Below are 230,686 nucleotides of genomic sequence, written 5' to 3' on the forward strand. Positions count from 1 at the left end.
GTTCAAGTCCCGCTCCGAGTACAAAGACCCTCTTTATCTTATTGATTTAGAGGGTTTTTTGTTTTGGGGATCTTTGTTTATTTACGAGAATGGGTAGAATTTTTACTTTTAATCTTCATTTGCATAATTCATTTCGATAAAAATTTCCTTCGGAGTATCTTTATTAAATTGCTTTCGTGATAATTAAATGACTGGTTTTCTTGTAAGACTATTTTACAAAAAAAAGCAGCTCCATCTAGAAGCTGCTTTTCGATATTTTAGAACGATTTTTTATTTTAAATCAAAGCGATCTAAGTTCATTACTTTGGTCCAGGCTTTAGCAAAATCTTTTAGAAATTTCTCCTGGCTATCAGAACAGGCGTAAACTTCGGCTTGTGCGCGTAGTTCAGAGTTTGAACCAAAAATTAAGTCGGCACGGCTGGCTGTCCATTTAGTGTCTCCTGTTTTTCGATCTTTACCAACAAACTCTGTTTGTGCATCGTTTGTAGAACTCCACGTTGTGCTCATATCCAATAGGTTCATAAAATAATCGTTACTTAAAACCCCCGGCTTTTCAGTAAAAACTCCTTTTTTAGAACCATCGTAGTTAATGTCTAAAACTTTAAGTCCGCCAAAAAGTACGGTAAGTTCTGGTACATTAAGCGTTAGTAATTGCGCTCTGTCGATTAGCATGGTTTCAGCAGAAGTACTTACATCTTCGCTTCCTCTAATATAATTTCTAAAACCATCAGATTCTGGTTCTAAAGCATTAAAGGCATCAGCATCGGTTTGTTCTTCAGTAGCATCGGTACGTCCCGGAGTAAATTCAAGTTTTATATCACTTCCTGCGTCTTCAGCAGCTTTCTCGATTGCGGCATTCCCGGCAAGAACGATAAGATCTGCTAAAGAGATTTTCCTTTCCGAAGAATTATTAAAATCGGCCTGAATTTCTTCTAATTTTGATATAATCTTTTGAAGTTGTGCCGGGTTGTTAACTTCCCAGTTACGTTGTGGCTCTAAACGAATTCTTGCACCATTGGCACCACCACGTTTATCTGAACCTCTAAAAGTTGAAGCTGAAGCCCATGCTGTAGAAACAAGCTCTGAAATCGACAATCCTGAATTTAAAATAGTATCCTTTAAACCTGCAATATCATCATTATTCACCAATTCGTGATCTACCGCTGGTACAGGATCCTGCCAAATCAATTCTTCGTTAGGAACTTCTGGACCTAAATATCTTGAAAGTGGCCCCATATCACGATGCGTAAGTTTAAACCATGCTCTTGCAAAAGCATCGGCAAATTCATCTGGATTTTCGTAGAAATGTCTCGAGATTTTCTCATAATCTGGATCCATTTTAAGTGCAAGATCTGTAGTAAGCATAAAAGGAGCATGCTTTTTATTAGGATCGTGAGCATCTGGAACAGTACCTGCGCCGGCATTATCTTTGGGTTTCCATTGGTGTGCACCTGCGGGGCTTTTAGTAAGCTCCCATTCAAAACCAAATAGATTTTCGAAGAAATTATTGCTCCATTTTGTAGGAGTAGTGGTCCATGCACCTTCTAGTCCGCTTGTGATGGTGTCGCCAGCATTTCCTGTCCCAAAGCTATTTTTCCATCCCAAATTCATTTCTTCAATAGTTGCTCCGGCAGGTTCAGCATCAACATATTTTTCAGGATCGGCAGCACCGTGCGTTTTTCCGAAGCTATGTCCGCCAGCAATTAATGCTACGGTTTCATAATCGTTCATCGCCATACGGCCAAAGGTTTCTCTAATATCTTTAGCAGCGCCCAGTGGATCTGGATTTCCGTTAGGTCCTTCAGGATTTACATAAATTAATCCCATATGCGAAGCACCAAGTGGATTTTCTAGGGTATTACCTTTTTCGTAGCGTTCTTTATTTCCAAGCCATTCACCTTCAGATCCCCAATAAATATCTTCTTCGGGTTCCCAGATATCTTCACGACCACCGGCAAAACCAAAAGTTTCAAACCCCATCGATTCTAAAGCGCAATTTCCGGCAAGGATCATCAAATCTGCCCAGCTAATTTTCTTCCCGTATTTCTGTTTAACAGGCCATAAAAGTAGTCTTGCTTTATCCAAATTCGCGTTATCTGGCCAGCTATTTAAAGGTGCAAAACGTTGTGATCCCGAGCTTGCGCCACCACGACCATCGGCAATACGATACGTCCCAGCGCTATGCCATGCCATTCTGATAAAAAATGGACCGTAATGTCCAAAATCGGCTGGCCACCAATCCTGCGAATCGGTCATTAATTCAAATAGATCTTGTTTTACTGCTTTTAGGTCTAGTTTTTTAAACTCATCAGCATAATTAAAATCCTCGTCCATAGGATTAGTTTTGGAGGAATGCTGACTCAATATTTTTAGATTTAGCTGATTAGGCCACCAATCTTTATTTGTTGTTCCCGTTCCTGCTGTGAAGCTTTTTGCTCCGCCTAGAAAAGGACATTTGCTAGAATCATTTACTTCCCAAACCTTATTGTTATCTGGATTGCCTTGATGATTGTTGTTTGCCATGACTTAAGTTTTTAATTAATACTTGGTTAAAAATAGATAACGAAATGTTATGTTCTTGGGATTTGTAATAGTAAAAAGCTATCGCTTTAATTGCGGAATTTATTGCTTTTTATAAATTATGTATTAATTGGTTAAAAAATACTCTTTAAAATTAACGAATTATAAATTCTAATAAAAGTATTTTTCAGTTTAAGCAGTGGTTATAAAGTTTTCTTTTCTGAAATGATCTGGTAATTTAAAAATCTAGCTACGCTGAAAATATAACTTCAGAATAAATGATGTCGATATTATACATTTTCAAAGATGTTTTTATTCTGAAGGATTTAGCTGAACAGACTAAAGTTTAACCAATGTTTGGGGGCTAGTGTTTTTTCGGCATAAATTGAAGTTTGCTTATCTTGTGGAAAAATTCAAACCTTCATGATAAAAAAAGTACTAGCGATTGGAGTACTTGCAGCCTTAAGTTTTGGCTGTAAAACTTCTAAACCTGTCGCCGAAGCTCCTAAAACCGAAAAGAAAGGAGATTTTAAACCTTATAATAAGGTAATTACGGCCAGTGCCGTTTCAGACAAAGGTTTATTTATTACTCACAGGGTAGATGATAAACTGTATTTCGAAATCCCAGATTCCCTTTTTAATAAAGATATGCTTTGGGTTAGTAGAATTGCTAAAGTGCCATCTGGTTACGGTGGTGGATATGTAAATGCCGGCTCTAAAGTTAACGAGCAGGTAGTGCGTTGGAATAAACGTGGAAAAAATGTAGATATTAAGGTGATGAGCTTTGAGAACCAGAGCGACGAAGAATCACCAATCTATAAATCTGTACAGGCGAATAATTTTGAGCCAATTATGTACAGCGCAAAAATCGAAACCATAAAAGCAGATAGTAGTGCTTATGTAGTTGATGTTACCAGTTTGTTTGAAGACGAAGTTGCCGCAATTAACGGTATGGATGCTTCTTCCAGAAAAAGGTATAAAGTGAGACGTCTTGATAAAAGCAGGTCTTATATAGATGAAGTTCATTCTTTTCCGCAGAATGTAGAAGTAAGGCATGTGATGACTTACGAAGCTGAGGAGCCGCCAGAGAGAGGACAGGCCAGTACCATTTCTATGTTAATGAACCAATCTATGGTTTTGCTTCCTGAAGATAAAATGATGCCTAGAATTGCAGATTATCGTGTAGGATGGTTTACCGTAGGAAAATACGATTATGATTCAGACGCATTAAAATCTGACGATTACCAGATTATTAGAAAATGGAGGTTAATTCCTAAAGATATTGAAGCCTATAAAAAAGGAGAACTGGTAGAACCGGTAAAACCAATTGTATATTATCTGGATCCTGCAACACCAGAACGTTGGAGACCATATTTTAAACAGGGAATTGAAGATTGGAACAAAGCTTTTGAAAAAGCTGGATTTAAAAATGCGATTATCGCTAAAGATCCGCCTTCTAAAGAAGAAGATCCAGATTTTAGTCCAGAAGATGTACGATATTCTGTAGTACGTTATGTGGCCAGTACCACAAGAAATGCGGTAGGACCATCTGTAGTAGACCCAAGAACCGGTGAAATTATAGAAAGTGATATTATCTGGTATCATAATCACCTGCGTTCGTATAGAAATAGATTTATGATCGAGGCTGGTGCGCAAAACCCTAATGCCAGAACACTAGATACTCCTGAAGAGGAAATAGGAGAAATGATGCGTATGGTAATCGCTCATGAGGTTGGGCATGCCTTGGGTTTGCCGCATAATATGAAAGCCAGCGCCGCTTACCCAACAGATTCTTTACGTTCAGCCGAGTTTACTCAAAAATACGGGCTTACACCATCGATTATGGATTATGCTCGTGTAAACTATGTAGCACAGCCAGAAGATAAAGGAGTGCGATATATTAGAATGATGGGGCCTTACGATCTTTATGCGATTAACTGGGGATATCGTTATTTGCCAGATGCAAATACGCCAGATGATGAAAAAGATAGCCTTGATAAATGGATTCTTGAAAAAGCAGGAGATCCTATGTACGAATTTGGTGGAGGTTATGGTGGTTTCGATCCGCAATCTCAAAGAGAGAGTTTAGGTAAAGACCAGGTAAAAGCCAGCGAGTATGGTTTGGCTAATATGAAAAAAGTTGTGCCTAACTTAATCGAATGGACTACAAAAGATGGCTATGGTTATGATGAGTTAGATGAAGTATATGGTGAACTTATTGGTCTTTGGAGAGGTTATCTATATCATGTAGTAACTAATGTAGGAGGAGTTTATGAAACTCGTAAAACTTCAGATCAGGAAGGTGCTGTTTATACTCCGGTTCCAGACGATATTCAGGAAGCTGCAGTTAAATTCTTAAATGATAATGCATTTACAACCCCAGATTGGTTATTAAACAAAGATATTTTAGATCGTATCGAATCTAGCGGGGCAATAGAGCGAGTACAAAGCTTACAATCCAGAGTTTTAAATTACTTACTTAGTGAAGACCGTTTATTGCGAATGATTGAAAACGAGCAGCTTCATGATAGTGAGTATGCAGTGATAGAACTTTTGGAAGATCTACGAAAAGGTATTTTTTCTGAATTATATAGTGGGAAGAAAGTAGATGCTTACCGAAGAAATTTACAACGATCTTATGTAGATATTGCTATTTCTTATATTCAAAAAATTGAAGAAGGAGACGATGTTTCTGGTACAGATATTATTGCTTTAATGAGAGGAGAATTAGAAACACTTCAATCTCAGTTAAACCGTATGCAATATTCTACTTCAGATCGCTTAAGTAGATATCATTATAAAGATTTGATTGCAAGAATAGAAAAAGCATTTTCAGATAAGTAAGAATTGAAAATCACCTTTTATCGATAAAAAGCATCCCTAGTGGATGCTTTTTTGTGTCTTTAATCCATCTAAAAGTTCGTTTATGGTGTGTTTTGGCGATAATACACGTTTTAGCAAGTGTTTTTAAGAAGGTAAATTCTTACTTTATGTATCGATAAAAGACATTTAATTGTTTATTTTGTAATACCTTACTTACAAAATACTGTTAAAATAGACTTTTTTGCAGGTTAAAGTGTTTTTTATCGATTATTAATGTTTTTTGAATGTTCTTTTTTCCTAATTTTATCCCATCGAAATAATTGAAAATCAAATCTTATAGAATCGTATGAAAACAAAATTACTTTTAGGAATCGTTGGAGCTTTTTTAGCAATTGGATGTAGTCAGGAAAGACCAGGTGCAGATACTTTTAACTTAGATGTAGCATTTGAAATTACCGTACAAAATGAAAAAGGAGAAAATCTTTTAGATCCTAAGACCGAGGGTGCTATCAATCCAGAAGACATTAAGTTGTATTATGTTGAAGGTGGTAAAGCCGAGGAAGTATATAATGAAACAAGCGATTTGCCAAAAAGCTTTATGGTTTTTCAAACAGGAGGAACTTACAGAATGAGAATCCTTCAAAATCATGTGGATACTGAAGATCGTCCACTTACATTAATCCAATGGAACGAAACAGATGTTGATACTATCCAAAGTGAATATTTAAAAGGTGATAGATATATCATTCAGGATAAAATCTATTACAATGGTGAATTAAGCTGGTCTACAGGAGACAGTTTTGAGCCATATTTCGAGGTAGTAAAAAACTAAATACTTCATTATTTCTTTAAGATTGAAATATAGAAAAGCGCCTTTTAAGGCGCTTTTTTTATGTCTTAATTTTTAAATTTCGTTGTAAATAAGATCTCAGATTAATATAGACTTTTAAAACTTGTCTTTATTTTTTGATAGTTTTCGTTTAATCCCTGTATTTCTTCGTCAATTTCTTCTGAAACAATTTTTATATATTTAATAATTTCCCGGTTGTTTAAAACATCTTTTTCATCTGAAACTTCCAGCAAGTGAATAAGGCCTAACATATTTGCTATTGGTCTTCGCATTATATGAGAAATATCAAAAATAATTTTCTCTAATAATTCCAAGTAATTTTTCTTATCGGTTATATCTCTAAAACTACCATACCAAACTATTTTTTCTCCAGATGATCTGTCGGGAAAAGCTCTGGATTGATGCCATGCCACACTCTTATCCGGTTTAACCACTCTGTAAGTAATATCCCAGTCTTTTTTGTGCTTTACAGCATCAGCAAAAGTGTTTTTAACCATAAGACGGTCCTCGCTATAGATAAAGTCTAAAGCTTTAAAAGGGGTGTTCTTAAAATCTTCGATGGCAAGCGGCGGAAGCAAATCTTTGATGGTCTCATTAATATAGGTGAACTGAATTTTTTCATCCTCATTAAGCTCTAATTGAAATAAAGCATCCAATGAATGATTGCTGAGTTTGTTGAATTTTGAGATACTTTTTTTAAGCAGGTCATTTTGATTTAAATGCTCTCTTTTATGCTCTAGGTAATCGATAGTTTGATTGGCTAAAATCTGAAGTGCTTTAATTTGAATTTCACTTAAGTTTCGTTGCTTTTTATCGATAACGCATAAAGTGCCTAAAGTAATGCCATTGGAAGTGGTTAATGGAGCACCGGCATAAAATCTTATTTTAGGATCCCCAAGAACAAGCGGATTATTTTTAAACCGAATATCCTCCAATGGATTTTCTACAATAAAGATTTCTTCTGGTTTTTCTATGGCATGTTTACAAAAGGAATCTTCAATTGGTGTTTCTTCAACATCAAGACCAATTTTAGATTTAAACCATTGTTTTTCTTTGCTTACCAGGCTAATAATTGATATTGGGGTGTCGCAAATAGCGGCTGCCATTTGCGTTAATTCGTCCAGAATTTTTTCGGAGGTTTTATCTTTAAATATAAAACCGCTTAATAACTCCTTTCTCAGGATATCTTCTTCCATCTAGCTAAAAATCTTTAACTGCTGAAAAGTAGAAAAAAATATAATTGTAAAAAAGTTAAAAAATTGAGTGTAATTATTTGTTTTACGTAAAATAAGTGATTTTAATTACTTATTTATTAAACTGCTTTGTTTAAATGTGTAGTTTTTTCAGGAAATTGGAATAACTCTTCCTCTTCGGCTTCTTCAGCTTTTATCAAAACAAATTCAGTAGGAGAAGATGCAGTTCGTTTATAAACGATTTTGATTTTGTAATTAAGTGTACGTTCTTCAGTATAAAAAGTTCCGGTTTTTTTATCAAAACCACCTTCAGTAGTACAACAAATACTCTTAATTTGATATTGCTGTACTTTTTCCAGGATCTCTAGATCCAAATCACTTAATTCGTAGCTGTTTTTTAGTTGTTGTAGTCGATTTTGTAGTCTAAGGGATTTGACTTTTTCCATATTTTGATTGATTTTTCACAAAATTAATCGATCATAATTTTAAATTATTATAATCATTTTTAAATATAAGGTTAAAAATCAATAATTTATGTCTTAATTTTGTTAAAGCTTATTTAATAGTGAAATCAAAATAGGTCTCTGGATAAGGTTCTTGTCTTAAAGTGTAATGCCACCACTCTTCACTATAGGCTCTAAATCCATATTTACTCATTATATTTTTTAAGTACTCGCGATTGGCTTTTTGAGTTGCAGTGATTTCTTTGAAATTGTGGTGTGATCGCTCCCCAAAATAATCGTAAGTGCCACCCATATCGATCTCTTTTAGTGTTTTTGCGTCTATAATTGTGAGATCTACGGTGCTTCCCCGGGAGTGGCCAGATTTTGTGGCGATATACCCTAAATTAAAAAGATTGCTTTTTTTCTTTTCAGGATAAAACTGTGCTTTTGTAAGTGTATCCTCTGGTTTACGAGCCCATTCGATAAAACTATTAACCGCTCTTTGTGGGCGGTAGGCATCAAAAATTTTTAGGCAGTAGCCATCATTTTCTAATTCGCGCTGTACTTTTTGTAAAGCGATAGCGGCTTCTTTACTCAAAATAATTTTCTCGGCTTCATAACCGGGAACAGGTTTGCCTGTAAAATTATTGTCTCCAAGATAACGAAGTTCAATTTTTAGATCTGGAATAAGGTCTGATACATAAACAAAACCTTCGGGTAGTTGTGAATAACTCAATTGAATAAAAAATAAGGTAAAAACAAGCGTTATTTTCTTCAGCATAAAAATGTTTTAATAATTGGAATTAATCCAATTTATTTGCATATTGCATAGGAATTATTCCTAATAAAATATTATGGCAGCATCTTCAATCGAAATTAAGCATTTTAAAGAAGTAAGGGAAGAAAATAATTTTACACAGGCTGAATTTGCCGAAATTTTGGGGATTAAAAACTCAACTGCAGATATAGAGCGTGGTAGAACAAAACTCTCTGGAAAGGTTGTGGCTGAGTTATTAAGACAATTTGGAATTAATCCTTTGTGGTTGTTTGGCGATAGTGGGCAAAAATATCTGAAGATTTCTAAAGGAGATGTAAGTCCAAAAGTCGTTACCGTAGATAGAAACAGTGATAACGAAAATATCGTAATGGTAAATCAAAAAGCTGCTGCGGGTTATCCTCATAACGTTCAGGATGTAGAGTGGTATACTCAATTACCTGCTTTTGAAATTCCGTTGCCAGAATTTAGAAATGCCAGTTATCGTGGTTTTCAGGTTGAAGGAGATAGTATGCTGCCAAATTATCGTCCGGGTGAATGGGTGATGGCTAAAGGAGTTGGGAGTATGGACGAGGTAAATAATAATCGTGTGTACGTGGTTGTGATGTACGACTCGGTTTTGATCAAGAAAATTCAGAAATTACCAGATCCTTCAAAATTGTTACTAATCTCTATAAACGAAGAGTATTTGCCGATCGAAGTAAAACTTGGGGACGTTCAGGAACTATGGCAGGTAAATAGTAAGCTTACTTTTAATATCGATAATCCTTCAGAAAACGGACTTTTTCAGCAATTACAACAATCTATGGAAGAATTGAAAAGAGAGCTGCAACAATTTAAAAACAATAATTCTCCAAAGGTTTCTTAGCAGATCATCATCTTTTTATTGTAGTTTTAACAGAATTGATATTTTTACCAAAAGCTATTATGTATGCGTTGGTTAATCCTGTTACTATTATGTATTCCGTCTTTAAGTAAAAGTCAGGAACTCCCGCCAATTACAAATTTTGATACCAAAACCTACAATGCAGGCAACCAAAACTGGATGGTTGGGCAGGGAGATAATAGTTGGATGTATTTTGCTAATAACTCTGGTTTATTGTCTTTTAATGGCGAGCAATGGGCGCTTTATAAAATGAAGGATGGTAGTCCCATACGTTCTGTAAAGGTGGTCGATAGCCTAATTTTTACCGGTGCTTACATGGATTTTGGTTATTGGCAAAAGAATAGTCTTGGTTCATTTAATTATACGTCACTTTTAGATAAATTACCTTCAGAAATTCGTGATGGCGAGCAAATTTGGCACATTGAAGCTTTAGGTAATTATATAGTTTTTCAGAGTTTAAGCAGGCTTTTTAGTTATCATTTAGATAATAGGAGTATTGCCATTACCGATCTTGGAAAAACGATTTCTAACCTTTTTAAATCGGGTAATACTGTTTATTTTCAGGTGGCCGAAGATGGTTTGTATTCTATAAAAAGTGGTGGGATAGAACGAGAGGTTGGTTTTGAACAGCTTGGAGCAAAAGCAATTATACAGGTTTTTGAATGGAATAATCAAAAAGTGGCATTAACCCGTGATGATGGTTTGTTTGCTTTTGGGCAATCTAAATGGGATAAAATAAATGTCCCAAATTATCCAATTTCAGCTAGTTTTTTTTCTGCGGAATATACTAACGATAACAAGTTGGTTTTAGGAAGTATTGGTGATGGATTATTCATCTTAAATCTTTTAGATGGGAATATTCAGCAAATTGTTCAACCAGATATTTTAAATAATACCATTTTATCGGTATTTGAAGATCAATTGGGGCAAATCTGGTGCGGACTAGATAATGGTATTAGCCTTATCGAAAAGGATAGTCAGTTTTCGATATTTTCAGATATTACGGGTAAGCTAGGCACGGTTTATTGCAGTATTATGTTTGAAAATGAATTGTACCTGGGAACCAATCAGGGTTTGTATAAACGTAATGATCGTGAAAGGGATTTTAATTTAATCGAAGGTACCAGCGGCCAGGTTTGGAGTTTACAGGAGTTTAATGATCAGCTTTTTATTGGTCACGATCGTGGTACTTTTACGCTAAAGAAAGATAATTTATCCTATATTTTTGATGGATTGGGAACCTGGCAGATAGTTCCTTTTAAAGATGGTTTTATTCAGGGGCATTATAATGGAATAAGTTATTTTAAGGAAGGCCAAACTTTTAATGAAATCTCGTATTTGGATGGCTTCAATCTCTCTTCGCGTAATATTCTAAATTATAATGATCAAGAAATTTGGGTAGGTCACGATCATAAAGGAATTTTTAAATTGAAGCCAGATTTATCGAATTTCAGTATAAAGCTAGAAAAAAATTATACTGTAGATTATAAAGATGCCTCTGGAATTAAATTGTTTAAGTTTAATGATGATATTTATTATTCTACCGCACAAAGTATTTTTAGATATGATGCTCAAAAAGATATTTTTACTGAAGAAAATCAATTAAATACCGTTTTTAAAGATATAGATCGAAATTCTGGCATTTCTCATATCACCAAAGATGGTAAGTGGTGGTCTTTTTCTGAAAATGAAATGTATTATACCGTTAAAGATGCTTTTCAGGAAGGTTTAAATGTAGAGTCGATTCCGCTTTCTTATGAATTTCGAAATATTTCAAACGGATTTGAAAACTTATCTCAAATTGGCGAAAATCGATATTTAGTAGGAAGTAATCATGGATATGCAATTTTTAATACGCCATTTAAAAAGCATGAAATTCCAGATCTAGAAATTAATAAGATCGAGATTGCAAATAAAGATCTGAATTTTAAAATAATCGATAAAAATCGAGCAAACCCAGTTTTCAAAAACTCAGAGAACTACTTCAATTTTTATTTTAATACACCGGTTTATCAGCGATTTTCCAATATAACCTATAGTTATAGAATTAAAGGTTTTACAGATACCTGGACGCCATTTAGAAATGTAAATATGGCAAATTTTGAAAATCTGCCTTATGGGGATTATGAATTTCAGGTAAAAGCTAAATATGACGGACAGGAAACTAATATTGCCGTTTATCCATTCGTTATAGAAAAGCCCTGGTTCTTATCGAATCTTGCCATTTTTATCTATGTTTTATTCTTAATCATAATAGTACTTGTAATTCATCATTTCTATACCAGATATTACAATAAGCGACATGCTGAAATGATAAAAATAGAAAAGGAGAAAGCTGAATTGCAGCAATTAGAAGCTGCGCAGGAAATCATGCAACTTAAAAATGAACAGTTAGAAGCTGATGTGTCCTCAAAAAATAGGGAATTGGCGGCATCAACGATGAGTATTATACGTAAGAGTGAGGTACTTAATCAAATAAAGAATGAGCTAGGCGCAGTTTCAAAATTAGAAGATATTAAAGCCGTTTTAAAAACGATTGATGCTAATATTAATGAAGAAGATAACTGGAAATTCTTCAAAGAGGCTTTCGATAATGCAGATAAGGATTTTCTACAAACCGTTAAAGCGAAACATCCTAATTTGACTTCTAATGATTTAAAACTTTGCGCATACTTACGTCTTAATTTATCTTCAAAGGAAATAGCTCCTCTATTAAATATTTCTGTAAGAAGTGTAGAAATTAAACGATATCGTTTGAGGAAAAAGATGGATTTAGCTCATGAAGAAGGTTTGGTAGAGTACATCTTAAGTTTCTAATTCCTTTACAAGTGTAAAATTTACCTCAACATTACCACAACATTATCGTATATTTCTCATTGTCTGTGTTTTAAGCAATCATTTTTAAATTCATTGTAATCACTATTTATACAGGTGTTTATTGCTGAATCCTCAATTTTAACACTGTATTTTTGAAATGTATACTTTTTGTAAGGGTTTTAAATTCTTGTTAAGCTTTTATTAAATACTAATTTGCATACCAAACAAAACAATCAACAAATGAATAGAGTACTGTTACTTATTTTATTTTGTATGCTTTCATTTGGCATACACGCTCAAACGTTTTCGGTTTCGGGTACAGTTTCAGAAGATGAAACACAAATGCCATTACCCGGTGTTAACGTTGTAGTGAAAGGAACAACTAATGGAGTAATTACCGATTTTGATGGTAATTTTTCAATAGAAGATGTTTCTATGGGAGATGTGCTTGTATTTTCTTATATAGGATATACAAGTAAAGAAGTTACCATTACCAATCAGGATGCGGTTAATGTTATCCTTGCTGTAGATTCCCAGGCATTAGATGAAGTATTGGTTATTGGATATGGTGAGCAAAAGAAAAGGGATATCACCGGTGCGGTTTCTAATGTAGGAGCTGAAACTATTTCTAAACTAGAGCCTGTAAATGCCGCCCAGGCTTTACAAGGAACAACTTCTGGGGTTAATGTAACACCAACAGGAGGTTCTCCGGGAGCCGAATCGAACATTAGGATTCGTGGAATTTCAACAAACGGGCAGAACAAACCACTAGTAATTCTGGATGGTTTTCAATATGAAGGAGGATTAAATAGTATAAACCCTCAGGATATCGAAAACATCACCGTATTAAAAGATGCTCAGGCTGCTATTTATGGTACCATAGGTGCGAATGGTGTGATCTTGGTAACTACCAAATCTGGTAAGAAAAATCAAAAAGCAAAGGTTTCTTACGAGGGATATACTGGTATCCAGGAAACGACCAGAAAATTACCAGTTTTAAATGCTACAGAATATGCACTTATTTTAAACGAAAGCTATGCTAATGCAGGGCAATCTTTACCATTTTCTAATGTAAATGGTCTTGGCGCTGGTACAGATTGGCAGGATGAAGTTTTTCAGGAAGCGATGGTGACAAGCCATAACCTTTCTATAGTTGGTGGGGAAGAGAAGATCACTTATTCTATTGGTGCTTCAAATTTAAAGCAGAAAGGTATTATTTCTCCTGAAAAATCACAATTTGAGCGTAGTACTGCTAAAATTACTTTAAATGCAGATCTTACCGATAAGCTTAATGTTCAGACAAAGTTATTTTACAATAGTACAGAAAGTAGTACGGTAAACAGCTTTAGTTTAGGATCTGTTTTATTTAATGCCGCGAATATTGCGCCGACTATAGATCCTTCAGTAAGTAATTTAGACGGACAAATAAATCTAGGAAACGAGGTGGTGAATCCATTAACACAACTAGATAATACGTATAATAAATACATTACTAATCGTTTAAGTGGTACAGTGCAGGCAAGTTTAGATTATGCTACTAATCTAAATCTACAGGCTCGTATCGGTTTCAATACAAGCAATACTAAGAATAGAGAGTTTACGCCTCAATTTAATTATGGTACGGGTAAGATCTATACCAATACAAATAGCTCGGTTACGCTTGGAAAGATAAACGATAACGATTATACGTTCGATCTTTTTAATACCTACGAAAATACATTTGCAGATGCGCACGATGTAACCTTTTTGGTAGGGATGACGGCTTACGAAACTAATGGTGAAGGTCTTTATGGATCAAGAACCGGAGTGCAAGCCAATAGCTGGGAGTTCGCAGATCTTAGTAGTGCAAATGGTGCTGGAGAAGAGCAAACAAACTCTTCATATTCTTATAAGCTAAGAAGACTGTCTTACTTTGGACGTATTCAGTATGCATTTCAGGATAAATATTTATTATCTGCAATGTTACGTCGTGATAGTTCAACCAAATTTGGACCAAATAATCGTGTAGCTTATTTTCCATCAGCAACTGCAGGTTGGGTGATTTCAGAAGAAAACTTCTTTAACGAAGATGGATTCCTTAATTTCTTAAAACTACGTGGTAGTTACGGGGTGTTAGGAAACGATCAAATTCCAGATTTTGGATATTTAGCTTTATTGAATGGTGAAGCAACTTATGTGCTTGGCCAAGAGCAATTATTAGTAAATGGTCGTGCCTTGGGCCAATTGGCGAACCCAAATTTACAATGGGAAGAGGCGAAGAAATTTGATGTTGGTTTAGATGCTAACTTCTTAGATAGAAAATTCGAATTTACAGTAGATTACTTTATCAATAATCGTGATAATTTATTAATCTCTAATATTCCGGTTTCAGGAATTTATGGGGTAGGAGCACCTGCCTCGGGTAGTCCTACTATTAATGCAGGTTCTGTTAGAAACGCAGGTTGGGAATTTGCTTTAAGTTATAATAACAAGTTTAACGACGACTTTTCTTTAAATGCTTCATTCAACGTAAGTACGCTGGATAATGAAGTTACTCAGGTAAACGGAACCAATTTTATTGAAGACGGAGACTTTGGTGTTGGTCAGCCTTTAATTTCAAGAATGGAAGAAGGTAAACCAATTGGTTATTTCTACGGATATCAAACCGATGGGATCTTCCAAAATCAAGCTGAAGTAGATGCGCATCCTTCTCAATTAGCTTTAGGTGCAGAGGCAATGCCTGGAGATATTAGATATCGTGATCTAAATGGAGACGGAGTGATAGATAATAACGACCGTACAGATCTAGGTAATCCAATTCCAGAGGTGACCTTAGGTTTTAATTTTGGCTTCAACTTTAAGAATTTTGATTTCGCAACCTATATGTTCTCTAACCTTGGGAATGATATTGTGCGTAACTACGAAAGAGATCAGCCTAACGTAAATAAAATGAGCTATGTGTTAGATCGTTGGACGGGTGCTGGTACAAGCAACACTGTTCCAAGAGTAACAACAGCAGCGACCGCAAACAAAGTATTCTCAGATTTTTATATCGAAGATGGTTCTTTCGCAAGAATCCAAACCGTGAGTTTAGGATACACGATTCCGTCTGAATTTACTCAGAAGGTTTCTATCGATAGATTCAGAGTTTACGGAAAAGTAGATAACGTATACACGTTTACTGAATATTCTGGTTACGATCCTACAGCTTCATCGGGAGAGCCAATTGGTGGAGGGATCGATCTAGGTTTCTATCCATTACCAAGAACGTATATGTTAGGTGTAAATCTTGAATTTTAAAAAAATGATGATGAAGATAAATATCAAAAGAAATATAATTTTGGCAGCAATTGCCGCTTCGCTGGGGATTACTTCCTGCGGAGATGATTATGTAGAAGTAGATCCACCTTATGGGATTAACTCAGATTCTTACTTCACTACAGAAGATGATTATTATAACGCTTTGATAGGAACTTACGATATTCTACAAAGTACTTATGTAAATGTGATCTTAGGAGAGATAGCATCAGATAATGCTAATGCTGGTGGAGAAAGTGCAACAGATGTGATTGGATGGCAACAGGTAGACCGTATGCAACATACCCCTGTAAACGATAATCTTGATGATATTTGGGATTGGAATTTTGCAGGTGTTTATCGTGCAAGTTTTGTGTTAGAAAATGCCGATAATATCGATTTTGAAGGTAAATCTCAATTATTAGCCGAGGCTTACTTTTTAAGAGCTTATTTCAATTTTGAATTATTAAAATGGTTTGGTCCTATTCCTATTAAACCTGAAGGGCGTTTTACTTTAGGTGAGGCGCAAACTATCCCAAGAGCTTCCAGAAGTGAAGTTTATGCGCTAATTGAGCAGGATCTGGCATACGCCGAAGAAAACTTAGCGATAAATGCTCCTGAAGTTGGTCGTGTAACTAAAGGTGCTGCGCAGGCTTTACTTGGTAAAGTGTATTTATATCAGGATAAATTCTCTGAAGCTGCAACAGAACTTCAAAAAGTGATCAATTCTGGTCAATATCACCTTTATGGTACTCAGGGTAGTGAAAACTATGAAAACCTTTTTGAATATTCTGCAGAGAATAGCGCCGAATCTGTTTTCGAAATTCAGTATACAGGTACAGAAGGTGCAGGTTTTGAATGTTTACAATGTAGTGAAGGAAACGTAATGGTTGGATTTAGCGGAATTCGTGGATATTCTGGTCCTGTTTTCGAATCTGGTTACGGTTTCAACCTTCCTACAGAAGAAGCTTATAATTCTTTTGAAGATGGAGATCTAAGACAGGATGTTAGTGTTTTGGATATTGATGCATGGGCTTCAGAAACTGGTGCTTCTTATAATATAGGAAACCAGGATGAGGTAACTGGTCATACTGGCTATTACAACCGCAAATATTTACCACGACAAAATGATAATCTTGGAGATGCCAATTTAACGCAACCTAATAATTATAGAGCTATTAGATATGCAGATGTTTTGCTTATGGCTGCTGAAGCTTTAAATCGTGGAGGAATAAATGATTCTCAAGCATTATCTTACTTAAATATGGTAAGAGATCGTGCTGGTTTAGACGCTGCAGATCTTAGTGGTTCTGCACTTACTGAGCAAATTTATCAGGATAGAAGATCTGAAATGATTGGAGAGGGGCATCGATTCTTTGACCTGGTAAGAACAGGTAGAGCCGAGCAGTTTATCGATGGTTTCACAGCAAATAAGAACGAGGTTTTTCCTATTCCGTTAGAAGAAATACAATTCGCTCAGGGTAACTGGGATCAAAACACTGGTTATTAAAATATAGATTATGAAGAATTATATAAAATCAATTATAGCATGCTTTTCTTTTCTTCTATTATCGTCATGTTCAGATGATGATAGTCTGGAAAGCGTAGAAATTGCAATGCCCTCAGATATCTCTGCTCAGTTTACTGTAAAGCAGGATAATTCTGGTGAAGTAAGCATATTGCCTTCGGCTACTGGAGCAAATATGTTTAGTGTAGATTTTGGAGATGGTAGCGAAGTTTCAGATTCATTTGCTCCGGGAACTCAGGTAGATCATACGTATGCTGAAGGGCAATACGATGTAACTATCTACGCGATGAACCTTAATGGAGAGGTTGCTGAAGCTTCTCAATCTTTAAACGTTTCGTTCTTAGCTCCAGAGAATCTGGAAGTAACGATTACCCCAACTCAAACCAATCCTTACGAGATTACGGTGAGTGCAACGGCAGATAATGCTTCTGGTTATGAGGTTTATTTTGGTGAAACAGCAGATGAAACTCCTGTATTATTGATGCAGGGAGAAACTGCATCTTACGAATATAGTGATGTAGGGACTTATACAGTAAGAGTAGTCGCCTTAAGTGGAGGAGCTGCAACTACAGAGTATACAGAAGAAGTTGTTATCGATGGCGCTAGCGGCGCGGTAACATTCCCTATAACTTTTGATGACGCAACAGTAGACTATCAATTTGTAACCTTTAATGGCGCAAGTTTCGAAGTAGTTAGTAATCCTCAACAATCAGGAATTCATAATGTAGAAACTAATGTTGGGGCGATCACTAATTCTGGTAATGCTTACGAAGGTGGATCTTTCAATTTAGGTGGGGCTCTGGATTTCAGTGGAGACAATAAACTAATTACACTTAAATTTTATTCTGAAGTTTCTGTTCCTATTCTTCTAAAATTAGAAGGCGGAGTGAACGGAGAGCGTCAAAATGAAGTAGTCGTAACTCACGGTGGTACAGGATGGGAAGAACTTACTTTCGATTTTAATACGGCAACGAAGAGTTACATCGACGGTAGCCAGGGAGTTGGCGAGGCATTTGTTCCAACTGGCCAATACGGTACTGTAACTATGTTTGTTGATGGTCCTGGTGAAACAAGCGGTACATTCTATATCGACGATCTTATGCAAACTAATGGAGCAGTTTCCGGACCGCAGGCTGCTGCGCCGGTTCCTTCTTTGGATGCAGCAAATGTGATCTCTTTATTCAGTAATGCATACTCAAATGTAAATGTGAATACCTGGAGAACAGATTGGTCTGTAGCCGAATATGAAGAAGTGAGTATAGAAGGCGATGCTGTTAAAAAATACTCTGCTTTAGATTATGTGGGTATAGAAGCAACTTCACCAATGATCGATGCTTCTGCAATGACTCATTTTCACGTAGATGTATGGTCTTCAGACTTTACTGAATTCCGAGTAAAACTGGTAGATTTTGGATCAGATGCGGCTTATGGTGGCGGCGATGATGTAGAACACGAACTGGTATTTTCAGCTCCGGCGCAAGGCGAATGGGTAAGCATGGATATTGCTTTAAGTGATTTTACCAACCTTGTAACTAAGGGACATATTGCTCAGATCATATTCTCTGGAAATCCTACGGGACAGCATACGGTTTATATTGATAACGTGTATTTCCATAATTAAAAATTAGACGTAAAATGAAGAATTTTAAATATATACTAGGCCTTTTGATCATTCTTGGTAGCTTTTTACAAAGCTGCCAGGATGATGATCACGACTTTGGAGAAGTCGTGGCGCCTTCAAATCTTTCTTTAGAAGCAACTATTGTAAATGCAGATGATGATAATCCTTATGGAGACGGTAGCGGGCAGGTGCAGTTTGTGGCTTCAGCAGATAATGCGATAAACTACAAATTCGCTTTTGGAGATAATACTTCAACTAATGTTTCAGATGGTAATGTAATGCATTCGTTTACTTCAACAGGAGTAAATGAATATGTGGTGACCGTGATCGCTACCGGTACAGGTGGTACGGCATCTTCAATGACAACTACAGTAACTGTGTTTAGTGAATTTGATGATCCAGAGACCAAATCTTTACTAACAGGAGACGATACTAAAACATGGTATGTGGCAGCTGCACTACCAGCTCATTTAGGAGTTGGGCCGGTGGAAACTGTAACACCAGATTATTATGCTGCTGCACCGTTCGAGAAAACAGGAAATCCTTGTTTCTACGACGATATGATCACTTTTAGTTTAGATGCTAATAATAATATCGTATTTAATCATGATAACAACGATGCTACATTTTTTAACGTAGATTTCTTAAGCGTTGGTGGTGGCGGAGGCTCAGAAGATCAATGTCTTACATTCGATACTTCTGGCAATAAATTCGTAAATCTAGCTTCAGCGCAATCTGGCTTGGGAGAAGATGTTTCTACCGGCACGCAAATGATGATCTCAGATGGTGGTTTTATGTCTTATTACATAGGTACAAGTACTTACGAAATCCTAGAGATTACAGATGATTATTTATATGTACGCGGAATTCCTGGTTCTAATCCTGCATTAGCATGGTATTTAAAATTCACTACAGATCCTGATGGAGGAGCTGGAGGAGGAAACCAATCTGCTGAAGGAAGTGAGTTAGAAACTGAATTCGAAAACCTTGTTTGGGAAGAGGAATTTGATGGCGCCGCTTTAGATACCGATAGCTGGAATATTGAAACTGGTAATGGTGATAATGGTTGGGGAAATAACGAAAGCCAGTATTACACAGCAGATAATGCAGTAGTAAGTGACGGTACTTTAAAGATCAATGCGATTGCTGAAAATACAAATGGATTCGATTATTCTTCAGCAAGAATAACAACGATGGACAAGCAGGAGTTTGAATATGGTAGAGTGGAGGTGCGAGCTAAGCTTCCTTCTGCTGCCGGAACCTGGCCTGCGATCTGGATGTTGGGATCCAATTTTGCTGAAGTTGGTTGGCCAAATAGTGGAGAGATCGATATTATGGAACATGTAGGTAACGATCTTGGAGAAGTTTTAGGCACTCTTCACATGCCAGGAAACTCTGGTGGCGAAGGAATTTCTAAAGGAACGGAAGTTGAAAATGTGGAATCTGAATTCCATACCTATACTCTAGAGTGGACTGCAGATCATATTCTTTTTGCTGTAGATAACGTAGTGTTTCATGAATTTGAAAACAATGCAAGCACACCATTTAATCAGCCATTTTTCTTAATTCTGAATGTGGCAATGGGTGGTAATCTAGGAGGAACAATAGATCCTAATTTTACTCAGGATACTATGGAAGTAGATTATGTGAAAGTTTTTCAATAAAGAAAATACATAATTTCAGGTTTGATTTTTAATGAAATAGGGGTTGCCTGGAGGTTAAGCTGTTCTTCCTCGTAGCCCTTATTTAATTTTTGGATATGAAAAAAAGACTAGCAATAATAGGAGTATTTCTGTCATTAGGTTTACTGGCATTCTCCACCTATAAAAAGCCTGTGGTAAAATCTACAGATCCAGCCGATATAGAACAAAAAGTAGATTCGGTTTTGGCTTTAATGACGCTCGAAGAAAAAATCGGGCAGATGGTACAATATAACGGAAGCTGGGATGTAACCGGTCCCGCTACCGGAACAGATAACGAAAAGAAACTCGAGAATCTTAAAAATGGTCTTGTTGGTTCTATGCTTAACGTGACTTCTGTAGAGCACACGCGTGAAGCACAAAAGATCGTGATGGAAAATAGCCGACTAAAAATTCCGTTGATTTTTGGTTATGATGTAATCCATGGGTATCAAACAATGTTTCCTGTGCCACTTGGAGAAAGTGCGAGTTGGGATCTAGAATTGATGGAAAAAACGGCAAGAGTGGCGGGTAGAGAAACTGCAGCTGCCGGAGTTCACTGGACGTTTGCGCCAATGATGGATATTTCTCGCGATGCCCGTTGGGGTAGAATTATGGAAGGTGCGGGTGAAGATCCTTTTCTTAATTCGAAAATTGCTGTGGCGAGAATTAAAGGATTTCAGGGAGACGATCTCTCAGATGCTAAAACTATCGCAGCCTGTGCTAAGCACTTTGCAGGTTATGGTTTTGCTGAAGCTGGTAGAGATTATAATACTGTAAACGTTGGAATTTACGAGTTAAATAACACGATCTTGCCTCCGTTTAAAGCAGCTGCAGATGCAGGTGTAGCTACTTTCATGAACTCATTTAACGAAATAGACGGAGTGCCGGCAACCGCAAGTACTTATTTACAAAGAGATTTACTGAAAGGTGATTGGGACTGGGACGGATTTGTAGTTTCAGATTGGGGTTCTATAACCGAGCTTATTCCGCATGGCGTTGCAAAGGATAAAAAAGCTGCTGCAAAATTAGCAGTAAAAGCCGGAAGCGACATGGATATGGAAGGTGGCGCGTACGAGTCTTCTTTGAAAGAATTGATCGAGGAGGGTAAAGTTGATGAAAAGTTGATCGACGATGCAGTAAAACGAATTCTTCGAGTAAAGTTCAGATTGGGGCTTTTTGATGATCCTTATAAATATTGTGATGAAGCCTTCGAGAAATCTGAATTATATTCTGAAGCTAATCAACAAGTCTCTTTAGAAGCCGGGAAAAAATCGATCGTTCTTTTAAAAAATGAGAATGATATTTTACCAATCTCAAATTCGATAAAAAACATCGCTGTTATTGGACCACTGGCGAACGATAAAGATTCGCCGCTTGGTAACTGGAGAGCACATGCTGTGGAGAATTCGGCTGTTTCAGTTTTAGAAGGAATAAAAAATCATGCACCAAAAGGTGTAAAAGTATCTTATGCTGAAGGTGCTAAGCTTTCTACCGGAGATCGTTCATTCTTAAACCCCATGACCTTCAATGAAGATGATAAAAGTGGTTTTGCTGAAGCTGAAAAATTAGCAAAAGCATCAGATTTGGTGGTTTTGGTTGTTGGTGAAGATGCTTTTCAGACAGGAGAAGGGCGTAGCCAGGCAAATATTGGATTTGCCGGAGTTCAGGACGATCTTATTAAAACCATTCAAAAAGCGAATAAAAATGTAGTGATGGTTTTAATGAATGGTCGCCCAATGGATCTTAATTGGAGTGCAAAAAATGTTCCTGCAATCGTAGAATCTTGGTTTTTAGGTTCACAACATGGTAATGCGGTGGCCGAAGTTTTATTCGGTAAGTACAATCCTTCGGGAAAATTACCGGTTTCTTTTCCGCAGAATTCAGGAATGGAACCTTTGTATTATAACCAAAAAAGCACCGGTAGACCAGATGGTGGCGCCCAAGTAACCTATTCGCATTACACAGATTCGCCAAGAGAAGCGTTGTTTCCTTTTGGATTCGGACTTAGTTATTCTGATTTTGAATATGGGGACATCAACTTAAGTGCTAATTCATTTTCTGAAAATGGAGAAATAGAAGCTACAATTTCAGTAAAAAATACAGGGAAAATGGCCGGTGAAGAAACCGTTCAGTTGTATTTGCATGATCTGGTAGGAAGCATTACAAGACCAAATCTAGAATTAAAAGCTTTTGAAAAAGTTTCTTTAGCGCCAGGTGAAAGCAAAACCGTGAAGTTTACTATCGATAAAGAAATGATCACCTATTTTACGGCTAATAAAAAATGGGAAGCTGAAGCCGGTGATTTTGAAGTGATGATTGGTGGAAATTCTGTAGATCTTAAAAAAGCTAATTTTGAATTTAAATAATATGAAGGCAAGATTCGCGATTTTAGGATTAGTTTTTTTGAGTTTACAAAGTTGCAGTACTCAGGAAAAAGAATTGATCTGGGAAGAAGATTTTGATGGAAATAGCTTAAATATGGATTATTGGAGCTACGAGAATGGTGATGGTTGTCCTGATATTTGTGGTTGGGGAAATAACGAACGCCAGGTTTATCGTCCGGAAAATCTTGAAATTAAAGACGGGATGGCGATAATTACTGCTGAAAAAGACGGTGATGATTATTTCAGTTCTCGAATAAATACCAAGGAAAAGTTCGAATTTCAATACGGAACTATAGAAACCCGAGCTAAAGTTCCTGGCGGACACGGAATTTGGCCGGCAATCTGGATGCTTGGTGATAATATTGGTGAAGTGGGCTGGCCTGCTTCCGGAGAAATCGATATTATGGAATATGTAGGCCGAATGAAAGATACGCTGCACACAACTTTACACACCCCAGCAACGTACGGCGATAATGCAAGCACTAAAGTGACGAAAATCGATAATGTAGAAGACGATTTTCATGTGTATAAAGTAGAATGGTCTAAAGATGAAATTGTTTATTTTATCGACGGAAAAAAAGTATATACTTTTTCACCAAAAGTAAAGGACGACGAGCATTATCCTTTTAGACACAAGTTCTATTTCTTGCTGAATATGGCGATTGGTGGAAACTTTGGCGGTCCCGAGGTAGACGACAGTATTTTTCCTACTAAATTCTATATCGATTATATAAAAGTGTATCAATAATCTGATATTTTTAGCATTATAAAAAAAGCCCTTTCAAAACTGAAAGGGCTTTTCTCTTTGGTTAGTAAGTTGCTTTGTATTTTGGGTTAATCTACTGCATCTTCTATTGCATCACCTGTATCTTCTGCTGCTTCTTCAACACTATCTGCAGCTTTTTCTACACCAGATTTTTCTTCACGGCAAGAAGTTAATACAATAGTTGTTACAAATGCGGCTAAAATTACTAAGGCTCTTTTCATAATATTGGTTTTTGGTTGGTAATATTTGTTTAATTATCGTCAGATCCGTCAATTTCGTCTCCAACTTCGTCAATAGCATTTCCAGTTTCGTCTACTGCAGTATCTACAGCGTCACCGGTTTCGTTGGCTGCATTTTCAACTGCATCTCCAACATCCTGCCCTGCTTCTTTAACATCTTCAATTACACCATTGTCGTCGTCATTATAATCATCCATTTCATCTTCCTGATCTTCAATCATACCATCGTTCATTTCGGTGTCATCGGTGTTGTCTTCTGTTGTTTCTCTACAAGAATTCATTGTAAAAGAAATAGTTAGAAAAGAAGCAAATATTAAAAAGTAACGTTTCATAGTTTTTTGATTTATTGGTTGAAATTAAAATTAATATGTAAATAAACAGACTTAATAAAATTTGTGGTAAAGTTTTGCTAAGACTATTTTAAAACTCTGGGAAACCGAGTTTTTTTGTTAAAACTCCTTAATTATCGTCGCCAATTTTATCGATTTCCTCGTCGATTTCTTCATTTACTTTTTTGTCTACTTTCTTAGCAGTACGTTCTAAAATACCTTCGTTTTCGGTTTTTTCGACTTCAACTTCTTTTACAACGGTTTTTTGAGGTTCTTCACGGCAAGACAAAAAAGTTGTTGCACTTATTGCCATAAATCCACCTAATAAAATTAATCGTTTCATGATTTTTAAATATTGTTGAACAGGTCGAAATTACGACTAATAAGCTTTTTTCGATATTTTTTAAATGAATTTTAATAGAAAGTCTTAAAATACACTCAAAAAATTAGTGGTTTTGCTTTAGATAGGATAGCACAGTGCGAGTTGCACCTGTGTTACTATTTATAAAATGACCGCTAATCATTCCGGTTTTAGACCTAAATTCTTTGTTTATTACCAGTTTGGTCATTATTTGGGATAATTCTTCTGCGGAAGCAACCGAAAATAATCCGGCAAGTTGCTGAAGTTGTTTAGCTTCCGGGAATTTGTCGAAATTTTTACCAATAATAATAGGAACACGAAAAGTTGCAGGTTCTAAAATGTTATGAAGTCCGCTGGTGCCTGCTGCCCCGCCAACATAAGCGATGTCTGCATAGCTGTAAACTTTAGTAAGTAATCCAATAGTATCGATAATTAAAACCTGATATTCGTTAATTTCAGCATCATTTTTTTCTGAAAATAAGATCGTTTTTTTTATAATTTTCGCTTTTAGTTTTTCGATCTTTTCAGACTTTATTTCATGCGGAGCAATGATGAATTTTACATCTCCTGAAGAATTATTGATGAAATCCAGTAAAAGCGCATCGTCTTCTGGCCAGGTGCTTCCGGCAACTATACAGGTTTTATTTTCTTTAAAATTTGCTACAAATTCAAGCTGATTATCATATTCTAATTGTCTTGCAACACGATCGAAACGAGTATCACCACTTACCGTGGTATTTTCAATATTAATTGTTTTTAAAAGCTGTTTTGATGATTCATTCTGAAGAAAAATATGTTCAAAAACCTGAAGAGCTTCTTTAAATAAACTTCCGTAAAGCTTAAAATAGATCTGATCTTTTCTAAATGCGCCAGAAATTAGAAATGTGCGAATGTTGTGCTCTTTTAATTCTTTTAAAAAGTTAGGCCAAATGTCATATTTGATAAAAAAGGCAAGCTTTGGTCTTACTAGCGATACAAAGCGTTTTGCATTTTTAGGAGTGTCTATTGGTAAATACACGATCGCATCTGCCGAAGGGTGTTTTTTCTTGTTTTCATAGCCAGAAGGCGAATAAAAGCTCACCAAAATCTTATAATCTGGATATTCAGCTTTTATAGCTTCCATAATAGGAACAGCTTGCTCAAATTCTCCCAAAGATGCGGCGTGAAACCAAACCCAATCTTTAGAAAAATCAATCTTTTCTAATTGCTGAAAAACCTGTTTTCTGCCCTCTACAAATAGTTTGAGTTTTGGGTTAAACATGGCCGGCAAAGGAAGTGCCGCTTTGGTTAAATAAGTGAGTAAATTATAAATGCCTCGCAAAACAAAGAATTTGGATTACAAAAGTAGGGGTTTCCTTAAAAATGTATGGCAATAGCTGCTATATTTCGTAATTTTGATTCCACAAGAAAAAACAAATGAGAAAGATACAGATGGTTGACCTTAAAGGTCAATATGAAGGAATAAAAGATCAAATTAGTACTTCTTTTGATGAGGTGATAACCTCCACAGCTTTTATAAACGGACCTGAAGTTCAGAATTTTCAAAAGGAATTAGAAGCATATCTTGGTGTAAAACACGTAATCCCTTGTGGGAACGGGACAGATGCTTTGCAAATTGCCATGATGGGGCTAGGTTTAAAACCTGGTGACGAGGTTATTACCGTAGATTTTACTTTCGCTGCTACTGTAGAGGTTATTGCTTTGTTAGGATTAACTCCGGTTTTAATTGATGTAGAACCAGATACTTTTAATATCGATCCTGAAAAAATTAAGTCGGCAATTACGCCAAAAACCAAAGCAATAGTACCGGTACATTTATTTGGACAATCGGCAAATATGGATGCGATCATGGAAATTGCTGAAGCTAATAATCTTTATGTAATTGAAGATAATGCACAGGCGATTGGCGGAAATTACCACGATAAAAACGGGAAAACCCACAAAACCGGAACGATTGGCCATATTGGAGCAACCTCATTTTTTCCATCCAAAAACTTAGGGTGTTATGGTGATGGAGGAGCGATCTTTACTAACGACGATGAATTAGCGCATACCATTCGCGGGGTTGTAAACCACGGAATGTACGAGCGTTATCATCATGATGTTGTTGGAGTGAACTCTAGATTGGATAGTTTGCAGGCAGCAGTTTTAAGAGCAAAATTGCCAAAATTAGATACTTATAATGCGGCTCGTAGAAAATCAGCAGATCTTTACGATGCAGCTTTAAAAGGACAGGAAAATATAATTACTCCGGTTCGTATTGGTGCAGATGATACACATGTTTTTCATCAATATACGCTAAGAATCACTAACGGAAAAAGAGATGCTTTAGTGAAGCATTTTCAGGAAAATGATATTCCTTGTGGAGTGTATTATCCAATTCCGCTTCACAAACAAAAAGCTTATACAGACGAGCGCTACAATGAAGCAGATTTTGAAGTGACTAATCAATTGGTGAAAGAAGTAATTTCTTTACCTATGCATACCGAATTGGATGAAGAGCAAATCGAGTTTATCACCAAAACACTTATCGAGTTTGTGAATGGATAGTTTTCAGTAAAACGAAAGGATTGAAAATATTGAAGAGCCGTGAAATTATTTAGTTTCATGGCTTTTTTGTTTTAGTGTCAATTATTTTAAATTGTTGTTTAAATAATCGAAAATCGATTTAATCTCATCATCTTCTTTAAGATTCAACCTATTCTCTTTGATGTAAGCCTTTAATTTTTCCTGAAGTTCAGGTTCTAAAGTTTTAATGAATTTTTTATAATTTGAAGGTAGCGGTCGTAAAATTTCTTCTGGCTTTGAAGAATAATAATAACTACTGAAATGTGAAAAACGATTCGGCACTTCCTTTACCATAGAGCTTGTGGCTGCATGACCTTCAGAGAATTTTGCGTTAATGACTTTGTAAGCATTGTACGTGGCAGAATCATTAATAGCGTACACAAAACCATTTACTGCATTGTCTTTTTTAGGTTTGTATTTTCTGAAATAAATTTCTTTACCATCCTCAAAGATCAATTTGATATTTTTATCTCTAATTAGTGCTTTTGGTTGTTCTTCTGGTAAAATAGTTTGCTTTAATTCAATTTCATCATTTAAAATGTTATGCCGAGCATAGAAGTTCTCCTGTAATTCTCCTTGATAATATACGGTCGCAATCTTGTAGCTCTCATCTAAATAAGGAGATCCTATTGTTTTAAGATTAGAGTTATAAGCATTTTTGTTATCCAACAGATCGTGCATTATCGTATTTAGGATAGGTTGGCTTCCTGTACCACCATCTGTGATCGATTTAAAATTTCCTGGTTTAGGTGTGGTAACCTGAGCATAGTTGGTAGTAAAGGTCATCAGGAAAAAACAATATAAACTGAGTCTTAATTTTTTCATAGTAAGGAAATTTAAAAAAGGCTGCCTTAATAATTTCAGGCAGCCTTTAAAGCTAATACAAACTTTTGTATTAATCTGGACAGATGCTCAATGGAATCTCGCCAACCCCGGGACTGGGGCCTTGTTCTGAAGCTAAGTCACCATTAGGTGCATAGACCTGAAATGTTATTTCGCTATCCCAATCACCTGAATTGAATACGAAGGATAACTCCTCTGTATCTTCTGGTACGGTTACAGAAAATGATCCGGCAGAACCAGAATCCAAAGTGTAATCTTCTGTAGTGCCGTCTATGGTAACCGAAATAGAAGCACCGTTCCAACCATCACCGTAACTATCCTGTAGGTCTACATTGTAGGTTCCAGGAACCGGAGTAAGCGGAGTACAGTTTACCCCAACGTAGTAAATTAATGGTGATCTAAAGAATGAACTGCTCGATACAGTTCCGCCATAATCGGTATTGGTGTACGATCTGCCATCGGTTAAATTTAGAACCATACGATAGATAAAACGATCACCACCACTATAATCACTTTCGGAAAGTCCGGCTGCGCTGGCAGCTTCGGCTAAAGATCTTTCAAAAGAAATAACAGGTAAACCATTATCCCCGGTGGTAAATTCAGATGCTGGTATATTGACTAATAATGTTTCACTTGTACTATTATCCACAGCATCTCCCTGGTTATCTTCAAAAGAGATGTAAACATCTACAGATTCTAGTAGATCTCCCATTTCCTCGTCCTGTTCTTCTAACATGATCGAAAAAATAGAGGTAGGATCAAAAGCATTGTAAGATGCGCTTATGGTTTCTGTTGTTCTAAGTATTGCCCCATAAACGGTATCCTGAAATACCTTGTCTACGGTATTGTCTTCTTCTGTACAACCAAGCAGCAGCAAGAAGGCAAAAAACGGCATGATATATTTTATATGTTTTTTCATCATAGTTTTTTTATTTAGTTCGACTCAGGAAATGAAGGAGATGCCGGGTTAGTGTCCCAAAAAACTGTCGTGGTAACTTCCTGTTTCTGTGATACAGAAGAGTTGTTATTTACAAAGTTTGCAGGATATCTAAACGATCTTATAAAACCTCCTGGGTTTGGCTCTCTATTTGGCTGAAGTGTAGTTGGGTATCCAGTTCTACGATAAAAGTTGTAGTTTAATGTACCGTTTCCAAAAGATGCGATCCAAAATTCTTCAGCTAAAACATTCCATTTCTCATCTGTACTTGCGCTGCTTAATTCTGTTTCTAGCTGAGATAGAAAACTGTCTACCTGCTCTTCTGAAGGAGCGTAGCTTAAATCTGCATCTGGATCTAGCGCTCCAAAAGACTGAACTTTAGCAATAGATTTTTGAGTACCGCTAACTACAAATTCCTGTGCGGTGATTTCGTCTCCTTCTGCCATAGCCATTTCAGCTCTCATAAAATCTACCCATGAAGCTAGCATTAATGGTGTGATTCCTGCACCGGCGGCTCCTGCACCTTGTGAAACTGGTGCAAATCTACTGTCGTCAAACATTCCGCCTGCCGGATAAATTCCGTATGTTGATCTCAAGAATCCGTCTCCTGGAGTACCATCATTATCACCATGATCTCTACCCCAATATCCACTGGGTAAACTACAAAATGTATAGCCACCATCGATATAATGTTGTGGAGCGCTTTCCATAGAACAAGTTAAAGTTTGTTCATTAGGATCTACTTCCTCTCCAGGAACAGCATCTACCTGGCGATAGAAATAATAACGTATTCTAGGGTCACTGTCTTCTAACATGGTTCCCATTAGCCAATTGGATAGATAGCTTCCGGCTCCTGTTGGAGTGTAGTTATTTGCATATCTTCCGTTTCTTGTATCAGGCTGATTTTCGTTTGTACCATATCTAAATTGGAAATCTTCATCTGTACTACTAATAAAATCACCGGAAGTAACGATCTGGTTAAAACTACTTAAAGCTGAATCATCTACTAATCTCGTCTGAACATAGATCTTCATTTTTAAAGTATTTGCAAGTTTTACCCAATTCTCATAATCTCCTTCATAAAAAGGATCATAATCTGGTTCTGCGGCTGCCTCCATATTAAAATTAGCTATCGCTTCATCTATTAATGATTCTGCTGCGGCATAAACCGCTGCACCATCATCTACAGCGGGATTAAAGTTTCCTTCGTCGCCCATTAAAGCTTCAGAATAAGGAATGTCTCCAAAATAATCTACCAGTGTAATCAAGACATTAGCAGAAAGAAGCTGAGCTATTGCGATATGATGAAATTGTTCGTTTTCCTGTGCAATTGGAGTCATCGCTTCTACATCTGCCAGAATCTGGCGATAAGCTAAATCCCATTCATCATCAAAAGCGGTAGGCGAATAAGCATTTAAATAATTACGACTACCCATGTATTCTATCCTTGTTACCTGCGCGCCGTAATTCCCAAAGTTTTGCATTAGGCTTACATAAGATCTTTCGATCGCATTTAGATAAAAATCAACATCGGCCTGCTCTGGTGTTAAAAAATTAGGGTCTTCGGTTAAATCCATGTCGGTCGTTTCACAGGAATAAAAGCAAAGTCCTGCCAAGACGAACAATCCGAATATTTTACGTATACTTTTCATATTGTTTTAGTTTTTAAAATGAAGCTGTGATACTAATTCCGTATCTCTTCGAACTTGGTCCACTTAAAAAATCAAATCCCTGTCCATTTCCTACTCCTAAGGCAGCAACATTAGGATCGAAGTTTATACCATCTGGCGTATTGTAGGCATCGTACCAAAGGTTATATCCAGATACTTTTAGGGAAAGCGAACCAAAAGGTGTTTTCTCTAAAAATGATTGTGGTACAGAGTATCCTAAAGATACCTCCTGAAGTCTTATTACAGAACCATCGTAAACCTGAAGCTCATCTGGTCCAAATAGAATATTATCAAAATAATACTGTGAATTATTAATTTGAATATTGTTTGGCTCGCCAGTATCCTGATTTACACCCGGAAGAATAAAAGGATTGATTCTGTTATCTGTATCTGTAGTTAGTCCTCTTCCTAATAATGTAGCGATCGTTTGGCTGTAAATATCACCGCCAGAGACATGAGTTACCAAAATATTAAAATTGAAATTTTTAAGGGAGATACTACTGCTCACATTAAGTGTATAATCTGGGTTAGGATCCCCAATTTCAAACTGGCCAGATTCAACAACATAATCTCCCTGGCTATTGGTAACAAAGTTTCCTGCATCGTCTCTTAAGATTCGAGATCCAACTATAGTTCCTAAAGGCTTGTCTGGAATAGCAGCATTTCCCAGGTTAGAGAAACCTGAATAAACAATGATATCTGTATCCTGGCCAAGATCTTTTACCGTTGGTTCTATAGTACTAAAGTTTGCATTTATGCTCCAATTAAAAGCACCTTGATCTGGATTTTTAAAGATATCCAGCCCGGCCTCAATTTCTAATCCTTCTACATTGATTTCACCAATATTAGTTCGAACACTCGTATAACCCGTAGATGCATCTAAGCTTCTGTTTACCAGAAGATTTTCTGTAATTCTATTAAAATAAGATGCATTAAGTGTAAAATGATTATTGAACCAGTTCGATTCTACTCCAAATTCAATTTCAGTCATTGTTTCTGGTTCCAGATCTGGATTACCTAAAACACTATTAGTTGTATTACTAACTATTAAGTTTCCAGAGTCATCAAGCCAACGTTGTGTATTCAATGAAAGTCTATTAGCAATTGGGTATCCAGACGGGAAGTTTGCAGAGGTACCAAAACCTGCTCTAAGTTTTAAAAATCCTAAAGCATCGCCACTAAGGTCTGAAAATGCTGAGGTTGGTAAAAATGAAGCACTAACTCCAGGATAAAAAATCGATCTATTGTCTTCAGAAAGATTAGATACCCAGTCGTTACGACCATTAATTGTAAGGTATAAAAATCCATCGTAATCTAATTCTACCTGTCCATAAAGACCTGCAATATTTCTTTCTTCGGAATACTGAATTTCGTCCTGCAACATAAAGTTGAAGTGTCTTAAGACATCAAAAACCTGTTGGTTAGAACTACTAACTCCCTGGCGATCGTAAATAGTTCTTCTGGTGGTTGCTCCCAGGTTAAAATTAAGTCCAAGTTTTTCTGAAAGATCATACATCCCATTTAATGTGATGTTGTGATCCCAAATGGTATTTGAGTTGGTCCAGGTATCATAGAAACCACTTCTAATTCGTGTATTAGACGTAGAGCCTCCTCTGTTTTGATAGCTGGTGTTACCTTCATTATAAAGATCGATTCCTAATCTATAAGTTAAGTTTAGATTATCAGTAAAATCATACATGATGCCCGCGCTACCATATACACGATTGGTCAACTGTTCTGAACTCGCATTATATACTGTCCATAAAGGATGCTGAATATCATTGGCCTGGCGATAATAAACACTTCCGCCCGTTAAAGGATTTTGATAGGGTAGTCCCATCAAATCTACATTTCTGGGTGTAAAGAACACGTTTGAAAATACTGAAGATCCTCCACCGCCAAATACAGTATTACCATCCCCTGCAGAAACCGGAGGTGATTTAAAATCTGTTTGCGAAAAGTTTAAGGTACCGTTGATTGTAAAGTTATTTGCAAGTTCAGCTTTACCACCAATCCCAAGGTTATTTCTTATAACTTTATTTTCTGGAGTAAAACCTTCGTCTTCTAAATGTCCACCACTTAAGCTGTAAGTAACTTTACCATCATCTGAAGCTCCAGAGAAGTTTACACTAGTATTAGATACAACACCTGTTCTAAAAAATTCTTCTACACTATTGTATGGTTGCCATGCATAGGGTGTATCAGCAAACTCTGGGAATGCCTGAGGGATTCCCGTTCCAGAACTTGCAGTAGAATAAGGATGCGGTAAATTTCCGTTCTCATCGATCGCGGGATCTGCACCCCAACCTGCAACACCAGCTTCATCAAATCCTGGTCCCCAGTTACTATAGAACCATCCAAAAGCCTGATCGAAACCACCACCATAACTCATAGTGTAATCTGGAATCGAAGCTACTTCATTAAAGAAGATTGAAGAAGTTACGGTAACTTCATGCTTTTTACGACTGGCAGCACCGCTTCCGTTTTTAGTGGTGATCAAAATTACTCCGTTTCGACCTTGAGTTCCGTAAAGAGTAGAAGCTGCAAGACCTTTTAAAACGTTTACACTTTCGATATTGTTAGGATCCAGGTCGAAGAATCTACTTCCTCCACTATTACCTTCAACGAAGTCTCCCTGAGCGTTTGTATCGCTACTAAAGGGAACACCATCTACAATAAATAAGGGCTGGTTACTACCACTAAAAGAACTTAAACCTCTAATAATGATATTTGTTCCAGATCCAGAGATCCCACTTTGTTGGGTGATTTGCACTCCTGAAGCCTTACCACTTAAAAGTCGGCCAACATCCCCTTCAGCTCTGGATTCCAGATCTTCGCTACTAACTTCGGAAACCGCATAACCTAAAGACTTTTTTTCTCTGGAGATCCCCAGAGCGGTTACCACCACTTCATCAAGTTGTGCCTGGTCGGCTTCCATAACAACATCGATGGTATTAATGTCGCCTACCGTATATTCTGCCGTTTTTAATCCAACAAAAGAAAATACGATAATATCACCTTCTTCTGCAGCAATGGAATAGTTACCATCGAAATCTGACTGAATACCACTTGTGGTTCCTTTGATTCTGACGTTTACACCAGGTAACGGCATGCCCTGATCATCTGTAATTGTTCCTGAAATTGTTCTATCCTGAGCGAAAACGCTGCAAATGGAGAACAAAAACAGTAAGGTCAAAAAACTTTGTAGTTTTCTTTTCATATTTGAGTTTTTGAATTAGCATGTTAAAAAATTATGAAAAACCTAATCAAAAAACCAAATAAATATTTATAAATAGTTAAAAAATAATATATTAAATATATTGAACAATTATTTATGTTAAAAAATGTAATTAATTGAATTTATATAGTGTCTAATTAAATTATTCAAAACTTTGAAGCTCTACTTCTTTTGATATAATGTGCAGTTTTGATCAGAATTGTAGTCTTAAAAGTCAAAAAAATAAACATAAATTCTAGTAGGTTGAAAATAAGTGTTTAAAAACTACCTCTTTCGCGTAAAATTAAAGTTTTGGTTTTACGTTTTAGCAAATGGTAAATTATAGGAAATAAAAAAGGTGAGCTGACAAGCTCACCTTTTATGATTTTTATGAAGATATAAATTAAATCTCTGCAGAAGCAGTCTCCATTTTTCGATCTACTTTCTTTACAAGTCCTTGTAATACTTTTCCCGGGCCAACTTCAGTAAAGCTTGTTGCACCATCTTTAATCATATTCTGTACAGATTGCGTCCATTTTACGGGAGCTGTTAATTGAAATACAAGATTCTTTTGAATTTCAACCGGATCTGTTACCGCAGTAGTACTCACATTTTGATAAATAGGACAAGAAGGATTCTTGAAATTAGTAGCTTCTATTGCTGCTGCCAGTTCTTTTCTCGCTGGTTCCATAAGTGGTGAATGGAAAGCTCCACCAACAGGAAGCAATAATGCACGTTTAGCACCTCTTTCTTTTAATTCTTCGCAGGCTTTTTCTACAGCTGCAACCTCGCCAGAAATTACTAATTGCCCTGGGCAATTGTAATTAGCCGCAACAACAGTTCCTTCAATTTCAGCACAAACAGATTCTACAAGTTCATCTTCTAAACCTAAAACAGCCGCCATGGTAGATGGTGTAATTTCACAGGCTTTTTGCATGGCTAAAGCACGTTGAGAAACAAGCTTTAGGGCGTCTTCAAATTCTAAAGTATTATTGGCTACAAGAGCAGAAAATTCTCCTAAAGAATGCCCGGCAACCATATCTGGTTTAAAATCTGCTCCTAAAACCTTACTTAAAATTACACTATGCAAAAATACTGCAGGTTGGGTAACCTTAGTTTGTTTTAGATCTTCAGCAGATCCACTAAACATCGTTTCGGTTATAGAAAAGCCAAGGATTTCATTTGCTCTTTCAAATAGGTCTTTAGCTTCAGCAGACTTTTCGTATAAATCTGCTCCCATTCCTGAAAATTGTGCTCCCTGTCCGGGAAAAACGTATGCTTTCATTTTCTAAATTTTATCCCTTTTAAAAAGGGTTTAATAGCTGTCTCGATCCTTAATTTATTGCTTTCGAGACCCGAAATTATAAATTATTACATCTTTATTTTCTTAAGAAAATACGATATAACTTCGGCAAAAATAGGAAGAATAAAAAAGACCTCACAACAAAATATAGCTGCGAGGTCTCTTTCTGCAAATACACTCTTTATAAATTTAGTTTTCCTTTTTCACCAATATCCTGACTTTCCCCGGTGACTGCAGCAATGCCCATTTTAAACAGAGCCGTATACTTATTCGATTTTGTATCCCAATAATAGGCTTCTTGTGGATTCACTTTTATCGCTGTTAAGTTAGGATCATCTACGCCTTTAAACCAGGTGTCGTCTACTTTACTATATAATTCTTCTAAAATATCTTTATCGGTAACTAAAGTAGCGTAACCAAAAACGCTAATAAAATCCATTTTTTTTGTGTCACTATATAGCAATTGTACATCGCTGTCTTTTACGATATCGGTATCATGATCGCTATCTAAGGTACTTAAAAACCAAATGTTACCTTCGGTATCAACTTTTTTAGTGGTCATTGGCACTGCGTTAACCGGTTTAGAACCAATATTGGTTATTAGCATAGCCATTTTAATTTCGTTCACTAAAGATTTTAGTTTCTTTCTAGCTTCAGTATATTCCAAATTCTCTATACTCATAATCTTTCTTTTTTAGTTGAATTATGAAATTACAAAAGCCTTAAAAAGTTGTAAGCTAATAAACTGCTAAAAACGAATAAGTTGCTGTTAAGAATTGTGAAATTCCTTTTTGAAATGGAATTTCTGCTTTTATGAGTAGCGTTCTATAATATTCTTACAAGAACCTAAATAGCCAGTGCCAAAAAGATTGAGATGTACCAGTAGATAGTAAAGCTGCCAGATGGGAACACGATTTTCAAAGCCTTTTTCTACTGGAAATTCTTCAAAATAAGCATTGAATAAAGCAGAATCGAATCCGCCAAAAAGCTTCATCATCGAAAGATCCATTTCTCGTGGCGCATAAGCAACGGCAGGATCGATAAGGCATGGGTGGCCTTCAGCGTTTACCAGGTAATTACCATTCCAAAGATCACCATGAATTAATGCCGGTTTTTCCTGTGGGATAAGATTGTATAATTCTGAACAGAATTTATTTGTGTCACCTAAACCATAACCTTGTTCTTTTGCTAGTTTGAATTGTGGTTCTAGCCGTTCTTCAATATAGAAGTCAATAATATTTTCGTGTTCTTTATTTTGCTGAGGTAAACTGCCAATATAATTATCTTCAGAAAAACCGAATTTCAGCTGCGTGTTTTTATGGAGATCTGCCATTTGCTTCCCAAAAACAGTCCAGAAGTTTGATGATTTAGAACCTGTTTCCCGATATTCCATTAAAAGGCAGGAATATTCACTTTCAGTATAAACGGCAATCATTTGTGGCACATCGATGGCTTCAGCAGATTTTAAAGCTTTCATTCCGGCCATTTCAGCTTCAAACATTCTTGGGAATTTTGTGGCGCTATTCACTTTTACCACCTTCTTTCCTTCCGTAGTATTCAGCAAAAAAACATTATTGATATCTCCGCCAGATAGCGAGGTGATATTGTTGATTTTTAGATTGTTTTTTTCTTCAATTATTTTAAAAAGTGGCTGGTAGGCATCATTTACGCTCATACGTAAGGTAACTAAAAGAGTATTTATGTTTCTCGTCTTTTTCATGAAAAACCTCTTCAGTTAACTTCCATTCCTCTTCGTCGATTTCAGGAAAAAAGGTATCGGCATCATCAAAGCTTTCATGAACACGGGTAAGTTCGATCTTGTCTGTTCTTTCCAATCCCATTTTGTAGATCTCACCACCACCAATTATAAATGGATTGGGATCTAGATCCTGTGCGATCTTTAATGCCAGTGATAAACTTTTTACCACATAAACGCCTTTGCCAGGATCGTAATCTTCGTTTCTGGTAATTACGAAGTGAGTACGATTAGGTAGCAAACCATCAAAACTTTCAAAGGTTTTGCGGCCCATAATAATTGAGTGATTACTGGTTAATTTCTTAAAACGCTTAAAATCGTCTGGCAATCGCCATAAAAGATCGTTGTCTTTACCTAGTGCATTATTTTCGGCCGCAGCCGCGATCATTGTAACCATAAATTAATGATTGTAGTTTTGGTCTGGTTTATCTGGAGCGATTTGCTTAAATCTTTCGTTAGTTTCGCTGTCTTGAGGGAATTTTTTTTGATTGTCTTTATTAGGCAGCGGATAATCTTTTTCTACTTGTTGTTGCAATTTTGCAATCTTTTCTTTTTGCTTGGCAACCAGTTTGTCAATTTGTTTTGCCTGCCATTCTTTTCCCATAAACGTATTTACTAAAAGCACATTAAAGAAGTGTATCAAAAAGATAAATCCCCAAATAAGGATAACCCAAACAAACCAATTATAGCCTAATAGTAATATATCTTCTTTAAAACCTATTACCACATTTAAAATAATGGCCAAAATAGAAGCGCCAAGAAATACGATAAAATGCTGAAAAAGTCTTTTTTTCTGAAGTGTCCTTTTTCTGGCATTTTCGTACAACTCACGCTGTTCGGCATCTACTTTAGAAGTATTTTTCTTTTTAGAGAACATAAATAAAGGTACTTTAGTGCTTTTAACAAATTTACATTTTTTACAACTGAATTCTTTAAGGCTTATGAGTAATTTAAGAAAAGGCTTTCCCGTTTTAGAGCGATATACTTACCTTAATACAGCAGCTTCTGGCTTATTACACGAGAAAGTTTTAGAATTCAGACAAGAGCACGATCTTGATTTTTTAATTTCGGGCAGTGTTTTAAAAGAAGGTCAGGGAAAACTTTTGGCTAACGTGCGAGAAGAGGTTGGCGAAGCTTTTAATTGTGAGCCAAACAGGGTAGGGCTGGTGCCTAATTTTTCTTATGGTTTTAATACGCTTTTGGAGGGAATCGAAAAACCTAAAAAGGTGTTGTTGCTTAAAAATGATTATCCGTCGATCAACTGGCCGGTGGAATCCAGAGATTTTGAAATTTGTTATGCTGAAATCAATGAATTTTTAGAAGAAAATATTGTTGAAGCTTTAAAGAAAGAGCAACCTGAGTTTTTTGCGTTTAGTATCGTGCAATATATCAACGGGATTAAACTAAGCACCGCTTTTATCACACAGCTAAAAAAGGATTTTCCAGACGTTATTTTTATTGCAGACGGAACCCAGTTTTTAGGAACTGAAGCTTTCGATTTTGATGCTACTGGAATAGATGTTCTAATCTCGAGCACGTATAAATGGCTAAATGCCGGCTACGGAAATGGTTTTATGCTTTTCAACAAAGATATTGAAGGTAAGGTCTCTCCAAAACATTTAGGTTTTGGTTCTTTGCAGGGTAAATATAAAGCGCACGAAGGCAATTTTCTGGGTAAATTTGAGCCTGGTCATCAGGATACTTTAAACTATGGGAGTTTGGGTGAAGCAATGAAGTTGATTAAAAACATCGGCATTTCTACGATAGAAGATCAGGTGAATGTTTTAAAAAGTCATGCGAAAAAGCTTTTTACTGAAATGAATTTATTGGAAGATGCCGTTGTAAAAAGAGGCGATCATTCATCGATTTTCAATATAAAAGGCGACGATAAATTATATCAGTATATACGAGAAAAAGATATCATAGTTTCGCAACGAGGTGAAGGTTTACGTGTAAGTTTTCATTATTTTAATACCGAAGAAGAACTGGAAATTCTGGTAAAAGCGCTTAAAGCTTATAAAGGATAGCTGCTATCTAAAATACCAGAGTCTAGATCTCAAAAAATCTTATTTTTACTCCTTAATTTCTACGCCATTTTTAAAGGCTACGTAGTTTTGAATAGGTTTTGCAGCGTGGCTGGCTTGCGGATAGTACCATGCCGCATCTTCGTTTTTCTCGCCATCAACTTCTAGCGTAAAATAGGATGCAAGACCTTTCCAGGGACAGCGTGTTTGTTTTTTGCTGTTTTTAAAGTATTCTTTTTTAATACTTTCCATCGGGAAATAGTAGTTGCTCTCTACTGTTTTAGTATCTGCACTTTCAGCAATCACAGTATTTTTCCAAATCGCTTTCATAATTACTGATTTTCGATAAAAACCTGAGGCTTTTTATTAGGAAGTTGAATTAAAATTCCGAAGTGATTATTATCTAATTTCGCTAAGACAACAATAGATTTTCCGTTCGTATAAACAAAACCGGTCCATGCGCTGTTAAAAGCATTTTCAGAATGCTCAATATTCATTTTTGCTGAAAATGAATAGGTTTTTTCGCCCAACACAATGCTGTTTTCCTCTGAATTTAAGCTGAAATTGGGATAAGTATCTTCAGTAGATCGAAATTCGATAATTTCTGCGGTCTTTTTTATATCGTAAGATAATTGGCTTTTAGTTCTTATAATTTTAGAATATTCATTTTCCCCGGAAGATGCATTGTCTTTAATTCTCACCTTTTCGGAAAGAAAATTTATTATAGAACCGTCTGGTTTATCTTCAAATTGTAGACTCTTCTCTAAAGCATTATTTATTTTTGATTTTTCGACAGTTTCGATTTCTGAAAAATTTACTTTTCCCTGTGGAATAAATTGTTGTACACCTATATTTTCTGAAGTTTCAGCATAATCCTGCATCGGGATAAATGCGAAACTTAAAAGAATGGCAGAAAAAAGGAAAAGTAACTTTTTCATAGAAATAGATTTTATTAGTTACAGATCTAAAGATCTTTCCTTCTAAAGATATAATTTTTGTAGCAGTTTTCCGAATCGCTAAATTCTTCAATAACTTCTAGTCCGGCTTCTTTGGCTAGCCATTGCACAATATTATCGTCGTATTTCTGTGAGATTTCGGTATGAATGGTTTCCCAGGCATCAAAATGAATATCTAGGCCAAGTTTGTCGATTTTTACCTGCTGTTCTTTTTTGCTCACCAGGTAACTCGCCGCCGTACCGGTTTCAGGATTATAGGTTTCCCAGTGTTTAAAATCATCGGTGTTAAAGTCGGCTTCCAACTCGTTATTCATTCTAACCAGAAGATTTTTATTGAAAGCTTCTGTGATTCCGTGGGGATCATTATAAGCATCCAGGATTATTTGAGGATCTTTTTTCTGATCGAAGCCCATAAATAACATATCTTCTTTACTCATCGCTTCACAGATATTCTTTAAAAAATCGATCGCTTTTTCATGCAAAAGATTCCCAATGTTAGAGCCTAAAACCATGATCACTTTTTTGCGCGAGTTATAATCGGCCAGTTTCTCTAAGGTTTTAAAATAGGTTCCTTGCTGAGTTTTTATGTTTACGCCGGGAATTTCAGTTTTTAAAGCTTCTTCTAATTCGTCTAAAACATGCTGACTAATATCGACCGGTAAATAATCAAAATCGTAGTTTTTAGCAACCAGGTGCTTCAGTAAAACTTTTGTTTTTTTACCATCGCCGGCGCCAAGTTCTATAAGGTCAAAACCTTTTTTGCTATTAAAAGAATCTGCGATCGAAGCTGTATGTGACTGAAGAATGCCAAGTTCGCAATTGGTTAAATAATACTCTGGCATATTCATGATCTGCTGAAAAAGCTTATCTCCCTTTTCATCATAAATATATTTTGAAAGCAGATATTTAGGAAAGCTGGTTAGGCCTTTGGCAACATCTTCTTCAAATGCAGTTTCATATTTTGTGGTAGTTGGTGTGGATTTCATAGTGTAAGTTGATCGTTATTTTGCAAGGCGAATTCCTGTGAATTGCCAGCGTAAAGGGGCATGAAAAAAGTTGCGATAAGTTGGTCTTGTTTGTTTGTTGGAAGTAGCAACAGAGCCACCACGCAACACTTTTTGATTCACCATAAACTTACCATTGTATTCGCCTAAAGCGCCGGGAGCTTTGCTGTAACCGGGATATGGAGAGTAAGCACTCTCTGTCCATTCCCAGCGTGATCCCCAGTTAAATTTGCTGTTAGCGACTTCCCATTCCTGCTCGGTTGGCAAGCGTAAACCTTTCCATTGTGCAAAAGCGAAGGCTTCATAATAGCTAATATGACTTAGCGGTGCATCTAAAATTAATTTTTGTAAACCTTGTAGTGTAAATTGATGCCAATCGCCATCGATGTTGTGCCAGTAAGAAGGTGCTGAAATTTGATTGGTATTTACCCAATCCCAGCCTTCAGCATGCCAAAGTAAAACATCCTTGTAACCACCGGCTTCAATAAATTCGATATATTCTTTATTGGTTACCAGTTTATTCGAAATTTGATAATCGGCTAAATAAACGGTGTGGCGACCTAGCTCATTATCATAACAAAAATCTGTGTTATTATGGCCAATGTCGTAATTCCCTTTTTCTACAGAGATCCATTCCTGCGGAAAGTCGTAAATAGGATTTTCTTCAAACTGGTCGTTGTATTTAGGGAAAAGCGGATTGTTTCCTAAAATGTATTTTATATCGGTATATAATAATTCCTGGTGTTGCTTTTCGTGATGGCAGCCAATCTCGATCACTTCTAAAATTTCAGGGCTTAACTCTTCAGATTCGATAAAATCTTTTAGTGCTTTAGAAACATAATTTCTATACTTATACACCCATGCAACGGTTGGACGCGAAAGATTTCCGCGATCTGTACGTATCACTTTTTCGCCTACGCTTTCGTAATAACTATTAAAAACATAAGCCGAATGATCGTCAAAAAGATGATAGTCGTTTTTGTAAGGTTTTAGCACAAATTCTTCAAAGAACCAGGTAGTATGTCCCAAATGCCATTTAGGCGGAGAAACATCTACAATGGGTTGTACAACGTAATCTTCGGTTTCCAGAAAAGAACAAATAAGTTCAGATTGTGCTCGCGTTTCGTTGAAAAAATCTAATAATTCAGATTGTAGAAGCATAAAAAGAGATGTGCGATTAGTGCGTATCTCTCAAATTTACAATTTTTTAGAGGCGATAAGTTCTCGTTTGCGTTAATCCCAAGTTAAAAAAGGAATAGCGATCGTAACGAAGTGAATAACGTTATTTTTAACTAGATCTGAGAATTTAGACCGCTTCGCTTTTAGAATTTAGAAGAAATTAGAGCATTAGATTTTTTCATATTTGTTGAAAAAAAATTGGAGTAGACCAAATATTTCGATTTTTAGGTTCTTAGCTTTCTGTAAACTGTAAACTGTAAACTGTAAACTGTAAACTGTAAACTGTAAACTGTAAACTTTATAACTGAACCGGTATCGTATATTTCATAGAAATGGATTTTCCTGCCTTTTTAGCCGGAGTCATTTTAGGGAGTTTAGTCAGCATTTTCTCTAAGGCTTCTTTAATCCTTGGTTCTTCAGTTTCGATCGTATTGATCTTTACCACACCTTTTTCATCGATATGCATTTTTATTGTGGCTTTACCTCGAAGAAAATCCCCAGTATCTTTCCTGGGATATTTATAGGTCGTTTTTACAAGTTCCAGGAATTTTTGACTAAAGCAATTTTCTTTGTTTTCTGCGGAATCACAACCTGGCCAAACCGCAGCAATTTCTGAAACTTTAACCGTATTACCTTCAGCTTTTACGCCTTCCTGTCCAAAACCTAAAGTGCTGAAAAGGAAGAAAACAATAAGTAGTAGATTTTTCATAAAAACTGAAGGTGATTTTATCTAATTTCAGGTATAATTTTTAGAATTTAAACGGAACGGTAAATTCACGTGCATCGGGTTCTCCCTGAAGTGTTCCCGGTTCCATCTTCGGCATTTTTTCGATCATTTTTTTTGCTGCATTATTAACCAAAGGTTCGTCACCTTCAATATTTAAAACATTCACTTTGCCTTTTTCGTCAACTTCAAACTTGATGGTAACTTCGCCACGAACATATTCGCCGGCGTCATTTTTAGGGTATTTGTAATTTTCTCTAACGTGCTCGCTAAGTTTCTTGTTAAAGCAGGTCTTTATATTTTTGCTATCCTCACAACCCGGCCAAACTGGCGACGTTTGTTGCGCCGAAACAGTGGTGATACTTCCAATTACAAAACTTGCTATTAGCAATAAGCTTTTCATAATAATTAAAAATTTTAAATTAAAGTTTATTTACACCGCAACCTTGCCCTTAATGGCCGGATACGGATCGTAACCCTCTAATTTAAAATCTTCAAAGGAAAAATCAAAAATATTGGTGATTTCTGGGTTTAACTTCATCGTAGGTAAGTCTTTTGGCGTTCTGCTTAACTGAAGTTCTACCTGTTCCATGTGATTGCTATAAATATGTACATCTCCAAAAGTGTGAATAAAATCTCCTGGCTGGTAACCACAAACCTGGGCCATCATCATGGTGAACAATGCATAAGATGCAATATTAAAAGGAACGCCCAAAAATACATCGGCACTGCGTTGATATAATTGGCAACTTAGTTTACCATCTGCTACATAGAATTGGAAAAATGCATGGCAGGGTGGAAGCGCAGCTTTGCCGTTGGCTACATTTTCTGAAAATGAAACCGAGGTATCTGGCATTACCGAAGGATTCCAAGCAGAAACCAGCATTCTACGACTATTAGGATTGGTCTTTAAAGTTTCTATAATTTCTGAAATCTGGTCGATTTCTTCGCTATTCCAGTTTCTCCATTGGTGACCATATACCGGTCCTAGATCGCCATTTTCATCGGCCCATTCGTTCCAGATTCTAACACCGTTTTCCTGAAGATATTTAACGTTTGTGTCACCTTTTAAAAACCAAAGCAATTCGTAGATTATCGATTTTAGATGCACTTTTTTGGTAGTGACCATAGGGAAGCCTTCGCTTAGATCGAAACGCATTTGGTAACCAAAAACACTTTTAGTTCCTGTACCGGTGCGATCTCCTTTTTCAGCTCCGTTATCTAAAATATGCTGTAATAAGTCGTGATATTGCTTCATAATTCTGCTGCCCTTTTTATCTAGAATTGTAATAATTGAATGCTAAAATAGATAATATGTTCTAAATCTTTGAGTGAATATTTATAAAATAAAAAAAGGTGTAGCCTCTAACCGCTACACCTTTTTTTGTTATTTCTAAGATCAATATTTTTTAACCGATGATCATACCTGCGATCGTGGCAGAAAGTAAAGAGGCTAAAGTTCCCCCTATTACTGCTTTTATACCGAATTCAGATAAGTTTTTACGCTGTCCTGGCGCTAAAGAACCAATCCCTCCAAGCTGAATACCTATTGAAGCAAAATTTGCAAATCCGCATAACATATAGGTTGCCATGATAATCGATTTTTGATAGGTTAGGCTTAATGCGGTTGCCGGGTTTTTAAGTTCTGCTAACTGAATATATCCAACAAATTCACTTGCTGCCAGTTTAATTCCCAGTAACTGTCCCATTAGCATCATATCTTCTTTAGCAACACCAATAAGCCACATTAATGGAGCGAAAACAGTTCCTAAAACCGCTTCTATAGAAAATGTTTGATATGGGGTGTTTGCTGCTAAAAAGTCATTTAAATGAGTAAACTCACCAATTTTTGCAAAACCATAGTTAAGCATTGCAATTAAAGCAACAAAAACTAATAGCATGGCACCAACGTTAGCTGCAAGTTTTAAACCTTCAGTAGTACCAATAGCGATCGCATCTAATACGTTAGATCCTATTTTTTCAGAAGAAACCTCTACGTCAGTATTAATTTTTTCCTGTTGAGGGTAAAGTATTTTTGAAATTACAATGGCTCCCGGTGCTGCCATTACAGATGCTGCTAATAAATGTTTGGCAAATTCTAATCTGGCTATAGGATCGTCACCACCTAAAAAGCCGATGTATGCTGCTAAAACTCCACCTGCTACAGTTGCCATTCCACCAATCATTACCAATAAGATTTCAGAACGCGTCATACGCTCTAAGTAAGCTTTGATCATTAAGGGAGCTTCTGTTTGGCCTAAGAAAATGTTTCCGGCAACGTTCAAACTTTCGGCTCCAGATATTCCTAAAAGTTTGGTTAAAACCATTGCAAAACCTCTAACCACTACCTGTATAATTCCGTAGTAAAAAAGAATAGAAGTTAATGCTGAAAAGAAAATAATGGTTGGTAATACCTGGAATAAAAAGATATATCCAAAACTCGACGTATCCATTAATCCACCTAATAGAAATTCACTACCTGCGGCTGTAAATTCCAGGATTTTAACGAAGATTTTTCCAACAAATTCGAAAGTAGATTTTACCCAGTTTATTTTTAAAACTCCGTAAGCCAGTAATAATTGCATCCCAAGACCAATACTAACTGTTTTCCAGTTGATGGCTTTACGTTTGCTACTAAATAAAAAGGCCAGAAGAATAAGAGAGAACATTCCTAAAATTCCGCGTAAAATACCTGTAGTTGTAATTCCCTGATTAGGGATGATCTTTTTTGCGGTTTTAGCCGGGATAACTTCGGCGATCTTAGGTTGATGTGCTTTTAAATCGATACCATTTTTACCGCTTTTAAGCACCATAGAAGAGTCTGATAATTTGGTGACTCTGTAGTTTTCCATTTCTCTATTTGGCCTGGTGTAAAAAAGAACCAGAATGTCGTTTTGGTACATATAATCGCCACGAGCCAGAGTATCATTCTCTTTGGAGAAGCTAAATCTTCCTTTGTTTATGGTGAGTATACTTTCTGGCTTAAAGATGTCTCCAGAAATGCTGTCTACATTAGTTTCGATCTTCCAGCTTTTCGTAATACTTTGAGCTTGCAGTAAAGGGAAGCTAAAAAGCATTAAAAAAAGAAGGCATAATAATCTCTTCATATTTTAAAAGGGGTATTAATGTCTTTTAGAGATTTCGTCTCTAAGTCTGGCTGCTTTTTCGTAATCTTCGTTTTGAACAGCCTGGGATAATAAACTTTCCAGTTCGCTTAAAGATAACTTTTTATAGTTATTATCTTCTTTAGAAATTTCAATATCATCTGTTAGAAGCTCTTCAGAAATAATTTCTTCCTGATTTTCTTCTTTTTCTTTTTGCTGCTGGTCTTCACCCTGAAGGTAAATTCCTGCTTTTTCGAGGATATTTTTATAGGTAAAGATTGGGGCATCAAACCTTAAAGCCAATGCAATGGCATCGCTGGTACGGGCATCGATAATCTCTTCGATCTTATCTCTCTCACAAATAAGACTGGAGTAAAATACACCGTCTACAAGTTTATGGATAATCACTTGTTTAACAGTAATATCAAATCGATCTGAAAAGTTTTTGAATAGATCGTGCGTTAGCGGTCTTGGTGGGCGTATTTCTTTTTCGAGCGCAATCGCTATGGATTGAGCTTCGAATGCACCAATTACAATGGGTAATTTTCTATCACCACCAACTTCACTTAATATAAGAGCGTATGCTCCATTTTGGGTTTGACTATAAGATATTCCTTTGATATTCAGACGCACTAAACTCATATTCCATAAATTAAAAAAGGCTGTCTAAATAGAGCATTTTACCAAATTTAGACAGCCCTTTTAAGGGGCACAAGTTATAAAATTTATGCATTTTTAGCCTTAAATTCCTTCAATTTTTCATTTAGCTTAGGAACAATCTCAAATGCATCTCCAACAACTCCATAATCTGCAGCTTTAAAGAAAGGTGCTTCTGGATCGTTGTTAATCACCACTTTCGTTTTGGCAGCATTAATTCCTGCTAAATGTTGTATTGCTCCAGAGATCCCCACCGCGATATAAAGATTGGAAGCTACTGGTTTACCAGTTTGCCCAACGTGTTCGCTGTGCGGTCTCCATCCCATATCACTTACTGGTTTAGAACAAGCTGTTGCTGCACCAAGGATATCGGCCATTTCTTCAATCATTCCCCAGTTTTCTGGGCCTTTTAATCCACGACCACCAGAAACTACAACTTCTGCATCGGCAATTGTAACTTTATCTTTTGCTTTGTCTACAGATTCTACGTTTACCGTAAAATCTTCAGCTGAAAGTTGAGGTTCAAATGATTCTGAAGCTGCTGCACCTTCACTTTCTTTAAGTCCGAATGCATTTTTAGAAAGTCCTACAACTTTAACATCCGTAGAAATTTCAGTAAAATTGAAAGCTTTATTTGTAAAAGCTGTTCTTTTTACCTGAAATGGAGAAGTGCTTTCTGGAAGTGCAACCACATTTGAAGCATAACCAGCTTCTAATTCCACGGCCACAAGCGGTGCGCTATATTTTCCGTTAGCAGACTGGTCTAAAACTACGACTTTGGAAGATTCTTTTTCAGCAGCCTGTTTAATTGCATCAGCATAAGCTTCAGCATTAAAATTCTTTAATTTATCGCTGCTTACACTTAAGACCTTATCTACTCCGTATTTACCAAGTTCACTGGTATCTTCAGCATTAAAAGCAATAGCGGTAAGGCTTGTGCTCATAGCTTCAGCGATACCTTTTGCGTAAGAAGCAGCCTCTAGCGCTCCCTTTTTAAATTTTCCGTCTTCTGATTCTGTATATACTAAAACTGACATTCTTTAAATTTTAATTAGATTAAAAACCTTTGTTGAAAATCGATAAAATTGGCTTGAGTTTTAAATAACTTTAGCCTCATTATGCAATAGATCGATTAATTGATCCAAATTTTCTGGATCTACTAGTTTTACTTCACCTTTTGGTGCTGGTTTTTCAAATTTTACTGCTTTTGTGGCAGCTTCAGCTCCGCTAGGTTCAACAACATTTAAAGGTTTTTTACGTGCCTGCATAATACCTCTCATATTAGGTATTTTAAGGTCACTTTCTTCTACGATTCCTTTTTGCCCTCCAATCACTAAAGGAAGACTTGCCGTTAAAGTTTCTTTACCACCATCAATTTCACGAATGGCAGTTGCTTTATCGCCTTCAATTTCAAGGCCTATACAGGTATTAACAAAATTAGCTTTTAGTAATCCAGCAAGTATACCGGGAACCATCCCGCCATTATAATCTATAGATTCTCTTCCGCAGATAATAAGATCGTAATTTCCTTCACCGGCAACTTTAGCTAATTCTTTTGCTACCTGAAAACCATCTGTAGGAACAGTATTAATTCGAATAGCGGTATCTGCACCAATGGCAAGAGCTTTACGTAAAGTAGGCTCGGTTTCTGGTCCACCAACATTAATAATATCTACACTGGCGCCCTGCTTTTCTTTAAACCACATAGCACGGGTTAAACCAAACTCATCATTAGGATTTATAACAAATTGAACTCCGTTAGTGTCGAACTTACTATCACCATCGGTAAAGTTAATTTTTGAGGTTGTATCAGGAACGTGACTAATACACACTAATATCTTCATATTTAAAGTTCTTTTTTTATTAAACGATATGATTACGAAGTTACATAAATAAATTAGAAAGTACTATGCGTGCATAATAAAAATATCATAAAAAACAGCCTTGTATTTGCGTAAAGCTTAAAAATCGATGTTTTTGATGCGGTTTTAGTAATAAAATAATGAGTTTTTTGACGATATAGCTGCTGAGTGGAGATGTAAAATAATTAAGTTTTTTTAAGGGGTAAATTTTTAATGGTTTATGTGGTAAAAACTTTATTGAATTACTATTTTTGTGTTCCTATAAGTTATAAAAATTAATATCAAGAACTATAATGAAGACAATTCAATTTAGGGAAGCCGTTCAACAGGCTATGAGCGAAGAAATGCGCAAAGATGAGTCCATTTATTTAATGGGTGAAGAAGTAGCCGAGTACAACGGTGCATATAAAGCTTCTAAAGGAATGTTGGACGAGTTTGGACCAGATCGAGTTATCGATACTCCAATTTCTGAGCTTGGATTCTCAGGTATTGGTATTGGTAGTGCTATGAATGGTAACCGTCCTATTATAGAGTTCATGACCTTTAACTTTTCCCTTGTTGGAATCGATCAAATTATAAACAACGCAGCTAAAATTCGTCAAATGAGTGGTGGGCAATTTAATTGTCCTATCGTATTTAGAGGGCCAACAGCTTCTGCTGGTCAGCTTGGTGCAACACACTCTCAGGCTTTTGAAAGCTGGTATGCTAACTGTCCTGGTTTAAAAGTAATTGTTCCTTCTAATCCTTATGATGCAAAAGGACTTCTAAAATCAGCGATTAGAGATGACGATCCAGTTATCTTTATGGAAAGTGAGCAGATGTATGGTGATAAAGGTGAAGTGCCAGAAGAAGAGTATGTAATCGAAATTGGTAAAGCCGATATTAAACGTGAAGGTACAGATGTAACGATCGTTTCTTTTGGTAAGATTATCAAAGAGGCTTACAAAGCTGCAGATGAGTTAGAAAAAGATGGAATTTCTGCGGAAGTTATCGATCTTAGAACTATTCGTCCTATGGATCATGAAACTATTATCGAATCTGTGAAGAAAACAAACAGATTGGTAATTCTAGAAGAAGCTTGGCCATTTGGAAATATTTCAACTGAAATTACCTACCAGGTACAGGCGCAGGCCTTTGATTTCCTTGATGCACCAATTATCAAAATAAATACGGCAGATACACCTGCACCTTATTCTCCTGTTCTACTTAAAGAATGGTTGCCTAATAGTGAAGATGTTGTTAAAGCTGTAAAAAAGGTAATGTACAAGTAAAAGAGATAACCTATATTTGACCCCTCTTCCCTTACCGGATAGAGGGGTTTTTTTATGTCTTTATGAAGAATTTTCTTTTGTCTACCCTGTTTATTTTCAGTTGCTTTCAGGTTTTTTCGCAAACCGAGGTTAGCGGTATTGTCGTAGACGAAAACGGCGCAGGGATTCCTTTTGCCAATGTGATCTTCACCAACTCTAAAGAAGGCACAACAACAGACGGCGATGGAAACTTTTCATTGTCTTCAAAAAAAAATTATACCTCTGTTACTTTTTCATTTTTAGGGTATCAAACTAAAGACGTTAGTTTACAAAATAAAGACTTAAAGAATCTAAAAGTCACGCTTTATGCGTCTTCAGAATCCCTTTCAGAAGTAAAAATATATAAAGGTGAAACCTCTAAAAAAAATAACCCTGCAATAGATATTCTTCGTAAAATTTGGGCAAATAGAAGAGGTAATGGTGTAAAGAAATTCGACCAATATGCCTATCGTCGTTATGAAAAATTAGAATTTGATTTAAACACCATAGATAGTTCCCTTATTGAAAGCCGAATCTTTAACGGAATGGAGTTTATTTTTGAAGATTTAGATACTAATAGAATTACAGGAAAAACCTATTTGCCGGTTTTTTTAAACGAATCTGTTAGTATGGTTTACGGAGATAACGAAACCGGGCAGGAATTAACTGAACTAAAAGGAAATAAGAATTCGGGTTTTAGTGATAATCAGATGCTAATTTCTACGGTGCGTGATATTTACGATGAGATCGATATTTACGAAAATTACTTGCGATTTTTTGATAAGAACTTTGTGAGTCCGTTGTCTAAAACCGGTATCAATGTTTACAATTATGTCTTAGCAGATACTGCTTATGTAGATGGGAAATATTGTTACAATATCGTGTATTATCCAAGAAGGCAAAACGAGCTTACTTTTAGCGGAGATTTTTGGGTAAACGATACCACCTGGGCCATAAAAGATATTAACCTGGAAATGTCTGAAGGAGCCAATCTTAACTGGGTAAAAGGAGTTTATATAGAACAGGAATTTGATGTTTTAAACGATTCTGTTTTTTTACTGAAAAAAGATTTCTTTCAGGCAGATTTTGCATTACGGGATAAAGAAGATTCACGTGGCGTCTACGGGAAAAGAACCGTCTTATACGATCAATATGAATTTGATAATGAGCGCCCTTCATCATTTTATAATAAAAAAGTAAATCGTTACCGGGAAGAAGTCTATAATCGTGAAGACGATTTTTGGCAGGAAAACAGGCTCGAAGAATTGAACGGGGATGAACGTGGCGTTTATGATATGCTCGATACGCTTAGAACAGTGAAGCAATTTAAGCGATTATACAATGTTTCTACAGCGCTTGCTACGGGGTATTTAGATTTTGAAGGCTGGGATTATGGTCCAATTTTTTCTTCGGTTGGTTTTAATGATGTAGAAGGAATTCGATTAAGAGGTGGCGGAAGAACCTATTTTTCACAGCATGATAAGTGGAGAATCGAAGGTTATGGCGCTTATGGTTTTGAAGATAATAAATTTAAGTACGGAATTCAGGGAAAAGTTTTGTTGGATCCTGATAATCGTTTGATTATTTCGGCGGGTAATCGTCGTGATGTAGAACAGCTTGGAACTAATTTAACGAACACCACAGATGTTTTAGGGCGTAGCTTAGCCTCTTCAGCATTAATAAGTACAAGTTCTAATAATAGTTTAAGTTCGATCAATCTCTCTGTTTTAGCAGTAGAAATTGAACCTGTTGAAAATCTAACTTTTAGATTAAGTGGTTCGTATCGTGAAATTGAAGCCGCTTCAGAAGGCTTTAGCCTCGATTTTTATACTGATGAGACCAGAACTCAGGTATTATCTGAATTGCAACAGACTGAAATTTCTAATCTTATCATGTATACTCCAGGTAGAAAAACGGCTGGTTATGGTGTGGAAAGAGAAGAAGTAGAAGACGATCACGCTACCATTTTTGTGAACTATACTTTGGGGGTAAAGAACATTTTTCAGAGTGATTTTGATTATAAAAAGCTTCAGTTTTTTTATAATCAGCCCTTAATGATTGGTGGTTTTGGTAGAGCCAATGCCAGTATAGAAGCCGGTAAAACTTATGGAGAAGTACCTTTGGCATTGCTAAGTGTAGTACCGGGTAACCAAACTTATTTTCAGCTATATAACACCTTTTCACAGTTAGATTACTACGAGTTTGTGACAGATACTTATGTAGCCGCTCATTTTGAGCATAATTTTAACGGTCGTTTATTTTCACGAATTCCGCTTTTACGCGATTTAAACCTGCGAGAAATTATCGGGATTAAAGGAGTTTGGGGAGAAATTTCAGAAGATAATATTCGATTAAATGCTTCAGATATTCCTCTGGTAGCACCAAATAATGAGCCTTACTGGGAGTATAGCCTTGGGGTTGGCAATATTTTTAAGATTATAAGGATCGATGCACACTTCCGTGGTAATTATTTAGATAACCCCGATGCAAGGCAATTTGGAGTGACTATAAATTTTGGTTTTCACTTCTAAATCAGCACTGTTAAAGAATAGAATTCACTATATTTGATAATCTAATAAAGTTCAACAAAAACAAATAAAATGTCAGAAACCTTTGATGTACTAATTGAAATTCCAAAAGGGAGCAGAAATAAATACGAATACGATTTTCAGTTAAAAAAAGTACGTTACGACAGGATGATCTTCTCTTCTATGATGTATCCTGCAGATTATGGTTTTATTCCAGAAACTTTAGCTTTAGACGACGATCCCCTAGATGTTCTTGTTCTTGTAAGCGAACCAACTTTCCCTGGTATCGTTATGGAAGTAAAGCCAATTGGTGTGTTCCACATGGCAGATGAAAAAGGTCCAGATGAAAAAATTATCTGTGTGCCGGTATCAGATCCTATTTGGAATAGACTTAATGACCTAAAAGAATTAAATGGTCACTTAATTAAGGAAATCGAGCATTTCTTTAAAGTTTATAAAGATCTTGAAAAGAAAAAAGTAGATGTTGGTGATTGGGGTGATGCTGAAGAAGCAAAACAAATCATTAAAGAGTGTGTAGCGCGATACGAAAACTACGAAGGTGATCAAAATCGTCTTAAACTATAATACACTTTAAAATATTTTAGTCCTAACGAGGTAACAAAGCAATAACTATTTGGTTATTGCTTTTTTATTTGCTTAAAATTTTCTTCGGAATAGTGCTAAGATTCGATGTTTTAAAGGCTTTTTATTTTAACTTCTCTACAACGTGACTTCGCAGATATTTCCTTTATTTTTAGATGCAGTCGGTAAACGGAAGATTTTAGGGACTTTTTGAGGGTTACAAAAGGTGAAAAAATTAATGCTGAAATTATCGAAAATCGACTATAAAAATGCAATCGGTTTTTAGCTAATATTAATCAATAGAAATTTATAGAAGGAAAAATACGTTAATGTTTAAACGATTTAAGAAACTCTTAGGGCGATATAAAAACCTGGATCAGGTGCTTGTAGTGCCTTATCGAAGCTATGGGACTTATTCCAGATTGTTTGTAAAAGGCAGGGTTTTGGACAATGCACCGTTAAAGATTCATCAGGATCAAAACAAATGGAAAACTTTTGTAAATACCTATAAGCAATTTGATAGTTTCGAGATTCCCGATGCAGCCATAGAACTTGAAATTCCCGGTAAATTAAAACTTGAAACAACAACAAACGACGAAGGTTATTTTTTGTTCAATCAAACATTAGAAAATAATATTTCTAATGTTAGTGATAATGAAGGTTGGGTAGATTATCATCTTTATTATCGTGAAGAATTAGAGCCAAAAACCGAGCTTTTGGGCAATCCTTTTATGGGACAATTTTTAATTCCTTCTGTAGATGCTGAATATGGCGTAATTAGCGATATTGATGATACGATTTTACATACTGGGGTTACTTCTTTTTTAAAATGGCGGTTGCTTAAAAATTCTTTGCTTACCAATGCTTATAAAAGAATGCCTTTAAAGGGAGCGCCTAATTTGTACAAGTTACTACATAAGGGCCATGCAGAAGGAAACCGAAATCCAATGTTTTACTTAAGTAATAGTCCCTGGAATATGTATGAATATTTAAAGTTATTCCTGGATTATAATGGCTTTCCAAAAGGACCAATCTTACTGCGTGATATGAGGCATCCTTTCGAGAAAACAATAAAACCCGAAAAACCACATAAACAACGAGAGATTTTTAATATCCTGAAAACCTATCCAGATTTAAAGTTTATTCTGATAGGAGATAGCGGTGAACATGATGCTTCAATTTATACAGATATTGCTATGCAGCATTCAGATAGGATCTTCGCGATTTACTTAAGAAGTGTAAACCATAAAGGACAAATGAAGCGGGTGCAGAGTATTATTGATAATTTTGATACGACACCAGTTCTAATGGTACATAGTTCTGCTGAAGCAATTACTCATGCCCGTGAAAACGGATTTATTAAATAGTAAATTACCACGGGCTAAGCCTACGAGGCATTCGCTGGAAACAAAATTTTAATTTTGAGGCAAGCCTCTGGGTGTTACACCCAATGGCGGTGCCAATAAAAAAGCCGAATGAAAATCATCATTCGGCTTTAATTTCTTGAAAGGGAATTTATTTAATGCGTATGTCCTTTTCCCTGATTATCGTCGTCTATACTTTTTCCTACAGCAGTTCTGGCACTAGCCGGAGTTTGTCTTGGCATAGTTCTAAAAATATGATCCCAAAATGGGGAAGACACGCCAAAAGCACGATCTGGCTCACGATAATGGTGGATACTATGATGATGCCATAAAATCTTTAAAAAGTTGTTAGGTACTTTAAACGCGTGAACTGAATAGTGCACGGCAAGGTAGCTGGCATATCCTACTAAGAACCCTGCTAAAAAGCCAAATACATAATCACCTAAAATCGCTCTATAAATAATAAAAAGTATAGTCGCTACGATTAAACTTAAAACCGGTGGCATGGCCAATCTAGATTTATCTTTTGGATAATCATGGTGAACACCGTGCATGGTGTATGATATTTTTTGCCTTCTAGGCGTGGTTGCAGGGATGTGATATAAATAGCGATGTGCTATATATTCTATAAAAGTAAAGAATAATAGGCCACCAGCAAACCAGGCTAAAATTTCAGGAGTTCTAAATCCTTTTTCAAAAATTCCGTAGTAAATAAGCGCCGCTGCTGTACCAAAGAAAATAATTAGTGGAGCAGAGATGTGAGTATGCGTTAGTTTTTCTAGAATAGGGTTTTCAAATAATTTAGGAGAACCCTTGTGCTTTGGTCGTTTTAGTTTAGTAGATTCCATAATCCAAATTTAAAATAGTCCGTTTATTTCTCCGTCAATTTTGTTAATAATGTCTCCAAGGTCTTCCGGATTATCTACAAAGTTAATATTGTCTACATCTACAATAAGTAAATTTCCTTTGTTGTAATCGTGTACCCAGGCTTCATAACGTTCATTTAATCGGCTTAGATAGTCGATAGAAATAGAGTTTTCATACTCTCTTCCTCGTTTTTGTATTTGGGCTACCAAATTGGGGATACTGCTTCTTAGGTAAATTAGCAAATCTGGCCCCTGTACAACGCTCTCCATAAGTTCAAATAAAGACTTATAATTTTCAAAATCTCTATTGGTCATTAATCCCATTGCATGTAAGTTGGGAGCAAAAATATGTGCGTCTTCGTAAATGGTACGATCCTGTATGATCTTTTTACCACTTTCTCTAATCTGTAAAATTTGTCTAAATCTACTGTTTAAAAAATAGATTTGCAGATTAAAGGACCAACGTTCCATCTTGTTGTAAAAATCTTCAAGATAGGGGTTTTCCAGAACGTCTTCGTAATGAGGTTCCCATTTGTAATGTTTGGCGAGTAATCTTGTTAGTGTGGTTTTACCAGCACCAATATTCCCTGCAATCGCTACATGCATAATTGTTATTCTTCGCTTAGTTTGTTTGGATAAATTTTAGGGTGTAAAGATACAAGATTTACTTAAGCATACTTTTTACAAACTCCTCTAATTGTTACAAAATACAATAATCCTGAGACTTAAATGCCTTTCACTTCTGTTTAATTGACTGGGGTCTAAGGTATAGAATCTTAAACTTCTTAAGGAAGATTGCTGTAACTTTAAGTTTTTTTTAAACTTTAGGATACAAACTTATTTGCTCTTATAGTCTTGCGATACTGGTTTGGCGTAATACTTTCTAATTTTTTAAATTGTCTGTTGAAGTAGCTAACATTGTTAAATCCAGACTGAAACGCAATGTCTGCCAGTTTATCTGAAGTTTGCTGAATCAATTTCTTGGCATATTTAATACGCTCGCCATTTAAGTAATCAATCGGGCTTTCACCAAGCGTATTTCTAAAAGTTTTGTAGAAGTTAGAACTACTCATACAGGCTTTTGCGGCAAGCTCGTCTACAGAGATGTTTTTGGATAAATTTTCGCGCATATATTTTACAATAAAAGCCATGCGGTTATTATCAAAAAGCGAAGAATCATCCAACAACATTAATTTTGCTTTGGTTTGTAAAAGCCTTATCACCAGTTCTTTTACCATAAGATCCAATAAAACATCTTTGGCTTTTTCGTCACTCAAAAAAGTTTTAAAAATGCGATCTAAAACATACTGAACCTGAACATTATTTTCAAGATGCGCTGAATTTGCCTGAAGATCATAATGATCATTCTCAAAATCTACCCTGGTATTTTCGTTAAAATAATTTACGGTCTCCTGAATTTTATCGGGATCGATTCCTAAAGCTAAACAGCGAGTAGGTTCAGCGGTAGTAGCTAAAGGAAAATCGATAATCATTTTTTCGTTTGAAGGAAGCACTACACTTTCACCCGGATAAAAATCAAACGGATTTCTGTTTTTTAAATGCATAATCTTTTTTCCAGAAAGCATACTGGCAATAATAGGATAAGAAAACTGTAAATCGACTTTCTCGGCGACCTGCTGCGTTTCAAAAACATTTAATTCAGCATAATCTGCACTGTAAATAGTACGATTTTCGATAAAGGTTTGCAGCTTTCTAGAGCTCTCGTATTTTAAAAGATTATCATTCAAAATTCACTAAATTATTAAATCGATAGAAAAGTAGTAATTAAAAATAGGAAAGTTCAATTTTTAATGCAAATAATTACGGAGTTTTAAGTTTGAATATTAAAAACATATCTATTATGAGTTATTCCAAACCAAAATTCCAGGAAAAATATGGCAATTATATTAACGGAGCCTTTGTAGATCCTATCGATGGCGAGTATTTTGATAATCACTCTCCGGTAGATAATTCGCTTATTGCAAAGTTTCCAAGATCTAAAGAAGCCGATGTTAAAAATGCAATTGCAGCAGCAAATGCCGCAAAAGAAGAGTGGGGAAATACATCGGTGACCGAGCGTTCTGCTATCCTTAATAAGATCGCAGATATTTTAGAAGAAAATCTGGAAGAGTTTGCACAAATCGAAACTTCAGATAATGGAAAAGCCATTCGTGAAACTTTAAATGCAGATCTTCCTTTGGCGGTAGATCATTTTAGATATTTTGCTTCAGTCATAAGAGCTGAAGAAGGAAGCGCTTCAGAATTAAATAAAAACACACTGTCCTTAATTATTCAGGAACCGCTTGGAGTAGTAGCACAAATTATTCCGTGGAACTTTCCGCTGTTAATGATGGCCTGGAAAGTAGCACCTGCTTTGGCTGCCGGAAACTGTATCATTTTAAAACCTGCGGAACAAACTCCGGCTTCAGCAACAATATTCGCTGAAAAAGTAGGTCATTTATTACCAAAAGGAGTTTTAAACGTGATTCATGGTTTTGGTCCAGAAGCCGGGAAACCTTTAGCTTCCAGTCCAGATGTAGATAAAGTAGCGTTTACCGGGGAAACCACAACCGGGCAGTTAATTATGCAATACGCCTCTAAAAACCTGCATCCTGTAACGATGGAACTTGGTGGAAAATCGCCTAATGTTTTCTTCAGTAGTATTATGGATCATGATGATGAGTTTCTAGATAAATGTATTGAAGGTGCGGTGTTATTTGCTTTAAATCAGGGTGAAGTTTGTACCTGTCCTTCTCGTTTATTGATCCAGGAAGATATTTATGAAGCTTTTATCGAAAAGGTTATCGCTAGGACTAAAGCTATTAAAATGGGCGATCCTTTTAGTCCAGATACTATGATGGGCGCTCAGGCTTCCAGCGATCAACACGAGAAAATTTTGTCGTATATCAATATTGGTAAAGAAGAAGGTGCTGAAGTTTTATGCGGTGGTGGCGCTGCAAAATTAGACGGAGATCTAGGTAACGGATTTTATATCGAGCCAACGATCTTAAAAGGGCATAACAAAATGCGTGTTTTCCAGGAAGAGATCTTTGGGCCGGTACTTGCAGTATGTACGTTTAAAGATGAAGCTGAAGCTTTAGAAATTGCCAATGATACTTTGTATGGTTTAGGAGCGGGAGTTTGGACACGCGATGCACATCAATTATATCAAATTCCGCGTGCGATAAAAGCTGGCCGAGTTTGGGTGAATTGCTACCATGATTATCCTGCTCATGCACCATTTGGAGGTTATAAAAAATCTGGTTTTGGTAGAGAGAATCATTTAATGATGCTTAATCACTATCGCCAGGCTAAGAATATGCTTATCTCTTATGATAAGAATAAACTTGGATTCTTTTAGGATATGACCTTTAAGCGAGTGGATATAACCAAAGAGGCTGCAGCATTGTTAGAAGAACTTAAAGCAGAACATGGCGAGGTGATCTTTCACCAAAGCGGTGGTTGTTGCGATGGCTCTTCGCCAATGCTGTTGCCAAAAGAAGATTTCTATTTGGACGATAATGATATTCATTTAGGAGAAGTAGAGAATGTGCCATTTTATATGAGTCACGATCAATTTGAATATTGGAAGCATACCCATCTTACTGTAGATATCACGCCGGGTAGAGGCGCTAGCTTTTCTTTGGAAATTCCCAAAGGCAAAAGATTTATAATAAGATCTAGAATGCTTACTAAAGAAGAACAGGAACATTTTAATCCTTCCTAAATGAAGTTAATTCTGAAAGTGAAATCGGTTAGGCTAAAGAATCCAGATTTAAAAAAAAATGCTTCAATAATGCCCAAAATCGATAAATAGTAATGTAATTCTTATGAAGAAGAAAGTTAGAATTTAAAGTTGGTTAAGTTTAGGTTTTTATTTCCTTTTGCAAAAGTCGTTTTTCTTTAAAAACGGCTTTTGTTTTTAAAAACTATTCGAAATTAGCTGTTTTAAGGCTGAATTTTCATAGCATTCCCCACATTTAGAGAAGGTCCAAAGACAATCCAGAAAATCTGTAAGCATGTGGAAGCACAAACCAATGAAAATAAGTTTAAAAATCCCTTTTTTTAGAAAAACAGCTCCTAAAATATAGCAGATAATCGCTATTTGAGAATGTAATGGATGATAACCAATTCCGCAGCGATTAGGATCAAAAAGCGGACTCGCAAAAATATGGTCTAAATCCACCAACATGGTTGCAGCTAAAATGATCCAATTATGCTTCCAGTTTTTTTGATCAAAAAAATAAGCGATAATTCCTATCGCTAAAAAATGCATCGAATAATGAAAAATAGACTGTAGCAAACAGGGCTTAAGATTCGTTGTTTTCAGATTGGTTTTCGGGACGCAGTAACTTTGTAAGTTTTCTGTTTAGATGAATGTATCTGGAAATCCCAACCGACAAAAATATGATACTTACTGAAAATGCACCGTATCCCAACCAGTGTAATTCTGGATATTCTTTAATCTGAAGCAAGGCTAGACCACCAATCAATAAATAAAGAGAAGCCCTTATGTAAGCAAGCAAGGTACGCTCGTTAGCCAGTTTTGTTCTTTCTAAAGCAAGATGTTCCCTGATGAGTTTCTCATCTATGATTCTTGTTTTAAAAGGATTGCTCAGTTTTACTCTTCTCATTATTTAGGCTTCAAAAATTAAACTTCAAAAGGAAAAAACATCGGAATAATAAATGATGCCGCGATCCAGATAATGAAATTTAAAGGTGTTCCAAATTTTAAAAAATCATTAAACTTATAATTTCCGGCGCCGTAAACCATGGTGTTGGTTGGATAGCTAACCGGTGTCATAAAAGTTAACGAACAGGCAAACATTACACCAATTAAAAATGGTTTTTCACTAAGCTGTAACGCACTTGCAAGGCTTATTACAATAGGCGCCATTAGTGCTGCCGCTGCTTTACTGCTTAAAATGTTTGTTGATAGAAAGGTAATAAGAAAAACTAAACTTAATATAATGCTTGGGTTAAGATCACCAATTTGATCAAAGATAAACTGCGAAATTACATCAGATCCGCCGGTTTTTTCTAAAGCCTTTCCCATAGAAAGTACGCCAGCCATCATAAAGATCACTTTCCATTCTATCGCATCGTAAGCTTCTTTTGGTTTTAATATTGAAGTTGTTACCAGTAACAAACTACCAATCATTGCACTAATTAGGATTGAAGTTAAATTTAAAGCCGCAGATAAAACAACGCCAAGGGTGATCAATAAAGCCGGAATCGCTTTTTTGTAATTCACTTTTTTGGCGTGATAATTTGATAAAACTACCAGTAATTTTCTAGAAGTTAATGCCTGAATATCTCTTTGAGCAGCATAAAGCAACAACATATCACCTTCTTTTAAAACCACGTTCGATACATCCTGAGTGATAATTTCTTTGCGATGCCTAAGTGCCAAAACCGAAGCATAATATATATTCCTGAAGTTTAATTGTCGTAAAGAACGTTCGGCTAAAGGAGAACCGTAAGGGATCATCACCTCATAGATTGTTTTTTCATCTTTGTTATCTTTCTTTTTTTCTTCTTCAAGTAGATCGTCATTATCACCGGTCAAAATATAGCCGCCTTTATCCATTAAATCTGAAAGATGTTGAGGATCGATCAAGATCTTCATAGAATCTTCAGCACGAAGTACCGTATCGCCGTTAATTTCGTACATGCGGTGATGCTTTCTTTTAATCGATAGAATTTGTGCACCGTATTGGCTTACCAGTTTTGATTTTACGATCGAATGATCTACATCTGTACTGTCTTTACTTAAAACAACTTCAGCTAGATAATTTTGAGCTTCTTTGGTCAATCCACTTTCGTGAGCTTCGGCACGTTTTGGTAATAACCAGGGGCCAACCAGGATTAGGTACGTTAAACCTATGGCAAGTAAACATAACGCAGGTAAAGTGAACTCGAACATATTAAAAGGTTCTAATCCACCTTTTTTAGCAATACCGCTTACTAAGATATTCGTAGAAGTGCCAATTAAGGTACAGGTGCCGCCAAATAATGCAGAAAATGAAATAGGAATTAATAATCTTGCCGGGCTTATTCCTGTTTCTCTACAAACAAGCAAAGCCATTGGGATTAAAATCGCAACAACTGCCGTATCATTTATAAATGCTGAAAATAATGCCGCAGAAAAGCAAAAGATCATTAGGGCAAAGACATAATTTATCTTTGCGATCCTAATGATCTTATCACTAAAACTATCTATGATCCCGCTTTTAAAAATAGCTGCGCTAACCACAAACATGCAGCCTAAAGTTATAGTAGCAGGATGATTAAACCCAGAAAAACCTTCTTCAGGACTTAGAACTCCGCTTACAATAAACAACGCCATGATAAGGATCGATGTGGTATCGATCGAGAAATAATCCTTTATAAAAAGGAAAATTCCAACAAAAATAATGGCCGCGGTTATGTAGAGTTCCATAGATTTTTAAAAAGTTAATGTCCTAGTTTACGGCAAATACATCCCGGCAAGGTGAAGCTGTTTGATTCTTCGTGCCATGGGAATGCCGCATTGTATTTGTTGTTTTCCCAGTAAAAGTTAGAGCGTTCTTCTGGCTCGTTACCAAGCTGATTCATGGTTTCGGCTTCATATAATCTACCGTTCACCATCGTATAAATAATAGATTCAGAATTTTGAATATCCTCTAAAGGATTTTCTTCCAACACTAAAAGATCGGCTAATTTTCCTTCTTCTAAAGAACCAATTTCTTTATCCATTCCCAGATAATACGCTCCGTTTATGGTAGCCGCCTGTAAAGCTTCCATATTCGTCATTCCGCCCATTTGCAGCGACCAAAGCTCCCAATGTGCACCTAATCCCTGTAACTGGCCGTGAGCACCAAGGTTTACTTTTACTCCAAGATCGGTTAAGGCTTTAGCATCTTCAGAAACTAAAACAGGTCCGTTCTCATATTCTTCATCAGGAATTTTTGTACGATGTCTGGAACGTGAATCAACAATACTACGCGGAGTAAAATTCAGCAGTCTTTCATTCTCCCAAACATTCGTTTTGTCATACCAGTAATATTCAGCATTAATTCCGCCGTAATTCACAATAAGCGTTGGCGTATAACCAACATTACTATTGCTCCATAAAGTTTGCACGTCTTTATAAAGTGGCGCCACCGGGATATTATGTTCTATCCCTGTATGACCATCTACGATCATATTCATGTTATGGAAAAATGTACTACCACCTTCTGGAACTACATTCATATCCAACTCACGCGCCGCCTGCAAAATTTGCTGGCGTTGCTCACGTCTTGGCTGGTTGTAACTTTTTACTGAAAATGCACCAAAGGCCTTAGTTCTTCTTAAAGCCGATCTTGCATCGTCAAGATTATTGATCACCGCTTTAAAATCACCATCGGCGCCATAAAGAATGATTCCTGTAGAGTACAATCTTGGCCCTACCATTTCGCCGCTTTTAATTAATTCTGAAATGCCAAAAACGGTTTCACTTAATGCTGAAGGATCGTGAGCGGTGGTCACTCCAAATGCTAAGTTTGCATAAGATGGCCAGTGTTTTTTAGGCGTTAATCCATATCTAAAAGCACCAATATGGGCATGAACATCGATCATTCCCGGCATAATAGTTTTTCCTGAAGCATCGTAAACCTTAGCCGAATTCGGGATCTTTACCTCGCCGGCAGCGCCCATAGCTTTGATCTTATTATTTTCGATAAGAATGCTTCCGTTTTCGATTACTTCCTCATCCTCGTTCATGGTAATGATTCGAGCATTGGTAAAAGCGATCAAACCGCCTGGCGTATCGGTTTCGATTTCTAAACCTATTTTTGTTCCTTTTTCGGTCATTTCAGGAATTTCTTCCGGAGAATCCTCTAGAAAAGTAAAGCGTTGAGAAACTTCATTGGTGAAATATTCATCTCCCAGGGTCCAATGCACTTTTTTGCTATCGGCAGACCAGTGTAAATTTATCCCTGCATCTTTTGCAATTTGGGTAACCGGTACTGTTTTGGTATTTGGATCTAGATCTATGGTTTGCCCAGTATGCGGAAGCGGAGCTAAATAAACTTTGTGAAGGTTGCTAAAAACGATCCATTTGCCATCTGGGCTTGGCAGTAAACGATTTGCATACTTGGAGTTTACTAAAGTTTTCTCATCATTTCCGCTAAGATCGATACTTTTTAAGCCCTTGCTTAAACCACCCATATAATAACCGCCGGTTTGAAAAATGATGCGAGTATCGTCATGATTAAACATGGCAAAATCACCACCTTTATAAATTCGTTTGGCGTCACTGCCATTAGCTTTCATCAAATAGATTCCCGGTTCTTTAGTGAAAGTTTGTCCCTGGTCGCTGTTCCCGAGATCTTTATGGTAAACGATAATTTCACCGTTATGAGAATATGATGGATTACGGTAAATTCCTTTTTCTTTAGTTAAAGTTTCAGTAGTGCCACCACTTAATGCTACTTTTTTAATGCTACCCAGTTTTTCATCATCCCAGGTTACATAAACGATACTTTTACCGTCTGGAGAAAAGTCAGGTTCAAACTCAAAATCGGTTGCATCAGTGATTCTTTTTGGCTTTCCGTTAGGTAAGCTTTTTTTCCAAAGATATCCAACCGCATTAAACACCAAAGTTTTACCATCTGGCGAGGTAGTCGCGTGACGAATAACTTTTGGGCTGAATTTTTCAGTATACACCTGCTGTTCAGATCTTACGGTTTCAGCAATATCGATCTTCGCGTTTACTTCAAACGGAATCTCATTAACTTCAGTAGTTTCAATATTAGCGCGCTTAATTTTTCCGTTGCTCCAAAATACCAGCTCTTTGTTATTCGGCATCCAACTAAATCCCGGGTACACACCAAAGATCGCCCAGGCTTCCTGCTGGTCTTTGCTAAGATTGTCGTAAACCGGCCATTCTTCTCCGGTTTCCAGATCCTGAATAAATAAAACCGACTTCGTTCTAACTCTACGAACAAACGCAAGTTTCTTACCATCTGGAGAAACCTGCGGGCGAGCAGCACCACCAGGACCACCGGTAATTGTTATGGTTTCGCCATCCTCAAAACTGTATCGTTTAATCACATAGATCTGTTTGTTTGGATCTTTGTTGTACTGAAACATACCGCCCGGATACATATCTTCACTGTAATACAGATATTTCCCGTCTAGCGAAGTGCTTGGCTCGTTAACATCCTGCTGGTCATTTTTTCTTTTGGTAAGTTGAAGTCCGGATTTTCCTGCGATGTGATATTGCCACATTTCACCGGCACCTAAAGATCGGGTAGAGGTAAAGTGTTTACGGGCAACAATGCTGTTTCCGTCGGCTGTCCACACGGCATTATTCAGCAGTCTAAAATCTTCGCTGGTTAGTTCCCAGGCATTATCACCATTGGCATCCATAATCCAGATATTATCGCCACCACCGGCATCACTGGTAAATGAAATTTTGGATCCATCTGGGCTAAATCTTGGCTGAACTTCATAAGCCATTCCGCTACGAAGCGCCTTAGCCTTTCCGCCAGAAATTGGCATGGTGTAAATATCTCCTAAAAGGTCAAAAACAATGGTTTTTCCATCGGGACTCACATCCAGGTTCATCCATGTACCTTCGGTAGTGTTTAAATCGACAGTTTTTACCGGAACATCATTCGGATAAGGATTAGAAACATTCCATTTGTCCTGTTTTTCCTGGGCAAAAACCGCGAAATTCGTTAAAAAAATAAATAAAGTGAAGATCGAGTTTCGAAGCATAGTATTGTGTTTATTCTATAAATTGAAGTTTGATATTTGAGGTTTTAGACTCAATTTTTAATTAGCTAAAGATAATATTTCTTTTATTTTGTAAGTTCACTTTATAACTTCCATAAGATATTTTATATGAATACTGAAAAATTGCCAGAAGTTTGGTTACGTGGGCCGCTTCCCGAAACTCCTTTATTGTTGCAACCGGCTGCGCATGCACTTTTGCAGTCTAAAGAAGAGGTTTTTAAGTATACTGAAGATTTTCCTGAAGCATTACTGTGGAAGAAACCTGCCGGAAGAGCAAGCGTTGGCTTTCATTTGCAGCATATTACCGGAGTTTTAGATCGCATGCTCACTTATGCTAAAGGAAAAGCACTTTCTGAAAAGCAATTTGAATATCTACGGAATGAAGGTCTGGAAAATAGTGAACTGAAAATCGATAATTTGAGCCATAATTTTTCTGTAAAAGTAAATGAAGCTTTGGCGATATTTAAAAGTACCCCTGAAGCAATTCTAACCGAAAAGCGTTTTGTAGGTAGAAAACAATTACCCTCTAGCGTGATCGGATTGTACTTTCATGCCGCAGAACATAGCCAAAGGCATATTGGGCAAATGCTGGTAACGATAAGTGTGTTGAAAGAGTGATGATAAAAAGTAAAAAATACTACTACGCTTCATTAAAACTTGCTTTTATTGTTAAAACCGACTAATTTTAGATATAATCTATTGGAAATCATTTTCCTATTCATCTTAAAAAATATCATCAATGCTTAGAAAATTATCTATTGTTTTTGCTATCCTTATTTCGGTTTTTATTATTTCGTGTGATAAGAAAGACGAAATTTCACTAGTTGAATTCACTGAAGAAATTTTACCAAATGAGGAAATTACTGAGCTTACCATTAATAATGGGCATGCCGTGGTAATATCTGGTGGCGGAAATGAATATATGGTAAATCTTGTGAATAGAGCAGAGATGTTAGATTTAGTTAGTGCAGTTCAAACAACCAATGTTGGTGTAGACATTATTTATTCAAACACAGTCGATGCAGGTTTTGGCCTTTATGTTTGGCAATTGTTTTCATGGGTATTAATATTTTTTATACCAATTCATTTTGTGCTGCTTATTATAGCTCTAATAAAAATTATAAGATCTACAGTAGCTATGAACGAAAAGATACTTTACGCACTAATTAGCATTTTCTTTCCATTCTTTGGTTCGATAATTTACTTTGCCGTAGGGAAGAAAGCCTAAGCTTATGCGAGATTGTAGCTTTTAAAACCGTTTTATTTTATTTTAAACCGTGAAGTTAAGGTGTAAAACCTAAAACAATTCCGCCAGCTTTCCTAAATCTACATTTCCACCTGAAATTATTAAGCCAATTTGCTTGTTTTTAAATTTAGCGGGCTCTTTTAAAATAGCTGCTAAAGCAACAGCGCTAGATGGTTCTACAACAATTTTCATACGTTCCCAGATCAATTTTAGTGCATTTTTGATCTCTTCTTCTGTAACCCGAATAATTTCTTGGACGTGTTTTTGAATAATAGGAAAGTTTTGGTCGCCAAGTTTCGTTTTTAGTCCGTCTGCTATGGTATTTGTACTCTCGTTCGTTTCAATTTTTCCTGAAATTAAAGAGCGATACGCGTCGTCTACTTCAAAAGGTTCTGCGCCTATAGTTTTAGTGCTTTCAGAAAATAAACTCACTGCAAGAGCAGTCCCGGCTATAAGTCCGCCGCCACCAACAGGAGTAATTACAATATCAAGATAGGGCTTTTTTTGAAGCAATTCTAAAGCCGCAGTTCCTTGTCCTAAGATCACTTCGATGTCATTAGAAGGATGCACAAATGTGGCTCCTTTTTCATCTACGATCTTTTGGGCAGTTTCTTCCCGGTCTTTTAAAGTAGGTGGACATTCTGTAATTTTCCCACCGTAGGTTTTTACAGCATCTTTTTTTACCTGCGGAGCGCTAGACGGCATCACGATATAAGCCGGAACTTCCAAGCTTTTTGCGGCAAGTGATAAGGCTTGTGCAAAATTACCGGAAGAATGCGTTACTACCCCTTTTTGCTGCTCTTCTTTACTCAGTTGTAAGATCGCATTGGTAGCACCACGCATTTTAAAAGCGCCCATTTTTTGGAAATTCTCGCATTTAAAAAAGATAGAACAGCCTGCGATTTCATTAGTTAAGGCTGAGCTTAAAATTGGCGTTTCATGAATGTATGGTTTAATACGTTCGTGAACCTGTGCTAATCTTTCTTTGGTAAAAACTTCCATAAAAACAAATGCTGAAATTGGTTCGAAAAATAACCAATTTCAGCAGTAGTAAAAAAAGTTTTGATTGAATTATTACTCTTTAATAGGAACAGTAAAAACCGGAATCTTTGATTGCTTTAAAATTTCCATAGAAACATTTTCAGCAAAAAGATCATGAAAAAATCCGTGTTTATGAGTTCCTACGATCATCATATCGGTGTTAAGTTTTTTGGCTTCTTCTAAAAGTGTTTCAACCGTAGAACCCTGAATGAGCAATGCTTCAGATTCGATATTATTTTCGATAAAAGAATCACATAATTGCTGCAACATTCGATGTTCCTGCCTAAATTCTTCAGCCTTTGTATCTCGAATATATTTTGGGCCAACTTCATATCCCACAAAATCTGGATCTGGATCTGCAACATGAACCAGCCATATTTTCGCTTCAAACTTTTCAGCAAAACTTTCAGCATAAGTCAGCATTTCGCCAACAGCTTCATTAAAATCTACGGCTACTAAGATGTTTTTGATGAGCATAATTTTCGATAATTAATAACCTCGATCTTGTTCTACCAGGTTTTTAAGTTCTTCATCGTCTTGAAAACGTTCGTAATTCTCTACGATTTGCGGTACAACAGATTCGGCTTCGGTTAAACTTGCGGTATGCGGAGTGATACTTATTCTTTCGTGTTTCCAAAAAGCATGATCTTCTGGTAAAGGTTCTTCTTTAAAAACATCTAAAGCCGCACCGGCCAGATGACCGCTATCGATCATCTCGATAAGATCGTTCTCTTCCAGATGTTCACCACGACCAACATTGATCAAGTAAGCACCTTTTGGTAATTTTTCGAATAATTCTTTATTTAAAATTCCGTTTGTTTCTTCGGTTAAAGGAAGCAAGCAAATCAAAATTTCAGATTCCTGAAGAAAATCATCTAAACTATTATCGCCATAATATGAGGTGATATCTTCACAGTCTTTTTCTGTACGAGACCATCCTGATACTTTAAAGTTATTTTTCGCTAAAAGCTGTGCTGTAGCGGTACCAATAACACCCATTCCCATAACGCCAATTTTCATGTCGCTGTTTCGGCAATATTTTAAAACATTCCAATTGCTATCTTTTTCCTGGTGTTTATATGCTGAAAGATGACGTGTGTGATTCATTACCAGGGCTAAAACAAACTCGCTTAGATCACTGGTTAATTGTTCGTCTACCACTCTTGTGATCTTTACACCTTCCGGGAATTCTGGGTCTGAGGTGATATGATCTACACCGGCACCCATCGAGGCAACTACTTTTAAATTAGGGTAGTTTTTAAAGAGTCCGCGTGGATGCTTCCAGGTTATGGCAAACTCTACTTCTTCGGTATCATGATCTTCGGGGTAAACATAAACATTCATTCCCGGATGCTGACTTTTAAGGGTTTCTACCCATTGGGATACGTCTCTTCCGGGAGCTACAACTAATACTGACATTTAATTCTAATTTTTCTTCCCCTCTTGGGGATTTGATTTTTAATTTGATTTTGGTTAGCTAACAAAAGCACTATAACCGGTAATGGCTCTACCAACAATTAAAGAGTTTATTTCTTTGGTTCCTTCGTAACTGTAAATCGCTTCGGCATCTGCTACAAAACGGGCAACATCGTGTTCCAATAAAATTCCATTACCGCCCATAACTTCGCGGGCACGGCTTACTACATCACGCATACGCATACTGCAATACACTTTGGCTAAAGAAGCATGCTCGTCTGTAAGCATATCCTGATCTTGCATTTCAGAAAGTCTAAAACATAAGGTTTGCATCGAGGTAAGATTAGAAACCATTTCTACCAAATGATTTTGCACTAATTGATACGAAGCAATTGGTCGGCCAAATTGTTCTCTTTTACGAGTATATTTTAAAGCACTTTCGTAAGCGCCACGGGCACAGCCTACTGCTTGCCAGGCAACACCGGCACGCGTCATTCGTAATACATTTGCGGTATCTTTAAAGGAATTGGCGTTTTGTAATCTATCGCTTTCTGCAACTTTACAATCGGTAAGCGTGATAATGGCATTTTGTACAATACGAAGTGCCATTTTATCTTCCATTTTTTCGGCTTTAAAACCGGGATTGTCTTTTTCTACTAAGAAGCCTTTTACCTGGTTGCTGTCTACATCTCTTGCCCAAATAATGATCACATCGGCAAAAGTGGCATTACCAATCCATTTCTTTTGCCCATTTAAGATCCAGTTTTCGCCATCAAATTTACAGGTAGTTTCCAATCCGCCGGCAACACCAGATCCTACATTGGGTTCGGTTAAACCAAAAGCACCGATCTTCTCTAATTTTTGCATCTGCGGAAGCCATTTTTGCTTTTGTTCTTCACTACCGCATAAGTAAATAGAGCCCATGGCCAAGCCGCTGTGTACACCAAAAAAAGTTGAGGTAGAAACATCTACTCTCGCAATTTCCTGGGCAATGATCCCTTCCATTAAAAATGGAAGATTAGGGCAGCCATAACCTTCGTAAGGAATCCCGGCAATATTTAGTTTTTTGAACTTTTCTATAATTTCGAACGGGAATTTTGCACGATTCCAGTGGTCATTAATTAATGGGCGAATCTCGTCTTCCATAAGATTGCGAACTTTCATTTGAAGTTCGCGCTGTTCTTCGGTAAGCTTGTAATCCAAATTGTAAAAATCTCCATCTATAGGAGGGAGGTCACTTTGTGACTTTTTACGCTTTGTTTTTAACATTTTCATGAGTCCGGCAAGCTGGCGCTCATCTAATTTACCTAAAGTCTTCATGGCTTCAGATAGATCGATTTGTTTGTTGATTTTTGCCAGTTGATCCATATCAACAGACTTTAACAGGTTTACCGTGTTTCTTACTTTCTTGAAAAAAGACATGGGATTGCTTTTGTTATAATCCTCAATTTAAGGATTAAAAAGCCCCGCCGCTGTTAAGGAATTCCGAAGAAAAAGATAAAATCGAAAAGGATTTAGTGATATTCTAAACAACAAACAAATCTCCTGAAGTTAATCAGGAGATTTTAGATGTTTTAAGGCTCAATTTTTAAGAATTAATCGGGCCTTGATCTTCTTGTAGTTGTATGTTTTCAATACCGTTTACTTCGATTTTTCTCTTTTTATATGTATTTACAAAAGTATCTTTTACCCTTTCGGACATAGAGAAATAAGGAATCCAGATTATAGCCAAAATTATAGACCGTGCCAGATCTATATAGATTTCGCCTAATTCAATTTCGGTTTGAAGTATAGGGATAAAATAAACGAAAAATGTAGACAGAAGGTTAATTATAAAATTGAATACATAAAGCACGATCATCAAAGTAGGAACAATGGTCCTTCTTTTAAAGAATATGATAATCATAAAGATTGAGTAGGCAACTAGTGCAGAATGCAATACAACCAATAAGATTAGAAATAGAAATATGCTAATTTTACCACTAGCCATTAAAACAAAATAGTCTAGAGTGAATATTTCCCCTGTTAAAAATTCTCCCATTATCGCGACTGGAGTAATACATAAGCCAATACTTACTAAAATTAGCCAGCCACCAATTGGGCGATGATCGTCTGGATGTGCTTTAGATGGGATATCAAATTTGATGTAAAGTAAATAGCATAAAAAACCTACTCCGCTAAATACAACCAAAAATAAAATAACTGCAAACCATGAAATATTAGAATCAGCGTTTGAAGCAAAACTGTTTGCAAGTCCAGGTTTATAGGTTAGGTAGTAAGAAATATTTTCAGCAGCTTTTTCGTGAGCTTTTAAAAATTCTGAATAATCTTCAGCGGGAACATGGTCATTTAAAGCTTTGTATTTATGAATAATATCGATTCTCGCATTCGAATATTTAGTTTCATAAGTATATTCAAAATAAGGATTGTCAGATTTGTAATAATCGGTTTCTACACCCCATTTTTCCGGAGTAAAAATTACGATGTTGTAGTCGATATTGGTGCTTTTGTTTATATAATATGGGGATTCCCGCTTTGCTGTTTTCTGCGGAAACATATAATTATCGATCGCCAAGGCATAATATTCTGAGTAAATCTGGTCGGCGTCATCTGGCATTGTTGCCCAGTGATTTGGGATCACGTATTCTTCGTAAACTGTGAAGGTGTTTTCCTGGTCGCGATCATCTTTAAAATAAATTTCTTCAGCAACTTCGATATCGGCGTAAGCCAAACTATAAAAATCGAGGTAGCTTTTTTGAATGCTGCTTAATCCATTTCCATTAAACTCAGCCCTGGTAAGATCTGCTTTATAACCGCTGTAAACCGTTTCGATTTTTAATCGTGTTGGCCCGCCAATAGAATCGATAATAAAAGTTTCTGTGATATTGGTCTTGCCATAATCTACAGGTTCGAATTTTGTAAGTGCTGAAGTAGTGTCGTCTAAAATGAGTCCGAATCCATAATCTGGTGTGAAAATTTCTTCAGCATCGCCACCCTGATTGTTAATAGTAGGATCTATAAAATAATTTTTATTGAACCTGTTGTATTGTACTATACAATGATCAAAAGAGTTTGGCGAAGGTAAATCTTCTTCGATAGTGTTCCCATAGGAAGAATTCACCAAAATAGGATGCGCATCGATATCGTAAGCCTTTAAAAGCTCGCTTAGTAAAAAAGATTTGTCTTTACAATCGCCATACCTGCGGTTAAATATATCTTTTGGATTACTGGGTTTGTGAGAGCTTAAACCATTTTCGAAACCTAAATATCTTATTTTATCCTGGACAAATCTTGTTAGCGGTATAATAGGATCGTCGAAAATGGTATCTGCTTCAACAATTTCTTTTGCTTTTGCCTGCAACCAGTTTCTATCTGAAGCCGATATTTGATAAAATTGATTATAATTTTTTGCAACATCATTCCACGATTGAAACTGGGAGACCTGGTAAGATTTTGAAGATTCGTACCAGGAAGGTGTGTTATTGTCGTAAAGAATGGTTTTAGGATCATTGTTTTTAATTACATATTCTGTGTAATTGGCATGTTCTGTAACTTCTGGTTTTGCAGCGCAATTAAAAAATTTGATCTCAAAATCCTTGTTTTTAGGTACCAGGTATCTTCCGTAGATATTTATTACAGGAAGCGAATATTCTAAGTACTCTTCTGTAGAAAATTTTCCGTTATGCACAGGATTAAATCCCTGCCTTCCGTAGCTGTATTCAATAATATCACCAACTCTTACGTCTGTTAGATTAAAAAGTGCAGATAGGCTGCCATCATACAAATGACGTTCTAGATTGGTTTCTCGTTGTACAGTTTTTATTCGGTTTAGATCTAATTGATCAATCACTTCACCATCACGGTAAATATTGATTTTGTGTAAAAACAGGCGTTGATAATCTGGATCAAATTCGATAGTAAAGTCGCTCATTTCCTGTACGCCCTCGCTATTAAGAACTTTAAAAGCGAGATGATGAAATGATCTTTCTTCTATTAAATTATATTGGGTGTCGACAAGTAAATAAAGAAATGGCGCATTGTCGAGTTCCTTTTTTTCTGAAGAAAAATTAGCTTCTATTGGTGTAACCCAATCTGGTGTTTTTGATTGAAAAACTTTATTGTTTTGTGCTGATATTGCACACAGCCAGAAACACGCGATTAACGTGCAGATTGATTTTAAGCGTTTCATAGGAGTGTTAATGATTTCCCAAAGAAACGTTAATAATTTTAATAATGGAAATATGATGAATAAAAAAAGTCCCCTGATTAGCAGGGGACTTTTCCTCGAAAATCGATGTTTTTTGTGTATTTTTTAGCTGGGATTATAATCCAAAAGCCGCTTTTACTTTATCTACGTAATCTAGTTTTTCCCAGGTAAATAATTCAACTTCTTTCTTTACTTCACCGCTATAAGGGCTTTTAAAGATCTTAGTTACTTTTTTAGGTTCTTTACCCATGTGGCCGTAAGCGGCTGTTTCACGATAAATAGGATTTCTAAGATTTAAGCGTTCTTCAATAGCAAATGGGCGCATATCAAAAATCTCCCCTACTTTTTTAGCAATTTCGCCGTTACTCATTTTAACTTTAGAAGTTCCGTAAGTATCAACAGAAATCGATGTTGGTTCTACCACACCAATCGCATAAGAAACCTGAACTAAAACTTCGTCTGCAACACCAGCGGCTACAAGGTTTTTGGCAATATGTCTTGAAGCATAAGCAGCAGAGCGGTCTACTTTACTAGGATCTTTCCCAGAAAAAGCACCTCCACCGTGAGCTCCTTTACCACCATAAGTATCTACAATGATTTTTCTACCGGTAAGTCCCGCATCACCGTGTGGTCCACCAATTACAAATTTCCCGGTAGGGTTAATGTGATATTTAATATCGTCGTTAAATAATTTCTGAACGTATTCTGGTAATTGAGCGATTACTCGCGGCATTAAAATTTCGATAATGTCTTTCTTAATTTTAGCCAGCATTTCTTCATCATTTTCCATAAACTGATCATGCTGGGTAGAAAGCACGATAGCTACGATGCGCTGCGGAATGTTATCGTCACTATATTCAATAGTAACCTGGCTTTTCGCATCTGGGCGTAAATAAGAAATTTCTTTTCCTTCCTTTCTTAATTGCGCTAACTCATATACCATTTTATGAGAGATATCTAAAGCTAATGGCATATAGTTAGAAGTTTCTGTAGTGGCATAGCCAAACATCATCCCCTGGTCACCGGCACCTTGCTCTTCTTTTGTAGCACGATCTACACCCTGATTAATATCTGGTGATTGTTCGTGGATCAAAGAAATTACCCCACAAGAATCTCCGCTAAATTGATATGCACCTTTAGTGTAGCCAATATCGTTTATTACATCACGGGCAATTTGTTGTACGTCTAGATAAGTATTAGAGCGAACTTCTCCGGCTAAAACAACCTGTCCTGTAGTTACTAAGGTTTCGCAGGCAACTTTAGATTCTTCATCAAAAGCCAGAAAATTATCCAATAAAGTATCGCTAATCTGATCTGCAATCTTATCTGGGTGTCCTTCAGAAACACTTTCTGAAGTAAATAAATAAGCCATAAATCTTCTCTTTACATTATAAAAGATGGGCTAAATTTGACGTGAAGGCAGACTATAAAAAGTATCACTGCTTTAGCATTTTAACCAAACTCTTTGAATTTGGCATACTTCTAAAATTTTTAGAAGTATTAGGGTTGCAATCAGTCAAATCTTTCCCTGTTATTAAATTGGCTACAAATGTATAAAAATTGTTTTTACTCCAACTTTCTTTAACTACTTTTTAGTCTTAAATATTTTTAGAAGTTTTTTTTAGCGATTTTGATTTTTTGGGTATTAATAGAGACGCTTTGTTTTTGCTAGGGTTTCTCTTTGAAATTAGAATGCTTAGTTGAGGGTTTTTATATTTTTTAATGTTATAGTTTAAAATTTTTTATTCTAAAATTCTTGGTTAAGAAATTATTTCGCATTTATCTTTGTAAAACAAAATAAAGGAAAGATGAATTTTATCAATATGATGCGCTTTATGATGATGTGGAGAAATTCCGCAGCGCTTCCTATTGCTTAAAATTAAGAAACTATAATTTGCAAAAAGAGCCGCTGTGATCACAGCGGCTCTTTTTTTTGCTATAAATTTTAATTTACCGAGTAGTAATGAATAAATACATGAACTGCTATTGCCTAAACAGGAAAGGTTAATCTAAAAAGATCTCCCAGGCAATAGCAAATTAAAAGGAGATCGATTTTTAACCTTAATTAATAAAAAAATGAGTTCAAATAATTTTGCAACAAACGCGTTGCACGCAGGTCACGATGTTACTACTAATGCTAACACCCGTGCGGTACCAATTTATCAAACTACTTCCTATGTTTTTAAAGATGCCGATGAGGCTGCTGGAAGATTTTCTCTGGCTCAGCCTGGATTTATTTATACACGATTAAACAATCCTACAAACGATATTTTAGAACAACGACTGGCAAGTTTAGAAGGTGGAATAGGAGCTGTAGTAACCGCATCTGGAACGGCGGCCATTAATACGGCATTGCTTACACTTTTAAAAACAGGCGATCATATTGTTGCATCTAATAGTTTATATGGCGGAACATACAACCTGTTAAGTGTTACGCTACCCAGACTTGGGATAACAACTACTTTTGTAGATCCCTCCAATCCAGAAAATTTTGGGAAAGCCGTTAAAGAAAATACAAAGGCTATTTTTGCTGAATCTCTTGGAAATCCAAAATTAGATGTTTTAGATCTGAAAAATATAGCCAATCAGGCAAAAGCGAATAAAATTCCTTTCATTGTAGATAATACAGTAGCAACGCCCTATTTATTAAAACCAATAGAGTTTGGTGCTAATATCGTTATCGAGTCATTAACCAAATATATAAGCGGTAATGGAACTTCTTTAGGAGGCGCTATTATAGATGCAGGAACTTTTGATTGGGCTAATGGTAATTTTCCTGAATTTACAACGCCTTCAGCGGGTTATCATGGTTTAGTTTATCACGAAGCTTTAGGGAATGCGGCATTTATAGCAAAAGTAAGGATAGAAGGTTTAAGAGATTTTGGCGCAGCTTTAAGTCCGTTTAATGCCTTTCAAATTATTCAGGGATTAGAGACTTTAAAAGTCAGAATTAAACAACATAGTGAAAATGCTTTGGCTCTTGCACAGTGGCTTAAACAGCAGGAAATAGTAAATTGGGTAAATTACCCTGGTTTAAGTGAAAGTCCGTATTACAAACTGGCGAAAGAATATTTACCAGAAGGCCAAAGTGGTGTGCTAACTTTTGGAGTAAAAGGAGGTTATGATGCTGCTAAAATTATTGCGAATGAAACCAAATTATTTTCGTTGCTTGCAAATATAGGAGATACCAAGTCTTTAATTATTCATCCTGCAAGTACTACACATCAGCAATTAGATGATAAAGCTCAGGAAGCAACAGGTGTTTCCAAAGATTTAATACGCCTTTCTGTAGGTCTGGAAGATATTGAAGATTTAAAGGCAGATTTAAAATTGGCATTTTCAAAAATAAAATGAGAATAAAATAATGAGTACTTTTGAATATCTTACTCGATATAATTATTAATAATTAAAATAAGATATAAAATCCTTATATTATGTCTACTCCACATTTTGAAACCGAAGCCATACGTACGCAAATAGAACGTTCACAATTTTTAGAACACTCTTCACCATTATATCTTACGTCAAGTTATATTTTTGAAGATGCTGAAGATATGCGCGCTTCGTTTTCTGAAGAAAAAGAAAGAAATATTTACAGCAGGTTCTCTAATCCTAATACTTCAGAATTTGTTGAAAAAATAGCGAAAATGGAAGGTGCAGAAGCTGGTTATGCTTTTGCTACCGGGATGAGTGCCGTTTTTTCTTCGTTGGCAGCTTTGTTAAATAGTGGTGATCATGTGATTTCTTCCAGATCTGTTTTTGGGAGCACACATGCGCTTTTTACAAAGTTTTTTCCGAAATGGAATATCTCACACAGCTATTTTAAAGTAAACGAGGTTGAAAAAATAGAGAGTTTAATTAAACCAGAGACAAAGATTATTTTTGCTGAAACACCAACCAATCCTGGTGTGGATATTATCGATTTGGAAATATTAGGCGAAATTGCTAAAAAACACAACCTAATTTTAGTAATCGATAACTGCTTTGCAACGCCGTATATTCAGAATCCTATTAAATACGGGGCGCATTTGGTGATTCATTCTGCAACAAAGTTAATTGATGGGCAGGGTAGAGTTTTAGGCGGGGTAACAGTTGGTAACTCAGATCTTATTAGAGAAATCTACTTGTTTTCTAGAAATACAGGACCGGCTTTGAGTCCGTTTAATGCATGGATTCTTTCAAAAAGTTTAGAAACATTGGCAGTGCGTTTAGAAAAACACTCTGAAAATGCACTGAAATTAGCCGAGTTTTTAGAAACACATCCAAACGTTCAAAATGTAAAATATCCATTCTTAAAATCGCATCCACAATACGAGATTGCAAAAAAACAGATGCGCCTGGGAGGAAATATTATTTCTTTTGAAATTAAAGGAGGAATTGATGCTGGTAGAAAATTTGTAAATGCTGTACAACTTTGTTCACGTAGTGCTAATTTAGGAGATACAAGAAGTATAGTAACACATCCGGCAAGTACAACGCACAGCAAGCTAAGTGAAGAAGATCGATTAGAAGTTGGGATTACAGATGGATTAATTAGAACATCTGTAGGATTAGAGCATATCGATGATATTATTGCAGATATAAAACAAGCTTTATCATAAAGTTTGTTAGTTAGGGTATAACTTTACGACTCACCCATACGTTCTTTAAAAATGAATAAATTTTGCGAAAGTTTATGGCGAAGCATGAAATATTAAAATTATTTATCTTCGCCATATGCTTTCAAAGAAAACGAAATACGGAATTAAGGCTTTAACTTTTATAGCCAGACAGCCAGAAAGAAATCCTGTGCAAACTTCAGAAATTGCAAAGAGTGAAAATATCTCTCAAAAATTTCTGGAAAGTATTCTTTTAATACTTCGAAAATCTGGATTTTTAGGTTCCAAAAAAGGGAAAGGTGGTGGTTACTATCTTATCAAGGAACCAGAAGATATTAAAATGACTGCGATTATAAGAGTTTTGGAAGGTCCTATTGCCATGGTGCCTTGTGTAAGCCTTAATTATTATGAAAAGTGCGATGATTGCCCAGATGAAAAAACATGCTCTGTTCATAAATTAATGATCCAGGTTAGAGATAGTACTCTAAATGTTTTGGGCGATAATACACTTGCCGATCTTACATAAGCGTTTTCGAAAAATATAAAATGTTAAAAATCAAAAAATAATCCACAATTTGTTGGTGTATAACAAAATGAAGATTACTTTTGTTTTAATAACCTACTAAATCGATAGGTTAATAGGTTTTGAAAAATACGAATAGAAAAGTGGACTTCAGGAAAGAGAAGATTATGAAAAGGTATACAGAGAAAGAATTAAAAATCCTTAATCAGCAATTAAAAGGCATAAGCCCTGAAGAAATTATCCAATGGGTAATTTTAAACAGTAAGCGTCCAGTTGTAACAACTAATTTTAGACCTTATGAGGTGGCAATTTTACATGCTGTTTCAAAAATAAAATCTGATGTTCAGGTGGTTTGGTGTGATACTGGATATAATACTCCACAAACCTATAAACATGCCAAGGAAGTGATCGATACTTTAGATCTTAATGTAAAGGTTTATATTCCTAAGCAAACTGCAGCTTATCGTGATGCTATGTTTGGTGGAATTCCACAAGTAGATAGTTCAGATCATGATGAGTTCACTCGCCAGGTAAAGCTAGAGCCTTTCCAGAGAGCAATGAGAGAACAGCAACCAGACATTTGGTTTACAAATCTTCGTAAAGGACAAACTGCTTTTCGTGATAGTATCGATATTCTTAGTTATAGTAAGGATGGACTTTTAAAGGTTAGTCCGTTTTACCACTGGAGTGATGAGAAACTGGATCTTTATCTAGAAGAACATAATCTTCCTAACGAGCATAAGTATTTTGATCCTACAAAAGTACTTGCTAATAGAGAATGTGGTTTACACGCTTAATAAAAGTGGTGTTTAATTTAACCAATATTAAAAATGAATTTTATAGTAAATACAAAAGTGATGTGGTGTAGATCGATGTGTTTGCGTTGCATTATATGCACTTAAAAGTCATGATTGTATTTAGTTATATATAAAGTCCTTTTAAGTGTAAACCGAAAAAGGACTTTTTTATTTACATCTGTTTGAAAAACAGATACCTCAATTAAAATAATTTATCCATGCAAAGTTTTAGAACCGAAATTGAAAATCCTGTTGTCGAAAAAGACATCATCGATTTAGAAAAGAAAATTCGCCTGTTTCGCGAAGGCAAAGCGGACGAAGAGAAATTCCGAAGCCTGCGCCTAGCGCGTGGAGTTTATGGCCAAAGGCAGGCTGGAGTACAAATGGTTCGTATAAAACTGCCTTTTGGAAAAGTAACTTCAGAACAATTACATCGTATTGCAGATGTTTCAGATGAATATTCTACCGGGAGATTACATATTACTACTCGCCAGGATATTCAAATTCATTATGTAAGCTTAGAGCGTACGCCAGAACTTTGGGCACAGCTTGAAAAAGATGATATTACGCTTCGTGAGGCTTGTGGTAATACTGTAAGAAATGTGACAGCTTCCCCAACTGCTGGTGTAGATGTAGATGAACCTTTTGATGTATCTCCTTATGCAGATGCTACTTTTAGATTTTTTCTACGTAATCCTATTTGCCAAGAAATGGGGCGTAAATTTAAGATCGCATTTTCTGCAACAGACGAGGATACAGCGCTAAGTTATATTCATGATCTTGGTTTTATCCCAAAACTGCAGGATGGAAAACGCGGATTTAAAGTAATGTTGGGAGGCGGACTAGGCTCACAACCACGCCATGCTGATAAATTATACGATTTTATTGAAGCTGAAGAAATTATTCCGCTTATAGAATCTGTACTTCGAGTTTTTGATCGTCACGGTGAACGTGCAAAACGATTAAAAGCAAGGATGAAGTTTTTAATAAAAGATATAGGATTAGAAGCTTTCTTAGAATTAGTAGACGAGCAGAAAAAAGCCTTGTCTCAGGAGAAAGCAGAATTTCATATCGAAAAATTCGAGGCTGCTCCACCACTTCAGGATGTAGAGGTTCCTTCAGTAGAAATTGAAGATCAGAAAGATTATGAAGTTTGGAGAAACACGAATGTGATTCCGCAGAAACAGGAAGGATTATTTGCTGTAGGAATCCGAGTTCCGCTAGGAGATTTTTATACCGGTGGAGCAAGACAACTTGCAGATCTAATTAAAAAATACGCAGGTAACGAAATTCGTCTAAGCTTGCGTCAGGATATTTTAATTCGTCACGTACGCGAAGAATTTTTACCATTTTTCTATACCGAATTAAAGAAATTAGGTTACGCAGAAACTGGTTATAATAAAACGGTGGATATCACGGCTTGTCCTGGGACAGATACCTGTAACTTAGGAATCGCAAGTAGTACGGGAATTGCAGATGTTTTGGAAGATGTTTTAAAAGAAGAATATCCACAGTTTATCAATGGAAAAGATATTACCATTAAAATTAGCGGTTGTATGAATGCCTGTGGGCAGCACAATATGGCAGAAATTGGTTTCCAGGGAATGTCAATCAAATCTGGAAAAGCTGTAGCACCGGCATTACAGGTGTTGCTTGGTGGTGGTGTTCTTGGGAATGGCGAAGGTCGTTTTGCAGATAAAGTGGTAAAAGTGCCAAGTAAACGTGGTCCTGAAGCACTTAGATTATTACTAAATGATTTTGATGCAAATGGTGAAGCCGACGAAAAATTCATCCAGTATTACGATCGCCAGGGGAAAACCTATTTCTACGATCTATTAAAAGATCTTGCTGATACATCAGAACTTAGTGAGAACGACTTTATAGATTGGGGACACGAGAAACCATATATCAAAGCAGTTGGTGTTGGTGAATGTGCCGGAGTAGTGATCGATCTTATTGCAACTTTACTATTCGAAAGTGAAGAGAAGATTGATAACGCGCAAAGCGCGATCGATCGTAAAGCATGGTCAGATTCTATTTATCATTCGTACACATCTATCGTAAATTCAGCAAAAGCTTTATTGATCGCAGATGATGTTAAGACAAATACACAGGCGGGAATCATTTCTCAGTTCGACGAGTTATTTGTAGAGACTGGAAAAATTGAACTTTCAACTTCTTTCAAAGAGTTTACGTATCAATTAAACGAACATGAACCTAGTGAAGAGTTTGCTCAAAAATATATCGAAGATGCGCGTTTATTCCTAAAAAGAGTAGACGCTTATAGAACAAAGGAGGTACAAGATGTATAATCTTCCAAAATTAAGTGTTGTTGGTGCAGGTCCTGGTGATCCAGAACTTATAACACTCAAAGCATTAAATACGCTAAAATCGGCGAAAGTGGTGCTTTACGATGCGCTTATTAATCGTGAGTTATTAGAATATGCACCGCAAGCCGAGCATATTTATGTAGGAAAGCGTAAAAATAAGCATCGTTATTCTCAGGATGAGATCAACGATCTTATTGTGAATTACGCCAATGAACGTGGGCATGTTGTGCGTTTAAAAGGGGGGGATCCTTTTATCTTCGGAAGAGGTTCAGAAGAAATTAATTACGCCAAAAGCAAAGGTTTAGATACTGCGGTAGTTTCAGGAATAACTTCTTCTATTGCGGTACCTGCAAGCGTCGGAATTCCGCTAACACAACGCGGAACTGCCGAAAGTTTTTGGGTAATTACCGGAACAACTTCAGCGAGAAAATTATCCAGTGATGTTTACCTGGCTGCACAATCTACAGCTACGGTTGTTATTTTGATGGGAATGAGTAAGCTTGCTGAAATTGTAAAGATTTTTAGCGAATTTGGGAAAGAAGATATGCCGGTAGGAATCATTCAGAATGGAACTACAATCAACGAGCAATCTGGTATTGGAACCATTAAAACAATAGAAAAAGTAGTTGCTGAAAAGAATTTAACCGCACCCGCAATTATCGTTATTGGTGAAGTGGTGAAAGAAAGTCATCAATTACCAAAAGAGATCAAAGAAGCAAGTGGATTTTCAGCTTCAGAATATTCAAAGTTTTTGAAGATAGGAGCAGCGTAATTAGAACATAGAGATTAGACCGCTATCGCTGTTAGAATTTAGATCAATAAATTGTAAATATTAAAAATAGTGTTCTGTAATTAATTCTGTAAACTGTGAACTATTTTAAGTTGTAATTAAATTATAAAAATCAATAAAATAGAACCTAGATCATATTCTAAGGAATTTTAAATCTTGAATATTGAATTTTTTTAAAAAGAACTGCAAACTGTAAACCGTAAACTGAGAACTAGTTTTATTTCCGCTGAGGTCTAATTGCTGAAGCTTTGAGCTAATAGCTAAAAAAATATGCAAGCAAGAAACGAATTATATCCTGTTTTTCTAAAAGTAAATAACTTAAACATCCTTGTTGTAGGTGGAGGTAATGTTGGGCATGAAAAACTTCATTTTTTATTGAAGTCGAGTCCTAATGCCAATGTTGAGGTCGTAGCCAAATGGTTCGCGCCAGAAACTGAAGCCCTTGCTAAAAAACATGGTGTTAAATTGATCAAAAGCAGGTATAAAAGAAAATTTCTTAAAAGACGACACGTTGTAGTAGCTGCAACCAATGATGCAAAACTTAATAAAAGAGTGCACAAGCATGCTAAAAAGCGGTATTTGCTTGCAAATATTGCAGATACGCCCGAGTTATGTGATTTCTATATGGGCGGAATTGTAAATAAAGGCAACGTGAAAATTGCGATTTCTACCAATGGGAAATCGCCAACAACGGCCAAGCGTTTACGTCAGTTTTTCGAAGAGGTGATTCCGGAAGATGTAAATAAAATGGTCGAAAATCTTAATGAATATCGAAAAACCATCAAAGGCGATTTTGAAGCCAAGGTGGAACAATTAAATACAATAACCGAATCCTTAATAGTAAAGAAAGATAGAAATGATTAAAACAGATATCCTAATTATAGGAGCAGGCCCCACAGGATTATTTACCGTTTTTGAAGCGGGATTATTAAAATTAAAAACACATTTAATAGATGCCTTACCACAGCCAGGTGGGCAATGTTCAGAAATTTATCCTAAGAAACCAATTTACGATATTCCGGCTTTCCCAGAAATCAATGCTGGTGATCTTGTGAATAATCTGATGGAACAAATAAAACCTTTTGAACCAGGATTTACTTTAGGTGAACGTGCAGAAACTTTAGAAAAGTTAGAGGATGGTACATTTATCGTGACTACTAACAAAGGAACAAAACACCATGCTCCGGTAGTAGCTATTGCAGGAGGTTTAGGTTCTTTTGAGCCTCGAAAGCCGCCTATCCAGAATATTGCAGATTACGAAGATAAAGGAGTAGAATACTTTATTAAAGATCCAGAAGTTTATCGTGGTAAAAAAGTAGTGATCGCTGGTGGTGGAGACTCAGCTTTAGATTGGGCAATTTATCTAGCCGATGTTGCTGAAGAGGTAGCCCTAGTTCATAGAAGAAAAGAGTTTAGAGGAGCTTTAGATTCTGTAGAAAAGGTGTCTGAATTATCGAAACTTGGTAAAATCGAAATGATTACCAATGCTGAAGTTGTTGGCCTTAAAGGAGAAAATGATTTAGAGCAGGTAGTAATTCGTCATAAAGATGAAGCGCGAGGTGAAGAATTAAGAGAAGTAGATCATTTTATACCATTGTTTGGCTTATCTCCAAAATTAGGTCCTATTGGAAATTGGGGCTTAGAGATCGAAAAGAATGCCATTAAAGTTGACAATTCTTACGATTATGCAACCAATATTCCTGGAGTTTATGCGATTGGAGATGTAAATACATATAAAGGAAAATTAAAATTGATCTTATCTGGTTTCCACGAAGCAGCAATTATGTGCCAAAGTGCTTATGCGAGAATTTTCCCAGATAAAAAATACGTACTTAAATATACTACGGTAGGTGGAGTAGAAGGATTTGACGGATCTAAAAAAGAAGCCAAAAAAGAAGTAGTGCAGAGTATCGGGTAATTAGATTTGAGATCGCTTTGCTGTTAGAAGATAGAAAAGAGAGGCAAGAATCAGGAGTCAAAAATTATAATGTTGAATTTTAAATGCTGAATGTTGAATGATTTTTAAACTGAAAGCTGAAGCTTTAATCAATTTGAAAATTTGATGTTATTGTCATTTCGACCCTGCCTCTTCGGCAGGCAGATGTAGCGTAGCGAAACGGAGAAATCTAAATCTCATTTATAAAAAACGTCATTTCATTAAACAGAAATGACGTTTTTTATAAAAAGCTTCAAAGTAGCAAAGGTTACAAAAGAATCATAACACGTTTCGTATATTTGAATCAAAATTAAAATAGATGAAAATCTTTCTAAAAAGGCTTAATGATGCCTATCACTTTGAGACTAAAAATGAACGTGGTGATATTGTTCATTTAGATAATAAATCTGAAGAAAATCCGCAGGGAGGTAGTCCTATGGATTTGTTGCTTAGAGGAATTGCAGGTTGTAGTAGTATAGATGTTGTCATGATCCTTAAAAAGCAAAAAATAGAATTAGAAGATCTTCAGGTAGAAGTTGATGGTTTTAGAGAAGATGGTGCTGTGCCTAATGTTTTCAAGAAAATACATTTAAACTTTATGCTGAAAGGCGATTTGACACCACAAAAAGCTTTACGTGCAGTAGAACTTTCAATGGATAAATATTGTTCAGTAGCAAAAATGTTAGAAAAAGCAGCTGAAATCTCCTACGAAGTAAATGTAAACGGAGAAGCTGTAAAATAAGAGAATATCAATTTAAAGCCGAGAATGAGTGATATCATCAAGATTTTTACTCATTCTCTTGTCATTATAATAGATCGCCGTATATTAGCGGGCTCAGTTCATAAATTTATTAGCGTTATCAAGAAAGGTTGAGGGATTAGACCCTGTGAAGCCTTAGCAACCCTCCTCAACCAAAAGGGTTTTAGGGAGAAGGTGCTACCTTCTACTACGTGATTTACGTAGATAGATAACAAACAGACTTTCCTTTATCTTCTTTTTTGATAGCCAATAGAATAGCATAACATGTCGAAATTAGAAGAATTATTAGCTGAAAAAATATTGATTCTCGATGGTGCAATGGGAACCATGCTTCAGGAATATAAATTTACTGAAGAAGATTTCCGTGGAGATCGTTTTAAAGACTGGCCGGTTTCTGTTCAGGGAAACAATGATCTGCTTTCGATCACCCAACCAGAAGCAATTGCCGCAGTTCATAAAAAATACTTTGAAGCTGGTGCCGATATTGTAGAAACCAATACATTTTCTGGAACTACGATTGCAATGGCAGATTATAAGATGGAAGAACTCGTAGATGAATTAAATTACGAGTCGGCCAAAATCGCCAAGCAAGTTGCGATAGAACTTACTGAAGCAAATCCAAAGAAGCCAAAATTTGTGGCAGGTGCAATGGGTCCTACCAACAAAACGGCGAGCATGTCTCCAGATGTAAATGATCCCGGATTTCGTGCAATTTCTTTTGATGAACTTCGAATTGCTTACAAACAGCAGGCAAGAGCTTTGATAAGAGGCGGAGTGGATATTCTTCTCGTAGAAACTGTTTTTGATACGTTGAATGCAAAAGCAGCACTTTTCGCTATCGATGAACTTAAAGAAGAATTAGATCTGGATATTCCGGTGATGGTAAGCGGTACAATTACCGATGCTTCGGGTAGAACTTTATCTGGGCAAACAGCAGAAGCTTTCTTGATTTCAGTTTCCCATATTCCACTTATGAGTATTGGTTTTAATTGTGCGCTGGGTGCCAAGCAATTAACGCCACATTTAGAGGTATTGAGCTATAAAACGCAATACGGAGTTTCAGCTTATCCTAATGCAGGTTTACCAAATGCTTTTGGTGAGTATGATGAATCACCTTCAGAAATGGCAAAGCAAACACGCGAATATTTAGATAAAAGTTTGGTTAATATTCTTGGTGGTTGCTGTGGTACAACACCAGATCATATAAAAGCAATTGCAGATATTGCAAAAGAATACAAACCACGACCGATAAAAAGTCTTCAACATAAAAAAGCTTCGGCCTAAAATGGAAGAATTAGACAGTAATTTAGCAAATAACACTTCAGCAAAAAAAGAATACAGGCCTTTACAATTGTCGGGTCTGGAGCCTCTTATAATTACTCCAGATAGCAATTTTGTAAATGTTGGTGAGCGTACCAATGTTGCGGGTTCTCGAAAATTTCTTCGATTGGTAAAAGAAGAAAAGTTTGATGAAGCACTCGATATTGCTCGTGATCAGGTAGATGGCGGGGCGCAGATCATCGATATTAATATGGACGATGGTTTGATCGATGGTAAAGAAGCCATGGTTAGATTTCTGAACCTTATTGTTGCTGAACCCGATATCGCTCGTGTGCCTATTATGATCGATAGCTCTAAATGGGAGATTATCGAAGCTGGTTTGCAGGTGGTGCAGGGAAAATGTGTGGTGAATTCGATCTCGCTAAAAGAAGGTGAAGAACAATTTATCGATCATGCAAAAAAGATAAAACGTTATGGCGCTGCTGTTATCGTAATGGCTTTTGATGAAGTTGGGCAGGCCGATAATTATGAACGCCGAATAGAAATTGCAAAGCGTTCTTACGATATTCTGGTAGATGAAGTGAAATTTGCGCCAGAGGATATCATTTTCGATCTCAATATTTTTCCGGTAGGAACCGGGATGGACGAGCATCGTAAAAATGCCATAGATTTTATCGAAGCTACGCGCTGGGTAAAAGAGAATTTACCGCATTGTAGTGTGAGTGGTGGGGTGAGTAACGTGAGTTTTTCTTTCCGTGGTAATAACCCGGTAAGAGAAGCTATGCATTCGGTGTTTCTTTATCATGCGATCAAGGCGGGAATGAATATGGGAATCGTGAATCCGGCTTTATTAGAGGTTTACGATGAAATCCCGAAGGATCTTTTAGAACATGTAGAAGATGTGATCTTAGATCGTCGTGACGATGCAACCGAGCGTTTGTTGGATTTTGCTGAAACCGTAAAAGGATCGGCTAAAACCAGTAAAGTCGATCTTAGCTGGAGAGAAGAATCTTTGCAAAGCCGTATAACTCATGCGCTGGTAAAAGGAATTGATGCTTATGTGATCGAAGATGTAGAGGAAGCGAGACTGGCTTCAGAAAAACCTATCGAAGTTATCGAAGGTCATTTAATGACTGGGATGAATGTGGTTGGTGATCTCTTCGGAAGCGGAAAAATGTTTCTTCCGCAGGTGGTAAAATCGGCACGAGTAATGAAAAAAGCCGTTGCTTATTTATTGCCTTATATTGAAGAAGATAAATCCGGTAAACGTGAAACTGCCGGAAAAGTATTGATGGCTACCGTAAAAGGGGACGTTCACGATATTGGTAAAAATATTGTAAGCGTTGTTTTAGGGTGTAATAATTACGAGATCGTCGATCTTGGAGTTATGGTTCCGCCTGAAAAGATCATTGAAACTGCAAAAGCTGAGAATGTTGATGCTATTGGATTAAGTGGTTTGATCACGCCATCTTTAGATGAAATGGTTTTTCTAGCTAAAGAAATGCAACGACAGGAATTTTCGGTTCCCTTATTAATTGGTGGAGCCACAACTTCGAAAGCACATACGGCAGTTAAGATCGATCCACAATATATGCACGCCGTAGCGCATGTTAACGATGCATCGCGAGCGGTGACTGTTGTTGGTGATCTACTGAATAAACGAACCCGAAAAACTTATATTGAAAACCTCAAATCTGAGTATGAAGTATTCAGAAATAATTTTGGGAAACGAAGCAAGGTGAAAAGCTTTCTTTCTATTGAAGAAGCGCGTGAGAATAATTTTAAAATCGATTGGAAAACATCGAATATTAGCAAGCCAAATAAGCTTGGAATCCAGGTTTTAGAGGATTTTGAATTAGATAAACTCTTAGATTATATAGATTGGAGTCCGTTTTTTAGAAGTTGGGATTTACACGGCCGATATCCTAAGATTTTAGAAGATGAAGTGGTTGGAGAACAGGCAAGATCGTTATTTGCAGATGCTCAGGTATTACTGAAGCGTATTTTAGATGAAAAACTGCTAAAAGCGAAAGCAATTTTTGGTCTATTTGAAGCAAATACCATCAATAGTGATGATATTGAGGTGAAATTCGATGAAAATTCCGAAGAAAAAACCATCATTTTTAGGACGCTGCGCCAGCAATTAAAAAAGCATGGCGGGAAGCCTAATTTCGCTTTATCTGATTTTATCGCACCAAAGGAAACCGAAATTCAGGATTATATGGGCTGTTTTTGTGTAACCACAGGTTTTGGAACACAGGAATTAGCCGCAGAATTTGAGAAAAATCTCGATGATTATAATTCGATTATGATCAAAGCCTTGGCCGATCGTTTTGCGGAAGCTTTTGCTGAATATCTTCATGAGAAAATCAGAAAAGAGGATTGGGGTTATGCTTCCGAAGAAAGTTTGAGCAATGAAGAGTTGATCAAAGAAAGTTATAAAGGAATTCGCCCGGCACCGGGTTACCCTGCCTGCCCAGATCATTTAGAGAAACTTACGATTTGGGAATTGCTGAAGGTAGAAGAGCGTATTGGTGTAAAACTTACGGAGAGTTTGGCCATGTGGCCGGCAGCCAGCGTAAGTGGTTATTATTTTGCCAACCCTGAAGCAAAATACTTTGGTTTAGGAAAGATAAAAGAAGACCAGGTAAAAGATTTTGCCGAACGTAAAGGAATAGAATATAAAAAAGCCGAAAAATGGCTTAATCCAAATATTGCAGATTAAAAATAAGCTGACAGCCAACAGCTATCAGCAATTAGTAGCTTAAGACAATGAAAGTAACCGAGCATATAGAGAAAGCAAAAGGGAAAACCTTGTTTTCGTTCGAGATCGTTCCGCCACAAAAAGGGAAGAATATTCAGGAATTATATGATAATATCGATCCTTTAATGGAATTTAATCCGCCGTTTATAGATGTGACCACTTCACGGGAAGAGCATATTTACATTAAACGCGACGACGGATTATTAGAACGTAAAATTACCAGAATGCGCCCGGGAACGGTTGGAATTTGTGCTGCAATCAAACAAAAGTACGATGTAGATACGATTCCGCATGTATTGTGTGGCGGTTTTACGAAAGAGGAAACCGAGTATGTGTTGGTAGATTGTCATTATTTGGGAATCGAAAATGTGATGGCTTTGCGTGGTGACGCGATGAAACATCAGCGTTATTTTGAACCAACAAAAGGTGGGCATATTTACGCTAATGAACTGGTTGGCCAGATTCGTGATCTTTCTAAAGGAAAATATTTGAATGAAGTTATCGATTCTGAAAATCATCCTGATTTCTGTATTGGTGTTGCCGGATATCCTGAAAAACATTTAGAGTCGCCTTCTTTAGAAACCGATCTTAAAAAGCTAAAAGCAAAGGTTGATGCGGGAGCAGATTACGTGGTAACGCAGATGTTCTTTAATAATCAGGCGTATTTCGAGTTTGTAGAAAAGGCAAAAGAAATGGGGATTAATGTACCGATTATTCCGGGAATCAAACCGATAGCGGTTAAAAAACATTTGCAGCTGTTGCCACATGTATTTAGTATCGATCTTCCGCAGGCATTAATAGAAAGCGTTGAAGCTTGTAAAAATAATAAGGAAGTCCGCCAGGTAGGAATTGAATGGGCGATCGAGCAAACCAAAGAATTAAAAGCAGCCGGTGTACCGGTTCTGCATTTTTATTCAATGGGAAAAAGTTCAAACATCAAGCAAATCGCTGAAGCAGTTTTTTAATTTTTAGACCGCTGCGCTGTTAGAATTTAGATTTTAGACTTTTGAAGTTTGAACGATATTTAAATTATTTTGAATTTTAAATGTTGAATTTTGAATTGAAGATTCAAAGGTTTTTATCGTTTGTCATTTCGACTGGAGTGCAGCGTAATGGAGAAATCTTTTATTTCTATCTGAATAGATTTCTCGACTCGTACCTCGCTCGAAATGACAAAAAATATGCTTATATGCTTATCTAATAATTGAAGAGCGCATAAGATCTAATAGCTCGAAACTTAAAACTATTTGTAAACCGTTAACCGTAAACTAAAAACTAAACACAGAAAAATGTTGGTCGATCGCAAATTATTACCGTAATTTGTGCTCACAAAGTTCAGAAACTTACTGATTGTTATCAAGAAAGGCCGAGGGAATAGACCCGCTGAAGCCTTAGCAACCCTTTGCCAACAAAGAAGGTGCTACGTTCTACCGATTTCCGGATAGATAACAGATAGATTCTTCATCGAATTATTCTCACAAACTTTTCTTGATCATAACGAAGCGCGCACCCATCAAAGGGTTTTTGCTGTTTTCAGTCGGTTTTAAACTTTCAAAAGTTTAAAAAGAGAAAAGTTGAAACAAGATTTATTACAATTACAACTTAAGGATTTTACCACATTAAGTGGCGCTACGCAGGATATTACATTGTCGTATCACGTGTTCGGCCAGCCATTACATTCGGCGCCTATCGTGATGATAAATCATGCACTTACGGGAAACTCTGAAGTTGCCGGAGAAACCGGTTGGTGGAAAGATGTTGTAGGGTCAGAAAAATGTATCGATACTGATAAATATACCATTCTGGCTTTTAATGTGCCTGGGAATGGTTACGACGGAATTCTAATTGAAAACTATAAAGATTTTGTAGCAAGAGATATCGCCAGGATCTTTCTTCTAGGCTTAGATTCATTAAAAATCGAGCATCTTTTTGCACTGGTTGGTGGTTCGCTTGGAGGCGGAATCGCGTGGGAAATGGCAGCTTTAAGTCCGGAGATTACTGATAATTTAATCACAGTAGCAACCGATTGGAAATCGACCGACTGGCTTATCGCTAATTGCCAGATTCAGGAGCTGTTTTTAAATAATTCTAAAAATCCGGTGCACGATGCGCGTATGCACGCCATGTTGTGTTACCGTACGCCCGAGTCTTTTAAATCCCGTTTTAAAAGAACCCAAAACGAAGAACTTCAGGTTTTTAATGTAGAAAGCTGGTTGTTGCACCACGGCGCAAAACTTCAGGAAAGATTTCAGGTGGGTGCGTATAAATTAATGAATCAGCTTTTAAAAACGATCGATGTTTCTCGTGGTAGGCCAGAGCTGGATAAAGTTTTAGAAAGTATCAATGCAAATATCTGCATTATTGGGGTAGATTCAGATCTCTTTTTTACTGCGGAAGAAAACAGGGAAACTTACAAACAGCTGGCGCAAAATAGCAATAAAGTGACTTATGGCGAAATCCATTCGTTACACGGTCACGATGCATTTTTAATCGAATTTAAACAACTGGAAAATATAATTGCAGGCATTTTTCAAAAAGCAAATAAAATGAAAGTAGTAAAGTTTGGCGGAAAATCTTTAGCCAACGGAGAAGGTATCAATACGGTTTTAGAAATTATTGAAGAAAAGATCAAAAATGAAGAACGTATTGCGGTAGTGGTTTCAGCAAGAGGAAAAACCACAGATCAGCTTGAAAATTTATTGGAAAAAGCATCAGAGAACGAAGATTTTGCTTCGGCTTTCGAGAAATTTAAAGCCTACCAGATCTCAGAATATGATTTTGTAGATTTTTCAGAAGAATTTAAAAATATCGAAAAACTACTGGAAGGTGTTCGTTTGCTTGGCGATTACAGCGCGAAAATTAAAGATCAGTTACTTTCTCAGGGCGAATTAATGTCGGCTAAATTGATCACAGAAATTCTAAAACAACGCGGTTACAAAGCCAATTTTACCGATACGCGTAAATTGATTAAAACCGATGATATTTTTGGAAATGCCCAGCCATTGGATGCACTTTCAAAAGAGAATGTTCTTGAGCATTTTCAAGAATTTAATGGCAAAACAGTGAATATCGTTACCGGTTTTATTGGCTCGAACGCTAAAAATGAAACCACTACTTTAGGGAGGAACGGTAGTAATTACACCGCTTCGTTAATCGCAAATTACCTGGATGCTGAAGAGTTGCAGAATTATACCCATGTAGACGGAATTTATACAGCGAATCCAGATTTGGTGCCGAGTGCACAGCGAATCGACCAGCTTTCATACAACGAAGCTAATGAGCTTGCGAATTTTGGAGCAACGATCTTACACGCCAAAACTATTATTCCGCTAATCGAGAAAAATATTCCGCTTAGAATCCTGAATACTTTTAATAACGACAATCAGGGAACTTTGATCACAGCGAAACCGAATAAAGAAGGAATGAAGTCCCTTTCGGTTTTAGAACATACGGCATTGCTGAATTTAGAAGGTCGTGGTTTACTGGGGAAATCTGGTGTAGATGCAAGGGTTTTCCGTGCGCTTGGTGATGCCCAAATAAGTGTGAGTATTATTTCGCAGGGTTCTTCGGAACGTGGAATTGGTTTGGTGGTAGATGCTGAAAATGCAGTGCGTGCGGTAAAAGCTTTAGAGCGTGAATTTGAGAGCGATTTTTATTCCAAAGATGTGAATAAAATTTCGGTAGTAGATGATGTTTCGGTGATTTCGATCGTTGGGCAGGATCTAAGTACATTCCATAAACCTTACGATGCGCTGATTAGAAACCAGATCGTTCCTTTGCTTTTTAATAATACTGTGACCGGGAAAAATGTGAGTTTGGTGGTGAAAAAATCACAGCTGAATAAAGCCCTAAATGTAATTCACGGTGAGATCTTTGAGATTTGTAAAAAGATCAATATTGCGATTTTTGGCCACGGAACGGTTGGTGGTACTTTGATCAATCAGATCTTAGATTCAGCAGCAACTATTGAAGAGCGTAAAAAAGTAAAACTGAATATTTTTGCGGTTTCAAATTCCAGAAAGTTATTGCTTCATGCCACCGGAATTGGCTCAGAGTGGAAAACACAATTAGAAGAAGCGCAGCAGGAAGCCTCGATCGATGAGGTAATTAAATATGCGAAATTATTCCATTTAGAAAACCTGATCGCGGTAGATAATACGGCGAGCGAAGCTTTTGTTCAGAATTATAATAAACTGGTAGATCATGGTTTCGATTTGGTGTCTTCCAATAAAATTGCGAATACTTTAGGTTTCGATTTTTATAAGGAATTGCGTGAGAATTTAGAGAAAAACCAGAAACAATATTTATATGAAACCAATGTTGGTGCCGGTTTACCGCTAATCGATACGATAAGAATTTTACACCTTTCCGGAGAAAATATTACCAGGATTCGGGGTGTGTTTTCAGGAACTTTAAGTTATTTGTTCAATACTTTTTCTGCGGAAGATCGCACGTTTAGTAGTGTTTTAAAAGAGGCGATCGACAAAGGATTTACCGAGCCAGACCCTCGTGAAGACCTAAATGGAAATGATGTTGGCCGAAAATTATTGATTTTGGCTAGAGAACTTGATCTTCAGAATGAATTTAACGACGTTAAAATTAAAAATCTTGTTCCTGAAGATTTACGTGGCGGTGATGCGAAAACATTTGTGTCGAGATTAGAAGAATTAGACGCTACTTATCAAAAAGTAAAAGAAGAGCAAAAGCCAAATCACGTATTGCGATATATTGGTGATTTATCTGGAGATTTACAGCAGGACAAAGGGGAATTGGAAGTTGCTTTGGTTTCTGTGCCAGATGATAGCAGTTTGGGGCAGGTAAAAGGAGCCGATTCTATCTTTGAAATCTATACCGAATCTTACGGGGATCGCCCAATTGTGATCCAGGGTGCCGGTGCCGGTGCCGCGGTAACTGCGCGTGGTGTTTTTGGTGATATTTTAAAACTTTCAGAAAAGAAATAGCATAATTAATACTGAAAAAGGAAGATTGCTAAAGCCTCATATTCGATAAAATATGAGGCTTTTTTTGTATAAAATCGACTTCTGTTGTTCCAAAAATTATCGTGAAAAACGTCGAATATTAATCTTTAGATTGCTGAGTTAATTCAGTAAACAAACTTTCCAGATTTTTAGATTTTTGATTTAGTTGAAGGGTTTTTAGTCCGTTGTCATGAGCAAAGTCAAAAACAGCCGGACGCATATCTTCGGTTGTGGCAAAAGTAAGCTCATACACAAAACCTGCAGGGTTTTTTACATTTTTTAGATGTGGAAGCTTTTGCAGCGCTACCATTTCGATACGATAATCAAATTCTACTTCAATAATTTGTTCTTGTCCTTTACGAAGATCGGTTAATTTCTGGTTGGTGATAATTTCGCCATGATTTATAATGATTACGCGATCACAAAGTGCTTCAACTTCCTGCATAATATGAGTAGAAAGGAAAATTGTCTTGTTTTTGGCGATATTCTTAATTAGACTACGAATTTCTACAAGTTGGTTAGGGTCCAATCCGGTGGTAGGTTCATCCAAGATCAACACCTGTGGATCGTGTAATAAAGCTGCGGCCAAACCAACACGTTGGCGATAACCTTTAGAAAGCTGATCGATCTTTTTGTTGGCTTCAGGAGTAAGATTGGTTAATTTAATCACCTCTTCTATACGATCTTTCTTAATTCCGTAGACTTTAGCATTAAACGCCAGATATTCCCTAACATACATTTCTGTATATAAAGGATTGTGTTCTGGCAGGTAGCCAATACTTTTTTGTAGATCGTGTAATTGCTTATCGATCTCGAAACCATTTACACTGGCATTTCCTTCAGAAGGTTTAAGATAACCGGTTAAGATTTTCATTAAAGTTGATTTTCCGGCACCGTTAGGGCCAAGAAAACCTACAATTTCACCTTTTTCAATAGAAAATGAAATTTGGTTTAGGGCTTTTTGTTCCCCATAGAATTTTGATATTTTTTCTACTGAAATCGACATATTAGAAGCTTTAGGTCAAAAGTAAGCATAAAATTGGCGTTGCAAAAGTAGATTTTAGATGATAAGCTGGTGATATTGAAAAACTTATTTTTCAGCATTAGTATTTATTATTTAAAAACAGGCTTTTTAAGAATGGCTTTGCTGCAAAATTTCTTCTGAAAAAACTGAAATATAAAAAGATTCGTAAAAAATTAAATGATGTGAAAAAAAAATAAAAAATGGTTTTTCATATTAAAATATAATTATACTTTAGTCAGCGTAACAAAGAACAAATGAAAAACTTAATTACTTGGAACGCATTTTTTTATTTTTATTTCTTTTTTAAGGAGTAGAGATCGGGAATGGTATGTAATTAAGCAAACAATATTATATAAAAGTCTCGATCTAAAAATCGGGACTTTTTTTTTACATCAATTTTTGAATGAAAAAAGTCATAGGAATACAGGGAATTCAGGGATCTTTCCATCATTTGGTTGCTCAGCAATATTATAGTGAAGATGTTGAGATTTTGGAATGTATGTCTTTCCAGGAACTGGTAAGAAGCCTTGTTGCCGGGGAAACCCAGGAAGCTGTTATGGCGATCGAAAATTCTATCGCAGGCTCTATTCTTCCTAATTATGCATTGATCGACGAGAATGATCTGCATGTGGTTGGTGAACATTATATCCCAATTGCAATGAATATGATGGCGTTAAAAGGTCAGCAGATTGACCAGATCAAAAAAGTATATTCGCATCCCATGGCTTTATTGCAGTGTAAAGAATTCTTCAAAAAATATCCCAATATTAAATTAATTGAAGATACAGATACTGCCGAGGTTGCCAGAAGAATTTCAGAAAAACAATCTAAGCATGTAGCGGCTGTAGCGAGTACTGCGGCGGCTTCAATTTTTGGATTGGATATTCTGGCTTCAGATATTCATACAAAAAAGAGTAATTCTACTCGATTTTTGATCATCAGTAAAACTAAAAAAGAACCAAACGGGGAGAAGATCGATAAAGCTTCTTTGAAATTTGAGTTAGAAAGTCGCACCGGGAGTTTAGTTTCAGTATTAAATATTATGCGCGATTTTGATCTAAACATGACGAAGATCCAAAGTATGCCAATTATTGAAACTCCCTGGAAATACAGCTTTTTTATCGATATCACTTTCGATGATTACGAGCGATTTTCTAAAGCGATGGAAGTTTTGGGAATGATGACCGAGCAATTAAGAATTTTTGGAACATATAAAAACAACGTTTAATAATGATACCAGCCAATAGGTTAGAACATGTAAAAGAGTACTATTTCTCTTCTAAATTAAGAGAAGTTCGTGCCTTGCAGGCCGCAGGTAAACCCATTATCAATTTAGGAATTGGTAGCCCGGATTTACCGCCACCGCCACAGGTGATTGCCGCCTTAAATGAAGGTTTAACTCAAAATGGTGCGCATCAATATCAGCCGTATAAAGGAACAGCTGATTTTAGGAATGCGATTGCCGGGTTCTATCAAAAGTATTATCAGGTATCATTAGATCCTGAAACCGAAACCATCCCGTTAATGGGAAGTAAAGAGGGAATTTTGCACATTTCTATGGCCTATTTAAATGAAGGTGACGAGGTGTTAATTCCTAATCCTGGGTATCCTACCTATACTTCGGTTTCGAAATTGGTTGGTGCAAAGGCAATTTTTTATGATCTAAACGAAGAAGGGAACTGGTTGCCGAATTTCGAGGAATTAGAGCAGAAAGATTTAAGTAAAGTGAAAATCATGTGGGTTAATTATCCACATATGCCAACAGGAGCATCGGCTACAGATGAAGTTTTTGAGCAATTGGTTGCTTTTGGAAAAAAGCATCAAATCCTTATTGTAAATGATAATCCGTATAGTTTTATCCTGAATGAAAATTCTAAAAGTATTTTAAAGGCTGAAGGCGCTAAAGCAGTTGCTTTAGAATTGAATAGTTTGAGTAAAAGCTTTAATATGGCGGGTTGGCGCGTAGGAATGTTGAGTGGAAGTGCTAAAAATATCGAGACGGTTTTAAAGGTAAAAACCAATATGGATAGCGGGATGTTCTACCCTGTACAGGCTGGCGCTACTGCTGCATTGAAATTAGATAAAAACTGGTTCGATTCTATGAACTCGGTTTATAAAAGCAGAAGAGCTAAAATATTAGAATTAGCTGCAGCCTTAAATTGCACGCCAGGCAAAGAACAGGCAGGAATGTTTATTTGGTGTAAAGTACCTGAAGGAAAATCTTCTGAAGAGTTTGTAGATAACTTGTTGCACGAGCATAGCATATTTACCGCGCCAGGTTTCATTTTTGGAGATATGGGCGAAGGTTATATTCGTTTTTCATTATGTACAGACGAGAAAAATGTAGATGAAGCCATTAAACGAATTAAGGGATGAAAGTAAGTGTAATTGGTGTAGGTCTTATTGGTGGTTCGTTTGCTTTGGCAATAAAGGAATCCTTTCCTGAAAGTAGCATTTTTGGTATCGATAAGAGCGAAGCACATGTAAAGGAAGCTTTAGAAATCGGTTTTATCGATGTTGCCGGAACAATGGAGGATCTTGCCGACAGTGACGTTGTAATTGTAGCGGTACCGGTAGATATAAGTATCAAGGTTTTAAAAGAAGCTTTAGATCATGCCGGGGATAATACTTTGGTGATCGATGCCGGTTCTACAAAATTCAAATTGTGTGAAGCGGTAAAAGATCATCCAAAACGAAGAAATTATTTATCGGCTCATCCTATTGCAGGAACCGAGTTTTCAGGACCTTCAGCAGCTATAAAAGATTTATATAAAGAAAAGACCAATATCGTATGTGAAGTAGAAAAGACAGCTTTTAAACTTCAGGAGCGAGGCATGGAAATCTTTAGAAGAATAGGAATGCGTATTCGATATATGGATCCAGAATCTCACGATCGTCATATTGCTTATGTGTCCCATTTGTCGCATATAAGTTCTTTTATGCTGGGAAAAACAGTGCTCGAAAAAGAGAAAAATGAGCGTGATATTTTCGATTTGGCGGGAAGTGGATTTGCTTCAACCGTAAGACTGGCAAAAAGTTCGCCGGCAATGTGGTCGCCTATTTTTCAGCAGAACAAAGAAAATGTGCTGGAAACATTAAATGAATATATTCAGAATTTAAGCTCTTTTAGAGACTTGATCGCCAACGACGAGTTTGGCGAAGTGTACAACGAAATGGAACGTACAAATCATATAAAATCAATTTTAAACGGAATTAGCTAAATTTTTTATCATGGAAAACAAGAAAGAATTAAGAAACTGGTTAGACGCATTCGGATTAGATCATCCGTTGGTAATCGCAGGACCATGTAGTGCAGAGACTGAAGAGCAGGTGCTAAAAATTGCTCATCAGTTAAAAGATACCGATGCTACAGTTTTACGTGCCGGAATCTGGAAACCAAGAACAAGACCAGGAAACTTCGAAGGTGTTGGTGCTTTAGGTTTAAAATGGCTACAAAAGGCTAAAGAAGAAACTGGAATGTTAACCACTACAGAAGTTGCAAATCCTCATCACGTAGAGTTAGCTTTAAAACATGATGTAGATATTCTGTGGATTGGAGCAAGAACCACAGTTTCTCCTTTTATCATTCAGGAAATCGCAGATGCGCTTAAAGGAACAGATAAGCCTGTTTTAATTAAAAACCCTGTAAACCCAGATCTTGCGTTATGGCTTGGTGCAGTAGAACGTATGTACACTGCAGATATTAAAAATCTTGGAGTAATTCACAGAGGATTCTCCAGCTACGAAAAATCGAAATATCGTAATAACCCAGAGTGGCAAATTGCGATCGAATTACAAAATAAATTCCCAGACCTTCCTTTAATTTTAGATCCTTCTCACATTGCAGGACGTCGTGATATTATCTTTGATCTTTGCCAAACTGCGCTAGATCTTAACTTCGACGGATTAATGGTAGAGACTCATTGGGATCCAGATAATGCTTGGAGTGATGCTAAACAGCAAATTACTCCGGAAACTTTAGTACAGATCATGAAAGATCTTAAAATTAGAAAAGAGGTTTCTGAAAGTGAAGATTATCAGAATAAATTACAGAATCTTAGAGCGAAGATCGATATTGCAGATAATCAATTGATCGAGCTTTTGGCAAAACGTATGAAAATTTCTGAAGATATTGGTCATGTGAAAAAGTCACAGAACGTAGCAATCCTTCAGACGAAACGTTGGAACGAGATTTTAGGGAAAATGGTTTTAGAAGGAGAGCAGGTAGGTTTAAGTGAAGAGTTTGTTTTAAAATTATTTAAAGCCGTTCACCAGGAATCAATTAATCACCAACAAACTATTTTAGATAGTTAAGCATTAAAATGATTTCTTGATTTTCCAAAATAAGATAATACCTCGTGAAATTGTGTAATTTTGCGAGGTATTTAATTAGAGGAAAACATGTAAATGAGAGGAACGGTTTATAAATCTACAGGGAGTTGGTATCAGGTTAAAGCTGAAGATGGGACGTTTTACGACTGTCGTATCAAAGGAAAATTCCGTATTAAAGGAATAAAAAGTACCAATCCTGTTGCTGTTGGAGATAAGGTAGAGTTTGATCTTGAAGAAATTTCAGAGCAAACTCAGGGGGTGATCAAAAAGATTGGCGATCGCGATAACTATATCATAAGACGTTCTGTAAACCTTTCTAAGCAAACTCATATTATCGCTGCCAACATCGATCAGGTTTTCCTGATGGTTACCCTAAATAATCCACCCACCTTTACCACTTTTATCGATCGTTTTTTAGTTACTGCAGAAGCTTATCATGTAAAAGCAGTGCTTCTTTTTAATAAAATCGATACTTATAATGATGATGAACTTTTGGAGATTAAATTCCTGGCAAAGATGTATCGTGAAATTGGGTACGAGTGCATAGGAATTTCAGCAAAAGGAGGCAAAAACGTAAATAAGGTAAAAGAAATGATGTTGGGTAAAACTTCGATGTTTTCTGGGCATAGTGGTACCGGTAAATCTACTTTGATCAATGCTTTAGAACCTTCCTTAAATTTAAAAACTTTAGAAATTTCAGAACAGCATAAACAGGGACAGCATACTACAACTTTTGCTGAAATGTTTGATCTAAGTTTTGATGCCAGGATCATCGATACTCCAGGAATCAAAGGCTTTGGTGTTGTAGATATTGAAAAAGAAGAGCTTGGTGATTATTTCCCTGAATTTTTCAAATTAAAACAAGATTGTAAATTTCACAATTGTCTTCATCTTAATGAGCCAAAATGTGCAGTAAAAGAGGCGTTAGAAAAAGGAGAAATTCCGTGGTCCCGTTATAAAAGTTATTTGCAAATTATAGAAGGCGAAGACGAGCCTTACCGAATGGATAATTATAAAAAATGAGAGTAGTACTTCAACGAGTAACAAAAGCTTCGGTAACTATCGAAAATCAATTAAATGCTGAAATTGGTTTAGGACTACTATTATTAGTTGGGATAGAGGAAGAAGACACTTCAGAAGATATAGAATGGCTTTGTAGGAAGATCGTTAATATGCGAATATTTAATGATGAGGACGGTGTGATGAATAATTCACTTTTGGATATAAATGGCGATGCTATCATTGTTAGTCAGTTTACTTTACACGCCAGCACTAAAAAAGGGAATCGCCCAAGCTATATCAAAGCAGCTAAACCAGATATAGCAATTCCGTTATATGAAGAGTTTTTAATCAGTTTTGAAAAGCATCTTGGTAAGAAGGTTGGAACGGGAAAATTTGGCGCAGATATGAAGGTAGAACTGTTAAATGATGGGCCGGTAACAATCTTAATAGATTCTAAAAATAAAAGTTAAAAATTCTTAAAATTTTAATATATTGCAAGACGAACGTTACCAGTTTTTGCAATGAAATCTTTTTTACTGAGCGTCATGCTCCTAAGTGGAATCCTGTGTTTTGCTCAGGACTCCTATCAAAGTATCATTCTTAAAAAAGAACTTACCGAACATGCTAATGCGGTAATTAGGGATGAGAACATCCAAATTGAGATTGAGGATGTAGATAAAATGACTGTTACCACCAAACGAGTGGTTACCGTTTTGAACAAATACGGAAATGGTTTTGTTAGAGCCTATGATTTTTATGACGATGGCGATGCGAAGATAAAGTCGCAGTCTGCCTACGTTTACAACAAAATGGGGGCTGAGATTAAGAAGTATAAACAGCGTGATTTCAAGGATCAAAGCGCCGTTGGCTCTTCCAATTTATACTCAGATAACAGGGTGAGCTATCTGGATTATTCGCCTATGAGTTACCCTTATACCGTTGTTTACGAGAGTGAGGTGCAAATGTCTACAACTGTTTTTATTCAACCATTTCACCCAGTAGATGGGTATTATGTTAGTGTTGAATCTAGTAAATATCAGTTAAAAAATCCAAATCATATACCAGTACGTTATCTAGAGGCGAATTTGGATAGTATTCAGTTAGAAAAAAATAATACCGATTTTGAAATCAGTTATGCGGTAAAAAATATTCCAGCCTATAAATACGAACCTTATAGTCCGCAGATTTCAGAAATGACCCCTAAGGTTAAAGTAGCATTGAATCGCTTTAGTTTAATGGGTGTAGAAGGAACGGCTGAGAACTGGAAGGAATTTGGGAAATGGCAATACGAAAACCTAATTAAAGGTAGGGACGAGTTATATTCTTCTACCCAGGCTGAAATTACAGAACTTGTAAAAGGAGTAGAGACCGATTATGAAAAAGCCAAGCTTATTTACGAATATATGCAAGGAAAAACCCGGTATATAAGCGTGCAGTTAGGTATTGGTGGTTGGGAGCCTATTCTGGCTACAGAGGTAGATCGCGTAGGTTATGGCGATTGTAAAGGTTTAACCAATTACATGAAAGCTTTACTGGCATCGCAGGGAATAAAATCTAATTATGCAGTGGTTTATGCCGGTGACGAGCAAAAAGATATCGATCCAGATTTTGCCTCGATGCAGGGGAATCATGTGATTTTAAATGTGCCAGGAATCGCAGAAGAAGACGTTTGGCTAGAATGTACAAGTCAGTCTTTACCATTTAACTATTTAGGTGATTTTACAGATAATCGCCATGTATTATTAATCAAAGAGGATGGTGGCGAAATTGTAAAAACGCCAAATTATGAGTGTGATATTAATCTTGAAGAAACACTATGCGAAATTGGTCTTTCTGAGGATGCTTTTACAGCCAGTATAAAAAAGCAGAGTAAAGGGATCCCTTACGGAAATAATTACCATATCCAGGCGCAAAAAGATAAAGACCAAAATCTATATTATAAAGAGGTATTTGGAAATCTTCAGGGAATTCATTTTGATCACCTGAGTTTTGAAAATGATAAAGAACAGGCTAGTTTTTCTGAAGAGTTAGAGTTTACCGGAAAGAAATTCTATACCACAGCAGGAAATAGAATTTTGCTGCCCTTAAATTTCATAGAGCCCGAAATTGATATGGTTTCGCGAAACGAAGACAGGTTATATCCGGTAGAAATCTTACGTGGATTTACAAATAACGATCAATTTAATTTTAAAATTCCTGAAGGTTATGCGGTGGAGGCCCTACCCGAAGCAATAAGCATAGAAACCGATTTTGGAAGTTTTAAACTCTCTGTTCAATCTTCACAAGATGATCCCAATATCCTGGTGGTAAAACGCTCGGTTAGTGTGAAGCAGGGACAATGGCCAGCAGCTCAGTTTGGTGATTTTAGAGAGTTTTTAAACAAAATCAACATGTTAAGCAATCAAAAAGCTGTTTTAGTGAAAAACGGCTAAAAATTATTTACTATGCGTTTAAAATTTTATCTAATTGCATTTCTCTTGGTAGGAGGCGCAATGCAGGCACAGAACTACAAATTTGGTAAGGTTTCTAAAGAAGAGATAGAGGAAACCGAGTATCCTACAAATAAGGATGCAGATGCAGCTATATTGTATAAAAAACAATATACTTTTTATGATTATAACTCTACAACAGGACTTGCTTTAATAACCAGATATCATTATCGAATTAAACTTTATAACGAAGAAGGTTTTGATTGGGCTACGGTTAATCTTAATGGATATATAAGTGGAAGTGACGAAGAGAAAATTTACGGAATCAAAGGCTATACCTATAATCTTGAAGGCGATAAAATTGTAGAGGAGAAATTAAGAAAAGAAGAAATTTTTGATGAAGAAGTTTCTAAATATCGTAAAGCAGTAAAATTTACGATGCCTTCCTTAAAACCGGGAAGTGTAATAGAGTTTGAGTATGAAAAACGCTCTCCATTTTTAACTTCACTTGATGATACCGAATTACAGTCTACCATACCTATTAAAATGATGGAGGTCAAAGTAGAAATACCAGAGTTTTTTGGTTTTGTTTCTCATTATAATCAATTGGCTTCACTGTTTATACCTATAGATCAAACTAAAGAGCCGTTTAATATGCATACTCAAAATAATGAGTACTTACAAACGGTATATTCTATCTCTAAAGAAAATATACCCGCTCTAAAAGAAGAGGTTTATGTGGATTATTTGGATAACTATGCCGCCAGAATAAAATGGGAATTGCAATACACCAAGTTCCCAAACCAGCCTATGGATTATTTTAGCCATACCTGGGAAGATGTTTCAAAATCTATTTATGATGACGGAGGATATGCTACAGAATTAAAAAGAAGCAATTTCTTTCAGGAGGATGTAGATGCTATTTTAGAAGGTGCTGCAACTCCTGAAGATAAATTGATAAGAGTTTACAATTTCATAAAAAGTAAAATCGCCTGGAACGAGTATATTGGTTTTACTGCAGAAAACGGAATTAGAAAAGCTTATAAGGATGGAACTGGAAATACCGGTGATATCAATCTTTTATTAACCGCAATGTTAAGATACGCAGGGCTCGATGCAAATCCTGTTTTGTTAAGTACAAAAAGTAATGGGGTTCCAGTTTTTCCAACCAGATCTGGATTTAATTATGTGATTGTTGGAGTGCAGTTTGGAGATCAGATTTTACTTTTAGATGCTACAGATAAAAATGCTGCACCAGGAGAATTGCCAGAAAGAGCTAGAAACTGGCAGGGAAGAATAATTAAAGATGAAGGAAAATCTGATTGGGTTTATCTTTTGCCAAGTTATAAATCTAAAGAACTTAATTATATCAATTTTCAGATCACAGAGGATTTAAAATTAAAAGGAAAATTTACTGGTGTATACAATAAATTGGTTGCGAAAAATTTTAGAGATCAATTTAAGGGAATTAATGAAGATAGTTATATCGAGATGCTTCAGGATGGAAAAGGAGATATTTTAATTTCAGAATTAACCAAAGAAAATGAAAATGAGATAGGACAGGATATAAAAGAAGTTTACCAATTCGAGCTTAATAATGGGGTAGAAGCAATTGGTGATAAACTTTATATTAATCCGTTGTTGTTCTTATCTGAAAAAGAGAATCCATTTAAAGCCGAAGAAAGAATATATCCTATTTATTTAAATTATCCGGTAGAACATGCTTCAACCGTAAATATTATGATTCCTGCTGGTTATAAGATAGAGTCACTACCAGAAAGTGCTTTAGTAAATATGAATGAAGAGGATGCTAGTTTCAAATATCTGCTAACCCAAAGTTCAAATTTCTTAAGATTAGAAACCTCAATAGATTTTAATAAGTCTGTTTATGCTGCCAGCGATTATGATCATTTAAAAAACTTTTTCGATGAAATTGTGAGTAAACATTCAGAAGCTATAGTTTTGTCTAAAATAGAAGAAACAACAGATGAATCTACACAACTCACAAAAGGACGTCGATAATTGGATTAAAGAACACGGCGTAAGATATTTTAATGAATTAACTAATATGGCGCAACTCACCGAGGAAGTTGGTGAAGTTGCGCGTATTATTGCTCGTCGATATGGGGAGCAAAGCGAAAAGGAAAGCGATAAATCAAAAGATCTGGGAGAAGAGCTTGCAGATGTTGTATTTGTAGTGCTTTGTCTTGCTAACCAAACAGGCGTAGATTTACAGGAAGCTTTCGATAAAAAACTAGATCTTAAAACAAAAAGAGATCACGACAGGCATCATAATAACGAAAAACTGAAGTAAGATGAAGTTTAAGGAAATTATGTCCAGTAAAAAATACTGGAGATCTGTTGTAATTTTAGGTTTCTTGTTTGTGCTTATTTACAATATCGTAATGATGGTAATCGATTATGGAGGTTTTGCTTTTAAAGATTATTATCAGGATAGGATGGCAGACGGGAAAATGATTACATTTGTTGTTGGTCAGGTTCTAGGGATGCTTGTTTACGGTATGATTGTATCGTATGGCCAGTTCCGTAGAAAAGAGAAAGATCAACTTAAAAAGTAAAATCAACAATTCCCCTTCCATGAAATTTAAAGTAAGTCACTCACAGGATACTGTGAAAGGAGAGCTGAAAATAACAGGTTCTAAAAGTGAATCAAATAGATTACTAATCATAGAATCACTTTTTAAGAATCTACAAATTTCTAATCTTTCTAATAGCGACGATACGCAGGTTATGAAGAAAGCGTTAACTTCTAACGAAGTTGAGGTAGATATTCATCATGCAGGTACAGCTATGCGTTTTCTTACAGCTTATTTTTCTGTTCAAGAAGGTAGAGAGACAGTTTTAACCGGCAGCCAGCGAATGCAGGAGCGACCTATTCAATTACTGGTAGAAGCGCTTCGATCTATGGGGGCAGAAATCTCTTACGAAAAGAATGAAGGATATCCACCAATCCGAATTAAGGGTAAAAAGCTTCAGGCAAATTCGGTAAGTCTTCAGGCAAATATAAGTAGCCAGTATATTTCAGCATTAATGCTTATTGGTGCGTCACTTCCGCAGGGATTAACAATAAATCTTGAAGGTCAGGTAACCAGTACGCCATATATTTTAATGACTTTAGAAATGCTCCAGCGTTCGGGTATCCAGGGAAGTTTTGAAGAAAATACTATTAGAATTGAAGCTTGTAGTGAATTGTCTCCAAAAACAATTCCGGTAGAATCAGATTGGAGTTCGGCCTCATATTTTTATAGTATAGCCGCCCTTGCAGAAGAAGCCGAGATTAAATTATCGAATTACAGGGAAGAAAGCTTGCAGGGTGATTCTTGTCTTGCAACGATCTATAAGCAATTTGGTGTAGAAACAAATTTTGATGAAAATAGTATTACTCTAAAAAAATCAAAATGTTCTAAACCCGCAAGTATTACTGAAGATCTTAGAAACTCGCCAGATATTGCACAAACTATTGCGGTGACCTGTCTAGGTTTAGGGACAGCCTGTAAATTAACCGGCTTACATACTTTAAAAATTAAAGAAACCGATCGATTGGTTGCTTTAAAGAATGAGATTGAAAAGTTAGGAGGAGAAGTGGTGATTTCTAACGATCATTTAGAGTTAAAACCTTCAGCTACTTTAAATAAAAATGTGGCTATAGCTACCTATAACGATCATCGTATGGCAATGGCATTTGCGCCAATAGCTTTAAAAATACCGGTAATTATAGAAGATGCAATGGTAGTCTCCAAAAGCTATCCAGATTTTTACAATGATCTGGAAACCCTAAAATTTATTGTTGAAAAAGACTAATTTCAAATTAACGGCCAAATATTTTCCCAATTACTTGACAACCCCTGTTTTGAGATTGTATATTTGCAGCCTTTAAAATTTCAAATATGGGAATGAAACTTTCAAACTTCAATTTCGAACTTCCGCCAGAACTACTTGCTGAGTATCCTGCGGAAAATAGAGATGAAGCGCGCCTAATGGTTCTTAACCGAAAAGAGCAAACAATAGAGCACAAACAATTTAAAGATCTTATCAATTATTTTGATCCTGAAGATGTAATGGTTCTTAATAACACTAAGGTTTTTCCTGCTCGTTTGTACGGGAATAAAGAAAAAACAGGTGCAAGAATTGAAGTATTCTTATTAAGAGAATTAAATGCTGAAACTAAGCTTTGGGACGTTTTAGTAGACCCTGCACGTAAGATTAGAATTGGTAATAAATTATATTTTGGTGACGACGAAAGTTTAGTTGCCGAGGTTATCGATAATACAACTTCTAGAGGTAGAACGCTACGTTTCCTTTACGATGGTTCTTACGAAGATTTTAGAAGAAAACTTAAGGAATTAGGAGAAACTCCGCTTCCAAAATATATAAAAAGAGATGTGCAGCCTGAAGATCAGGAGCGTTATCAAACTATTTATGCTAAGGAAGAAGGAGCTGTAGCAGCACCAACAGCTGGACTTCATTTTTCTAAACACTTATTAAAGCGTTTAGAGATTAAAGGAATTAATTTTGCTGAAGTTACGCTTCACGTAGGTTTAGGAACTTTTAGTCCGGTTGAAGTAGAAGACCTTAGTAAGCACAAAATGGATAGTGAAGAAGCTTTTGTAAAAGCAGATGCAGTAAACACTATCAATAAAGCAAAAGCTGAAAAGCGTAAAGTTTGTGCGGTTGGTACTACTGTAATGAGAGTTTTAGAAAGTTCTGTTTCTTCAAATCAAACTTTAAATGAGTTTGGAGGTTGGACAAACAAATTTATATTCCCTCCTTACGATTTTAGTATTGCTAACTGTATGGTAACAAACTTCCATACACCAAAATCTACATTATTAATGATGATCTCTGCTTTTGCCGGTCATGATTTTATGATGAGAGCTTATGAAGAGGCAGTGAAGGAAAAATATAGATTCTATACTTATGGTGATGCAATGCTGATATTGTAAGATTTTAGAACAAATTTTTAAAAGCCACAATTAATTAGGATTGTGGCTTTTTGCATTTAAAGGAGCTTATATAAAATATCCTCAAAATCTTTGTAATTTTGCGCTGTGAAGAATAAGAAAAAAGATATACGGGCTTTAACTAAAAAGCAACTTCAGGAGTTTTTTGTAGAAAACGGTGATAAATCCTTTAGAGGGTCACAGGTTTACGAATGGCTTTGGAATAAAGGGGCACATACATTTGCAGAAATGACCAACATTTCTAAACAAACCCGTACGATGCTGGCTGATAATTTTGTGATTAATCACATTCGTGTAGATCAAATGCAACGCAGTAGTGACGGAACAATCAAAAACGCCGTGAAGCTTCATGATAATCTAACGGTAGAATCTGTTCTTATTCCCACGCCTACAAGAACAACGGCCTGCGTATCTTCTCAGGTAGGTTGTAGCTTAGATTGCCAGTTTTGTGCTACTGCACGATTAAAGCGCATGCGTAATCTTAATCCCGATGAAATTTACGATCAGGTTGTGGCTATAGATAATGAAAGTCGCTTATATTTTGATCGTCCTTTAAGCAATATCGTGTTTATGGGAATGGGAGAACCGCTTATGAATTATAATAATGTAATGAAAGCGGTAGAAAAGATCACTTCAGATGAAGGTTTAGGGATGTCTGCAAAGAGAATTACTATCTCAACTTCTGGAGTACCTAAAATGATTAAAAAGCTAGCAGACGATGAAGCTAAAATAAAACTTGCCGTTTCATTACACGCAGCAACAGACGAGGTTCGTACTAAGATTATGCCTTTTAACGAAACATTTCCTTTAGACGATTTGCGAGAGGCTTTAGAATATTGGTATTCTAAAACTAAAAGCCGAATTACTTATGAGTATATCGTTTGGAAAGATGTAAACGATACCCGTAAGGATGCTATGGCATTGGTAAGATTCTGTAAATATGTGCCTTGTAAAGTGAATCTAATTGAATATAATCCTATAGATGATGGTGATTTTCAACAGGCATCATCACAGGCTACAGATATGTATCAGCACGTTTTAGAGCAAAATGGGATTACGGTAACGGTTAGACGATCTCGCGGAAAAGATATCGATGCAGCTTGTGGTCAATTAGCCAATAAATCGGCCTCATAATTTATCTTCTATTTACCGAATTAAGCTATCTTTGCGGACTTTATGAAGATAATCTCTCAAATAAAACTTCCGGTTGAAAGAGAAATGGAACTTTTCGAGAAAAAGTTCTTCCAATCGATGTCTTCTAAAGTCGCGCTTTTAAACCGAATTACGCATTACATCGTAAATCGAAAAGGGAAGCAAATGCGGCCAATGTTTGTTTTTCTGGTAGCCAAACTCGTTTCAGAAGGAAAAGTGAATGAGCGTACCTATCGTGGTGCTTCAGTAATCGAACTTATTCATACCGCTACTCTTGTTCACGACGATGTTGTAGACGATAGTAATCGTAGACGGGGTTTTTTCAGTATAAATGCGTTGTGGAAAAACAAAATCGCTGTTTTGGTTGGGGATTATTTATTGTCTAAAGGACTGTTACTTTCTATAGATAATAATGATTTTGATTTGCTGAAGATTATTTCTGTAGCTGTTAGAGAAATGAGTGAAGGTGAATTGCTACAAATTGAAAAGGCTCGCCGTTTAGATATAACTGAAGATGTGTATTACGATATTATTAGGCAAAAAACTGCAACACTTATTGCGGCTTGTTGTAGTCTAGGTGCTGCCTCTGTAAAACCAGATTCTGAAGAGGTTGAGAGTATGCGACGTTTTGGGGAGCTTATAGGGATGGCTTTTCAGATAAAAGATGATCTTTTTGATTATGGTGAGGAGAAAATAGGAAAACCAACCGGGATAGATATTAAAGAACAAAAAATGACTTTGCCTTTAATTTACGCCCTGAATAATTCAGATAAAAAAGAAAAGGCCTGGGTTATCAACTCAGTTAAAAATCATAACAAAGATAAAAAGCGAGTAAAAGAGGTTATCAATTTTGTAAAGAAAAAAGGAGGTTTAGAATATGCAACTTCGCAAATGATCGCCTTTCAAAAAGAAGCTCTAAAAATACTCGACCAATTTCCACAATCTCAGTATAAAGAATCTTTAGAGTTGATGGTGAATTACGTTATCGAGAGAAAAAAATAAAAGGCTGCAATTTGCAGCCTTTTTCTTTATAAAATTCTTATTCCGGATTAAATGTCGTCATTCGCTTCTTCGCCATTTATATCGTCTGTCTCATGAATTTCTTCATCAACTTCTTCTTTCACTTTATTGGCACCTTCTTCAATCTTCTCTCCAGCTTTTTCTACGTTATCTTCAATATCCTCACCAATAGCTTCTATTGCTTCTTCTGTTTTTTCTCCTGTAGATTCTCTACAAGACTGGAAGCTAAACGCGAAAGCTGCTACAAATACAGATAAAATTAATTTTTTCATGATTATTTAGTTTTTGATTGGCACCGCCAAAGGGTATAATACCCCGAGTCTTGCCTCGAAATTAAAAATTTGTTTTCAAAGAATAGCTCGAGGGCTTGCCCCGAGGTAGTTTACTAATAGTTAAAGCTAAAAAAAGCCACTACGACGAGTGGCTTCTAAATTTTTTCTCAAAGAGAAAGAGAGAATTACATATCGTCGTTGTTCTCTACTTCGTCTTCGATTTCTTGACCTGCTTCATCAATTTCTTCGCCAGCTTCTTCAACTGCATCTTCAGTTTCTTCAGCAGCTTCTTCAACTCCGTTTTCTACGTCTTCACCCATTTGTTCCATAGTGTCCTCTGCACTTTCTTCAGTAGTTTCTCTACAAGAGTACATAGAAATTGTCATAGATGCTACAGCAAATAATAAGAATAATTTTTTCATCGTTATAATGTTTAATTAGTTGAACAAACAAATGTAAACTAATTTTCATTACATGATAATGGTCTTTTCCGTTAAATATTTCCAATAACGTTTAGGCACATGTTGAAGGTGTAATTTGGTGTTTTTTCGGGATTTTATGTTACTAGAGTCGAAATATGATTTCCATAATTTCTGAAAGTTTATTTCGTCTTCGTGTAGTATATTAGGGTCTTTTTTTGAATTATTTTCAAAATTAAGGCTAATTGGGACTACTTTTTTTAGATCATAGAACAGTCCAAATTGCCTTTTTTCGTCATAAATTATCCACTTTTGGTCGGCATATCTATTCTTAAAATGTTTTAAAATTAGGGGTAAAACGTTAAAATCTGGGGCTATTTTTGTGAAAAAAATATCATCTTTTAGCAATTCAAATCTAATAAAAGCTTCCATTCTATGCTTTTCTCTACCAACTTTCCTGTCAATTTGCGCAATTTTTAAGATTGGCGGGTAAGAAAAATCATCAGAAAGATCTGTTTTATGTCTGAAGATATGCCTGAAAAATTCAACAATCTGAATTTCGACCCCTGGGATTTCAGATAAAAAAGCGCGATAAATTCTATGAACTGCTTTTTTTGAAGTGTATTCTTTAAATCGTTTTAAGACTCTGCCAGATTTTTCGAGATCTGTAATAACCAATTCTTTATTTGCGAAAAAGTCGGTTTGATTATAACCTTCAGGATGAATACTATAATCACTTAATTTTTCTTCATAAATCTGAAATATACAGGTGAGTAATCCCTGAAATGTGCCATCATAAATTAGAATTTTATGATGCATGATCAAAGAGATTTAACTGGGTAGAATAATCCTTTCTGAATTTGCTGGAACTTGTCTTTATGATTTTTGATTTTATTTGATTAGCAGTCCAGTCTTTCTTTTCCCATAATCTGGAATCACAAATTATAAAGTATTTTGCTCGGTTTAACGCGACTCCTATAGCCTTTAAATGTTCCCAGTTTAATTTGCGGTATTTTCTGGCCTGAAGAATTTTATATACAGAACGCATTCCCAAACCGGGTACTCTTGCCAGCATCATTTTATCTGCGGTATTTATATTTACAGGGAATAAGTGTTGGTTGCGTAGTGCCCAGCTTAATTTGGGATCGATATCTAAATCTAAATTAGGATGATGATTATTTAATAGTTCTCTTATATCGAAACCATAGAATCTAAGAAGCCAATCTGTTTGATATAGCCTATTTTCTCTTAACATAGGAACCTGTGAGGTAATGGTCGGTAGTCTGGGATCTGAAGAAATAGGTACGTAGCCAGAATAATAAACACGTTTCATGTTATATTGCTGGTAGTAATAGTTAGCAGAATACATGATATCCCTGTCACTTTCTCCAGTAGCGCCAACAATCATCTGGGTGCTTTGGCCGGCGGGAGCATATTTAGGAGTACTTTTAATAAACTTTTTTTCTTGTTTAAATTGAATGATTTCATTTTTAACCTTTTCCATTGGTTTAATGAAATCCTCATGTTTTTTTTCAGGAGCAAGTAATTTTAGGCCAGAAACAGTAGGTACTTCAATATTTACACTTAAGCGATCTGCATATAAACCTGCTTCCCGCATAAGTTCGTCGCTAGCTCCAGGAATTGATTTTAGATGAATATAGCCATTAAAATTTTCTTCCTCTCTAAGTTTTTTAGCTACCTTAATTAAACGTTCCATAGTATAATCTGCATCTTTAAAAATGCCCGAGCTAAGAAAAAGTCCTTCAATATAATTTCGACGATAAAAGTTAATGGTGAGATCAACTACTTCCTGAACCTTAAATGCAGCACGTTTTATATCGTTACTGCGTCTTGTAACGCAATACGCACAGTCGAAAATACAATGATTGGTTAACAAGATCTTTAAAAGAGAAACACATCTACCATCTTCGGTATAACTATGGCAAATTCCCATTCCAGAAGAATCTCCAAGTCCGTTTTTGGTATTTTTTCGATTACTGCCACTACTGGAGCACGAAACATCATACTTTGCGGCATCGGCTAAAATTTCTAGTTTCTCTTTAATTCTATCGAAATTCATCTTCCATGAAGTTTCTTCAAAAATAGGAAAAAATCCAATTATTGGGATATTATCCTTTGTTAAACTTACAGAAGCTTTTTTAGGCTTTTATTAGGAATATTATGTTGTAGTTTTGTGGTATGAAAGTAGAAAATGTTAACTGCTCAAATCGAGATTCGATAAAATCATTTTTATTTTTTTTAATATTGAATTTCAGTGTTTTGACTGCAAATTTTTTGACTGCACAACAGTTAAATCCACCTATACAAAATTATTCTTCAATATCTTATCAAGCTGCAAGCCAAAACTGGGATATTTCCGTAGATAATAAAGGAATTATTTATGTAGCTAATAATCGAGGTTTACTTATTTATAATGGATTAACCTGGAAATTACATACTTTAAATTCAGGAGCTATAATTCGTTCGGTTTATGCTTTTAAGGATAAGATTTTTACAGGATCTTATCGTGAATTTGGGTACTGGGAGCGCAATAAAAAGGGGGATTTTGAATATCATTCACTCAAATCTCTTTTTAAAAATATTGATCTTAGTGACGAAGAGTTTTGGGGCATTATTGCTTTTGAGGATAATATCTATTTTCGATCTTTTGGGGGACTATACAAATATGATGGTGAAAAAATCGCTAAAATCGCCAATGGAGTTTTTACCAGTCTGCAAATATTTAAAAACAAACTCTTTGTAGCAAAAGCCAGAGATGGTTTGTTTTATTTAGATAACCAAAGCGAGCTTAAGTTTTATCAACCCTCTCAGGAATTGCTTGGTAAGATGATCGCAGATATAAAAGTGCATCAAGGGAAACTTATTGTTGGTACTCGGGATGCAATCTTTTCTTTAAATGAGAATAATAATTCTTTTGAAATCTTATCAACTGAACTTAATCAATTTATAGCAAAGGCAGAATTGAATAAAATTATAAGTCTTCCAAATAGTGAATTGGTTATTGGAACCTTAAAAAATGGACTTGTAAAATGGAATAGGAAAAATAACGAATATCAGTATTTTGATAGAACTAATGGTTTGCAAAATAACACTATACTTTCCATGCTTCAGTTTAGGGGGAATTTGTGGTTAGGTTTGGATAATGGTATAGATCGCGTTACAATCAATTCGCCTATAAAATTTTACATAGATACATCAGGTGAACTTGGTGCCGTTTATGATTTGATTAAAGAACCCAACAAAACATTTTTGGCCAGTAACACTGGCGTTTATCGTTTAAATAATAATGGGTTAAACCTTATTGAAGGAGCAGAAGGCCATTCCTGGAATCTTGAAAAAATTGATAATAAGATTATTAGTAATAGTAATTCAGCAAGTTTTAAGGTAAATGAAAATACAGTTGAAGTTATTGATAATTCCACTGGGAGTTTTCATACGCTGGTTTCTCCTTCTAATGAAATTTTGATTGGTACATATATAGGTATCTTGAAATATAGCGATACTGGTTTTTATAAAATTGATAGCTTAAGTTTTCCAGTGAAAAAAATGTTGTTTGAAACAGAAAACATTATCTGGGCCGCACATCCTTATGAAGGCATATATCGTATAAAATTAACTAATGATCTACAACGGGCTTTAGAGATAAATGAAATATCCAGTTTAGACGGACTTTCCCATGTTAATCCTCAGATTTATAAGATTAATAATCAGGTTGCTGTGTATTCGAATCAAAAATGGTTAAAATACAATGCTTTTTCAGATAGTCTTGAAGTTTTTGAAGAATTTAAGGAGCTTAACTCTTATAAGTTACTGGTAGAAAACGACGCCAAATACTGGTTTATTAATACCAAAACAAACGACCTTTTATATACCAATTTAAAAGAACAGGAATTAAGACTGCCCTCATGGCGTTTGGATAATCGTTTGGTTAAAGGGTATGAGAATATGATAGCTGAGTCGGATTCTATTTATTATATAAGTCTAAAAGATGGTTTTGCAAGATTGAATGTGAATTCTTTAATAAATGAACAGCAAGATTTATTTATTTCTGAACCTTTTATAGCTGGGTTTAATGATCTAGAAACTGACTATTCTTTAGCAGAAAAACCTGAAATTCCATTTAAAAATGCCGGCTTGCTAAGTTTTGATATAGGTTTGCCTTTTTCAGATTCTCGAGAGGTTGGGTATCGCCTTACCGGAAATGATACGATTACCGGGATTGTTGAATCAGGGAAACTTGATTTTCAGAATTTAGATTACGGAGAATATAATCTCGAATTATATCCGGTAGGAGCTAAAAATGGGATGGCTAAAACTTTTGTTTTTAGTGTTATGCCACCATGGTATTTATCGATTTGGATGAAGGCCGTGTATCTCCTTTTATTTTTAAGCGCTGTTGGTTTGCTGTTTTGGTATAACCGTAGAAGATTGAGAAAGCATCAATGGCTTATAGAACAAAAATTTGAAAAAGAGCATAAAGAGCGTATCGATCGATTAGAGCGTGAACGGCTTATGGACGAGATCGATATGAAACGTAAGGAATTAGCTAATACCACAATGATGGCAGCCAAAAAGAATGAAGTTTTAATGGAAATTCAGGGAGAGCTTAACAAGGATAAAGCTAAAATGAATGAATACCGTTTAAAGCATATAATGAATAAAATTAACGGAGCTGTAAAAAGTAAGGATGAATGGCAGGTTTTTGAAACCAATTTTAATGAAATTCATGAAGATTTTTTCCGTGATCTATTGGAGACTTACCCAAAACTTACCAGTAAAGATTTAAAGTTGTGTTCTTATTTAAAGATGAATCTAACTTCAAAAGAAATTGCACCGCTTATGGGAATTTCTGTTAGAGGAGTAGAAGTACATCGTTATAGGTTACGAAAGAAAATGGATTTAGATAAGAACGAGAATCTGACAAATTTTCTTATTAAAAATTTCTAAAATTTTAAAAATACGACTTCATATTTTTAATTTAATACTACAACATTACTACATCAAAGTTATTTTAACTAAATTTTAATTTACTTCAAATAGAGTTTAAAATACTGTATATCAGTTAATTGGTATTTAATATTTTATGATGTATAGGATGTGTACTATATCGTTTGCGTTCTTTTGTGAGCTACCTGTATATTTCGGCAAAATTATGTAAACATCAAACCGTATGAAATTCAAATTAATTACTGTTTTCGTCATGCTCTTTTCAATTATAGGGATGGCGCAAGAGACAAAAACCATTAGCGGTACTGTGTCTGATAGTACAAGTGTTCCGCTTCCTGGTGCCCAATTAAAAGTTCAGGGGAAAGAGATTTTTACCGTTACAGATTTCGATGGTAATTTTACCCTTGAAGATGTAGCTGAGGGCGACGTATTTAGAATAACTTTCTTAGGATTTCAACCAAAAGAAGTAACTGTAGGAGCTGAAAATGAATATAACATTACTTTACTAGAAGAAGCAGCAAGCTTAAATGAAGTTGTAGTAATTGGATATGGGGAAGCAGAATCTCGTGATCTTGCCGGTACTATAAGTAATCTGAAAGCTGAAGAAATTAATGATTCTCCAACAACTTCTGCATTACAGGCAGCACAGGGTAAATTGCCTGGTGTACAGGTAATCAACAATGGTTCGCCAGGATCTGTGGGGAATGTTAGAATTAGAGGTGCTATCTCTGTTCTTGGAGGTGCAGATCCTTTATATGTTGTAGATGGAGTAATTACACAGGATATTAGTGGTATTGCTAACTCAGATATTCAAAGCTTCGATGTTTTAAAAGATGCTTCTTCAACAGCCATTTATGGTGCTCGTGGCGCAAACGGTGTAGTTTTAATTACTACAAAGTCTGGTAAAGGAAATATGAATATTTCGTTAACCTCTACCACTGGTATCAACACTCTTGTAAATGGGGTGGATATGGCCAATGCGCAGGAATATGCACAATATACAAATGAGGCCTTAGCAAGAACTGGAAACGATCCGGCATTTACTCCTTCAGAAATTTCTGGTTTACAGACTACAAACTGGATGGACGAAATTACAAGAGATGGTCTTTTTCAGAATTACAACTTATCAGTTTCAGGAAGTAAAGAAGATATCGATTATTATGTTTCTGTAAACTATATGGATGAAGAAGGTATCTTAAAGAGTAATGATTACGAACGTTTAACAGTTCGATTAAACAATACTTACCATTTAAGCGAAAAAATTAGATTCGGGCATAACCTTAGTTTATCTAGAGAGAGAGGTTTTAATCCTTCTTTTTCAAATTTTACTAACGCCTATAAACAGGCACCACACATTCCTGTTCGCGATGCAGAGGGTAATTTTAGAACAACTAACCTTAATAACGTTGGGAATCCGGTTGCAAACATCAAAAATAACCAAAGCGTAAATGAGAAAGTTAGAATTCTTGGAAACGCCTGGGGAGAAGTAGATATTTTCGATTGGTTATCTTTCCGTTCTAGTATTGGTGTAAATGTTCTTAGGGAAAAGAATAGAAATTATGGTGCAAGATATATCGTAACCAATGAAAGTGGTAACCAGATTCTTAACCAAAACGAAATTCTTACAGTTCGTGATTACGACGAGGAACGCTTTAACTGGGATAACTTTTTAACTTTCGATAAGAAATTTGGAAAGCATGATATCAACCTTACTTTAGGTTTAACTTCAGAGCGTTTGGCTTCAGAGACTTTAGAGGGATCTAGACGTGGAGTTCCACCATCAGATAACCTTTTGTATTTAGGAATAGGAGAGCAGGAAGGTCAAACAATTTTGAATGAAGGTGATAGAGCAACTCGTCTTGCTTATTTTTCTAGGTTACTTTACAACTTCGATAAACGTTATGTGTTTAACGCAACTATTCGTAGAGAAGGTTCTTCTAAGTTTGCAGAATCTCAACGAATTAAATATTACCCATCTTTTGGTGTAGCATGGAATGTTGATAACGAGGAGTTTTTCACGAATCAAAACTTTTTAAGCAACCTTAAATTAAGAGGTAGTTACGGTTTAGTTGGTAACGACCGTATCGATTCAGGATTATTTCTTCAGTTAATCGACTTTACCGCTTATCCATTTCCATCTGGAGTAGCGATTGGTGGTTCTTCCATTCAACAATATGATGAAAATCTTACCTGGGAAACTACAACAGAGCTGGATCTAGGTATCGAATTTGGTATGTTAGATAATCGCTTAACGGGTGAGTTTACTTATTATGATAAGCAAACAGATGATATTTTATTCCCACTTTCTCTACCACAAACTTCAGGAGATGATAGTTTTGTGACTAATGCAGGTAGCATCGAAAATAAAGGTATTGAAATTGCTTTAAACTGGAGTGATGCTTCAGAAAGTGGTGATTTTAGTTATAATATTGGATTCAATGTTACTAAAAATGAAAACGAGTTAACCAATATCAATCCGGTAGTAGAAAACGCAATTCCTTTTATTGATAGCGGAAATTTAAATAACGGTCAGATTGTAACCAGAACGGTTGAAGGTAATGAGCTTGGTACATTCTGGTTATATAAAACAGATGGAGTATTTACCAGTCAGGACGAAATCGATGGCAGTTCACAGCCAGGTGCAAGTGTAGGAGATTTTAGATATGTAGATACTAACGGAGACGGTTCTATCACCCAGGCTGATAGACAATATATGGGGTCTTACCAGCCAGATTTTTACTACGGTATTAATTTAGGAGTTACTTATAAGCAGGTAGATTTCTCTACTTCATTGTTTGGAAACGTAGGAAACAAAGTATTTAATGGTCTTAGAGCACAAAGATTTAGTGGAGAGAACGTAGATGCAGATTTATTTGGAGAAAGGTATACCGGTGGGAATAGTGGTAATGGAGGTCCTGCTGCTTTCAATGCTGTTCCACTTCCTTCAGATTACTATTTAGAGGATGGTGATTTCTTAAGAGTAAACAACATCACTATTGGTTACAATTTTGGTGAAAATATTCTTGAAGCTATTCAGCTTTCTCGATTAAGAATTTACGCCACAGCACAAAACGCACTTACGTTTACAAAATATAGCGGATTTAACCCTGAGTTACCAAGAGGAATTCTTGATAGCGGATTTGAATTGGATGCTTATCCAACAACCGCTAAGTTTCTTTTAGGATTAAATATCGACTTTTAAAATACACTTTGACTATGAAAAATTTAAGACTTCAATATAAAACAATGACAAAAGCTTTAGTTGCAGTTTCTGCACTTCTAGCCATGTCATGTTCAGATGATTATTTAGATGTAGCGCCAGAAGGTCAGGCTACAACGGGTAGTGGTTATTTTCAGGGAGAGAATGTAGATCAGGCTATCGTTGCCTCTTATGCACATTTGCAGGATTACAGTCAGCACTCTTTCTCTTATTCGGGTATTTTCAGTATTGCTTCTGATGATGCAGATAAAGGAAGTGCACCAGGAGATACCGGTACAGATAAAGATAAATTAGACAATTTTACTCATGAGGCTACAGATGTTTCTGTAGCTGGTCTTTGGGGAGCTAATTATCGCGGGATTGCCACAGCAAATACCGGGATTGACATTATAAATGAGCCTGCTAATAATTTAGCTGAAACTACAATCGCTGAATATCAGGCAGAATTTAAATTCTTTAGAGCTTACCATTATTTTACATTGGTTCGTGTATTTGGAGGTGTGCCAATTATTACTGAAGAGACAGATCCTAGTGATCAGGAAGCTTTATTAGTTAGGGATAGCCGTGAAGATGTTTACGGTTTTATCGTAGAAGATCTTACTGAAGCATCAGAAAATCTACCTGAGACTGCTGCACAGGTTGGTAGAGTAACACAGGGAACTGCAAAAACTTTGCTTGCGAAAGTACAAATGTACCAAGGAAACTGGCAGGAAGTTTTAGATCTTACCAACGAGGTGATTGCTTCAGGACAATATGCACTACATCCTAATTACGAAGAACTTTGGAGAATTCAGAATGAAAATACGGTAGAATCTATTTTCGAAGTTCAGGGAAGTGCTTCAGAGAATTTAGGAATAAATAATATGGCCGAGCATCATGGTGTTAGAGGTCAGTGGGGATGGGGATTTGATGTTCCTTCTCAGAGTTTAGTAGACGCTTACGAAGCTGCTAATGATCAAATTCGTATGGATGCGACAATTATTTTCCGTGGAGAAGAAATGTACGATAATAATTTATACGCAGATGATCCTAATCTAAGTGCTGTTGTAAGTGAAGATGCACCAAACCCATATTATAGTGAGAAAATGTATTTTGGACCAGAGGCTGCAAGTGCTCTAGATAAAAACCTTATTATTTTACGTTACGCTGAAGTATTATTAATGAATGCTGAAGCCAACAACGAATTAGGAAATTCTGCTGCTGCATTGGAAAGTCTAAACCAAATTAGAAGCAGAGTAGAATTGCCTGCAATAACTACAAGTTCTCAATCTGAATTAAGAGATATTATCTGGACAGAAAGAAGATTGGAATTTGGTATGGAATTCGATCGTTATTTTGATGTAATTCGCCAGGGTAGAGGACAAGAAGTTTTTGGACCGCTTGGATTCCAGGCTAACAAGAATGAAGTTTTCCCAATACCTCAGGATCAAATAAGCCTTTCAGGAGGATTATTAGAGCAAAATCCTGGATACTAAAAAATCTATTTAAAAGGTGTTTCAGGAAATCTCTGAAACACCTTTCTTATTTTAAGCTTAACCGATGAATCTAAATAAACACCTTATATATCTTCTGTTTATAGGCTTTGCATTCACCGCATGCAATGATGCTTCAAAAAACAAATCAGAAGAAACAACAAAAGAAACTGCTCAGGATTCAACTAAACTGAGTGAAGAGGCTTTACTGGACACCGTTCAGAAGCAAACTTTAAAATATTTCTGGGATTTCGCTGAACCTAATAGCGGGATGGCCAGAGAACGATATCATCCTAACGGAGATTATCCAAATAACGATCCGGATATTGTAACCACAGGAGGATCTGGATTTGGATTAATGGCTATTGTTGCTGGGATCGAAAGAGGATTTATTCCGCGAGAAGAAGCCGTACAACGCTTAGATAAAATTGCCACATTTTTAGAAAAAACACCAAAATATCATGGTGCTTTCCCACACTGGATAAACGGAAGAACCGCCGGAACACAGGAATTTGGTTCAGATAGTAAGGATAACGGAGGCGATATTGTAGAAACTTCGTTTTTAGCGCAGGGATTTATTGTTGTGCGCCAGTATTTGCAAGATGGAAATGAAGAGGAAAAAGCTGTTGCAGCCAAATTCGATAAATTATGGCAGAATATTGAGTGGGATTGGTACACCAATAATAAAAACGGAATTTTTTGGCACTGGTCACCAAATTATGAGTTCCAGAAGAATTTTATGATTGAAGGTTATAACGAATGTCTTATTACTTACGTAATGGCTGCAAGTTCTCCAGATCATGCGATCAAACCTGCCGTTTACCACGATGGTTGGGCAAGAAGCGGGAATATCACAACCGATAAAAAAGCATACGGAATTCCGCTAATATTAAAATTCAATACCGTTGGCGATAAAGCAGGCCCGTTGTTTTGGGCGCATTATTCATATTTAGGTTTAAATCCAAAAGGACTTAGCGATCGTTACGCCAATTATTGGGATCTAAACGTAAACCACAGCAAGATCAATTATGAGTATGCGCAGGAAAACCCTAATAATTATAAAACTTACAGTGAGAATAGCTGGGGATTAACCGCAAGTTATACTAAAAATGAAGATGGTAGCGTAGGTTACGCGGCACATTCGCCAGATGATGATCACGGAGTAGTTTCTCCAACCGCTGCCGTAAGTTCTATTCCTTATACTCCGGAAGAAAGCTTAAGAGCGATAAGATATTTTTACGAAGATCAAAACGATTTGCTTTGGGGACCTGCCGGTTTTTACGATGCCTTCAGCTTAGATGGTGGCGATTGGGTTGCTGAAAGATATTTAGCGATCGACCAGGGACCAATGATGGTGATGATCGAGAATTATCGAAGCGGACTTATTTGGGATCTATTTATGAGTGCTCCTGAAGTTCAGCAAGGATTAGAAAAACTTGAGTTTACCCGATAAAAAATTGATGATGAAATTATCGAATATCGCATTACTAGGATTATTTATTTTCTTCGGAATTACTGCGGAAGCTCAAACTGCGGGTATTTCAGAAAATCAGTTTAAAGAAAAAGTAGAGATTCCAGTAGATATGGGATATCTGCTGTACAAACCTGAAGCTTATAAAAAATCTAAAGAAGATTATCCATTGATTGTTTTTCTACATGGTGCAGGCGAACGAGGTACAGATCTTCAGAAGGTGAAAGTAAATGGGCCTTTTCAGTATTTAAAAGAGGGAAATGAGATTAATGCGGTAATGCTAGCGCCGCAATGTCCTGCTGAAACCTATTGGCAGCCAGATGAAGTAGCTGCTTTGGTAAAAAAAATTATCAAAGAAGAACGAATCGATCCAAGTCGTGTTTACTTAACAGGTTTAAGTATGGGCGGTTATGGCGTTTGGGCTACAGGCGGCAAATATCCAGAATTGTTTGCTGCAATGGCTCCGGTTTGTGGCGCGATCTACAGGCCAATTTATCGCAACGCGCAACATCTTCAAAATATGCCTATTTGGGTTTTTCATGGAGCTATGGACGATGTTGTTTTGCCAGAGAACAGTAACAAAATGGTGATGGCGTTAAAGCAATCTGGAAATCAGGATGTAAAATACACGATCTATCCTTTTGCAAATCACAATAGTTGGACAGAAACCTATAATAATCCTGAATTATACGATTGGTTACTAAGTCAGAAAAAAGAAAAATAATGAAACTTAGATTCCTGTATTTCGTTTTTTTGATCAGCTTTTTTTCCTGTAAAGAAGAAAAGGGAAGTGCTGCTGAAGAAAAATCTGCTTCTAAAAAGCCTAATATCGTCTTTATAATGGCAGATGATCATGCGGTAAAAGCGATTAGTGCCTACGGAAGTGAAATAGGGAAACTGGCGCCAACGCCTAATATTGATCGATTAGCTAAAAACGGAGCGATATTTCGCCAGAATTATAACACAAATTCGCTTTGTGGACCAAGTAGAGCGGTGATCTTAACCGGGAAACATAGTCATGAAAATGGCTTTAGAATGAATGGGGAGCAGTTTGATAATTCGCAGCAAACCATGCCCAAGATCTTCAGAAATAATGGGTATCAAACTGCGGTTATCGGGAAGTGGCATTTGTCTGGAAAACCAACCGGATTTGATTACTGGAAAATTCTAGAAGACCAGGGGAAATATTATAATCCCGATTTTATTACTGAAAAGGATACTGCCAGAGTTGAAGGTTACGCAACAGATCTTATTACAGATTACTCGTTAGATTGGTTAAAACAAAGAGATACGTCGAAGCCGTTTTTCTTAATGGTGCAACACAAAGCGCCGCATCGTAACTGGATGCCTGCTTTGCGTCATGTCAACAAATATGATTCGGTTCAATTTCCTTTGCCAGATTCATATTTCCCAGATTTCGAAGATCAGGAAGCTGCTGAAGAACAGTTGATGACTATTTACGAAGATATGTACGAAGGTCATGACCTTAAAATAAGTAAGGCTAAAGGAACAGATGAATTGGCAAGCAATCCCTGGACAGACGATATTGATCGTATGACGGCCGAGCAGCGTAAACAATGGAATGCAGCTTACCGCCCCGAAAATGATGCTTTTTGGGAAAAGGATTTGCATGGTGAAGATCTTGCCAGGTACAAAGGGCAGCGTTATTTAAGGGATTATATGGCAACCATAGCTTCAGTAGACGAAGGTGTGGGTAGAATATTAGATTACCTGGAATCTCAGGGATTAGATGAAAATACGCTGGTGGTTTATACTTCAGATCAGGGTTTTTATCTGGGTGAAAATGGATGGTTTGATAAGCGATTTATGTATGAGCCTTCATTTAGAATGCCGTTGCTAATGCAGCTTCCGGGGAAAATTCCGCAGCAATCTGAAGTAAATGCTATGACTCAAAATCTCGATTTTGCCCCAACATTTTTAGATATGGCCGGTATCGAAATTCCAGAAGATATGCAGGGAATCTCATTTAAAGATGTGGTTTTTGGCCAAAAAGAAGAGCTGGATCGTGATGCGATCTATTATCATTATTACGATTGGCCGGCTTTTCACATGGTAAAACGTCACTACGGAATTAAAACCGATCGTTATAAGATCATGCATTTTTATGATGATAATGATGCCTGGGAATTCTATGATCTTCAGGAGGATCCAAAAGAAAAAAATAACCTGATCGATAATCCAGAGTATCAGGAAGAAATTGAAATGATGAAGCAAAAACTGGATTCTGTTCAGCAATATTATAATGTAACTGAAAAGGAATTTGAAAAAGCTTCAGAAAAAAGTATAGAAAATGCCTACAGAAATTTCGAAAGAATGCGTGGCAAACCTATAGAATAATTGTTAGTACAACCCTAAATAGAATTACATGATAAAGAAAAGTTTAATCACATTTTCGCTAATTACAGGATGCTTTTTTGCCCCAACAAAAAACCTACAAGCGCAAACTGATGAATCTAAAATGGATGCAAAGGTCGATGAGATCTTAGCTGAGATGACCATCGAAGAAAAGATAGGTCAGCTTAACCTACTTAATCCCGGTGGCGGTGTTGCTACCGGTGCGGTGGTAAGTGATAATGTGCAACAAAAAATTAAAGACGGCGAAGTAGGCGGACTATTTGGTGTTGCCGGTCCCGATAAAATTAAAATTGCACAAGATTATGCCGTGAATGATACCCGATTGGGAATTCCGTTGCTAATCGGATCAGATGTGATTCATGGTTATAAAACCACCTTTCCTATTCCGTTAGGAACTGCAGCAAGTTGGGATTTAGAAATGATCAAAAGAACTGCTGAAATTGCAGCTCAGGAAGCTACGGCAGATGGTATCAACTGGAATTTCTCACCGATGGTAGATATCGCTCGCGATCCGCGATGGGGAAGAATTGCTGAAGGTGCCGGTGAAGATCCTTATTTAGGTTCTCAAATCGCAAAAGCAATGGTAGAAGGTTACCAGGGAGACGATCTTACTAAAGAAAATACGATGATCGCTACGGTAAAACATTTTGCTTTATACGGAGCTTCAGAAGCAGGTCGTGATTATAATACGACCGATATGAGTAGAGTAAAAATGTTCAATGAATATTTACCTCCTTATAAAGCGGCGATCGATGCTGGTGCAGGAAGTGTGATGAGCTCTTTTAACGATGTAGATGGTGTGCCGGCAACCGGAAATAAATGGCTGCTAACAGATCTGCTTCGTGACCAGTGGGGATTTGATGGTTTTGTAACTTCAGATTATACTTCATTAAATGAAATGATCGCTCACGGAATGGGAGATCTTCAGGCGGTTTCAGCATTAGCTTTAAAAGCCGGGTTGGATATGGATATGGTAGGAGAAGGTTTTTTACAAACGCTGAAAAAATCTTTAGATGAAGGAAAAGTAACCGAAGAAGAAATTACCACCGCTGCACGCCGAATCTTAGAAGCGAAATATAAGCTTGGTCTTTTTGAAGATCCTTATAAATATTTAGATGAAAGCCGACCAGAAAAAGATATCCTTTCTGAAGAAAATAGAGCTTTTTCACGAAAAGTAGCGGCGCATTCTTTTGTATTGCTGAAAAAAGATGCCGGAGTTTTTCCACTTAAAAAAGATGCGAAAATTGCTCTTATTGGTCCATTAGCCAATAACAAAAATAATATGTTAGGAACCTGGGCGCCAACGGGAGATCCACAACTTTCTGTTCCGGTTTTAGAAGGAATAAAAAATGTAGCGCCAAAAGCAAAAGTAAGCTACGCACAGGGAGCAAATATTACGAACGATGCACAATTAGCTGAAAATATTAATGTTTTTGGTCCTCGTGCTGAAATTAGCGAGACTTCTCCTGAAAAAATGTTGGAAGAAGCGATAAAAGTGGCTAAAAAATCTGATGTGATTGTGGCGGTTGTTGGAGAAGCGACTGAAATGAGTGGCGAAGCTGCTAGTAGAACCAATTTATTGATTCCTGAAAGTCAGAAAAAAATGATCCGAGAATTGGCCAAAATCGGTAAGCCGATGGCCTTGGTTTTAATGAGTGGTCGTCCTTTGAATATTTCAGAAGAATCTGAAATGAATCTTGATATTCTTCAGGTTTGGCACCCAGGTGTAGAAGCAGGAAATGCAATTGCCGATGTTATTTTTGGAGATTATAATCCTTCAGGAAAAATTACGGCATCATGGCCAAGAAATGTTGGTCAGGTTCCGGTTTATTATTCAATGAAAAGAACAGGAAGACCAGGTTCACAGCCAGGATTCGAGAAATTTAAGTCAGAATTTTTAGACACTCCAAATTCACCATTATATCCTTTTGGATATGGTTTAAGTTATACCGATTTTGAGTATAGTGACGTAAAAGCCAGTGCAGATGAATTAACAATGGATGGAACGATCACTTTAAGCGCAACAATTACCAATACCGGTGATTACGATGGTGAAGAAGTAGTTCAGCTTTATATTCATGATAAAGTGAGAAGCATCACGCCGCCAATGAAACAGCTAATAGGTTTTGAAAAAATTATGCTGAAAAAAGGCGAATCTAAGACCGTAACTTTTGAAGTAAGCGCAGAAGATCTAAAATTTTATAACAGCAGTTTAGAACATGTAGCTGAGCCAGGAGAATTTGATTTCTTTATTGCAGGAAGCTCTGATGCTGAATTTGAAAATACATTTACACTAAAAGAATAAGCTTAGGTGTAATAAAAACATAATCGATCCTAACCAATTTGATTATAATTTCCGAAAAAAACCGATGATCTAATCATCGGTTTTTTTGTTTTTTAATAAGGTATTTCGCTTTTAAAAAGTATGCTCAATTTGTTGATTTTCGCCTTTTAAAAAGACATCATCAAAATATTGAAAAACTATCTGTAGATGATCAAAAGGAATTCCTGAAATTTCGTGTCCTGCTTCAGGAAAAGTGTTTAGCATATAAGAAGTGTCGAGTTTCTTCAGTTTATCGGCTAAACTTCGGGAACCATCTAAAATTAGATAGCCGGGTTCAGCTTTATCACAAAAATGATGAGGTGCTGTAGCATAAGGAACCAGATTATCTGCTGTTCCATGGAAAAATACAGTAGGGACAGCGTTTTCTTTATTAATATAGCGTTTATCGACAATCGCCCCGGCCAAAGATAAAATGCCCTTAAATTTAAGATTCTCGTATTTTGAAGCATCTTTAAAGAGCAGATCACGATTAAATGCTGCACTTAAAACAGCTTCAGCTCCCGCGCTACTTCCGCCAATAATAATCTTTTCAGTATCTATTTTGAATTCTTCTTTCTTACTGATCATAAAGTTCACGGCATCCAGAAAATCTTCAGCTGCCAATTTAAAAGTTTTTATCTTTCCTTCAGCTTCAAAATCACAACCAAAAGACTGGTCTTTTCGGGTTAAACGATAAGAGATTTGAACGGCAACATAGCCATAACTTGCCGCAATTTTAGCCAATTTTACCTCATGGTCGTTACGTGGACTTCCAAAGCCGAAACCACCGCCATGCATAAAAATAAAAACGGGTCGGTTTTTAAATGAATTATCAGGTTCGTAAACGTCTAAGTAAAGTTCCTGGCCGTCTTTTTCAGCATAAGTAAGTGTTTTTCGAGCTTTAGGTTTATAAATACTGTCGGTAAAATGTTGCTGTGCAGAAACTTGCAGGTAAAGGAATAGCACAGCGCCAAACAAGATTCTTTTCATATTTAAATGCATAATAAACTGGTAGTTTGTTAGAGTTTCAAATTAGCTATTTTTGAAAGAATTTTAAGTGGTTTTTTCGATTTTAAAATTTTATCTTCGCACTTCAAATTTATTACGATGAGCTTAGAAAAAGACGTAATGACTCAGATGAAAGCTGCGATGAAAGCAAAAGATTCAGCAGCTTTAGAAGCTTTAAGAGCAGTAAAAAGTGCTATTCTTTTAGCAAAAACAGAAAACAGTCATCAGGATTTAACTGAAGAGCAGGAATTAAAAATTGTTCAGAAGTTAGTAAAGCAGCGTAAAGACAGCGCGCAGGTTTATAGAGAGCAAAATAGAGAAGATTTAGCTGACCCAGAAGAGCAGCAAGCTGAAGTTATTTCTCAGTTTTTACCAGAGCAATTGAGTGAAGCTGAAGTTGCAGCAAAAGTTGAAGAAATTATTGCTAAAACTGGTGCTGACGGAATGAAAGATATGGGTAAGGTAATGGGAGTTGCCTCTCAGGAACTTGCTGGTAAAGCAGATGGGAAGACCATTTCTGTAATTGTAAAGCAAAAGCTTAGCAACTAAAATATTTTTTCCGACGAAGTCGGAAAAACGGCCCCGTGGCGCAACTGAATAGCGCATCAGACCTGCCTGCCGGCAGGCAGGTTTCGGAAACTAAAAGGTCAAATGAATGTTTTATGTTTACGTTTTGCGGAGTTTGAAAGATGGTCGGCTTTACAAAGGTTTGACGCAAGACGTAGATAAGAGATTGAAACAACATAATCAGGGAGAAAATAGATCTACCAAAGGTTTTGTTCCCTGGGAATTGGTTTTTACCAAAGAGTTCAATTCTCGACCAGAAGCCAGAACATACGAGAAGTATTTGAAATCTGGTGCAGGTAGAGAATTTTTAAAGGAAATATTGTGAACGGCCCCGTGGCGCAACTGAATAGCGCATCAGACCTGCCTGCCGGCAGGCAGGTTTCGGAAACTAAAAGGTCAAATGAATGTTTTATGTTTACGTTTTGCGGAGTTTGAAAGATGGTCGGCTTTACAAAGGTTTGACGCAAGACGTAGATAAGAGATTGAAACAACATAATCAGGGAGAAAATAGATCTACCAAAGGTTTTGTTCCCTGGGAATTGGTTTTTACCAAAGAGTTCAATTCTCGACCAGAAGCCAGAACATACGAGAAGTATTTGAAATCTGGTGCAGGTAGAGAATTTTTAAAGGAAATATTGTGAACGGCCCCGTGGCGCAACTGAATAGCGCATCAGACCTGCCTGCCGGCAGGCAGGTTTCGGAAACTAAAAGGTCAATAAAATGTTTTACGTTTACGTTTTGCGCAGTTTGAAAGATGGTCGGCTTTACAAAGGTTTGACGCAGGATGTGACCAAGAGATTGAAACAACATAATCAGGGAGAAAATAGATCGACCAAAGGTTTTGTTCCCTGGGAATTGGTTTTTACCAAAGAGTTCAATTCTCGACCAGAAGCCAGAACATACGAGAAGTATTTGAAATCTGGTGCAGGTAGAGAATTTTTAAAGGAAATATTGTGAACGGCCCCGTGGCGCAACTGAATAGCGCATCAGACCTGCCTGCCGGCAGGCAGGTTTCGGAAACTAAAAGGTCAATAAAATGTTTTACGTTTACGTTTTGCGCAGTTTGAAAGATGGTCGGCTTTACAAAGGTTTGACGCAGGATGTGACCAAGAGATTGAAACAACATAATCAGGGAGAAAATAGATCGACCAAAGGTTTTGTTCCCTGGGAATTGGTTTTTACCAAAGAGTTCAATTCTCGACCAGAAGCCAGAACATACGAGAAGTATTTGAAATCTGGTTCAGGTAGGGAATTTTTAAAGGAAATATTGTGAACGGCCCCGTGGCGCAACTGAATAGCGCATCAGATTTCGGCTCTGAGGGTTGGGGGTTTGAATCCCTCCGGGGTCACTTGATGGGACAAATTCAAAAATGATGAATTTGTCCCTTTTTTATTTCCTTTTAAGTCTTTGTTTATCAGTGTGATATACTTGATTGCTTCATTAACTCGGGTGGTTCGATATTCAAATCCGTCAAAAGTCAGATTTTCAGGAAAGACCGAACCAATGATCTTTCTTTTCTGTATAGTATTCCCAGATTGATAGAGAATATTAAGCTTGGATAGATTGCTGATAGCCTTATCCCACAGGGGTTCCACGTTTTGCGTGTCTGTAATCGAACTTGTGAGTTTGGCTTCCAGCCTGTTTATTTTTTTATCGGCATCCGCTTTCATAATTCGGTAATCATCCGCTTCAATATCACCACATAAAAGCAGTTCCCTGGCTTTACTCAGTTTATTATTTTCATCCTGTAAACGGATTTTCAACTGCTGTATATTTCCGATCCTGTCTCTGGTTTTTGATTTATATACGGAAGTAATGACTTCTTTAAATAGGTTGAGCCTAGGGATGGAATACACATATTTCTCGATTTCAGAAACCATCCTATCGTTCATATACTCCGCTTTTTGTCTGAATTTACAGCCACCGGAGCAATGGTAGTAATAGTAATATTTGGAACGCCCTTTGGATTTACTACTAGTTAACATACGCCTGCAGTCTGGACAAACGACAAAACCGCGTAAGGGATAGCGGTTATCTACTTTTATTTTAGTCCGCATTATTTTTTTACGACCGTCGAGCACATCCTGAACATCATAGAACAAAGCTTCAGATATCAAGGGTTCGTGTTGCCCCATCACCAGTTGACTTTCTTCATCTTTGTATTTAGGAATAAATATTTTACCGCAATACATAGGATTACGGATAGCAGTCCAGAAATTATTCTTACTGCATTTCAGCCCCTTTTCCTTTGCCATTTTCCATACCTGCTCGGTACTGAACATATTTTTTGCCAACTCTTTGAATGCCCATTTCATAATATCGCTCTGAACTTCCCTTGGGGCAATATATTTTTTACCACTTTCATTGGTTTTATTGACGTATCCAATAGGAGCTGTTCCCATCCAGCGCCCTTCTTTTTTAGCCCTGCGCATCCCATGAAATACATTCAATGCCCTTCTGTCATTCTCCACTTCAGGAGCAGCCAGATAAAAAGCGAGCATCATTTTATTTTCAGGAATGGATAAATCGAGTGGTTGCTCCACTGCCTGCGGTTCTACCCCCAATCTTCTCAACGTACCGATCATCTGATAAGCATCTCCCGCATTCCGGCTGAACCTGTCCCATTTGGTAAATAATATCAAATCGGACTGCCCTTTGGTTTTACGAAGGATGCCCAACAGTTTTGTCCAGGAAGGACGTTTAAAGGTTTTTGCCGAATGATCCTCATAAATCACTTTCCGTACCCGAATATGGTTGATCTCACAATACTTGCGCAAACGCTCTTCCTGATCCCGTTGTGAGTATCCCTTATCGGCCTGTTCATCCGTGCTTACCCGTATGTATAAATCTGCAATTTTCATCTCTCCCACGTTTTAAGGTTGTTCTATTTAACAGCCTGATTCCGTTTATAAATATACGAAATTCAGGCAGGTTTTGCCAGATACTGATCTACAACAATATCCGCGATCTCATACATAAAGTCCAGGATGACTTTCACCTGTTCCGTTGTTACTTCTATACCGTCTTCTTTCAATAGTGCTATTGCTTTTTCCGGCGGAATTCTCTTTACTTCATTTTCCATCTTACATCTCCGCTTTAAAACAGCAAAAGCCCCGAAGGGCTTTGTACCGAAAAATTAATTCATTTTACCCATCGCTTCCGGGAAAGTAGATTTTACTTCCCTTGTTTTTATTAAATGAGGGTTCATACCGTATATACCCGTAGGCATTGAGATCCTTTACACATTTATGATACGTCATGGCAGATGATATTTTTGCAATCTTCATAATGTCATAACTAAATGCCACTATCGGATTGCTATTGCCCATCTTTGCCCTGTACTCCAACAGGGCAGCATATATCCCTATATGTGTAATGCTGATACGGCCATCCTGCTCAATAGCCGTAAAAAAGTCAGATAAAGGCTTTAGCTGTTCCATATCATTTAGGTTATGGTGGGTCTCTTTCTTTTCTTCTTAGCCTTTGGTATGTCCGGAGCCTCATCGGCAATCGGCTGCTGCTGACCTTTATGCTCCTGTTTAGCAGAGCGGCTTTGTGCTTGCGATTGTTTTTCCGTCTTGGACTTACGATTATCCACCCGTTGCATATTGCTGTCATAGATATTGATGGTCTTAAACCGGGGATTCGCCTCGATGTACTGTTTCTGCTCCGAACCTTCCTTTTGAAAAGTTGCCGATTGCAGGTTTCCCTTTTTCAGGGAATCGACCAGATTGGATTTATAGGTTTCATTCTCCAGCTCTTTAATGGGATGTTTAGCGAGTGTTGCTTCCAGATCGTACCCATAGTTTTGATGGTACTGCTGTATTTTGAAATTTCCATTGTCATCACTCTGTTTAAAATCCATCTGTAACCATGCATTGTACAGTTGTCCTTCCTTGTTGGTCAGATCCTTATTGACCGACCGGCCTTCCATTAAGTTGTAGGCTTCTTTCAGGGTGATGTTATTGCCTTTGTTGATATAAAAGGTCTGTTTCATAGCCTCATCAGGATTATTTTCCTTTTGTACACTCACCTGATAGGAGTTAAAGAAATACATATCCGTTTGCTTGGACTTGCTAAAATTCATTCTGGCTTCCACCTTATCGGTACCGAATTGCGTTTCATGTACCAGCTTAAAGGCTGGTTTTTCTATTTCCATCATTCGCTTTAAGGGAGCTTCAAAACCTTCCCCGAAACCGGTATATTTAATCTGATCTTTCAGGTATTCTAAATTCTTCTGATTCATGATAATTGATTTAAAAGTTATTGATAGGTGTATTTCCTGTTGATTTGCAATTTGGGAAGTACTGCCGCTTTAATAATCGTCCTGTTTTTTACACTGAGCTCGATATGCCTTCCGCCGTTTGCTTCAAACAATTGAATGGCGAGGTATTTCTTATCGGGAATGGTAAACTTGGGAACCGCAACCACCAAGGTCTGTGAAGACCGGCCGTCAATTTTTGTCACCTTGTTTTGGATGTGTACCGGGGTAATCTCGATTTCCTGTGAAGCTGTCCTTTTCGCTTTTTTCTGGTCACGGATAAAAAAGCGTAATTGGTCAATATCATAACTGATATTGGATGTGTTGGTAATGGTTAACCGCAGGTACATCAGGTTGTCCCGAATGAATATCCCGTTCAATCCGAAGCGGATACCATATTTGCGATGCTTTACCTTACGCCCTTTGTATTTGGAATATAAGGCGTGTGTAGCATAGGTAGTGACTTCAGCCTTGTTAACCAATCCGGGTGAAAGGAAAATACTGTTTTTGTTATCCCTTTCCTTCATGGAAACATTCAACACGGACGGCTTGGGGGTATAGTTAATCACAAAGGAATTTAATTTTCCGTCTGCGGTAATTACCGTTAGGTTGGTCTCCGGGAAACTGTCCCTTGCTGCTTTGAGCTGTAGAATATTGGCAGCCCCTTTGGCTTTTTGTGCCAACACATCTTTACTGCCCCTGTCCACACCCACAATGGCACTTGGAAATATAATATTGGTCGTTTTGAAATAGGTAATCTCCAAAGGATAGGGAGCGATAGATTTGGGTGGAAGTTTAGTGATGCTTTGAGCATTTACATTCAACCCGAAAAGGAATAGGAAAAATCCCATTACCATACGTGCATTTATCTTTTTCATCTTTATGGAATTTTAAATGGTTATTACTTATTGATTTGTTTTTGTTTTTCATCACGGAGCAATACCTGATAGCCTGCTTTCAGGGTTACTTTTATCAGTTTTACTTTTTTGCTGAATAGTGATTTAGCCGTTTCTATACCGGCACCTGCGGCCTGTGCCTGCCAGGAAGGATCAAGGGAAGTCAATCCAATGTTTTGCATGGAGCGGTCAGCCGATTGTTTGGCGACATCCCGGGTAATGGCACCGGGAATATAAATTCCGTCCAACCCATCCATATCGTACACGGAGAGTTCTACCGGGAAGAGGGAATTACCACTTCTAATACTGTTGATCTTGATATGCAGCCTTTCTCCGCTAAGGGAAGCGATCCCAAACACAAAGTTGTCTTTTTGGATATGCACCCCATTAATGAATACATCATTGACCAGGCGAAGCTTTACGGTAGATCCGTTCACTATGGTCTGTGATTCGTGAATAACCGCCTGTATGGCATTTTCCGGTTGTTCAGTAATTTGGTCATCGTCCAGGGAATAAAATCCATTTGCCGTAGGTGTAACAAAGTGTCCGGTATGCATCAGGGAAATACTATCATCTTTCTGTGCAGTGGATACTTCATACAATTGTTCCCTGCGAGCCTCCGATAGTTGTTTTAGTTTTTCCTGAACCCGCTCCGGATGCTGTACATCCAGAATCTTTTCCAGCATACTGTTGAGCTGTTCCAGTTCCGGGTCAGGTACTTCCGGCTGGGTCATGGTGTGCATCATTTCTTCCAGCCTGTCCACATCACTGGAACTTACGGAGGTATTTCCATAATTGGTTTTTGTTTCCTGTTTCGGGGAATCTTCAGGAAGCCGGGTTCGTTCCACCGGCTTGTTCAATTCCCTGTTTAAAGCTTCCAACTTTTTATAAATTTTATCCGTATTCGGATCGTTGCCCTGACCACTTCCGTAGAGGGAAGTTTTCAGTCCACCGGAAGATACTTGACCCGGTTTTACTTCCTGCTGGGACAAAACAACATCCGTATCCGAAATCACACTGTTTTTATAATTTGGATCATTTTTACGGAGTTCCCTGAATTTTGCCGAATCCTGTTCTGCCCGGTTGTAATAGCTCATCTTATCCATTTGCTTATCATCGGTCAGTTTTGCTTCCGGCAGATGAAGGTTAAATCCGTTCTGTGGAGTTTCCTGTGCCTGTAGTTCCTGCACCTGTCCACCTCCCAATACCCAAAAGATTAGGGTTGTGAAAGGAAGTACGAGTAGCGGCAATACCAATAGGAACTTGCGCTGTCTTTTCATTTTCTGTGTTATTACCTGTTTTTCCATGATCATTGATTTTTAAAGTTTTGATATTCTTTTTCGATATAGCGAACTGAATCCATCAGTCCCGGACGGGTTGCTATAATACTGTCATACAGTTTTCTGCCCGTTGGACTTCGGGCAAGGCTATCCATATACCACTGGAACTTTTGGATGCGCCTATACTCCTGTTTGGATACCGGAGGGAGCGGTGATGCTTTAGCTCCGGATTCCGTAAGATGCCGGGGACGTTTAATTGGAGTTACCGTAAAGGCATTGCCCTTACTTTTCCCTGTGATGGCGTGTACCCCGAGATAGATACAGTAACCGCTGGTGAGGCTTACAAAAACGACCAGCGCTATGGTTACTGCCCGCTTTGAAATACTCTTTGTCTTATTCGACATCCATTGTGCCCATGCCTTTTGTAGCCATTTATATAAGGCAAGTAATCCCAATATTAACAGTCCGTTTTTAGGAACCTCTTTTTTCTGTTTTACGTTTTGTTTCATCTGTACAAAATTTTATAAGCCACTCCATTGACTTTGTTTGTATCAATTTTGAATAAATGTCCATTATGGACTTAATACCGCCTGGCGGTCGTTTTCAAATCCTTGTTGGCGATGGTTGCCCAGCGTTCAATCAGAAAACCATGCGGATTGTTATCACTGCGGGACACATTACGCAACGCCCCTTCGGTAATCAGGCTGCGGGTAGTGATACTGGTGGGACGGACGATACGCTGGGTAGCATAGCACCGAAATCTATAAGGGTATTCATTGATGTCCACCGCCACGCTATCCACATGGATGGTCTGGTTCACATTTCCGGAAATAAGCCCGGCATAATACCCGTTCTCCTTCAGGTCATCATAAATTCGTTTAGCACTGCCATCCGCCAAGTATAAAGCTTTGGTGATATTCATTTCGATTGCTTTATCATCCGGGTCAAGGGTAAAGAACAATTGGTGGAAGGTTTTCACATGATCCCGTGCTTCCACAGGGATATTGTCCTTACGCCCGGCGGAATAGGCTTCGAGTGCCTTGCCATTGGCAAGAATGTAAATCCTGTCCTGCATCTCCGATACCAGACTGAAACTCTTATACAGGGCAAAGCAGGATAGTAGCACCGAGCCTATAATAATAAGCATGGTAAATCCCCGGATATGCCGAAAAGCCGTATCGATATTTTTCATTTTTTTAAACATGATTCCTATTTTTTTTGATTAAGAATTGCCTTTGAGTTTGTCATTCATATAGCCGGAGCCACCGCCATCCGAATTGCCATCCTTGAAATAAGGATTGGTAGTACCATTGCTGGCCATACTTTGGGAAATACGGCTGGCAGCATTGCCCATGGCATCCGCCGCCATGCTGGCTCCGCCTGTGGCTGCCCCCATAACCGCTCTGGAGGAACTACTGAAGATACTGGTGACTTTCTGTCCCAAAGCACCGCCACCTCCCGCATGGACGATGTAATTGGCTACCGAAGGCACAGTAAAGTATCCCACAATACCAATGATCATAAAGACCAGATACGCCATATCCGTCCGGCTGAAAAAAGTATCGCCGTAATCCTCTACCTGGGCAATGTCCATTTCCAGCATTTTCTCCTGGATTTTTCCAATAATGCTCCCGAAAATATTGGCTACCGGAAGCCAAAGAAAAATATTGATATAACGGGCAATCCAAACGGTCAGGGTATGCTGGAACCCGTCAAAGACGGCAATCCCAAATACCAGCGGCCCCAATATGGCAAGTACTACTAACTGAAAGGTGCGTAGCGTATCAATACATAAGGCTGCGGCTTCAAAGAGTACCCGCAGTACTTCACTCATCCATTCCTTGACCGAATTGCGGAAATTGTAAGAAGCCTTGGACATGGCAAACTTGATGTCGTTGCCAATCCCTTCAAAAAAGCCTTCATCGGAAGGGCTGGCGTTATCATGGGTGTATTTATACCACCTATCCCGGTCGCCATCACCGCTTTCACCTACATACATCTGCCATACATCCGTTTTTTTGATGGCTTCTTCTTTCTTTTCCAAGAGTACCGTAATTGCCCTGTCGGAGCCTTCCACCATCGAAGCGGTAGCGGTCACCGTCGGTTTCATGATCCCGTTGATCAGTCCCAAAACGGAAGGGAATATCAGTACACAAAACCCGATGACAAACGGACGGAAAAGCGGATAAAAGTCGATAGGTTCGGCTCTTGATAAATGTCCCCAGACCCTGGAGGCGATATACCACATGGCGGCAAATCCCGCCAGTGCCTGTCCCACGCCAATAAGCTGACTGCACAGTGGCATCATTTCATCGTAAAGTTGTTCCAATACGCTATGCAAGCCGTTCATCTCACCGGAAATTCCCTGTGCACTGCCCATAAAAGGCAATAGCAATCCTGTGACCGCCACCCAGGCGGTTTTTCTATACGTATCCATACTATTGATTTTTAGTTATTTATCCCATAGCTATTGCGAATGGTCCGGGCATCATTTCTTTCTTTTGCTCTTTGCACCGCAAGAATGGTCGTATTATTGTTAAAGTATCTGAGGAACATTAGTTTGTCCTGCATATCGGCATAGATCCGATCAATAGCCTGTAAGCGCTCATCATCACTCATACGGGCTTTACCTGCCGTAATGATGACCAATAATTCATCGAGGTTACGCAGGCTTTCATCAAAGAGGTTGTCATACACCCGTCCGAGATACGCCAGTTCCTGCGGATTGAAATTCCCGTCACTTTGAAACCGGTCATACGCATTCCGATATTCCCTGACCAGTATTATCTGATAATTCACAATATCGCCCACATGTTTGTAATTGCCAACGGTGGGGCTTACTTCCATCAGCCCGTCCAAAAAAGCTTTGTGCAGGCTGAAGTTCCCTTCTGATATATCCTTGATGGTATTGTAACCCCCTTCCAATATCTGATAGCCTTTTTTCATGTCGCTCAATATCTGTTTGAATTGGGTCAGTTTTTCTACATTGAGCAAGAGCTGTTGTATCTCTGCGGATTGCGCTGATGCCCTGAAAGAGCAGAAGAGCCCGCAGATCACAAGTCCTGTAAATATTCCTATTTTTTTCATGGGTTTTCGTTTTGAAGGTTCCTGAGTGTTTTGCCGTATTGTACTTCATGGTATTCCCTGATCCGAGCGGCTGCCATGACCTTGGCTTCATTGCCGAAACTTTGGGAGAAGGTATAATTGTCTTGCATCCGTAAGTAGAGCTTGTTGATACGCTCCATGCGCTCATTATCTTCCATTTGCAACTCGGCATCCGTGGTTATTGCAATAAGTTCATCCAGTGCTTGTTCACAATCCTCCAAGAGCCTGGTAAAAACCCGCCCGATATAGTTGAGTTCTGCTTCGGTAAAAGCATCGCTATTGTCAAGTTGTCCGTAGGTTTGCCCGTAATCCTGTACAATGCGTGTTTGAAGGGCGATGATATCTGCTACCTTTGCATAGTTTCTGATTTCAGGGTTGACTGTACTCAAGGAGTTTATAAAATCACTGTGCAGGTCAAATTCCCCTTTGGTAAACCCGCCGATGGTGGTCAAACCTTCTTTGGCAATACGATAACCTTTTTGGGCATATCCGATATATACCTGTAAAGCTGCAATCTGCTGAAGCAGGTATTTCTTCTGTGTTTTTTTCTGGCGGAACCACTCCGAAAAAGTCTGTGCGTGGACGGTTCCTGCTGCCATAAATAGCATGAATCCTATTAAAATTATCTTTCTCATAGTTCGTGTTATTGAGGAAGTCCATATAATTTTTTCACGGTTTGCACTTCAACGGAAGTCTTTGCCCGGGAAAGGCTCAGCAATACATTTTGCTGATTAAATCGCATCAGGTCATCATAATTGGCATCGACCTGATCGGCTGCATTGTTGATGATTTCTAACCTTTTGGCATCACTCATCGTGGTAGTAAAAGATTGAACAATCAGGGAGATCTGGTCGATGTTGTTCAGGCTTTCTTCTAAGATACCGGAGTACACCTCTGACATATATTCAATCTCATCCGAGGTAAAGTGGTCATCCTGCTGAATGAGCTGCCAGGCATTTTGGTATTCATTGACCAGCCGAACCTGTTTTTGGGTAATATCCCGGATGCGCTGGTAATAAGAAATAATCGCCTTTACCTTAGCCAGCTCTTCATAGTATTCTCGGTATTGTTCTTTTTGTTTTTCCGTCCACTCGGAAATCTCATCCAGTTTGAGTTTGGAAAGTGTGTTTTCCAATGTTTTCTGGGCGTTCTGTAACCAGATGGTCTTGTTCTGTAAACGCTGGATTTTTAAATCCACCGCTTTAATTACTTTTTTAATGCCTGCTTTGATGATTTCCAGTATGGCTATCGGGGTGGCATTCGTCCGTTGTATCGGTAGTACCGTAAAGGAGATACAAAGGGCTAGCAGTAACATTCTTGCATATTTTTTCATGGTTCATCATTTTTTAAGTTTTAGATCTTCTGCCATTGCGGCAATGCCCTTGCGGATGTCCCCGCTAAATTTTGCCGCATATTCCATCAGTTTTACCTTTTCAGTCTGCTCAGTGGTATACGCCAGATATTCTTCCACGCTTACTTCAGTGCGGTACACCTTGCTAAGCATTCCACCCAAACTGATAAATACCTCTTTGTATTTTCGGGCAGGGTCATTGGCTTTATTGACCGATAACACGAGGGCTTTTTCTTTCTCCGTCAATCCTAAGAGTTCCTGTATCTGGTCAAATTTGTTCTGATACTTGCTCTGATCGAGCAGTATTTTACAATCGCTGTTATTGATGATCGCCTGCTTGACCACCGGGGAAGAAATAATATCCTCTACTTCCTGGGTCACCACGATAGCCTCCCCAAAGAATTTCCGTACCGTTTTAAAGAGGTATTTGATGTATTCCGCAAAACCTTCTTTCATCAGGGCTTTCCATGCTTCTTCAATTAAGATCATCTTACGGATGCCTTTCATTTTGCGCATCTTGTTGATAAAGACTTCCATGATAATGATGGTCACTACCGGGAAGAGGATGGGATGATCTTTGATATTGTCCAGTTCGAATACGATAAAGCGCTCCTGTAAAAGGTTCAGGTTTTCCGTAGCATTGAGCAGGTAATCGAATTCCCCGCCCTGGTAATACGGGCGGAGTACATACAGGAAATTATCCATATCAAAATCCCGGTCTTTTACACGATCCTGTTGAAGTACCACTATATACTTATCCCGCAGGAATTCATAAAAGCTATTGAAGCAAGGAAATACCGATGGATTCTCCTCAAGATGCCGGTAGTATCCTGTAATGGCATTGGAAAGCGCTACATACTCACTGCGTTTAAAGGCTTCATCATCCTTTTTCCAAAGGGCGAGCAGCAGTGTTTTGATACTTTCCTTTTTTTCCGTGTCCAGGTGGTCACCCTCCCCAATAAAAAAGGGGTTGAAACGGATCGGGTTTTCTTCACTATAGGTGAAATAGTAGCCGTCGACCATATCACACAAGCCTTTATAGCTATGTCCCACATCCACCAGTACAATATGGGTTCCCTGCTCGTAATAGCTGCGTACCATATGATTGGTAAAAAAGGATTTTCCACTTCCGGAGGGACCCAGTATAAACTTGTTCCGGTTGGTACAAATCCCCATTTTCATGGGTTCATCACTAATGTCCACATGCACGGGTTTGCCCGTCATCCGATCTCCCAGACGAATCCCTACAGGACTTAAGGAAGTACGGTAGCCCGTTTCCAGGTTCAGAAAACAGGTCGCCTGCTCGGCAAAGGTGTCGAAGGTATCATTCATGGGAAAGTCAGCGGCATTGCCGGGAATGCCTGCCCAAAATATCTGGGGGGCACCGATGGTTTCTTGTTTGGCTACCGCATCCATTTGCGCCAGTGCGGAGGATACTTTGTTTTTCAGGTCTTTGAGTTCTTCCTTATCTTCCGTCCATACCAGTACATTAAAATGGGCTTTTACCGGAAGGCGTTGCTGACTGATGGCTTCATTTAAAAAATCATTGGTCGCATCACGCGCAATCATATTTTCCCTGCTATAAGCGGACAGGGATTGCAACCGTAGCCTTTTGGATTCCAGTTTAGTGATCGTCTTCTGGGCATCCTCGATAAAGAGGTACTGATTGTAAATATGGTTAAAGGGCAGTAATTGACCTAGCGTAGAGGCAAAACCGATACTGAATTTGGTTTTGTCCGTACTGTACTTATCGTAATTGATCCGGCTACCGCAAAGTGCCGGAAGGTCGGCAGCATCCCCCAAGGTGTAAAGCTGGCAATGCTTGGAGCCCACCTGTAAGCCATCCAGGAAATTGAGGTCTCCCATAAGATACTGGTCATTGCGCTCGGACAGGTAGCAGTACTTTTCAATAATGCCCGTGGTGCGTTTACCGCTCCAAAGTTCACTTTCCCGTAACCGGGTCAGTTTTACAAAACCGCTGTCTTCCATAATACGCTTGAACTGACCGGTACTGTCCAGAAAATCCTGTAACAAAGAGGGGTTCAAGGTTTCTTCCGGTACGATGCTTCTGCGTAGTAGGCTGGAATAGGCAGAAGTTGCCGTTTTGCGGTGAGCCGGTTTTTTGGTCAGCAGGATATAACAGCTATGATCCAGAAAGGGGCGTTCATTAAAAAACCGCTCACTTGCCCAGCTTAAAAAGCTGGTATCCGCTTTTGCGAAATCAGGTTGATGCCCGGTTTGCAAAAACCAATCCTGCTTATGCAGTATGCTGAATTTGGGCAATACCTTAATGGCTTTTACCCAGGCCTGATGAAAAGCTTCATATTCCTGATCGGAAAGGGTAAAGATCTCCGGCAGGTCTGCTTTAAACACGACGGTGACATCGCCTTGTTTGCTCAGGATGCAGTCGTGTTCCACATCCATAATCGGTAATAGATCCTCCAACATTTTTTCCATTCTTATAGTATTTACCGAGTTATTATTTAATTTTTTTATCGTTTTAAAAAAGCCCTGCGGCTTCTGGAACGGATCGCTTTGGGAACCTGTTTTCGTGCCAGGGTTTTCATAAGTCCGTGTTCCCCGTATTGATGGCTCATCCGGTAGATCTTCATCACCAGCAAGGTGCCTGAGCCGAGAATAACACCGATGCATACCAGTGTGGGCAGGCCGATGATATACATGATGGCAAATACGATGAGTAATCCCACCACACCGCCCCCCAAATACCAGATATATTGGGCTTTTAATCCCTTAAATTCGATACTGCGGTTAATTCCTTTATTGACCTGATATACACTATTTCCCATACGTTTCTTTTTTTAATGTTACAATCGCATCCTGCTACGGGGACGTTCTGATGCCGAAGTAGCTACCACGGTTTCTTTGATGGTATGACCGTTGGTTTGATGTTCCCCGAGTTTGATAACCGGGGCTTGTTTTTCATCCGGTTCATTGGGTTGGTGCTTTTTTAACTGGTTTTCCTGAATTTTAATAGCGATCTGCCGTTCCAGGTTAGCTAGTTCCGTTTTCAGCTCCCGCAGCTCGCTTTCTTTTGTAAAAGGTTTGGTAGTCAGTTTTTCAATCTTGGGAAGTTCTGTCTTCAGATCGGAAAGGTTCCGCTTATACCGCTCTTTGAGATGTTCTACCCGGTCAATGGCATTTAAAAAATGCCGTGCTGCCAGTTTCGGATTATCCGTATTGGGTAAACCGTTATTGTAGGTATATTTAATCCCCTCACTTTCCCTTTGTGCATAAAAGCTATTGGAATACCGGTATTCGAACAATCCGTTTTCTTCGTAGGCTTCCTGTTGCCTGCGGATGTATAACTGAAAACCGTACAGGTTGCCAATTTTTTCTTCGTGCTGCCCGGCTTTTGGCTTCCAGTTTTGATACAACCGGATAATATGTTTACCAATAGCTTCACTGTCCCTACCAGCTATTCCGTCCAATTGAATGGGGTTGGCTTTTGTACCTTCTTTGGTCATCTGGAGACGGTCTTTATACACGGCTGCATCGTTAGAGAGCTTTCCGAGTGTTTTTTCAGTAGAAGCCTGATCGTTTTGCAGTTTTTCCAACTGGTATTTATGACGGGTGAGCTCCCTAAAGTGGGAATGCTTCAGGCTTTCCATCACCGCCACTTTCTTTTCCAGTTTGCTTTTCTCCAAAAGGGAGGTATCCCCGGAAAGAATGGCAATGTATTCGGAGAAGTTCATACCGCTTTTTTCATCCACAGCCCCTTCATCAATGGTACGGACATTTAGTTCGCTGTTCTTCATTTGGGAAATGAACGTCTGTTTGTTTTTAAGCAGGTTGAATTTGTAGTTGTCCAATGATTGCTCCACGGCATAGACAAAATTCTGTACCTGATTGCCGTAATGTTCTTTGGCGATTCGGTTACCCTGTCTTGCCCCACGGCCATTACGTTGTTCCAGTTCCGAAGGCTTCCAGGGAATATCCAGGTGATGCATCGCCACCACACGCTCCTGTACATTCAAACCGGTTCCCGCTTTTTCGGTACTTCCTAGCAGGATGCGGATTTCACCCCGATTCATTTTACGGAAGAGTTCCGGTTTCTTGCGATCCGTCCAGTCGTGGATAAAAGTGACTTCTGAGACAGGGATATGGAAATCCCTCACCAGTTTTTCCTTCAGGGTATCATAAATATTAAACCGATCCGGTTTGGGAGTTCCGATATCCGAAAAGACAATCTGCGTACCTTTATGGGTTTGGGTATTATTATAAATTTCAGCAATCTTTCTTGCGGCGGTATTCACCTTGTTATCCGGATGGTCTCCGTATTTCCAATCATCTACCAATCGCATATCGGCTGCCATTTTCTTGGCATAGTTGGTTGCAATAAGCATTCGCCCTTTATCTTCTTCCGGGGTTAGCCTGCCACGCCCGATCAGTTCTCCATTCCCGGTCTTGGCGAATTGCATCAGGTTTTTAATAAACATCGATTGCTGCGGTGTAGGCGGAATATTGACCAGGGTTTCCCTGAGTTCCGGTTTATCCAGGTTGATGTGTTTGGCGGTTTTGTAATCGGTAATCTCGTTATAGAACAAAGCCATTTCAGGAACTTTGATAAAATGACGGAAGCGTTCTTTCGCAATAATCTCATTGGTCACACTAAACTCAAAGTCGGTGGTTTTACGTGCAAATACCGCTGCCCAGCCGTCAAAATTCTCAATGCGCTGGCGTTCCATTTCTTTGGGGCGCAGGTATTTAAAAAGCAGGTACATTTCCGTCAGGCTGTTGGAAATCGGTGTACCCGATAAGAAGGTCACACAGAGGTCGGAATGGAAACGCTCCTGCAAGGTGCGCACGGCAAAAAGCATATTTAGCGCCTTTTGGCTACCTGCCATATTGCCCAGTCCGGCCACACGGTTATGGCGGGTGGTGAAGGTCAGGTTTTTGAATTTATGGGATTCGTCCACAAACAAATGGTCAACACCCATTTCCTTAAAGTTGATACCGGTATCCTTCTTTTCTTCAATATCCTTGAGTACCGTTTTTAATTTTCCTTCCAGATTGTTCTTGCGGATTTCCAGCCCTTTGAGCATCTTTTTGGAAATCGCCCCGCCCAACTCCCTGACGGTATTCAGGTCACGTTCGATATGATCCAGTTCTATTTGGAAGATCTGTTGCTGCATTTCCGGGGACTGTGGTATTTTACCGAACTGGTCATGGGTAAGGATAATACAATCCCAGTTGTTGTTTTTGATTTCATGGAATAAGCGTAGCCTTTTAGCCGGGGTAAAATCATTTTGCCCCGGGGACAATATTCGGGCATTAGGATAGGCTTTGCGATAGGTTTCCGCAATTTGGTTGACATTAGCTTTCAGGGCAAGGATCATCGGTTTTTGGACAATACCGAGACGTTTCATTTCCTGTGCGGAAACGATCATGGTAAGGGTTTTTCCCAATCCTACTTCGTGATCGATAAGTGCGCCCCTGTTTTGGATGATGCGCCAGGCGGCATTTTTCTGACTGCTGTACAAATCTTCAATGCCCAAAGCCTTTTTGTTCAGTCCGGGAAAGTTCAGGTGACTACCGTCAAATTCCCGTAGTACATAACAATTGAAAGTATCGTTATACAGGTTTTCGATATGCTTTTTATCGGTATCCGGCAGTTCCTTGAGCCAGTCTATAAAGCCATTTCGTATCTGGTCGATCTTTTGGTGTGCCAGTTGTATGGCTTCATTATCGGGAACCCGTATGCTTTTGCCATCCCCAACGGATACCTCATAGGTAAAGAACGGGGTTGTGTTTTCCAGGGCATGTTCCAGTAAGGTATAGCCGTAGGTAGTCCGTCCGCTTTTCGGGGTAACCGCAAATTCCCGGGCTACTTTGGTATTCATCCCGGTAGTTACCTTAAAGGCATCCAGTGAAGGGAAATAGTTGATATCCGTATGTTGTTCGAAAAGTTCTGCTGCAAAACGTTCGTAATAGCTCACGGGAATCCAGCGTTCGCCCAGGTTAAAATCCAATAGCTCGAAAGGGATGCGTTCGGGTTGAACTTTTTCCAAAGCGGTCAGGCTTCGTTGTACTTGCGGGGTATCATTTTCATCACCTACTTGTTGTTTTGCCTGTTGTAATTTTTCCACTACGTTACCGCTCAGGAACTGATCTGCGGTCTCCCAATGATTACTTACCGGGTTTAAATAAATATGTTCGCCCAAACGGGCGATGGTTTCCGGTTCTTCCAACCCCATGGCCGTACCAATAAACCCAATATCCACCTTTCCGGTATCGTTCAGGCTATGTGCCAGGGCTTCAATCGGGTCATCGGTGACAAAACGTTTTGTGGATGTCTGAGCAGTACCGGTCAGCATATCGGACTTGACAAAGCGTTCACCTTCCCTGCGTTCTAAAGAGGACAACATGGTCAAACCGAAAGCGGTATCTTCAAATATGCGTCTACGGTTACCTTGGCTGTTTAACTGCCCGTATTGGGAAATAAACTGGTCATAACGCTGGTTCAACTCATCCCGTTCGGTTTGGGGAACCGAAGTTCCTGTGTTTTCTTTTTCGGAGATTTCCAGGTAGTGATCCCGAAGGCTGGTATACTGTTCATAGAAAAGTTTATCGGCTTGCAGACCTAATGGTTGGAACACCGCATTTTTAAAATCACCATCGATTTCGGAAAGTGTACCCACTTTTCCCTGATAAACGATCAGTGTACCTTCTTTATGAAAGGGGTGTATATTGGTAAAGGGACGTGCTGCCTGCCCGTTTAATTGAAATATCCCTTCTAAGGTTTGGTCGCCTTCGTAAGTAAACGCATGGCCAAACCCTTGTAACTCCTCGGACAGGTTTTGCAGTTCATGCCCCAATAAGCGTGCATCCATCCAATTGGCAGAGAAATGATCAATCTCCTTGACGTTGGAATACAGTTTATATAGGTAGCGATTGGATTTTTGTTGTTTGGCTGCCAGGAGTACAATACTCTCGTGCATAGGCTTGTTAGTAGTACGAATGGTACTGATCATCCGTGCACTTTCTTTTCGAACCACGGTTGCATCCAAAGAGTTTATATAGGCTATGGCACGGTTAATCTGTTCTGCCGGAGCGGTATCAAAAAGCCCTAACTGTACTGAAACGGTTTCTGCTTTATTTTCGGGCATCGGAAGATAGGTGAGCTTCCTGCCATCAAATTCCTGTTTTTCTATTGGTAGGGATTGACTTTGGAAATAACGCTCCCGATTTAAACGGGTATTAAAATCTTCGGTAAGAGTCTGTCCGAGTTTTTCACGAATGGCATTGAGGTCGCCTTGTTGCCATACGGTTTCGTGTGCCTGTCCGTATTGATTTTTACCCGGTTGGATGGTGTTGCCCGTAATGATATCCCGATGTTGTTGGATATAGCTATTGCTATGGTAGGTTCCGTATTCATTTTCTAATGGTACGGTAGTCATCAGTAAGGCTTCTTCTTCGGATAGGGTCTCTTTTGTTGCATTCTTTTGAACAATCAGCAGATGATTGGGAGCTTCGGTATTGCCGGTATCCTTCATCAGGTTGTCGGGCATAACGGACAGGCTTATAAAATCCGCTTTGCCAAATAGGTATTCCCTCGCTTTTTGATTGGACGGGCTGTTTAAGAAAGCATCCGTAGTAATATAAGCCATGAGACCGCCATCAGCCAGTTTGTCCAGTCCTTTGGCAAAAAAGTAATTGTGTATTTTTCCGGAGAGTGCTTTATCGGGATAGGTCTCATCATATACCGAAAAATTGCCGAACGGGATATTGCTGACCATCAGGTCATAGCTGGAATTTTCGGTGACCGGGGTTTCTTCAAAACCGGTGATATGGGTTTCTGTCGGAACAGGTAGTGTACTGTTGATTGTGGAAAGTACTAGCCCGGAAAGGATATCTTTCTCTACAGCAGTGATTTGTTCCAATTCAGGAAAAGCCTTTACAGCTTCACTGATAAAAACACCGGAACCTGCCGAAGGCTCGTACAATCGTTTGGGTTGCAGGGTTTGATTTTTTAGGACAGTATATAAAGTTTCTGGAACTACCTGCGGGGTATAAAAGGCGGTCAGCACACTATTGCGCAAAGAAGAAATGATATTCCTATATTGAATTTTGGTATAGTTTTCCTTTAGCAGGTCATGAAGCTCCATAATACCTGCATGGTGTTTCAGGTCTTCTTTGGTAGCCCCATTAGCTGACCATTCTTCCTGCGTACCATAAGGGTATAGGATAGCTTTGATCCCTCCAAAACCTGAGAATTTTTTCAGGTTCGAGACTTCATCCTGGCTTAGTTCCTTTCCGTCTTTATGGCTCAGGGCGATTCGGATCGCCCTGATATTATCCTGTAGTTTTTCTGAAATATTGTAAGCCATATCCACACATTTTCCATTCGCATAATTCCTCTATGGATGAAAAGCTGCCACCTTCTCCTGATGACCGGCTTTTTTCTTCTCAGTAGTTAATTGAGATATTCGTGTACCTGTCCGATGACAGTGTACCTTAGCTGCCTGTCTTCTTCATTTGCTGTATTAAATCCGTATCCGTCAAAAATGTCCTTGCAGTAATTAATCAGGTTAACGACTTCATAGGTGAGCGTTCCGCTTTCCCGTAACCGCTCATAGTCGGCAGTAAATTCTTCCTCAAGTATGGAAAGGAGGTAGTGGTAACGGGAAGGTTTGAGTTCTTCGGTCATCTGCTCCAGACATAATTCTTCCACAACATACCCGGGTCGGTTTTCAGAAAGTAATTGTTCCGCCAAAGGCATAATGTCCTTTACTTTTGAATCCAGATAGTTGGTCACCAAATAGTCTTCCTGCAAATTGAACATCAATTCAGGATTGTTGTGGACGATAAACGCCCACAACTTTTCTTTTAGTAGTGTCTGCATACTTCAGGAATTTTAGATACCGAAGAATGACTGGATCACGGTAGCCACGACCACCAGGAAAATACAACTGCCAAACCAGGCGGCCGCTACCTTTCCGGTGTCCTGATCGCCATTGTTCCATTTTTGATACACCTTGACCGCTCCGATCAATCCTAGGATAGCTCCAACGGCATACATCAGGTTGGTGCCTGCGGCAAAGTAGCTGCGTACTTTGGTGTTGGCTTCATTAATCCCCTCAATACCATCCTGTGCATAGGCACTGTATTGAATGGCTAATAATGCCATAGCGGCACAAATGGTGATCACCTTTTTTCGGTTAAACTTTGTTGTTTTCTTGCTGCACATTTTCATAACTCACATGTATTAAAGTTTAAAATCAAAAATTTTAGAAATAAAAAGCGGAACGGTTTCGCCGCCACATGCCCATCTTTTTCAATCACTTTTGCCCTTCGGCTCGGGGTTGGGCAGGAAAAGACGTTCCGCCGGGATTATTGCCGTTCTTCACTCCATAATGCATCCACTTCTTCTTCATTGAAGGCCACAATCCCTTGTTTTTCACACTCGGATACAATCAGTTCATTTACTGAAGGGCGAAGCCCCGATGTTTTTACGGAGGGAAATTCTTTGAGGACAAGGCGTAGGTACTGCCTAAATTCTTCCTTGACAAGTTGTTTACCAAGCGCATCGGTAATGACCGTTTGGATCTTTTCGATCAGGTGTTCTACTTCGGCAAATTCGTCATCGGTCTCCTCATCGGTAGTTACCGAAGTATCTTTTGAAACTCCATTTTGCAAAGGTTCATTTTGCGGAAAACCAGATGGCTTTAAGGTAAGTTTTCGTTTGCCTGCTAACAGGGCTTTAAGGTCACTAGAAAAATACCGTACCCCAACAAACAAATAATAAATAGCTAGTAGTATGGCGACCGCCAACAGGTAGTCTGTCCATGAAATTTGGCTAAACATAAGCTGTTTTTTATCGTTACTATTAAGCCCATCAATCTTGTGACGGGGTTTTTCTATTAATTTCGATAACAAAGAAACGCACGAATGCAAGCTGCTACAAGTCCAACTTTTGCTTGGAACCTTTTTGTAACCATTGGAACCTCAGTAAAATAAGCGTGTATCAGGAAGAGATTTTTCAAAAAAAAAAGAGAACCTTATAAAAAAGTTCTCTTTTGTGTTTATGATATGGAAAAATGATTTTTATGGCTTCATCAATTTCCACTTTCTGTCAATGAAAAGTAGTGTAGCGGAGCGGGTTATTGTTTTTGAAAGATCACGTTTCATCAAGGCCGAAAATGGAGTGATATTGGTATAGGTTACGGTATAAGTCACCGGGATAGTTGTTTTTCCATTGGATTCAGAACTATTTCCGAGTTTGATATCGCTTATGGTTTCTTCTGCAATCTTTACTTTTTGAATGTCCAGCCTCCTTTGCTTTTCCGTAGATTGAATCAGATACGGTTGGGCTGCTTCGGTAAAAGAGATTAACGGTGAACCGATATCTTTTAATTTTTGTGTTTTCTGAATAGTAACCATTCTTTTCTCATCAAGTTTTAAATCCAGCAACTTTTTAGCATGAGCAGGATCACTACAAAATATTTCATAATCAATCGTACGTGGATAGTTCAGTTCATCCTTGATAATTTTTAAGACGGTATCCTTATCAGGTTTACTGTTTGTATCGCATCCAACTATTAAAATAATAGCGATGCATAGTAGAAATAGCTTTTTCATAGTATAGTGGTTTTAATATTCTTTGATTTTTTTAATAATACGTTCCAGGGTTTCCACAGCTATCTGTTTATCACGTTCTTCTGCTACATAGGACTTGCTACGCATGCCATCGTAAGAAAGATCTTCTTTATAAGGGGTTGATAAATTGGGTACTATAGTTTTAAATACCTGGCTCATGGATTTTGCAACTAATATTCGAAGTTCATCGGAAGCACGAAGGATAAGTCCCATCTGGTCGGTAGAAAGCATACAAAGAACTTTCTGCTTTTCCTTTGCGGTTGCTTGCTTGTCTATCGGGTTTTTCTTTTTGCTTTGTAGCGGAACAACTGATAGATGTAATTTCTTTTCCAGGTAAAGAATTTCCTGCGTAAACCAATTCCCCAAAACGGTTTCCAGATCATGGAATTTTGGATTAAGGATCATCTCCGGCTTACGATGTAATTGATTGAAGGCTTTGTAATAATAGAGTAGTGTATCCATCTTTTCAATGGTACTATCATGTCTGTTTATTTGTTTGGCGATATGATCCGTAAACAGGTTCATATAGGCCTTGCTGTTAAAGTTTAAATAGATTAGGAATTCATCCAAAGCGGAGTACGCTTCTACTTCTTCTTTATTATATTCAAGTCCTCCAAGTCCTTGAACAAGTGTTTTTTTATAAAAAATATCACGAAACGTCACTTTATAATGAAGTTGTGTGCTATTTATAAAATGATATAATCTTTTAAGAATGATTTCAAATGCGGGATGTGTTTTAAGCTTCAGACTGGCATTTGATTTAAGCTTATCTAATTTTTTCTTTAACTCTTTTTTGGTAACGGAGAGATACATCTCTGGAACCCTTTCGTCCAGGATAAGATTTGTAGAAAAGCGGGTTTCAATAAAAGATAGCAACTCATCTATATTGGAGAGCAGCACTTTAAAGACTTTTTTTAAAATAAGCTTTCGAGAGGTGTCTTCTTTTTGATTTTCGAGTGTCTGATCAAGTAGGGCAATAAGCGATGAATGATACTGTTTGATCAGTAAAGCAATTTCTGCCTCTTTCGTAGTGGAAAATACATGGGTTTTAATAAGTTTTTGAAGACGAATGTTTTCTTCAGGAATACGATTAATAATATTATTAAATTGCTCATTAGTTATAGCCCTCACTTTTGTCTTGGTAGGATTGAGTGTGACTGTTATTAATAAATCAAGCCATTCTAGCGGATATGATTGAACTATATTTTTCATTGTTAATTTAGAATTTTAGAGAGCTGATTTCATAAAAAATTAATCGCTATTGAAAAATTTAGTTTTCACTTAAAATGTTCGCTACATGTGAGCATAACTTCGTTATTTTTTGAAAACAAATAATGCCTTTGTTGTGCTATTTTAAATATGGCTTTTTGAAGAGTAAATATGAAAAAATATGCTTCAAAGGGGTAGTTCTCAATCTTTTCTATGCCAGTCCAGGGCTTCAAGACTAAAGTTATCATCGGCCTGAATGTAGGCTACTTTTGGGATTAATTTTGCCCCTAACTTTCGTTTTTCGAAACTCGCGCTAAATCCTAAATCGACTTTGGTACAATTAAGCTCGTTTGCTCGTTTAATAGTTTGATATAGGAGTTGTCGATAGGTGTTAAATTTCTTGTTTTGATCATAATCCATGCCTACTAAGCTAGGAATATACGTATGTCCCGAATGGGTGCAAAACATCACACCAATCGCTTTTTTCGAGGGCTCAACCTTTGCATTCAATGTGAGGACTAAAAACTCCCAACTTTGATGTTTCCTCATTTCCATAAATAACTTTTTTGGAAACATAAAGGTGTTAATCCCTAAGTTATGGCGCCACACCTGTTGGAACAATCCATAGAATTGATCAATTTCAGAAGGGGATGGATCTTTAATTATCGATAGGGTAAAATAGTTTTCAAAAGCTTTAATCTCTTTTCTAAAATGCTTTCTGGATCGTTTACTAAGCGTATTCAAATACTGCTCTTCACTCTTCCAATGGAGGTTGATAAGTTCACAAGCATCGGGCATAGCTATGGAAATAAAACCTTGCTCATGGAGGAAAGTGTTCAGCGTATTGGTTTTTTTAAAATCCCTTAAAATAATAAGTTGAGCACCAACTTTGGTTTTTATTTCCTCAAGTTTCTCGAGAAATAATCCTGTGGCTTGAAGATGCTTTGGATGAGCATCGTTTAAGAATAAATGAGCTCCCTCTGAAAAAACAGAACCCAGGGATAGCGCCACATCGGTCATATAATAGGGATCTTCTATCCGCAATTCTTCGATGGCTTTTGAGGTATTTACCTCGGAAAGCATGTCATTTTTTAAGAGTGCACTGGTAAGCGGGGCAGCCAAAATTATCCTGGCGTTTTGATCCTTTATCGTGATATAGTGAAATCCCCAGTTATGCTCCTGTAATTGATTGTTGGTAAAGACCTTTTCCAAAAATGCAAGACCGTCCCAGTCGAATGTACCTTTTCCGGAAAAACAGGTATCCCATTCCGTTTTATTTATCTGTTGAATACTTTCGCTATATTCCAGTTGTAATTCCTCAACCGGTGTAGCTGCAGTATGAGGTTCTTTAGGTTGCTGCATTCCAAATGATTTGTGAATCTTGCTTAGGTCAGTATGGGTTTCTGCCATTGCCATGGGAAAATAATGGGTCATCGCATCCACCAATGCCTTGATATCCTTCAATTTGTTATGCCTGGAAATCGTTATCCTAACCCCGGTATTCTTAACAGGAACAGCCGGAAACAATCCAAGGTTTACAAAAAATCCGGCATCGATCATTTTCTTAACAAAATTATATCCGGTGGCAGGTCGTCCGGTGCCAATGTAAAATACCGGGGAGCTGTTTATATGTACCAGCGGCAAATCTGTTAACCCCACTAAATGATTGAAGTAATTGATTTTTTGTTCTAATTCTGATTGTAGCTCATAGATTTCTGGCGACAAATGGATATTGGCAGAAGCAGTTGCGGCAGCCACAGAGGCTGGTTCCAGCTGGGCAGAAAATGTAAGCGGACCTCCAAAATTCTTAATCTTTTGATGTAATTTCTTATCAGGACAAACTAGTACTGCTCCACTGGCTCCAAAAGTTTTACTCAAAGTACCAAACAGTAGTATATTTGGAGGAAGCTCTTTTAATACTGACATCGCATAGCCAGTACCGTGTGGTCCTTTCCAGCTCATTTCGTGGACATCATCGATGTAAAGATGTAACTGAGGATATTTTTTTGATAACACCATCAAATCTTGTAAAGGGGAAAAATCTCCGTACATAGAATACACCCCATCTGCCATATACCAAATTTTTTTGGCTTTATTTTGTAAAGCTTTGATAGTGTGTTCCAGCATGTCCATATTGCTATGTCGGATCATTCGCACGGTTATTCCTTTTGACTTTAATACCTCGGTCGCACTTTGAACACTCCAGTGCACCTGGTGGTCCAGTATCACGGCATCACCGTACCGAACAGCCGTCGAAATTACGGCTAAATGCCCCAGTGTACTATTTTTTGTGATAAGTATGGGGTGTCCATACATTTCGAAAATCTTTTCTTCTAGCGGTGCATAGAGCGGATGTGAAATATATGTTTTAGATAAGGGAAATTGGGTGCCATACTTTTCAATAGCATCTTTTGCGGCATTTTTTAATCGTCTATCTTGTTCAAGTCCCAGGTAACCTGTTGTCCCAAAATGATATGCCGATTGGCCATTAATAGTTATATGCCTTCCATTTAATTCGTCGCCTGTTGCCCGTAAATGAATGACCCCGGCATTGGTAGCATTAGTGATGACTTCATCAACGGAATCTAAGAAATTATTGTGTTTAACCTTCGCCATAACTTTTTGATGTGAAAATTTTCTTTTTTAAGCTATGATAATTATTGATTATAATCCTGACCGTTATAACAAAAAGGCTTTTCGGAACAGTTATTCGGCTTTTCGTTCAAATGCCATTAAAGTCTATGAGAGTAGCTTTTATTTACTTTATAACCCTTGGATACGGGACTATTGAGATGTATTGATTTTTTTTATTTATATTAGTGATATTCAAATTTTTACGGGATGATGGTGGATGGTACTTACGCGAAAATGTGGATTTCCCATGGAATTTTCTATTTTATATATAAAGAGATATATGAGATTGATTGGCCTATGGCTGAGACGATTGTAAGTGAACGCCTACAACTTCAAAACGAAAATTCCTATCCTGTATTCTGCGATCTACGATCCGTTACCACAGCACAAAAGCGAGCTAGGGATTATTTGGCGATTGAAGGTGGTAATTTGACTAAAGCACTCGCCCTGCTGGTAGACGATGAGCTTGCCATGAAGGTTGCGCGCCTATATGTAAAAGCAAGCAAACCGCCTTATCCTACCCGGATATTTACAGATAAGAACAAGGCACTTTCGTTTCTACAAGACTATAAAAAGTAACCCATACTAAAAACTATAATTATGAAAAAGCAAATGAGTAAGGAGGATAAAATGAGATTTGATTCGTTATGCAATCAAATTATCGAGATTGCCTGTGGCAATTTTATGTTTCGACAAGAATCATCTGGTGGTAGAGATCCTTTTGATACTATTTCATTGTTATTGAACATGATGTCTGAGGAAATTGAGGATTCCTGTTTTAACCCCCAGCAGTCGATGGAACAACCCGAATTACATTTTGTAATTTTTTTAGATAAAGAGTATCATATAAGCTCGTATACTTCCGACACCCCTCAAATACTGGAATGGGATAAAGAATACTGGGGCAGGCCGGTATCAGAAGTTCTTTCTAATATTTCGTTTAAAATGTTAAAAGAGGAACTACGTTTAAACGGGGACAAAAACTATCAGCGTTTACTCTTTGTAGATTTTATAATGAAAAATAATAAATTCTATAGAACTTCTTGCACTGTACAGAAAATGATAGGCTCTGATTCGGATATTTCTTATGCACTTAATGTTTTTCGTTCCAAGAATAAAGAAAGGAAGGATGGGAAAAAAAGCATTACTGCAAGGTTATCGAAAACAGAAAAAAAAGAAAGTGCCGCAACAAAATCCCTGGTTAAGCAAGTACGTTTGTATATCCTTCAAAACCTCCATAAGGAGCTGCCTTCCCTTAAAGAACTGGGACTTATTCATCGTACTAATAAAACTAAGCTCAAAAAAGAATTTAAGAAGATGTATGGAACCACAATCCCCAGGTTTCATATGCAAAAAAGAATGGAAAAAGGCGCATTGTTAATCCGTACTACAGAAATACCGATTTCTATTATTAGCCAAAAATGCGGTTTTAAAGATCACTCTCATTTTTCCAGGAAGTTTAGGCTTCAATATGAGAAGACCCCTTCACAATACAGAATAGAAAATTCCTTCTCATCATCATAATAGAATAGCTTTTAGGCTTTAGCGACCATTTTATTTGAGGTTATTTGATGAAATTTACTAGTGTAAATGATCGTAGCCTTTAATAGAAACTACTTTCTTTTTCCAGTGATGTACTGGAAATTTACACCCAAGAAAAAAGACAAATCTTTTTGCGCAGAAAGTAGGAGAAGCCGAAAATCCTTCAAAGAGTAGGTATTTATTAAAACTTCAAATTATGAAAAATTTAAAAGTGATTTTACCGATGTTGGTCTTCATTTTTGCCATAGGATTAACCTTTGCAAGCGTTAAATCCGAGACAAAACCTGATGTTCAAAGTACTGATTTTATTTATCTAGGTAATAATAATTGGCAGGAGATCCCGGAACAAGAATGTCAAGGAACCGAAGAGAACTGTCGAGTTCAGATTGGAGAAGGAGGGCCTGTTTTTAATGTTTATGATGAAATGGATCTAAATACTGAAAAACTTAGTCCGCCTGATCAAGATCCTACTGTGATTAATCTTTAAGATTATTAAGTAGATTTGAAATATTAACCCATTGTAGCTGTTCTACAATGGGTTAATTATAAATATTGAAAAACTTTATTCCATTTTTACTTCGTGCCTGAATTCCGGTTTTAAATATGTTTTAGCTGTCCGGACTATTTCCTCAAAAGTAAGGTTTTTGAGATAATTTTCTATGATTATTGATGCTACCGGAGGTTCCTCAAATCTGTAATAGCGATACAACTTCTTCGCAATATAAGAAGGCTGATTGAGTGCGTGATGTGTATAAATGGATCTTATTCCGGTTTTTTGATTTTCAAATACTTTCTCCGAAATATTACCCTTTTTTAAGTTTTCAATTATTTTATTTGTTTTTTCTCTTATGATAGGTAATTGTTCTGGTAGGCAGCTGAAACGGAACTGTATTTCAATTCGTTGTGTTCTTCTATCAAAATAGCCGCCGGCACTGAATCTATATAATGAAAGTTCTTCCTTATCCCTTAAACCATAAATTAAACTATTAAGCACCATCCCTAAAACCCTTACTTTCAATTCTTCTTGCCAAATTTTTTGGTTTGAAACATTATGAACAAATCTTATTCCATAAAAGGAGTTTTTTGTTTGATACAGGTCAGAGGTACTTAGCTCATAATATTTGGGGCCAATAGGCGTGCCGATTACTTTGTTTTTCGCCTTGAAATTCACTTTTGAAGTGGAAGCTATATTCCCTATATATTTCTGAAAAGAAGCGACCACCTCATTACTATCAAAATCACCTGTAACGATAAATGTAAAATTTTCCATATTCCCAAATAGATCCAAGTAATTTCTATAGGCGATATTCAAATTTACGCTTTGAGATGCTTTTACCAAATCTGAGGCTATGGGAAGCCTCGTGGAGTCTCTTGTTACTTTTTTCAAAGCATCAATCAGGTCGTTTGTGGGGCTTATAAAATGTGTAGCATCCTGTAAAAATCTTTTTTTCCAGTTTTCAAAAACTACCTGGTCTTTACGAGGTTTTGTAAAATATAAATATAAAAGTTGAAGAAATTTATCTAGTTCTTTAATCGATACTTCAGATTCGAAACCACTTTCATTACTAAATATATAAGGGGTAAATCCCATTTTTATTGATTGCGTGTTTTCATAAAAATTCTTTAAGTCCTTGTTTTTGTAAGATCCGACTCCTAAGCTTTTAATAACGGATGTAGCAAACATGGTACTATTATATTCTTCTTTCGGATAACAAGACGCCCCAAATGGTGAGAATCCTCGAATAGTTAAAGTATTGGAGTTTTCGCTCTTCAACGGTTTTAGAATGAGCTTAGATCCATTTTTTAGAGAATATACTTCGGTATCTAATTTACCTAATTTGGCGTATAATCTTTCCCCCTTTGGTAGAGAATCAATTTGGTCTTGGTTTATTAATCTTTTTATTTCAGATTTAGATTTATATGGAAGCACCTTTTCCATAGCTTTTTTCTGAATTATTTCCTGGGTTTTTTCTTTATAAAACAAAGGAGATTCGCTTTCTGAAGGAAATATCAAGCCCATTTTATCAGGTAAAGGTTTTATTATATCCTTTACTAAATGATTTATTTCTTCCTTAGGAAGTTTTGATAACCAATTTTTAATAATTTCTTTTTTATTGAGCGGGAGCACTTCGTGGTTTACAAAATAATTTTCTATTTCGTTTATCCAATATGAACTTTCCAAAGTATTATAGGATTCTATGGTTTTTAAACTATTATTTTTTGCGTTTTCAAATTCTTCCTCTGTAACCCCGTATTCTATAAATTGTCTTAAGATATCTACAGTATTTTCCAACGCTACTACTTCATATTGCAATTCTGTATTTATAGTTATAGTTAGCATATCCGAAGGTATATCCCAAACAGGTGTGTACGAACTGGAAATAGTAGTTTTATTATCTACCTTAGAACTTTCGCTAAATCTTGTTTTAAGTATTTCCGTAATAAGTTCTCCCTTTATATGTCTTTGTAGTTTACCTAAGCCTTTGTCCTCTTTTTTGTCGACCTTATGCTTATAAAAAAGATACATGTTAACAGTGTTAAAAGCATATTTAGAATTGCCATTTGATTTTCGAAAAACACTGGTGAAACTTTTTTCAATATTTGGTTTATTTCGTTCTTTTCTTTCAGGTTCTACTTCAATTTCTAAGGACTTTAATTCCTGGAAAATGGATTTAATGCTATCTTCTAGTTTTTCCGAATTTTCTATATTTCCAACAATCACCACAGCCATTCGTTGTGGTTGATACCATTTTTTATAAAATTTTTGTAAATCCTGATGGGGAAAATTTCTGTTATGCAAAGAAAAAGGTTTGGTACTGTTAACTTCCGAAAAGAGGTTGCTATAAACCTCGTTATACGCTAATTTTTGAGCACGACTAGCGGCACTACCTCGATATTCTTGCAACAAGACACCTCTTTCCCTATCTATACTTTTTTGTGAAAGATCCAGACCTGAAGCAATATCTTTAAACCAGAGTAAACCGGTATTTATAGTTTCCTCATTTTCATATGGAACATTATAAAAATATCTTGTAACCCTTGCGCCCGTTCTTCCGTAAATATTATGCGGCTGCATATCAAGATGACTCAGTTCTTTAGAATTACCTTTAAGGCCGCCGGGAAAATTAGCGCTCGGTCTAAAGGATAGGTGTTCAATATGATGAGCAAAATTTAATTCATGCTGTTGTTGATTTAAGGAACCGACTTTTACTAAAAAAATCATTCTGACGTGCTGGTTAGAGTTTTTGACAGGTTTTATAAAATAAGTAAGTCCGTTGTCCAAAACACCTGTTTTTATGTTTTTATCCAGAGTCCAATTATCTTCGGGATTATCATCAGTAGTTTGCGCAGACATGGATAGCCCTCTTAAGAATATTAGACTGTAGACTACTAATGTTTTTAATAATTTCATAAGTTAATATCCGGGGTTTTGAGTTAGGTTAGGGTTTTTTATTCTTTCCTCTGCTGGAATAGGATAGTGCAGGTCCGTATCTTCCCAAAATGGATTATTGTCCCATATATTTTCATACCTGTCTGTTCGCTTTAGGTCTAACCATCTATGACCCCATTCGGTAAAAAATTCTTTTTTGCGTTGCTCCATTATTTCATCAAGGAGTATTTCGGTTTCTAGATTATCTGTATTGGAAAGTGGAGCCAGGCCAGCTCTATTTCGAATTGTATTAATATCGTCTATTGCACCCTTGTGATCATCTTGCATAAGTCTGGACTCAGCCCTTATTAAGAACTGTTCGGCTAGCCGAAGCACCATAGAATACTCTGTACTTGGCTGCTCATTACTATTCCATATTTTATATTTAAACGGGAAGTAAGCGTTAAGGCTTTCATTATAGCTAATCCAGTTTGACAATCGAAGATCATCATCATTGAAATTTGCAATAAAATTTTCATTCAATTGAACACTTGCCAAGAATGAAAAAATAGGATCTATGATAAAAAAATTACCTTCATTGGTATGTGTCGTTGTTGCTCCGCTTCCTATGGGTGATATTTGCCATATAGCTTCTTGGCTATTAGCCAGAAAAACATCACTTAACTCTTCCTGTAATATATAGGAGTTGTTCGAAATAACTTGGCTGCTCAACTCTTCAGCCTTTTGCCACTGCCGGTTGTAAAGATGTACTCTGGATAGCAAAGCCATGGCAGTATACCTATTAACTTTAGTACGAATATCTTCGTTTTCGTCTGTTAGGTTTTCAATGGCATCTTCTAAATCCAGTATAATTTGTGTATAAATTTCCTCGGAATGAGTTCGACTGGCAAGTTGATTTTGCTCATAGTCGGTGGTGAGTACAAGTGGAACTTCACCATAAAGGTTAACCAAATAAAAGTAGGTAAAAGCTCTCACGAACTTAGCCTCTCCCTGTAACTGATTTTTAACCTCAGAACCTATGGTTTCTGACGATTGTAATCCTTCTAAAAAGGCATTCGTATTATAAATCATATTATAGGCACTAGTCCAAAGAAATAGGTTTGAGGTGTTCTCAGCGGAAATTTCGTGTTGCTGGAATTCCATTCGGACGAGATTGGTTTCCCTAATGTTCATTAGTAGGTTTCCCGAAAGGGCTCCTAAAACTGTTACACTGTATTGTGTCCCGTTACTAAAAGAGGATCGGAATAATTCGTTATATATCCCTGTCATGGCGCTTCTGGCCGTTTCTTCACTATTAAAGACATCCTCTCTTATTATTTTATAATCGGGTGCGTCGACCTCTACAAAGTCTTCGCAAGCAATTAAAATGGAAGCCATAAAAAATACCATTGTTTGTTTTATTCTTTTTTTAGTTAACATAATTTTTTATTTAAAAATTAAACTGAAGACCGGCGGTTACTGTCCTAAGGTTCCCAAATGAAGTATTGGAATAGGATAATTCGGGATCTAAACCTTCATAAGGAGATATTGTAAAAAGGTTCTGGCCTGTAAGAAAAATTTTCCCTTCCGTTAATAGGAATGATTTTAAAAGACTTTCCGGCAAATTATACCCTAACGAAAATGTTTTCAAGCGTAAGAAGGAAGCATCCTGTATAGGTAAGTTCGAATTTACGGCATTGGAATAAGCTTGATTAAATGCAGGTAACTGTGATATTCTTTGGATATCTCCGTTTGAATTTAAAGCATCCAAGACAACACGCCTTTGGTTGGTAGGTCTGCCTGCATTAAAGAATGAAGCCATACCTTCATGTTTTACATATTGCAATAAAAACTGGAGGCTAAAATTTTTAAAGCTGAGATTATTATTAATTCCGCCGTAATATTCTCTGGTTAAATCCTGGATTACTACCCTGTCCTCATAATCAAAACTTCCATCACCATTAATATCCGCAATCCTGTATAAACCCGTTTCCGGATCAATTCCTTCATATCGATATAAAAGGGATATGTTTACGGGGTGACCGATTCTATAGGTATTTGCATAGGAAGACTGTTCAATATTCGGATAACTTACTAAGCTGTTTTTTGGAACACTAAAATTCAGGGAAGTCTGCCAACGAAAATTATCTAAGTTAAGATTCATTGAAGATAGCTCCAGTTCCCAACCACTATTCTCTACTTTGGCCGGAAGATTAGCCTGAACGGTGTTGAACCCTGTAATAGCAGGCAAAGGATATCCTACCAATTGGTTGGAAGAACGGTTACGATACCAGCTTATTGCAAGATTCAGTTTGTCTTCTAGAAACCCCAATTCCAGTGCAACTTCGAGTTTTTTGTTAACTTCCCAAGAAAATGAGGGGTTAGCAAGGGAAACAGGATATAAGCCTCCGGGACCCGGAGTAGCTTCGTAGGCATCCAAATAACCGTAGTCGCCAATCTGATCATTTCCGGTAGTACCATAACTCCCCCTTAATTTACCAAATGACAGCAATGGCAGGGCATTTTCAATGAGCTGTTCCTCGGAGAAAATCCAAGCTGCACCTATTGCTCCAAAGTTTGAAAAACGGTTTTTCGGGCCGAACCGGGAAGAGCCGTCACGTCGCCCCGTAAAATTTATAAATACTTTCTTCTTCCAATTTGTCCCTATCCGGGCAAAGGCTGCAGCATATCTGTATTGATTTGTTTGGCTTGAAGCATTAATTACTTGTTCGGCTGCATCTAAATTGCCAATAAGCGATTCGGTGACGTAACCGGCTCCCTGATATCTGATCTGGCTATTAGTATTTTCCTGAAAAGTTCCGCCAATTATAACATCTAAATTGAAATCACCGAAATATTCATTGAAGATCAACTGAGGTTCCAAAATCCAAGATTTTCTATCGGAATTTAAATGAAAAGAATTGTTTGGTTCACCTGCGGAAGGATTATACGATCTGCCCGGGCGTTTCATTAACTCCTGACTTTCGTAATATGTATAACCGGCATTCAATCGTATTTTTAAACTGTTTAGAATTTGATAGGATAAACCAAGGTTAGATAATAAGTTTCTGGTTTCCGTTCTTCCACGATTATAGTAACCGGCCAAAGGGTTTTCTAAATCAGCTACTGCCCATTCTTCCCAATTTATACTGCCATCATTGTTAAAAAGTTCGGGTGCATTTGGAGGTAATAAAACCGTTGATGAACTTAAACTATTGCTCCAAAAAAGTTTATTGATGTCTACTCCGTAATTCGCAGAAAAATTGATTTTTAGTTTTTCATCTTCAGATAAATGATCAATGTTTAAATTACCGGTTATTTTGTTGTAAGTATTATCTCCTGGATAAACCGTTCCTTGAGAAAAATAAGAACCGCCCAATCTAAAGAAAGTTTTATCATTCCCTCCTGAAAAGGAGAGATTGGCATTGGTAGTTTCAGCAGTGCCACCAAATAAAAAATCCTGCCAGTCGGTGTATCGATCTTGATCCCATGTTACCAGATCATAAGCATTTTGTGCCGTAGGTTCAACCCCGTCATTTTCAAAAGCCAGTCTTCTTACTTCCAAATACTCTTGGGTGTTTAATAAATCCAGCCGATTGGGAACGGTGGTAACGCCGGTATATAATCTGGCTTCTAGACCCGATCTGCGTTGTTTCCCCGTTTTAGTGGTGATCAAAACAACTCCGTTGGCCCCACGCGAACCGTATATCGCAGTAGCATCAGCATCCTTTAAAATTTCAATACTTGCAATATTCGAAACATTCAGGTTATTTAATGGGTCTAAACCAGCATTACCTATTATTGAATTTGTTTCTACAGGGGCTGAATTAACAGGAACGCCGTCAATAATATATAACGGATAATTTCCTTCCTCTCTAAGACTATTAGTCCCTCTAATGCGAATGGTAGAAGCTGTTCCCGGATTACTTCCACCCGGTATGATTTCTACTCCTGCCATTCTTCCTTGCAATGCTTGTATGGGACTTACCACAGGTTGCAGTTCTATTTCTTCACCGGTAACTCTTGCGATATTTCCCGTTCGTTCTCGCTCGGTGGTATTATAGTAGCCGGCGTTAATAACGACCTCAGATAAGGCATCGGTTGACGGTTGCATTATTAAGTCTCCGGTAAACCCGGGCGTGAGTTCTTTTTCTATGGTTTGATAGCCAACATAAGAGTAGAGGAGGGTGTCACCAATAGATGCACGGATACTGTAATGACCATCCATATTACTCGTGGTTCCGGTAGCGCTTCCTTTAATAAGGACGTTCACGCCCGGAAGTGGTAAACCATCCTGATCACTAATGATACCGGAAATAGTCTGTTGGTTTTGATTGTTTTGGCTGTAGACTTTACCAGTCTCTAGCTGAAGAATTATATATAATAGGGGTATTAGTACTGCAATATTGCAGCACCTGTAATTATTTTTCATAATTTCGCTGTGGTTTTGTTTTACTTTATTAGTTAATCAAGCCTTAAGCCTTCCCCAATGCTTCCAACACGCGGGAAGGCTTTTTTAGCTTATAGCCTACCCTAAGGCTAATTCAAATTGTGTGGTTTTGCTTTCTTTTATTCTTATATATTTTGTTTTAGATTACACATGTATTCCTCATCATTTTAGGGCATACCTCACCCACCCATCACCACAACATTGAATTTTAGAAATTGGGTTTGCTGCGATTCCCGGAATACCCATTAGATAGCTCCCAATGGATAACCAATAAAAAAGTAGGGTCTTAAAACTGCAAAACCAGTACTATAATAATATATAAGAAGAAAAGCTTTGAAAGAAGTCTAATCAAAAAGAGACGTGGTGACTCAACTTATGCTTTGAGGTACTGGTATACCTTGCACACAATAAGTGAGCCCACGTCCCGGGTCGTGAGCATTTCACTTATCATCTCGTGTGCTAAAAATTACCAGTTTTCAAAGCGAGATTCAAAGCGACTGCTTCTAATATTTTTACTGTAAGAAGTTTCGCAAATATATTAATATGAGGTAAATATAATAATTTTTTTATCAACGCGGTCTACAGACCGCGTTTTTTTGTTATCCATCCTTTTCCTTTGTTGAGGATGGACTATAACCACGCTATATATAAGTATATAGAATACCTCTTCGAAATATCCGGATCTTCCAAACGGAAGTTTGCAAAAGATCATTTTATCGAGGATAGCACTGTGCGTGACATTTTAAATAGAGGTGATTACCAAATAAGTTTAATTACAATATTCAGAATCTGTGAAGGAGAAAATATTAGTCCTTCGGAATTCTTCGGTGAAGTCGAAAATATGTTTCCAGAAGTGAAGATTAATAAATAAACCTAAGTAATTCAATTATTATTTGTGATTTCATATTTTGAATATACATAAGTATGCGATTATTCCATATTGTCTTTTTAGTATTCTTCAATTTCTACTTTCCTGAAATAAGTTGACTAAAAATTAAAGACCTTTAGTACTATATCTAAGGAAAGAACAAAATCAACACTGTCGAAAAAATTCCTACAAAAAGTAGGTTACGATCTCAAGCTACTGATCATTGATCAAATCCTAAAATGCACAGATTTCAATCAAACATCCCATAAATATCAAGTTTCCAAGGAATTGATCTATTAATAGGTGAAAAAAATACATTAGAATAAAAGAAATATGCTACGAGCAAGAAAGATGAGATGAAAAAACTTAAAGAAAAAAATAGAAGAATTAAAATTTGTAAAGGGCTTACAACAGTACATTATTACTGATATGGAACTCATTACCGGAGTTGACATGTCAAACCTGTCTGCCGGCAGAGAGAAAATTATTACCCGAAACATTAGCAGACGAGATCGAAAAAAAGAATCAACAGAACACCTAAATATGAATATGGTTTATTTACAAAAGGCCATATTTTAGTATCAAAATAAATGCACCAAACTTGTTCATCTCAGAAACTATCATTCCTATAAAAGAAACGATCAAAATTTTGAAATCTTGACAATTTAAACCGTTGAAAATTAAATCTAAAAAGGTTAACCTAATACAGGGTGTAATATACGGTTGTATTATTGCCTTCTACGCTAGTATGTACACATCTACTCGATGAAGAGTGGGTGGAGGAAATACCAAGGCTATAATTTATGACAAAAAGAGAAAGAGGCTTTATCTGAATTAGTTTAATAGGTTGAATATTAGATTTCTAAAAAAAAAGAAATAAAGCCTTGAATTCCATACCATTTTATAGCAAAATTACTGGCTGCTGCCCTAAATAGTTCTATTTTAAAAAATTTAATAAAATTTAGTTAGAAAAAAATCAATGCTATCTGTAAGTATTTAAGCAAGATAAGATTTAAAAAATTTTAATGTAATTTAAAAACTTTTTGTATTTTAGATAAAATTTAACTTATAGTCTTTTGAACCATTTGTTGAATTTAACATCTAAAGTTTTGTATTACAAGTATAAAATTCATGAAAATCTCATTCTCCGTACTTTTATTATGCCTCAATGCAGCTCTCTTTTCACAAGAGTATCATTTAAGCGGTCCTAACAAGAAACTTCAACTCACAGTAAACCTTGTTTATGGGAAACTAGTATATTCGGTGGATTATGAAGGAGTAACATTAATTGATAAAGCTCCCTTGGGTTTCAGCTCAAATGAAGGTGACCTTACTCAAAACCTCACTTTTGTAGAAGCTCAACAGAATGAGTTATCCAAAAGTTATACTCAGGAAAAAATTAAGCAATCTCAAATCGACTACAAGGCAAATACGCTTCGCTATACCGTACGCAATAGTGAAAATAAGGAATTTTCTATTTTATTTCGGGTAAGCGATAACGATATCGCTTTTCGATATGAAATTCCAAAGTGGGGCGACACCCGGGCCATCGTACTTGAGGAAGAAGTTACCGGGTTTAGCTTTCCACAGGAAACTACTTCTTTTTTATCAAATGTGATGCGGCCTATGACCGGGTTTGCGCGTACTGCTCCCAGTTATGAGTCGGCATACACCGCAGACAAGCCCATAGCCGAACAAACCGCAAGTGGTGGTTATGTTTTTCCCGCACTTTATAAAGTAAAGGATGAATATTGGGTTTTACTTTCCGAAACCGGTGTGCGCAGTTTATATCCGGCATCGCACTTAAGCGCGTATCAGGACGGGACGTTTTATATTGAATTTCCCAATCAAAAAGAAAACAACGGTTATGGCAGCAGTAGCGCACAATTAGGGCTTCCGGGTATAACGCCCTGGCGTACACTCACCGTGGGCAAAAGCTTAAAGCCTGTTGTAGAAACCACCATTCCCTGGAATGTGGTTGAGCCGCTTTACGAGCCTTCGCAGGATTATGAATACGGTAAAGGCAGCTGGAGCTGGATCATTTGGCAGGATGCCAGTATGAATTATGAAGACCAAAAAGCCTATGTCGATCTGGCTGCAGCGATGGATTTTAAATACATCCTCATCGATGCCTGGTGGGATGAGCGTATAGGTTACGAGCGTATGAAAGAACTCATTGATTATGCGGCCTCTAAAGATGTGGGAGTATTTCTCTGGTACAACTCCAATGGGATTGTGAATGACGCCTTCCAGACTCCGCTAAATAAAATGAATACCTCTATTGAGCGTAAAAAAGAGATGAAATGGCTTCAGGAAGCCGGAGTAAAAGGCCTTAAAGTCGACTTTTTTGGAGGAGATAAGCAGGAAACGATGCGCCTGTATGAAGACATACTTTCAGACGCTAATGACTATGGACTGATGATCATCTTTCACGGTACGACCTTACCTCGTGGTTGGGAACGTATGTACCCTAATTTTGTAGGTAGTGAAGCGGTTGTGGCTTCAGAGATGCTGGTTTTTGTGGAAGATGTGCGTAAAAAAGAGCCCTATAACGCTACCTTTCATCCCTTCATTCGCAACGCTGTTGCCAGTATGGAATTTGGTGGCGTGGTGCTTAACGACTACTTAAATAGAGGAAACAAATCCGGACAAAAACGACTTACTACCGATGCTTTCCAATTGGCGACAGGGGTATTGTTTCAAAACCCGGTACAAATGTTTGCGCTTACGCCAAATAACCTGAAAGACGCTCCCCAGTTTGAACTCGATTTTCTGAAAGAATTGCCCACAACCTGGGATGAAATCCGTTTTATTGATGGTTATCCAGGGAAGTTTTCGGTACTGGCAAGGCGAAATGGAGACACATGGTATGTTGCGGGAGTTAATGCCGAATCAGAATCTAAAAAACTGAATCTGGACCTTTCTTTTTTAGCAGAGAAAACCGCGAGCCTTATCAATGATGATAAAGATGGCGACACTTTTACTAAAGAAATAAAGATTCCTAAAAACGGAAAACTAAAACTGACCATTCAGTCAGGAGGCGGTTTTGTAATTGTAAATGAATAAAGCGATGAACCAAAAAAATCTTTTTCAACTGTTTAGCTTACTGGTTTTTTCTACGGTTTTCGCCCAGAATCCCATTATACAGACCAATTATACGGCAGATCCTGCACCTATGGTTTACAACGGAAAGGTCTATTTATACACTTCGCACGACGAGGACGATTCTACCTGGTTTACCATGGATGACTGGCGCCTATATACCACAGTAGATATGGTAAACTGGACCGATTATGGTACCGTGCTGAGCTATAAGGCTTTTGATTGGGCGCAGCGCAATGCCTGGGCTCCGGTTACTACAGAGCGGGACGGTAAGTTTTATATGTATGTGCCTATAACAGACCGAAATGGCAAAAATGGAATTGGTGTTGCGGTGAGCGATAGTCCGTATGGCCCTTTTATAGACCCGTTAGGCAAACCCCTCGTTCAGGAAAGTCAGGCAGATATTGATCCCGCGGTTTTTGTAGATGATGACGGGCAGGCTTATTTGTTCTGGGGAAATCCGGTGTGTTTTTACGCAAAGCTTAACGAAGATATGATCACGTTGGGAAGTGAAATTCAGCAAATTCCCAATACGATAGAAGCTTTTGGGAAGCGGGAAGGGGAACCTAATGAAAGACGTCCTACGACCTATGAAGAGGGCCCCTGGGTGTATAAACGCGACGGACTTTACTATCTCATTTTTGCCGCAGGGCCATTACCCGAACACTTGGGTTATTCTACCAGCAAAAACATCACGGGGCCGTATACATACCAGGGCAAAGTGATGCCCAGACAGGGCGGGGCATTTACAAACCATCCTGGGGTGATAGATTATAAAGGGAAAACCTATCTGTTTTATCACAATGCGGCACTTCCCGGGGGTAGCGGCTTTACACGTTCGGTGGCTGTTGAAGAGTTGAAATTTGATAAAGATGGAACTATCCCGGAGCTTCAAATGACCGATGGGATTGAGAAAAGTCTGCAGGTTTTAAATCCCTTTATAAAAACGGAAGCGGAAACCATAGCCTGGTCTGAGGGCGTTAAAGCTCACGAAAATGAGAGCGTTGGTGTTTTTGTGACCGCGATGAAAAATGATGCTTACATCAAAGTAAAAGATGTTGACTTCAGAGCAAAAGGTGCAACCCGTTTTACGGCTCGTGTGGGAACCACCCACAACAGCGATGTAAGTATGGAAGTTCGCCTCGACAGCAAAGAAGGACCGCTGGTAACCTCTTTTAAGGTGCCGATGACGGGAGGCGACGACCGCTGGGCTTTGGTATCTCAGGAGATCGAGAAAGTAAGCGGCGTGCACGATCTCTATTTCGTTTTTAAAGGAAAAGCAGCAACTAAAATTATGTTCTTCGATTACTGGATGTTTTCAGAGAACTAAATCCAATTAAGACTATGAATATTAAGAGCAGCATTTTACTGATTTTTCTGAGCTTTTCGGCTTTTGCCCAAAAGCCCGATATGACGCTGCGTTATGATGAACCCGCAAAACTTTGGGTGGAAGCGCTTCCGGTTGGGAACGGCCGTCTAGGCGCTATGATTTATGGCGATCCAAATCATGAGATTCTTCAGTTGAATGAAAATACGCTTTGGGCCGGGCAGCCGTATCGAAATGACAATCCAAATGCTAAAGAAGCTCTTCGGCAGGTACGCAAACTTATTTTTGACGGAAACTATGCGGAGGCTCAGGATTTGGTCAACCAAAAATTCTTTAGCGGCAAAAGCGGAATGCCCTATCAAACCCTCGGGAAACTTCATTTGGATTTTAAAAATACAGGAGCGGTTACCGATTACCAGCGCACCCTGGACCTGGAAACCGCTGTGGCGACCACACAATGGTCGCGAGATGGTGTCGCTTATACAATGGAAGTTTTTTCGTCTTTCCCTGAACAGGTTATTGTGGTTCAACTCACCGCAAGTGAATCTGGAAAGCTCAATTTTGCAGCTTCTTTAACCAGAGAGGAGCGAGCTGCTTCTTTTGTTGATGATAAAAATAGACTTCGTTTACAGGGAACTTCAAGCGATCACGAGGGTGTTGCAGGTGCCGTAAAATTTGAAGCGCAGGTAAAAGCAAAAACCAGTGGCGGAAGCCTTTCGCAAAGCGAAAACAAACTGGAAATTACCAACGCAGACACTGCCACCTTATACATCTCGATGGCTACCAATTTTAAAAGCTATAACGATATCGATGGGAATGCTGAAGCTAAAGCGATGTCTTTTTTAGATGCGGCTTCTCAAAAAGAATTTGAAGATTTGAAGGGTGCACATGTAGCTGATTATCAATCCTATTTCAATCGGGTTCAATTCAGTCTGGGAGAAACTACTTCTAACTCGGAAACCACCGATGCCCGCGTTGCTAATTTTAAAGACGGAAACGATCTGGCCCTGGTGCCGTTGTATTTTCAGTTTGGGCGGTATTTGTTGATTTCCTCTTCGCGACCGGGGACGCAGCCTGCTAATTTACAGGGGATTTGGGCTGAAGGTTTAAAGCCTGCCTGGGACAGCAAATACACCATAAACATCAATACTGAAATGAATTACTGGCCGTCTGAAAGTACTAATCTTTCAGAACTCCACGAGCCTTTAATTCAAATGATACGGGAATTGTCTGAAACCGGTAAGCAAACCGCCCCCGAGATGTACGGAGCTTCGGGCTGGATGGCGCATCACAATACCGACATCTGGCGTATTACAGGCCCGGTAGACGGGGCTTTTTGGGGAATGTGGCCTATGGGGGGCGCCTGGCTTTCGCAGCATTTGTTTGATAAGTATGAATACACCGGCGATACGCAGTTTTTAGATTCGGTTTATCCCATTTTGGAAGGTTCAGCACGCTTTTTACAGGATTTTTTGGTTGAAGAGCCCGAGCATAACTGGTTGGTGATCGCACCTTCCATTTCACCAGAAAATGCGCCCTACAGCGATCATCCCGAGTCGGTTACTGCCGGAGCTACAATGGATAATCAGTTAGTTTACGACGTGTTTACCAAAACCCTGAGAGCTGCAAAAATTCTAAATAATGAAAACGAACTTTTAACGCGGATTGAAGCCAGCCTCAAGCGTTTGCCACCTATGCAAATAGGGAAATGGGGACAATTACAGGAGTGGATGTACGACTGGGATAATCCCGAAGATAATCATCGCCATGTATCCCATTTATACGGCTTATATCCTTCCAATCAAATTTCACCCTATCGCACCCCTCAGCTTTTTGAGGCGGCTAAAACTTCTCTGGTAGCTCGTGGTGATGAGTCTACCGGCTGGTCTATGGGCTGGAAAGTCAATCTCTGGGCACGCCTGCTTGACGGAAACCACGCGTATAAACTGATTAAGGATCAGCTCACACCATCCATTAAGCCTGATGGCAAGCAACGCGGAGGTACCTATCCCAATTTATTCGACGCGCACCCGCCCTTTCAGATTGATGGGAATTTTGGCTGCACGGCCGGGATTGCTGAAATGTTGGTGCAGAGTCACGATGGTGCGATTCATATTTTACCGGCGCTACCCGATGCCTGGGATAAAGGCGCTATAAGCGGTCTTAAAACCCGTGGTGGTTTTCTGGTAGATCTGGAATGGGAAAATAGCCAAGCCAAAACAATCAACATTACTTCCGAATTGGGAGGTGTGTGCCGCATCCGTTCGTACGAACCTTTAAAAGGCGATGGTTTAGCAAAAATTAATGGAGAAGTTGAGAATGGATTTTTCCAAACACCGGAAATTCCTGAACCCCTGATAGCAAATCCGCAGGAATTAAACAAGCCGGAACTCAAACTCGTGTTAGAATACGAAATGAATACGCAGGCGGGTAAAACCTATACCCTAACGCTAGAACAGTAAAAAATGAGGACTATAAAGTTTACCAGAGAGTTATTTTATTTCAGTATGGTATGCTGCCTGATGTTGCCTGGTTCAGGTTTAGAGGCTTTGGCACAAAGTAAATTGTACTCCAATCAATTTGATTTGAATGAGGTTCTCCTTTTAGAAGGTCCAATGCAGGAAGGTCGTGACCTTAACATTGAGGTCTTGTTACAGTATGATGTTGATAGGCTTTTGGCACCATTTCGAATTCAGGCAGGATTGGAGCCTAAATCGGATCCGTATGCAAACTGGGCCGGGCTTGATGGTCATGTGGGCGAGCATTACCTCTCGGCTATGGCGATGAATTATGCTGCGACCGGCAACGCCGACTGTAAAAGCAGAATGAATTATATTATTGCCGAGCTAGATACCATTCAGCAGGCGAATGCAGTTAATAATCCTTCCTGGGGTGTGGGTTATTTAGGAGGAATGCCCGGTAGTGAAATATTATGGACAAACCTCAAAATAGGAGATCTTACAACTTATAAGCAGACTTGGGCACCCTGGTACAATCTGCATAAAATGTATGCCGGTTTACGCAATGCCTGGTTGTACGCCGATGATAACCTTGCCAAAAAGCTTTTTCTCAACTATTGTGATTTGGGAATAATGATCATCGCTGATCTGGATGCGGCCCAAATGGAAAAAATGCTTGATGAAGAGCACGTCGGAATGAATGAGGTTTATGCAGATGCTTTTGAGATAAGCAAGGATCCTAAATACCTGGAGGCCGCAAAACGCTTTTCGCATAAAAGATTACTCAATCCGCTTGCGGAAGTGGAAGACGTTTTATACAATATGCACGCCAATACGCAAGTCCCCAAGTTTATGGGTTTTGCACGCATAGCGGAGTTGTCAGGAACTGAAAAATACGAGGATGCGAGCGAATTTTTCTGGGAAACGGTAGTAGAAAACAGGACTTTAGCCTTCGGCGGTAACAGCCGCAGGGAGCATTTTCCCAGTAAAGCTTCGAGCATAGATTATGTCAACGTGATTGACGGGCCGGAAACCTGCAACTCTTACAATATGCTTAAGTTGACCGAAGATTTATTCCGTTTAGATCCACAGGCCAAATATGCCGAGTATTACGAGCGCACGCTCTTCAATCACATCCGCTCATCACAACATCCGGAACACGGGGGGTATGTGTATTTTACTTCAGCGCGACCCAGGCATTACCGGGTATATTCAGCGCCGAATGAGGCTATGTGCTGTTGCGTGAGTACCGTGATGGAAAACTACGACAAGTACAATCAGTTTATCTATACCCACAGCGATAACGCCTTGTACGTAAACCTATTTGTTGCTTCGGAAGTAAACTGGAGCGAAAAAGGAGTAACCTTAAAACAAACCACAGATTTTCCGGAAGAAGAGCAAACAAAACTTGAAATTACTAAAGGAGAGGCTTCGTTTGACTTGAAATTACACTTTCCTTCCTGGGCAAGAGAAGGGTTTTATTCGACTCTAAACCTCTTACAAATGACCTGTTAAATTTAAGTATTTAATGTTAAAATTGTCATTACAAGCTCATGGAAGGGTTGTCTATACTTAAAAATTATCGATAAATAACCATAAACCAAATCAATTATGAGAAAAAAAATTATATATACATTCTATCTGTTACTCACATTATTTTCTATGAGAATTTGGGCTCAGCAAAAAGCTCACAACCCAATAATTTTTGCCGATGTTCCCGATATCTCGATGATTCGTGTAGGAGATACCTATTATATGAGCAGCACGACAATGCATATGAGTCCTGGTGTTCCAATTATGAAATCCAAAGATTTGGTCAATTGGGAGTTAGTAAGTTATGCTTATGACCGGCTTTCTGAAACAGACAATATGAGGTTAGAAGACGGAAAAAGAACATATGGAAAAGGTTCGTGGGCAAGTACCATACGTTTTAATAAAGGAACATATTATGTTTCCACTTTTGCCCAGACTACAGGAAAAACCTACATCTATTCCACGGAAAATATTGAAAAAGGCCCTTGGAAAGCCATTGAATTTGAACCGATGATGCACGACCATTCTTTCTTTTTCGATGATGATGGGAAAGCCTATATGCTGTACGGAGGCGGAAAGCTCAAATTAGTGGAGTTGAAAGAAGACCTTTCGGGAATAAAGCCCAATTCCGAAGTTATCGCTATTGAAAACGCAAGTGCTCCATCCGGAGACAACATCGGTTTGCCGGCAGAAGGTTCACAGCTCTTTAAAGTCAATGGGAAATATTATCTCTTCAACATCACCTGGCCAAAAGGTGGAATGCGTACCGTGGTTATCCATCGTGCAGACAAGCTTACAGGGCCTTGGGAAGGAAAAATAGGGTTGCAGGATTTGGGTGTTGCACAGGGTGGTTTGATTGATACCCCAAATGGAGAATGGTTTGCCTATCTCTTCCGTGATTATGGTGCGGTGGGCAGAATTCCGTATTGGGTTCCTGTGAAGTGGGAAAACGATTGGCCGGTTTTAGGTGTTAACGGCAAAGTCCCGGAAATATTGGATTTACCTGCAAATCAGTCTTTGATTCCTGGGATTGTTGATTCGGATGAATTTACCCGTAAGAAAGGAGATAGAGCATTGCCATTGGTTTGGCAATGGAATCACAATCCTGATAACAAATTATGGTCAGTTACTGAAAGAAAAGGCTTCCTGAGACTGAAAACAGGCCGCATTGAAAAAGATTTTTTACAGGCTAAAAATACATTGACCCAAAGAACCATCGGACCCGTTTCTTCCGGCATTACTTTGCTTGACGTTTCAAAAATGAAAGACGGTGATTTTGCAGGACTGACATTGTTGCAGAAAGATTACGGGCAATTGGGGGTAAGAGTGGAAGGAAACGAGAAATACATTGTCTATATCAATGCTTCGGGCGGAACATCAAAAGAAGAAGAGAAAATAAAACTTTCCCGAAATACCGTTTATCTCAAAGCAGAGTGCAACTTCCGTGAGAAGAAGGATACAGCAGTTTTTTACTTCAGCAGTGATGGAGAAAACTGGAAACAAGTTGGTAACTCTTTACAAATGAAATATACTATTCCGCATTTTATGGGGTATCGATTCGGTTTATTCAGCTACGCAACCAAAACCGTTGGAGGATATGCGGACTTTGATTTTTTTAGGATTTCAAACGCATCTATAGAATAGTGACCTTTATGTCTTCATATGTCAATAATATGGTTAGTACTTTATTTTTTTATTGTAAGTGTGAAAAATGTAATTAAAAACTAAAATCTACTATGCTGTTTTTTTTATAAGCAATATGAAGTTTTCCATTTCATCTAAAAGTAAATTTCCAATGATCATCAGTAAAATTTCGTTTTATCGTAAATTATGTTTAACTGTAGGGTTTTCCTTGATTTATTCATTTATTTCCGCCCAGAATCCCATTATCCAGACAATGTTCACGGCCGACCCTGCCCCGATGGTCTATCAGGACAAAGTCTATCTCTATGTAGGTGTTGACGAACCTGATGCACCAAAAAACTCTTATCTGATGCGGGAATACCGATTGTTCACCACCACAGATATGGTCAACTGGACAGACAAAGGTGCGGTTCTCAAAACCAGTGAAGTTCCTTGGGCAAATGGTGATGCCAACGCCGCTCAGGTCATTGAAAGAAACGGAAAATTCTACTATTACATCTCCACAGGATACAACAACAATCCCGGTGGAATCGGGGTTGGCGTTTTAGTGGGTGATACTTCTTACGGACCATTCAAAGACGTTCTGGGGAAACCATTAATTACCAATCAAATGACGACTTATGCATCGCATTCCTGGGATGACCTGGACCCATCGGTTTTCATTGATGATAACGGACAGGCTTATCTTTTTTGGGGAAACGGAGCCTGTTATTGGGCAAAGCTCAACAAAGATATGGTTTCAATTGATGGTGACATTCATTTTTTAGATATCAAAGACCCCAAGCAAATTGTCGGAAGATTTACCGAAGCACCCTGGATTTACAAAAGAAACAAAACCTACTATCTGATATACGCTTCCCAGTTTCCTGAGGAAATCAACTATTCCACCGCCAAAAAAATCACAGGACCCTGGAAGGTTGGCGGAAAAGTAATGCCTACTGAAAAAGGAAGCAATACCAATCACCCGGGAATCATTGATTACAAAGGAAATTCTTATTTCTTCTATCACAATGATGCACTTCCGAATGGGCACAGTTATGACCGCTCGGTTGCAGTAGAGCAGTTTCAGTACGGTAAAGACGGAAGCATTCCCACGATGAATATGACCGATGCAGGAATTGTAAAAGGCTTGGGAACTTTAAATCCTTATCAGAAAACAGAAGCCGAAACCATTGCTTTTTCCAAAGGTATAAAAGCAAATGAAGACAAAGAAAAAAGAATTTTCATTACCGATATCCACAACGGAGATTACATCAAAATTCGTGACGTCGATTTCGGAAACGAAGGCGCCTTACAATTTACAGCCAATGTTTCCAGCCGTTACAAAGGCGGTAAAATCGAAATAAAAACCGGTGCTGTGGACGGAAAACTCCTCGGAACACTCAATGTTCCTTACACTGGAGAATGGGAAAATTGGAAAGAAGTTTTCACAAAAGTGGAGAATGTGAAAGGCATCCACGATGTGTATTTTGTATTTACAGGTGGCGAACCACATACATTGTTCAATTTTGATTATTGGAAATTTATTAAATAATTATTCATTAAAATGAAAAAAATTGCCGTAGTTATATTGGTTTTTCTCATCATTTCTCTTCAGAAACTGGTGGCTCAGTCGTGGACTGCGGACAATGGCAATGGTACTTTTACCAATCCGTTATTCTATGATGAATTTTCAGACCCTGATTTGATTCGTGTGGGAACGGACTATTATATGGTGGCAAGTTCTATGCATCCTATGCCGGGCTTACCCATACTTAAGTCTGAAGATCTTGTAAATTGGGAATTTGTCTCCTACATTTCAGGTTTTTTAGACCTTGGAAAAGACTTTCACCTTCATGGGGATAAAGGTATTTACGGAAATAGAATATGGGCGCCCGCAATCCGCTATGATAAAGGAACTTTTTGTGTTTTAGTTAATGTAAACGACTACGGTTTGCAGGTTTTTTCAGCAAAAAAACCAAAAGGACCCTGGACGCATAAAAATATGGGGGGCAAAATCTACGATCTTGGAATTCTATTTGATGACGATGGGAAAATCTATGCTGTTCACGGCTATGATGAAGTACGTCTTATTGAATTTAAGCCTGATTTCAGTGGATTCGTAGAAGGCAGCGATCGCTTGATTATTCCGAAAGGGAATGCGATGGGAGAAGGGCACCATTTCTATAAAATCAACGGAAAATATTATGTCATTAGTGCAGATTATGCACCTGTTGGAAGAATGCAATGTGCAAGAGCAGACAAACTGGAAGGTCCTTACGAAACTGCCGTGATCTCAAATCGGGAAACAATGGGAACACAGCGTGGATGGTGGACCGATAATTTCGGATATTGGCATAACATTCCCAATGATAGCGAAAAGATAGAGCTGAGCAAACCTTCTGACAACGGTTTCTATGCCGTTCCTCTTCATCAGGGTGGCATTGTGGATTTACCCAACGGAGAATGGTTGGGATTTTCTATGATGGATGTGAAATCTACTGGACGTTTAACCTTTCTATCGCCCGTAACGTGGAAAGACGGTTGGCCGTATTATGGGGTGGAAGGTAATCCAAGAAGGTCGCCACGAACCTGGTTTAAACCCAATACCGAAATTTAGCAAAAACCTTTTGCAACTTATGAAAGAAATGATGATTTTTCTACAAAAACCCTTACAACCAATCTGGCAATGGAATCATTTACCAGTGAATGATAAATGGTCGTTGACAAAAGGCGCGTTCCGTTTGAATACACTACCGGCGAAAAATTTTATGTACGCCAAAAACACCCTTACGCAGCGCATTATAGGTCCCGAATCTTCTGCAGCAGTACAGCTCGATGTTAAAAAATTAAAAGTGGGAGATGTCGCAGGATTGGGATTGCTCAATGTGCCTTATTATTGGATTGGCGTGGCAAAAACAGATAAAGGTTTGGTGATCAGAAGTTATGATTTGGTCAATAATAAAACCTTGAAAGAACCATTGAAACAGACTAAAGTTTTCCTCCGTGGTTTTGGTGATTTTGATAAAGATTTAGCCACGCTAAGTTACAGTACAGACGGAATAAATTTTAAAGAATTAGGAACTGAACTTCGGTTGGCTTACCAGATGAAAACCTTTCAGGGCGTGCGTTTTGCATTATTTGCCTTTAATACTGAAGGGAAAAACGGAGGTTACGCAGATTTTGACAATTTTAAAATCGATGAGCTACTTTCTGACCGCTCTAAAAATTCACCGATCGGAAAAATCATGACTTTCACCAATTTAGCCAATAACCAACTTTTTTGGAATAGTCCGCGAAGTATTATCCGCAGTGCCAATACGGGAAGTAAAGATTTTGATATTAAAACGTGTCAGTTCAAAATTTTAGACAAAGGAAATGGAAAAATCACCCTTGATGCGGTCGATGGAAGTGGTTTTCTCACAGTTTCCGGCATTGGACTTTCCGGAGATTTGCGTACCCAAAAAACTGAAAATGAAGGAAGTCTGTTTCTATGGCAGGATATGCTGAAAAATCAATGTATGCTTTTGTCTTTGAAAACCAACCGGTTTGTTGGCGTAAATGTTCTTACCGGAGAACCTTATTCCGCAGATTGATTGGGCAGGAGAACAACCAGACAAAAAAAACGGGACTGTCTTTGAATGGAAACTCATTAAAAATTAAATGATTAGTAAAATGAAAACCGTAAAATTAATAAATATTTTTTGGACAGCTAATCCGTCTTTCGCTCCCAATCTTTTTGCCAAAGCTCTTGCCCAAGCAATAAAATATTTACGCTCAAACCGGGCTGCAAGAGATTCTGTTTTAAAAACCTTAACAAGGCTAAAAATAGAAAGCAAAAGCTCCGTATGAGCAATCTGATAATAGGTGAAACAAATAAATATAAACCAAGCCTCGTAGAGGTGACCTTTTAAAAAGCCCTGAAAGGGCGATATAAATTAGCATAGGGGAAAGCAATAGCCATAGATGCTACCTGTGGAAAACAATAAAAAATTATAAGAAAAACCTATTTAAAATAGAAACATATGATTCAACAAACAAAATCAAATTTTATTCATAATATCAGGAAAATTTTCTGGTGTATCATTGTGGTATCAGTCTCTGCAAATGCCCAGCAAACTTCGGGAATTACAGAAAACATTATTTCCAATGATAATGGATTTCCTATTGTTTCAAAAGAGGGAAAAACAACCGATATTTTTTACGACAAATCCGAAAATGTTGCCGTTGTTCGCGCGGTAAAAGATTTACAGTCGGACATTCAGAAAGTGACTGGAAAATTACCCAATCTATCTACCACAGAAACTTCCGGCGAATTTGAAATCATCATCGGAACAGTCGGAAACAATAAGCGGATTGATAAATTGATTTCTTCAAAAAAAATCAATGCCAAAGATTTGAAAGGAAAGTGGGAAAGTTTTGTTATTACAACCATAGAAGCTTCAAAATCAAAAAAACAGTTGATTATCGCGGGAAGCGATAGACGGGGAACCATTTATGGAATTTACGAAATCTCGAAGCAGCTCGGTGTTTCACCTTGGTATTGGTGGAATGATGTTCCAGCAAAGAAACGTTCTTCAGCGCATGTTGTGTCAGGATATTTTGCTTCAGGCGAGCCAAAAGTGAAGTACCGTGGGATTTTCATTAATGATGAAGAACCAGCCTTCGGAGGATGGGCAAGGAATAAATTTGGCGGAATCAACAGCAAGATGTATGCAAACATGTTTGAGCTTCTTCTTCGTCTCAGAGCCAATTATCTATGGCCTGCAATGTGGGGAAAAGCCTTTAATGAAGACGACCCGCTCAACCCAAAAGTTGCCGACGCATACGGAATCGTAATGGGAACTTCACACCACGAACCCATGATGCGTTCGCAAAAGGAATGGGGAATTCATCGCAAGAAATATGGCAACGGAGAATGGAATTATAAGACCAATGAAGAAGGTTTAAAAAAATTCTGGCGCGATGGTTTAGAGCGTAATAAAAATTATGAGCAAATTGTTACGATGGCGATGCGGGGGGATGGAGACCTGCCTATGGAAGATTCAGGAGATGCCCAAGAAAATTTTAGACTATTGGAAAAGATTATGCGTGATCAGCGTAAGATTATTGAAGAGGTCAGCGGTAAGCCTGCAGAAGAAACTCCTCAAATCTGGGCTTTATATAGTGAGGTTTTGGAGTATTATGATCAGGGCATAAATGTCCCGGACGATATGATCATTCTTTTATGTGACGATAACTGGGGTAACGTAAGGAGACTACCGGAATTGGATGAACTCCGGCATCCTGGTGGCTATGGTATTTACTATCACGTAGATCTTCACGGGGCACCAAGAGCCTATCAATGGCTTAATATGACACAAATACCCCACATGTGGGAGCAACTTCAATTAACCTATAGTTATGGGGTCGATAAACTTTGGATTTTGAACGTAGGGGATCTAAAGCCAAATGAATATCCGATGGATTTTTTTTTAAATATGGCTTGGAACCCCACTGCATTTAATCAAAATAACCTGAAGGATTACAGCGTGAAATTTTGTGCTGATAAGTTTGGTGAAAGCAATGCGGAGCAGGCAGCAGAAATTTTGACTACCTATTGCAAATACAACAGCCGGGTTACAGCAGAAATGCTTAATGAAAACACCTACAATTTAGAATCTGGCGAGTTTTTAAAAGTTAAAGATGCCTACCTCGCTCTTGAGGCAAAAGCCAGAAGGCAATTTGAAAAATTATCTCCAGAATATAAAGATGCTTATAAAGAACTCATTTTGCATCCGGTAAGGGCAATGGCTAATTTATATGAAATGTACTATGCCGTCGCTATGAACAAAAAGTTTGTAAAAGAAAAGGACCTAAACGCAAACTATTATGCCGACCTGGCCGAAAAAGCCTTTGAATTGGATGCATTTTACACGAAAGATTACAATCTAAATATAGCTGATGGGAAATGGAATCATATGATGGATCAAACTCATATAGGCTACACCTCGTGGGATGAACCCAAAGAAGGTAATACAATGCCTAAAGTGGAGCGTGTAAAACCTGAAGAAACTAAAAATGGGGGATATGTTTTTCAAGAAACAAATAATATGGTTGTAATCGAAGCAGAACACTATTTTGAAACTAATTCAAGTGAAAAAACAACCTGGACTGTAATTCCAGATCTGGGCAGAACACTGTCAGGTATTGCGTTAATGCCTTACACCGAAAAGCCCAATGATGCTGCGCTTACCTATAAATTCAAACTCAATTCCGCGGGTGATAGTATCAAAATAAGATTCATATTTGACAGCACATTACCTTTTAGCAAAGGAGGTCATCAGGTTACTGCCGTCTTTGATAATGAAGCTGAAATCACCTTTAATATAAATGAAGATCTCATTTGGGAAAACAACTATTCAAAAATGTATCCGGCAGCCGCCGCACGAATTATTGAACACGAACTTACCTTCCCTGTTAAGCCAATCGAAAGTGGATTACATACTTTAAAACTTAAACCTGAAAATCCAGGTGTGGTTTTTCAAAAAATAATTATAGATAACGGCGGTTATCAAAAGAGCTACCTGTATATGCCAGAGAGTCCTTATGAAAAAAAATTATAAAATAGGTTTAAATATGCGACTAAAATATATACTTAAATTCCTAATAGTCTTCTCATGCTCTGTTTCTTTTGGTCAAAAAAAGGAATCTGCAAAGATAAAGTCAGAAGCTTCAGAAAAAGTTTTTAAATATACCAATCCTGTGACGCGCGATACGCTTTTGTCAATGCGCGATTATATGATAAATAAGGTGGGTAAAAAATGGTATGCGGTAGGTACATCTGCGCCGGTATGGACCGGCCCTAACCCCGGTATAAAATTATTGGTTTCAGACGATTTAAAGAATTGGAAGTTTCATTCTTATATTATAGATGCCAGCGAGCTGGCGGAAGATTGTCCTTATAATGGAAGGTTTTGGGCTCCTGAAATCCATTTCATTCAGAATAAATACTGGCTTACGATTAATAGTGGTAAAGTAACTAAAAAAGATCCTAAAGGAATGAGTACGCACAGCATCTGGCTGTTTTCAGCAGATAAAATAACGGGCCCGTACAAGTTGGTCAACGGTCCCTTAACGCCACAATATAACAACGATGCTACACTCTTTGAAGATGACGACGGGCAGGTTTATTTATATTGCAGTGGTAACGGACTTTTTCAGGCGAAAATAAACCTTCAGTCAGGAACCCTTAAGACACCTATAGAAAAATTTTTAGATAAGAGAGAACCCGGATACCCGGAATGGATGGTTGGCGGTATTGAAGGCCCCTATGTAATTAAACGCGAAGAGACATATTACATGTTTTTCTCTAGTTGGACCCGAGGATATGAGGTAGGGCTACTCAAGTCTAAAAATCCTTTGGGTCCTTGGGAGCTCGTCTCCCGGGAGCCGATTTTCGGTACTCGAAAAAAGGGATATAGACCTGAGTTAGCTGTTCAGGGCGGGTATGATCATTTACAATTTCAGGATACGGAAGACCCTTATCAGGAGACTGGGCACAACGCGCTATTTGAGGGGCCAAATGGTACCTTATGGAGTTCTGCTCATTATTTTATGTATCACAAAAGATCTTATCCGTATAGTCAGAGGTTTGAAGAATGGGAAACCATGCCCCAATTGGGCATAGAACGAGTAACATATAAAGATGGTATGTTTTATATAAATGGTCCAACTTGGACAGAGCAGATATTTAAAATGGAAGAATACTAAATTTTATGTATTTGTACATCGCTGGTATCTGATGTTGATATAGTAGTTATAATTCAATCGAAGTTTAATGTCTTCAGGATTGAAATAATTTCCAAGCTCGAAAATATGAAAAAACTAACAGTACTCTTTTTTTAGCAAACGTTTTTCAATAAAATACTTGCTATAGTGTTGGTTGAAGTAACTATTTTGTTCAGTACTAAAGTTAGCGCATAAGGTTTACATAACGTAATGGTGATGGAACGTTACAAATCTCGTGATTCTGGGTGATTTTCCAGATCCGCTTTGATGATACTTACTATATGGGGGCTACGACGATGTTTGTTTTATCGGGTGTAACCCTTTTGAAATCTAAAGATTTAGTCAATTGGTAAAAATGCAGTAATGCAATAGAACCCTTCGATTTTAATCCGTGCTATGATTTAGTAGGTTGCAACCGATACGGTCATGGGCAATGGCAACCAGTTTCAAATACCATGAAGGTAAGTTTGGATTACTTTTTATCACTTTGGATGTAGGAAGCTTTACCTGCATAGCCACAAATCTTTGGGGTCGTTGGGAAATAACTAAACTCAAAACAGGGTATGGCAATCCCGGATACTTTTATGATGACGATGAAAAAAATCCACATTGCCGAATAATATGGTAAAATTTTTATCACTGAGGTTGATGAAATTATAGATACTATTGGCTAAAAAAACTTCAGTCTACAACGGGGAAATTCCCGGAGCCTTGAGGGTTCACATTTATAAAAGTGTAATGGGTATTATTATTTGTATAGCACCTACGGCGGGATCATTGGAATACGGGTAGCGCTAAGTATAGTACCTCGATAAAACTGTACTATTTAAATTGAAATTTTACTAACTTTAAACATTAACCTCAATGAGAAAAAAGCGTATAAATGCTGCTTGGGTTCAGGCAGTTTCAGTTCAGAATTTAAGTCCAAAGTGACCGTAGAAGTTTTAAAAGAGCGCTATAGCCTTTTGTAACTTGCCGAGCTTGCACTCGCCCCAAATTAAATTAGCCATTTGAAATAAGAATTAATTTAGAAATCGAACAATGTTTTTGATAAGAAAAAGACAAGTCTGCTAAAAAGAAGTTGATCTGGATAAGCTTTATGCAAAAATTGGAAAGCTTGAGATGGAGTGTGACTTTTCGAAAAGATCTTGAACAAACTAGATCTAATGAAGATATCATTTTAAATATTAGTAAGCAATGCAATCTATTGACAATCAACTTAAGTACGTTCTATTACGTTCCCAAAGGCTAGAAACCGGAAAATCTGCAGCTACTGAAACTCGTGGACAAGTATATTTTGGAAGAAACAACAGCAGATGTGTTGATTATGCAATTCATGCTAAAAAGGATATCGAGCCGGTTATGAACGGGTAAGGCTCTTAATGCATAAGGACAGTATACGCTCCATCTATCCACTAAGTCATCTTACCGGTCATGAAGAGAAGAAATATATCAAATTTATTTTTTTATAAATTTAGAAGTCATTTGTCTCAATCAGGTAGGGGAAATAGGTATTGCCTTTATTCCTATGGAATAAGGCTTCATTTATCTTACGGCAGTTGACGTCTTTAGCCTCGTAAGTGTGGGATGGAGACTTTCCAACACTTTAGATAGTAATAGTAGTTTGGAAGTGGTCAAAGAAGTAGTAGCAAGCATGGGAAGTATGATATTCTTAATTCAGATCAATGGGATCAATAAACCTGCTTAGATTATGTATCCTTTTTAAAAAATAACGGGATCTGGATAAGTATGGATAGAAAAAGAAGAGCTCTTGGACAGTATTTGCATTGAACTTTCTTGGAGAACCATAAAATATCAGAATATTTACCTGAATCGAACAGAAGACAGAATTACGCTATACAAAAGAATAAAGTTATGGATAGGCAACTATCACCATCAGGGCCACCAGGGAATTGGTAAAATAAAACCTATAGATGAAATAACGATGAAGCCGAAAAAATCAAATAAGAATCAACTAAAAGTGGACTAAACAAATCGAGGTGTTATATTTAGCAACTATTCATAGTATTATTGTCTTTCTAACATTCGCGATGGAACACCAAATTCCATAATAATATATAATTATGAAATTTTGTGTTTCTTCAAATGTTATGGAAAAACGGCTAATAATTTTGTTGTTATAAAGAAAGATTTCTCTTCCTGTTAGGTATATATTAGGTTTTAGTGTAGGTGTTGGAGAAAAAAACAGAAAATTCGTTATCTGTTTCCAGTACTCAACAAAGACTTTTTTTTAATTATTAAAAAATATTAATGAGTATTGGATTATTCTGAATGTTTTGGTCTCGCAAGAAGAAGAATTCAAAGATATAGTATCTTCTAAATGTAAAAGTCAACCTCAAGGAAATATAATGTATTGCCTTAAACAGATGAAGTTTCAGAATGTATTTTTTAGGAAGTGAATATACTATAAAAGGAGTTTTATAATTTAATATATGTAATAAGGTTGTTACTCATGGAGTATAGTTATTTCGAATTAAATTATTATCTTATTGTTATGTAAGAGTATTCTCTTGTATATGGAATAAAATCTCTTCTTTTAAAGGAAAAATATCCTATCAAAAGAAGAGTGGATTTAGCAAAATGAATTCTGGAATACCTTTTAACTACCATCCCATTCAAAATATAGAGAGGATAGGTAGAAGCCATACCACTTGTTTAACTTTACGTCAGTGAACTGAATAGTGAAGATGAAAATGTGTGGTTATGGATTTCAGGAAACAAAAACTTTCCATTGCGAAAGCTAAGGAAATGGATATGGTTCAGTACCTGTCCTTGTTAGGTTATGAACCTTCAAAAATCAGAAACAATGACTATTGGTATGTTTCACCATTACGGCAGGAAAAGACACCCTCTTTTAAGGTAAATCGAAAGCTGAACCGATGGTACGATCATGGGCTTGGTAAGGGAGGTAATATTATCGATTTTGGAATAGAACATTATGGTTGCTCCGTTGGAGAATTTCTAAACAAATTGAATGGTGGTTTTTCTTTTCAAAAGCCCTTAAAAAACATTCCCAAAATAGAAAATGAGCCGGAGCATCAACTTAAAATTTTAAAAGATGTTGCACTTAGTTCGTATGCATTGATCCGCTACTTGAAACAGCGAAAAATTCCTGTTGAAATAGCAGTCAAATATTGTAAAGAAGTACATTATGAACTGAATGCCAAAAGCTATTACGGAATTGGTTTTAAAAATGATTCTGGCGGATTTGAAATACGCAATCCTTATTTTAAAGCAAGCAGTTCTCCCAAGGACATTACTACTGTAAAAAATGGTTCTAAAGAGGTGGCAGTTTTCGAAGGTTTTATCGATTTTTTATCCCTTAGAGCCCTCCACAAAAACCTTCCTGAAAATAGTCAGGATATTGTGGTTTTAAATTCGGTTTCCTTCTTTGAAAGAGCTCGCCCATTTATGGAGAAACATCAGGCGATTCGACTGTACCTGGATAGGGATCCCACTGGACAAAATCTTACCCAGCGTGCACTTTCAATGAGTACAAAATATATTGATAAAAGCAGCTTATACCAAAACCACAAAGACCTTAATGACTGGCTTATGCATATTGGAAAGCAGCAGAAGAAACGCTTAGGGAATAAACTGTAATGGCGTTTCTAATCATTTTTAGAAAACTTCACTATTTAGAAAATTGCCAAAATCCCTGAAAGTGAATAATAAGCCTCCGGGAGACTTTGGCAAAAACGATGAGTTTGCAACGTTCCTGCAAACGGCAAGATGAACGGTTGTTTAACAACCGACATCTTGCTGCCTATCACTCGGAACTCGTGGGCAGGGCGTATAGAATGAATTTTTGAGTTTGATAACAGGATAAAGGAGAATGAGATGGAAGGAAAAAAATCAAACAGAACACGCATTATCGGGCTGCGTTTGACACCCGATGAGTATGAAAAAATTGAAAAGAAATGGCAAAACAGCACCTGCCGAAAGCTAAGCGAATATGTCCGTCACAGCCTTTTTGAAAAGCCCATTGTAACTACCTACCGCAACCAATCTGCCGATGATTTTATGGTGGAGATGGGTAAACTTAGAAAGGAACTTAACCATGTGGGGAACAACTTTAATCAGGCGGTAAAAAAGCTGCATACACTTCATGGAATTGCGGAATTTAAAAACTGGCTGATCACCTACGAAGTGGAAAAAAGAACCCTGTTCAATAAGGTGGATGAGATTAAAACTCATATCAAAAAAATGGCAGAGATATGGTTGCAGTAATTAAAACAGGACACTCCATTCACCGCATTTTAAACTACAATGAGAACAAGGTAAAGCAGGGAGTAGCCGAGTGTATCGGAGCAGGAAATTACCCTGTTGACCCGGATAAAATGAGCTTTACCATGAAGCTCAATCGCTTCCTAAAACAGATGGAATTAAATGAAAAAACCAAGCGGAATAGTGTCCATATTTCTCTCAATTTTGATGTTTCAGAAAAGCATTTACCTAAACAAAAACTGCTTGAAATAGCCAATGGTTATCTGGATAAAATCGGTTTCGGTGAACAACCTTATCTGGTCTATCAACATCACGATGCAGGGCATCCGCACATCCATTTGGTGACTACTAATATTGAAGCGGACGGCAAGCGAATTGACTTGCACCATTTGGGTATTCGTAAATCTGAACCAGCTCGAAAAGCATTGGAAAAAGAGTTTGGTTTGGTGCAGGCTGAAGCCCAAAAAAAAGATGAAAATTATCAGTTAAAACCCATAGTTGTAGGCAAGGCAATGTATGGCAAATCGCAAACCAAAATGGCTATTCAGAACATTCTGGAAAATGTGTTGAATCCATACAAATATACCAGCCTTCCGGAACTAAATGCAGTACTCAATCAATATAATGTAAAAGCAGAACGAGGAACGGAAAATTCAAAGGTTTATCAAACTGGCGGATTGTTATACCGGGTGCTGGATGCGGATGGGAATGCGGCAGGTGTCCCTATCAAAGCCAGCCTGTTTTATAATAAACCAACTTTGAAATTTCTGGAGCAGAAATTCAAAGAAAATGCCACTAAACGAACACCTTTTAAAAGACGGATAAAAAATGCGGTGGATAAGAAATTGTTATCAAAAAAGATATCCATTCCAGAACTTATATCTGCATTGGAAAAACAGGGTATCCATACTGTGCTTAGGCAAAACGCTAACGGAATTTTATACGGAATCACCTATGTAGATCACCAAACCAAATGTGTTTTTAACGGAAGTGTTTTGGGCAAAGCCTATAGTGCCAAAGCTATTCAGGAAAGGTGTTTACCGGAAAGGGTTTCAGGACAGGATTTGCTAAGGCATCCCGACCCGAAACAAACCATTGGGTTACAGCCACAGACTGCCGCTGCGGCAGAAACCAAAGAAGTTGATAAAGAATATCAATCTGTTTCCATATTAACAGGAAAAGAAAATGTATTGGAGGTGTTGACCCAGGCAGAAAACACCTCGAATTATTTACCTAATCAGCTTAAAAAGAAACGTAAAAAGAAGAAAAAAAGAAACCTGAATAATAATCAGTAAAAAAAATTAAAGCTATGGCAATGCACACCGGAGAAAATGAACAGGCGCTGAGAAAGATACTGGATATGACCAGGCTCATCAGCATTTCCATTTTAATCATCCATTTCTATTACTACTGTTACAGGGCATTTGAAATATGGGGATGGAGCAGCACTTTTAGTGACCGTATTTTAAGCAATATTTATAAGACGGGATTATTCAGCAGTTTTCACAAATCGAAATTAATTGCACTTTGTTTTTTGGGTATATCCCTTTTAGGAGCCAAAGGGAAAAAGGATGAGAAATTAAATAATAGAACAGCATTTGCTTATCTGATTACCGGACTGCTTATTTATTCTATCAGCTATCTGTGTATGAAGCTGAACATACCAATGGTGACCACTGCTATCCTGTATATGGCACTCACAGGAATAGGCTTTCTACTGGTATTGACGGGAGGAACTTTACTTTCCCGAATCATAAGGGACAAACTCAATAACAAGGATATTTTTAATAAGGAAAATGAAACCTTTCCACAGGAAGAACGATTGCTGGAAAATGAATATTCCATTAACCTTCCTGCCCAATATCAATTAAAGGATAAGCATCGGAAAAGTTGGGTCAATATCATTAATCCATTTCGGGCGATTATGGTATTGGGAACACCCGGTTCCGGAAAATCTTACTTTGTCATACGCCATGTGATTACCCAGCATATTCGGAAAGGGTTTAGTATGTTCGTATATGACTTTAAGTTTGATGACCTTTCCAAAATAGCTTATAACACCTGGCTTAAAAATCAACATCGATACATCAAGCCACCAGCATTTTATGTGATTAATTTTGATGATCTCACCCGGAGCCATCGATGCAATCCCTTGGAACCTTCAGCTATGACCGATATTACCGATGCGGCAGAAAGTGCCCGTACCATTTTGATGGGGTTAAACAGGGAATGGATCAAACGTCAGGGAGACTTCTTTGTGGAATCTCCGATTAACTTTCTGACGGCTATTATCTGGTATCTGAAAAAATACAAGGATGGAGAATTTTGCACCTTGCCGCATGTAATAGAATTGATGCAGGTAGATTATGATAGCCTATTTTCTTTGCTTCGTACCGAAAAGGAAATTGAAGTACTGATAAATCCTTTTGTTAACGCTTATTTGAATGATGTCATGGAACAATTGGAAGGCCAGATAGCTTCGGCAAAAGTGGCGATGGCAAGGCTTTCATCCCCGCATTTATGTTATGTGTTATCGGGAAATGATTTTAATCTGGATATTAATAATCCTGATGATCCAAAGATTGTGTGTATGGGGAACAATCCGCAGAAAATACAAATTTATGGAGCGGTATTATCGCTTTATGTAAACCGATTAATTAAGCTGGTGAACAAAAAAGGGAAGCTAAAGAGCAGCCTTATTTTTGATGAGTTCCCGACCATCTACCTGAACAATATGGACAGCCTGATCGCTACTGCACGAAGCAATAAGGTTTCTACCTGTCTGGGCATTCAGGATTTTAGTCAGCTCCGCAAAGATTACGGCCGTGAACAGGCAGATGTGATTATGAATATTACTGGGAATATTGTTAGTGGTCAGGTGACAGGTGATACCGCTAAACAATTATCGGAACGCTTTGGTAAAATCATGCAGGACAGGGAAAGTTATTCCATCAACAGCGGAGATACCTCGATTAGTCGATCCAAACAATTGGAAGTAGCGATACCACCTTCCAAAATCTCAAGTTTAAGCTCTGGTGAATTTGTGGGCATGGTAACGGATAATCCTGATTGTAAGATTGACTTGAAAGCTTTCCATTGCGAGATTATCAATGACCATGATAGCCTTAAGCGTGAGGAACAAAATTACCAGGACATTGAAGTGATCCGAAAGTTGGATTCGGGCATGGTACAGCGGAATTATTTCCAAATCAAACAGGATATTCAAGATATTATCCAATCGGAAATGGAACGGTTACTAAATGATCCGGGACTGAGCCATTTGGTGGTGAGGAAAGGTTAAAATGATTTTTAAGAAGTCGGGGTGGCAGGAAACTTGCTGCCTTTCGGAAAGCCTATTACCAGCCACTTTATATCTTCTCAGGAGGATATATTCACTGAATCATTCACTAAACTTAAAAGAACATCAAGACTTATATTATTTGATCGTCTTTGATGTTATAAAGAACAAATTAAATTTATAGCTTTAATTTAAAGCGTTTTATAGTCATACCACTGTTACTGACCTCCTCCCTTAAAACCGAACTGTTTAAAAGTAGATAATTCTTAATTGGAAAGCAGTTAATTTAGAATTAAAATGGACCACTACGATTAATCTTGTTATGTATGGTTTCCGTTCGTACTTGTACAGTCCATTAAATTCTGAAAGTGTTCAATAAAAAGGGCTAGGTGATATCCATCCAATAAAGCGTGATGTGCGTGAATAGATATAGGCATTGTTTTCTTATCCTTTTTATGTTCCACTTTTCCAAAAGATATTTTTGGACTACTGTCTGGGAAAGTAAAACTTCTTGCATGTGAAATACTGGTGAATCTCAACCATGGAATGGCGGAAAAATGAATAACATTCTCACCAGAAACAGCGGGAAGTAAGCTATTTGAATTTCTTACCCTCTCTGTTTCTTCGTATGCGTCCGTCTAAGTGCATCTTTTCTGAGAACCGTGTAGGTTATAATTTAGCGGTCTAAATATACTTAAAAATGACCCGATCTTCTACCTCAGAAATGCGTAAGCTGGTCACCAGCTATTATGAATCAGGACAAAGTCAAACGGCTTTTGCCCGTGACCATGGGATTAGCAAAGGAAAACTCTGCTATTGGGTAAACAAGTTTCTCAAGGAGGAAAGCAAAAAACCGGAAAAAAGCAATTTTGTTTCTTTATCAGCCAATCCTTCTACCACTCCAATATCCTCCAGGAGTATGCACATCCGTTTAGGGAATGGCGTAGAAATTGAAATTCCCCTGTAATGTTTGCTTTAAGCAGTTCCCTGAATTACCAGTTATATCTTCCTGGTACCGATATGCGTAAAAGCTTCGATGGGTTATGTGGGCTGGTCCTTGGAGAATTAGGCCATAGTCCCCAGGATGGTTCGGTCTATATTTTTATCAATAAAGCGCGCAATAAGGTCAAGTTACTGCATTGGCAGTCCGGGGGCTTTGTGTTGTACTATAAACGCCTGGAGCGTGGTACTTTTGAATTGCCCGATTACGATGAATCCGTGGGAGGACTCCAATTGGATTACACCCAACTGGTGATGCTCATAGACGGGGTAGCCATCACCAATATTACCCGAAGAAAACGCTATAAAAAAGTCGGTTAATTGCTGGTATATTTTTAACAAGGGTAGTATTTTAGCTGCCCGATGACCTATCAGGAGCTACAAAAAGAGAACCAGCAACTTCGAGCGTCCAATGAAGCCTTTAAGGAGAAAATCTCCGCTATGGAGGTACAACTCGGGCAGCTCTATAAGCTGATTAAAGGCTTTAAATCGGAACGCTTTATTCCTGAAATTTTTGAGCAGCAACTATCACTTTTTTCTGAAAATTCAGATAAAACAGGGCAAATAGCCAGCCCTAAAGAAACCATCACCTATACCCGGGAAAAACAAAAACATCCTGGACGTGCTAGCCTGCGGGAACACCTTCCGGTGCGGGAAGTCATTCTTGAACCCGAGGAAGATATAAGTACGCTGAAAAAAATAGGTGAGGAAGTTAGTGAAACCCTGGAATACACCCCAGCCAGCCTGGTTAAAAGACGGACCATTCGTCCTAAATATACCAGGAAAGACCAGCAAGGGGTGGTAATCGCGCCACTTCCCACGCGTCCTATCGAAAAATCTATTGCCGAGGCCTGTTTACTGGCCTATATCCTGGTGAGCAAGTATGTTGACCACTTGCCATTCTATCGTCAGATCCAGCGTTTTAAACGAGAGTTTGGCTGGGAACCAGCCTCCAGTACTTTAAGTGACTGGATGTCGAGTTGTTGCCAGCTGTTGGAGCCCCTCTACAACACCTTGAAGCAAAAAATCCTTGAAGGCGGGTACATCCAGGCTGATGAAAGTCCGATAAAGGTGCTGGATAGTGATAAAAAAGGCAGCACACATCAAGGCTACCAATGGGTCTATCACGACCCCTTGCAAAAACTGGTGCTCTTTAATTACCGGAAAGGACGTGGACAACATGGTCCCAAAGAACTCCTTGATGGGTATAAGGGTTACGTCCAATGTGATGGTTACACGGTGTATGATAAAATCGGGTTAGATCCTGATATTATTATGGCCGGTTGCCTGGTGCATGCCAGACGAAAATTTGTGGATGCCCGGGACCAGGATAAAGCAAGGGCAGAAAAAGCACTAGCTATATTTAGTGAAATTTATAGGGAGGAACAAGCGATCAAAGCAGGAGCAGCCGGGAATGCAGAGATGCGAAAGGAACTAAGATTACAAAAGGTGCTACCGCTACTGCAACAGATCAAAACCTGGATCCAGGAAGAACAGTTTAAGGTGTTGCCCAAAAGTGCCATGGGAAAAGCCATGACCTACTTCATAAATCAATACCCTAAGTTCGAGGTGATCTTTGAAGATGGTAGGATCGAATTGGATAATAATCAAATTGAGAATTCCATAAGAGCATTGGCTCTCGGCCGAAAAAATTTCCTCTTCGCAGGCTCTCACAAGGCTGCACAAGATGCAGCTATGTTATATTCCTTCTTTGGGAGTTGTAAAATGCATGGTGTGAATCCCCAGGAGTGGTTAGAGGATACCCTGCAAAGAATACCTGATCATAGCATCCAAAAACTGGAGGAGTTACTACCGGGGTATAAAAAAGCATCATTATGAGTAAAGAAGAGACCAAGGCTAAAGAAACATTGTTAATAGACCTTACAAGAACATTCTGTATTCAGGAAATAAATGAAGAGTATGCTGCGCTCTGTGAGAAACTTATTAAGAAAATGGGCAGAAAAAGAGAAGTCCCTTTTAAAAGAGGAAAGCCCGAGATATGGGCCGCTGCAGTGATTTCTACTATAGGCTCAATAAATTTCCTGTTTGATAAATCCTTTGAACCTTATTTTAAATGAAGGTCAGTTTGAGACAGAAAGCCACCAATGACAGGGCCAAAAATAACACCAGAGCTAATGGCAACACCCGACCAACCCATTATTTTTGTTCTTCGTTTTTCAGAAGTAATGTCGCTCAAATATGCGTTGCTAACTGGAATAACTGATGACGTGAAAATACCACCAAAGATGCGAGCAACATATAGCATCGTCAATGATGTAGCAAGACCGGTAAGTAATTGCATAATTACAAAGCCGATTAGCCCAACAATGATAATTGGTTTACGTCCATATCTATCTGAAAGCTTTCCCCATACCACAACAAAAATTAATTGAAATAATGGATAAATGCTTGTAAGCAGTCCAATATGGAAGTTGATTAAATCGGTATCAAGATTGTCTTTTAAAGCTAATCTTTCGGTATAGTAAGGAAGGGTTGGCAATAATATACCATAGCCCAACATCACTACAAATAAACTCAACAGGATTAAAAATATCCTGTTGAGTTTTTCTTTTCTTTCCATTTATTTTTTACCGATTTTTCTTTTTAACAATTGTGCATTAATGGCCACTATAATGGTGCTCAAACTCATAAATACAGCTCCAACGGCAGGTCCTAAAACAAAGCCTGAAGAATATAGTACGCCAGCTGCTAAAGGAATAGCCACTACATTATATCCCGTAGCCCAGATTAGATTCTGAATCATTTTGTTATAGGTCGCTTTTCCGAATAGAATTAGATTGGCAATATCCTGTGGATTGCTATTTACCAAAATAATATCGGCAGTTTCAGCAGCCACATCTGTTCCGGAACCAACGGCAATACCAACATCAGCTTTTGCAAGTGCAGGCGCATCGTTTACACCATCGCCAGTCATAGCCACAAATTCTCCTTTGTTTTGTAACTTTTCTACAATTTCTACCTTTTGATGTGGCAGCACTTCAGCATAGTAACCATCCAAGCCAAGCTTATCACTTACAGCTTTGGCTGTTTTTTCGTTATCTCCTGTTGCCATCAAAACTTTAATGTTATTCTTTTTAAAGACTTTTATGGCTTCGGCAGATTCTGGTCGTATTTCATCGGCAAGAGCAATGTAACCAGCTAATTTTCCATCAATCAAGACAAAAACAACTGTTTCAGCGGCATCACTGTATGCGTCTTCGGGAATAGTGATTTTTTCATCCCTTAAAAAACCAGGACTAACCACTTTTACTTGCTTACCTTCTACATTGGCCTCAACGCCTTTACCTGTAATTGCATTAAAGTTTTCAGGCTTTGGGATGGTCATATTATCTTCTTTGACTTTTTTAATAATACCTACGGCGATAGGATGTTCCGAACTTTGTTCCAATGCACTCGAAAGCCTTAAAATTTCTTCAGATGAATAAGTTTCGCTAACAGACTCAATTCGAGTAACGCCAAAATCGCCTTTGGTCAATGTTCCCGTTTTATCAAACAATAAAGCTGATATTTTTCGGGATTCTTCAAAAGCTGTCCTATTTCGAATTAATAACCCGTTTTGAGCTGAAACAGCAGTAGAAATAGCAACCACAAGTGGTATGGCAAGACCTAATGCGTGTGGACAAGCAATGACCATAACGGTAACCATTCTTTCTAAAGCATAGACAAATGGAAAGCCTAAAATCAGCCATACCGCTAATGTTCCAAAACCAATACCTAATGCGATATAGGTAAGCCATTTTGCAGCTCTATCCGAGAGGTTTTGCATTTTTGATTTGGTTTTTTGCGCTTCTTCGACCATTTTGATGACCTTGTTGAGATAGCTATCTTTTCCAGTATGCTCAACCTTTACTTTTAAGGTACTGTTACCATTTACCGAACCACCAATAACCTTATCGTTTTCATCTTTTTTTACAGGTTTGGATTCGCCTGTAAGCATAGATTCGTTCAGGTAACTTGAACCGTCTACTATAATCCCATCAGCAGGAACTTTTTCACCTGGTTTAACCAAAATCACATCATCTTTTAACAAATCTTCCAACGGAATATCTTCTATGGTATCATCCTTTACCCTATGCGCTTCCGCAGGCATCATACTTACCAGTAACTGTAAAGCTTTTGACGCACCTAACACACTTTTCATTTCTATCCAATGACCAAGCAACATTATGGCTATAAGTGTTGATAGCTCCCAGAAAAAGTCTTCGCCTCTTAAGCCAAATACGGTCGCGGTGCTATAAAAATAAGCTACAGAAATTGCCATAGAAATCAAGGTCATCATTCCTGGCGCACCTTTTTTGATTTCAGACCAGAATCCTTTTAAAAATGGCCAACCACCATAGAAATATACGATTGTGGAAACTGCAAAAAGGATATATGGATTTCCGGGAAGCAAAAACTCATATCCAAAAAAGTCCTGAATCATCGGCGAGAAGAACAGTATGGGAATAGTAAGTACAAGGGTTACCCAAAACCGTTTTCTAAAATCGGCAATCATCATTTTATGATGGTCGTGCCCGTGTTCTCCGTGCCCTGGATTGTGGCCAGAATGGTCTCCACCTTTGTGGTTCATTTTAGAATGGTCTTCTTTTTTGTGTTTCATCTTCGAATGGTCCATTTTAGAATGGTCCATTTCATCGTGATTGTGGTGTTCGTGATTTTCCATTATTGTCTTGTTTAAGTGTTATCGTAATTTTTTTCTCATAGCTTCCGAAATGTTTTCGGCATAGACGCCATAGGCATCTACCAAAAGTCCTTTAATCCCATTTTTTGATGAAATAGCATAAAGCACACTATTATCGTCGGTACTGCTCATACCCTCAAAACGATGCATCTCGTCAACATTAAAATCTTCTGGGTGTATTTCAATTTTTAGTGAGGCACACTCCAAACATTCTGGTTTTAGGTTAAAATCATATGTATAGCCATTTCCCTGTAAATCGTTTATGGCTTCAGAAAGTGTATCGTAATTTTTCATCTGTCTTTATTTATAGTTTATTGTAAAATAGCTGTTATCTGCTTCTGAAAATTTCTGAAAAGTCAATAAACCTTTTTCATTTAATTTTTCGATAACGGTATAATTGAGTTGCTTAATGCGAATTCCCCAGGCATAGGCTTTAATATTAATTTTTGATTTTATAGTGTTTTTCCCATCCTCTAATTTTCGGTCATAAATTTTTATGATGCTTTTGGAACCAAAAAAGTTTAACAAGCCCGAGTCAAAACTCATTTCCAATTTAATATCTTTCAAGTTTTGTAAATCGTAGAGCTTTTTAAAATTTTCAGAAATGGTATTAATTTCGGTTTCTTTTGATTTTGGCTTGGAAAACGGAAAAGCCATTATCATTACATTGGCGTCATCTGGCTCACAACGGTAGGTAGTAGTGTATTTATCGGTTGATTGTTTGTTTTTGTCAAACAATTCTGTAACTACCTTTATTTCATAATATCCATTTTCCTTTATTGTTTCTCCAGCTTCAAAAGTTTGTTTATTGAGAAAATCACCTTCTTTATCAAAGTTTTCCCGAATAACAACTCTGCCTGAAATCTGCCCAATGAGCATTTCAGTTTGTCCAGTCATTGTGATGCTGAATAAAGTGATTAGTACTATAAAGCCTTGTTTTCTCATATATGGTGCATTAATTTTTTTACCTCTTTTGCCATAATATCACTTAAATCTATTCCATTTGAAGAGTGTGGGATGGTATTACAAGTCACTATTTTTTCTACTCCGGAATCCAATAAATCTTGATAGGTGTTTCCTGAAAAAACGGCGTGAATGCCTACACAAATAGGTGGTTTCATTCCTGCTTTTTTAAGATGTTGTACGGTTTCAATCATTGTTCGGGCTGTGGAAATAATATCATCTACCAAAATGGGTGTAGCATCTTTATATATATCCACATCGGGAACAGAGACTTCTACATCACGGTCACCGTGACGCACCTTTTGTAATACCGTAAATGGTGCTCCTGCATTTTTGGCGACTTCTGATACCCATTGTTCACTTTCAGAATCAGGTCCGATAAGTACCGGGTTTTCGATATTTTCTTTAATCCAATCTGAAATAGCATCGGCAGCGTGAATTACTTTATTTGGAATTTGATACACTTCTCCCAACGAACTAATTCTGTGCAAGTGAGGGTCAACTGTGGTAATGCTATCGGCGAAACCAGAAATCAATTTTCCGAAGAAACCAGAAGTTACCCCTTCGCCTTCATTAAATACTTTGTCCTGCCTCATATATGCCAAATAGGGCGCTACCAAACAGGTGCACATTGCCCCTAATGATTTGGCAGTATGACTTAAAAAATAAAGGGGCAATAGTTTTTCGTCTGGTTCGTGCAAGGTGCATACCAGTACCACACATTTATCTTTAACATCAGATAAGATGCGTGTGTACGATTCCCCGTCAGGGAATTTACGCAAAATGGCTTTGCCCACTTCAGCATCCATTTTTGTAGCCATTAGTTCTGTGAGTTCTTCATTTCCGGGAAGACAGAATAATATTGTTTTCATAGTTTTTTAAATTATAGTTATGATGTCGTTATGGTTGTTTTTATATTCCAGAGCATAGTTGAGTTCGCCTTTGGATTCAGCATATATGGTATATAATAATTGGTCTATTTCAATTTTTTCATTTAAATGGACATTCAAAAGAATCCCTGCCGATTTAGACTGCGGTGCGCCGGAAAGCTTGGCGAGTTTTGCTATCTTTCTATTATCTATGCGCTTTAAAACCCCAGAGTTTTCTGCTCTAATTTCGGTTTTATAGGGTGCTAAAACAGGTTTTGAAAAGCGACCTTGCGCATTACAAATAGCAAGGAATTTTTTATAAGCCTGACCAGATTTGAGAATTTCACGTGCGGTTTCCAGTCCCTTTCCTTTTTCTACTTTTCCAGAAAGTTCTAATAGTTCAGTAGCTAAAAGCAATGCTCTTTCTGTTAAGTCTTTAGGTGCATCTTCCTCATTTTTCAAAACTTTTAATATATCTATGGCTTCTAATGTTGGACCGATACCCCTTCCAACAGGCTGCGTGCCATCCGTAACTACAACTTTTACATTCAAGTCAACAGATGTCCCAACGGTTTCCATATGATTTTTTAGTTTTTCTGCCATTTCGGTACTGCGAACCTTGGCGGTTTCTCCCACGGGAATATCAATGACCACGTGAGTAGAACCAGCTGCTGCCTTTTTAGAGAGTACTGAAGCGATGAGCTGACCTTCGCTATCAATATCCAAGGCTTTTTCAATTTTAATGAGCACATCATCGGCAGGACTTAACTGCGCTGTACCGCCCCAAACAAAACATCCGCCTTCTTTTTCTACTACGGTCTTTATTTCCTCGGAAGAGAGCGTAACATTGGTCAGTACTTCCATTGTATCTGCTGTGCCTGCTGGCGAAGTGATTGCCCGTGAGGATGTTTTTGGCATAGTAAGCCCATACGCGGCAACAATGGCAACTACCAATGGTGTTGTCCTATTGCCAGGCAATCCGCCAATACAATGTTTGTCGACCACGATATCCTTGTTCCAGTTCAGTTGCTTTCCGGAAGCAATCATTGCTTTCGTTAGGTCGGATATTTCATCAATATCCATTCGGTCGCCAGCACAGGCAGTAATAAATGCCGAAAGGTGGATGTTGGAATAATCGCCTTCCACGATATCGGTTATGATGTTGTTATAGGCCTTATAATTCAGTTTTTTGTTATAGATTTTTGCCCTGACGTGGCTTAAGGATTCAATAGGCTCTAAATGGGAAACATATAATGTATCGTTTGGGGAAACATTGAGTTTTTTCGCAGCAGCATCTGATAGTCCGATTTCATTAGGCAACAGAATATCAGAATTCAGGACATTAAGACTTGCTACGATTGATGTATTTGCATTGGATATTCTTATTCGGGTAAGTGCCTCAAACCCTTCTGAAATACAGACGTGGCAATCTTCGCGCATATACACTACATTTTCGTTTTGGGTATAGATTCCGAGATGTTTATATTTTAATATGTTTGAGTGTGTGTCCATATTTTATTGGTTGTTGTGATTTTTCGATTTATTCTATTTCTTCGATGGTGTATAATTGCGGAATTTCCGCATCCCACCCATAGGTTTCCTTGATGCCTTTTTGCAATGCTTCTGCACTCTCTTTTTCACCGTGTACAATGAAAATACGTTCGGGTTTGTTATTTATCTTATCCATCCAGTCCATAAGTTCTGCGTGGTCTGCGTGTGCCGAAAGCCCTTCAATTTCTGCAACTTCCATATCAAAGGGCACCCATTTTCCATAGACTTTTAGTTCCTTATCGCCTTCCAATAATTTTCTGCCTCGCGTACCTTCAGCTTGATAACCCACAAAAAGCAAGGTGTTGTTGGGGTTTTGTGCCTGTGTTTCAAGGTAGTTTAGCATTCTTCCGCCAGTAAGCATTCCGCTTCCTGCAATCACAATTTTTGGTTTGTTATCGGTTCGTAATTCCATAGTTTCCCGATAACTGCTTACGACCGTAAAATGTGAACACATTTCATCACATTCATTCTCATCTAGTCTGTGCCAGTCCCTTGTGCGATGAAACAATTCCAATACACTAGCGCCCATTGGGCTGTCCATTATCATTCGTACTTTTGGGATTTTCTTCTCTTTCAATAATTTCCAAAAAATCACCATCATCAGTTGGGCGCGTTCTACCGAAAAACTTGGAATAAAAAGACTTCCACCTCTATTGATAGTGTCATTGACCAATTTTTCAATCTGCGGAAGTGCTTCTATTTCATCGGGATGAAACCTTCCACCATAAGTGGATTCAATGAAAAGCACATCCGCTTTTTTTGGTTTAAGGGGTGGATAGAGCAATAAATCATTGGTTCTACCAATGTCTCCTGAAAAGACAAAACGTTTTCCGTGCACATCCAACTCAATATAGGTTGCACCCAGAATATGTCCGTTGTATTGGAAGCGAGCCCTAATACCATCAAATAACGGAATCCATTGTGATTGTGGAATTCCTTTAAAGTGTGGGATAGTTTTTTCTACATCCTTTAAATCGTATAATGGTTCTGCGGGACTATGTTTGGAATAGCCTTCCTTATTGGCGCGTTCGGCTTCTTGCTCCTGTATTTTTGCACTATCATTCAAAATGATTTTTGCAATGTCCAAAGTAGGATTCGTACCATAAATGGGACCATTGAAGCCTTGTTTTACCAATCTGGGTAAATAACCTGTATGGTCCATATGACCGTGGGTAAGCAAAACAGCATCAATATCACCTACATTAACAGGTGGGTACTCCCAGTTTTTAAGGCGTAATTCCTTTAACCCTTGGAAGAGGCCACAGTCTATAAGTATCTTTCTATCTCCTGTATCCACCAAATATTTTGAGCCGGTTACCGTACCTGCTGCACCTAAAAAGTGAATATTTATTTTATTGTTATCCATCTTTATAGTATTTATTTAGAGTCCACCACAGCAGGAAGGTGTATTTCCTTTATCTTGTTTTGATTTGCTCAATTCCATTATTTCTTTATATAGATTACGAGAATCCTCTTTAATAAAAAGAGCCAATTTCTTTACTGATTTAGGTTCAAAGTGAACCATTTCCAATAATATCTCAAGGGCTTCTTCAAGTAGTTTTGAGTCATCTTCCAATGCCTGGTAAAATGGTTCTAAATCTATGTTGCCCTGTTTTTGCAATTCTTCAGTTTTCATTTGTATTATTTTTAAAAATTAGTAATTATTCATTATTTGAATTAATGGGATCTACATAATTCTCTTGAATCTTCGAGTATCTTATTTTGCCTTAGCTTACTGATACCCATTTGTTCCAAAAAGTCTGGATTTTCGTGTAGCTCCTTGCAGAGTATGATGCCTTGATCCAATAATTTTGTTTTTTCAGCTTTGGTAAGTGTTGTTAAAGCGGTTAAGGGATGTAGCCCCGATTTATCTATTCTGTCCTTGAGACCATTTCCTCTTGGATAATCCCAACTGGTCATAAGCATTCCAACACATTTCCCGTACTGAATGGCATCGGTTGTGAAACGCGTATTGGTGTAAACCCCGCCTTTATGAAGTTTAGCCTCGTGACCTTTTTGGTGTTTCCATTGCTTTTCCACGTCCAAAAACCGTGAATGGATATATAATGGGATTTTTACATTGCAAAACCTGCCTTGGTCACTATGGTATTTACATTCAATCATATAATGTTTATTTCCTTTTTGCGCTATCACATCCACTTCGTGCTGAACGCAATTGCCTTGAACTATGACACCAACCTGTGTTGAAAATCCTTCGTGTGCCAATAGTTTGCCTACTAACTTTTCAAATGGAAAACCGGTTGGACCTAGTTCCATTAAAGCTTTTTTGAGCTTGTACTTTGAGGCACTTACCCTAGATTTTCGTTTTAGCATCTTGAAAGCCAACTGATAGATTTTTTTGGTTGTCATTCCTTCTTCAATCTGCTCTTGTACTTTCCGGGCTACATCCTGAATAATATCCTCATCTGCCCGTGAACGCCGCAGGGAGTTGATGAGTTTGTTTACATCAAAGGCTTCGTACTCACCAGAGTATTTTTTTATTAAGACTGATTTATTCATTGTTACATTTTAATAGTCATTACTGGTAATTCGGAGTGATTGGTTACACCCTCTGCGATGCTTTTAGAGAATAAAGTTAAAAAGCCTGTACGTCCGTGAGTACACATTGCGATTAAATCGGCATTTTTATATCGTAAAAAATTGTTTATCCCTGTTTCTACGTCTTGTTCGTTATATACATTCATTGAGAAGTTATCCAAATCGGGGAATTTTTTCAGGAACTCCTTGATGGGATCCAACCCTTGTTCTATACTGTTAAAATCGGTCTGAGTATTAACCCTCAATAAATGAAGATGTGCACCGCACTTTTCCGCAATAGAAATAACCTGCTTAAATGCTTCGCTCACATCTTCCAGAAAATCTGAAACAAAAACAATATTATTAAAAGGAAAAGTTACTTTTTCATCCTTAACCACAATTACAGGGACATCGGCTTTTCTTACAATTTTCTCTACATTGCTTCCCAGTAATTCGCGCACTCCACCTCGGGTGCCGCTGCTTCCTGTAACAATAAAGTCGTGGTGAAAATGACCGGAGTGTTTAAGTATATTTGCCTGTCCGCCATCAAACTCAAGGAACGTCCTGCATTCAAGCTCTTGTTGTTCTGCTTTTTTTTCCAGTGCTCTCAAGGAGGCTTTTGCACTTCCTATTTCTTTTACTGTTTCTGGGTACTGTTTTTCTTTTTGTTTATCCAACTTTACCCATTCTACGGGGGTTTTCATCAAATGGAAAAAATGGATTTCGGAATTGTAAAGCTTTGCCATTTCAATTCCGAGTTCTTCTGCTTTATTGCAATTTTTTGAAAAGTCTGTTGGTACGAGTATGTTTTTCATAATATTTGTTTTTAACTATTAATTAATGCTAATTTCATTTCCAGAAGGTTTTTGTTTTTCAAAACAATCCAGATTATATATGGTTGTTTCTGCAATATTGGTCAATGCGGTTTTGGTTAAAAAAGCTTGATGGCTTGTAATTAGTACATTGTTGAAAGTCATTAAGCGTGCAATCACATCGTCTTGCAAAATGTCATCGGAATGGTCTTCAAAGAACAACCCTTCTTCTTCCTCATAAACATCCAGTCCTAAATACCCTATTTTTTTAGTTTTCAATCCTTCGATAACTGCCTTGGTGTCCACCAACCCACCACGACTTGTATTGATGAGCATTACTCCAGATTTCATTAGTGCTATATGCTCTTTATTTATTAAATGTTTTGTTGAAGCTTTTAATGGCACGTGCAGGCTTATTATATCTGCGTGCTTACAGAGCGTCGCACAATCTGAATAGATTACGCCATATTTATCAATTAGGTCTTTGCTTTCTTCTATATCCTGGGCAAGAATATTGCAGCCGAATCCGTGAAGTATTTTTACGAGTACAGACCCTATTTTTCCTGTTCCAATCACGCCAACGGTTTTCCCATTTAGGTCAAAACCAGTGAGACCGTTTAATGAAAAGTTTTGTTCGCGCACTCTATTGTGGGCTTTAATCAGTCTTCGGTTTAATGCAAGTATCAAAGCCATTGTATGTTCTGCAATGGCATAAGGTGAATAGGCTGGGACACGGGCCACTTTTATATTCAATTCAGCTGCTTTTTCTAAATCGACGTGATTGAAACCTGCCGAACGTAATGCGATAAATTTTATGCCTAGTTTGTGTAAAATATCCAAAACTTCCGAAGAGGCATCGTCACTTGAGAAAAGTGCTATGGCCTTTGAACCTTCTGCCAATAAGGCGGTTTCCTTTGTTAGCCTAAATTCCAGAAAATTCAATTGATGTTTTCCTTTATTAGCGTTTTCAATGGAAGGCTTATCGAATTTATGTGTGCTGTATATTGTTGTTTTCATAATTTATGTTCCAAATAGTTCTAAAAGTTCGTGCAATTCTTTATTGACCTGATGTTGCTTGACCACTTCATTAAAAGGGGTTAAGTGCAATTGATTGTTTAAAATCCCGACCATTACATTCTTTTTACTTTGTAAAAGCGATTTTACGGCTTCCACCCCAAGCCTTATGCCCAACATTCTATCCAAAGCAGAAGGATTTCCACCTCGCTGTATGTGGCCAAGCTTTGTTATGCGTAAATCGACATTGGGATTGACTTCCTTTATTTTTGAAGAAACAAGTTCGGCACCAATTTCGTCACCTTCAGAAACTACGATTAGAAAAGCATCCTCGCTATCGTAATTTTTCACCTTACCCAAAAGGTTAATAAAGTCCGTACCGCTCTCCGGAATTAATATGGCGTCCGCACCAACCATCAATCCAGAATGAATACCGATGTAACCCGAATCCCTTCCCATTACTTCAACAATGAACACACGGTTATGGGATTCGGCAGTATCCCTTATTTTATCAATATTTTCAATGGCTGTGTTAACTGCGGAATCAAAACCAAGGGTGTAATCCGTACCCGAAATATCGTTATCAATAGTTCCGGGAATCCCTATGAATGGGATATCGCATATCTCTGAAAAAGCAAGTAATCCTTTAAATGTACCATCACCACCAATGGCAATTAAAGCGTCTATTTTGTTTACATTTAGAGTTTGCAAGGCTTTTTTTCGACCTTCCAGTTCGAGAAAACGTTTGCTTCGGGCTGTCTTAAGGATAGTGCCACCCTTTTGGGTCAGTTTTTGTAATTCGTGTGATTTTAATTGAACCAAGTCACCGTCTATCAATCCTTCATATCCTTTTCTAAAACCACTAACTTTTATACCAGTTGCTTCAGCCGTTTTTGCAATGGCGTACAAGGCTGAATTCATCCCTGGACTATCACCTCCAGAGGTAAATACACCTATATGTTTAATTTTATTAGTATTCATTTAAAATTGTTTTTTGTGATTTTTTATCTGAAACAGAAAAATCTTGGATGGTCTTCCATACAAATTCTGCTTCTTTTAGAAAGAACTGATGGTCTCCCCCTGTAGAGGTAACAGTTTTTACGTTTGTAAATTCTCTTGATAAGTCTATAGCATTTTTGAGCGGTGCAGTAGTGTCCTTTGCTCCGTGAATGAAAAGCACTTTTGTGTTTCTAATCTTTCTTGCAATCCCGTATAAATCTGTTTTTAGGATTATCCTCGTAAGCGAATAATAGTAGCTCTGCCAATGGTGTTTTTTTGCATCTTCATAAACATCATCCGTGAGGTTGTCTGGTTTAAATGCACGCGACATAAAAATGGGATGAATCATACAGATGTATTTAGAGAATCTGCTTGTTGATATTCTGTCCACAAAGGAATGTGAGGACATAATTTTTTTAAATTCATCTGCATCCTGATAAACAGGTATTCCAATAAAAATGCCTGCTTTGAGCCAATTTGAGTGTTTTTCCAATAGGGCCATTGAAATTATAGCGCCCATAGAATGACCGGCAACTATGGTTTTTCCATCATTGAATCCTTCTTTTTGCAAAACCAATTCTAAAGCTTTAAGTTGAACTGAAAGCGAATAATCACTTTGTGGTTTTGGCGAATCACCAAAACCCAAAAGGTCTATTAATAGCAAAGTGTGTGTTTTTGAAATGCTTTCTAAATTGCGTTTCCAATAATTCAATGACCCTGTCAAACCGTGCAGCAAAACGAGTTTGTTTTCACCCGCACCTATAATTTCATAATTTAAGAGTGTTTTGTCAGCATCATAAGCTGGGTGCTTAACAATCTTATAATGTTGATATCCTGCTATAGCGACCACAGGAAAAATGAAAAATATGGATATGAGTAGTAATGTCATATTTTTAAAGTTTTATCATTAACCAATATTGGGGTTTTACCATAAAATCTATTAAAAACCATACAAGCTGTGAGGTCACCCGTTACGTTTCCAGTAGTCCTGAACATTCCCAACAATCTTTCTACACCAATAATAATGATGATGCCTTCGGCTGGAATACCGACACTTCCCAAAACAGAAGCGAGTATCACCACACCACCTCCGGGAATGGCAGGTGTGCCGATTGAAGCAGCAACGATAGTTACAATGACCACAATAATATTGAGTAAACTCATTTCCAGTCCATAGGCTTGGGCTATAAAAAGAGTTGTTATCGTTTGATAGAGTGCAGTACCATCCATATTGACGGTTGCGCCAATGGGAATGATAAAATTGCTAATGGTCTTGTCCACCTTTAGTTTTTCTTCGGCTGTTTGAAGAGAAAGTGGCATCACAGCGGCAGAGCTTGTGGTTGAAAAAGCCAATAGCTGAACATCCCTTATTTTTTTCAGGAAATGCATAGGGTTTGATTTTCCAAGAAGCACAATTAGCCCTAAATAGAAAATCACTAAGAATAACAGACCGAGCAAGACGACACCCACATAGTAGGTGAGGCCAGATAGAGAACTCAAACCAACGCTAGAGGTGAGCTGCGCCATAAGTCCGAAAACAGCAATAGGCACTAGAAGCATTGACCATTTTACTACTGTCATACAGACTTCCTGAATGGCACTTAGAAGCAGCTTCACTGGGCGCAGTAAGGCATTTTCAAGTGATAGCACAGCTACACCAATAATGATTGTGAAAATTACAATGCTTAACATTTCACCACTTACCATAGATGCCAACGGGTTTTCGGGAAGTAAGTTTGAGATGGCATCAGGAATCGTTTCAATTCCGAAGGAAAGCTCTGGATTTTCCGTTGGAACAGCTGTAATTTCATTATGTTCAGCTAGAGCCTGTTGATGTAAAAAGCGACCCGGTCTAAAAATTTGGGATAGTATCGTACCAATGCTAACCGAAACTATTGTTGTGCCCAAAAAATATAGTAAAACACCACCACCTAATTTTTTTAAACTGTCCTTATCATTACTTGCGATTCCTGTGATGATGGAAGCCACAATCAACGGAATCATAATCATTTGAACCAGTTTCAGAAATAGTACACCGGGCAATGCCAGCCAATTCCCCGCGATATCTGCTGTTTCTTTAGAAATCCATCCATTTTGTGGACTCAATAACAGACCAAATCCAACACCTAACAACAAAGCAATGATTACTTTAAGCCATAGACGGCTTTCTACCAGTTTAAGGAGGTAGTGGTTAAGTGATTTTAATGATTTTATCTCTGTGTCAAACATTCTGTTGATTATGCTATATTAATTTTATTATCCAGATACACTTCCTGAACAGATTGTAATACTCTTACGCCTGCGCTAAAGGGCTTTTGAAATGCTTTTCTTCCCATTATCAGCCCAGAGCCACCAGCCCTTTTATTGATGACGGCAGTTGTTACAGCTTCGGACAAATCTGATTTGCCTTTGGAACCACCACCTGAATTAATCAGCCCTATTTTACCCATATAGCAATTGGCTACTTGCAACCTGCAAAGGTCAATAGGGTGGTCTGTGGTAAGGGTTTTATACATTTCATCATCATATTTTCCAAATCCTATCTCTTTGAAACCAAAATTATTGGTAGGTAATTTTTGTTTGATGATGTCTGCTTGAATAGTAACACCCAAATGGTTTGCCTGCCCAGTTACATCGGCAGCTGCGTGATAATCTTCCTTGTTGGTTTTAAATGCCTCGTTCCGTGTATAGCACCATAAGATGGTGGCCATTCCCAGATTGTGTGCTTCTTCAAAAGCTTCAGCTATTTCTTTTAGCTGTCTGTTGCTTTCTGCTGAACCAAAATAAATCGTAGCTCCTACGGCAATTGCTCCCATATCCCAGGCATTTTTTACCTTACCAAATAATGTTTGGTCATATTTATTTGGATAGGTAAGTAGCTCGTTATGGTTAATCTTGACGATAAAAGGGATTTTATGGGCATATTTTCGGGCGTTCAATCCCAATACACCAAACGTGGATGCCACACCATTGCAACCAGCTTCCATAGCAAGTTTTATGATGTTCTCTGGGTCAAAATAATCTGGGTTTTTATAGAATGAAAAGGCCGCGCTATGCTCAATACCTTGGTCAACAGGAAGGATACTTAAATAACCAGTTCCTGCCAGATTTCCGTGATTGTACAATTGTGAAAGACTTCGAAGCACCTGCGGATTTCTGTTGCTACTGCCAAATACTTTTTCTAAACTATTTTTGCTTGGCACTTGCAATTCATCCTTTGTTATTTTTTCACAAACGTGTTCTAAATAGAAGTCTGCTTTTTCTCCTAAAAGTTCTACTATATTCTTGTCTGTTTTCATCTTGATAGTATTTAATGGATTCCTAAACTTTCATTTGTTTTGGCTATGGATTTTGTACCATCTGTTTCAATTCCAGTTAATGCCCTAATAGCATCAATTGTTTCCGGGATTACAATAGCTTGGTTATCGACCACGTAGGCATAAAAGAGTTCGTCTCCCTGTACCTTCAGCATATCTTCCCATAGTGCTACTTCGTACATATCGCCCCAAGGCCTTCCCATATCCAAGAACATTTCCTTAATGGTATTGTTAGAAACCAGACCTTGGTCATATTGAATCAATTTAATACGGCTGGACGTTTTGAAAGCATTTAGCACTTCTTGCTTTGTCGCCTGTTTTTTCAATTTCACATTCCAGTAGTGCATATGGCTCAATGTTTCGGGTACTTTTACCGCTGCGGTGATGACATCCAGTTCTGGGTCAACACTTTTAGCATCTGGACCTTGATGGCTTGGGATATCTTTTTCGGGAACCATCGTATTCATAATACCACCCAAATGACTTTCCCAAGGGTCTGTAGCTCTTCTTAAAAGTGTACCTCTGGCATAATCCAATAAATCGGCTCTTTTTAAAGCGGTCAAGGTTCTTAAAATAGACGTAGTATTACAGGAAACTACTCTTGTCGCATTCAAGTTTAGAGCTGATTTGTAATTATTTTCTGCACTAAAGGAATGCCCTGTGGTTTCGTGTTTTTCGCCACCGTGTAGAATAAATTTGATGTTTTGCTCCTTGTAGATAACGACATTCTGAGCGGCAATTTTTTTGGGTGTACAGTCCACAACAAGATCTGATTTCTTTAAAAGTTCCTGTAAGCTTCCTTTTACCGAAATCCCTTCAGATTTCATTTTATCAGCAGCATCTTTAGTTGCTGCATAAATGTCGTATTCCTTTCTTACGGCATTTTGAATTCGCCAGTCGCTAATGATATCACATACTCCCGAAAGCTTCATATCGTTTTGTAAGTTGATGGCATCTGCCACCCTTTTTCCAATGACTCCGTATCCTATAACTGCTATATTTTTCATATAAATTGATTTTTATTAATTATGTTTTATTGTTCGTAGTTTCCATTCCCATTGGCATATTACCTTCATCGTCTGTGTGTGAAATCATAAAAAGGCGTTCTGCAACAAGTAATAGAACAATCCCAATCGCTGCTACGATAAGCACCAAAGGATCGTTCAGATATTTTATATAAAGAAAAGCTGCCAATACCGCAATGTCCAATACGATGGCTATTAATGGGATGATAGGCTGAAAAACCACTTTGTTTTTAAGGTGACGGAACAGCCCCCAATGGATAGCGATATCCATAATAAGGTAAAAAATAGCCCCAATGGATGCTATCCTTGTCAAATCGAAAAGCACGGTCAGTAAAATGGCGAGGGAAGACGTGAATATTAGTGCTGGATTTTTTAAGCTACCAAGTTTGGTTAAAGAAGGCACCTGTTTCATATTGCTGAGCATTGCCAACAAGCGTGAAGAGGAAAAGATACTGGCAATGACCCCAGAAACCGTGGCAATAATGGCAATGCCAATGGTAATCCAGGAACCCCATTCCCCAAAAACAGGTTTTGCGGCGGCTGCAAGGGCATAATCTTTAGCTTCGATTATTTCAGGAATGCTTAAACCTCCCGCAACAGCTAATGCCAAGGCTACATATATCAGTGTGCAGATAAGTATGGAAAACACGATAGACCTACCAAGATTTTTATGCGGGTTTTTAATATCGGCCCCTTGGTTCGTGATAGTGGTAAAGCCTTTATAAGCAAGGATAGATAACGCCAAAGCGGCCACAAATCCGAAGCCTTGTGGTAATGTCTCAGTATTTTTGGGAATATAGTTTCCCGTAATATCGGCAAAACCTGAAATTGCAAGGCCGGCAATAGCTAAAATTGCTATTCCCACTACCTTTATAATAGCGGTAAATGTCGCGGTGGCACCAATAACCTTATTGCCCAGGATGTTCACTATATAAGCAACAACAATTAGCCCAACACCCAGGGTAGAGGCATAACCTGCATAGGACTCGGGAAATAGTCTCAACGTATATGCTCCAAAAGTGCCCGCCACCAGACTTTCGGAAACTACCATTGATACGTACATCAGCAAAGAATAAAACCCTGTTGTTGTTCCAGGTCCATAGGATTTGTTAAGGAATTTAACCACACCTCCAGACGATGGAAAAGCATTTGAAAACTTGACATAGGAATATGAGCTAAAACCCACCACAACAGCACCTGCAATAAATGCAATGGGAAATAGATCACCCACCAACTCTGCTATTTGCCCCATAAGGACAAATATGCCAGCACCAATCATTACGCCTGTACCAAGAGATATGGAACCTAATAAGGAAAGCTTACTATTTTTATCTGTGGTATTTTTCATTTCAAAATTATTTTTCCCTGTTTTTAATCGAAGATTTCGGTTTAAAGTTTCTAATAATCAGGCGGTTGCTCTTTTCATAAGTGAAATAACTTACCGCCCAATTAAAACCAACCATCAATCTATTTCTAAATCCACTTATGGACATCAAGTGAACAACGGACCACAGCAACCAGGCGAAATAGCCTGCAAATTTAAATTTGCCCAAATCGGCAACTGCCTTGCGTTTTCCTACAGTGGCTAAGGAACCTTTATCTTTATATTTGAAAGGTTTTATGGATTTGTTATTTATGATATTTAATATCGAATCGCCCAGGTATTTACCTTGTTGAATAGCGGTCTGTGCTACTTGTGGATGTCCTTTTGGGGTTTCTTTGGAAATGAGTGCTGCGATATCACCTATGGCAAAAATGTTTTCGTAGCCTTCTACTTTTAAATTAGCATCGGTTTTAATCCGGTTGCCCCTGACTATGTGTTTTTCATCAATACCATTTGGGAATTGTCCTTTTACGCCAGCCGTCCAGATAAGATTTTTAGCCAAAATGGTCTTACCACTTTTGGTAGTGACTTCGTTGCCGTCATAATTGCTTACAGCTTCATTTAATAATACCTTTACATTCAAATCCTCTAAATATTTGAGGGTTTTCGATGATGCCTTGTCTGACATTGTGCCTAACAACTCATCAATGGCTTCTATTAGATAAATATTCATAATGGAAGAAGGGTACTCTGGGTAATCTTTGGGAAGGATGTATTTGCAAAACTCTGCCAAAGCTCCTGCCATTTCTACGCCTGCTGGACCACCACCTACTATTACAAAATTTGTCAGCGCGTCGCGTTCTTTATCATCACAAGTAATAGCTGCCTGTTCCAAATTTTGCAACATCATATGACGGATGTTGAGGGAATCGCGAATATCCTTCATCCCCAAACTATTTTCGGCCACAGAATCCATCCCAAAGAAATTGGTGGTCGTGCCAGTAGCCAACACTAAATAGTCATAAGAAACACTTCCCTTATTGGTCAATATAGTATTTGAATCAGGTTGAATTTCCTCAACTTCAGCCAAACGAAAGAAAACATTTTTATAGCCATTGATTTGTTTTCTGAATGGAAATACAATACTGTCAGGCTCCAGGGCACTCGTTGCCACTTGATATAATAAAGGCTGAAACTGATGGAAGTTATTTTTATCGAGTAAAACCACTTGAACTTCTTTGTGTTTCAGTTTCTCAACCAATGCCAAACCTGCAAATCCTCCACCAACGATAACCACACGAGGTAATTTAGTATCTGGAAGACAGATTTCATCTGTTATCTTACAGGTGGATTCCAACGGAATGCTATGTGTTTGCTTTTCTTTCATTTTTTATTTCTATCTCTTGCAATGAGTACTGAACATTTGGCATTTGTGGTCAAATATTGGGATACAGAGCCCAATACTAAGCGTGAAAGTGCACCGTGACCCTGAGAGCCTACTACGATTAAATCTGCACCCCAATCTTCTGCTTTTTCATAAATAGTACTTTTGGGCAGGCCACTAATAACACTTGTGGTTATGGTAAGTGCCTTGTTTTCGGCCTTGATTTTATCGAAAGCTTCTGAAACGATTTTGTTTCCCAATTTTTGAGCGTTACTTCTAATTTCTTCTATGTAATTTCCTATCCTGCCGCCCATAGTATGCAATCCCAGGCCGGTTGTTTTCGGAACTTCATAAACATTTATAATATGAATTTCACTATTTGAGGATAGGGTCATTTTTATAAGTTCGTGAATGGCTACTTTACTGAAATCTGAACCATCTATGGCCAATAGTATTTTCATAGTTTGAATGTATTAGTTGGTTGATATTTCTTTTGATTTTATAAGTTTTCTCCAATACAAGTGTTCATATAATCCAGACCAATACATACCAAAGGTGAAAGCGAATAATAATTCTTCAATTGGAATTCCTAGAACAAGAATATGGGTCAGGTTGTCCAGATTCCAGTACAGCTCCACATATTGCGGATAAAACGGAAGGATGCTTCCGAAATAAATGAAGTACAGTATGGTAAACAAGATTCCTCCAACCCATATCTTTCCTTTTAAATCTGGGCGACAGTACAATGTTGCCAAACCACCAAAAAACATTGCAATGATGCCACAATAGATGTGGTTAAGCGTGGTGAAAAGACTAAATATGACGAATACAATGGCTGGAACAAAAAGTATATAAATATGTAGCTTATGTCTTTGGTGGCTCCGTTCGGTATGAGGCATATCTATATAGCCTTTTTTGAATATCAGATTATACAATACCGTCCCTATTCCGCCAATGGCAAAAGAGAAGATAAGGCTCTCAATATCAAAACCTGTTCTTTCCGCTAAATGGAATAAGGAAGGTGGCATCCAATATTCTGGTACAAATAATGGTTCTGTTAAACCAAAGGGCATCGTAATAAGGCTCATTTTGAGCATTTCTTTTCTATACCCCTTTTTTGACAAATAGATTATTGCCCAAAGAGCAAGAATTATAAGAGACCATATGAACCAGACATATTGCATAAATTTTATTTTACTCTCTTATTTTTTGACTTTTATTTGCGCATTATAAAAAGCCGCAATACAGGCACCTATTAGCCATCCTAAAATGAATATCTGTACTATTCCCAAACCAGCTTCCCATAGTGGCACATCCATCCTGATAATGCTTGTGGTATCTAAACCGTGCAATAGGCTGTTGAAAAAATCGATAGTGGCTTCTCGACCTGCTGTTGACATAACTATCATACAGCCTAAGTAAATTAGTGCCGCCGTAAGACCGAAAGCAAATCCGAGTTTTTTTACGTTTAATCGATACATAATTTTAAAGTTTTGAGTTAGTTGTCTGATTTTAATATCTTTTTTGATTCCTCAAATTCTTCCTTGGATATTTCGCCTTTTGCAAAGCGGTTTTTAAGAATATCCAGTGGACTGTCTTTTTTTGCTTTTTGATATGGGATATCTGCTGGAATGAAAAATATCCAAGCAAGTAAAACGACCCATATAACCCACCATATTAGGTGCATTCCTCCAAAACTTCCATCGTAGTAGTGCATAATTTTTAGATTTAAATTGTTATTGTTCCATTTCAGTTATTGTATATCCACTAAGGGCATTGAGCTGATTTTGTAACTCATCTACCGAAAGAGCTTCTTTCATTGTGATAAGTGTAGCTCCTTTTGGTGCCAGAAAAATCTCTACTTTTTCGATGTTGGGATGTTCTTCCAAGGTCTTCTTGACTCTTGACACACATCCACCACAACTAATTCCGTTTATTTGATATTTTTGTGTCATTGTGTTTCGATTTTAATGATGTTGATGCCCTTTATGCTTTTCTATTGGCTTCTCTGTTGATTCATTTTGACTATTGTGTTTATGACCACCGTGCCCGTGTGAACCGTGAGGCATAAATAGGTGACAGCCAAACATTAAAATGATGAAAATAAAGAGCGATGTTCCGCTTCCTATACCCAGAGTTGGTGCTAAAAAGATGAACAACAGTGGTAGCCCACAGCCGATGACCATCCATATCCAGTGATTTTTTTTCATTGGTTTTACATTTAGAGGTTAACAATCAGTGATGCTCGGTATGGTCCTCTTTGGCCGGTGTATCCATATTGTCCATCTTATCCATTCCCTTCATATCCATTCCTTTTTCGGCCATCATTTTTTTGCAGGATTTCATGCAGTCTTCACTCATCATCCCGTTTTCATACATCATTTGCATCATTGAGTTCATTGTTTCCGAGCTTTTCATCATTCCGCTCATCATTTCGTGCATCATAGGCTTATTGCCCATCATGTTTTTCATCATCATACCGTCTTCCATCATCATTTGCATTCCTTCGCCCTGCATCATAGCGTCCATCATGTTCTTGTTGCCCTGCATCATTTGCATTGCTTGTGGATTGTTGTGCATATTTTCCATAAACTCCGTCATATAATCGTCATTCTGGGCAATATCATTGAAGACTTCTGTGCGGGTTTCTGGGTTTTCCAGTACTGCTTGAGGGTTTGTTTCTTGTGTGCAACTGTTCAAACTTACAAGCCCAATCATCGATAAAATAATTGTAAGTGCTTTCATAGGTGTTTGTTTTGAATTAATACTATAAAATTATTGGTTTTGTACTATCTTGTTGTACATAACTTTCGCTATGATCTATATAATTTCATCGTAAAAATTTCGTTTCCAGTCTTCTGCATTTTTATAATCGGTCATACTTACTCCTATAACGTCCTTAAACTGTCTAGACAAATGGTTGACACTGCTGTAGTCCAATAGGTACCCTATATCTGAAAAGGAATGTTGTTTAAGCTGAATGAGCTCTTTAACTTTTTCAATCTTTAATTTGATAAAGTATTTTTCAATAGTGGTTTGTTCCTGGGCAGAAAACAATCTGCTCAATGTTTTGTAATCACGATGAAGACCTGATGACAATAATTCAGATGTTTTTACCTTAATATGTAGCGGTAGCTCTTGCAATTGTTCTATTAGAATAATCTTGATTCTTTCTGTGAGCATTTCTTCTTCTTTTTGTACAATTTCAAAATCATTAGCGTGAAGCACAGTTGTAACAGCTTCGACAATTTCATTGCTGGTTTTTTTTGGTGCTTCTACCAATAATCTTCCTAATTCTAATGAAAGCACAGTAACTCCCAATTCTTGTAGTTCTTGCTTAATAACTTTTAAGCAGCGGCTACAGACCATATTCTTAATCCAAAATTCTTTTGGTTTGTTCATAGTATATAATGTATTGTCAATGAGTTTAGCTCAATGGTCTGATAGGTTTAGCCTAACAGGATTAATATTGTGTAGCGTTGTTGAGAATAGGGTACAACAAATGTTAGCCAGAAGTGAAATATTGGCTATAGAGGCAATGCAGATTAATTTTAACCTGCGAAGTAGAAAATCAAATTAAAAAGGACTCGTTGAGGATTACAAGGTCTGTGGATAGCAAAGGTGGCCTATAAGCCTTAAAAGAAACTGTGTTTTTCTCTAAACCTTCAAAAAGGTTGATATAAGAATAGACGAAGTTGTTTAAGAAAACTAAAGTTTCAATCTCTGAAATTGTATTGGCCTTCTTGAAGGTGTCATCTCCTTCTTTCAAGATGGTCTTATTATCGCAACAGTCTTTCTCTTGTATTGTAGTACATTGCTTGGAATTATTATCTTTTTTCTGTGCAGTCTCCATACAAGATTCTGCTTTACTAAAAAAAGCCAAATCCACCATTTTATTACAGCAAAAGTGCATATTTACCGTAAAGGATGTGGTGGAAAACAGTATAAAAACTGCTAAAAAGAAGGACAGTATTTTAGTGAAAAAAGATTTCACACTATAAAATTAATAAATTTTGATTAACATTAAAGGATTTTGGAAAATAAAATTCAACTGTTCAATTATTTTATTATCAGTTTTTTACAAAAAAACAACAAAATTGATCAGTACAAATATAATTCTAAAAGTTCAACAGAACTATGATTTATATCATATAAAGGAAGCTGCAAAAGAGAAGCTGCAAAAGAATTTTATTTGCAAATAATATTTAAGCGGTTTCGTGCAAAATAAACATTGATAAATCAAAAAAAAATGTTAAATAAACAAATTGAGATAAATTTTTTATAAATTTGCAACATTAATGAAAAAAGTTTTTCATAAAATATCATCCGTTTATTTGGCACTTATCGTGCTATTGTCAACAGTTTCTTTTACTATTGATAGTCATTACTGTGGCGATACTTTAGTGGATTCTTCTTTATTTGGGCACGTTGAAACTTGCGGAATGGATAAACAACTATCCAGAAATGATTGTCAAAGTGAAGTTCAGGATGATTCCTGCTGTTCAGATAAGCAATTAGTTGTTGAAGGTCAGGACGACCTGAAGATGTCTTTTAACACCTTAAATTTTGAGCAACAAGTCTTTGTTGTCTCTTTTGTACATTCTTATATCAATCTCTTTGAGACTCTTGATTCACACATTGTTCCATTTAGAGATTATACACCTCCTTATCTTGTAAGGAACGTACAAAAACTACACGAAACTTATTTAATTTGATTTTAAACAGTTTCCGATAATTATCGGAAAGATTTGCTCTATGGTTACTTCCATCTTGGGCTTACTTTGTTGTGTTTAATTTTCTGATATTATCAGAAAGTTATTCAATGTATAACTGTTTAATTATCAATAAAGATGCTAAATAAATGCATAAAATTTCTTATAGAAAACAAACTAGTAGCCGTTCTACTACTTGCACTTTTTATTGCTTGGGGAGTCGTAAACGCCCCGTTTGAATGGAATACAGGCTCACTTCCTCGAGACCCTGTTGCCGTAGATGCCATACCAGATATTGGCGAAAACCAACAAATTGTATTTACTAAATGGGATGGTCGTTCCCCTCAAGATATTGAGGATCAAATTACTTATCCTCTAACCACATCGCTTCTTGGTATTCCAGGGGTTAAAACAATACGTAGTTCATCTATGTTCGGGTTTTCGAGCATTTATATCATTTTCGAAGAAGATATTGAATTTTATTGGAGCAGAAGCCGAATACTTGAAAAATTAAACTCATTACCAGCCGGACTTCTACCAGAAGGCGTTAATCCAGCTCTAGGTCCCGATGCCACAGGATTAGGGCAAATATATTGGTACACCCTTGAGGGACGTGATAAAGATGGTAATGTTACAGGTGGATGGGATTTACAGGAATTACGAAGCATTCAGGATTTCTACGTAAAATACGCACTGTCTTCGGCGAGTGGTGTTTCCGAAGTGGCTTCCATCGGCGGATATGTTTTGGAATATCAAGTGGATGTTAATCCCGAATTAATGCGGCAATATAACATAGGCTTGAGTGAGGTTGTAAAAGCAGTAAAACAAAGCAACAAAGATGTTGGTGCACAAACGCTTGAAATCAACCAAGCTGAATACCTTATAAGAGGATTGGGTTATATTAAGAAACTATCTGATTTAGAAAACGCGGTAGTTACTTCAAAAGATTTTACATCCATCCGTATAAAGGATATTGCGAAAGTAACACACGGTCCTGCTACAAGAAGAGGCTTATTGGACAAGGAAGGAGCCGAGGTTGTTGGTGGTGTTGTAGTGGCTCGTTATGGGGCCAATCCTATGGAAGTCATCAACAATGTTAAAGAAAAAATAAACGAGTTAAGTTCTGGGCTTCCATCAAAAACATTAAGCGATGGGAGGACTTCGCAATTAACCATCGTACCCTTTTATGACAGAACAGAACTAATCCAAGAAACCTTGGGCACACTTGATGAAGCGCTAACTTTAGAGATATTGATTACCATTTTTGTGATTATCATAATGGTCTTCAATTTAAGGGCCTCCGTATTGATTTCCGGATTATTGCCTGTTGCGGTTTTGATGGTCTTTATTTCTATGAAACTGTTCAATGTAGATGCAAATATTGTCGCCTTATCTGGTATTGCAATTGCTATTGGAACTATGGTCGATGTGGGCGTTATCCTTTCGGAAAATGTCTTGCGGCATATTGATGAAAATGAAGAAAAGCTACCTATGAATACGGTAGTTTATAATGCGACTGCCGAAGTTTCTGGCGCCATCTTAACGGCAGTAATGACCACTATTATTAGTTTCATTCCTGTATTTACTATGATTGGTGCAGAAGGGAAATTGTTTAGGCCATTGGCATTTACAAAAACGGCAGCACTCACCGCATCTCTTATTGTTGCCCTATTTTTACTTCCACCATTTGCGGCCTATTTATTTAAAAAGAGAAATTTAAAAACTTCTTTTAGTTATATGCTAAATGGAGCATTGATTGTTTTTGGCGTTTTATCTTTAATTTTAGGCTATCCGCTTGGATTAATATTAGTTGCATTTGGCGTTGTTGGCTTCCTTTCACTAAAGGAAAAGATTACGTCAAAACGCGCCAACATCATCAATATATTTGTTTCGGCTTTTGCTATCATATTCCTATTGGCGGAATATTGGAGACCACTGGGAGTAGATAGAAGTATCCTTATAAACTTAATCTTCGTTGGTCTTATCTGTTTTGGTCTTTTGGGTGTATTTACACTTTTTAGAAATTATTATGTTCGAATTTTAAATTGGGCATTGCGCAATAAGCTGTTATTTCTTTCGATACCAACTGCCATTGTAATTTTTGGAGTGATGATTATGCGTAATACTGGTAAAGAGTTTATGCCTTCACTCAATGAGGGTTCATTCCTGTTAATGCCCACTTCAATGCCACACGCAGGTGTGGAGGAAAATAAACGCGTCCTACAGCAACTCGATATGGCCGTTGCGAGCATTCCAGAAATTGAAACCGTAGTCGGTAAATCTGGGCGTACAGAATCAGCATTAGACCCTGCACCGTTATCGATGTATGAGAATGTTATTCAATATAAATCTGAATATATTTTAAATGAAAATCGCAAAAGACAACGCTTTAAGGTAAACGAAGACGGCTTATTTGTTTTAAAGGATGGCAGTTTAGTAACCAACCCTAATAGCGAAATTGAAGTAGAAGATGATGACTATAAAGCCTCAAAAATTACAGACCCATTCTCTGTGACAAGTTCACAGCTCATTCCAGATGACGATGGAGAGTACTTTAGAAATTGGCGACCTGAAATTGAATCGCCAGACGATATTTGGAAAGAAATCGTAAGGGTTACAAAGCTTCCAGGTGTTACTTCAGCACCAAAGCTACAACCCATAGAAACACGCTTGGTGATGCTACAGACTGGTATGCGAGCACCTATGGGCATTAAGGTGAAAGGACAGGATTTAAAAGAAATTGAGGCGTTTGGGGTACAATTGGAAGATATCTTAAAACAAGCAGAGGGTGTAAAGGATGAAGCAGTTTTTGCCGACCGTATTGTGGGGAAGCCATACCTACTTATAGATATTGACAGAGAACGACTTGCGCGCTATGGCATAACCATAGAGCAAGTACAGCAAGTTATACAGGTTTCTGTTGGTGGTATGGTGCTTTCACAAACAGTAGAAGGTAGGGAGCGCTATGGTATTCGTGTACGCTACCCAAGGGAATTACGCGCAAATCCAAATGACTTAAAAGACATTTATGTTCCAGTAGAAAAAGGGAGTCCGGTTCCGTTAAGTGAGTTGGCTACTATAAGATACGAACAAGGGCCGCAGGTCATTAAAAGTGAGGATACTTTTTTAGTTGGCTATGTACTTTTTGATAAATTAGATGGTTTCGCCGAAGTAGATGTGGTGGAAAATGCCCAAGCCCTTATTCAAGAAAAAATTGACAATGGCGAATTGACCGTTCCAAAGGGTATCAATTATCAATTTACGGGAACGTATGAAAATCAGTTACGAGCAGAAAAAACATTGAGCGTGGTAGTACCTCTGGCTTTGGCTATTATTTTTCTAATCCTATATTTCCAGTTCCGTTCTGTTGGAACGTCATTAATGGTCTTTACTGGAATTGCTGTCGCCTTTGCGGGAGGTTTTTTAATGATATGGTTCTACGGCCAAGATTGGTTCTTAAACTTCAGCTTTTTCGGAGAAAATTTACGTGACCTTTTTCAAATGCACACCATTAATTTAAGTGTTGCCGTTTGGGTTGGTTTTATTGCCCTATTCGGTATTGCAACTGATGATGGTGTGGTTATGGCAACTTATTTGACCCAAACCTTTGATAGAAATACCCCAGAAACAAAACAGGAAATTAGGGCATCTGTAGTTGAAGCTGGAGAAAAGCGTATCCGTCCGTGTTTAATGACAACTGCAACAACTATTCTCGCTTTGTTACCTGTATTGACATCAACAGGTCGTGGGAGTGATATAATGATTCCGATGGCAATCCCTTCATTTGGCGGAATGCTTATAGCACTTGTAACCCTATTTGTTGTGCCAGTTTTATTTAGCTGGAAAGAAGAATTTCAATTAAAACGAGCTACAAAATGAGATATATAATTTTAATAGCACTTGTTTTTTTCGCTTTCGCGGAAGTAAATGCACAAGATTTAGCATCCTATATTCAGGAAGCTGAAAAGAACAATCCAGAATTCCAAGCTTTTGAATTGCGGTACAATATCGCCGAAGAAAAAGTAAATGAAGTTAACAGCTTACCAAATACTGAATTTAATTTTGGCGTTATGGCTATAGCTCCTGAAATGGATATGCCTATGGAGCAATTTAGTGCCTCTGTAATGCAAATGTTACCGTGGTTCGGGACCATTTCAGCAAGGGAAAATTATGCATCATCTATAGCAGAAGCGCAATATGTTGATATAGCAATTGCGAAAAGAAAACTTTCATTGTCAGTATCCCAGTCATATTATAAACTTTATGCCATACGTGCAAAACAGCTTATTCTGGATGAGAACATTGAACTTTTACAAACCTATGAACGCCTAGCATTAACTTCATTGGAAGTTGGTAAAGCATCAGCTGTTGATGTACTTCGCCTTCAAATAAGGCAAAACGAATTAGTTCAACAAAAGGAAGTGCTAGAACAGGGTTTTCAGGCAGAACAGACGCTGTTCAATAACCTTTTGAATCGTGAAGAAAATATGTCGGTGGATGTTGTGGAAGAAATGATGATTCCGGACGTTGACCCTCTGGTTTTAAATGAGAACCTTCAAATAAACCCGGAACTTATTAAATATGATAAGTTATATGAATCTGTTGAGCAGTCAGAGCTGTTAAACCAAAAGGAAAGTGGTCCTATGGTAGGGTTTGGAGTGCAGTATATTAACCAAGAAAATAGTCCAATGATAACTAGCTCTTTTAAAGATATGGTTATGCCTATGCTTTCTATTTCTATTCCCATTTTTAATAATAAATATAAGTCTGTGACAAGACAAAATGAGTTGAAACAACTAGAAATAAAATTTCAAAAAGAGGATAGGTTGAATAAGTTAGAAACACTTTTGGCGCAAGGGCTTTATAATAGAAATGCGACAAGAATTAAGTTCAATGTACAAACCGATAATTTGAAACAGGCCATTGATGCCGAGGAAATTCTTATGAAAAACTACGAAACTGGAACTATAGATTTTAATGATGTGTTAGATGTACAGGAATTGCAGTTAAAGTTTCAAATCAATTTAATCGATTCCATTAAAGAGTATTTTACAGAATATGCTTTAATAAATTATTTAACAAGATAAAAAATTGAACTAGGCCAAATTGGCTTTTGAACACTAAAATAAAGAATTATGATTAGAAAGATAACAATACTATTTGTACTTCTCGTTTCATTTGAAAGTGTTGCACAAGTAGGAACCAACGGACAAGATAGAAAAGAAGAAGGACGACCTATTCAAGAGTATAACCTTACCATTGAAGAAAATAAAATGACGCTTGGTGGTGTTACTGCTAATGCAATGACTATCAATGGAGGTATCCCTGGGCCTGTTTTGGAATTTAATGAAGGAGACCTTGCTATAATCAACGTAACCAATAAAATGGATGAAGAAACTTCAGTGCATTGGCACGGATTGATACTTCCCAATTTTTACGACGGGGTTCCATATTTAACTACCCCACCGATTGAGCCAGGAACAACTTTCCAATACAGGATTCCAATCAACCAATCGGGAACATATTGGTACCATTCCCACACAATGCTACAAGAACAAAAAGGTGTTTATGGGTCTATTATCATTCATCCAAAAGAGAAAACCTTGGAATATGATAAAGATTTAGTCGTGGTATTATCAGATTGGACAAACGAAAAACCAATGAATGTATTACGTAACCTTAAAAGAGGAAACGAATGGTATCAAGTAAAAAAAGGAACAGCAGTACCTTTAAGTAGAGTAATAAAAGAAGGTGCATTAGGAGCACAATTCAAATTTTGGCGAGACAGAATGGAAGGTGCAGATATTGCAGACATTTATTATCCCACATTTTTGTCCAATGGTAAAAAATTGGTAGAGTACCCAGAATTTAAACCAGGAGAAAAAGTAAGGCTTCGTTTTATCAATGCATCGGCATCTACCTATTATTGGATGGATTTCGGAGGAGGTAACCCAATGTTGGTTTCCAGTGATGGTGTTGACGTGCAACCCGTTTCCAAAAGCAGATTTCTCTTTGGCATAGCCGAAACGTATGATGTAATTGTAACTATTCCAGAAGGAACTATTGAAATTACTGCCACAGCACAAGACGGCTCTGGTAATACCTCAATTCGTTTGGGTAGTGGCAAACTTTATCCAGCTAAAAGAATTGACAGACCTAGTAAAATAGAGATGATGAAGCAAATGGCCAAAATGGATATGAAAATGGGAGCACCTGCAATGGTTGGAAACAAGAAGAAGAATACACCCGAAGTTTTAATGCAGAAGTACGGAATGAAGATGAATATGAAGGACGGCGAGATGAAAATGGGGAACGATAAGATGTCGATGAAAGATGGCAAAATGAATGACCAAATGGATATGAAGATGGATGATACAATGGGAATGAAAAAAGACCCGATGTCAATGAGCCATAATGGAGCATCAAATAAAATGGAAGGTCATATGCACAATATGCCAATGATGCAGAAGGATTCTACTTCTTTTGATTATGAGGAGCGAAAGACATACTTCAACTATGATTTTTTAGAGGCAAAAGAAAAAACTGAATTTAAGGCAGATTTACCAGTAAATGAAGTGTTGCTTAACCTAACAGGTAATATGAATCGCTATGTATGGAGTATGAATGGGGTTCCATTATCAGAAACCGATAAGATAAATATAAAAGGAGGCGAGGTAACCAGAATTACATTAAATAACCTGACTATGATGCACCATCCAATGCACTTGCACGGTCATTACTTCAGGGTCATTAATGAAAAAGGAGAACGTTCCCCATTAAAGCATACCGTGAACGTACCACCAATGCAGAAAGTTATTATTGAATTTTATAACGAAGAGTATGGCGATTGGTTTTTTCATTGCCACATATTGTACCATATGATGGGTGGTATGGCAAGAGTGTTTAGTTACGATACCCCAAGGGATGATAGAATGAAAGATTATCCAGTTCAGAAACTTATTGATGAGACAGACCATTATTATTCGTGGGGATTGGCTCGTGCAGGTTCAAATTTTAATGAACTCTTTTTAACGTCGAGCAATATCCGAAATGAATTTGGTTTGAGAACAGAGTTCGATTACGACCAAAATCTTGAAGCCGAAATAAGTTATAATAGGTATCTGAACGATTGGGTACGTGTTTATGCAGGAGTAAATACCGAAACGTCAACACCAGATTCTTACGATACATTTAATACCGTAGGATTGGTTGGTGTAAAGTATTTTACGCCTTATAGATTTAATGTAGATGTGAGTATGGACCATCAGCTACGCCCAAGAATACGTTTGGACAGAGAATTATTGATTTTTCCAAGAATTTTTTTGGAAGGCGAATACGAATACAGAGCAGATTTTGGATGGGTCAATGATTTAGAGAATAATAAATCATTTGAAAGCGAAACACAATGGTTGGTAGGGGTTGCATACATTCTTTCGCGCAATTTTTCAATCCAAGCTAACTACAATAACCGATATGGATTGGGTGGTGGACTATTAGCAAGATTTTAAACAACTAAAAATTAAAAAAAGATGAACTATTATTTTAATAAAACAATCAATGGAACCTTCGAAGAGGTCATAGAGAAAGTGACACAAGGATTAAAGGAAGAAGGTTTTGGAATCCTTACAGAAATTGATGTAACAGAAACACTAAAGAAAAAACTGGATATAGACTTTAAAAAGTATAGGATACTCGGAGCTTGTAATCCGCCCTATGCACATAAAGCTTTGCAAGCAGAAGATAAAATTGGAACGATGTTGCCCTGCAATGTCATAGTACAGGAAATCGAAGCAGGTATCATTGAAGTTGCGGCCGTAAACCCAATGGCTTCAATGCAAGCTGTAAAAAATGAAAAATTGAATGAGGTAGCCAGCGAAATAACTGCAATGTTGGAAAACGTCATTGAAAAATTATAAGACACTATAAAAAGGCAGTAATAATAATTAATAAACACAAACTTAAATTAAAACAAAATGAGCAAATTAAAATCAACATTAGGTATAGTTGCGATAGCATTCATAACCTTAACAGTAATGTCTTGTAAAGACAACAGCAAAGAACAAAATAGCACGGATGGAGACCATTCAGAAATGAACCACGATAACAGTGATGGTCATCACGACGGCGAAAAGAGGGAAATGGCAATGGGTGGAGATAGTAATACACAAGCGGTATTAAATGACTATTTCAACTTAAAGAATGCCTTGGTGGGAGATGATAATGGCAAAGCCAAAGAACTTGGGGCAACCCTAGCAACATCCTTAGGAAATTTTGACGCCTCACAATATAACGATACCCAGCAATCGGAATTAAAGGATATTGTAGAGGATGCAGTTGAACACGCAGAACACATTTCAGAAAGTGATATAGCACACCAGCGCGAACATTTTAAAGTTTTAAGTAAAGATGTTATAGATATGGTTGCTATAACAGGAGCAGAGATGAAGCTTTACGAGCAGTTTTGCCCTATGTATGATGGCGGTACAGCTTGGCTAAGTACTAAAGAGGAAGTGCGCAATCCATACTATGGTAGTCAAATGTTAAAATGCGGCAAAGTACAACGTGAAATTAACTAAATGAAAATTGTAAAGATTATAGCAATAGTACTACTGGTAGCGTTCGTGGGAATTCAATTTATTCCGACTACACGCAATCAAAGTGATACTGTACCGTCAACTGATTTTATGCTGGTCAATAATGTACCAGAAACTATTCAAAAAAAGTTACAGGTATCCTGCTATGATTGCCACAGCAATAATACTCAATACCCTTGGTATAATAAGATTCAACCTGTTGCTTGGTTTTTGGAAGACCATATTAAAGAAGGAAAAGCTGAACTTAATTTCAACGAATGGGATTCATTATCCAGCCGAAGAAAAGCAAGTAAGTTAAGGTCTATTATCAAGCAGATTGAAAATGGCGAAATGCCTTTGGATTCTTACACTTTGATACATAGTGAGGCAACATTTACAGAAGCTGAAGCAGAAGAGTTAATCAATTTTATCACACAATTAAAAGATAGTTTATAAACAATAATTTAAAAGTAATTAAAATGAAAAATTTAAAAATGAGTATTGCAGCAATGCTATTGTTAGCAGTTTCTTTTACCAATGCACAGGAAAAAGAAAAAATGAACCACGATCACGGAGATATGAAAATGGACCATAGCAAAATGATGAATAAAAATAGTGACGCAAAAGCAGAAGCTATTTTAAGTGATTACTTTAATTTAAAAGATGCTTTAGTTGCGGACGATACAAAAAAGGCAGCACAAGCAGGAACAAAATTGGTAGCCACTCTTAAAGCATTTGATACGGACAGTTATTCAAAAGAAAATCAAGAAGAATTAGAAGACATTATAGAAGATGCCGTAGAGCACGCCGAGCATATTTCTGAAAGTGCCATAGACCACCAACGCGAGCACTTTAAAACGTTAAGTAAGGATATTACTGATATGGTAGCTATTACGGGTACAAAAAGCACGTTATACGAGCAATTTTGCCCAATGTATGATAAGGGTAGTGCGTGGTTGAGTACAAGTAAAGAAGTGAAAAATCCATATTACGGCAGTAGAATGCTTAAATGCGGAAAAGTTCAAAAGACTATTCAATAGATAATCCTTTGTTTAAAAAATATTTTCAATGTTCTGGTTTATTAGTTAACAGAAGGTTGTAAAATGATAAAGATATCTGAATAGTTTTTAAGTCCTGTCCTGGGAAGGAAAACAATGTTGATGGTTAGTGTTAGTTCCTTCCCTAGTCAGGCACAACGAATTTTGAAAAAGAAAAGTTGATTTGGTTAATAGCAGCCTGCACAAGGGAGAGGGATTAAACCCTTAAAATAATAACATCTCTCTTCCTATGTCAGACAATTAAAAATTTATGATGAAGAGAAGTTTAGTGAAGAGTACTTGATTGTGAGGGGTAAACATTTTGGTTGGTTTATTGGTTAATAAAGGTTGCCTCTCATTTTCAAGTATTATTTAAAGGATTTTGCATATAAAAAAGGATGATATAACAATGAAAGAGTGTTGCAAAGACGGGTGTCAAAATACAACTGAAAAGTCTGTAATTAGAAAATGGTTCAATTACATAATATATACCATACTAATCTTAATAGTTGGTGGTGCTTTGGCGCTTCAATTATTTAGTTAAGGAAATAAATTGAAAATGACTAAAGTGAACACAATAGAAAAATCTGAAAACACAGGGTTTTACAAACAACTATTTAGGGTTCTTTAAAAATAAGGGTGTTGAAAGTACGATGAGCGGGATGGCACCTAAAAGCCCATTGCTTGAAAAGATTTTAAAGTATGTTGCCTATATCTGTTACGTCTGGTTGGTAGGTGGAATAATTGTCAAATATTTTGTGAATTAAATTATAGAAAGTATGGTCAACAGAAAGACAGCAAAATGGATTCGAAAAGCGCACCGATACTTGGGTATATTCCTCGGCATTCAGTTCTTGATGTGGACTATCAGCGGAATGTATTTTAGCTGGACGGACATTGATGAAATACACGGCGACCAGTTCAAAAAAGAAAAGCCACGGCAAACTGCTTTTTCCAACCTATTGGGGACTGAGCAATTAGCGAGTGAAGAACCAATCCAAACACTAAAATTATTGGAAATAGCCAATGAGCCGTACTATTGGATTAACGAAGCTAATTTATTTAGTGCTAAAACGGGAAATGAAAAAAATGGTATTACTAAAGCTGAAGCAAAACAGGTAGCCAATAGATATATGCTGCCCGATTTGGAAATAAGGGGTATAAAACGAATTGAGAAAGTAGATGCACATCACGAATACCGTGGTCGTCCATTACCAGCCTATGAGATTTCATATAAAACCCCACAAAACTTGAAGGCTTATGTCGCCATAGAAAATGGTGCATTTCAGACCGTTCGTCATAGAAACTGGCGCTGGTTCGATTTTTTGTGGATGAACCACACTATGGACTATCAAGGCAGGGACAACTTTAATACCATAATCCTGCGGGCGTTTTCATTGTTAGGGTTAATTACAGTATTAAGTGGGTTCTTACTTTGGTACATATCGTCGCCCACAATTAGAAAATTGGTTAAAAAGAAACGAAAATAAGTAACACTAAAACCAACATAAAATGGAAAATTCAAATCAAAATTCAAAGAAAAACAACTACACAAAATTTGTAGGTATGCTCGTGGCATCCTTCATAGCAATGTACGTTACAATGTACTTAAACTCTTATGAAATTGACCACGTCTATTTTAGTCTTACCCGATTTTATATGAGCTGTTTGGGTATTGCCGCTATGGCCATTATTATGTTTGTAACAATGCGTAATATGTACCAAAACAAAAAGAAAAATATAGCAATTGTTCTTGGAAGTATTGTTCTATTTGGTGGCGCGTTAGGCCTTGTGAGGGCACAGGCCCCAATTATTGGCGATGTGCACTATATGAAAGCTATGATTCCGCATCACTCTATCGCCATTTTAACCAGTAAGCGAGCGGATATACAAGACCCGGAAGTGAAGAAATTAGCAGATGATATAATTAAAGCACAAGAAAAGGAAATTGCAGAAATGAAAGCAATGATTAAACGATTAGAAAATAACAAATAAAAACAAAGACAATGAAAAAAAACATCATTTATATAGGTATTGCCTTGATTGTTGGCCTTCTAGGTGGCTTTCTACTGTTCGGTGGAGATTCTACTGATAAGGCAACAAATAGTGCTAAAGACAATCACGAACATTCAGAAGAAATTGCTACTAATCAAATGTGGACCTGTTCTATGCACCCACAGATTATGCAACCAGAACCTGGCGACTGCCCAATATGTGGAATGGATTTAATTCCAGCTGAATCGGGTGCCGATGGCCTCAATGCCAATGAAATTAAAATGACCGATAACGCAATGGCTCTAGCCAATATTCAAACGTCACTTGTGGGACAAGGACAAATAGGAAATAATTCCCTAAAATTATCTGGAAAGATAAAAGCAAATGAAGAGTCAAATGCCGTACAGGTCACATATTTTGGAGGAAGAATTGAAAAACTATACGTTAATTCAACAGGAGAACGTGTTGGCGCAGGACAACGCTTGGCAACTATTTATTCGCCAGAATTAGTTGCGGCACAACAAGAACTGCTTACCGCTTCATCATTGAAAGAATCGCAACCAGAATTATATAAAGCTGTTAGAAACAAGCTCAAACTTTGGAAACTTTCAGAAAAGCAAATCAACGCCATAGAAAACTCTGGGAAAGTACAAGAAAACTTTCCTGTGTACGCAACCGTATCAGGAACGGTAACACAGAAAATGGTAGAAGAAGGTGACTATGTAAAACAAGGACAACCCTTATACAAAATTGCCAATCTCAATACAGTATGGGCAGAATTTGATGCTTACGAAAACCAAATTGCGTCCTTAAAAGAAGGACAAACCATTAAAGTAACCACTAATGCCTATAGAAATGAAGTGTTTGACGCCAAGGTCTCGTTTATTGCCCCCTTATTAAACTCTGCTACAAGAACGGTGGTTGTGAGAGCTGTTTTACAAAATAAAAAAGACCTCTTTAAGCCGGGAATGTTTGTGGAAGGAAAAATCGAGGGTGCTCGAACGAGCACAGAGAACACCGTTTCTGTACCGTCAACGGCTGTTATGTGGACGGGCGAACGTTCTGTGGTCTATGTCAAAACAGACCCTAATAAAGCTGTTTTTGAGATGAAAGAAGTTTTATTGGGCAATGCCACTGGCGATAGTTATACCGTTCTTGAAGGTTTAAAAAATGGAGATGAAGTGGTAACTAACGGCACATTTACCGTAGATGCTGCTGCACAGTTACAGGGCAAGAAAAGTATGATGAACACGGCAGGAGGTAAGACAATGACTGGCCACGAAGGGCATTTGGGTATGCAAGGAAACAATACTGGGGATAATGTGGTGAATACAGACCATTCTGAAATGAAAGAAAGGATAGCTGTTTCAAAGAAATTTCAAAATCAATTGAAGCAGGTTTTTGATGATTATATCCTTGTAAAAGATGCTTTGGTTAATGACGATGCTAAAAGTGCACAACAAGCAGGAAAGCAAATAATCCAATCCTTAAAAAATGTTGATATGAAGTTGCTGTCCGATGAAAAAGCACACAACCATTGGATGACCATTCAAAAGGAACTAAAATCATCTGCAAATGCTATTGAGAACAGTTCAGACATAGCAGCACAAAGAGGGCATTTCAAGCATCTTTCGGCACATATGATAAGTGGTGTACAGCTTTTTGGGGTCAACCAAAATGTATATATCCAGTTTTGCCCAATGGCCAATAACAATAAAGGTGCCTATTGGATAAGTTTGGAAGAAGAAGTGCGAAATCCATATTATGGAGAGGCTATGTTAACCTGTGGAGAGGTAAAAGCAACTTTAAAATAAAACGAATTACGGATTAATCAAGTAATCTACATAAGGCCAAAAAATAATCTTGGTTTTATAATGGCGAACGATAATGAGTGAAAGCAGAAGAAATAGACGAAAAAATGAAAGGAAGAAGCATCAACCTAAAAGTAATATCACAAAAAAAGATAAAATTATAGCTTTTGTTGTGATAGTATTGATTTTTGTAATTGCTGCGATAGCTGCTGTTTACTATTCTTTACACAAATCTGGGTTAACCTTGTTTTAAAGACAAGTATTATATGAGAGAGATTATCTATATTAAAAATATGGTCTGCCCAAGATGTATCTCGGCAGTATCCAATATTTTAAAACAACTTGAAATATCCTATGCTTCTATTAAATTGGGAGAAGTTAAATTAGTGTCAACATTAAATGCAAACACCAAAAAAGAGCTTTCCGAAGCCCTTCAAAATTCAGGTTTCAGTTTGATTGACGACCGTAAAAGTCAACTTATTGAGCAAATGAAAACTTTGGTTGTTGAGAAAATACATCATTCCAACGACGAAACCGATTTAAAATGGGCAGATATTATAAGTGGTGAACTTAATTTGGATTACAAATATTTAAGTTCCCTATTCTCGTCAGTAGAAAGCATCACGTTTGAGCAATATATCATCAACCAAAAAATTGAACGTATAAAAGAACTCATAGTTTACGATGAACTAACCTTAAGTGAAATAGCTTTTCAACTACATTATAGTAGCGTTGCATATTTAAGCAATCAGTTCAAGAAAATTACTGGGATGACACCTACGCAGTTCAAGAAATCTGTAGACAAAAACCGAAAATCCTTGGATGAGATTTAGGGCGTGTTTACCACTATTAAAGGGGTATTTAAATCAGTAGATGATATATTGATTTACCAATGAACCGAATTTAGATATCAAAATGAAATTAGACAGAAAGAAACATTGGGAAACAGTTTAGGAAACTAAAAATCCAGACCAGGTAAGTTGGACGCAAGAAATACCAAAAACTTCACTGAAGTTTATACGTTCGTTCAAACTAAATAAAAAGGCAAAAATTATAGACATTGGTGGTGGCGACAGTAAACTTGTTGACTATTTACTCAAGGAAGGGTATAATAACATTACTGTACTTGATATTTCAGAAAAAGCAATTGCGAAAGCTAAAAAAAGACTGGGAGAAAAGGCAAGTAAAGTAAATTGGATTGTAAGCGACATTACCGAATTTGAACCAGATACATCTTTCGATGTTTGGCACGACAGAGCAACTTTTCATTTTCTTACAACAGATGATCAGATTAAAAAATATACTAACATAGCGACAAAATTTGTAAGAGGTTATTTAATAATAGGAACCTTTTCACAAAACGGACCAAAAAAATGTAGCGGACTTGAAATAAAACAATACAATGAAGAGGAATTAACATCGGAATTAAAAAAAGGATTTGACAAAATTCGCTGTGTATCAGAGGACCACACAACACCATTCAACACCATACAGAATTTTCTGTTTTGTAGTTTTAAAAGACAATTAACTGTAAAGCCAGCAATACCTTCACCTACAAGCTAAAAGAACAGATGTACAATTCGGTAGTTTTAGTTTTTGCAAAACACAAATCAAAACAAAAGGAACATAATGATCAAAATTTACATATCATTCTTTTTTGTATTTAAGTATTTGCTTAAATAAGAAATAATTGTAACTTTGCCTTATGAAAAATAATTCTTGCATAAGACAACAGGCAGATATTGAACAGATAAACCGTTGTAAAAAGACAGTTTCAGAATTAAATGAATCGTTTGACTATTTGGCAAATGGACTTTCTTTAGTCGGAAATAATGTTCGGCTAAAAATTCTTTACCTACTCTTTGAGGAGAAACGACTTTGCGTTTGCGACTTAAGTGATATTCTCGAAATGAATATTTCTGCTATCTCTCAACATTTGAGAAAAATGAAGGACAGAAATTTATTGGAAACCGAAAGAGATGCTCAAACGATTTTTTACTCACTAACCCCTGAATATTCAACATTATTAAATCCGTTTTTTGAAATACTCGATAAAAACAAAGTTTTAGAAACGATATGAAACGTGAGAACAAATTAATTGGTGCAGGTTTACTTGCTGCTATTACAGCTTCATTATGTTGTATTACACCCGTTTTGGCTTTAATCGCGGGAACAAGTGGAATTGCCTCAACATTTTCTTGGCTTGAGCCTTTTAGACCTTATCTAATCGGGCTAACAATTTTAGTGCTCGGCTTTGCTTGGTATCAAAAACTAAAACCTCAAAAAGAAATTGACTGCGAATGTGAAACAGACGAAAAACCAAAATTTATACAATCAAAAAAGTTTTTAGGAATTGTAACTGTATTTGCAATTATAATGCTGGCATTTCCATATTATTCATCCATTTTTTATCCAAACATAGAAAAGCAAATAATCGTAGTTGACAAATCGGATATTAAAACAATGGAATTTAAAATTAGCGGAATGACTTGTGCAAGTTGCGAAGAACACGTCAATCACGAAGTAAACAAACTCAACGGAATTGTAAACTCAAAGGCGTCTTACGAAAATGGAAATGCAATCATTGAGTTTGATAAAACCAAAACCAATGAAAAAGAAATTGAAAATGCAATTAACGCAACAGGCTATAAAGTAACTGACAGAAAAAACTAATGGAAATCCAATTAAAATCAGAAATTACCTGTCCAAATTGTGGACACA

196 protein-coding genes, 1 tRNA gene, 2 pseudogenes and 2 riboswitches (1 of these 201 cut by a window edge) are annotated in these 230,686 nt (G+C 37.5%); of the genes and pseudogenes, 100 read left to right on the plus strand and 99 right to left on the minus strand.

Features of this window, described 5'->3' with window-relative positions; all coding sequences use genetic code 11:
- Positions 1 to 270: 270 nt before the first annotated feature.
- Positions 271 to 2,523: a catalase/peroxidase HPI gene (gene katG, locus IIF7_RS00005; RefSeq protein ID WP_084839656.1), complete on the minus strand. Its 2,253-nt coding sequence runs from the start codon at positions 2,521 to 2,523 to the stop codon at positions 271 to 273.
- A gap of 420 nt (positions 2,524 to 2,943) precedes the next feature.
- On the opposite strand from katG, the gene IIF7_RS00010 reads away from it, so the two are divergent.
- Complete coding sequence (locus IIF7_RS00010; RefSeq protein WP_084839657.1) at positions 2,944 to 5,364, plus strand: zinc-dependent metalloprotease; 2,421 nt, start codon at positions 2,944 to 2,946, stop codon at positions 5,362 to 5,364.
- A 325-nt stretch (positions 5,365 to 5,689) separates the two neighbouring features.
- On the plus strand, positions 5,690 to 6,175 hold the full coding sequence (locus IIF7_RS00015) for a hypothetical protein (protein ID WP_084839658.1): 486 nt from the start codon (positions 5,690 to 5,692) through the stop codon (positions 6,173 to 6,175).
- A 101-nt stretch (positions 6,176 to 6,276) separates the two neighbouring features.
- On the opposite strand, the gene IIF7_RS00020 is transcribed toward IIF7_RS00015, so the two are convergent.
- The 3 genes from IIF7_RS00020 to IIF7_RS00030 form a co-directional block, all read right to left on the minus strand.
- The gene (locus tag IIF7_RS00020) at positions 6,277 to 7,389 is read right to left on the minus strand and encodes a GAF domain-containing protein (RefSeq protein ID WP_084839659.1); all 1,113 of its coding nucleotides are present in this window, start codon (positions 7,387 to 7,389) and stop codon (positions 6,277 to 6,279) included.
- A 116-nt stretch (positions 7,390 to 7,505) separates the two neighbouring features.
- Positions 7,506 to 7,832 carry a hypothetical protein gene (locus tag IIF7_RS00025; protein WP_084839660.1) on the minus strand — a complete coding sequence of 109 codons (327 nt, stop codon included), beginning with the start codon at positions 7,830 to 7,832 and terminating at the stop codon, positions 7,506 to 7,508.
- A gap of 109 nt (positions 7,833 to 7,941) precedes the next feature.
- Positions 7,942 to 8,610, minus strand: a complete 669-nt coding sequence (locus IIF7_RS00030) for a M15 family metallopeptidase (protein ID WP_084839661.1) — start codon at positions 8,608 to 8,610, stop codon at positions 7,942 to 7,944.
- A 73-nt stretch (positions 8,611 to 8,683) separates the two neighbouring features.
- On the opposite strand from IIF7_RS00030, the gene IIF7_RS00035 reads away from it, so the two are divergent.
- The 8 genes from IIF7_RS00035 to IIF7_RS00070 all read left to right on the plus strand — a co-directional run bounded on the left by IIF7_RS00035 (position 8,684) and on the right by IIF7_RS00070 (position 23,546).
- On the plus strand, positions 8,684 to 9,472 hold the full coding sequence (locus IIF7_RS00035) for an XRE family transcriptional regulator (protein ID WP_084839662.1): 789 nt from the start codon (positions 8,684 to 8,686) through the stop codon (positions 9,470 to 9,472).
- Between the two features lie 63 nt (positions 9,473 to 9,535).
- Positions 9,536 to 12,307: a helix-turn-helix and ligand-binding sensor domain-containing protein gene (locus tag IIF7_RS00040; protein ID WP_084839663.1), complete on the plus strand. Its 2,772-nt coding sequence runs from the start codon at positions 9,536 to 9,538 to the stop codon at positions 12,305 to 12,307.
- Positions 12,308 to 12,547: 240 nt separating this feature from the next.
- The gene (locus IIF7_RS00045) at positions 12,548 to 15,586 is read left to right on the plus strand and encodes a SusC/RagA family TonB-linked outer membrane protein (RefSeq protein WP_245801449.1); all 3,039 of its coding nucleotides are present in this window, start codon (positions 12,548 to 12,550) and stop codon (positions 15,584 to 15,586) included.
- Between the two features lie 10 nt (positions 15,587 to 15,596).
- Positions 15,597 to 17,093 carry a RagB/SusD family nutrient uptake outer membrane protein gene (locus IIF7_RS00050; protein WP_084839665.1) on the plus strand — a complete coding sequence of 499 codons (1,497 nt, stop codon included), beginning with the start codon at positions 15,597 to 15,599 and terminating at the stop codon, positions 17,091 to 17,093.
- 10 nt (positions 17,094 to 17,103) lie between these two features.
- Positions 17,104 to 18,732 carry a hypothetical protein gene (locus IIF7_RS00055; RefSeq protein ID WP_084839666.1) on the plus strand — a complete coding sequence of 543 codons (1,629 nt, stop codon included), beginning with the start codon at positions 17,104 to 17,106 and terminating at the stop codon, positions 18,730 to 18,732.
- A 14-nt stretch (positions 18,733 to 18,746) separates the two neighbouring features.
- Positions 18,747 to 20,396 carry a family 16 glycosylhydrolase gene (locus IIF7_RS00060; protein WP_176218871.1) on the plus strand — a complete coding sequence of 550 codons (1,650 nt, stop codon included), beginning with the start codon at positions 18,747 to 18,749 and terminating at the stop codon, positions 20,394 to 20,396.
- Between the two features lie 95 nt (positions 20,397 to 20,491).
- A complete protein-coding gene (gene bglX, locus IIF7_RS00065) occupies positions 20,492 to 22,780 on the plus strand; it encodes a beta-glucosidase BglX (RefSeq protein WP_084839668.1) in 2,289 nt (762 codons plus the stop codon).
- A gap of 1 nt (position 22,781) precedes the next feature.
- On the plus strand, positions 22,782 to 23,546 hold the full coding sequence (locus IIF7_RS00070; RefSeq protein ID WP_084840042.1) for a glycoside hydrolase family 16 protein: 765 nt from the start codon (positions 22,782 to 22,784) through the stop codon (positions 23,544 to 23,546).
- Between the two features lie 86 nt (positions 23,547 to 23,632).
- Here the strand turns inward: IIF7_RS00070 and IIF7_RS20770 are convergent, their stop codons facing one another.
- The 4 genes from IIF7_RS20770 to IIF7_RS00085 form a co-directional block, all read right to left on the minus strand.
- Positions 23,633 to 23,785: a hypothetical protein gene (locus IIF7_RS20770; protein ID WP_176218872.1), complete on the minus strand. Its 153-nt coding sequence runs from the start codon at positions 23,783 to 23,785 to the stop codon at positions 23,633 to 23,635.
- A 29-nt stretch (positions 23,786 to 23,814) separates the two neighbouring features.
- Complete coding sequence (locus tag IIF7_RS00075) at positions 23,815 to 24,135, minus strand: hypothetical protein (RefSeq protein WP_084839669.1); 321 nt, start codon at positions 24,133 to 24,135, stop codon at positions 23,815 to 23,817.
- Positions 24,136 to 24,262: 127 nt separating this feature from the next.
- Positions 24,263 to 24,475, minus strand: coding sequence for a hypothetical protein (locus IIF7_RS00080; protein WP_084839670.1), 213 nt, complete (start codon positions 24,473 to 24,475; stop codon positions 24,263 to 24,265).
- Positions 24,476 to 24,578: 103 nt separating this feature from the next.
- Positions 24,579 to 25,814 carry a 3-deoxy-D-manno-octulosonic acid transferase gene (locus tag IIF7_RS00085; RefSeq protein WP_084839671.1) on the minus strand — a complete coding sequence of 412 codons (1,236 nt, stop codon included), beginning with the start codon at positions 25,812 to 25,814 and terminating at the stop codon, positions 24,579 to 24,581.
- Between the two features lie 95 nt (positions 25,815 to 25,909).
- Between IIF7_RS00085 and IIF7_RS00090 the strand changes: the two genes are divergently transcribed.
- The gene (locus IIF7_RS00090; protein WP_084839672.1) at positions 25,910 to 27,043 is read left to right on the plus strand and encodes a DegT/DnrJ/EryC1/StrS family aminotransferase; all 1,134 of its coding nucleotides are present in this window, start codon (positions 25,910 to 25,912) and stop codon (positions 27,041 to 27,043) included.
- An 81-nt stretch (positions 27,044 to 27,124) separates the two neighbouring features.
- Here the strand turns inward: IIF7_RS00090 and IIF7_RS00095 are convergent, their stop codons facing one another.
- The 9 genes from IIF7_RS00095 to IIF7_RS21015 form a co-directional block, all read right to left on the minus strand.
- Entirely contained in the window at positions 27,125 to 27,886 is a 762-nt protein-coding gene (locus tag IIF7_RS00095; protein ID WP_139801241.1) for a hypothetical protein, read from the minus strand.
- Between the two features lie 70 nt (positions 27,887 to 27,956).
- Positions 27,957 to 28,826: a hypothetical protein gene (locus IIF7_RS00100; protein ID WP_084839674.1), complete on the minus strand. Its 870-nt coding sequence runs from the start codon at positions 28,824 to 28,826 to the stop codon at positions 27,957 to 27,959.
- Positions 28,827 to 28,837: 11 nt separating this feature from the next.
- Positions 28,838 to 30,493, minus strand: a complete 1,656-nt coding sequence (locus IIF7_RS00105) for a SusD/RagB family nutrient-binding outer membrane lipoprotein (RefSeq protein ID WP_139801242.1) — start codon at positions 30,491 to 30,493, stop codon at positions 28,838 to 28,840.
- A gap of 13 nt (positions 30,494 to 30,506) precedes the next feature.
- Positions 30,507 to 33,731, minus strand: coding sequence for a SusC/RagA family TonB-linked outer membrane protein (locus IIF7_RS00110; RefSeq protein ID WP_084839676.1), 3,225 nt, complete (start codon positions 33,729 to 33,731; stop codon positions 30,507 to 30,509).
- 400 nt (positions 33,732 to 34,131) lie between these two features.
- Positions 34,132 to 35,013: an ACP S-malonyltransferase gene (gene fabD / locus IIF7_RS00115; RefSeq protein ID WP_084839677.1), complete on the minus strand. Its 882-nt coding sequence runs from the start codon at positions 35,011 to 35,013 to the stop codon at positions 34,132 to 34,134.
- Positions 35,014 to 35,212: 199 nt separating this feature from the next.
- Positions 35,213 to 35,713, minus strand: a complete 501-nt coding sequence (locus IIF7_RS00120; RefSeq protein WP_084839678.1) for a pyridoxamine 5'-phosphate oxidase family protein — start codon at positions 35,711 to 35,713, stop codon at positions 35,213 to 35,215.
- Between the two features lie 129 nt (positions 35,714 to 35,842).
- Positions 35,843 to 36,751, minus strand: coding sequence for a fructosamine kinase family protein (locus tag IIF7_RS00125; RefSeq protein WP_245801450.1), 909 nt, complete (start codon positions 36,749 to 36,751; stop codon positions 35,843 to 35,845).
- Entirely contained in the window at positions 36,693 to 37,184 is a 492-nt protein-coding gene (locus IIF7_RS21010) for a dihydrofolate reductase (protein ID WP_245801451.1), read from the minus strand. The genes IIF7_RS00125 and IIF7_RS21010 overlap by 59 nt, the downstream gene beginning before the upstream one ends.
- 3 nt (positions 37,185 to 37,187) lie before the next feature.
- Positions 37,188 to 37,664 (minus strand): 2TM domain-containing protein, encoded by a 477-nt coding sequence (locus IIF7_RS21015; RefSeq protein ID WP_245801452.1) that lies wholly within the window; start codon positions 37,662 to 37,664, stop codon positions 37,188 to 37,190.
- A 64-nt stretch (positions 37,665 to 37,728) separates the two neighbouring features.
- On the opposite strand from IIF7_RS21015, the gene IIF7_RS00135 reads away from it, so the two are divergent.
- Positions 37,729 to 38,814: an aminotransferase class V-fold PLP-dependent enzyme gene (locus tag IIF7_RS00135; RefSeq protein WP_084839680.1), complete on the plus strand. Its 1,086-nt coding sequence runs from the start codon at positions 37,729 to 37,731 to the stop codon at positions 38,812 to 38,814.
- Between the two features lie 45 nt (positions 38,815 to 38,859).
- Here IIF7_RS00135 and IIF7_RS00140 read toward each other — a convergent pair whose 3' ends face one another.
- The 11 genes from IIF7_RS00140 to IIF7_RS00190 all read right to left on the minus strand — a co-directional run bounded on the left by IIF7_RS00140 (position 38,860) and on the right by IIF7_RS00190 (position 48,279).
- Positions 38,860 to 39,141, minus strand: coding sequence for a DUF427 domain-containing protein (locus IIF7_RS00140; protein ID WP_176218873.1), 282 nt, complete (start codon positions 39,139 to 39,141; stop codon positions 38,860 to 38,862).
- Between the two features lie 2 nt (positions 39,142 to 39,143).
- Positions 39,144 to 39,749, minus strand: a complete 606-nt coding sequence (locus IIF7_RS00145) for a hypothetical protein (RefSeq protein WP_084839682.1) — start codon at positions 39,747 to 39,749, stop codon at positions 39,144 to 39,146.
- A gap of 26 nt (positions 39,750 to 39,775) precedes the next feature.
- A complete protein-coding gene (locus IIF7_RS00150) occupies positions 39,776 to 40,753 on the minus strand; it encodes an L-histidine N(alpha)-methyltransferase (RefSeq protein WP_084839683.1) in 978 nt (325 codons plus the stop codon).
- 15 nt (positions 40,754 to 40,768) lie between these two features.
- Positions 40,769 to 41,932 (minus strand): ergothioneine biosynthesis protein EgtB, encoded by a 1,164-nt coding sequence (egtB, locus tag IIF7_RS00155; protein WP_084839684.1) that lies wholly within the window; start codon positions 41,930 to 41,932, stop codon positions 40,769 to 40,771.
- Positions 41,933 to 42,248: 316 nt separating this feature from the next.
- Complete coding sequence (locus IIF7_RS00160; RefSeq protein WP_084839685.1) at positions 42,249 to 42,659, minus strand: hypothetical protein; 411 nt, start codon at positions 42,657 to 42,659, stop codon at positions 42,249 to 42,251.
- A gap of 40 nt (positions 42,660 to 42,699) precedes the next feature.
- Positions 42,700 to 43,077, minus strand: a complete 378-nt coding sequence (locus IIF7_RS00165; RefSeq protein WP_084839686.1) for an energy transducer TonB family protein — start codon at positions 43,075 to 43,077, stop codon at positions 42,700 to 42,702.
- 30 nt (positions 43,078 to 43,107) lie between these two features.
- Positions 43,108 to 43,932 (minus strand): thymidylate synthase, encoded by an 825-nt coding sequence (locus IIF7_RS00170; RefSeq protein ID WP_084839687.1) that lies wholly within the window; start codon positions 43,930 to 43,932, stop codon positions 43,108 to 43,110.
- 151 nt (positions 43,933 to 44,083) lie between these two features.
- Positions 44,084 to 45,781 carry a NupC/NupG family nucleoside CNT transporter gene (locus tag IIF7_RS00175; protein ID WP_084839688.1) on the minus strand — a complete coding sequence of 566 codons (1,698 nt, stop codon included), beginning with the start codon at positions 45,779 to 45,781 and terminating at the stop codon, positions 44,084 to 44,086.
- A gap of 15 nt (positions 45,782 to 45,796) precedes the next feature.
- Positions 45,797 to 46,420, minus strand: coding sequence for a bifunctional nuclease family protein (locus IIF7_RS00180; protein WP_084839689.1), 624 nt, complete (start codon positions 46,418 to 46,420; stop codon positions 45,797 to 45,799).
- An 83-nt stretch (positions 46,421 to 46,503) separates the two neighbouring features.
- A complete protein-coding gene (locus IIF7_RS00185; RefSeq protein ID WP_084839690.1) occupies positions 46,504 to 47,472 on the minus strand; it encodes an electron transfer flavoprotein subunit alpha/FixB family protein in 969 nt (322 codons plus the stop codon).
- A 60-nt stretch (positions 47,473 to 47,532) separates the two neighbouring features.
- The gene (locus IIF7_RS00190) at positions 47,533 to 48,279 is read right to left on the minus strand and encodes an electron transfer flavoprotein subunit beta/FixA family protein (RefSeq protein ID WP_084839691.1); all 747 of its coding nucleotides are present in this window, start codon (positions 48,277 to 48,279) and stop codon (positions 47,533 to 47,535) included.
- Between the two features lie 311 nt (positions 48,280 to 48,590).
- Here IIF7_RS00190 and IIF7_RS00195 point away from each other — a divergent pair, with 311 nt between their 5' ends.
- From IIF7_RS00195 to IIF7_RS00210, 4 genes are all read left to right on the plus strand, one after another.
- Positions 48,591 to 49,568, plus strand: a complete 978-nt coding sequence (locus IIF7_RS00195; protein WP_084839692.1) for a pyruvate dehydrogenase complex E1 component subunit beta — start codon at positions 48,591 to 48,593, stop codon at positions 49,566 to 49,568.
- Positions 49,569 to 49,630: 62 nt separating this feature from the next.
- Complete coding sequence (locus tag IIF7_RS00200) at positions 49,631 to 52,117, plus strand: DUF5686 and carboxypeptidase-like regulatory domain-containing protein (RefSeq protein ID WP_084839693.1); 2,487 nt, start codon at positions 49,631 to 49,633, stop codon at positions 52,115 to 52,117.
- A 69-nt stretch (positions 52,118 to 52,186) separates the two neighbouring features.
- Positions 52,187 to 52,699 (plus strand): inorganic diphosphatase, encoded by a 513-nt coding sequence (locus IIF7_RS00205; RefSeq protein WP_084839694.1) that lies wholly within the window; start codon positions 52,187 to 52,189, stop codon positions 52,697 to 52,699.
- Positions 52,700 to 53,025: 326 nt separating this feature from the next.
- Positions 53,026 to 54,063, plus strand: coding sequence for an App1 family protein (locus tag IIF7_RS00210; protein ID WP_084839695.1), 1,038 nt, complete (start codon positions 53,026 to 53,028; stop codon positions 54,061 to 54,063).
- Positions 54,064 to 54,215: 152 nt separating this feature from the next.
- On the opposite strand, the gene IIF7_RS00215 is transcribed toward IIF7_RS00210, so the two are convergent.
- The 3 genes from IIF7_RS00215 to IIF7_RS00225 form a co-directional block, all read right to left on the minus strand.
- Positions 54,216 to 54,908, minus strand: a complete 693-nt coding sequence (locus tag IIF7_RS00215) for a sterol desaturase family protein (protein ID WP_084839696.1) — start codon at positions 54,906 to 54,908, stop codon at positions 54,216 to 54,218.
- 9 nt (positions 54,909 to 54,917) lie between these two features.
- Entirely contained in the window at positions 54,918 to 55,532 is a 615-nt protein-coding gene (locus IIF7_RS00220; protein WP_084839697.1) for a deoxynucleoside kinase, read from the minus strand.
- Positions 55,533 to 55,750: 218 nt separating this feature from the next.
- Positions 55,751 to 56,674 (minus strand): AraC family transcriptional regulator, encoded by a 924-nt coding sequence (locus IIF7_RS00225; protein ID WP_084839698.1) that lies wholly within the window; start codon positions 56,672 to 56,674, stop codon positions 55,751 to 55,753.
- Positions 56,675 to 56,787: 113 nt separating this feature from the next.
- Between IIF7_RS00225 and IIF7_RS00230 the strand changes: the two genes are divergently transcribed.
- Positions 56,788 to 58,287 carry an aldehyde dehydrogenase family protein gene (locus IIF7_RS00230; protein WP_084839699.1) on the plus strand — a complete coding sequence of 500 codons (1,500 nt, stop codon included), beginning with the start codon at positions 56,788 to 56,790 and terminating at the stop codon, positions 58,285 to 58,287.
- Between the two features lie 3 nt (positions 58,288 to 58,290).
- Complete coding sequence (locus IIF7_RS00235) at positions 58,291 to 58,653, plus strand: DUF779 domain-containing protein (protein WP_084839700.1); 363 nt, start codon at positions 58,291 to 58,293, stop codon at positions 58,651 to 58,653.
- A 195-nt stretch (positions 58,654 to 58,848) separates the two neighbouring features.
- On the opposite strand, the gene IIF7_RS00240 is transcribed toward IIF7_RS00235, so the two are convergent.
- From IIF7_RS00240 to IIF7_RS00255, 4 genes are read right to left on the minus strand one after another with little or no spacing between them, the layout of a single operon-like run.
- Positions 58,849 to 59,229, minus strand: a complete 381-nt coding sequence (locus tag IIF7_RS00240; RefSeq protein WP_084839701.1) for a DUF6122 family protein — start codon at positions 59,227 to 59,229, stop codon at positions 58,849 to 58,851.
- Positions 59,230 to 59,236: 7 nt separating this feature from the next.
- Complete coding sequence (locus tag IIF7_RS00245; RefSeq protein ID WP_084839702.1) at positions 59,237 to 59,560, minus strand: DUF202 domain-containing protein; 324 nt, start codon at positions 59,558 to 59,560, stop codon at positions 59,237 to 59,239.
- 17 nt (positions 59,561 to 59,577) lie between these two features.
- Positions 59,578 to 61,368: an SLC13 family permease gene (locus IIF7_RS00250; RefSeq protein WP_084839703.1), complete on the minus strand. Its 1,791-nt coding sequence runs from the start codon at positions 61,366 to 61,368 to the stop codon at positions 59,578 to 59,580.
- Between the two features lie 14 nt (positions 61,369 to 61,382).
- Positions 61,383 to 64,673, minus strand: coding sequence for an amidohydrolase family protein (locus tag IIF7_RS00255; protein ID WP_084839704.1), 3,291 nt, complete (start codon positions 64,671 to 64,673; stop codon positions 61,383 to 61,385).
- Positions 64,674 to 64,799: 126 nt separating this feature from the next.
- Here IIF7_RS00255 and IIF7_RS00260 point away from each other — a divergent pair, with 126 nt between their 5' ends.
- Both IIF7_RS00260 and IIF7_RS21020 read left to right on the plus strand, forming a co-directional pair.
- Positions 64,800 to 65,309 (plus strand): DinB family protein, encoded by a 510-nt coding sequence (locus IIF7_RS00260; protein WP_084839705.1) that lies wholly within the window; start codon positions 64,800 to 64,802, stop codon positions 65,307 to 65,309.
- Positions 65,310 to 65,430: 121 nt separating this feature from the next.
- The gene (locus IIF7_RS21020; protein ID WP_245801453.1) at positions 65,431 to 65,919 is read left to right on the plus strand and encodes a PLDc N-terminal domain-containing protein; all 489 of its coding nucleotides are present in this window, start codon (positions 65,431 to 65,433) and stop codon (positions 65,917 to 65,919) included.
- A 69-nt stretch (positions 65,920 to 65,988) separates the two neighbouring features.
- On the opposite strand, the gene IIF7_RS00270 is transcribed toward IIF7_RS21020, so the two are convergent.
- From IIF7_RS00270 to metK, 6 genes are all read right to left on the minus strand, one after another.
- Positions 65,989 to 66,939, minus strand: coding sequence for a pyridoxal-phosphate dependent enzyme (locus tag IIF7_RS00270; protein WP_084839706.1), 951 nt, complete (start codon positions 66,937 to 66,939; stop codon positions 65,989 to 65,991).
- A gap of 72 nt (positions 66,940 to 67,011) precedes the next feature.
- Positions 67,012 to 67,455, minus strand: a complete 444-nt coding sequence (locus tag IIF7_RS00275; protein ID WP_084839707.1) for a universal stress protein — start codon at positions 67,453 to 67,455, stop codon at positions 67,012 to 67,014.
- A gap of 12 nt (positions 67,456 to 67,467) precedes the next feature.
- Positions 67,468 to 68,397, minus strand: a complete 930-nt coding sequence (locus IIF7_RS00280) for a 2-hydroxyacid dehydrogenase (RefSeq protein ID WP_084839708.1) — start codon at positions 68,395 to 68,397, stop codon at positions 67,468 to 67,470.
- A 54-nt stretch (positions 68,398 to 68,451) separates the two neighbouring features.
- Positions 68,452 to 69,816 (minus strand): acyl-CoA dehydrogenase family protein, encoded by a 1,365-nt coding sequence (locus IIF7_RS00285; RefSeq protein WP_084839709.1) that lies wholly within the window; start codon positions 69,814 to 69,816, stop codon positions 68,452 to 68,454.
- A 166-nt stretch (positions 69,817 to 69,982) separates the two neighbouring features.
- Positions 69,983 to 72,583: a DUF3857 domain-containing protein gene (locus IIF7_RS00290; protein ID WP_084839710.1), complete on the minus strand. Its 2,601-nt coding sequence runs from the start codon at positions 72,581 to 72,583 to the stop codon at positions 69,983 to 69,985.
- 133 nt (positions 72,584 to 72,716) lie between these two features.
- Complete coding sequence (gene metK / locus IIF7_RS00295) at positions 72,717 to 73,973, minus strand: methionine adenosyltransferase (RefSeq protein WP_084839711.1); 1,257 nt, start codon at positions 73,971 to 73,973, stop codon at positions 72,717 to 72,719.
- A gap of 704 nt (positions 73,974 to 74,677) precedes the next feature.
- Between metK and IIF7_RS00300 the strand changes: the two genes are divergently transcribed.
- The 13 genes from IIF7_RS00300 (at position 74,678) to thrA (ending at position 93,341) form a co-directional block, all read left to right on the plus strand.
- Positions 74,678 to 75,955 (plus strand): O-acetylhomoserine aminocarboxypropyltransferase/cysteine synthase family protein, encoded by a 1,278-nt coding sequence (locus tag IIF7_RS00300; RefSeq protein ID WP_084839712.1) that lies wholly within the window; start codon positions 74,678 to 74,680, stop codon positions 75,953 to 75,955.
- Between the two features lie 80 nt (positions 75,956 to 76,035).
- Positions 76,036 to 77,202: a trans-sulfuration enzyme family protein gene (locus IIF7_RS00305; RefSeq protein WP_084839713.1), complete on the plus strand. Its 1,167-nt coding sequence runs from the start codon at positions 76,036 to 76,038 to the stop codon at positions 77,200 to 77,202.
- Positions 77,203 to 77,317: 115 nt separating this feature from the next.
- Positions 77,318 to 77,725 (plus strand): RrF2 family transcriptional regulator, encoded by a 408-nt coding sequence (locus tag IIF7_RS00310; RefSeq protein ID WP_084839714.1) that lies wholly within the window; start codon positions 77,318 to 77,320, stop codon positions 77,723 to 77,725.
- A gap of 164 nt (positions 77,726 to 77,889) precedes the next feature.
- Entirely contained in the window at positions 77,890 to 78,519 is a 630-nt protein-coding gene (locus IIF7_RS00315; RefSeq protein WP_084839715.1) for a phosphoadenosine phosphosulfate reductase domain-containing protein, read from the plus strand.
- 218 nt (positions 78,520 to 78,737) lie between these two features.
- Positions 78,738 to 80,831 carry a HEPN domain-containing protein gene (locus IIF7_RS00320; RefSeq protein ID WP_084839716.1) on the plus strand — a complete coding sequence of 698 codons (2,094 nt, stop codon included), beginning with the start codon at positions 78,738 to 78,740 and terminating at the stop codon, positions 80,829 to 80,831.
- Positions 80,824 to 81,621: a uroporphyrinogen-III C-methyltransferase gene (gene cobA, locus IIF7_RS00325; RefSeq protein ID WP_084839717.1), complete on the plus strand. Its 798-nt coding sequence runs from the start codon at positions 80,824 to 80,826 to the stop codon at positions 81,619 to 81,621. Before IIF7_RS00320 ends, cobA begins: the two co-directional genes overlap by 8 nt.
- A gap of 288 nt (positions 81,622 to 81,909) precedes the next feature.
- On the plus strand, positions 81,910 to 82,503 hold the full coding sequence (locus IIF7_RS00330) for a precorrin-2 dehydrogenase/sirohydrochlorin ferrochelatase family protein (protein WP_084839718.1): 594 nt from the start codon (positions 81,910 to 81,912) through the stop codon (positions 82,501 to 82,503).
- Positions 82,496 to 83,557, plus strand: a complete 1,062-nt coding sequence (locus tag IIF7_RS00335) for an NAD(P)/FAD-dependent oxidoreductase (RefSeq protein ID WP_084839719.1) — start codon at positions 82,496 to 82,498, stop codon at positions 83,555 to 83,557. Before IIF7_RS00330 ends, IIF7_RS00335 begins: the two co-directional genes overlap by 8 nt.
- 337 nt (positions 83,558 to 83,894) lie before the next feature.
- Positions 83,895 to 84,317 carry an OsmC family protein gene (locus IIF7_RS00340; RefSeq protein ID WP_084839720.1) on the plus strand — a complete coding sequence of 141 codons (423 nt, stop codon included), beginning with the start codon at positions 83,895 to 83,897 and terminating at the stop codon, positions 84,315 to 84,317.
- A 112-nt stretch (positions 84,318 to 84,429) separates the two neighbouring features.
- Positions 84,430 to 84,550, plus strand: a riboswitch (SAM riboswitch).
- 49 nt (positions 84,551 to 84,599) lie between these two features.
- The gene (locus IIF7_RS00345) at positions 84,600 to 85,619 is read left to right on the plus strand and encodes a homocysteine S-methyltransferase family protein (protein ID WP_084839721.1); all 1,020 of its coding nucleotides are present in this window, start codon (positions 84,600 to 84,602) and stop codon (positions 85,617 to 85,619) included.
- 1 nt (position 85,620) lies between these two features.
- Positions 85,621 to 88,341, plus strand: coding sequence for a methionine synthase (metH, locus tag IIF7_RS00350; RefSeq protein WP_084839722.1), 2,721 nt, complete (start codon positions 85,621 to 85,623; stop codon positions 88,339 to 88,341).
- Between the two features lie 47 nt (positions 88,342 to 88,388).
- Positions 88,389 to 89,345 carry a methylenetetrahydrofolate reductase [NAD(P)H] gene (gene metF, locus IIF7_RS00355; protein ID WP_084839723.1) on the plus strand — a complete coding sequence of 319 codons (957 nt, stop codon included), beginning with the start codon at positions 88,389 to 88,391 and terminating at the stop codon, positions 89,343 to 89,345.
- Positions 89,346 to 89,730: 385 nt separating this feature from the next.
- Positions 89,731 to 89,832, plus strand: a riboswitch (SAM riboswitch).
- Between the two features lie 122 nt (positions 89,833 to 89,954).
- Entirely contained in the window at positions 89,955 to 93,341 is a 3,387-nt protein-coding gene (thrA, locus tag IIF7_RS00360) for a bifunctional aspartate kinase/homoserine dehydrogenase I (RefSeq protein ID WP_084839724.1), read from the plus strand.
- 118 nt (positions 93,342 to 93,459) lie between these two features.
- Here the strand turns inward: thrA and gldA are convergent, their stop codons facing one another.
- Entirely contained in the window at positions 93,460 to 94,365 is a 906-nt protein-coding gene (gene gldA, locus IIF7_RS00365; protein WP_084839725.1) for a gliding motility-associated ABC transporter ATP-binding subunit GldA, read from the minus strand.
- A gap of 421 nt (positions 94,366 to 94,786) precedes the next feature.
- Between gldA and IIF7_RS00370 the strand changes: the two genes are divergently transcribed.
- The 14 genes from IIF7_RS00370 to IIF7_RS00435 all read left to right on the plus strand — a co-directional run bounded on the left by IIF7_RS00370 (position 94,787) and on the right by IIF7_RS00435 (position 109,282).
- Complete coding sequence (locus IIF7_RS00370; protein WP_084839726.1) at positions 94,787 to 95,611, plus strand: prephenate dehydratase; 825 nt, start codon at positions 94,787 to 94,789, stop codon at positions 95,609 to 95,611.
- A 2-nt stretch (positions 95,612 to 95,613) separates the two neighbouring features.
- Entirely contained in the window at positions 95,614 to 96,759 is a 1,146-nt protein-coding gene (locus tag IIF7_RS00375; protein WP_176218874.1) for a pyridoxal phosphate-dependent aminotransferase, read from the plus strand.
- Positions 96,756 to 97,604, plus strand: coding sequence for a prephenate dehydrogenase (locus tag IIF7_RS00380; protein ID WP_084839728.1), 849 nt, complete (start codon positions 96,756 to 96,758; stop codon positions 97,602 to 97,604). Before IIF7_RS00375 ends, IIF7_RS00380 begins: the two co-directional genes overlap by 4 nt.
- Positions 97,605 to 97,614: 10 nt before the next feature.
- Positions 97,615 to 98,697, plus strand: a complete 1,083-nt coding sequence (locus IIF7_RS00385; protein ID WP_084839729.1) for a bifunctional 3-deoxy-7-phosphoheptulonate synthase/chorismate mutase type II — start codon at positions 97,615 to 97,617, stop codon at positions 98,695 to 98,697.
- A gap of 93 nt (positions 98,698 to 98,790) precedes the next feature.
- The gene (rsgA, locus tag IIF7_RS00390; protein ID WP_084839730.1) at positions 98,791 to 99,738 is read left to right on the plus strand and encodes a ribosome small subunit-dependent GTPase A; all 948 of its coding nucleotides are present in this window, start codon (positions 98,791 to 98,793) and stop codon (positions 99,736 to 99,738) included.
- Positions 99,735 to 100,187, plus strand: coding sequence for a D-aminoacyl-tRNA deacylase (gene dtd, locus IIF7_RS00395; protein ID WP_084839731.1), 453 nt, complete (start codon positions 99,735 to 99,737; stop codon positions 100,185 to 100,187). Before rsgA ends, dtd begins: the two co-directional genes overlap by 4 nt.
- 51 nt (positions 100,188 to 100,238) lie before the next feature.
- Positions 100,239 to 102,149, plus strand: a complete 1,911-nt coding sequence (locus tag IIF7_RS00400) for a DUF3857 domain-containing protein (RefSeq protein WP_084839732.1) — start codon at positions 100,239 to 100,241, stop codon at positions 102,147 to 102,149.
- 12 nt (positions 102,150 to 102,161) lie between these two features.
- Positions 102,162 to 104,168, plus strand: coding sequence for a transglutaminase domain-containing protein (locus IIF7_RS00405; protein ID WP_084839733.1), 2,007 nt, complete (start codon positions 102,162 to 102,164; stop codon positions 104,166 to 104,168).
- On the plus strand, positions 104,134 to 104,460 hold the full coding sequence (locus IIF7_RS00410; protein ID WP_084839734.1) for a nucleotide pyrophosphohydrolase: 327 nt from the start codon (positions 104,134 to 104,136) through the stop codon (positions 104,458 to 104,460). Before IIF7_RS00405 ends, IIF7_RS00410 begins: the two co-directional genes overlap by 35 nt.
- A 1-nt stretch (position 104,461) precedes the next feature.
- Positions 104,462 to 104,725, plus strand: coding sequence for a hypothetical protein (locus tag IIF7_RS00415; protein WP_084839735.1), 264 nt, complete (start codon positions 104,462 to 104,464; stop codon positions 104,723 to 104,725).
- A gap of 19 nt (positions 104,726 to 104,744) precedes the next feature.
- On the plus strand, positions 104,745 to 105,968 hold the full coding sequence (aroA, locus tag IIF7_RS00420; protein WP_139801243.1) for a 3-phosphoshikimate 1-carboxyvinyltransferase: 1,224 nt from the start codon (positions 104,745 to 104,747) through the stop codon (positions 105,966 to 105,968).
- 92 nt (positions 105,969 to 106,060) lie between these two features.
- Complete coding sequence (gene queA / locus IIF7_RS00425; protein WP_084840045.1) at positions 106,061 to 107,110, plus strand: tRNA preQ1(34) S-adenosylmethionine ribosyltransferase-isomerase QueA; 1,050 nt, start codon at positions 106,061 to 106,063, stop codon at positions 107,108 to 107,110.
- Positions 107,111 to 107,215: 105 nt separating this feature from the next.
- Entirely contained in the window at positions 107,216 to 108,262 is a 1,047-nt protein-coding gene (gene rlmN, locus IIF7_RS00430) for a 23S rRNA (adenine(2503)-C(2))-methyltransferase RlmN (protein WP_084839736.1), read from the plus strand.
- Positions 108,263 to 108,304: 42 nt separating this feature from the next.
- Complete coding sequence (locus IIF7_RS00435) at positions 108,305 to 109,282, plus strand: polyprenyl synthetase family protein (RefSeq protein ID WP_084839737.1); 978 nt, start codon at positions 108,305 to 108,307, stop codon at positions 109,280 to 109,282.
- A 47-nt stretch (positions 109,283 to 109,329) separates the two neighbouring features.
- On the opposite strand, the gene IIF7_RS00440 is transcribed toward IIF7_RS00435, so the two are convergent.
- From IIF7_RS00440 to IIF7_RS00455, 4 genes are all read right to left on the minus strand, one after another.
- Positions 109,330 to 109,572, minus strand: a complete 243-nt coding sequence (locus tag IIF7_RS00440) for a hypothetical protein (protein WP_084839738.1) — start codon at positions 109,570 to 109,572, stop codon at positions 109,330 to 109,332.
- A gap of 185 nt (positions 109,573 to 109,757) precedes the next feature.
- Complete coding sequence (locus IIF7_RS00445; protein WP_084839739.1) at positions 109,758 to 109,994, minus strand: hypothetical protein; 237 nt, start codon at positions 109,992 to 109,994, stop codon at positions 109,758 to 109,760.
- Between the two features lie 48 nt (positions 109,995 to 110,042).
- Positions 110,043 to 110,810 (minus strand): TIGR03915 family putative DNA repair protein, encoded by a 768-nt coding sequence (locus IIF7_RS00450; protein ID WP_084839740.1) that lies wholly within the window; start codon positions 110,808 to 110,810, stop codon positions 110,043 to 110,045.
- Positions 110,800 to 112,071 carry a putative DNA modification/repair radical SAM protein gene (locus IIF7_RS00455; RefSeq protein WP_084839741.1) on the minus strand — a complete coding sequence of 424 codons (1,272 nt, stop codon included), beginning with the start codon at positions 112,069 to 112,071 and terminating at the stop codon, positions 110,800 to 110,802. Before IIF7_RS00455 ends, IIF7_RS00450 begins: the two co-directional genes overlap by 11 nt.
- A gap of 200 nt (positions 112,072 to 112,271) precedes the next feature.
- On the opposite strand from IIF7_RS00455, the gene IIF7_RS00460 reads away from it, so the two are divergent.
- From IIF7_RS00460 to bglX (IIF7_RS00490), 7 genes are all read left to right on the plus strand, one after another.
- Positions 112,272 to 114,959 carry a helix-turn-helix and ligand-binding sensor domain-containing protein gene (locus tag IIF7_RS00460; protein WP_245801454.1) on the plus strand — a complete coding sequence of 896 codons (2,688 nt, stop codon included), beginning with the start codon at positions 112,272 to 112,274 and terminating at the stop codon, positions 114,957 to 114,959.
- Positions 114,960 to 115,182: 223 nt separating this feature from the next.
- Positions 115,183 to 118,161 (plus strand): SusC/RagA family TonB-linked outer membrane protein, encoded by a 2,979-nt coding sequence (locus IIF7_RS00465; RefSeq protein ID WP_084839743.1) that lies wholly within the window; start codon positions 115,183 to 115,185, stop codon positions 118,159 to 118,161.
- Positions 118,162 to 118,175: 14 nt separating this feature from the next.
- Complete coding sequence (locus tag IIF7_RS00470) at positions 118,176 to 119,654, plus strand: RagB/SusD family nutrient uptake outer membrane protein (protein WP_217806665.1); 1,479 nt, start codon at positions 118,176 to 118,178, stop codon at positions 119,652 to 119,654.
- Between the two features lie 64 nt (positions 119,655 to 119,718).
- Positions 119,719 to 121,104, plus strand: coding sequence for a glucoamylase family protein (locus IIF7_RS00475; protein ID WP_084839744.1), 1,386 nt, complete (start codon positions 119,719 to 119,721; stop codon positions 121,102 to 121,104).
- Positions 121,105 to 121,111: 7 nt separating this feature from the next.
- Positions 121,112 to 121,846, plus strand: a complete 735-nt coding sequence (locus tag IIF7_RS00480; RefSeq protein WP_245801455.1) for a carboxylesterase family protein — start codon at positions 121,112 to 121,114, stop codon at positions 121,844 to 121,846.
- On the plus strand, positions 121,846 to 123,480 hold the full coding sequence (locus IIF7_RS00485; protein WP_084839746.1) for a sulfatase family protein: 1,635 nt from the start codon (positions 121,846 to 121,848) through the stop codon (positions 123,478 to 123,480). The genes IIF7_RS00480 and IIF7_RS00485 overlap by 1 nt, the downstream gene beginning before the upstream one ends.
- Before the next feature lie 28 nt (positions 123,481 to 123,508).
- Positions 123,509 to 125,803 (plus strand): beta-glucosidase BglX, encoded by a 2,295-nt coding sequence (gene bglX / locus IIF7_RS00490; protein ID WP_084839747.1) that lies wholly within the window; start codon positions 123,509 to 123,511, stop codon positions 125,801 to 125,803.
- Between the two features lie 111 nt (positions 125,804 to 125,914).
- Here the strand turns inward: bglX (IIF7_RS00490) and IIF7_RS00495 are convergent, their stop codons facing one another.
- The gene (locus tag IIF7_RS00495) at positions 125,915 to 126,811 is read right to left on the minus strand and encodes an alpha/beta hydrolase (RefSeq protein WP_084840047.1); all 897 of its coding nucleotides are present in this window, start codon (positions 126,809 to 126,811) and stop codon (positions 125,915 to 125,917) included.
- A gap of 117 nt (positions 126,812 to 126,928) precedes the next feature.
- Between IIF7_RS00495 and IIF7_RS00500 the strand changes: the two genes are divergently transcribed.
- The 6 genes from IIF7_RS00500 to IIF7_RS00525 all read left to right on the plus strand — a co-directional run bounded on the left by IIF7_RS00500 (position 126,929) and on the right by IIF7_RS00525 (position 128,745).
- A complete protein-coding gene (locus tag IIF7_RS00500) occupies positions 126,929 to 127,378 on the plus strand; it encodes a GatB/YqeY domain-containing protein (protein WP_084839748.1) in 450 nt (149 codons plus the stop codon).
- A gap of 106 nt (positions 127,379 to 127,484) precedes the next feature.
- Positions 127,485 to 127,721 (plus strand): GIY-YIG nuclease family protein, encoded by a 237-nt coding sequence (locus IIF7_RS00505; protein WP_084839749.1) that lies wholly within the window; start codon positions 127,485 to 127,487, stop codon positions 127,719 to 127,721.
- Positions 127,722 to 127,800: 79 nt separating this feature from the next.
- Positions 127,801 to 128,037 carry a GIY-YIG nuclease family protein gene (locus IIF7_RS00510; protein ID WP_084839749.1) on the plus strand — a complete coding sequence of 79 codons (237 nt, stop codon included), beginning with the start codon at positions 127,801 to 127,803 and terminating at the stop codon, positions 128,035 to 128,037.
- A 79-nt stretch (positions 128,038 to 128,116) separates the two neighbouring features.
- Positions 128,117 to 128,353 (plus strand): GIY-YIG nuclease family protein, encoded by a 237-nt coding sequence (locus IIF7_RS00515; RefSeq protein WP_084839750.1) that lies wholly within the window; start codon positions 128,117 to 128,119, stop codon positions 128,351 to 128,353.
- A gap of 79 nt (positions 128,354 to 128,432) precedes the next feature.
- A complete protein-coding gene (locus IIF7_RS00520) occupies positions 128,433 to 128,669 on the plus strand; it encodes a GIY-YIG nuclease family protein (RefSeq protein WP_084839751.1) in 237 nt (78 codons plus the stop codon).
- 2 nt (positions 128,670 to 128,671) lie between these two features.
- Positions 128,672 to 128,745 (plus strand) — tRNA-Arg (locus IIF7_RS00525).
- On the opposite strand, the gene IIF7_RS00530 is transcribed toward IIF7_RS00525, so the two are convergent.
- From IIF7_RS00530 to IIF7_RS00625, 21 genes are all read right to left on the minus strand, one after another.
- Positions 128,699 to 130,258, minus strand: coding sequence for a recombinase family protein (locus tag IIF7_RS00530; protein ID WP_084840048.1), 1,560 nt, complete (start codon positions 130,256 to 130,258; stop codon positions 128,699 to 128,701). The genes IIF7_RS00525 and IIF7_RS00530 overlap by 47 nt on opposite strands.
- A 62-nt stretch (positions 130,259 to 130,320) precedes the next feature.
- The gene (locus IIF7_RS20775; RefSeq protein ID WP_176218875.1) at positions 130,321 to 130,479 is read right to left on the minus strand and encodes a hypothetical protein; all 159 of its coding nucleotides are present in this window, start codon (positions 130,477 to 130,479) and stop codon (positions 130,321 to 130,323) included.
- 64 nt (positions 130,480 to 130,543) lie between these two features.
- Positions 130,544 to 130,837 (minus strand): hypothetical protein, encoded by a 294-nt coding sequence (locus IIF7_RS00535; protein WP_084839752.1) that lies wholly within the window; start codon positions 130,835 to 130,837, stop codon positions 130,544 to 130,546.
- A 5-nt stretch (positions 130,838 to 130,842) separates the two neighbouring features.
- Positions 130,843 to 131,643: a hypothetical protein gene (locus IIF7_RS00540; RefSeq protein WP_084839753.1), complete on the minus strand. Its 801-nt coding sequence runs from the start codon at positions 131,641 to 131,643 to the stop codon at positions 130,843 to 130,845.
- 17 nt (positions 131,644 to 131,660) lie between these two features.
- A complete protein-coding gene (gene traN, locus IIF7_RS00545; protein WP_084839754.1) occupies positions 131,661 to 132,536 on the minus strand; it encodes a conjugative transposon protein TraN in 876 nt (291 codons plus the stop codon).
- A gap of 23 nt (positions 132,537 to 132,559) precedes the next feature.
- On the minus strand, positions 132,560 to 133,861 hold the full coding sequence (traM, locus tag IIF7_RS00550) for a conjugative transposon protein TraM (protein ID WP_084839755.1): 1,302 nt from the start codon (positions 133,859 to 133,861) through the stop codon (positions 132,560 to 132,562).
- Positions 133,862 to 133,863: 2 nt separating this feature from the next.
- Positions 133,864 to 134,343 (minus strand): hypothetical protein, encoded by a 480-nt coding sequence (locus IIF7_RS00555; protein WP_084839756.1) that lies wholly within the window; start codon positions 134,341 to 134,343, stop codon positions 133,864 to 133,866.
- A 71-nt stretch (positions 134,344 to 134,414) separates the two neighbouring features.
- Entirely contained in the window at positions 134,415 to 135,026 is a 612-nt protein-coding gene (gene traK, locus IIF7_RS00560; RefSeq protein ID WP_245801456.1) for a conjugative transposon protein TraK, read from the minus strand.
- 30 nt (positions 135,027 to 135,056) lie between these two features.
- Positions 135,057 to 136,271 (minus strand): conjugative transposon protein TraJ, encoded by a 1,215-nt coding sequence (gene traJ, locus IIF7_RS00565; protein WP_084839758.1) that lies wholly within the window; start codon positions 136,269 to 136,271, stop codon positions 135,057 to 135,059.
- Between the two features lie 11 nt (positions 136,272 to 136,282).
- Positions 136,283 to 136,921: a tellurite resistance TerB family protein gene (locus IIF7_RS00570; protein WP_084839759.1), complete on the minus strand. Its 639-nt coding sequence runs from the start codon at positions 136,919 to 136,921 to the stop codon at positions 136,283 to 136,285.
- The gene (locus IIF7_RS00575; protein WP_245801457.1) at positions 136,918 to 137,574 is read right to left on the minus strand and encodes a hypothetical protein; all 657 of its coding nucleotides are present in this window, start codon (positions 137,572 to 137,574) and stop codon (positions 136,918 to 136,920) included. Before IIF7_RS00575 ends, IIF7_RS00570 begins: the two co-directional genes overlap by 4 nt.
- Positions 137,575 to 137,582: 8 nt before the next feature.
- The gene (locus tag IIF7_RS00580; protein ID WP_084839760.1) at positions 137,583 to 138,272 is read right to left on the minus strand and encodes a conjugal transfer protein TraI; all 690 of its coding nucleotides are present in this window, start codon (positions 138,270 to 138,272) and stop codon (positions 137,583 to 137,585) included.
- A 6-nt stretch (positions 138,273 to 138,278) separates the two neighbouring features.
- A complete protein-coding gene (locus tag IIF7_RS00585; protein ID WP_084839761.1) occupies positions 138,279 to 140,747 on the minus strand; it encodes a TraG family conjugative transposon ATPase in 2,469 nt (822 codons plus the stop codon).
- A gap of 35 nt (positions 140,748 to 140,782) precedes the next feature.
- The gene (locus tag IIF7_RS00590) at positions 140,783 to 141,097 is read right to left on the minus strand and encodes a DUF4133 domain-containing protein (protein ID WP_084839762.1); all 315 of its coding nucleotides are present in this window, start codon (positions 141,095 to 141,097) and stop codon (positions 140,783 to 140,785) included.
- Between the two features lie 18 nt (positions 141,098 to 141,115).
- A complete protein-coding gene (locus tag IIF7_RS00595) occupies positions 141,116 to 146,638 on the minus strand; it encodes a helicase-related protein (protein ID WP_245801458.1) in 5,523 nt (1,840 codons plus the stop codon).
- An 86-nt stretch (positions 146,639 to 146,724) separates the two neighbouring features.
- Positions 146,725 to 147,153 (minus strand): hypothetical protein, encoded by a 429-nt coding sequence (locus tag IIF7_RS00600; protein WP_084839764.1) that lies wholly within the window; start codon positions 147,151 to 147,153, stop codon positions 146,725 to 146,727.
- Between the two features lie 12 nt (positions 147,154 to 147,165).
- Positions 147,166 to 147,504, minus strand: coding sequence for a DUF4134 domain-containing protein (locus tag IIF7_RS00605; RefSeq protein ID WP_084839765.1), 339 nt, complete (start codon positions 147,502 to 147,504; stop codon positions 147,166 to 147,168).
- Between the two features lie 137 nt (positions 147,505 to 147,641).
- Positions 147,642 to 148,115, minus strand: a complete 474-nt coding sequence (locus IIF7_RS00610; protein WP_139801244.1) for a hypothetical protein — start codon at positions 148,113 to 148,115, stop codon at positions 147,642 to 147,644.
- Between the two features lie 240 nt (positions 148,116 to 148,355).
- Complete coding sequence (locus tag IIF7_RS00615) at positions 148,356 to 148,889, minus strand: hypothetical protein (protein WP_084839767.1); 534 nt, start codon at positions 148,887 to 148,889, stop codon at positions 148,356 to 148,358.
- A 12-nt stretch (positions 148,890 to 148,901) separates the two neighbouring features.
- Positions 148,902 to 150,119 (minus strand): hypothetical protein, encoded by a 1,218-nt coding sequence (locus tag IIF7_RS00620; protein WP_084839768.1) that lies wholly within the window; start codon positions 150,117 to 150,119, stop codon positions 148,902 to 148,904.
- Positions 150,120 to 150,317: 198 nt separating this feature from the next.
- Complete coding sequence (locus tag IIF7_RS00625) at positions 150,318 to 152,732, minus strand: bifunctional aminotransferase class I/II-fold pyridoxal phosphate-dependent enzyme/GNAT family N-acetyltransferase (RefSeq protein WP_084839769.1); 2,415 nt, start codon at positions 152,730 to 152,732, stop codon at positions 150,318 to 150,320.
- Positions 152,733 to 152,984: 252 nt separating this feature from the next.
- Between IIF7_RS00625 and IIF7_RS00630 the strand changes: the two genes are divergently transcribed.
- The 3 genes from IIF7_RS00630 (at position 152,985) to IIF7_RS00640 (ending at position 154,779) form a co-directional block, all read left to right on the plus strand.
- Positions 152,985 to 153,329: a DUF7793 family protein gene (locus IIF7_RS00630; RefSeq protein ID WP_449489473.1), complete on the plus strand. Its 345-nt coding sequence runs from the start codon at positions 152,985 to 152,987 to the stop codon at positions 153,327 to 153,329.
- Between the two features lie 21 nt (positions 153,330 to 153,350).
- Positions 153,351 to 154,274, plus strand: a complete 924-nt coding sequence (locus tag IIF7_RS00635; protein WP_084839770.1) for a helix-turn-helix transcriptional regulator — start codon at positions 153,351 to 153,353, stop codon at positions 154,272 to 154,274.
- A gap of 214 nt (positions 154,275 to 154,488) precedes the next feature.
- Positions 154,489 to 154,779, plus strand: a complete 291-nt coding sequence (locus tag IIF7_RS00640) for a DUF6520 family protein (RefSeq protein WP_084839771.1) — start codon at positions 154,489 to 154,491, stop codon at positions 154,777 to 154,779.
- A 75-nt stretch (positions 154,780 to 154,854) separates the two neighbouring features.
- Here IIF7_RS00640 and IIF7_RS00645 read toward each other — a convergent pair whose 3' ends face one another.
- Genes IIF7_RS00645 through IIF7_RS00655 form a run of 3 tightly spaced genes read right to left on the minus strand, consistent with a single transcriptional unit; the run spans position 154,855 to position 162,094 of the window.
- Entirely contained in the window at positions 154,855 to 157,647 is a 2,793-nt protein-coding gene (locus IIF7_RS00645; RefSeq protein ID WP_176218876.1) for a M16 family metallopeptidase, read from the minus strand.
- A 60-nt stretch (positions 157,648 to 157,707) separates the two neighbouring features.
- Complete coding sequence (locus tag IIF7_RS00650) at positions 157,708 to 159,102, minus strand: RagB/SusD family nutrient uptake outer membrane protein (protein ID WP_084839773.1); 1,395 nt, start codon at positions 159,100 to 159,102, stop codon at positions 157,708 to 157,710.
- 10 nt (positions 159,103 to 159,112) lie between these two features.
- Positions 159,113 to 162,094 (minus strand): SusC/RagA family TonB-linked outer membrane protein, encoded by a 2,982-nt coding sequence (locus IIF7_RS00655; RefSeq protein WP_084839774.1) that lies wholly within the window; start codon positions 162,092 to 162,094, stop codon positions 159,113 to 159,115.
- A gap of 2,017 nt (positions 162,095 to 164,111) precedes the next feature.
- Between IIF7_RS00655 and IIF7_RS00660 the strand changes: the two genes are divergently transcribed.
- From IIF7_RS00660 to mobC, 17 genes are all read left to right on the plus strand, one after another.
- Positions 164,112 to 166,046: a glycoside hydrolase family 97 protein gene (locus IIF7_RS00660; protein ID WP_084839775.1), complete on the plus strand. Its 1,935-nt coding sequence runs from the start codon at positions 164,112 to 164,114 to the stop codon at positions 166,044 to 166,046.
- Between the two features lie 4 nt (positions 166,047 to 166,050).
- Positions 166,051 to 167,412, plus strand: coding sequence for a glycoside hydrolase family 43 protein (locus IIF7_RS00665; protein ID WP_217806666.1), 1,362 nt, complete (start codon positions 166,051 to 166,053; stop codon positions 167,410 to 167,412).
- A gap of 14 nt (positions 167,413 to 167,426) precedes the next feature.
- Entirely contained in the window at positions 167,427 to 169,871 is a 2,445-nt protein-coding gene (locus IIF7_RS00670) for a glycoside hydrolase family 95 protein (RefSeq protein WP_084839777.1), read from the plus strand.
- 3 nt (positions 169,872 to 169,874) lie between these two features.
- On the plus strand, positions 169,875 to 171,383 hold the full coding sequence (locus IIF7_RS00675; RefSeq protein ID WP_245801460.1) for a glycoside hydrolase family 127 protein: 1,509 nt from the start codon (positions 169,875 to 169,877) through the stop codon (positions 171,381 to 171,383).
- A 96-nt stretch (positions 171,384 to 171,479) separates the two neighbouring features.
- On the plus strand, positions 171,480 to 173,045 hold the full coding sequence (locus IIF7_RS00680; RefSeq protein ID WP_084839779.1) for a glycoside hydrolase family 43 protein: 1,566 nt from the start codon (positions 171,480 to 171,482) through the stop codon (positions 173,043 to 173,045).
- A 151-nt stretch (positions 173,046 to 173,196) separates the two neighbouring features.
- Positions 173,197 to 174,579 (plus strand): glycoside hydrolase family 43 protein, encoded by a 1,383-nt coding sequence (locus tag IIF7_RS00685; RefSeq protein ID WP_084840051.1) that lies wholly within the window; start codon positions 173,197 to 173,199, stop codon positions 174,577 to 174,579.
- 12 nt (positions 174,580 to 174,591) lie between these two features.
- Complete coding sequence (locus IIF7_RS20965) at positions 174,592 to 175,644, plus strand: glycoside hydrolase 43 family protein (RefSeq protein WP_217806667.1); 1,053 nt, start codon at positions 174,592 to 174,594, stop codon at positions 175,642 to 175,644.
- A gap of 19 nt (positions 175,645 to 175,663) precedes the next feature.
- Entirely contained in the window at positions 175,664 to 176,620 is a 957-nt protein-coding gene (locus tag IIF7_RS20970; RefSeq protein ID WP_217806668.1) for a beta-xylosidase family glycoside hydrolase, read from the plus strand.
- 79 nt (positions 176,621 to 176,699) lie between these two features.
- Complete coding sequence (locus IIF7_RS20780; protein WP_176218877.1) at positions 176,700 to 176,876, plus strand: hypothetical protein; 177 nt, start codon at positions 176,700 to 176,702, stop codon at positions 176,874 to 176,876.
- 173 nt (positions 176,877 to 177,049) lie between these two features.
- The gene (locus IIF7_RS00700; RefSeq protein WP_084839781.1) at positions 177,050 to 179,629 is read left to right on the plus strand and encodes a glycosyl hydrolase 115 family protein; all 2,580 of its coding nucleotides are present in this window, start codon (positions 177,050 to 177,052) and stop codon (positions 179,627 to 179,629) included.
- Positions 179,613 to 180,776, plus strand: coding sequence for a glycoside hydrolase family 43 protein (locus IIF7_RS00705; protein WP_084839782.1), 1,164 nt, complete (start codon positions 179,613 to 179,615; stop codon positions 180,774 to 180,776). The genes IIF7_RS00700 and IIF7_RS00705 overlap by 17 nt, the downstream gene beginning before the upstream one ends.
- Before the next feature lie 451 nt (positions 180,777 to 181,227).
- On the plus strand, positions 181,228 to 181,422 hold the full coding sequence (locus IIF7_RS00710) for a glycoside hydrolase family protein (protein ID WP_084839783.1): 195 nt from the start codon (positions 181,228 to 181,230) through the stop codon (positions 181,420 to 181,422).
- A 569-nt stretch (positions 181,423 to 181,991) separates the two neighbouring features.
- Complete coding sequence (locus tag IIF7_RS20785) at positions 181,992 to 182,168, plus strand: hypothetical protein (protein WP_176218878.1); 177 nt, start codon at positions 181,992 to 181,994, stop codon at positions 182,166 to 182,168.
- 1,350 nt (positions 182,169 to 183,518) lie between these two features.
- On the plus strand, positions 183,519 to 184,418 hold the full coding sequence (locus IIF7_RS00715) for a toprim domain-containing protein (RefSeq protein WP_084839784.1): 900 nt from the start codon (positions 183,519 to 183,521) through the stop codon (positions 184,416 to 184,418).
- A 237-nt stretch (positions 184,419 to 184,655) separates the two neighbouring features.
- Entirely contained in the window at positions 184,656 to 185,045 is a 390-nt protein-coding gene (locus tag IIF7_RS00720) for a plasmid mobilization protein (protein WP_013072827.1), read from the plus strand.
- Positions 185,033 to 186,337 carry a relaxase/mobilization nuclease domain-containing protein gene (locus IIF7_RS00725; protein WP_084839785.1) on the plus strand — a complete coding sequence of 435 codons (1,305 nt, stop codon included), beginning with the start codon at positions 185,033 to 185,035 and terminating at the stop codon, positions 186,335 to 186,337. Before IIF7_RS00720 ends, IIF7_RS00725 begins: the two co-directional genes overlap by 13 nt.
- Positions 186,338 to 186,357: 20 nt before the next feature.
- Positions 186,358 to 188,343 (plus strand): conjugal transfer protein MobC, encoded by a 1,986-nt coding sequence (gene mobC / locus IIF7_RS00730; RefSeq protein WP_084840052.1) that lies wholly within the window; start codon positions 186,358 to 186,360, stop codon positions 188,341 to 188,343.
- 317 nt (positions 188,344 to 188,660) lie between these two features.
- Here mobC and IIF7_RS00735 read toward each other — a convergent pair.
- Positions 188,661 to 188,939 (minus strand): annotated as a pseudogene (locus IIF7_RS00735) (CatA-like O-acetyltransferase); the annotation flags it as partial.
- Positions 188,940 to 189,040: 101 nt separating this feature from the next.
- Between IIF7_RS00735 and tnpA the strand changes: the two are divergent.
- The 4 genes from tnpA to IIF7_RS00755 are packed head-to-tail and all read left to right on the plus strand — an operon-like array spanning position 189,041 to position 191,417.
- A complete protein-coding gene (gene tnpA, locus IIF7_RS00740; protein ID WP_084839786.1) occupies positions 189,041 to 189,307 on the plus strand; it encodes an IS66 family insertion sequence element accessory protein TnpA in 267 nt (88 codons plus the stop codon).
- The gene (gene tnpB, locus IIF7_RS00745; protein WP_084839787.1) at positions 189,307 to 189,660 is read left to right on the plus strand and encodes an IS66 family insertion sequence element accessory protein TnpB; all 354 of its coding nucleotides are present in this window, start codon (positions 189,307 to 189,309) and stop codon (positions 189,658 to 189,660) included. Before tnpA ends, tnpB begins: the two co-directional genes overlap by 1 nt.
- A 42-nt stretch (positions 189,661 to 189,702) precedes the next feature.
- A complete protein-coding gene (gene tnpC, locus IIF7_RS00750; protein WP_084839788.1) occupies positions 189,703 to 191,178 on the plus strand; it encodes an IS66 family transposase in 1,476 nt (491 codons plus the stop codon).
- A complete protein-coding gene (locus IIF7_RS00755; RefSeq protein ID WP_245801462.1) occupies positions 191,175 to 191,417 on the plus strand; it encodes a DUF6398 domain-containing protein in 243 nt (80 codons plus the stop codon). Before tnpC ends, IIF7_RS00755 begins: the two co-directional genes overlap by 4 nt.
- Here IIF7_RS00755 and IIF7_RS00760 read toward each other — a convergent pair.
- The 27 genes from IIF7_RS00760 to IIF7_RS00895 all read right to left on the minus strand — a co-directional run bounded on the left by IIF7_RS00760 (position 191,405) and on the right by IIF7_RS00895 (position 213,831).
- Positions 191,405 to 191,920 (minus strand): MFS transporter, encoded by a 516-nt coding sequence (locus IIF7_RS00760; RefSeq protein ID WP_245801463.1) that lies wholly within the window; start codon positions 191,918 to 191,920, stop codon positions 191,405 to 191,407. The genes IIF7_RS00755 and IIF7_RS00760 overlap by 13 nt on opposite strands.
- Positions 191,921 to 194,023, minus strand: coding sequence for a copper-translocating P-type ATPase (locus tag IIF7_RS00765; RefSeq protein WP_084839789.1), 2,103 nt, complete (start codon positions 194,021 to 194,023; stop codon positions 191,921 to 191,923).
- A gap of 18 nt (positions 194,024 to 194,041) precedes the next feature.
- Complete coding sequence (locus tag IIF7_RS00770; RefSeq protein WP_008616393.1) at positions 194,042 to 194,335, minus strand: hypothetical protein; 294 nt, start codon at positions 194,333 to 194,335, stop codon at positions 194,042 to 194,044.
- A 6-nt stretch (positions 194,336 to 194,341) separates the two neighbouring features.
- The gene (locus IIF7_RS00775; protein ID WP_041579017.1) at positions 194,342 to 194,986 is read right to left on the minus strand and encodes a hypothetical protein; all 645 of its coding nucleotides are present in this window, start codon (positions 194,984 to 194,986) and stop codon (positions 194,342 to 194,344) included.
- Positions 194,983 to 195,876, minus strand: a complete 894-nt coding sequence (locus IIF7_RS00780) for a ribose-phosphate pyrophosphokinase (RefSeq protein WP_013072816.1) — start codon at positions 195,874 to 195,876, stop codon at positions 194,983 to 194,985. Before IIF7_RS00780 ends, IIF7_RS00775 begins: the two co-directional genes overlap by 4 nt.
- Before the next feature lie 6 nt (positions 195,877 to 195,882).
- Complete coding sequence (locus IIF7_RS00785; RefSeq protein WP_041579016.1) at positions 195,883 to 197,385, minus strand: thymidine phosphorylase family protein; 1,503 nt, start codon at positions 197,383 to 197,385, stop codon at positions 195,883 to 195,885.
- 28 nt (positions 197,386 to 197,413) lie between these two features.
- The gene (locus IIF7_RS00790; RefSeq protein WP_084839790.1) at positions 197,414 to 198,790 is read right to left on the minus strand and encodes an MBL fold metallo-hydrolase RNA specificity domain-containing protein; all 1,377 of its coding nucleotides are present in this window, start codon (positions 198,788 to 198,790) and stop codon (positions 197,414 to 197,416) included.
- A gap of 15 nt (positions 198,791 to 198,805) precedes the next feature.
- Positions 198,806 to 199,060, minus strand: a complete 255-nt coding sequence (locus IIF7_RS00795; RefSeq protein ID WP_084839791.1) for a hypothetical protein — start codon at positions 199,058 to 199,060, stop codon at positions 198,806 to 198,808.
- A gap of 41 nt (positions 199,061 to 199,101) precedes the next feature.
- The gene (locus tag IIF7_RS00800) at positions 199,102 to 199,944 is read right to left on the minus strand and encodes an ATP cone domain-containing protein (protein WP_013072812.1); all 843 of its coding nucleotides are present in this window, start codon (positions 199,942 to 199,944) and stop codon (positions 199,102 to 199,104) included.
- 2 nt (positions 199,945 to 199,946) lie between these two features.
- Positions 199,947 to 200,777, minus strand: a complete 831-nt coding sequence (locus tag IIF7_RS00805) for a universal stress protein (protein WP_013072811.1) — start codon at positions 200,775 to 200,777, stop codon at positions 199,947 to 199,949.
- Positions 200,778 to 200,795: 18 nt separating this feature from the next.
- Entirely contained in the window at positions 200,796 to 201,791 is a 996-nt protein-coding gene (locus IIF7_RS00810) for a 2-hydroxyacid dehydrogenase (protein WP_008616405.1), read from the minus strand.
- Between the two features lie 3 nt (positions 201,792 to 201,794).
- The gene (locus tag IIF7_RS00815) at positions 201,795 to 202,769 is read right to left on the minus strand and encodes an ATP-dependent 6-phosphofructokinase (protein ID WP_013072810.1); all 975 of its coding nucleotides are present in this window, start codon (positions 202,767 to 202,769) and stop codon (positions 201,795 to 201,797) included.
- Complete coding sequence (locus tag IIF7_RS00820) at positions 202,759 to 203,676, minus strand: alpha/beta fold hydrolase (protein ID WP_013072809.1); 918 nt, start codon at positions 203,674 to 203,676, stop codon at positions 202,759 to 202,761. Before IIF7_RS00820 ends, IIF7_RS00815 begins: the two co-directional genes overlap by 11 nt.
- Positions 203,673 to 205,016, minus strand: coding sequence for a dicarboxylate/amino acid:cation symporter (locus tag IIF7_RS00825; protein WP_084839792.1), 1,344 nt, complete (start codon positions 205,014 to 205,016; stop codon positions 203,673 to 203,675). Before IIF7_RS00825 ends, IIF7_RS00820 begins: the two co-directional genes overlap by 4 nt.
- Positions 205,017 to 205,024: 8 nt before the next feature.
- A complete protein-coding gene (locus tag IIF7_RS00830; protein ID WP_013072807.1) occupies positions 205,025 to 206,086 on the minus strand; it encodes a class I fructose-bisphosphate aldolase in 1,062 nt (353 codons plus the stop codon).
- 11 nt (positions 206,087 to 206,097) lie between these two features.
- Positions 206,098 to 207,111 carry a type II glyceraldehyde-3-phosphate dehydrogenase gene (locus IIF7_RS00835; RefSeq protein WP_013072806.1) on the minus strand — a complete coding sequence of 338 codons (1,014 nt, stop codon included), beginning with the start codon at positions 207,109 to 207,111 and terminating at the stop codon, positions 206,098 to 206,100.
- A 19-nt stretch (positions 207,112 to 207,130) separates the two neighbouring features.
- A complete protein-coding gene (locus tag IIF7_RS00840) occupies positions 207,131 to 208,477 on the minus strand; it encodes an APC family permease (protein ID WP_013072805.1) in 1,347 nt (448 codons plus the stop codon).
- A 7-nt stretch (positions 208,478 to 208,484) separates the two neighbouring features.
- A complete protein-coding gene (locus IIF7_RS00845) occupies positions 208,485 to 209,840 on the minus strand; it encodes an NAD(P)/FAD-dependent oxidoreductase (protein WP_009778894.1) in 1,356 nt (451 codons plus the stop codon).
- A complete protein-coding gene (locus IIF7_RS00850) occupies positions 209,837 to 210,298 on the minus strand; it encodes a universal stress protein (RefSeq protein WP_084839793.1) in 462 nt (153 codons plus the stop codon). The genes IIF7_RS00845 and IIF7_RS00850 overlap by 4 nt, the downstream gene beginning before the upstream one ends.
- 12 nt (positions 210,299 to 210,310) lie before the next feature.
- Entirely contained in the window at positions 210,311 to 211,021 is a 711-nt protein-coding gene (locus tag IIF7_RS00855) for a lycopene cyclase domain-containing protein (RefSeq protein WP_013072803.1), read from the minus strand.
- 18 nt (positions 211,022 to 211,039) lie between these two features.
- Positions 211,040 to 211,318: a DUF5676 family membrane protein gene (locus IIF7_RS00860; protein WP_041579015.1), complete on the minus strand. Its 279-nt coding sequence runs from the start codon at positions 211,316 to 211,318 to the stop codon at positions 211,040 to 211,042.
- A 17-nt stretch (positions 211,319 to 211,335) separates the two neighbouring features.
- A complete protein-coding gene (locus IIF7_RS00865) occupies positions 211,336 to 211,554 on the minus strand; it encodes an SHOCT domain-containing protein (protein WP_013072801.1) in 219 nt (72 codons plus the stop codon).
- A gap of 19 nt (positions 211,555 to 211,573) precedes the next feature.
- On the minus strand, positions 211,574 to 211,792 hold the full coding sequence (locus IIF7_RS00870) for a heavy-metal-associated domain-containing protein (protein ID WP_013072800.1): 219 nt from the start codon (positions 211,790 to 211,792) through the stop codon (positions 211,574 to 211,576).
- Positions 211,793 to 211,804: 12 nt separating this feature from the next.
- Positions 211,805 to 212,047 carry a hypothetical protein gene (locus IIF7_RS00875; protein ID WP_041579014.1) on the minus strand — a complete coding sequence of 81 codons (243 nt, stop codon included), beginning with the start codon at positions 212,045 to 212,047 and terminating at the stop codon, positions 211,805 to 211,807.
- A gap of 25 nt (positions 212,048 to 212,072) precedes the next feature.
- The gene (locus IIF7_RS00880; RefSeq protein WP_013072798.1) at positions 212,073 to 212,582 is read right to left on the minus strand and encodes a hypothetical protein; all 510 of its coding nucleotides are present in this window, start codon (positions 212,580 to 212,582) and stop codon (positions 212,073 to 212,075) included.
- 75 nt (positions 212,583 to 212,657) lie between these two features.
- Positions 212,658 to 213,239 carry a helix-turn-helix domain-containing protein gene (locus tag IIF7_RS00885; RefSeq protein ID WP_013072797.1) on the minus strand — a complete coding sequence of 194 codons (582 nt, stop codon included), beginning with the start codon at positions 213,237 to 213,239 and terminating at the stop codon, positions 212,658 to 212,660.
- 169 nt (positions 213,240 to 213,408) lie between these two features.
- Positions 213,409 to 213,831: an HYC_CC_PP family protein gene (locus tag IIF7_RS00895; RefSeq protein ID WP_040459986.1), complete on the minus strand. Its 423-nt coding sequence runs from the start codon at positions 213,829 to 213,831 to the stop codon at positions 213,409 to 213,411.
- Positions 213,832 to 214,135: 304 nt separating this feature from the next.
- Here IIF7_RS00895 and IIF7_RS00900 point away from each other — a divergent pair, with 304 nt between their 5' ends.
- The 16 genes and pseudogenes from IIF7_RS00900 to IIF7_RS21030 all read left to right on the plus strand — a co-directional run.
- Positions 214,136 to 214,552 (plus strand): HYC_CC_PP family protein, encoded by a 417-nt coding sequence (locus tag IIF7_RS00900; RefSeq protein ID WP_084839795.1) that lies wholly within the window; start codon positions 214,136 to 214,138, stop codon positions 214,550 to 214,552.
- Between the two features lie 135 nt (positions 214,553 to 214,687).
- Positions 214,688 to 218,428: an efflux RND transporter permease subunit gene (locus tag IIF7_RS00905; protein WP_072316392.1), complete on the plus strand. Its 3,741-nt coding sequence runs from the start codon at positions 214,688 to 214,690 to the stop codon at positions 218,426 to 218,428.
- On the plus strand, positions 218,425 to 219,636 hold the full coding sequence (locus IIF7_RS00910; protein ID WP_084839796.1) for a TolC family protein: 1,212 nt from the start codon (positions 218,425 to 218,427) through the stop codon (positions 219,634 to 219,636). Before IIF7_RS00905 ends, IIF7_RS00910 begins: the two co-directional genes overlap by 4 nt.
- Before the next feature lie 48 nt (positions 219,637 to 219,684).
- Positions 219,685 to 222,057, plus strand: coding sequence for a multicopper oxidase domain-containing protein (locus IIF7_RS00915; protein ID WP_072316390.1), 2,373 nt, complete (start codon positions 219,685 to 219,687; stop codon positions 222,055 to 222,057).
- Positions 222,058 to 222,078: 21 nt separating this feature from the next.
- Positions 222,079 to 222,465: a DUF302 domain-containing protein gene (locus tag IIF7_RS00920; protein WP_008991354.1), complete on the plus strand. Its 387-nt coding sequence runs from the start codon at positions 222,079 to 222,081 to the stop codon at positions 222,463 to 222,465.
- A gap of 57 nt (positions 222,466 to 222,522) precedes the next feature.
- Positions 222,523 to 223,125 carry a DUF3347 domain-containing protein gene (locus tag IIF7_RS00925; protein WP_072316388.1) on the plus strand — a complete coding sequence of 201 codons (603 nt, stop codon included), beginning with the start codon at positions 222,523 to 222,525 and terminating at the stop codon, positions 223,123 to 223,125.
- Positions 223,126 to 223,578, plus strand: coding sequence for a heme-binding domain-containing protein (locus tag IIF7_RS00930; RefSeq protein ID WP_026754886.1), 453 nt, complete (start codon positions 223,126 to 223,128; stop codon positions 223,576 to 223,578).
- Positions 223,579 to 223,601: 23 nt separating this feature from the next.
- Positions 223,602 to 224,162 (plus strand): DUF3347 domain-containing protein, encoded by a 561-nt coding sequence (locus tag IIF7_RS00935; protein WP_072316387.1) that lies wholly within the window; start codon positions 223,602 to 223,604, stop codon positions 224,160 to 224,162.
- A 776-nt stretch (positions 224,163 to 224,938) separates the two neighbouring features.
- Entirely contained in the window at positions 224,939 to 225,649 is a 711-nt protein-coding gene (locus IIF7_RS00940) for a PepSY domain-containing protein (protein WP_008616453.1), read from the plus strand.
- A gap of 22 nt (positions 225,650 to 225,671) precedes the next feature.
- Positions 225,672 to 226,154 (plus strand): DUF305 domain-containing protein, encoded by a 483-nt coding sequence (locus IIF7_RS00945; protein WP_084839797.1) that lies wholly within the window; start codon positions 225,672 to 225,674, stop codon positions 226,152 to 226,154.
- Between the two features lie 11 nt (positions 226,155 to 226,165).
- The gene (locus IIF7_RS00950; protein WP_084839798.1) at positions 226,166 to 227,968 is read left to right on the plus strand and encodes an efflux RND transporter periplasmic adaptor subunit; all 1,803 of its coding nucleotides are present in this window, start codon (positions 226,166 to 226,168) and stop codon (positions 227,966 to 227,968) included.
- Between the two features lie 263 nt (positions 227,969 to 228,231).
- Positions 228,232 to 228,798: a helix-turn-helix domain-containing protein gene (locus tag IIF7_RS00955; RefSeq protein WP_013072784.1), complete on the plus strand. Its 567-nt coding sequence runs from the start codon at positions 228,232 to 228,234 to the stop codon at positions 228,796 to 228,798.
- Between the two features lie 82 nt (positions 228,799 to 228,880).
- Positions 228,881 to 229,528 (plus strand): annotated as a pseudogene (locus IIF7_RS00960) (class I SAM-dependent methyltransferase).
- A 142-nt stretch (positions 229,529 to 229,670) separates the two neighbouring features.
- The gene (locus IIF7_RS00965) at positions 229,671 to 230,045 is read left to right on the plus strand and encodes an ArsR/SmtB family transcription factor (protein WP_008992796.1); all 375 of its coding nucleotides are present in this window, start codon (positions 229,671 to 229,673) and stop codon (positions 230,043 to 230,045) included.
- Positions 230,042 to 230,638 (plus strand): mercuric transport protein MerTP, encoded by a 597-nt coding sequence (gene merTP / locus IIF7_RS00970; protein ID WP_013072783.1) that lies wholly within the window; start codon positions 230,042 to 230,044, stop codon positions 230,636 to 230,638. The genes IIF7_RS00965 and merTP overlap by 4 nt, the downstream gene beginning before the upstream one ends.
- Positions 230,638 to 230,686, plus strand: the 5' portion of a protein-coding gene (locus tag IIF7_RS21030) for a GDCCVxC domain-containing (seleno)protein (protein ID WP_072316382.1). It continues 173 nt past the right edge of the window; 49 of the gene's 222 nt are visible here — the first part of the coding sequence; its start codon is at positions 230,638 to 230,640; its stop codon lies off the right edge, out of view. The genes merTP and IIF7_RS21030 overlap by 1 nt, the downstream gene beginning before the upstream one ends.

Source organism: Zunongwangia atlantica 22II14-10F7, from assembly GCF_002094855.1.
Classification (GTDB): Bacteria; Bacteroidota; Bacteroidia; order Flavobacteriales; family Flavobacteriaceae; genus Zunongwangia; species Zunongwangia atlantica.

Excerpts from the sequence above, each read along its gene's own strand:
- katG (WP_084839656.1), bottom strand. The coding sequence starts at position 2,523 with ATGGCAAACAACAATCATCAAGGCAATCCAGATAACAATAAGGTTTGG.
- IIF7_RS00010 (WP_084839657.1), top strand. The coding sequence starts at position 2,944 with ATGATAAAAAAAGTACTAGCGATTGGAGTACTTGCAGCCTTAAGTTTT.
- IIF7_RS00015 (WP_084839658.1), top strand. The coding sequence starts at position 5,690 with ATGAAAACAAAATTACTTTTAGGAATCGTTGGAGCTTTTTTAGCAATT.
- IIF7_RS00020 (WP_084839659.1), bottom strand. The coding sequence starts at position 7,389 with ATGGAAGAAGATATCCTGAGAAAGGAGTTATTAAGCGGTTTTATATTT.
- IIF7_RS00025 (WP_084839660.1), bottom strand. The coding sequence starts at position 7,832 with ATGGAAAAAGTCAAATCCCTTAGACTACAAAATCGACTACAACAACTA.
- IIF7_RS00030 (WP_084839661.1), bottom strand. The coding sequence starts at position 8,610 with ATGCTGAAGAAAATAACGCTTGTTTTTACCTTATTTTTTATTCAATTG.
- IIF7_RS00035 (WP_084839662.1), top strand. The coding sequence starts at position 8,684 with ATGGCAGCATCTTCAATCGAAATTAAGCATTTTAAAGAAGTAAGGGAA.
- IIF7_RS00040 (WP_084839663.1), top strand. The coding sequence starts at position 9,536 with ATGCGTTGGTTAATCCTGTTACTATTATGTATTCCGTCTTTAAGTAAA.
- IIF7_RS00045 (WP_245801449.1), top strand. The coding sequence starts at position 12,548 with ATGAATAGAGTACTGTTACTTATTTTATTTTGTATGCTTTCATTTGGC.
- IIF7_RS00050 (WP_084839665.1), top strand. The coding sequence starts at position 15,597 with ATGAAGATAAATATCAAAAGAAATATAATTTTGGCAGCAATTGCCGCT.
- IIF7_RS00055 (WP_084839666.1), top strand. The coding sequence starts at position 17,104 with ATGAAGAATTATATAAAATCAATTATAGCATGCTTTTCTTTTCTTCTA.
- IIF7_RS00060 (WP_176218871.1), top strand. The coding sequence starts at position 18,747 with ATGAAGAATTTTAAATATATACTAGGCCTTTTGATCATTCTTGGTAGC.
- bglX (WP_084839668.1), top strand. The coding sequence starts at position 20,492 with ATGAAAAAAAGACTAGCAATAATAGGAGTATTTCTGTCATTAGGTTTA.
- IIF7_RS00070 (WP_084840042.1), top strand. The coding sequence starts at position 22,782 with ATGAAGGCAAGATTCGCGATTTTAGGATTAGTTTTTTTGAGTTTACAA.
- IIF7_RS20770 (WP_176218872.1), bottom strand. The coding sequence starts at position 23,785 with ATGAAAAGAGCCTTAGTAATTTTAGCCGCATTTGTAACAACTATTGTA.
- IIF7_RS00075 (WP_084839669.1), bottom strand. The coding sequence starts at position 24,135 with ATGAAACGTTACTTTTTAATATTTGCTTCTTTTCTAACTATTTCTTTT.
- IIF7_RS00080 (WP_084839670.1), bottom strand. The coding sequence starts at position 24,475 with ATGAAACGATTAATTTTATTAGGTGGATTTATGGCAATAAGTGCAACA.
- IIF7_RS00090 (WP_084839672.1), top strand. The coding sequence starts at position 25,910 with ATGAGAAAGATACAGATGGTTGACCTTAAAGGTCAATATGAAGGAATA.
- IIF7_RS00095 (WP_139801241.1), bottom strand. The coding sequence starts at position 27,886 with ATGAAAAAATTAAGACTCAGTTTATATTGTTTTTTCCTGATGACCTTT.
- IIF7_RS00100 (WP_084839674.1), bottom strand. The coding sequence starts at position 28,826 with ATGATGAAAAAACATATAAAATATATCATGCCGTTTTTTGCCTTCTTG.
- IIF7_RS00105 (WP_139801242.1), bottom strand. The coding sequence starts at position 30,493 with ATGAAAAGTATACGTAAAATATTCGGATTGTTCGTCTTGGCAGGACTT.
- IIF7_RS00110 (WP_084839676.1), bottom strand. The coding sequence starts at position 33,731 with ATGAAAAGAAAACTACAAAGTTTTTTGACCTTACTGTTTTTGTTCTCC.
- fabD (WP_084839677.1), bottom strand. The coding sequence starts at position 35,013 with ATGAAAGCATACGTTTTTCCCGGACAGGGAGCACAATTTTCAGGAATG.
- IIF7_RS00120 (WP_084839678.1), bottom strand. The coding sequence starts at position 35,713 with ATGAGTATAGAGAATTTGGAATATACTGAAGCTAGAAAGAAACTAAAA.
- IIF7_RS00125 (WP_245801450.1), bottom strand. The coding sequence starts at position 36,751 with ATGAAAAAGACGAGAAACATAAATACTCTTTTAGTTACCTTACGTATG.
- IIF7_RS21010 (WP_245801451.1), bottom strand. The coding sequence starts at position 37,184 with ATGGTTACAATGATCGCGGCTGCGGCCGAAAATAATGCACTAGGTAAA.
- IIF7_RS21015 (WP_245801452.1), bottom strand. The coding sequence starts at position 37,664 with ATGTTCTCTAAAAAGAAAAATACTTCTAAAGTAGATGCCGAACAGCGT.
- IIF7_RS00135 (WP_084839680.1), top strand. The coding sequence starts at position 37,729 with ATGAGTAATTTAAGAAAAGGCTTTCCCGTTTTAGAGCGATATACTTAC.
- IIF7_RS00140 (WP_176218873.1), bottom strand. The coding sequence starts at position 39,141 with ATGAAAGCGATTTGGAAAAATACTGTGATTGCTGAAAGTGCAGATACT.
- IIF7_RS00145 (WP_084839682.1), bottom strand. The coding sequence starts at position 39,749 with ATGAAAAAGTTACTTTTCCTTTTTTCTGCCATTCTTTTAAGTTTCGCA.
- IIF7_RS00150 (WP_084839683.1), bottom strand. The coding sequence starts at position 40,753 with ATGAAATCCACACCAACTACCACAAAATATGAAACTGCATTTGAAGAA.
- egtB (WP_084839684.1), bottom strand. The coding sequence starts at position 41,932 with ATGCTTCTACAATCTGAATTATTAGATTTTTTCAACGAAACGCGAGCA.
- IIF7_RS00160 (WP_084839685.1), bottom strand. The coding sequence starts at position 42,659 with ATGAAAAATCTACTACTTATTGTTTTCTTCCTTTTCAGCACTTTAGGT.
- IIF7_RS00165 (WP_084839686.1), bottom strand. The coding sequence starts at position 43,077 with ATGAAAAGCTTATTGCTAATAGCAAGTTTTGTAATTGGAAGTATCACC.
- IIF7_RS00170 (WP_084839687.1), bottom strand. The coding sequence starts at position 43,932 with ATGAAGCAATATCACGACTTATTACAGCATATTTTAGATAACGGAGCT.
- IIF7_RS00175 (WP_084839688.1), bottom strand. The coding sequence starts at position 45,781 with ATGAAGAGATTATTATGCCTTCTTTTTTTAATGCTTTTTAGCTTCCCT.
- IIF7_RS00180 (WP_084839689.1), bottom strand. The coding sequence starts at position 46,420 with ATGAGTTTAGTGCGTCTGAATATCAAAGGAATATCTTATAGTCAAACC.
- IIF7_RS00185 (WP_084839690.1), bottom strand. The coding sequence starts at position 47,472 with ATGTCAGTTTTAGTATATACAGAATCAGAAGACGGAAAATTTAAAAAG.
- IIF7_RS00190 (WP_084839691.1), bottom strand. The coding sequence starts at position 48,279 with ATGAAGATATTAGTGTGTATTAGTCACGTTCCTGATACAACCTCAAAA.
- IIF7_RS00195 (WP_084839692.1), top strand. The coding sequence starts at position 48,591 with ATGAAGACAATTCAATTTAGGGAAGCCGTTCAACAGGCTATGAGCGAA.
- IIF7_RS00200 (WP_084839693.1), top strand. The coding sequence starts at position 49,631 with ATGAAGAATTTTCTTTTGTCTACCCTGTTTATTTTCAGTTGCTTTCAG.
- IIF7_RS00205 (WP_084839694.1), top strand. The coding sequence starts at position 52,187 with ATGTCAGAAACCTTTGATGTACTAATTGAAATTCCAAAAGGGAGCAGA.
- IIF7_RS00210 (WP_084839695.1), top strand. The coding sequence starts at position 53,026 with ATGTTTAAACGATTTAAGAAACTCTTAGGGCGATATAAAAACCTGGAT.
- IIF7_RS00215 (WP_084839696.1), bottom strand. The coding sequence starts at position 54,908 with ATGGAATCTACTAAACTAAAACGACCAAAGCACAAGGGTTCTCCTAAA.
- IIF7_RS00220 (WP_084839697.1), bottom strand. The coding sequence starts at position 55,532 with ATGCATGTAGCGATTGCAGGGAATATTGGTGCTGGTAAAACCACACTA.
- IIF7_RS00230 (WP_084839699.1), top strand. The coding sequence starts at position 56,788 with ATGAGTTATTCCAAACCAAAATTCCAGGAAAAATATGGCAATTATATT.
- IIF7_RS00235 (WP_084839700.1), top strand. The coding sequence starts at position 58,291 with ATGACCTTTAAGCGAGTGGATATAACCAAAGAGGCTGCAGCATTGTTA.
- IIF7_RS00245 (WP_084839702.1), bottom strand. The coding sequence starts at position 59,560 with ATGAGAAGAGTAAAACTGAGCAATCCTTTTAAAACAAGAATCATAGAT.
- IIF7_RS00250 (WP_084839703.1), bottom strand. The coding sequence starts at position 61,368 with ATGGAACTCTACATAACCGCGGCCATTATTTTTGTTGGAATTTTCCTT.
- IIF7_RS00255 (WP_084839704.1), bottom strand. The coding sequence starts at position 64,673 with ATGCTTCGAAACTCGATCTTCACTTTATTTATTTTTTTAACGAATTTC.
- IIF7_RS00260 (WP_084839705.1), top strand. The coding sequence starts at position 64,800 with ATGAATACTGAAAAATTGCCAGAAGTTTGGTTACGTGGGCCGCTTCCC.
- IIF7_RS21020 (WP_245801453.1), top strand. The coding sequence starts at position 65,431 with ATGCTTAGAAAATTATCTATTGTTTTTGCTATCCTTATTTCGGTTTTT.
- IIF7_RS00270 (WP_084839706.1), bottom strand. The coding sequence starts at position 66,939 with ATGGAAGTTTTTACCAAAGAAAGATTAGCACAGGTTCACGAACGTATT.
- IIF7_RS00275 (WP_084839707.1), bottom strand. The coding sequence starts at position 67,455 with ATGCTCATCAAAAACATCTTAGTAGCCGTAGATTTTAATGAAGCTGTT.
- IIF7_RS00280 (WP_084839708.1), bottom strand. The coding sequence starts at position 68,397 with ATGTCAGTATTAGTTGTAGCTCCCGGAAGAGACGTATCCCAATGGGTA.
- IIF7_RS00285 (WP_084839709.1), bottom strand. The coding sequence starts at position 69,816 with ATGTCTTTTTTCAAGAAAGTAAGAAACACGGTAAACCTGTTAAAGTCT.
- IIF7_RS00290 (WP_084839710.1), bottom strand. The coding sequence starts at position 72,583 with ATGAAACGCTTAAAATCAATCTGCACGTTAATCGCGTGTTTCTGGCTG.
- metK (WP_084839711.1), bottom strand. The coding sequence starts at position 73,973 with ATGGCTTATTTATTTACTTCAGAAAGTGTTTCTGAAGGACACCCAGAT.
- IIF7_RS00300 (WP_084839712.1), top strand. The coding sequence starts at position 74,678 with ATGAGTTCAAATAATTTTGCAACAAACGCGTTGCACGCAGGTCACGAT.
- IIF7_RS00305 (WP_084839713.1), top strand. The coding sequence starts at position 76,036 with ATGTCTACTCCACATTTTGAAACCGAAGCCATACGTACGCAAATAGAA.
- IIF7_RS00310 (WP_084839714.1), top strand. The coding sequence starts at position 77,318 with ATGCTTTCAAAGAAAACGAAATACGGAATTAAGGCTTTAACTTTTATA.
- IIF7_RS00315 (WP_084839715.1), top strand. The coding sequence starts at position 77,890 with ATGAAAAGGTATACAGAGAAAGAATTAAAAATCCTTAATCAGCAATTA.
- IIF7_RS00320 (WP_084839716.1), top strand. The coding sequence starts at position 78,738 with ATGCAAAGTTTTAGAACCGAAATTGAAAATCCTGTTGTCGAAAAAGAC.
- cobA (WP_084839717.1), top strand. The coding sequence starts at position 80,824 with ATGTATAATCTTCCAAAATTAAGTGTTGTTGGTGCAGGTCCTGGTGAT.
- IIF7_RS00330 (WP_084839718.1), top strand. The coding sequence starts at position 81,910 with ATGCAAGCAAGAAACGAATTATATCCTGTTTTTCTAAAAGTAAATAAC.
- IIF7_RS00335 (WP_084839719.1), top strand. The coding sequence starts at position 82,496 with ATGATTAAAACAGATATCCTAATTATAGGAGCAGGCCCCACAGGATTA.
- IIF7_RS00340 (WP_084839720.1), top strand. The coding sequence starts at position 83,895 with ATGAAAATCTTTCTAAAAAGGCTTAATGATGCCTATCACTTTGAGACT.
- IIF7_RS00345 (WP_084839721.1), top strand. The coding sequence starts at position 84,600 with ATGTCGAAATTAGAAGAATTATTAGCTGAAAAAATATTGATTCTCGAT.
- metH (WP_084839722.1), top strand. The coding sequence starts at position 85,621 with ATGGAAGAATTAGACAGTAATTTAGCAAATAACACTTCAGCAAAAAAA.
- metF (WP_084839723.1), top strand. The coding sequence starts at position 88,389 with ATGAAAGTAACCGAGCATATAGAGAAAGCAAAAGGGAAAACCTTGTTT.
- gldA (WP_084839725.1), bottom strand. The coding sequence starts at position 94,365 with ATGTCGATTTCAGTAGAAAAAATATCAAAATTCTATGGGGAACAAAAA.
- IIF7_RS00370 (WP_084839726.1), top strand. The coding sequence starts at position 94,787 with ATGAAAAAAGTCATAGGAATACAGGGAATTCAGGGATCTTTCCATCAT.
- IIF7_RS00375 (WP_176218874.1), top strand. The coding sequence starts at position 95,614 with ATGATACCAGCCAATAGGTTAGAACATGTAAAAGAGTACTATTTCTCT.
- IIF7_RS00380 (WP_084839728.1), top strand. The coding sequence starts at position 96,756 with ATGAAAGTAAGTGTAATTGGTGTAGGTCTTATTGGTGGTTCGTTTGCT.
- IIF7_RS00385 (WP_084839729.1), top strand. The coding sequence starts at position 97,615 with ATGGAAAACAAGAAAGAATTAAGAAACTGGTTAGACGCATTCGGATTA.
- rsgA (WP_084839730.1), top strand. The coding sequence starts at position 98,791 with ATGAGAGGAACGGTTTATAAATCTACAGGGAGTTGGTATCAGGTTAAA.
- dtd (WP_084839731.1), top strand. The coding sequence starts at position 99,735 with ATGAGAGTAGTACTTCAACGAGTAACAAAAGCTTCGGTAACTATCGAA.
- IIF7_RS00400 (WP_084839732.1), top strand. The coding sequence starts at position 100,239 with ATGAAATCTTTTTTACTGAGCGTCATGCTCCTAAGTGGAATCCTGTGT.
- IIF7_RS00405 (WP_084839733.1), top strand. The coding sequence starts at position 102,162 with ATGCGTTTAAAATTTTATCTAATTGCATTTCTCTTGGTAGGAGGCGCA.
- IIF7_RS00410 (WP_084839734.1), top strand. The coding sequence starts at position 104,134 with ATGAATCTACACAACTCACAAAAGGACGTCGATAATTGGATTAAAGAA.
- IIF7_RS00415 (WP_084839735.1), top strand. The coding sequence starts at position 104,462 with ATGAAGTTTAAGGAAATTATGTCCAGTAAAAAATACTGGAGATCTGTT.
- aroA (WP_139801243.1), top strand. The coding sequence starts at position 104,745 with ATGAAATTTAAAGTAAGTCACTCACAGGATACTGTGAAAGGAGAGCTG.
- queA (WP_084840045.1), top strand. The coding sequence starts at position 106,061 with ATGAAACTTTCAAACTTCAATTTCGAACTTCCGCCAGAACTACTTGCT.
- IIF7_RS00435 (WP_084839737.1), top strand. The coding sequence starts at position 108,305 with ATGAAGATAATCTCTCAAATAAAACTTCCGGTTGAAAGAGAAATGGAA.
- IIF7_RS00440 (WP_084839738.1), bottom strand. The coding sequence starts at position 109,572 with ATGAAAAAATTAATTTTATCTGTATTTGTAGCAGCTTTCGCGTTTAGC.
- IIF7_RS00445 (WP_084839739.1), bottom strand. The coding sequence starts at position 109,994 with ATGAAAAAATTATTCTTATTATTTGCTGTAGCATCTATGACAATTTCT.
- IIF7_RS00450 (WP_084839740.1), bottom strand. The coding sequence starts at position 110,810 with ATGCATCATAAAATTCTAATTTATGATGGCACATTTCAGGGATTACTC.
- IIF7_RS00455 (WP_084839741.1), bottom strand. The coding sequence starts at position 112,071 with ATGAATTTCGATAGAATTAAAGAGAAACTAGAAATTTTAGCCGATGCC.
- IIF7_RS00465 (WP_084839743.1), top strand. The coding sequence starts at position 115,183 with ATGAAATTCAAATTAATTACTGTTTTCGTCATGCTCTTTTCAATTATA.
- IIF7_RS00470 (WP_217806665.1), top strand. The coding sequence starts at position 118,176 with ATGAAAAATTTAAGACTTCAATATAAAACAATGACAAAAGCTTTAGTT.
- IIF7_RS00475 (WP_084839744.1), top strand. The coding sequence starts at position 119,719 with ATGAATCTAAATAAACACCTTATATATCTTCTGTTTATAGGCTTTGCA.
- IIF7_RS00480 (WP_245801455.1), top strand. The coding sequence starts at position 121,112 with ATGATGAAATTATCGAATATCGCATTACTAGGATTATTTATTTTCTTC.
- IIF7_RS00485 (WP_084839746.1), top strand. The coding sequence starts at position 121,846 with ATGAAACTTAGATTCCTGTATTTCGTTTTTTTGATCAGCTTTTTTTCC.
- bglX (WP_084839747.1), top strand. The coding sequence starts at position 123,509 with ATGATAAAGAAAAGTTTAATCACATTTTCGCTAATTACAGGATGCTTT.
- IIF7_RS00495 (WP_084840047.1), bottom strand. The coding sequence starts at position 126,811 with ATGAAAAGAATCTTGTTTGGCGCTGTGCTATTCCTTTACCTGCAAGTT.
- IIF7_RS00500 (WP_084839748.1), top strand. The coding sequence starts at position 126,929 with ATGAGCTTAGAAAAAGACGTAATGACTCAGATGAAAGCTGCGATGAAA.
- IIF7_RS00505 (WP_084839749.1), top strand. The coding sequence starts at position 127,485 with ATGTTTTATGTTTACGTTTTGCGGAGTTTGAAAGATGGTCGGCTTTAC.
- IIF7_RS00510 (WP_084839749.1), top strand. The coding sequence starts at position 127,801 with ATGTTTTATGTTTACGTTTTGCGGAGTTTGAAAGATGGTCGGCTTTAC.
- IIF7_RS00515 (WP_084839750.1), top strand. The coding sequence starts at position 128,117 with ATGTTTTACGTTTACGTTTTGCGCAGTTTGAAAGATGGTCGGCTTTAC.
- IIF7_RS00520 (WP_084839751.1), top strand. The coding sequence starts at position 128,433 with ATGTTTTACGTTTACGTTTTGCGCAGTTTGAAAGATGGTCGGCTTTAC.
- IIF7_RS00530 (WP_084840048.1), bottom strand. The coding sequence starts at position 130,258 with ATGAAAATTGCAGATTTATACATACGGGTAAGCACGGATGAACAGGCC.
- IIF7_RS20775 (WP_176218875.1), bottom strand. The coding sequence starts at position 130,479 with ATGGAAAATGAAGTAAAGAGAATTCCGCCGGAAAAAGCAATAGCACTA.
- IIF7_RS00535 (WP_084839752.1), bottom strand. The coding sequence starts at position 130,837 with ATGGAACAGCTAAAGCCTTTATCTGACTTTTTTACGGCTATTGAGCAG.
- IIF7_RS00540 (WP_084839753.1), bottom strand. The coding sequence starts at position 131,643 with ATGAATCAGAAGAATTTAGAATACCTGAAAGATCAGATTAAATATACC.
- traN (WP_084839754.1), bottom strand. The coding sequence starts at position 132,536 with ATGAAAAAGATAAATGCACGTATGGTAATGGGATTTTTCCTATTCCTT.
- traM (WP_084839755.1), bottom strand. The coding sequence starts at position 133,861 with ATGGAAAAACAGGTAATAACACAGAAAATGAAAAGACAGCGCAAGTTC.
- IIF7_RS00555 (WP_084839756.1), bottom strand. The coding sequence starts at position 134,343 with ATGAAACAAAACGTAAAACAGAAAAAAGAGGTTCCTAAAAACGGACTG.
- traK (WP_245801456.1), bottom strand. The coding sequence starts at position 135,026 with ATGAAAAATATCGATACGGCTTTTCGGCATATCCGGGGATTTACCATG.
- traJ (WP_084839758.1), bottom strand. The coding sequence starts at position 136,271 with ATGGATACGTATAGAAAAACCGCCTGGGTGGCGGTCACAGGATTGCTA.
- IIF7_RS00570 (WP_084839759.1), bottom strand. The coding sequence starts at position 136,921 with ATGAAAAAAATAGGAATATTTACAGGACTTGTGATCTGCGGGCTCTTC.
- IIF7_RS00575 (WP_245801457.1), bottom strand. The coding sequence starts at position 137,574 with ATGAGAAAGATAATTTTAATAGGATTCATGCTATTTATGGCAGCAGGA.
- IIF7_RS00580 (WP_084839760.1), bottom strand. The coding sequence starts at position 138,272 with ATGAAAAAATATGCAAGAATGTTACTGCTAGCCCTTTGTATCTCCTTT.
- IIF7_RS00585 (WP_084839761.1), bottom strand. The coding sequence starts at position 140,747 with ATGGAAAAAATGTTGGAGGATCTATTACCGATTATGGATGTGGAACAC.
- IIF7_RS00590 (WP_084839762.1), bottom strand. The coding sequence starts at position 141,097 with ATGGGAAATAGTGTATATCAGGTCAATAAAGGAATTAACCGCAGTATC.
- IIF7_RS00595 (WP_245801458.1), bottom strand. The coding sequence starts at position 146,638 with ATGGCTTACAATATTTCAGAAAAACTACAGGATAATATCAGGGCGATC.
- IIF7_RS00600 (WP_084839764.1), bottom strand. The coding sequence starts at position 147,153 with ATGCAGACACTACTAAAAGAAAAGTTGTGGGCGTTTATCGTCCACAAC.
- IIF7_RS00605 (WP_084839765.1), bottom strand. The coding sequence starts at position 147,504 with ATGAAAATGTGCAGCAAGAAAACAACAAAGTTTAACCGAAAAAAGGTG.
- IIF7_RS00610 (WP_139801244.1), bottom strand. The coding sequence starts at position 148,115 with ATGTTTAGCCAAATTTCATGGACAGACTACCTGTTGGCGGTCGCCATA.
- IIF7_RS00615 (WP_084839767.1), bottom strand. The coding sequence starts at position 148,889 with ATGAAAAAGCTATTTCTACTATGCATCGCTATTATTTTAATAGTTGGA.
- IIF7_RS00620 (WP_084839768.1), bottom strand. The coding sequence starts at position 150,119 with ATGAAAAATATAGTTCAATCATATCCGCTAGAATGGCTTGATTTATTA.
- IIF7_RS00625 (WP_084839769.1), bottom strand. The coding sequence starts at position 152,732 with ATGGCGAAGGTTAAACACAATAATTTCTTAGATTCCGTTGATGAAGTC.
- IIF7_RS00630 (WP_449489473.1), top strand. The coding sequence starts at position 152,985 with ATGTGGATTTCCCATGGAATTTTCTATTTTATATATAAAGAGATATAT.
- IIF7_RS00635 (WP_084839770.1), top strand. The coding sequence starts at position 153,351 with ATGAAAAAGCAAATGAGTAAGGAGGATAAAATGAGATTTGATTCGTTA.
- IIF7_RS00640 (WP_084839771.1), top strand. The coding sequence starts at position 154,489 with ATGAAAAATTTAAAAGTGATTTTACCGATGTTGGTCTTCATTTTTGCC.
- IIF7_RS00645 (WP_176218876.1), bottom strand. The coding sequence starts at position 157,647 with ATGTCTGCGCAAACTACTGATGATAATCCCGAAGATAATTGGACTCTG.
- IIF7_RS00650 (WP_084839773.1), bottom strand. The coding sequence starts at position 159,102 with ATGTTAACTAAAAAAAGAATAAAACAAACAATGGTATTTTTTATGGCT.
- IIF7_RS00655 (WP_084839774.1), bottom strand. The coding sequence starts at position 162,094 with ATGAAAAATAATTACAGGTGCTGCAATATTGCAGTACTAATACCCCTA.
- IIF7_RS00660 (WP_084839775.1), top strand. The coding sequence starts at position 164,112 with ATGAAAATCTCATTCTCCGTACTTTTATTATGCCTCAATGCAGCTCTC.
- IIF7_RS00665 (WP_217806666.1), top strand. The coding sequence starts at position 166,051 with ATGAACCAAAAAAATCTTTTTCAACTGTTTAGCTTACTGGTTTTTTCT.
- IIF7_RS00670 (WP_084839777.1), top strand. The coding sequence starts at position 167,427 with ATGAATATTAAGAGCAGCATTTTACTGATTTTTCTGAGCTTTTCGGCT.
- IIF7_RS00675 (WP_245801460.1), top strand. The coding sequence starts at position 169,875 with ATGAGGACTATAAAGTTTACCAGAGAGTTATTTTATTTCAGTATGGTA.
- IIF7_RS00680 (WP_084839779.1), top strand. The coding sequence starts at position 171,480 with ATGAGAAAAAAAATTATATATACATTCTATCTGTTACTCACATTATTT.
- IIF7_RS00685 (WP_084840051.1), top strand. The coding sequence starts at position 173,197 with ATGATCATCAGTAAAATTTCGTTTTATCGTAAATTATGTTTAACTGTA.
- IIF7_RS20965 (WP_217806667.1), top strand. The coding sequence starts at position 174,592 with ATGAAAAAAATTGCCGTAGTTATATTGGTTTTTCTCATCATTTCTCTT.
- IIF7_RS20970 (WP_217806668.1), top strand. The coding sequence starts at position 175,664 with ATGAAAGAAATGATGATTTTTCTACAAAAACCCTTACAACCAATCTGG.
- IIF7_RS20780 (WP_176218877.1), top strand. The coding sequence starts at position 176,700 with ATGAAAACCGTAAAATTAATAAATATTTTTTGGACAGCTAATCCGTCT.
- IIF7_RS00700 (WP_084839781.1), top strand. The coding sequence starts at position 177,050 with ATGATTCAACAAACAAAATCAAATTTTATTCATAATATCAGGAAAATT.
- IIF7_RS00705 (WP_084839782.1), top strand. The coding sequence starts at position 179,613 with ATGAAAAAAAATTATAAAATAGGTTTAAATATGCGACTAAAATATATA.
- IIF7_RS00710 (WP_084839783.1), top strand. The coding sequence starts at position 181,228 with ATGGCAACCAGTTTCAAATACCATGAAGGTAAGTTTGGATTACTTTTT.
- IIF7_RS20785 (WP_176218878.1), top strand. The coding sequence starts at position 181,992 with ATGCAATCTATTGACAATCAACTTAAGTACGTTCTATTACGTTCCCAA.
- IIF7_RS00715 (WP_084839784.1), top strand. The coding sequence starts at position 183,519 with ATGGATTTCAGGAAACAAAAACTTTCCATTGCGAAAGCTAAGGAAATG.
- IIF7_RS00720 (WP_013072827.1), top strand. The coding sequence starts at position 184,656 with ATGGAAGGAAAAAAATCAAACAGAACACGCATTATCGGGCTGCGTTTG.
- IIF7_RS00725 (WP_084839785.1), top strand. The coding sequence starts at position 185,033 with ATGGTTGCAGTAATTAAAACAGGACACTCCATTCACCGCATTTTAAAC.
- mobC (WP_084840052.1), top strand. The coding sequence starts at position 186,358 with ATGCACACCGGAGAAAATGAACAGGCGCTGAGAAAGATACTGGATATG.
- tnpA (WP_084839786.1), top strand. The coding sequence starts at position 189,041 with ATGACCCGATCTTCTACCTCAGAAATGCGTAAGCTGGTCACCAGCTAT.
- tnpB (WP_084839787.1), top strand. The coding sequence starts at position 189,307 with ATGTTTGCTTTAAGCAGTTCCCTGAATTACCAGTTATATCTTCCTGGT.
- tnpC (WP_084839788.1), top strand. The coding sequence starts at position 189,703 with ATGACCTATCAGGAGCTACAAAAAGAGAACCAGCAACTTCGAGCGTCC.
- IIF7_RS00755 (WP_245801462.1), top strand. The coding sequence starts at position 191,175 with ATGAGTAAAGAAGAGACCAAGGCTAAAGAAACATTGTTAATAGACCTT.
- IIF7_RS00760 (WP_245801463.1), bottom strand. The coding sequence starts at position 191,920 with ATGGAAAGAAAAGAAAAACTCAACAGGATATTTTTAATCCTGTTGAGT.
- IIF7_RS00765 (WP_084839789.1), bottom strand. The coding sequence starts at position 194,023 with ATGGAAAATCACGAACACCACAATCACGATGAAATGGACCATTCTAAA.
- IIF7_RS00770 (WP_008616393.1), bottom strand. The coding sequence starts at position 194,335 with ATGAAAAATTACGATACACTTTCTGAAGCCATAAACGATTTACAGGGA.
- IIF7_RS00775 (WP_041579017.1), bottom strand. The coding sequence starts at position 194,986 with ATGAGAAAACAAGGCTTTATAGTACTAATCACTTTATTCAGCATCACA.
- IIF7_RS00780 (WP_013072816.1), bottom strand. The coding sequence starts at position 195,876 with ATGAAAACAATATTATTCTGTCTTCCCGGAAATGAAGAACTCACAGAA.
- IIF7_RS00785 (WP_041579016.1), bottom strand. The coding sequence starts at position 197,385 with ATGGACACACACTCAAACATATTAAAATATAAACATCTCGGAATCTAT.
- IIF7_RS00790 (WP_084839790.1), bottom strand. The coding sequence starts at position 198,790 with ATGGATAACAATAAAATAAATATTCACTTTTTAGGTGCAGCAGGTACG.
- IIF7_RS00795 (WP_084839791.1), bottom strand. The coding sequence starts at position 199,060 with ATGAAAACTGAAGAATTGCAAAAACAGGGCAACATAGATTTAGAACCA.
- IIF7_RS00800 (WP_013072812.1), bottom strand. The coding sequence starts at position 199,944 with ATGAATAAATCAGTCTTAATAAAAAAATACTCTGGTGAGTACGAAGCC.
- IIF7_RS00805 (WP_013072811.1), bottom strand. The coding sequence starts at position 200,777 with ATGAAAAACATACTCGTACCAACAGACTTTTCAAAAAATTGCAATAAA.
- IIF7_RS00810 (WP_008616405.1), bottom strand. The coding sequence starts at position 201,791 with ATGAAAACAACAATATACAGCACACATAAATTCGATAAGCCTTCCATT.
- IIF7_RS00815 (WP_013072810.1), bottom strand. The coding sequence starts at position 202,769 with ATGAATACTAATAAAATTAAACATATAGGTGTATTTACCTCTGGAGGT.
- IIF7_RS00820 (WP_013072809.1), bottom strand. The coding sequence starts at position 203,676 with ATGACATTACTACTCATATCCATATTTTTCATTTTTCCTGTGGTCGCT.
- IIF7_RS00825 (WP_084839792.1), bottom strand. The coding sequence starts at position 205,016 with ATGTTTGACACAGAGATAAAATCATTAAAATCACTTAACCACTACCTC.
- IIF7_RS00830 (WP_013072807.1), bottom strand. The coding sequence starts at position 206,086 with ATGAAAACAGACAAGAATATAGTAGAACTTTTAGGAGAAAAAGCAGAC.
- IIF7_RS00835 (WP_013072806.1), bottom strand. The coding sequence starts at position 207,111 with ATGAAAAATATAGCAGTTATAGGATACGGAGTCATTGGAAAAAGGGTG.
- IIF7_RS00840 (WP_013072805.1), bottom strand. The coding sequence starts at position 208,477 with ATGAAAAATACCACAGATAAAAATAGTAAGCTTTCCTTATTAGGTTCC.
- IIF7_RS00845 (WP_009778894.1), bottom strand. The coding sequence starts at position 209,840 with ATGAAAGAAAAGCAAACACATAGCATTCCGTTGGAATCCACCTGTAAG.
- IIF7_RS00850 (WP_084839793.1), bottom strand. The coding sequence starts at position 210,298 with ATGAAAATACTATTGGCCATAGATGGTTCAGATTTCAGTAAAGTAGCC.
- IIF7_RS00855 (WP_013072803.1), bottom strand. The coding sequence starts at position 211,021 with ATGCAATATGTCTGGTTCATATGGTCTCTTATAATTCTTGCTCTTTGG.
- IIF7_RS00860 (WP_041579015.1), bottom strand. The coding sequence starts at position 211,318 with ATGTATCGATTAAACGTAAAAAAACTCGGATTTGCTTTCGGTCTTACG.
- IIF7_RS00865 (WP_013072801.1), bottom strand. The coding sequence starts at position 211,554 with ATGCACTACTACGATGGAAGTTTTGGAGGAATGCACCTAATATGGTGG.
- IIF7_RS00870 (WP_013072800.1), bottom strand. The coding sequence starts at position 211,792 with ATGACACAAAAATATCAAATAAACGGAATTAGTTGTGGTGGATGTGTG.
- IIF7_RS00875 (WP_041579014.1), bottom strand. The coding sequence starts at position 212,047 with ATGAAAAAAAATCACTGGATATGGATGGTCATCGGCTGTGGGCTACCA.
- IIF7_RS00880 (WP_013072798.1), bottom strand. The coding sequence starts at position 212,582 with ATGAAAGCACTTACAATTATTTTATCGATGATTGGGCTTGTAAGTTTG.
- IIF7_RS00885 (WP_013072797.1), bottom strand. The coding sequence starts at position 213,239 with ATGAACAAACCAAAAGAATTTTGGATTAAGAATATGGTCTGTAGCCGC.
- IIF7_RS00900 (WP_084839795.1), top strand. The coding sequence starts at position 214,136 with ATGAAAAAAGTTTTTCATAAAATATCATCCGTTTATTTGGCACTTATC.
- IIF7_RS00905 (WP_072316392.1), top strand. The coding sequence starts at position 214,688 with ATGCTAAATAAATGCATAAAATTTCTTATAGAAAACAAACTAGTAGCC.
- IIF7_RS00910 (WP_084839796.1), top strand. The coding sequence starts at position 218,425 with ATGAGATATATAATTTTAATAGCACTTGTTTTTTTCGCTTTCGCGGAA.
- IIF7_RS00915 (WP_072316390.1), top strand. The coding sequence starts at position 219,685 with ATGATTAGAAAGATAACAATACTATTTGTACTTCTCGTTTCATTTGAA.
- IIF7_RS00920 (WP_008991354.1), top strand. The coding sequence starts at position 222,079 with ATGAACTATTATTTTAATAAAACAATCAATGGAACCTTCGAAGAGGTC.
- IIF7_RS00925 (WP_072316388.1), top strand. The coding sequence starts at position 222,523 with ATGAGCAAATTAAAATCAACATTAGGTATAGTTGCGATAGCATTCATA.
- IIF7_RS00930 (WP_026754886.1), top strand. The coding sequence starts at position 223,126 with ATGAAAATTGTAAAGATTATAGCAATAGTACTACTGGTAGCGTTCGTG.
- IIF7_RS00935 (WP_072316387.1), top strand. The coding sequence starts at position 223,602 with ATGAAAAATTTAAAAATGAGTATTGCAGCAATGCTATTGTTAGCAGTT.
- IIF7_RS00940 (WP_008616453.1), top strand. The coding sequence starts at position 224,939 with ATGGTCAACAGAAAGACAGCAAAATGGATTCGAAAAGCGCACCGATAC.
- IIF7_RS00945 (WP_084839797.1), top strand. The coding sequence starts at position 225,672 with ATGGAAAATTCAAATCAAAATTCAAAGAAAAACAACTACACAAAATTT.
- IIF7_RS00950 (WP_084839798.1), top strand. The coding sequence starts at position 226,166 with ATGAAAAAAAACATCATTTATATAGGTATTGCCTTGATTGTTGGCCTT.
- IIF7_RS00955 (WP_013072784.1), top strand. The coding sequence starts at position 228,232 with ATGAGAGAGATTATCTATATTAAAAATATGGTCTGCCCAAGATGTATC.
- IIF7_RS00965 (WP_008992796.1), top strand. The coding sequence starts at position 229,671 with ATGAAAAATAATTCTTGCATAAGACAACAGGCAGATATTGAACAGATA.
- merTP (WP_013072783.1), top strand. The coding sequence starts at position 230,042 with ATGAAACGTGAGAACAAATTAATTGGTGCAGGTTTACTTGCTGCTATT.